The organism is Ancylobacter sp. WKF20, assembly GCF_029760895.1.
GTDB lineage: Bacteria > Pseudomonadota > Alphaproteobacteria > Rhizobiales > Xanthobacteraceae > Ancylobacter.
In genome coordinates, this window is sequence record NZ_CP121679.1 from 1169852 (window position 1) to 1390427 (window position 220576).

A 220576-nucleotide genomic window follows, 5' to 3' on the forward strand; every position below is an offset into this window, starting at 1 on the left:
CCAATGGCGCGATAGGTCAGGCGCTGCGCCAGCCCGTCAGTCAGCAGCGCATCCATCTCTGGCGTCCATCCGGCGGGGGCGAGGCAGCGGCGCGTGCCGCGATGAGAGGCGCTCATGCCGCGCTCCATGCCTGCGTGCGGCGGCGCGCCGTCCGCTCGTCCTGCGCCGCCTTCCGGGCGCGCTCCCGGCGCGGATCAGCCGGCACATAGGCGAGCGCACAGCAGGCCGGGCAATAAGGCCGGCCGGGCCGCACCGGCGCACCGCAGATGCGCATCGCCTCCACGGAAGGGCGCGCATCATCCGCCCAGAGCGGGAAGCGGCAGGCCTCATTCGGCGCGCCGAGGAAGGGGATGCCCCGCCGAAGGTCCAGCGGGGTGGGCAGGCTGGCAGGCGTGGGCGCCAGACAATCGGCAAAGCGCGCCTTGGCGGCGGCAGCCTCAGTCAGAACCTCGCCGGGGTCGCTGCTCGCGCGTTCAATCTCCGCCGCAAGGTTGGTCATGCGGAGATCGCGCGCCCGCCCCGCCAGCCGCTTCACCTCGGCGGCGGTGCGCGTGACCACGGGATCGGCACGGCCCGGCGCGGCGGCTTTGTTCACCTTGCCGCGCGCGCGGCCTTCCTCGCCGGGCAAGCCCCGCCGCATGTGCTTGCCGGTTTTCGAGGTGAGCCCAAGCCGGTGAATCCGCCCGCAAAGCGAGTTGCGGCTGCGCTTGGGAAAACCCTCCGCCACCAGGCGCACCGCGATTTCGGAGGCGGAAAGCCCCTCATCGCGCAGGGCCTTCAGCCGCGTGTCTTCCTCAGGCGAGAAGGGGGCGCGCATCAAAACCCCCGGCGCGGCAAGCGGGTGACGCCGGCGCCATCGTCCGGCGCACCGGCCTTCTTCGCCGCGCAGGTGGCGCGGAAGTCAGCGAGATTGCGCTCGAGCGAAGCGGCGGCGCGGTCCACCATCTCCGCCTCGGCGGGGGAGACATGCCCATCCGCCTTCGCGGCCAGCACCTCGGTGGTGAGTGCTGTGAACTGGCCCATGAGCGAATTGTGCCGGGCCATCAGGCAGCCTGCCGCCTCACGCGAGGCCTCCGGGTCGGTCAGGCCGCGCCCGTTCAGGTCGGCCATCACACGGGTCACGTATGGCCGGTCGCTATCAGCTTCCAGGGCGATCACGGCGGGCAGGGGTATGATGTCTTCCTCGCCGGCGTGCTGCCAGCGGCCCACCGTGCTCTTGCCCACATGGGAGATTTCGGCCGCGCGCTCGATGCCGCCGCAGGCCTTCACCAGGTCGCGCGTCGCTGCCTTGATGCGATGAAACCACGCTTCGGAAATGGCGCGTTCGGCCATGATGCACCTCGGAAAACGGTCAAGAGGGCTCACGCGGGAAAACGCCGTGCGTTTTCCCGGAGGGGGAAAGGGTCATGTCGTGGTCAGTTCAGCCCGTCAGATCACGGCGGGCCGCAGGGCGGGGGACGAACATGAAGCTGCAACTCATCGAGACGAGCGGAACGGAACCCACCCCGCGCGAAAAGCTGCGGCGCGCGCTGGAGCGGCTGCTGCGGCTGGAGGCGGGGAGGGGAAAGGCGAGCCATCACGCGGCCTCGTCCGACTTGGCGGCGGCAGACCAAGGCCGAACCATCTCCACACGCACCGCAGGGCGCGGAACGGCAGAAGGCCAGACCGCGCCGGCGGGCCAGTTCGACGAGAACCAGGCCATCGCGGACTCGTAGCTGCCGGTATTGAGATCGCGCCCCGCCGCGAGCCGCGCCAGCCGCTTTCCATCGTTGAAAACGAGTGTCGAGACCCGCGCCTGTGACAGGCGGCGGGCACTGCAGAACACGTCGGCGACGGCGAGGATCTGGGAGATGAGTGTCATGGCAATGGCAAGGTGCGGGGAAAAACCCGCTATGTCAATCACCGAACGCGGGTTTTTATGCGCTAACACGCAGGAAAAAACGCGGGTATCGTCCCGCTCCATGAGCGAAGGCGACGAAATTTTCCAAAGAATTCAACGCCGGATGAAGCAGCTCAAGCTGACGGAATACACCGTCAAGCGGGAGCTGAAGACGGACATTGTCCGCTCGATCCGCGTCGGGCTGGAAAAGGGCACGCAGACCGGCGTGTCGACCCGCACGCTTCGCAAGCTCGCGCCTGTCCTGCGCACCACGCCGGAATGGCTGCTCACTGGTGAGGGCGAGGAAGATACGGGCATCTCGCGCGAGACGCCGATCGGCAACGGCACCAATAGCGCCGACACACCAACCATGCCATTTGACCCCGCCGCGGCCAGTAGCGTGCAGGAGGCTAATGTCGAGGCTCCCTTCATCAAATCCTTTCAGCGCAACGTCCCGGTGATGGGAACGGCTGCCGGCTCGATCATACGCAAGGTCGAGGGTTTCTCGCTGGAGCCCGAAGTGGTGGACTATGTGCGCCGCCCGCCGGCGCTAGCGGATCGGAAGGATATCTACGCCCTTTATGTGAGCGGCCTGTCCATGGAGCCGATGCACACCCATGGCGACCTGCGGTTCATCGACCCGCGCCAGCGCCCGCAGATCGGCGACAGCGTGATTGTGGTCACCCGCACCCATGACGACGACCCGGGCCAGGCCTACATCAAGATCCTCGCCAAGCGGACGCCCTCCGCCGTGGTGCTCAAGCAGCTGAACCCCGAGGCGATGATCGAAATCCCCGAGAAGTTCATCCTGCAGATGCACCGGGTGATGACAATGAACGACCTATTTGGCGTCTAGCTTCTCGTTGAGCGAGGCCAGCGCGCGGTCGAGCGTGGTATAGGCCATTGACTTTTTGCCTGCATCCAGGCGCCAAAACTTGATGGACGGTTTCAGGTGTCCTTCCCACTCGCCATCAGCGTTCATGATGGTCTCCACCGTCCATGGCTCATAAGAAAGTGAGATCTGCCCGGCCCTTTTGATACCGCCGCCTTTGGTCGGCTGGCCGATGCGCAGGGTCACCGCCCCCTCGTACCCATCCTCAATCGTGCAGGAATACCCCTTCAGCGCCCACTCTGGCGCCAGCGCCGCGTGAACCTCGGCAAGTGTCGTAAAGCCGGTTGCCAGCACCACCCTGCTGCGCGAGGGCTTGTAAGTCACCGCCCGCTCGCGCAGCGGTGAGCCCTCCGACAGGCCGGCAAGCTCCGCCAGCGCCTCGCGCCCCTCGACGACGGCTTCCCACTCCCCATTCAGCAGCGCGGCGACGTGTTTGCAAAACCGGCCGCCGCGATCGAAGCCCGGGCAGGTGCAGAACGCCCGCAACTCAAGCCCTTGCCCATCGAAGGTCACGCGATAAGGCTTGATCGCGGACCCCTTGATGTGAAAGCGAAGCATCGGCGCCACCCCTGGTTGACTATATTCAACCAAGGCAAGCCGTCGCGCCAAGGCGGGTTAAAACCCGCTTTTGATGTTGACGCGGGTAAAAACCCGCTATACCGTTTCCCCAATCCGCACCGATTGGGAGCCGACGCATGGACTTCCCCGACCCCGCCTTCCACCAGTCGAGCCTCGCCGGTTTCTTCCGCCGGCATGACATCGCCACGCCCTCGGGCGATGGCCTTTCGCGCTTTCAGCGCATGGGCCTCGCGCTCAAGCTCGCCACCTGCCTGCGCGCGGCTGATTTCCGCACCACGGCGAGCCTTGCCCATCGCCCCGGCCTGACGATCAACGGCCACCTGTTCAGCCATGAGGACTGGACGGCGGGCATGGATATCGCCATCCGCCTCGCCGGCACCTTCGAGGCCATCGAACAGGAGCAGGCCCCCGCGCACAATGGCGCGCCGGTGGACCGCATGGCCCTGCTGTTCCTCAAGGCGGAAGAGGCGGGTTTGCCCGCCGATGCCGATATGCTTGCCCGCGAGGGGCTGGCGCCCGCCATCATCACCGAATTCGCGCTCGAGGCCGCGCAGCTGGCCGAGGCGATCAAATGCGCCGTGCGCGCCTACAACACGGCCGCCGCTGCGCGCGAAAGCCAGAGCCTGCCGGAGGCCGCGTGATGTTCCGTCGCGCCCTCCTTTCCGCCGGTGCGGCTGTCATGAGCCTGATGGGAGCCGCGCTGCCGGCGTCCCCGTCCAGCGACCAGCCCCGCCGCGAACCTCCGCCGCAGCCGCGCCGCTCGCCGGCGCAGCGCCACAAGCCCACGCCGCGCCCCGTCGATGTGAAGCGCGGTGCGGACTACCTCGGCAAGCGCTCGCTGCACCCCGGCCACTCATCCTCCATACGCAAGCTCCAGCGCGCCTTCCGTCTCGCCGGCACGCACTTTGTGGTGGGCGCGCCTGTCGGCCCGAAGGGGAGGGGGCAATGATCGGCTGGCTCTGCGAAGAACTCGCCGCCCTCGGCGCCCTCGCCCTTTTCGTCGGTGCAGTGCTGGTGTGGTCGGCCATCGGCGGAGGGGTGTGAGATGGCTCGGCACTATCCGCAGTACAGACTCAAGGTCTCGCGGCATTATCGCTCGCTCCTTGAAGAAGAAGCCAAGGGCACAGGTGACAATGTTACCACGATCATTAGCCGCTCATGCTGGGCACTTCTCCAGGCACAAGAAGGCTATGCCGTTGAGCCTCCGTCGATGGATGGGGGCGAATACGTCCACATTCGCCTTCAGCCCAAGCTGCTCCATGAACTCCGGGAAATCACCAAGCGAACGGGCCAAACGCTTCAAAGCATTATTGCTGCGTCGCTCGGCTATTTCTTTGGTCCGGAACGCTCCCACTCGAAGAGCGGCAGTGGTCTCTCCCTTCGCCGCCTCGCGTCCATGGTTGAGCACGGCCACGATCTCCACTTTCACCAGAAAGAAACCCAGCGCCTGCTTGGCCCGTATGCTTCCGAGCGATTGGAAAAGGCAACTCTTCACGGAGATCTAAAAGCCGCTCTCGATCTTCTTGTGAACCTGTGCCCCGAAGCGAATTGGTCCGTCCACGCGAAGGGCCGGCGGCGGGGCAACGCCCATATGATGGTCGGCGACCCTCTGTCCGCTTCCGTGATGGCGTCCGCGGCAGACCCCGCCGCTGCCCTGGCGGCCTGCGCTTTGAAAATGGCCCACATTCTCGACGGAGGGCAGTCATGAGCGCCGCCCTTTCCCCCACGCTCGCCCGCACGGTCGCGGTCGAGGAGCCGCCGACCCGCCGGGCCGAGCCCTGGGCGCAATCGTTGCGCGGCCGGGCGATTGATCTGGTGAACCCGCGCGTGGAAGACATCGACTTCCGTGAGATGGCGGACGTGCTCGCCAACATCAACCGGTATGGCGGCAACGCGCTGCATACGATCACCGTGGCGCATCACACGCTGATCGCGCTCAAGGCCGCGCGCCAGCGCCACGCCACCCCGCTCCTGCAAGCCTTCGTCGTCCTGCATGACGGGCACGAGTGGATGCTCGGCGACCAGATCACCCCGGTGACGCAGGCGCAGGCCTTTGTCGCCGACGAGATGTTCGGCCCCACCGAGCGGGACCGCGAACTCGGCGCCCGCGAGGAGCTGAAGCGCCGGCATGACCGCGCGATCTGGGAAGCCGCCGGCCTCCCGGTGCCGACCAATGACCAGCGGGGCTTCATCACGCTGTGCGATTTGGTGGCGCTCAACACCGAGCGGCGGGACTTCCTCGCGCCGTGCGCGCGCCCCTGGTCGGTGGACTTCAAAAGCCACCCGCCTCTGCCGCGCCGCGAGGCGCCGATGTCGCGGGGCGATGCCGCCGCCGAGCTTTGCCGCGAATTCTGCAAGCTGCTCCCCAGCCTGCGCGACGGGACGGGGAGGGGGCGGTGACCACCTCCACCCACGCTCACATCGCCGCCAAGCGCGCGGCGCTGGCCAAGGATCTCGCGGCCCGCCGCAAGGCCCACGCCCCGCGCATGGCGGTAGCGCAGCAGCTCAAGCGCGCCACCACCCGCCTGCTCGAGGTGGAGCTTGCCGAGCAGCGCCGCCGCGAGCGCGCCGCCGCCAAGGGCGCCACGCCGGGCACGCTGGCGGGCGACCTGTTCACCCTCTGCACCTGAAACCACCGGGCCCGCGCGGCCCACCAGCCGGCAACGGAGCCGCAAAGGAGCCACCATGTCCGCCCGCGTCATTCGCAGCGTCTTTCAGGCGCTCGGCCTCTCGAACAAGGGGCGTTTCGAGGAGAAGGTCAACGCCGAGATGCAGCGCCTAATCGAGGCGCTGGAGCAGCACCCCGAGGAAAAGGCCAAGGGCACGCTCACCCTCACCGTCGACTTCACCAAGCTCGGCGACCGCATCGACATGAAGCCGTCCGTCAAGGCGAAGCTGCCCGAGGAGAAGGGCTTCACCTCCACTCCGTTCTGGGTGGTCGATGGGGGCCTCTCCGTCCAGCACCCCAGCCAGGCCGACATGTTCGGCGGCCCCTCCGAGGTCGGCGAGCGCCGCCGCTCGGCCGAGCCGGCCTGACGCCTTCCCCCTTCACGCCCGAAACAGGAGGACACCTTGTCCGCTGCCGTCACGAAGAACGATCTTCCCACGCCCTCTGCTGTCAGCCTCATCGCCGAGATGGCGGCGCGGGCGGCCGGCGCTCAACCCGTCACCATCAACACCGAGGGCCTCGGTCCCGGCCTGCCGCCCAATGTGCCCGGTTTCTGGGATCCGGCGCAGCAGCGGCTCGTCAGCGTTCATGACGAGATCGAGCGGTATCGACAGGCTCCGAAGGCCATTCGCGGCACCGCGAAGGTCGAGACGCTGGAAAGCGTCACCGAGCTTGTAAACCGCCACAAGACGGCCAACAGCGCCATCTTCGCCGCGACCGGCTGGCCTAACCCGAAGCTCACGGCCGTCATCGACTATCACGCCGTCGACCATGCGCCGGATTTCCAGAAGCACCGCGTGGAGTACGGCTTCCCGCTCACTGAGGAATTCAAGGCGTGGGTGGGCGGCAACGGCAAGTCGATGGAGCAGCAGGCCTTCGCCGAGTTCCTCGAAGAGCACGCGGCCGAACTGGCCGCACCCTTTGACTCGGAGCGCACCGAGTACGAGCCGCTGTTCAAGGAACGCTTTGCGCTGCCGAATGAGCTGATCGAGCTCTCCCACAGCCTCGAAGTCTTTGTCGGCGCGAAGATGAAGAGCGCCGTCCGCCTGCAGAGTGGCGAGCGCCAGATGGTGTTCGAGACCGAGCACATGAACGGCAAGGGCGAGCCGATCGACATTCCCGGCATCTTCATGATCCAGCTGCCGCCCTTCGTCGATGGCGATGTGGTGCGCATCCCCGCCCGCATCCGCTACCGGGCGGGGCAGGGCGCCGTGACCTGGTTCTATCAGCTCTACCGCTGGGAATACTGGCTCCGCACCCGCGTGCAGAACGATCTGCTCGAGGCCGGCAAGGGCACCGGCCTGCCCACCTTCGAGGGCGCTCCCGAATCCTGACGTTCCTCCCACCGGCGCCATTGGCGTGGTGCCGGTGACTTCGCCGGGCGGCGACACCCTCCAGCCGCCGCCCGGCTCTTTCCCATCAAACCCGGATGCCCCAATGAAGATCACCCTCGAACGCGCCCCCTTCCTCGCCGCGCTCGGCCGCGCCTCGCGGGTCGTCGAGCGGCGCAACAACATCCCGATTCTGGCAAACCTCCGCCTCAAGGCGGAAGGCAGCCGGCTCATCATCACCGCCACGGATCTCGACATCGAGATCACCCAGAGTCTGTGGGAGGAGGCGGTGCAGGTCGCCACGCCGGGCGAGATCACCGCGCCCGCCCACACGCTGCACGACATCGTCAAGAAGCTGCCGGACGGCGCGCAGATCCAGCTTGAAGTCACCGGCGACCGCAGCACCCTCACGGTGCGCGCCGGTCGCTCGCGGTTCTCGCTGCAGACCTTGCCGGTGACCGACTTCCCGGACCTCACCGCCGCGCCCGAGGGCGTGAAGCTGGCATTGCCCGGCAAAGCCTTCGCCGAGGCGCTCGGCCGGGTGGAGTTCGCCATCTCCACCGAGGAAACCCGCTATTACCTCAACGGCATTTACATCCACCGGGCCGCGCTGCCGGAGGGCGATCACCGGCTGACGCTGGTGGCGACGGATGGGCACCGCCTCTCGCTGGTGCGCCTGCCGGGCGACGGCGCCCCGATCCCCGAGGAGATGCCGGGCGTGATCCTGCCGCGCAAGGCGGTTGGCGAGGTGAAGCGGCTGGCGGAGGAGGCGGGCGCGGACCCGCTGCACATCGAGGTGTCCGCCACCAAGCTCGCGGCCGAGCATGGCGGCGTGCGCGTCGTCACCAAGCTGATTGACGGCACCTTCCCCGATTATGGCCGCGTCATCCCGTTCGGCAACGCCAGGCTCGCCACCGTCGCGCGCGCGGAACTCGCCTCCGCCGCCGATCGCGTCGGCACCCTGTCGAGCGATCGCGGCAAGGCCGTGAAGTTCATCTTCGGCACCGGCGGCCTGGTGCTGGAGGCCACCAACCCCGAATCCGGCTCGGCGCGCGACGAGATCGACTGCGCCTTCACCGATGACGAAATCATCATCGGTTTCAACGGCCGCTATCTCGGCGATGTGCTCAAGGCCGACGACGCGCCGCAGGTCGAGATCGCGCTCAACGATCCCGGCAGCCCTACCATCTTCCGCCGCCCCGGCTCCACCGACGCCCTGTGCGTCCTCATGCCGATGAGGGTTTGAACCATGCCGCGCACACAGATTGAACCCGACATGCTGCCCAAGGAGCGCACGCTCATCGAGGCATGGCGCGTGGTGGCCGCCCAGCCCGGGCTCAAGCCGCTTTCGTGCCGCCTCTATCGCGACATCTTCGGCTCGACGCTTGCCGAGGCGGCAGAGGCGCACGAGACCCGCCAGGGCGAGCCGGACATGATCAGCCGCGCGGCGGCTGACGTGCTGGCCGAGAGGCGTCGGCAGATCTATGCCGAGGGCTGGACGCTCCAGAACGATGACAAGCAGAGCAGCGGCGAACTGGCAGACGCTGCTGCTCTCTATGCATCTCTTGCGGCACGCCACCTCGCCGGCCCGTCTCTCTGGCCTTGGGCGATGTCGTGGTGGAAGCCGAAGAACCGCCGTCGCGACCTCGTGCGGGCGGGCGCCCTGATCATCGCCGAGATCGAGCGGCTCGACCGCGCCTCCGCCAAGCCGGAGGGCGAGGCATGAGCCAGACCTGCAACAGCTGCATCTGGTGGCACCCGAACGATGCCACGCGCGAGCAGGGTGCCTGCCGCCGCCGCGAGCCGCGCCTCGTGCTCTCTCGCCAGTCCGATGCCCGCAGCGCCGTCTGGCCGCCCGTCGCGGCCGACGCCTGGTGCGGCGAGTACCGCCACAACCCCAACACCCCGCAGCCGGAGGGCCGCGCCGATGTCTGACACCGAACGCCTGTGCTGGGCCGCCTTTGTGGCCGACGAGAATATGCCGGAAGGGCTCGCCACGCCGGATAAATGGATTGCCGGGCGCTGCGAGCAGGGCTGGATCATCGGCCCGAAAGGCCGGCGCGAGCGCGTCGATTATGGCTGCATGATCGTTCAGCCCGGCGCCGAGGTGCTCTTCATGTGGCACGAGCGGCGCGGCACGGTCGAGATGATCGTGCGCGGCGACAGCACCTATACCCTGACGGGTCACGATCCTGGCGACTGGTCGATCGTGTGGGATGCTGACGAGCCCGAGAACATGGCCGACACGCTCGACGAATTCGCCCGCCAGTGTGTCGAGGTTCACGAGCCCGGCGTGGGCGAGGAAGTCCGGGTCGCGGCGCGGTTCAGCAAATGGACCGAGGAACGTTACCGGCTCGAGGTGACGGGCGACAAACCGCGCTTCGTCCCCGTGCAGCCCGAGCCCGCCCTCGCCAGCGGCGCGCCGGAGGGCTCGGCATGACGATCGCCACCATGGATAAGGCCACACTCCGCCAGTTCCGCGACAGTGTCAGCGCCGGCGGCTACATCGGTGGCGCGGACGATGTAGCCATCGCCGCCTTCGGTGCGCACGCCATGCTGGCCCAGAACGCCACCACGGGCGCCCATGGCATCGACGCGGCGGTTGCCTTCACGCAGGCCATGCTGCCCGGCTGGTACTGGCGCTGCGGCCGCACACTCCTCGACGATGGAGCCGCCCATGTCTATCGCCTCAAGCTGCGCGGCCCCGGCGGCATGTACGATCTTGCCGCCGGCCTCGCTCCGACGCCGGCCAAGGCGCTCGTCGTCGCCGTGCTGAGCGCATTGATCGAATTCGGGGAGGCGCCCCATGGCTGACGCCACCAATAAATTCGCCGTCCATTTCTCCACGACGTTGGTGCTCAACGAGACGGAAATCCGCGCGCTTGATGCCCTCGTCGGATATGGCGATGACGCCTTTTTGGCAGCATTCAAGGAGAAGCTCGGCGCGGCATACATCCGCGATCACGAGAGTGGGTTGCGGTCGGCGTTCGATGCGATCCGCCGCGACGTGCTGCCGGCGCTGCGCGGTATCGATCAGGTTCGCAAAGACCTGCGCGACGTGCAGTTGAAGCGCTTCGAAGCGGCGCAGGAGGCCAGGAAAAATGGCTGACCGCACCGGCATCGAATGGACCGACGCGACGTGGAATCCCATCGTCGGCTGTAGCCTTGCCTCGCCCGGCTGCACCAACTGCTACGCCATGCCCATGGCGGCGCGGATCGAGGCGATGCAGCCCGGCTCGCACTATGCGGGCACGACGCAGCCCGGCAATGCCGGCGCCGTGTGGAGCGGCAAGGTCGCGCTGGCGCCCGAGCACATTCTCACCCAGCCGCTGCGCTGGCGCCGCCCGCGCCGGATCTTCGTCAACTCCATGGGCGACCTGTTCCATGAGAGCATCCCCGACGAATGGATCGACCACGTCTTCGCCATCATGGCGCTCTGCCCGCAGCACACCTTTCAGGTGCTGACCAAGCGCAGCGCCCGGATGCGGGAGTATCTGACCGGCCCGGCCGCATTCCAGCGCGTCGACGAACTGCTTTTTGCTGAAGAGTGGCCCGTGCTCCCGAAGCCATTCGACACGATTGCCGCTGCGGCCAACATGACACCGTTTGCCCGCGAAGGCTTCCTGCGCAACGTCTGGCTGGGCGTCTCGACCGAGGATCAGCGCCGCGCCGATGAGCGCGTGCCCGACCTTCTCGCCACCCCCGCCGCCATCCGCTTCGTCTCCGCCGAACCGCTGCTGGGGGCGCTGAACCTCCGCTCGCTGAATGAACGACGCGGCGACCGCGGCACGATTACCGACTGGCATGACGCCTTGGCCGGCCTGCAATTCGGCCGGTCGCAGAGCGAGACGGCCAAGCTCGATCTCGTCATTGCTGGCGGCGAGAACGGCCCCCGGCCGATGCACCCCGATTGGGCGCGGTCCCTCCGCGACCAGTGCGCCGCCGCAGACGTCTTGTTCTTCTTCAAGCAGTGGGGCACGTGGGAAGTCGCCGTCGACCGCGAGCGCGACGATCCAGATTGGCGGCTGGATTATTCCCGGAAGTTCGCCGACGGCGGCGCCACCAAATGGCTCAACCTTGCCGGCGGCTGTGGCTTCCACGGCGCGCGCTTCCACGTCATGCGCCGGGTCGCCAAGGCCCGCGCCGGCCGGCTGCTCGATGGCGTCGAGCACAACGCCCTGCCGGAGGTGCGGTCATGATCCTCATCCCGGAGATCGAAACCGTCGTAATCCTTGTGCCCCGCACCGGCAGCGGCTCGCTGCGCCGGGCTATCGCGGCGACATATCCGAGGGCGATGCAGATCTATCGCCACATGGAGGCCGACGGCGTGCCTGCCGGCTACGACCGCTGGCGGCGGATCGGCGTCGTGCGCGAGCCGCTTGCGCGGCTATGGTCGCTGTACAAGTTCATGCGCTCGTACCGGCACCCGAAGCCGGACCAGGGTGCGGGCTATATCGCCAAATTGCGCAGCAGTGCCGAGCGCCCTTTTGAGGATTGGCTGCTGACAAATGAAGCCGTCTTCACAAATCCCTACGACACTGATGGAGGATTGACTTTCTATCCTCAGTACAACGTCGGGCATTCATTGCCGGAAAACCGAAAGAGCCAGTTTATCTACCTTCGCCCAGACCTTGGAACGGAGGTTTTCCCGTTTTCTCGAATGGAGACACTGGAAGCCTCCCTCAAAATCAACCTCGGTCGGACCAACGTTACCGACGATCAGCCCCCGCCCGCGCTTTCTTTGGCCGCAGCTGAGCACATGCTCCGCTTTTTTGCGTGGGACATGACTGTCACGGGGGAGCGCCATGACTGACTCTCCGCAGCGTATCCGCCTATCCCGCGCCAAAGGCTGGCGCATGCCCGAGAACACCGTGAAGGTCGACCGCTCCACCAGGTGGGGAAATCCTTTCGTGGCGGGCAGGGATGGCACCGTCACGCAGTGCGTGAGCCTCTACCGTGAACTGGTAATCGACGGCATGGCGTGTTGGTCATGCGATGCTCCGCTGCGCCAGCAGATCGAGGCACTGCAGCACGTTCGCTCTCATATTTCCGCCTTGCGCGGACGAAACCTCGCATGCTGGTGCGCACTCGACATGCCCTGTCACGCCGCAGTGCTGATCGAAATAGCCAACGAGCCCGTCGCCGAGCATCCGGCAGCACTACTCATCGAGGAGGCGCGGCGCGCCCGCTCATGCGCCGAACAAGGGAGCCTCATCTGATGGCGCGGCGCATCAAATCGGCGGCCTTTATAGCCGCCCTCCTGATCGCCACGCCGGCGGCAGCGGACATCTATGTGCTGGACGGGGACACCATCGTCGTCGACCGAGAGCACATCCGCCTCACCGGCTTCAACACGCCTGAGACTCGCGACGCGCAGTGCGAGAGCGAGCGGGCGCTGGGCTACCGCGCCAAGGCCCGCCTGCGCGATCTGCTCACCATGGCCTGCGGCCCGCTCGCGCGCGCCCCGGCCGGGTGCCTCACGCTGGAGCGCCTGCCGACGCCCGATCGCTACGGCCGCTCGCTCGCGCGCCTCACCATGCAGGGCCGGGATGTGGCGGAAATCCTCATCAGCGAGGGGCTGGCCGAGCCTTATGACTGCGCCGCCGGCCACTGCCCCCGCCGGCGCAACTGGTGCGGGGAGGGGCCATGACGCCGCTGCTCACCCCCAAGGAAGCCGCCGAGGCGCTGCGCATCTCGGTGAAAACGCTGTTCGATCATGTCGAGCAGGGGCGCCTTCGCTACATCCGCGTCGGTGCGGGCTTGAAGAGGCCCCGCCGAATGTTCTCCAATGACGATCTCGACGAGTTCATCGAGCGCCAGCGCCGACAGGATGCCCCATGTCGCTCTACCAACCGAAAGGGTCCCCGTTCTACCACTACGACTTCCAGGTCCGTGGTCGTCGCTTTCACGGATCAACCAAGGCCAAAACACTCAAGGCCGCGAAGCTTGTAGAGGCGGCCGAGCGGGAGAAGGCGAAGCAGATCGTCCGCGAATCGGAGCGGCTGCGCACCGGCCCGCTCACCATGCTCGCCGCCACCAGCCGTTATTGGGAGGAAGTCGGCAAGCATCACGCCGGCGCCGCCACCACATGGACCAATCTCCAGCGGCTGTTCACCTATTTCGGCGCCGAGACACGCCTTGCCGATATCGACGATGACGCCGTCGCCCACATGGTGGCCTGGCGCCGGGGGCATCGCGCATGGGCCGGAGACGAAGCGCCCTTCATCTCGCCCGCCACCGTGAACCGCTCCACCACCGAGGTGTTGAAGAAGCTGTTCAACCGGGCGAAGCGCGCCTGGGGGGCCGAGCTGCCGCGCGAGCCTAACTGGAAGATCCACATGCTTCGCGAGCCGACCGAGCGCACGCGCGAGCTGCGCCCGGCCGAGGAGACGCGCCTCGATGCCGAGATGCGCGATGACCTCGAGCCCTTCTTCGCCTTCGCCCGCGCCAGCGGCCTGCGCCTGTCCGAGTGTTTCATCCGGTGGGAGGAGGTGGATTGGGAGGCCGGCGTCATCCAGACCATCGGCAAGGGCAGCCTGCCGGTGCGCACCATCATCACGGCCGAGATCCGCACCATCCTGTGGCCGCTGCGCGGGCACCACCCGCACCAGGTGTTCACCTATGTCGTGCAGCGCACCGTGCGCTCGAAGGGGCTGGTGAAGGGCGAACGCCTGCCGCTGACCTATGACGGGCTCAAGAGCTATTGGCGCCGGATGAAGAAGCGGGCCGGCATGGCCGACTTCCGTTTCCACGACTTCCGCCACGACCTCGGCACCAAGCTGCTGCGCCAGACCGGCAACCTGAAGCTGGTGCAGAAGGCCCTCAACCACCGGGACATCAAGACCACCGTGCGCTACGCCCACGTGCTCGACGAGGATCTGCGCGAGGGGCTTGAGAAGCTCTCAAAGTCCCGAAATAAATCCCGAACTGGAAAGCGGAAGTTGAAAGCCGTATAGGTCGCAACGCGCTACGGCGAACGCCTCTCGACCTGGGGGACTAGGGGTCGTGGGTTCGAATCCCGCCGCTCCGACCATTAGGCCGCAGGCATATCCCGAAGAAGACAGTCTCATTGAGCCGCACCCGGTTTTGCCGGGCCAAACGGCCTAGGGATTGGTCTGGCCGCTGTTCCCGAGCAGGGAATCGACCACGGTTTCTGCGCCAGCAACGCATGGACATAGATTCCGCGGTGATCGGCCTCGTCGCCGGCGTCGAGCGCCTCGAAACGGGCGCCGCCTGTGATCGAGGCGGCGAGGGCCGGGAGCTTGGCGAGAAGCCCTTCAACCATCACGCGATCCTCACCGGAAGCATCGCCAGTGACGGTATCAGGCAGGGAAGGGCGCGCCTTCCATAGGCACCCCGACAATCGCCGCGCGGCCTTTAACACGGTGGAAACCACAATGGTCGCCTAATGCGGCCATGGTGAACGAGCCGGACATGGCAGGTGCGGGAGTTGCGGTGGCGGAGGCTTATGGCCCCTTCCTGCCGCTTTCTATCGCAGCGTCAATTCCGCCGATGACGGCTGGATCGAACGCGTCCGGTGACGTGCCGTTGATGGACGCCCCAACACGCGGTACGGCATTTCGCGCCTTCGCCCGCCGCCATCTGCTGGTGCCGAGCCTTGCCGCCCTGCTCGTCGGCGGGCTGGCCGGCGTACTCGCCCAGCCGCGCTATGCAGCCGAGGCCCGCCTGCTGCCGGAGGCGCGCGGCATGGCGGCACCGACCACGCGGGCGCAGATCATCGCCTCGCGCGAATTCGCCCGGCAGGTCATTGAGGACACACGGCTCACCGACCGTCTCACCGATCGCCGCCTTTCGCTGTCCGACCGGCTGAATGCGCTGCTCGGCGCACCGGCCAGCGCCTCCACCGGCGATACCGCCGCGCTGCGCTCCATCGAGGGCGGGCTCACCGTAAAGGACCGGGCGGACGGGCAGACCGTCATCCGCTTCGTTGCTGCCAGCCCGACGCTGGCCGCCGATGTCGCCAATGCCTTCGCCGACAGCTATCTCCGGCTGCGCCAGACCCGCGGCGCCTTCAACATGGAAGCGGGCGGGCCCATTGCCATGCCGGCGCGGCTCGCCTCCCGTGCGCAGGCCCCGGCCGAGCCGCTCGCGCCGGCGCCCGCATTGGCCGCTGGCGGTGCCGCGCTCGGCGCTTTCGGCCTCGCGCTCGGGCTGCAATTCTTCCGCCGTCGCCGCCGCAGCGCGCCCGTTCCACCTGCGGCTGTCGCGCCCGCGCTTCCCGAACTCGCCCGCGAAGGCGCGGCGCAGCATCTGCCGTGGATCGGCGCGGAAAGCGCCGATGATTTCGCCGGGGAAGGCGAGCCGCGCCCGCGCCGCCACTTGTCCCGTGATGGCGAACTGGCCGATCTCGCCCGCCTCATCGAACTGCGCGGCGCCGCGGCACGGCTTGTGGTAGTGACGGGGCCCTCGCCCGATGACGGCATCGCCCGCTGCGCGCTGGCGCTGGCCCGCGCGCTCGCCTCGCCCGAGCGGCGCACCGTCATCGTCTGCCTCGATGTCATGGCGCCGGCCCTGGCCGAACTGACCACTGATCCGCGCGCGCCGGGGCTGACCGACCTGCTGTTCGGCGTGGCGAGCTTCTCCGACGCCATCCATCGCGAGGCGGCTTCACGCTGCCATGTGATTCCGCCCGGACGCGGCGCCTGCGAGGCGAGCGGGCTGGTGGGCGCCGACCGGCTGACGCTGATCCTCAGCGCGCTGATGCAGACCTATGACCATGTGGTGGTGGCCGCGCCCCCCTTCGCCGAGGCGGAGGGCACGGCGCGCGTCGCGGCGCTCAAGCCGACGCTCATCCTCGTCACCCAGCCGGGCGGGGCGGCGACTGACGCGGTGCAGGCCTTCGACTATCTCGCCGAGCAGGGATTCGGCGACATCGCCATGGTGACCTTCACTGAGGTCGCCCCGCCCCGACCGCTGCCGCAGGCCGCCTGAGCGGGCGCCCGCTCAAGCTCTTGTGATCGGGTGGATCAGAGCGTTTCCGGCCGCCGGTCGAAGCGCATCATCCAGCGGATTATCCAGCCGGCGGGGAATATCCAGCCGATTCCGAGGAAGACATACGCGAAAAACTGCGCATAGCCGGGCAGGGTGGTCACACGGCCCTGCGCCAGCGCCATGGCGGCCAGCGCCCAGATGATGACCAGCAGCAGCAGCGCCACCGTGCCGATGAATTTGCGCAGGCGCGGGGGCAGGCCCCGTGGGTCGCTCATCGGCTGCTGGCTCATCGCACCGTCCTGTTCGCGTCGGATCACCGGCCGGCGCGAGACAAAGAGTCCGGTTGCGCGCCGCCCGACGCCTCTATATCGCTCGCCGGGCCGGGGAGGAAGCCGCCCGGCCGACGGTGGCCAGCGGGGCTGATGGCCACCCTTGCCAGGAGCGCAGCATGGCCCTTGACCAGACCTTTCCCGCCACCGCCCCGCGCGCCGCGACCGGGGCAGCCGACCGCCTGCGCCCCGTGCGCCTGTGGCTCTATGCCGTGGCGGCGCTGATCGTGCTGATGGTGGTCGTCGGCGGCGCGACGCGGCTGACCGAATCCGGCCTCTCCATCACCGAGTGGAAGCCGGTAACCGGCACGCTGCCGCCGCTCTCCGACGCGCAGTGGCAGGCCGAGTTCGAGAAGTACCGGCAGATCCCGCAATATGTGCAGATCAACCGGGGCATGAGCCTCGACGAGTTCAAATACATTTTCTGGTGGGAATGGGGCCACCGGCTGCTCGGCCGCATCATCGGCTTCGTCTTCCTGCTGCCCTTCCTGTTCTTCCTCTGGCGCGGGCTGATCGACCGGCCGCTTGGCTGGAAGCTCACCGGGCTGTTCGTGCTCGGCGGTCTGCAGGGGGCCGTGGGCTGGTGGATGGTCGCCTCGGGGCTGGTGAACCGGGTGGATGTGAGCCAGTACCGGCTTGCCACCCACCTGACGCTGGCCTGCATCATCCTCGCCGCCACCGTGGCGGTCGCCGTGTCGCTGAAACCCGCCCGTGCGCCGCAGGCGGTGCCGGCCTGGCTGCGCACCAACGCGCATATCCTGCTCGCCGTGGTGGTGCTGCAGATCTTCCTCGGCGGCCTCGTCGCGGGGCTCGATGCGGGCCTCACCTACACGACATGGCCGCTGATGGACGGGCACCTCGTGCCGCCCATGGCCAACCTCTTCGTGCAGCAGCCGGCGTGGCGGAACCTGTTCGAGAACGTGCTGACCGTGCAGTTCAACCACCGGCTTTTCGCCTATGTGCTGCTGGCGCTCGCGCTCGGCCATTACCTCGCCGCGCGCCGGGCGGGCGGGGCGGCACGCCAGCGGGCGCTGCTGATCTTCGGGCTGGTCGCCTGCCAGGCGATGCTCGGCATCCTCACCCTGATCCACCAGGTGCCGATCGACATTGCGCTCACCCACCAGTTCGGTGCGACCATCGTGCTGATCGCCGCGACGGTGCATCTGGTGCGCCTGCGTGAGGCGCCGGCACGGGAGGCCACCCGTTAGGGCGGGGGCAAAGGGCGCGCGGGCTTCCGCTCGCCCGGCCCGGCGCCTACTCCGCCGCGCTACGGGACTTGAGCGGGCGGCGGGCCAGCACTTCGGCGAGGAAGCGGCCGGTGTGGCTGCGTTCGGTCTTGGCGATCACCTCGGGCGGGCCGGCCGCGACGATCTCGCCGCCGCCATCGCCCCCCTCAGGGCCGAGGTCGAGCACCCAGTCGGCGGTCTTGATAACCTCGAGATTGTGCTCGATCACCACCACCGTATTGCCCTGCTCGACCAGCTCGTGCAGCACTTCCAAGAGCTTGGCGACATCGTGGAAGTGCAGGCCAGTGGTCGGCTCGTCGAGGATATAGAGCGTGCGCCCCGTGGCCCGGCGCGACAGCTCCTTGGAGAGCTTGACGCGCTGCGCCTCGCCGCCGGACAGCGTGTTCGCCTGTTGGCCGACCTTGATATAGTCGAGGCCGACTCGCGAAAGCGTCTCCAGCTTCTCGCGCACCGCAGGCACCGCCTTGAAAAACTCGGCACCTTCCTCGACCGTCATGTCAAGAACGTCAGCTATCGACTTGTTCTTGAACGTGACTTCGAGCGTTTCACGGTTATAGCGCTTGCCCTTGCAGACGTCGCAGGTGACGTAAACGTCCGGCAAAAAGTGCATCTCGATCTTGATGACGCCATCGCCCTGGCAGGCCTCGCAGCGCCCGCCCTTCACGTTGAAGGAGAAGCGGCCGGGGCCGTAGCCGCGCGCCTTCGCCTCCGGCAGGCCGGCGAACCATTCGCGGATCGGCGTGAAGGCGCCGGTATAGGTCGCGGGATTCGAACGCGGCGTGCGGCCGATCGGCGACTGGTCGATGTCGATGACCTTGTCGAGATGCTCCAGCCCTTCCAGCCCGTCATGCGCCAGCGGCGGCTCGGAGGCGCCATTGAGCCGGCGCGCAACCGCCTTGTAGAGCGTGTCGACCAGCAGCGTCGACTTGCCGCCGCCCGACACGCCGGTGACGGCGGTGAACAGGCCGAGCGGGATCTCCGCCGTGACGTTCTTCAGGTTGTTGGCGCGGGCATTGACCACGCGAAGCAGCCGCTTGCGGTCCGGCTTGCGGCGCTTGGGCACCGGCACGGTGAGCGCGCCGGTGAGATATTTGCCCGTCAGTGAGTTCGGGTTGGCGAGGATTTCCTGTGGCGTGCCCTGCGCGACAATGCGTCCGCCGTGCACGCCGGCGCCCGGCCCGACATCCACGACGTAATCGGCGGCAAGGATGGCGTCCTCGTCATGCTCGACCACGATCACCGTGTTGCCGAGGTCGCGCAGCCGGCGCAGCGTGCCGAGCAGGCGTTCATTGTCGCGCTGGTGCAGGCCGATGGAGGGCTCGTCCAGCACATAGAGCACACCGGTGAGCCCCGAGCCGATTTGCGAGGCGAGGCGGATGCGCTGGCTCTCGCCGCCGGACAGCGTGCCGGAAGCGCGCGCCAAAGTGAGATAATCCAGTCCCACATCGAGCAGGAAGGCGAGGCGCTCGCGAATCTCCTTGAGAATGCGGACGGCGATCTCGTTCTGCTTGTCGGAAAGCTGGCCGGGCAGGGTGCCGAACCACTCCAGCGCCGCGCGCACGGAAAGCTGCGCGGCGTTGCCGATGTGGCTGCCGGCGATCTTCACCGCCAGCGCCTCGGGCTTCAACCGGAAGCCATTACAGGCGGCGCAGGGCACGGCGGAGAAATATTTGCCGATTTCCTCGCGCGCCCAGTCGCTCTCGGTCTCGCGCCAGCGGCGCTCGAGATTGGTGACGATGCCTTCGAAGGTCTTCGCGGTCTCATAGGCCCGCATGCCATCGTCATAGACAAAGCGGATCAACTCGGACCCGGAGCCGTGCAGGATGACCTGCTGCGCCTTCTCCGGCAGGTCGGCCCATTTGGTGGTCAGCTTGAAGCCGTAATGGCGGGCGAGCGCGTCGAGCGTCTGGCCGTAATAGGGCGACGAGGACTTCGCCCAGGGCGCGATGGCGCCTTGCTTGAGGCTGCGCGTGCGGTCCGGCACGATGAGTTCGGGGTCGATCTTGCTCTCATGGCCGAGGCCATCGCAGACCGGACAGGCGCCGAAGGGGTTGTTGAAGGAGAATAGCCGCGGCTCGATCTCGGGAATGGTGAAACCGGAGACCGGGCAGGCGAATTTCTCCGAGAAGATGATGCGGCGTGCCTCGCCGCCCTCGTCCTTCTCGTCGGCGAATTCGATCACCGCGATGCCGTCGGCGAGGCCGAGCGCGGTCTCGAAAGAATCGGCGAGGCGGCTGGCGATGTCGCCGCGCACGACGAGACGATCCACCACCACGTCGATGTCGTGCTTGAACTTCTTGTCGAGCGCCGGCGCCTCGGCGATCTCGTGGAACTGGCCGTCGATCTTGACGCGCTGGAAGCCCTTCTTCTGGAAGTCCGCCAGTTCCTTTCGGTATTCGCCCTTGCGCCCGCGCACCACGGGCGCAAGCAGGAACAGCCGCGTCTTTTCCGGCAGAGCGAGCACGCGGTCGACCATCTGGCTGACCGTCTGGCTCTCGATCGGCAGGCCAGTGGCCGGCGAATAGGGCACGCCGACGCGCGCCCAGAGAAGGCGCATATAGTCGTAGATCTCGGTGACGGTGCCGACGGTCGAGCGCGGATTCTTCGAGGTGGTCTTCTGCTCGATGGAGATGGCCGGCGATAGGCCGTCGATCTGGTCGACGTCCGGCTTCTGCATCATCTCCAGGAACTGGCGCGCATAGGCCGAGAGGCTCTCGACATAGCGGCGCTGGCCTTCGGCGTAGATCGTGTCGAAAGCGAGCGACGACTTGCCCGAGCCGGACAACCCGGTGAACACCACCAGGCTGTCGCGCGGGATCTCCAGATCCACATTCTTGAGATTATGCTCGCGCGCCCCGCGAATGATGATCGAACGGGCGTCGCGGCGCGGAAGATCCACGCGGTCCTTCATTCCGGTCTCTTTATCGACGGGCAGTGCCAAAACAGGTTCGCTGGGGCGGCCGCCCGTCCCGGCACGGATCAGAAGCCGATGCCCCGCATGGCGAGGGCCGCGACCGCCACGGCGGCGATGAGCCCGCCGGTTACGGCGAGAAGCGCGCGGCGGATCAACGCCTGACGGGCGTCCTCGGCCTGCAGGGCAATGGCGGTGGCGCGGGCGCGCCGGCGATTACGCACGTCGGTCATGATGGGAAAGCTCCCTGGCAATCACGGGGCTTAACATAATGCGGCTCCGGCCGGCTGCAATGTGCGACTCGTCGTCTTGCGTCAGACTAGCCACAATGCTAGGAACATAACAAGAACAATCGCGACGCTGGTACGGCGGACGGGGAGCGGTGCCCGGTCTTGCGGCAGTCGCAACCGGGCAGTGGCATGTGGAAAGGCGCGCGGGCGGGGGCGCAGGCGCGGCAGGGATGGGCTACTATGCCCGCTTCAAGGCGCGCGCGCTCCGCCGCGGGCGTCCGATAGACTCTCGGAGGACGACATGGCGGGCAGCGTCAACAAGGTTATTCTGATCGGCAATCTCGGCCGCGACCCGGAAGTGCGCACCTTCCAGAATGGCGGGCGGGTCTGCAACCTGCGCATCGCCACCTCCGAGACCTGGCGCGACAAGGCCTCCGGCGAGCGCAGGGAGCGCACCGAGTGGCACAGCGTGGTGATCTTCAACGAGAACCTGCTGAAGGTCGCCGAGCAGTATCTGCGCAAGGGCACCAAGGTTTATATCGAAGGCCAGCTGGAGACCCGCAAGGCGACCGACCAGAATGGCGGCGAGCGCTATTTCACGGAAGTTGTGCTGCGCGCCTATCGCGGCGAACTGACCATTCTCGACAGCCGCGGCAGTGGCGGCGGCGAGGGCGGCGGTGACGATTACAGCGCCGGCGGCAGCGATTTCGGTTCGGGCGGCGGCTATTCCGGTGGTGCGTCCTTTGGCGGCGGCGGTTCGCGTGCGAGCGTCGGCGGCGGATCCTTCGGCAATGACCGCAAGCCGGCCCCGGCGAGCGGCGGCGGCAAGTTTGGCGGCGATCTCGACGACGACATCCCGTTCTGAGGTGCGGCGCCAGGTTAAGGCCGGCGCGACACAGCCACCCTGCGCGGCTCAAGAAGCTGCGCGGATCACGGCATAGGCGGGGAGCGGCGCGGCAGGTGCAGGACTGACAGGGCGGCGGCTTTTGCCAAGCCTCCGGCTCCTGTGGTGCCTAGAGGCTTTCTCCCCGGTTTCGCCCAGAGGCGTCCCGGTGGGGGACCCGCCTTTATCGGCGAGGATACTAAGGGCCAAGTGCTCCGCCGCTCGGGCTCCCGCGCGCGTCAGCTGGGAAAGGCGGCGCGGATGCCGTCGATGACAAACTGCACCGCCAGCGCCGTCAGCACCACGCCGAGCAGGCGCGAGAGGATGGCGTTACCGGTGACGCCCAGCAGCCGGTTCACCCCACCGGCGGCGAGATAGACCAGCAGGCAGCTCGCGATCACCAGGAGGGTGATGACGAACAGCGCCGCCAGCCGGGCGGGATCGCCATGCGCCTCGCCGGCCAGCAGCAGCATGGCGGTGATGGCGCCGGGCCCCGCCATGAGCGGGATCGCCAGCGGGAACACCGCCATCATACGCAGCGCCTGTTCGCGCGCCGTGGCGGCGCTGGAATCGATGGTGCGCTCGGTGCGCCGGCCGAACACCATCTCGAAGGAAATGGTGAAAAGCAGCAGCCCGCCGGCAATGCGGAAGGCCGGCAGGGTAATGCCGAGCGCATGCAGCAGCGGCGCGCCGACCAGCCCGAAAAACACCAGAATGGCCAGCGCGATGGCCGAGGAGCGCCAGGCCACCAGCCGCCGCTCGGCCGGCGACAGATCATGCGTCACCGCCAGGAAAAGCGGCGCGAGGCCAATGGGATCGATCACCACCAGCATGGTGACGGCGGCAGAGAAGACGTAGTCGAGCATGGAGCCCCCCCGGTACCGCCCACTGTGCCGACATGGGGCCGTTGTGCAAGGGGAACGGCGCGGGAGATGCGGCTGCGGCGGCAGCAGGCGGAGCGAGGGCGGCGCCATGCCTTGCCGCCGGCGCAAAGCTGGAGGCCGGAAGAGGTCCTGCGGCTGGGAAGGCGGGTAGGGACGATCGGCCTACCGAGAAGCGGCGTCAGAGGATCCGCCGGCCGTTTGGCGGGTACGTGTTGCGAGCCTGCCGTGGCAGTGGCTGACGCGCCCCTCGGCGGCGGCGTTTTCAGAGACGGGGAGCGGAATTGGGTGCGGCAGCCCCGACGACGATGGTTCGCGCGCCCCGAGCGGGCACCATCGGCGTGCGGCCTTGACCAAATCGGCGTGGGCGTCGCTCTCGGGGCTGGCAGGTTGCCGCCCTGGCGGTCTCCGCGGCGCCGGGCGGACCGGCGTTCGCGCCTGCCGGTTTCTCCGGTCCGGGACGCGCTAAAACGCGCGTAAATGCCCCGGTTTGGCCATGATCTCCACAGTTTCTCAAAACGCCCGCATAACACATTGAAAGTGAAACGCTTTTCGCGCGATTGAAACGCGCGCAAAGCTGGCGTTGGCGGCCGGAATCGGCTAGACAATCCTACCTGTTCGGCAACTACGGAAAGTGGTTCCTTGTCCGATTCCGATACGACAAAGCCGGAGGGCGGCGGCCCTACGGACATCCGGCCCGTCTCCATCACGGAAGAACTTTCGCGTAGCTATCTCGACTACGCGATGAGCGTCATCGTTTCGCGCGCGCTGCCTGATGTGCGCGACGGGTTGAAGCCGGTGCATCGGCGCATCCTGTTCTCGATGCGCGAGAACAACTACACGCCCGAGCGGCCCTACAACAAATCCGCCCGCGTCACCGGCGACACGATGGGTAAGTACCATCCGCACGGCAACCTGGCGATTTATGACGCGCTGGTGCGCCTGGCGCAGGACTTCTCGTTGCGTCTGCCGCTGATCGACGGCCAGGGCAATTTCGGCTCCGTGGATGGTGATCCGCCGGCGGCCGAACGCTACACCGAGGTGCGCCTCGCCAAGTCGGCGATGGCGCTGCTGGACGATCTCGACAAGGACACGGTCGACTTTCAGGCCAACTATGACGGGCGCGAGCAGGAGCCGACCGTGCTCCCCGCGCGGTTGCCGAACCTGCTGGTCAATGGTGCGGGCGGCATCGCCGTCGGCATGGCGACCAACATCCCCCCGCATAATCTCGGCGAGGTGGTGGATGCCTGTATCGCGCTGATCGACGATCCCTCGCTCGATGTCGAGAAGCTGCTGGACTATATCCACGGGCCGGATTTCCCCACCGGCGCGCTGATCCTCGGCCGCAGCGGTATTCGCCAGGCCTATCTGACCGGGCGCGGCTCGGTGGTGATGCGCTCGCGCGCCACGATCGAGGAAATCCGCAAGGACCGCGACGCCATCATCGTCACCGAGATCCCGTATCAGGTGAACAAGGCGACGATGATCGAGCGCATCGCCGAGCTGGTGCGCGAGAAGCGGCTGGAAGGCATCGCCGAGATCCGCGACGAATCCTCCCGCGAGGGGATGCGCGTCGTGTTCGAGATCAAGCGCGACGCCCAGGCCGAGGTGGTGCTGAACAACCTCTACCGCATGACCTCGCTGCAGACCTCCTTCGGCGCCAACATGGTGGCGCTGAACGGCGGCAAGCCGGCGCTGATGAACCTGCTCGATCTGCTGACCGCTTTCGTCGCCTTCCGCGAGGATGTGGTTAGCCGGCGAACGAAGTTCCTTCTGCGCAAGGCGCGCGATCGGGCGCATGTGTTGGTGGGCCTTGCCATCGCCGTCGCCAATATCGACGAGATCATCCACACGATCCGCACCTCGCCCGATCCGGCGAGTGCGCGCGAGGCGCTGATGACGCGCGACTGGCCGGCGCTCGACGTCGCCCCGCTGATCGCGCTGATCGACGATCCGCGCCACCGGCTCGGCCCGGACAACACTTACCGGCTGTCCTTCGAGCAGGCGCGCGCCATCCTCGACCTGCGTCTGCAGCGCCTCACCGCGCTCGGCCGCGACGAGGTGGCGGACGAGCTCGACAAGATCGCCGTGGAGATCCGCGAATATCTCGACATTCTCGCCAGCCGAGAGCGCATCCGCACCATCGTCAAGGACGAACTCCTTGCGGTGAAAGCGGAATTCGGCACGCCGCGGAAGACCGAGATTATCGAGGCGGAAGGCGATTTCGAGGATGAAGACCTCATCGCCCGCGAGGACATGGTCGTCACCGTCTCCCATGCGGGCTATGTGAAGCGTGTGCCGCTCTCGACCTATCGGGCGCAGCGGCGCGGCGGCAAGGGCCGCTCGGCGATGCAGACGCGCGACGAGGATTTCGTCACCCGCCTGTTCGTCGCCTCGACCCACGCGCCGGTGCTGTTCTTCTCGTCGAAGGGCCAGGTCTACAAGCTGAAGGTGTGGCGCCTCCCCATCGCCGCCCCGCAGGCGCGCGGCAAGGCGCTGGTGAACATCCTGCCGCTAACCGAAGGCGAGCGCATCACCTCCATCATGGCGCTGCCGGACGAGGAGACGTGGAGCCGGCTACAGATCATGTTCGCCACCACGGGCGGCACGGTCCGGCGCAACGAGCTGTCCGACTTCACCAATGTGAATCGTAACGGCAAGATCGCCATGAAGCTGGAGGAGGGCGAGGCCATCGCCGACGTCCAGCTCTGCACCGAGCAGGACGACGTGCTGCTCACCAGTGCCAACGGCCAGTGCATCCGCTTCCCCGTCACCGAGGTGCGCGTCTTCAAGGGGCGTGACTCCATGGGCGTGCGCGGCATCCAGCTCGAGGGCGCCGACAAGCTCATCTCCATGGCCATCATCCGCCATGTGGAAGCCAGCGTCGAGGAGCGGGCGGCCTATACCAAGCTCGCCAACGCCATGCGTCGCAGCCAGAACGGCGCGGAAGCGGCCGGCGAGGAGCCGGAGGCGGTGATCGAGGCCGATGCCGAGGAAGCCGTCGCCGTGCCGGCCGATATCGACCAGGCGCGCTATATCGAGATGGGCGCGGCCGAGCAGTTCATCCTGACGCTCTCCGAGAATGGCTACGGCAAGCGCACCTCGTCCTATGAGTACCGCACCACGCGGCGCGGCGGTAAGGGCATCGTCGCCATGGCGGTCAATGACCGCAACGGGCCCCTCATCGCCTCCTTCCCGGTGGATGAGGGTGACCAGATCATGCTGGTGACCGATGGCGGCCAGCTCATCCGCTGCCCGGTGAACGGCATCCGCATCGTCGGGCGCGGCAGCCAGGGCGTCATCGTGTTCGACACGGCGGAGGACGAGAAGGTCGTCTCGGTCGAGCGCGTGAGCGAGGACGAGGCGGAAGCCGAGGACGGCGCGGGCGCCGAGGAATGATCCCGCGCGGCCGCCTGCCGTGAATGGCCAGAAACACGCGGAGCGGCGCCGGTAACGGCGCCGTTTCCATGTCGGGCGGCCATTGCGGGCAGGTTCCAATGGCGCGCCGCCTGCCAGGAAACAAAGGGCTTCCACGGGAAGCGACGTCGACGAGGATCTCATGCGCCGTATCTGCGTCTTTCTCGGCTCCAATGCCGGCCGCCGCCCCGCCTATCGCGAGGCCGCCGCCGCCCTCGGGCGGGCGCTCGCGGAGCAGGGCATCGGCCTCGTTTATGGTGGCTCGTCCGTCGGGCTGATGGGCGTGCTCGCCGATGCCGCGCTGGCCGCCGGCGGCGAGGTGATCGGCATCATCCCGCAGCGCCTTGTCGACAAGGAGGTCGCTCATCACGGCCTCGCCGATCTGCGCATCGTCACCTCCATGCACGAGCGCAAGGCGCAGATGGCCGAGCTGGCCGACGCCTTCGTCGCGCTGCCGGGCGGGGCTGGCACGCTGGAGGAGCTGTTCGAGGTGTGGACCTGGGCCCAGCTCGGCAACCACACCAAGCCCTGCGCGGTGCTGGATGTGGAGGGCTATTACCACAGCCTGTTGACCTTCCTCGATCACACGGTGGAGGAAGGCTTCATGCGGCGGGAGCATCGCGACATGCTGGTGGTGGCGGACAGCCCGGCGGAGCTTCTTGGCAAACTCGCCGCCTATCGCGCGCCCACCGTCACCAAATGGATCGACGGCCACGAACGCTAGAACGCCGCAACGGCAGGTCGCGGGTCGGCCGGCGCTTGCGTCCGGCCGTGCGGACGGCTAACCCTTGCCGCGCATCACGAGAGTGCCCATGAGCGCCGCGCGGACCGCTTTTTATCCCGGATCCTTCGATCCGCCGACCAACGGCCATGTGGAAGTGGCGCGCGCCGCCGCCCGGCTGGCCGATCGGCTGGTCATCGGCGTCGGCATCCATCCCGGCAAGACACCTCTGTTCACCGCCGAGGAGCGGCTCGACCTCCTGCGCGAGGTGTTCGAGCCGATTGCGGAAGCCGAGGGCGCGCGCCTCGACTGCGTAACCTTCGACAATCTGGTGGTCGACGCCGCCGAAGCGCAGGGCGCGCATCTGCTCATCCGCGGCCTGCGTGACGGTACCGATCTCGATTATGAAATGCAGATGGCCGGCATGAATGCGGTGCTGAAACCCGCCGTGCAGACCATTTTCCTGCCGGCCTCGCCCATTGCCCGCCCTATCACCGCCACGCTGGTCAGGCAGATCGCCGCCATGGGTGGTGACGTCTCCGCCTTCGTCCCGCCGGCCGTTCTGGCCCGGCTCACCGCGCGTTTTCCGCGGCGCTGATGTTTGGCGGCTCACCCGCCGTCGTTCAACGGAGTTCCTTCCATGATCCGTAGCCTGTTTGCCGCCTTCGCCCTCACTGTCGCGCTGGCCGTGCCGGCGATGGCGCAGGCGCCGAAGCTGCCGCCGAATGTCGATCCGCAGAACACGATCATCATGCAGACCACCAAGGGCCCGGTGATCTTCGTGCTGCGCGCCGACATCGCCCCCAAACACGCCGAGCGCATCAAGACGCTGGCGCGCGAGGGCTATTACGACAACGTGCCGTTCCACCGCGTGATCGAGGGCTTCATGGCCCAGACCGGCGATGGCCAATATGGCAATGGCACGGGCGGCTCGCGCTACCCGAACCTGCCGGCCGAGTTCTCCAACGTGCCCTTCAAGCGCGGCACGGTGGGCATGGCCCGTGCCTCCGCCCCGAACAGCGCCAACTCGCAGTTCTTCATCACCTTCGGTGACGCCTCCTTCCTGAACGGCCAGTACACGGTCATCGGCGAGGTCGTCTCCGGCATGGAGAATGTCGACAAGATCAAGCGCGGCGAGCCGGTTCAGAACCCCGACAAGATCGTTTCGATGAAGGTCGCCGCGGACGTCAAGTAAGACGCCGCGTGCCGCCGATCCCCGTTTCCAAGGAGAGACTTATGTCTGACGCTGCCAACTTTCTGCTGCTCGAGACCACCCAGGGCCCGGTCAAGATCAAGTTCCGCCCGGACCTCGCGCCGAACCATGTCGCGCGCATTGCCGAGCTCGCCACGCAGGGCTTCTATGACAACGTGCCGTTCCATCGCGTGATCGAAGGCTTCATGGCCCAGACCGGCGACGGCCAGTTCGGCAACGGCACGGGCGGCTCGGGCAAGAAGCTGAAGGCCGAGTTCAATGCCGGCCGTCACGTGCGCGGCACGGCCTCGATGGCCCGCGCCCAGCACCCCGATTCCGGCGACAGCCAGTTCTTCATCTGCTTCGCCAACGCTTCCTTCCTCGACGGCCAGTACACCGTGTGGGGCGAGGTCGTGGAAGGCATGGAGAATGTCGACAAGGTGAAGCGGGGCGAGCCGGTGCAGAACCCCGACAAGATCGTCAAGGCGAGCGTCTCCGCCGCCTGATCCCGAGCATCTGGACGAGGCGTCATCCCGGAGGTGCGCGAGCACGCTCCGGGATCGCTGTTTCTGAAGCTGAGTTTTCGCGATGCGTGTCGACCTGTTCGATTTCGAGCTGCCCAATGAGCGGATCGCGCTGCGCCCGGTCTCGCCACGCGACGCGGCGCGGCTGCTGGTGGTGCGCGCCGGCGGCGATCCCGAGCTGACCGATGCCCGGGTGAGCGACCTGCCGGACATCCTCCAGCCCGGCGACGCGCTGGTGGTGAACGACACCCGCGTGCTGCCCGCGCGTCTCGTCGGTATCCGCCGCCGCGACAGCTCGCAGGGCGAGGGCGTCGAGGTCGAGGCGATGCTGCACAAGCGCATCGCCCCCGATAGCTGGCTGGCCCTCGCCCGGCCGGGCAAGCGCCTCGCACCGGGCGACATCATCGTCTTCGCCTCACCCGACGGGGGCCACACGCTCAAGGCGACGCTGGAGGCGAAGGGTGAGGGCGGCGAGGTGACGCTTCGCTTCGTTGGGGCCGGCGCCGAACTCGACGCAGCGATCGCGCTGATCGGCCATATTCCGCTGCCGCCTTACATCGCCGCCAAGCGGGCCGATGATGCGCAGGACCGGCTGGACTACCAGACCATGTTCGCCAATCAGGAAGGCTCGGTCGCCGCGCCCACCGCCGGGCTGCACTTCACGCCCGAGCTGATCCGCCGGCTGGAGCAGCGCGGTGTCGAGACGCATCGCGTCACGCTGCATGTCGGTGCCGGCACGTTCCTGCCCGTGAAGGTTAACGACACCAGCGAACACCGGATGCATGCCGAATGGGGCGAGGTCTCCGCCGCTACCGCTGCCGCCCTGACCGCCGTGAAGGCGCGGGGCGGGCGGGTCGTCACCGTCGGCACCACGGCGACGCGGCTGATCGAAAGCGCCGCCGGCGTGGATGGCTCGCTTCACGCGTGGAGCGGCGAGACCGACATCTTCATCACGCCCGGCTACCGCTTCCGCTTCACCGACGGGATGATGACCAATTTCCACCTGCCGCGCTCGACGCTGGTGATGCTGGTTGCCGCCTTCATCGGTCATGACGAGCAGAAGCGCGCCTATGCCCACGCGATTGCGACGGGCTATCGCTTCTATTCCTATGGCGACGCCTGCCTTTTGCTGCCAAAAGCCCGCGCATGAACGAACAGATCGACTTCCACTATCGCCTGAAAGCCACCGATGGCGCGGCTCGCCTCGGCGAGGTCGTGACCCCGCGCGGCATCATCCGCACGCCGGCCTTCATGCCAGTCGGAACCGCCGCGACGGTGAAGGGCATGTACCCGCAGCAGGTGCGCGAACTCGGCGCCGACATCCTGCTCGGCAACACCTATCATCTGATGCTGCGCCCCACCGCCGAGCGGGTAGCGGAGCTCGGCGGCCTGCATAGCTTCATGCGCTGGCCGCACCCGATCCTCACCGATTCCGGCGGCTTCCAGATCATGTCGCTGGCGGCGCTGCGTAAGATGAACGAGAAGGGCGTCACCTTCCGCTCGCACATCGACGGCTCCTATCACGAGCTGTCGCCGGAGCGCTCGGTGGAGATCCAGGGCCTGCTCGGCTCGGACATCCAGATGCAGCTCGACGAATGCGTGAGACTGCCGGCCACCAAGGACGAGATCGCCCGTGCGCTGCGCCTTTCGCTGCGCTGGGCGGAGCGGTCGAAGAAGGCGTTCGAGAGCCAGCCAAAGGGCAGGGCGCTGTTCGGCATCGTGCAGGGCGGTGACGACCCGGCGCTGCGCGAGGAATCCGCGCGCGGCCTCGTCGATATCGACTTCCCCGGCTATTCCATCGGCGGCCTCGCGGTTGGCGAGCCGCAGGCGGTGATGCTGGCGATGATCGAGGTGGTCGCGCCGATCCTGCCGACGCACAAGCCGCGCTATCTGATGGGCGTCGGCACGCCCGACGACATGATCGAGGCAGTCGCGCGCGGGGTCGACATGTTCGACTGCGTGATGCCGACCCGCGCCGGCCGGCACGCGCTGGCCTTCACCCGCTTCGGCAAGATCAATCTGAAGAACGCCCGGCACGCCAATGATCCGCGCCCGCTGGACGAGGAAAGCGGCTGCCCGGCGGCGCGGGACTATTCGCGCGCCTATCTCCACCACCTCATCCGCTGCGACGAGATGTTGGGCTCCATGCTGCTGACCTGGGTGAACCTCGCCTATTACCAGAGCCTGATGGCCGGCGCGCGGGCCGCCATCGGCGAGGGACGCTTCGAGGCGTACAAGGCCGAGGTGAAGGAAGGCTGGGCGCGCGGCGACATTCCGGCGCGCTGAGGCGCGATAGCGCGCCCTTAGACGACGTCATCCCGGACGGGCCATCGGCCCGGTCCGGGATCGCGTGATATCGGAGGACGGTCCCGGCTCCGCGCGTCGCGCGGTCCGGGACAACGTCGCGATGGTCGATCAGCCGTGCAGCTTGGCGGCGATGGTTGCCACATGCTTGCCCTGGAAGCGGGCGCCGGCGAGTTCGACCTCGGAAGGCTGGCGCGAGCCGTCGCCGTCGGTGATCGTCGCGGCGCCGTAGGGCGAGCCGCCCTTGATCTCATCTAGGCCCATCTGGCCGGCGAAGGCGTAGGGCAGGCCGACCACGACCATGCCGTGATGCAGCAGCGTCGGGACGAAGCCGAGAATGGTGGATTCCTGGCCGCCATGCTGGGTCGCGGAGGAAGTGAACACCGAACCGACCTTGCCGACCAGCGCACCGGCGAACCACAGGCCACCGGTCTGGTCGATGAAGCTGCGCAGCTGCGAGGCGACGGAGCCGAAGCGGGTGCCCGAGCCGAAGATGATGGCGTCGTAATTCTTCAGGTCGTCCACGGTGGCGACCGGCGCCTTCTGGTCGAGCTTGAAGTGGTTCGCCTTGGCGATGTCTTCCGGCACCGTCTCGGGAACGCGCTTCACGTCGACAGTCGCGCCAGCTTCGCGGGCGCCCTCGGCGACGGCCTCCGCCATGGTCTCGATGTGACCATAGGTCGAGTAGTAGAGAACGAGAACTTTGGCCATGGGATCAACTCCTTGGGTCGGATCGCCGGACCGGGTGCGGCCCTGCTGAATGCGTGGCGCGAAGCTAGTACCGGCACCTTCATGGCGAAAGCGGTATGATCGACAGAGCGATCTTGCAGCCGTGCAATAGACGCCTGGACGACAGCAGCGGCGTGCATCCCGGCAATCGCTCCACACGCCGGCTGTGCGCGACCACTGCCCGCGACCATGGGCGGCTTGCCAAGGCCGGTCGAAACCCTTAATCCCCCCGGCGTGGGAGCCCGTAGCTCAGCAGGTAGAGCACGTGACTTTTAATCATGGGGTCCTGGGTTCGAGTCCCAGCGGGCTCACCACATTATAAGCCCTTGCCATGATGGGGCTTTTTGCGACTGGCGCGCGCCTCTGCAATGAGAACATCAGCAGAACGTGCGACCCTTGCGACGGGGTCGCACGGTCGCACGTGCGACTTTTGTTCCTCAACCCCATGTTTTTCGGGGCGCCACATGCCACCCATGGCGCCCGCCAGTTCGACCAGGAGGCGCCGCACGCGGGCGTCATCGAGCGGGATCCGCAGCGCCGGCACGGGGTCGCCATCCACAGGCGCCAGCTCGATCACCAGCTCGGCCGTCTGCCGCGTCGGCCGCACGATGCGCGGGCCGATCTGGGGATGAAGCCGGATGCCGGCCGACTTATCGCTGCTCGATTCGGCCAAGGCGGGTGTCCAGCTTCTCGACGGTCTTGGAAAGGGCGATCACCTGCTCGTCGGTGCGCACCCACCGCTGCATCAGATCCGTCTGCATCATGATCTGCTGCGCCTGCTGCGACGACTGCGCTTCCAGCAGGCCAAGCCGCATGGTCAGCTGGCCGTAGGCATAGCCGGCGCCCAGCAGCACCGAGAGCAGGGCGCCCAGATTGATCGGGTTCAGCGTGAAGTCCAGCCGCAGGCGCGGCCGGGGCGTGGTGCCGTGCGGGCGCGGCATGTCGTTCATGGGCGCCACCCGCACACGGTCTCGCCCGCCTGGTTATGCGCCTTCACCTGGCGGATGGTGGCGTCCGTGTCGGCGTCAGCCCAGCGGATCGGCTGGAACACGTCGCACACGGCCTTACCCGTCGTCCCGCTTCCAGCCGTCGTTGTCGCGCAGCCGCCCAGCAGCAGCGTCACGGTCAGCGCGGGCGCGAGCATCAGCACCCTTCCTGCGAATGTCGTCGGCAAGGGTTTGCTCCTTTTCTCGGGCGCGGGTCTGGGCGCCGGCCGCGCCATGGTTGCGGCCGGCGAGATAGGCGAGGAAGGCGGCGCCGGCGGCGAGCGCGGCCGCGCGCAGCGGGGCGGGCATCAGCAGCCAGAACGGGCGCCACACCGACCAGGTGGCCGCGAGCAGCACCACGACGCCGGCGAGCCAGAGCCACCAGGGGCTGTTGTCGAGCAGCCAGCCCAGGGCGCTCATGCGTCGGCGCTCCGCATGCGACGCACGAAGTAGAAGCCGGCGCCGGCAATGGCGGCGATGATGAGCGCTGCCAGCGCCCAGGCCAGCGGCGAGCTGGGGTCGGTCGCGGCGGTCAGGAAGGCGGAGAAAATGCTCACCAGCCCGCCAATGCCCTCGGGCGATTTGATGATGTCGGGCAGGCCACGGTCCTGCGGCAGCGCCTTCGGCTCGCCCGGCTCGGCCGGCGGCGCGGGGTCGATGGTCGCCTTAGTGCTCGCCATGCCCGCCGCCATGCGCCTGGAAAGCTCGCGCACATCGGCCACGCGCCGCGTCCAGCCGGCACCGAAATGGCGGAAGGTGGCGAGCGTGCGCAGCATGGCAAGGCGACGGTCGCACACGCCGTCGATGATGGTGCCCACCGGCACGGCGCGGGCGGCGGCGAGGGTCGCTTCGCCGATCACGCCATCGGCGCGCACGCCAAGGGTGCGCTGCAGCCACTTCGCGGCCTGCGCCGGGCCGGAATGCACGGCCCCATCGAACATGCAGAAGTCGATGCCGGCCGGCAGCTCGTCGCAGCGGCAGGCGTCCCAGTACTGCAGGCGATAGATGTCCTCGATCTCGGCGGAGGAAATATGCCGCACGCTGGTCGGCGCCTGCCCCCGGCGCCGGCGATAGCCGTCATAAACCCGCTGGGTGATGCCCCGCATGGTGGCGCCGCCCGGATCGGCCGGGTGGTCGGCATAGCCGCCCTCATGCTTCAGCGTGGCGGTGAGCGAGGGCCGGAAGTTCACACGCATGGCCGGGGCCTCCATGGATCAGGAGGCCCCAGAATGGCGTCAGGCGGGGAGGGTCAACCGAGGGCGTCAATTTGCCAGCGCGTGCAGCATGCACCCCAGCACCGGCTCGGCGTACTGGTGGTATCCGCCGCCCCCCGACACTGCATGCACCTCATCTGTCAGGTTGCGCGTTTGAACCCCCGTGATGGCATCGGTGGATGCCACCGTATGGGGATAAAAGACCATGCCCGCCATGTGCGCCCAAGCCGGCGCGAGATAGACGCCCTCGCCGACCCGATTATCGAACAGCTCCAGCTTCTTACGGATGAGGATCGCCGTCTGGTTGATCCATTTCCAGAAACCGTCCTGCCGCCATCCGTTGGTCTCGCAGGCGACGACGATGCGACCGTTGGTGAAGGTGGCGCGAAAGTCATTCACAATGAACGCCTGGCCGAGCGCCATGATGGTGGTATCCATCGCAGCCGTGCCGCTGGTCGCGCCGCCATCGTTCCGGCCGAGACCAAAGGTGACGATCAGCTTGTCAGTCGTCGGGATGCTCACCGACCCGTTGGCCGCCCATGTCGACCACGAGAAGATGGAATAGGTCGCCTTGACCGTGCTGGCGGCAACGTCCGCTGCATAGCTGGTGCGCGCACCAGTGCCCGGTGCGTAGCTCAGTGCCGCGTCATCGTTCGCAAAGCACACATTGGGATTTGCTTCGAGGATCGCGAGGTCGGTGGGGTTGGCCACGGTGAGCGTGCGCAGGAAGGGGTTGGTGCCCGGTCGCGTCCTGCCAATATAGTCGGACGTGCTCCAGCCGGCCCGCCCTTCATGCTTGCCCGTGACCGTGCCGGCGCCATCGTCGAAGTCATTCGAGACGGTGCCATAGGTCTGCACCGTCAGGCCGAATCCGGCGAGCCGCCAATAGAGCGCCTGCGCGATGTACCGGCCAAGGCTGTCTCCGAGATGGGTCCATTTGATCGTGCCGGACGACGGCGCGGGCACGACGACCTTGTTGACCGTCCGCGCCCGCACGGTGTTGGGCGCGTCCGGGTCCACCTGCACGAGCTCGAAGGTGGAGCCCGGCAGATCCGCCTCATTGACCAGCAGCGAATTGCGAATCTGCTGCGCATAGGGCGGCTTGGCCGTGTCGGACGCGCCGGCGCTGGTGAGCCAGTGCACGAAGCGGTCGCTGGGGTAGCGACGCTGAACCAGCATGTTTGGAAGGTAGAAGGAGACATCGCGCCCTTGCACCATATAGGCCGTGCTGGGGTAGAGGATGAGCCGGTCGTCGACCGACCAATACTCCGGCTGCTCGGCCGTGACGCGCGCCAGAAAGTCGATCAGCCGGGCAACCGGCGAGGTCGGCGACGTGTCATCCCAATTTCCGAGCATCAGCTCGTACTCGATATCGAGATCACCGACGCTCGACGTATCCCACACCATGCGGTCGGCGCCATTGGCGCCGACTGTGAGCTTGATGCCGTGCCACTTGCCATCCGGCTGGAGCGTCACCTTGTTGCCGGAGCCCGAAACGGAACTGTCGAGCTGTACCGCCATCGACGCGACGCTGGAGCGCCGAATGCGGTAAAGGAACAGTGCGGTCGAGCCGGCTGGGATGCTGCGGATCGACATCAGCTTGTCATTGGCGGCGGTCAGCGTCGCCGTGAAATAGCTCAGGCCGGCCGCCGAGACGGTCCAGCCGCCACCCGTGGCCATCAAGGTGGTGGTGAGGCTCTGATTGGTGAGCGTCCCGATCTTGTCAGTCTCATGCGAGACCATCTCCCACATCGCCTGCATCAGCGGGGCGATGCTGCCAGAGGCGCTCATATCAGCAACGGAACCCGGCAGAAGGATGTAATGCAGGCGCCCGCTGCTGTTGGCGGACGAGAACCCGATCTGATTGGCCGCGCGTGTCGTGACGGTGATTTCCACCAAACGCGGCAGCCCGTCCGGATTGAGGTTTACGTTGCTCGACGCGGAGCCGGCGCCATTGCGATAGAGGTAGCAGCGGAAATATCCCCCGCTGTTAATCACGCCGCTGTCCACTCGATAGATGAGCGTGACCTTGCTACCTACCGCGCAGTCGGCGGTGAAATTCTGGATGACGCTCTGCCCGCCGCCGGCATTACTGAAGCTGAGATCGTTGATGCCGTTCGGCGTGAAGTAGGCCGACGACCCTGCCGCTGCGGCCACGAGGTTCAGCGAGGTGAGTGCCGCGGCGTTGAGGCCGCCTGAGAACGCAGCGGAAGTCTGCGCGCTCACGACGCCTGCCGCGTCCTCGCCATAGAGCTTGGCAAGTGCCGCTGTCGGCAGCTCATCGGACTTCTGAACAGGCATCAGGAGAGCTCCTTTACAGCAAAAACGGCATAGCTGCCGTCGGCGCGCTTGATGGAAAATGTGGGGTAGTCGCCGCTTGCCTGTTTCACGGCTAGGAAGCGATACCCGCCGGGCGCCGTCTCAACGTTGCGCGCCCCGCTGAGCGCCACCTGCGTGATGGCGTTGCCGGTGCCGATCATCATTTGTCGCGGATCCCGTACACCTCGACGCCCACCGTGGTGCCGGTGGAGAGCACGCGGCGCAGCTGGACGGGGGGCAGGGGCTGCAGGCCGGGCAGCAGCTTCACGGCGCAGGGGGAGGCATCGGCATTGTCGACGCCCACCAGCTGCACCGTGCCAAAGCCGCCAGCGACATCCGGCGGACAGAACGCCCAGGCGGCCTTGTAATAGACGGCGAGGTCCGTATCGGCCGGGGTGATCTTCTCGATCATCCGGCCGGGCGAGGTGATCGACGCGCCAAGGTTGGCGTAGGGGTCTTTGCCGGGTTCATAGGGCATGGGGCGCTCCTGTGCTGGTGTCAGCATGGAGCGCCCCGCGCAGGGTCAACCGAGGTCAGGTCAGCCGCAGAACACCGCTCAGCGTGAAGCTGGTGCCGTTCGCGCCGGGATAGGCGTTGTTGTACGTCGTGATGATCACCTGGCTTCCGGCGACCGCGCCGGAGACGGTGACGCCCGTCACCAGCGTTTCACGGCCCATCAGCACGCCCACGGCGTCAAAGGGCAGGCTGGCGCGCAGCTGGGCGGCGCCCGTGCCATTGGTGGGGATGTTCACGGTGAGCACGCAATGCACCAGCTTGCCGGTGAATTGGTAGCGCAGCGTGCCGTTGGCCGTGGTGAGGGTGCCGCTGCTGGCCGTGATGATGGAATTGAAGGTCAGCGCCGGCAGATCGTCGCTGTTCAGCGCCCGCGTGGAGGTGGAGCCCGGCAGGATGTAGACGGCATCGTCCGCGAGGCCGAAGCCCTTGTTCCCGGCGACGCTGTTGCGGCCCACCGCGCCAAGGCCCGGTACCTCGAACACCAGATAGAGCAGGCCGGGCGAATTGATCTTCGTCACCATGTTGTTGGCGACGACGATGTCTTCCGACATCCCCCCGGGTTCCCAGCCATAGAGCCGCACGCCGGCGTGGAAGCCCGACGCATTGGCATAGCAGCAGTCGCGGATGATGTTATCCACCACCAGGCCGCGCTGGGTGAAGCCGGCGACGCCAACGCCATCGAGCGCGCAATTCACAATGGTGTTGTGGCTGATCTCGAAGTCGCCGCAGATCGCGACAATGGAGTAACCGGCGCAGGAAATGCCGAAGTCACCCACGCCAAGGTTTTTTGTCCACAGGCACAGATTGTGCTGCACCTTCACGCCGACACAGGCGCCGCCGAAGGCAATCGCCTCGCGCCGCGTATCCAGAACCCGGTTGCGCGAAATCGTCGCGTAGCTGCAATCGAAACTGTGAATGCCGAAATAATTGTCCGGCGTCTCGAAGATGCGGCATTTGTGCGCGTTGTTGAACGAGCCGCCGTTCAGCTGGATGCCATATTTGCCCAGCGAGCCGGCACGCACCCGGCAGTTGATAATGTCGCAATTGGTGCAGCTGTTTACCTGAATGCCGCTTTCGTTATACCCGTTCTCGACCGTGATCTTTTCCGCCGTGCAGTCGTCGCAGGCATCGAGCAGCACGGCATAGCTGCCGCCGCCATCCACATAGATCTTCTCGACCGAGACGCCGTTGCAGCTGTCGAGATGCACCGCCGGCGTCGTGGCATAGATGCCGGGCGGCACCTGCACCTTGATCCGCTCCACCGTGGCATGGGAAACGGCGGCGCCGTAGATCAGGCCCAGCGAGCCGGCGATGCAGCGAATGATGGTTCGGCGCCCGGCGCCCCGGATGCTCTGGTTGGAGCGGACATTGAACGAGGACAGATTATAGGTGCCCGGCGGGATGTAGCCCTCGGCCGCCGTCGCCAGAAAATCATCCATGGCGTCCTGGTCGAGATGGATGCCGTCGCCATAGACGCCGAACATCTGCGGCGTGAGCTTGCGCTCGGCGATCTCCCACCAGGCGCCATCCGCGCTCTGCAATTTGCCGGCATGGCTCGGCTCGGAAGCGGCCCGGCGGTACAGCGCGCCGCCGCCATCGCCGGCGAGGCGGTAGCCGCTGGTGCGCAGCGCGTTCACGGTGACCGGGATGGACACATCCATGATGTCGAGCGCCAGCGGCTCCACATGGTTCACCGTTGCCAGCGCCGTGGCGACAAAGCCGCCGACATTCACCCAGTCGCCGGCGCCCGGCGACCAGATATAGAGGTTCTGGCCGATCAGGTAGGCGTCGCCCTCCTGCCCGGTTTCCGGCAGGTCGCCGGTGCTGGCCAGCTTGTCCTTCACCGTCAGGCCGGCGCCGGCCGGCCCGCGAATATTGGTCGCGGCGGCGATGTCGGCCGTGTAGCCGGCCGGCCCGACATACACATTCACCGCCGGCTTGGTGCCGAGCCCGCCGATCCAGTCGACGATCTTGCGCACCCGGCGCTCGCCATAGGACGCCATGGCCTCAAGCGGCGTCCACCCATTGGCGGAGGTGGAGAGCAGCGCCTGCAGCGCGTTGGTCTCGCGCTTGCGCTCCTGTGCCCAGATCGTCACCCGGTCGAAAAAGCGGTTGAAGCGGTTGGCGTCGTAATAGCCGCCGGCCGCCGCGTCCGTCGTGTTCGCCACCACGGCGTTGCCGGTGATGCGCACACGCGTGCCCGCCGTCCGGCCGGCGGTGAAAACCACATTGCCGCCGACCACGCTCGGCAGCACGGCGCTTACCGCGTAGTCCGTGCCGAGCACGGCCGGCGTCCAGACATTGGGCGTGTCCGCTGGCGCCGTCTCCACCAGCAGATCGCCGGCATCGAGCAGCGGGAAATCGAAGCTGAACGCCGTCTGCCCGGCAGAGGCGGTGTAAGGGCCGGCGATGCGGGTGGCCGGGCCGATGGGGAGAGAGCTGGACATGGCGCCTCACGCGGCAAGGTGTGGGTGCCTGCAGCGTGAGGCCTCCGGGGGATGGTCAACCGAGGGCGCGTGGCGCTAGGTTTTCGCTCGGGAAGCGGGGGAAACCATGAAGAAGCTCTGCATTGCGCTCGCGCTGGCCGCTCTGGCGGGCGGCTGCGCCAAGACGGCCGACAAGGTTGCGCCGGCCTATGTGTCGCCCCTGCAGTATGACCACTACGACTGCAAGCAGATCGAACTGGAAGCCGGCCGCATCACCACGCGCGTGGCTGCTCTCACCGGGGCCCAGAACAAGCAGGCCAGCAGCGACGTGATGGTGACCACGGTGGGCGTCATCGTCTTCTGGCCGGCGCTGTTCTTCGTCGGTGGCGACGACGCGCAGACCTATGAGCTGGCCCGCCTAAAGGGCGAGATGGATGCGGTCGAAGCCGCTTCCATCGCCAAGAACTGCCCGATCACCTTCGAGCGGCCAAAGCCGCCCACGGCCGAGCAGCTGCGGCAGATGAAGGAATGAGGCTTACGGCGCCGGTAGACGATCCGGCGTCGCCTCGCCCGGCATCCACCAGAAGCCCTGGTCACGCTCGCGCCGCGCATTCTGCACCTGCGTCTTGAAGCGCTTGGCCGCCTTGGGGTCCGTCAGGTGCTGCAGCTGATCCAGCAGCACGCGGGTATAGGCCGTGCGGGCGTACCAGATCGTGCCGCCGGGCGTGTAGTTGCGCAGCAGCTTGAGCGTTTCCTCGGAGAGGTTGGTCTCCTGCCCCGTCGCGGCCTTGCGCACCTGTCCGCCGGTGGCCTTCCACACATCCTCGACCGCCGAGACGCCGGGCCCGAGGATGGTGGACGCAAGCCCGTTGCCGAAGCGGGAATAGTCCGCGAACAGGAAATCGCCGAAAATGCCGAGCCCGCCGCCCTGCGCCATGGCGGCAATCCAGAAGTCCATGGTGTCCGGCTTCTGCGGATCCTTGCCGGCGGCGATCTGTTTCAGCCACATGCCGAGCGCGCCGCCAAGGGTGAGCGACACCACCAGCGCGCCTGCATAGGGAGCCCCGCGCGCCCACGTCCAGCCCCCGCTTATTTCGGCCGCGAGGCGCGCGCCCTGCGTCATGGCGATGGAGACCGAGAAGGAACGGAACATGGCGGCGCTGCGGCGCAGCTCGCCCCAGATCGTTCCCGGCGGGGAGTTGCCGATCAGCAGCGCCCGCCCGCGCGCCGTGCCGGAGGGGATGGCATATTCGGTCTCGGCGAGGATCATTTCCAGCCAGCGTTCCGCCACGTCGCGGGCGCGGGGATCGTTCACGGCGGCGATGTCGCCCGGTCGCAGGAAGCGGGCGCCCTCGATGTCCTGCGCCGCCGCCTTCTGCATCACCGCCCAGTCGGCGGCGTTCAGGCCATAGCCCTGCGCCGCACGGGTGAACTCGGCCGGAAGATCCTCCCACGCATCGCCAAGCCGGTTGCCGAGAAAGGCCTGCATCTCGCGGCCGAAGCTGTGCTTTGCCGCCCGGGTCCAGGCTTGCAGCCCGTTCCAGGCGAGCACGCGATCGGGAAGCCAGCGCGTCCATTCCGGCCCGCCAAGCGAACCGGCCCAGCGCGCCTGCTCGCGCAGCACATGCATGGCTTCCTCGTTGATGAGGCCGGCGGCAACCGCCTCACGCTGGGCGGCTCCGCGGAACTGGCGGGCCAGCGACACCGTGGTGTTCACCGCCGGCAGGCCGATGAATTTGCGCGCGACCGCCATGGTGACGGGATCGCCGGTGACGGCCGACAGCGTGGCGCCGCCCAGCTTCGACGCCACCAGCCAGTTGCGGATGCCGGCGGCGACACCGGCGAGCGTATCGCTGGCGGCGCTGACGCCGCCGCGCAACTCGCTCCACAGCCCCTCAATCTCGGCCACGGTGACATTGCCGGTCGCCCGCATCCCAAGGCCGGGATAGCGGCCGGCCTTCATGCGGTTCGGCTTGCCCGCCTCGGCGAGCGCCGTTTCCTTCTGCACCGTCTGCTTCAGCCATTCCACGGTGGCGGCCGGGTTCGGGCCCAGCACCTCCATGGCGGCGATGTCGCGGGCCATGCCGTTGATATGGTCCATCATGCTCGCAAACGGGTCCGGCTGGCCGAACTGCCCCTGATAGGCCAGCCAGTCATCCGCGCTTTTGAACACCAGGAAGCGATGGTCCGTGCGCTGGTTGGAAACGGCGCCTCGGCCGAAGGGCACCGCCGCCGGTTCGCGCCGGTTCCAGCCCTCGGTGACGATGCTGTCCCAGACTTCACCGAGCACGGAACGCAGCTCCTCCGGCGGAATGGCCTCGCCAGTCAACGGATGCACCATGCGGTCGGGGTCCAGCCGGGGCAGAGTGTCGGCGATCCAGCCCTCGCGCCCGCGCTTCATCACCGCGCGGCGATCATGGCTCTGCGGCAGGCCCCAACGTTCCAGCTTCTGGATGGCGCCGCCGGCGGCGTTGAAGCGCTGGCGAAGGCCATCCGACACCGCGTCCCAACTGCGCGCCAGCGCGCCCGCCATCGGGTCGCCGCTCGCTTCGCCAAAAAGCTCGCGCACCACATGCTCGAGGCGGGGCCGGTTCATACGGGTGCCGAGCACGGCCGTGCGGCGGAACTCGTGCAGCAGGCCCTCAAGCTCGGCCTGCGCCATGCCGACGATGGATTTGAACCGGCCGGCGACCGACGAATAGCCAGCGCGGCCGTAGTTTTCGAGCAGGTTGATGGCGGCGAGGCCGATATCGGGCGCACCCGAGGGGTCGCGGAAGCTGTCGAGCTGGGCGGTCACGCGGCGCTGGGCGGCGATGGCGAGCAGGGCGCGGCGCTTCTTGTGCTTGGCTTCGGCTTCCAGCCGTTTCAGCATTTCCGCCTGCGCCGCCGCGTCGGCCGCCGCCTCGCCCATGGCGCTGGCCTTCTGGGTGCGGATCCGCTCATAGGCGGCATTCAGCTCCCTGGCCTCGTCGGGCGTGATCACGTCCGCGTCGATCATGTTGCGGATGCAGTCGCCGAAACTAGCCATTGCTCTCGCCTCCCAGGGCGCACTGTTTCAGGCCAAGGAACATGTCCTCGGTGTGGGTCACATCATCGAGCTGGCGCTGCTCGGGCCCGGCGGGCTTGCGTTCGGGGCTGAACAGATCGCCATAGAGCCCATCGGCCTGCTGCACCGCTTCCGCACCGGTCGGGTCATCCATCATGACGCGCGGCGGCGGCGCCTCGTCGGTCGCCAGCGCCATCAGCCCGCGCTGGTCCACCAGCTCCGTCACCTCGCGCACGAAGGCATCCGTGGCGTCGCCGATCCGCGTGCCGCCGGCGAGCGCCTGCGCCGCCCGGTCCAGCGCGTCGGAAATCGCGCCATGGCGGAAAGCCAGCCGCTCGATCGCGCCAATGGCTTCGCCGGCGGCGTCGATCGCCTCGCGCGATCCGGCTTCCTCGATCACATTGCCGGCGCCTTCCAGCGTCTGGCGGGCGGCGAGCACGGTGCGGAAGGCGCTCTTTTCCTTGCGCAGGGCGCCGAGCGCGCGGTCCAGCACGCGGGCGCGTTCCGCCACCAGCGGAATGGAGCGCTCGAAGATGCCGAGCAGCGTCTCCTGCACCTCGCGTCGCGCCGGCGCCCGCGCCATGTCCGCGACCATGAAGCGGGCGCGGCTCGCGGTCAGATCCTCGGCCTGGGCGAGCAGATCGACAGCGGCGCCATGCAGCCCCTTGTCGGCCATCAGCTCACCGACCACGGCGGCATGGTTCGGCGCCAGCCGCCCGTTCACCACCATGCCGAACGCCTCGTCCGACAACCGGGCGAGCCCGCGCGCCTGGCGCATATGTTCCGAGCCCGTGGGCACCGAGCCGTCAAGGATGGTCGGCGCCTCGCGCAGCACGCGGGCCGTGTCCACCACGTCGCCGGAACCTTCCTGCAGGTTCTTCTTCGCCGCGATTGCGCGGACATCGGCCGGCGTCCAGCCATCGGCCTCCCGGAACACGAAGCCGTTCAGCTCCACCCGCTGTTCGCGCCCTTCGGCGAGCAGGCGCTTGGCGAGGCCCAGCCGCTGGTGACCGTCCGCGATGACGCGCGACCCATCGGCACGCTCGAATACTACCACCTTGCCGGAGGCGAGATTGTCCCAGCGCGTCACGCTGCGCAGTCGCTCGGTCACGCCGCCGGCGTCGCCGCCACCCTTGTACTGGAAGGTTATGGCATCTGTGCCGAGCCGGGCCGCGTCGACCGTCTCGAAGGTAACCGGCTTCTTGAGGTAGTCGAAGCGCTGGCCCGGCGCGGCATCCGGCAGCGGCGGGGCGTCCTCGCGGCGTGCCGGCACCGGGTCGAAGGGCAGCGCCGGCATCTCGTCATCCGGCGCCTCGGCGAAGCGCACCGCCTGGGCGAGATTGCGGGCATGGTCGCCCTCGGGCACATCCTCGGGCCGCAGGCTCCGCAACAGCCTGTCCGCTTCCAGCGCCTCGGCGGCGGCGAGCGCGGCCGGGTCCAGCGCATCGCCGCCCTCGCGCGCGGCACGGATCATCGCGTCTTCATCGCCATCCAGCGCGGCGCGGATGGTGGGCGCCGCTTCAGGCGGGCGCACAGACTCACCAGCGCTTTTGGCTGGCAGGGTAGCCGGAGCCTCCGTCGTCGCCGCCAGCGGCGCGCCCTGCGGCGCGGCGGCGCCCTCCGAACCCCGGAGAGACCGGACAACGCCCGGCGCTTCCAGCGCGCCCCGGATCGCCCCGCCGAACAGCGCGGCACCGCCAATATTGGCGGCGGCTTCACCTAAGCCCGCATCGAGCCCCAGCTCGCGGCGCCATGCCATGATCGCCGGCTGCAGCGCGGCCTCGCCGGCTGCATTCACCACGGCGTCGCCAAGGATATTGCGCAGCACCAGCCAGCCACCGGTGCGCGCGAAGCCGATCGGGCCCGTGGCCGCGGCGATGCCCAGATTGAGCGGGTCGCGGAAAGAGCCGGCGACGCCGCCGGCGAGCCCGGCGAGAAAGCGGGTATAGGGCCGGCCCGGGGCGGCCGTGGCGGCACGGTTGGCGGCATCGCGGCCGAGCGCGCGGGCATCCTCCATCAGCGGCTGGTCGGCGGCGATGGCGGCGCGCTTCGCCCGCTCGGTGTCCGGCAGGCCATCGGCAAGCTCGCGCAGCCGTGCGGCGAAATCGCTTTCGGCCTTGCCCACCAGCGCCTCGCGCGCCGCCGCCGGCCCGCTGTCGGCGGGCAAGCCAAGGGCGCGCGCCTGGTCGATCCACTGGCCGGGTGGTGTCGCCAGCCGCACAGGATTGTCGAGCCGCACGCCGGTCGCCTTGTGCACGGCGTCGATCCGCCGGTCATAGGCTTCCTCGATGGCGTTGGCACGGCCCACCGTGTTGTCGACATAGAGGGCAAGATCCCGGCTGGCCGAATAGGCCTCGGCGGCGGCATCGAGCAGCGGCGCTGGCGGCGTCGGGCGGGTGTAGCGCTGCGCCTCGGGAATGAGGGGCGCCGGCGCGTCATCCTCGAAAAAATAGCTCACTTGTAAGCCCCCGGCACACGGCTGCGCAGCGCCGGTTCCAACGCGTTGAGATCCAGCGTCCAGGCGCGGCCATCGGGCCCGGTGACGAACTGCGGATCCTCGCTCTCGGGGTCGCCAAGGGCGACGCGGTAGCGGCCGGGGCCGATGGCGAGCAGACGGGCGCCGGACAGCTCGCGTGCGGTGACGATGCCGCCCGGCAGATCCTCGTCACGAATGGCGCCGATCACATCGGAGAAGCGGTCGGCCCGCACATCGGGCGGCACCACCACGGGCGTGCCGCGCGAGAACCAGCCGCCGCCATGGGTGCCGACACCGCCGAACTGGGTGCCGGCCCGGTCGAAGGTGGCGCCGGCGGCTTCCTGCAGCGTGCGCTCATAGGCCGCCTTGCTGTCGTCATCACCGAGCGATGGCGACAGGCCACGACGGTAGGCGCGGGCTTCAAAAGCCGTCTTGGCCGTCGTCTCGGCCGCGCGCAGCGCCTCCGGTGCGGCGGCGAAAGCCGGGCCCAGCACCTCCGCCGCCATGTCGCGGAAGGGCTGCGGCTTCCAGGCGGGCGGCTTGAAATTGGGGTCGCGCCGCATGGCGATGGCTTCGGCCACGTCGGCCGCGAACTCCGGCGAGCCGCCCGTGAGCGCCAGCCCGCCGACATGGGCAAGCACCGGCGCGGATTTCGACACCTCGCGCAGCACGGCCGGGGCACGGGCGCCAAAGCCGGCCGTGATCGCGTTCACGCTGGCGAGCATGGTCTCGCCGCCCTGCTCGATGGCGCGGGCGAGCTGCGCGCGCTCCTGCGGACGCAGATACACCGGCGCCGTGCCGTAATGCGTCGCCACGGCCTCGGCCGCGTCGCCACGGGCGGAGAGCGTCGCCGGGTCGGCGAAGTCGATGGCCGGCACACGGGAAATGCCGGCGCGCTCTGCCCAGCCGAGCGGATCCTCGCGCAGCTGCGTCGCCTGCGTCTTGAGGAACGCATCGGCGCGGCGGTTGCGCTCGGCGGTCACCGCCGTGGCGCCGGTCTCGCCGGTTTTGGCCTTCATGGCGGAAATCGCCGCCTCAGCCTCGGCCGGCGAGCGGCTGGCAAGGGTGTGGAAAAATTCCGCCTCGGTGCGCAGCTGCTTCACCGTGTCCTCGCCGCCGGGCACGGCGGCAGCGGCGGTCTCGATCGTCGCCCACTGGTCGGGGGCGATGCCATAGCCCTCGCTGGCAAGGCGCAGAATGTTGCTTGCCTGCGTCTTCATCATGTTCTGGCTTTTGGTCACCGCCACCTGGTCGGCGCTCATCTGCCGCTCGAAAGAGCCGGCGAGCTTCTGGAAGCCGTCCAGGTCGAACTTGCCGGCGAGCCCCTTGCCGGCCTTGAAGTCCTCGGTGATGCGGTCGATGAAGCCCTTGCGCTCGCTGGCCGGCAGGCGGTCGAACTCGCCTTTCAGGTGCGCCTCGGCGCGGTCGGCGTCGATGGAAGCGGTCAGCCGCGCGGCCGATCCGGGCGCGATGGCGCCGGAGGCCTCGGCCCGCTTCACGATGCCGCTCACCTTCGCGGCTTCTTCCTCGGTCGCCGCCAGCCCCTCGGGGTCGGTGCCCAGCGCATAGGCCTGTTGTTCGAGGTTGCGCCGGCTGGCGTTCACCGCCTCGGTGGCGGCGGCGGCCTGCGCCTGCTCGGCCCGTGTCTTCGCGGCCCGCTCGGCCGCGCGCACATGGCCCAGCGACACCCGGTCGAAGGAGCGGGTGAACGCCGCCTGCAGGCGCGGATCGCCGATCACGTCATTGGCGAGCATGGTCTCGCGCAGCGCCGCCAGGCTGGTCTGCAGCCCGGCGGGGTCCGCCTCATGCTTCCGCGCTAGCGCGTCCGCCTCGGTGTAGAGCCGCGTGTCGAGCTGGTCGGCATAGGTCGAAATCGCCGCGCGGTCGAAGCTCTCGCCATAGATCGAGCCGCTGTTGCGCAGGGCAGGCTTGCCCTCAAGCGCGGCCTGCGTCCCGGCGATTTCGCCCTCGCGCGCGGCGGCGCGGTCGGCCGTGCGACCCAGCCGGTTCGCCGTCGCGCTTAGCGCCTCGGCTTCCGCCGCGACCATGCCGGACGTGCCGCCCACCGAAGTGCCGAGGTTTGCCAGCGCCTGAAACTGCTGGATACGAAGGGGACCGCGCGCCATCAGCCATACCTCTCGGCGAGACCGAGCCCGCCCTCGGCGAGCCCCAGAAATCCCTGCAGCCGCCCGCTGGATCGCGCGCGGCGCGACATGCGGCGGTAATTCATCGTGCGGGCGTCCTCCTGCTGGCGGTCGATCTGGCTTTCCATCAGCACATCGTCGAGCACGCGGGAGCGGGCATCGGCCGCCTGCCCATAGCCGAGGTCGATACCAGCGGCGGCGGCGGCCACGTCATTGCCGCCGATCAGGTCAATGGCCTCGCGCGACATCTGCCGGCGCCGCTGGGCGCCCTGCGCGCGATCGTCCAGCGCCTTGGTCTCGACCTCCGCCGCCTTGTCCTCGCCGGCGGCCACGTTCCGCATGGCGGAAAGCACCGTCGTGGTGCCGGAGAGCACCGAGGCGGCGGAGCCGACAGGCGCGAACAGCGAGGTGAGGGACGCCGGAATGCCAGCCGCCGCGGCAAGGCCGGAGGCCGGGGCGCCGGCGAGAAAGGTGGGCACGGCGAGCGCACCGGCACCGCCGACGACGGGCACCGCCGCCGCGCTGCCGCCCAGAAGGCCGCTGAAAGCCGAGAGCGCGAGCTGCATCACATATCCCCTTCGCCCGTGATCGCCCGCAGCGTGATCCGCCCGGGCCGAAGCTGCGTCACCACGATGGACGGCCGCTCAGCGCTGCCCTGAATGCCGTCGCGCTGGCGAAGGCCCGTGTAGCCGCCCGCCAGCTCTTGCGCCGGGGCCGCCGTTCCGAAATCGAGCAGCGGCACATCCTCGGCCGGCTGGCCGTTGGCGCCGATCGCGACCGACGTGGTGTCGGCGAGCGAGACACGCACCGTGGCAAAGCCGATATTGGATTGGGTCACGATGTCCGGCCCGATCTCGCGCGTCGGCGGCAGGGTCTCGGCAAGGAAGGGCGTCCACCGGCCCACCGTCACGCTGCTGGCGATCACCGGCAGGGTGATGCTGCCGGCGCTCACCGTGAACGGGCCGAACACATTGCCGTCCGCGATCGCCCACACCGAGGCGCCCTCATGGTCGGCAAGGCCCGTCACCGTGGCGCTGGCGGGGGACAGCGTTTTCGTCACCGCCTGGTCGAGCAGCAGCCCGTCCTCGAAGCGCTCCACGAACTGCACCGTCTCGCCATTCACCTGCCGGTCGACCAGCGCCGTCATGCGGTTGGCGGCATTGACGCAGATCGAGCGGAACAGGCCGTCCGTGGTCACGCGGGAAAAGGCGGTCACGTCCTGCGCCCGCAGCAGCGTCACCAGCCGGAGCGCGCCATCCTTCTGCAGCACCGCCAGCACATTCGCGTCATTGCGCGAGGTGCTGCGCCGCAAGGCGAGGTCCGCCACATCCGTCACCAGGTGCGAGGCGAGCAGCGACAGCCGCGTGGTGACGAAGGTCTGATCCGTCTCGTTGTAGCGAAATTCGCAGATGACCGAGCCTTCCCGGTCGGCGAACACGGCGGCGCCCTCATTTTCCACCACCGGCACGCCGGGCGCGCAGCCATGGGACGAGGCCTTCACCGGGTTCAGCACCTGCTGCTTGTCGATGGTGCTGTTGGTGAGCCAGTACTCGCTGCGGCTGGTGAAGATCAGCAGCGAGCGCGCGACGATGAAATCCTCGATCAGCTCGTCTTCATCCGTGTCCATCGGCGCGACGAAGCCGCCGGTGGAAGCGGAAATCTCGCTGTTGAAATTGGAGAAGTCGCCGGACATGGAGACGAGGATCGACGCCGGCACCAGGCGCGCGCCGCCCATCATCAGCCGCTGCTGGTAGAAGATGCCCGCACGCGGCCAGCCGCGCCCGGCGGAAATGATCGATTCGCCGCCCAGCGTGCCCTTCTGCAGGCGGCGATAGCTCATCGCGGCATCGCCCCGGTTCAGCACGCGGGTGCTGTTGATGGTGACCGGCCCTTCATTGCCGGCGCCGCTGAAGGTGATGCCCAGCGTGGAACTCACCACAAAGCCGGGGTTGATGTTCGGCAGCTTGTCGAGCGCGAACGCCACCTCGGCGGCGGTCAGCGGAATGGTGGTCGCGATCTCGATCGCGTCCGTTTCCTCGCCATCGACCGTCATGGTGAAGATGTCGCCGGGGGAGACGTTCACATAGCCGAGCGCCCAGATCGCCGGCACCGCATTGCCATAGGTGGTGTCGCCGAAATCATAGTTGGGAATGTTGGAGAGCGGCCACGCGCCGGTCTGCCACTCATAATCCGCGTTCTCGCGAAAGATGCGCCAGGGCTGCAGCGTGCCGTCCGAAAACAGGATGGCCGTATTCAGCCGCTGCCGCCAACGGCCGATCTGCACCGCGCTATGCGGCAGGGCGAAGCCGGTGAGCCAGCCGCCCTCGGCGGAGTACACATCGCCATGGCCCGCCATCAGCACGATGTCATAGGCCGCCTCGCGCGAGAAGGCGAAGGGCCGCACCTTGGCGGCGGTCACGCTGGTGCCCTCACGCCAGAACCGCACCTCGCCGATATTGATCGCCGCCGGCGCGGAAAGCGCGCGCACGGAAATGCGCCACTGGCTGGCCGTCACCGGCTGGGCGGGCGGGGCGCAGAAGCGCCGGCTGCGTCCGCTGCCGATCAGGTTGCGGGTGAGGTTCAGCTCGATCCAGGCGCCGGCACCGTTCTGGTACTCGACGAGGATGCGTCCCGTGCCGGCCGAGGCGAAATAGTTGTTCACGTCCACGGCGCTCACCGCCTGCGGCGTAGCAAAGCCGATGGTCATCACCACATGCGGCCCGCCGGAGAGCGAGACGGTGGTGAGGAACGTGCCGGTGTTGCCGTCCAGCGCGTAGCCCGGCGTGCCGCCATTCGGCGCGGTGAAGGTCGGGCCGGCGAGGCTGATGGCTTCCAGCGTGCGCCGGCGGCGCGAGAGCTGGCGGGTGTAAGGGCGCAGCGTGGCCGGCCCCTGCGGATAGACGGTGATGTTTTCCGCCCGCGTGAGGCCGCTGCGGTAGTATTTCAGGTTGGTGCGCTCGGCGAGCATGTCGCCCAGCTCGCCGCTGGCGAAACTCGACTGCTGGCGTCCCGGCTGGCCCGCCATGTCAGGACACCCACGCCGTGGTCAGCGGATCCCACGCCTGCACCGGGTTGGTCATCGAGGGCGTCGACTGCGCGTCATCGAGAATGGCGGCGAGCATCTTGCCGCCGCGCTGGTTCATCGACGGGGAGCCGAAGGCCTCAAGCGAGAGGTCGGCCGCCAGCGCCCGGTTGCGCTTGAGCGACAGCGCGAAATTGGCGGCGAGCGCGACGGTGAAGGCCTCGCGAAACGGCCCGCTCCACAGGCGTGGCGGTGCCTTCACGCGGATGCGGGCGAACAGCGGCTCGTCATCGGCGTGCACCTGGTCGCCTTCCAGCAGGAAGGCGGCATAGAGCGCGGTGGGGTTCTTGATGTCGGCGATGATGGCGCGCGGGTTGCCCACGCGGTCGCCCGGCAGCGCGAAGACGTATTTGTAACCGGTCAGCGGCACCACGTCCGAAAGGCGCGAGAGCTGCCGGGTCGACAGGCTCCACGAAAACCAGTGAATGCCGAGCATGTGGCCCAGCAGCCGGTCATAGGCGAGCTTCATGGCGCCGGCGGTGCTGGAATTGTCGTCGAGGTTGCCGATCGGGTTGGCCCCGGCGAGGGCGGCGGCTTCGTTGACGATATCGACGGGTTCGAGCATCGCGGCCTCGGGGCAGGGGCGGGAAGGCGGACGGGGGAAAAAGCCCCGGCGCTGGTTCGGCGCCGGGGAGTTGGCCCAGGAGATGATCCACCAGAGGATCGCCCCGGAAGGGGGCGAACGGGGTCAGCTGTTGGCGATCTGCGTCACCGTCACATTGCCGCTCGCCGGCACGGTCGCGAACATGAGCGAGCGGAAGAAGGGCGTGCCGTCGAGGTCGCCGGAGATGTGGACGATATCGCCGACACCGATATGGGCGCGGGCGCCGTTCCAGTAGCCGGTGGTGTTCACCGTCGACCAGTCGTCATTGGTGGCGTAGTGCCAGAGGCGGCAGGAGCGGGCGCCAGCAGCCTTGATGGAGGCGCCAGCGCGATAGGCCTTGAGGCTGGCCAGTTCGAGAGCCATGGGGAATTCCTCGCGTGAAGGGGAAAAGGCAGGGGCGCCGCGCCGGGGAGGGCGCGGCGCGCGGCATCACGAAACGGTCTGGGTGCGCTGGACGGGGCTCTGCGGCGACGTGTTGGTCGCGTAGTGCAGGCGGTAGATGCCCGAGGCGCCGGGATAGAGCGCGGTGGCGACGGACTGCATGTCGAAGCGGACGGTCCAGCAGCCCTGCCGGTTGTCCCACTGGATGTTGACCTTGCCTTCATAGTTCGTCGCATAGCCGACGGCGTTGCGATGGAAGATGAAGCCATAGGCTTGGTTCGCAGCCGGGATCAGCAGTTCCTTCTTCTGGAAGGGCACCCAGTTCACATTGTTCCAGCGCTTGCCGACCGTGCCGGCCGGGAAGCCGAGATTGGCCGCGCCGACCCACTCCGCGTTGTTGAACTCCTTGTAGCGGCTCAGGATGTGCCACCAGCGCCAGGAGATGACGGCGGTCACGTTGCCGTCCCAGACCACCTGGTCGTCGTCGGCCAGCGCCTCGCAGGCGAGGAGAGCATCCTCGAAGCCGAAGTCGCCGCCGGTTCCGAACGTGCGCGAGCCGGCCGCGACCACGGCAGCATTCATGGCGTTCATGATGAGGCTGTCGGACTTGCGGCCCACTGCCATGCCGCCGGCCTGCTGGGCCGCCTGCCGCTCATTGGCGGTCATCTTGTTGAGATCCTCCTCCTGGATCTCATACAGCGCGTCATAGTCCTTCAGATCCGCCGAGACGAACCCGTGATCGGGGTTGGCCGGGGGCGTTTCGCCGCCACGGGTCTTTTCCTGCATCTCGAAGGTGCCGAAATAGGGAAACTTCACCGTCTTGCCGGTGATGCTGCCCTCGGGCGTCACAGTGGGCTTCAGCTTGAAGCCCTGGGACTGGAAGATGTGGCGGACGTTGGAACGATATTCTTCAACGAACCAGTTGGGTGCCAGAAGCATGGCCGGGGTCCTCATGTGGAAGATTGCCTGTCTTCCGGGGACGAGGGCCGCTTGAGGCGCCGGGGTGTTAAGGCCGGGCCGCGCGCGGGGCATTCCACGGAATGCACCGATCCTCGCGCGGCCGAGCGTGCGTCAACCGAGCCAGCAGGCGTCAGTTGCCGTGAAACTGCTGGAAAGCCGCGTCCACCTGGGCGCGGAAGCCCTTGTCGTATTTGGGCGACAGAGGCGAATAACGCTCATCCGCCACGGCGGCATCGAGCTTGGCCTGCGTCCAGCCGCCGGTGTCGCCGCCCTTCACGCCCGGCAGGGCGAAGCCCGGCACCGGCTTCATGGCGCCGGCGAGCGCGTTCACCAGCTCGACGCCATCGGCCTCGTCCACCAGCGCGCCCAGCAGGCTCTTGGCGCCGTCCGTGAGCGCGAGCTGCTTGCCCAGCACCTCGGTGAAGCCGAGCGCGTCGGCATGCGCCTTCTGCACGATGGGCTTGGCCTCGGCCCAGCTCTTGCCCGGCGCCAGCCGCTCGCCCAGCGAGCGCGCCTCCGCCTCGGGCGAATAGAGCGGGCCCATCATCTTGCCGTCGATCGCCTTCTCGAACAGCTTGGTGACGAAGCCGGTGAACTGGTCCTTCGGCAGGCCGATCTCATGCGCCACATCCTTCGCCAGCTTCACGAAGGGGTCGGTGTCGGCATTGGCGAAATAGGGCTGCAGCTTCTCGTTTTTCGAGACATCGAGCACATACTCGTCGGCGCTCTTGCCGGGCTGGGGCCGGCGGCTCTCGGCCTCGCGCAGGCCCTTCCACGCATCGGCGACCTTGGAAAAGGTTTCCTCCGGCGTGGCGCCATACATGCTCTCCGGCAGGAAATCGCGCTTCCACGGGTCGGCCGCACCAGCACCCGCCGCAGCAGCGGCAGCGGCAGCCGCCGCCGCGCCGGCATGGCCCGCGCCAGCATTGCCGCCGGCGCCGGCGTCACCCGCCGGCGCGTTTCCGCCGCCGCTGCCCGCGTCCGCGTTGCGCAGGACCATCGCCCAAAGACCCTGATACTTCATCGTTGTTCTCCGTGGGGGTGGGGCCGATGGGCGTCTTTCGGCCCTCGGCGATCAGCTTCAAGAGCTTCCACACGAGAGCGTTCTCGCCCTCGCGCCGTGCGGCGTTCAGCGCCGTCTGGTCGATGGGCAACCCGAGCGCGACATACTGCACGGGCTGCAGAATGGTGGTGTCCACCAGGTGGTTCAGCACCAGCTGGAAATCCGCGTTGCCGGAGAGCCGCACCATGGCCTCGGTGAGCTGCTGGCTGCGCACCATGGCGAGGGCCACGGCTTTCGCGTCGCCCTTCGCCGTGCCCGGCGCCAGCTGCTCGAACCACTCCCAGCCCATGCTGTCAGCCGTGGCGATGAGGCGGGCCATGTCGAGCATCCCGCCCGGCTCCCGCTCGGGGTGCAGAAAGTCGTTCATGCCAAAGCTCCCGCTGCGGCGTTGTCGGGGACGGCGGCCGGCGCCTGTCCGGCCGTCTCGGCTGCGGCGAGCGTCTTCGCCACCAGCTCGCTCACCATCTGGGTGATCTGGTCGCGCTGGTCGCTGGTGGGGATCCACTGCTCGGGCACGCCAAGGCCGCGCCCGATGTCGATCAGCGCATCGACCTTGTTCACCACCAGGTCGGCATAGGGGCCGGCGATCGCCATCGCCATTTCGATCCACTGCACGCCGGCCTGCGCCTTCTGGGCGTAGCGCGCCGTGGCGAAGGGGGAGGTGACGCGGGTCTTGATCAGCAGCTGGTCGATTTCCATGAACTGCGGAATGACCTTGGCGTCATAGGCGATTTCCAGCGCCCGCTGGCCGGCCGGCACCACGATTTCATGCACCAGGCGCCCCGAGGCGCCCTGATGGTCGGAGGCGAGGCGCTTCACCCGCTCAAGGATCTCGGTCGCGGAGCGCACCGCCGCGCCATCCGGCGGCAGGGATTGGTCCATGAGCGCGGTCTGCACGCCCATCTGCAGCTCTTTCAGCACGATGTTGGAGAGGTCCAGCCGGGGTTCCGGCAGGCGGGCGATGGACGGGCCGAGCACGCCGCCATTCGCCCGCACCTTCCAGAACTGGCCGGGCGCCACCACGGCCGTGCTGGGGTTGAACACGCCGTCCTCGGTCGCGGTGTAGATGCCGAGCATGGCGATGGCGGCGGCCTTGAGCGTCAGCTCCTGCGCCTTGTTCAGCGTCTTGATCGCCGGCATGGCGAGCAGGATGGGCCCGCGTCCCCACGTCTCGCCCGGCACGCGGAAATAGCGCGGCGTCAGCCAGGGCGAGGTGCGGTATTCCCGAGTGTGGAACGGCGTCTCGTCATCGTCGTGGTAGACATGGAGCGTCCAGCGGCCGGTTTCATAATCGAAGGTACAGTCCTGCTGGATGTCGAGCTCGTCATCGGGCTTCTTGTCGATCCGCTCGCCCAGCTTCTGCGAGAAGGTGGCGTTGGGCCATGCGGCTTTGACCAGCCGCGCCGTCACCTTGCGGCGCCAGAAGCGGCCGACGATGTCACCGAACAGACCCAGTTCCAGCCGGATATCCTCGGCCGGCACCGAGAAGAAGGCGGCGAGCTTGTCCCGGTTGTTTTTCGGCGCGTCGTCGATCACCAGCGCGCCGGTGCCCGCCTGCAGATCGAGGCACATCTCATGGCACGCCATGTCCCATTCGCCGGTCTGGAACATTGAGGCAACCACCTCGGACACCTGACCGAGCGCCTTGGTCAGCTTGTCCCGCTCGCGCTTGTTGGTCACCAGCGGGCCGGGCTCGAACTTGATCCACTGCTCGCCGGGCGGGCAGAAATCCTGCTGCACGCGCCCGGCACCGCGGAACGCGCTCACCATGGCCGTCATGTCGAAGATGCGGTTTACCCGCTTGTCGCCCTTGCCGGTCTCGCGGATGCCGCGCCGGAAGGGGATGGCGAAGTCATAGGCCTCGTCATAGAGCGGCTTGAGCACCGCCCATTCCTGATCGGCCTTGGCCCGCCGGGCCTTCAGTTCCTTGACGGTGAGCGCCATGGTGTGGGTCCGTCCCCGTCAGTTCAGCGAGCCGGTGCCGTCTTCCTGCAGATAGGTCAGCATGGAGCGGCCGGTGCGGCGCCCGCGCCGCCCGCCCGTGGCCGCCAGTTCCTTGCTGGCCTCCTGGTCGCGCGCCAGCAGGCTCGCCAGCGCCGCGCCCTGCTGCGCGCCGGTGTCGGGCTTGTCACCCATGCCGAAGATCGACTTCACGGCGTTGCCCATCGGCTCCATCTCCAGATTTCAAGCCCGTCCGCGACGAGCGCTCGCTGAAAGCCCAGCATCCGGGCGATGCGCGCGCCGGCGGGCGTGCGCACGACGGTTTCCACCGGGCGAGGGTCACAGTGCGGCAGATCGAGCAGGGTCAACCGAGCGAGCCGGCGCAGCGCCACCATGTGCGGCGCGGCCTGCGGCGCCGCGTGGAACCAGCATTCCCACGCCTCCGCCATGGGCACGAAGCCCCCGACGAACAGCGCGCGGCCGTCCGGCCCGGTGATCGCGTAGCTCGGCCCCAGCGCGATCTGCCGGCAGGCCACGGCCCAGACGAAGGGCGACAGGTCGCCATAGACCTCGCCCAGGTCCACGCGCGTGCAGGGGGCGGCGAGGGTGAGGCCGGATAGGCTGAACCCGCTCATATGGCGAACACGTCGAAATCGCCGGGCCGCTGCGCCTGCGCGGGGTGCTCGGCTCGCTGGTGGGCGCGGCCGGCGCGGGCGGCGGTGTTGATGATGCCGTGCAACCCGACGAGATCCATCACGCCGTACTGGATCGCGTCCTGCACGTTGGAGAATTCGTTCTTCTCCGGGAGGGTGCGGAAATTGGCTTGCGGGTTCGCGCCGATCCGCACGAAGCGGTAGCCATAGCTGAAACCGCGCACGGTCCATTTGCAGTGCGGCGACACGACATAGGCCGGCAAATGCCCGTCTATCAGGGTGGTGAGCAGCTGGCGGACGCCATCGGTGCGCAGCCCGATGTCGTTGGATGCCGCCGGCAGCACGGGGATGCCGAGCGCCTTGCCAATGATCTCATTCCACGACATCTCCCCCTCTTCCTTGTCGGCGCCATGGATGGCGGAAGGATCGCAGACACCCGGCATCAACGGGTTCGAGCGGTACCGTTCCAGCAGGAGCTTGCTCAGCTCCCGTGCGAAACGGGTCGGGCCGACACCCTGACCGAGATACAGCTCATCGGTCTGGCGTAGCTGGCCGTTGGGCTGCGGCTGCAAGATGATCGCCGAAGGGTGGCCGCCCGCGTCGAGCGCGATCTTGATGGGCAGGTGAGGATCTGGGACCAGATCCTTCTTCGCGACGTGCAGCGTCTCGTTGAATTCGGGATAGACCGGGGTGCCGGAGCGGGAATAACCCCACTTGTTATGAATGAAACGGCGGGTCCACCAGTCAGGCTTGCCCTGCATCATCCGCTGGTAATAGTCACTTGGAAGGTTATGCAAGTTTTCGGCGTCGGCATCGAGCCCGCCGGGCTGGCGATAATAGCCCCACCCTTCCGGCTTATTCTCAACCAGCCGGTCGTGCAGGTAATTGTCCACATCCGGTGCGTTGAAATCCATCAGGATTTGCCCGGGCGGATCAATGCCGGGCGGCAGCATTCTTTTGGAGGGATAGCGCCGAATGCGCTGGGTCAGATAGTCCAGCACATCCGGGGACATCAGATCGGCCTCGTTCGGCCATCCCCATGTGCCTTCCCAGCCGCGCAGAATATCCTCGACGCGGGCCGCGCCGATGCCGACGAACTCGGTGATGCTTTCAAGCACGCGGTCGCCCGGCAGGCGGAAGCGCAGCGTGTGCACCGCCGGGCGGTCATTGCCGCCGGTGAAGGTCCAGGACGGATGGTCCTTTGGGAACCAGGTGAACCAGCTCGCCAGCGTGGTCTTTTCCAGCGTGCGGAAGCTGTCGCGCACCACCACGCCCTTGGCGCGCACGACCCCGTCCAGACAGGTCGGCATGGAGGCGGCGAAGGCCTGCGACGCGAAGATGCACGTCGTGGTCTTGCCGCCACCCACCGGGCCCATGATGCCCTTCACCAGCGAAGTGAAGTCGAGCGCGAACGCCTCGGAGACTGGCCCCGGCGGCTCCCAGGCTCGCAGAATTTCGGGCGCCTCGCTCATCGCCGCCCCCCGACCCGTTCCCGTCCTGCGGCAGGGGTGCCCGCACCCTCGAACCCCATCCCGACCGAACCCGCGCGGGTTGAACGGCCCGAAATCCGAAACGGTGTGCGAACGCACGCCCGGGCGGGCAGGGGTGGGGGGGCGCTTCGGGGGAGGCCTTGGGCGCCGTGCCGCCGCGCGACAGGGGGGGAGGGGGGTGCGGCGGCATGGGGTGCAGCAGGCGCCACCTGCGACGGCCGGACGGCTCGCCCTCGCGCGCGCGTGGGCACCGCGCGGCGATACCCATGATTTTCCATCATGAGGCTAATCGTCGTTTTCATCAGCATCTTCAATGCCTTCCGCCTCATAATGCGACCAGTCGTCATGCGACCCGCCGCGCTCGCTTTCGCTAAGTGCCTGATATTGCTGCGCATCCCGCGCGATGGCGTCGATGGACAGCACGCGCCGCCCATCCGTCGCCGCCGGCGCGCGCGTGCCTTCCCCGAAGTTCATCACCAGCGTCGGCATGACCGCCTGCCCGTGGTCATCGACTGCCGCCTGCTTCGCCGCGAGGTACGGCGCCAGCTCGGCCGCCGCGCGCAGCTGCAGGTTCATCGCTTCGAGCGGCTTGCAGCCCAGGTGCGTCGCCAGCTCCTTGGCATCCATGGAGTAGATCTCGGCCATGGCCTGCAGCGGATGGCAGTGCTTCGCCAGGATCAGCTTGCGGATGTCGCGGGTGACGCGGTTCTGGGCCCCGACCGGCCTTCCCGGTCCCGCCGGTTTCCGCACCTTGAGACCGAGCGGCGTCGCGGCCTCCTGCGCGCCCAGCAGGTCCAGCTGCTCGGCCGCGTCCGCGCCGGAATTTTCCGGCGTCGGCGTGCCCCTCAACTCCCCTGACACCACTGCCGCCACGCCGTGCTTCGGCTCGCTCACTTATCCACCCCGTTTTTAATTGGGTGTCGCGAGTGTCGCGGCTGGTGTCGCGGGTCAACTGATCGATTTCATTGATCTTTTTACTGTTTGATACACTTGCGACACTTGAGACACCTCTCTCTCTTAATGCGCCCGCTCGCGCGCGCACGCGTCACGTATTACGCGCGCGTGAGGTGTCGCGGTGTCGCAAGTGTCGCGCCCGTTGATTTATCAGGAGAATTTCGCTTGGAGGTGTCGCGGGCTGGTGTCGCGGTGTCTCACCCCCAGCCCATCGCCCGGCATAGCCGACCGCACCCATGCACCGTAGGGCCGCACCCCCTGCGTCAACTGTCCGCCGCGCCGCTGTCCCGCTGGATCAACCGAGCGATCATGAGGCGGCGGGGCGGACGGCCGCATGCGCGCCCCTCGGGCGCGCTGCGATGGACCGGCCGCGCGACTAGCGCGGCTCCGCTTAGAAGCCTTGGGCCCGGGTGCGGGCGGGCTATACCGGACGCTTAGGGCCGGGGCAGGGTTGCCATGTTCTCACTTCGTTCTATTTTGGCGCGCGGCAGAAGATGCAGGCAGGAACAGGCGCGGATGGTCGACCGGCTGTCGGAATATCCCTTTGTCACCGTGCGGGTGGCCTGCACGCTGTGTGACCGTCGCGGCAGCTACCGGCTGGCGCGGCTGGCGGCGAAGTACAGCGCGGAAATCAGCCTTGAGGCCCTGATCGAGTATCTAGCGGCCGATTGCCCGTGGCGCGGCCCGCATCGACGGCGCGATGCCCGGTGCGGCGCTCACTTTCCAGATCTATGGCGCGAGCCTCGGCCGCCGGATGAGCCCGGCCCGGTGAAGCTGCGCCTTGTGAAGGGCGGGCGTTCAGCATAATTCTTGTCTATGGGCAGGAATCAAGAGATATTCGATAAGCTAGAAGACGCTGCTATGCGAATACATTCTGATGTGCTTGTCGCATGTCAGACAAAGGCGGTGTTTGATGCGTTGAATGCGCGGTTACTGGAAGAGCCGCTTGGGACCACTCCATATAACCGCGTCTTTGTCGTTATAATTCATGCTCTGATGAGCCAACTAAGCCTCGCAGTAAGCAGGGTCTACGATCCCGACAACGGTCGAGATCGACTTACACTTCCGTTTGTTCTCAGTGCCCTAGAGGCATTCAGCGGATCGAGCGAGTTTGTAGATCGCTTCTCCCGTCAGAGGCCAGAGTTCGCTGATCTGGTTAGCGAACTGATAGCTGATATTTCCGCATGGATAAGATCCACTGAATTCAATGATGCAAAATTCAGGCTCAAGAGCCTGAGAGATGCCGCCCTTGCGCATTCGTTGAGCACGACGCCTGATGAGCCAACTTTTTTTCAGGTATATCTGTTGCTAGACAGAGCGCGAATTCTCGCCGAAAGAATAGTCATGGTGCTCCATAACGGTGACGCCTCCCATGACACGACAAAACTCGGTCAGCGCGCCGTGGACTTTTGGGTCAATGCGTTGGAGTTTGCTAGAAATCCCGGTCAGTGAGCCGCATCCCGCGCATCCGCGTCCATCTCTTCCAGCCGCCGCATGTTGATCAGCGTGCACCGGCGCTCCACGCCGTTGATCCGCGTCTTGTTCAGGGTCTTGCTCTTGATGATCGCGCCCGTGTGCTCGCCCTGCCGGAGCGCGCCGGACCAGGTGCCGGTGGAGCCGTCGCCGCCCCACGCTTCGCCCTTGAACACCTGGTTGATCTGCTGGCTTATGTTCGGCACGCACAGCACCCAGCCGCCGATCTGGCCCGGCAGCACGTCCTCGGCACGGCGCACCTTCAGGTCGATCTGGGCTAGCAGCTCGTTGGCGCCGCGTTCATCCAGCCCGCCCGGCACCTTGAGTTCATCGAGCAGGGCGCCCACCGTCTGCTGCCGCCCGCCGCGCCACGCATCGATACGCGAGGTGAGCAGGTGATTGAGACACCTGCGCCAATTCTCAAGCGCGTCGTCATGCTCCGGCAGGCTGGAAGGCGCGAGCATCTTGCCCCACTTGTCGAGCCCGCCGTCGATCGTGGGGAGTTTCAGCTCCTCGAGGAGTTCATCGCCCAGCAGGAGATCCGCGCAGGCCAGCAGCGCGCCGAACGTGTCCTGCCCTCGGCTGTCGTGCCCGCCGCGCGCCAGCGCCCCGCGATAGGCCTGATAGGTCTCGTCAAAGGCAGGCCAGCGGTCGATCAGCCGGCGCAGCACCATGCGGCCGACCGTCTCCTGGTCGACCACCGGCGGCTTGCCCGAAAAGCCCGCCTCGCGCGGCCGAAGGTGGACGATCGCCATGCGGCTCAAGTCCTGCGGCGGCACAGGCGGCATGTTGATGGCGCTCATGAAAAAGCAGTTCTTCGCGGTGAAGCTGGTGGCGACATGGTTGGAACCGCCACGGAACTGCACGGCGCCGCTCGCGGCGAGGCGGGCGAGGGCCACCACGCCCTTTACGCGCTCATTGTTGTGGCCGGCTTCCAGCTCGTCGACCGCGACCGGCAGGCTGTCCTGCCCGACGCGCTGATAGATGCCGGCCGGCGTCGTGTCGGCCGTGGCGTGCAGCGCGTCACCCAGCACGCCCTTCACCAGCGCCTGCAGCGAGGATTTGCCCACGCCGCGATCGCCGACCACAAACAGCATGGGGCGCCACGGCAGCGCCGCGCCAAGAAAGGATGACGCCAGCCAGCCCAGCACCAGCAGAGGGTCGATCTGCTGGCGCTCGAAGGTGAAGCTGTTCAGCGCTTCCACCAGCTGCGTCTGGCGCAGCATGTCGTCGGTCACCTCGCGCGGCCACGGCTCGGGAATGGCCGGCCGGCGCGGGTAGAACTGGCCGTCATAGTCGCCGGTCTGCTGCTCGCGCCCCTTCACGAAGATGGCTTCGCCGGCGTGATACACGAAGGTGCCGGCGCGATCCGTCCAGCCGCCCAGGCCGCGCACCCGGTTGGACGCGCTCCACATGCCGCGCTCGCCGGCGGCGCGGTACAGCGCATCGCGCACCGCCACCGTGTCGAAGCCGTCCACGGTCAGCTTCTTTGAAAAGCGCGGGAACGCCCAATAGAGATAGCCCATCCGGTTGAGGAACAGGCGCTGCACCTTGTTCTGGCCGAAGGCGTGGTCGCTGATGCTGGCGAGCTGGCCGAGCGCGTCGATCACATAGAGCACGTCGCCATCCATGCCTAGCACATGCACGGGGCAGTCGGGCGGCATGCCATCCTGCCCGGCAAGATGCTGCCACTGGCCCGGCGGCACCAGCTCGCCGTTTATCAGCATGCCCTTGCCGATCTCGGGATCGGAGGCGCGCCGCCGGCGCCGGCGCTCAATCTGCGCTTGGCCGTCGGCGAAGCTGGCGGCGATGGCGGCGGTGCCGGTGGCTGCGGACATTCAGGCCTCGGAATGCGGAAAGAGAGGGCGCGGCACAGGCCGCGCCCGGCACCAGGTGGGGAGGGTCAGTCGGCCGCGTCGGCGATGCTGCGCTTTTTCTTCGCCGGCTTCTTCTTGGCCGCGTGCGCGGCGGCGGCCTCGTCCGCCTTGGCCTGCGCCGCCGCGCGCTGCTCGTCCAGCTCGCCGATGCCGTCCGTCTGCTCGAAGATCGTGTCCTCGATGTCGACCGGCCGCGTGGTCACCGCCGGCGCCGGCGGCGGGTTTTTCTCGACGATCACGGCGTTGATCGTCGCGACCACCTCGCCGATGGCGGGGATAAGCCGCGCCGCCAGCTCGAAGCTGGCGCGATCGACGGGGAGAAGATGGTCGAAGGTACCGGTGACGATACCCAGCTCGCGCGCCTTGTTGAACAGCACCTCCGGTGCGGGTCGGCGGTCCAAGGCGTAGCCTATCAGCCGGCTCGCCTCCACTATCGACAGCTTGGTCAGCGGGCCGAGACCCGAAACAAAGTTCTGCGGCTCGCACTCTCCGATATAGGCCTGCTCTGCCGCCTCCAGCACCGGGGCGATCAGGGCGAAAACACCCTCGACGCTGGTCGGGGCCACCTCATGCCAATCCAACGCGGCAGGGCGCGCGCCGGCGGGCGGCACTCTCGGCACCTTCGCTTTCAGCTCGTCGATCTCGTTGAGCATGTCGAGCACCAGCTCGGCCGGATCATCCGCCGGCGTCCAGTCCTTCCAATCTGGGTGCTCGTGAACGACTGCGAGGGCGTCCATGAAGGATCGCCCGATCGCCTCCATGTCGGCACGTTCCTGCTCATCCTCGATCACAGCCGTGGCCGCATCCTGCTGCAGTTCGGCGGCAGCCTGCGTTTCCGGCCCTTCCGTCACGATGGCGGGCGTATCGGCACGTTCCTGCTCATCCTCGATCACAGCCGTGGCCACACCCTGCTGCAGTTCGGCGGCAGCCTGCGTTTCCGGCCCTTCCGTCACGATGGCGGGCGTATCTGTCTCACTCATGCTCATTCCTTTCCTAGAAGGGTGTCGTTGAGGTCTTTCCCGGTGTGGGCCTGCAGGCGCGCCATCGGCTTGCCGGCGCGGGCGAGCTGGGTCTCGGCGCGCTCAAGCTCGGCGAGCGCGGCGGCCTTGCCCCAGTCGTTCTGGGCGGCGATGTAGATCTCGCTCACGCAGGGCCGGTTCACCGGTTGCTGCGCCAGATTGCCGAGCGACACCGCGCCCCAGACGCGCAGTTCCGGCACCGCCAGCGCGGCCGACAGCGCGTCTTCCAGACCCTCGGTGATGCACAGCGGCCCGCTGACGCCGGCCGAATCCGCCTGGCAGGGATCGAGGCCGGAAGGCCCGTGCGCGATCCACATGGAAAGCCCCAGCTGCTCGGGATAGATCAGCTTCGGCTTGTCCACCGGCGCCTTGCCGCTGCCGTCCGGCTGCAGGAACGTGTAGTGCAGCGCCTTGAGCGAGCCAGCCGCGTCGCGCAGCGGCGTGACAATGGCGGGGTAGCGCGGGCCGGCCTGCACCTTGTAGCGCTGTTCGCGCCCGTTCTCGATCCGCGTGCCCCACTGCGCGCCCATCCACCATTCGGCGGCGGGCAGATAGCGCAGATCGCCGGAATAATGCGGCACCTTGTCGAGCGGGATGCCCCGGCTCTGCAGGTAGCGCCACGCCGGCGTGCCCGGCATCAGCAGCTTGGCACCCATCCACACCTGGTGCGCCCGCTGGTGGGCCGCGCGCCGGCGGCGTTCCTCGGCCTCGGCATTCTCCTGCTGCCGCTTGGCGCGGGCTTGCGCCGCCGCCTCGCGCTCGGCCGCGCTCATCGAACCGAGGCCGAGGAAATCGAGCAGCCAGTCCCGCGCGAAGACGAAATCGCTGATGGCTTTACCGTTCAGGTAGGCCACCAGGCCGAACACGTCGCCCTTCACCTTGTGGGGGTCGCCGAAATCCTTGAAGCCCCCGGCAGCGGTGCCGCGCGTCCACACACAGAGCGAGGCCGTGCGGTCCCGCCGCATCGGGTTGGAAACGAGGTAATGCGCCCGCCCGCCCCGATGGTGCCGCCCGCCCGGCGCGAGCTGGGCGAGAATGTCCTCGATGCGGTCCTGGGCGAGCGATTTCAGCTCGCCCTTGTCGACGCGGCGGGTCATAGGAACGACCCCGTGCTAGGAGCCGCCCCTCGCTGTGCATTGGGGTTCCGGTCAATGGCGCGGAGCACGTGACCGGCAATGCGCTCCATGCTCTCGCATGGGCGCCGTTCGTGGGTGCGGCAGGGGCAATAGCCGTGGTTCACGCCCTCGCAGACTGCGAAGGCGATGTGATCCTCAAGGTGCAACTGCACCGAAGCAGGGGCCGGCGCCGGGCGTCTCGCCATCAGCCGCCTCCCCTTCGACGAGGGCGAACATACAGGTTGTCGCTCGGCTGCTGACCTTGGGGCCATTGCACAAGGTCGGCGGTCTCGAAGCCTTTCGCCTCATAGTCGGCTGCCAACTTCTTCACGCGCGTCGTCTTCCCCGAACCGGGTGGCCCCGAGAACGTCTTCACGTGCCGCCAGCCGAAGCGGAGCATGTCGCTGTGGCTATGTTCAGACCCATCGAAGATGTGCATCGCGCGCCCCTCAGCTCAACATGCCGAGCGCCTGCATGTAGAGGTCCACGATGGCCTCATGCTCGGCGAGCTGGTCGGCGTCCTGCTTGCGGATGGCGAGGATTTGGCGCAGCGCCTTCACATCGAAGCCGGTGCCCTTCGCCTCGGCGAACACATCCTTGATGTCCTCGGCGATGGTCTTTTTCTCCTCCTCCAGCCGCTCGATGCGCTCGATGAAGGATTTCAGCTGCTCTTTCGCGAAGCCGGCGGCGGCGTCGGAAAGCGGCTGGTCGTTCGGAATGTCAGTCATGGTTCGTCCTCGCGTTCAGCCGCCGCACGTCGTGCAGGCGAACAGGCTCTCCTGAGTGGGCGGCACCGCCCGCGCGTCGGGTGTGCAGTCGCGCGCGGGCGGTGCTTCCTCTCCGGCCGGGGAGGGGGGATACAGGCCGGAAAGCGCGGCGCTGGCGGCGTCGATTTCCTCGAGCTGCCGGCGGTAAAGGGCGATGAACGCGGCGTAGCCGAGCGCCAGCGCGCGCGGCGTCGCCGGGGCGGTCAGCGTGCGCGGGTTGCCCGCCAGCACGGCGCCGGCGGCACGCTCGATCTGCTCGAAGCTGTACGGGCCGTTCACCGGCACGAAGCGGTCCTCGCCATCCCGCCGCGCCAGCGCCACCTGCGTCGTGCAGGTGGACACCAGCAGGTAGAAGGGCGGGCCCCGGTCCACATCCTCACGCGCGACGGTCGCGAGCACCTGAAACTTCAGCTCATCCGCCATGGCGCGGCCCTCCCATGGGAGAGCGGCGGGCCTCGCGGGCGAGCCGCAGCAGCACCGAGGCGGCATCCTGCGCCGCCACCAGCCACAGCGCCGCCGTCACCAGCACAGCGCCGAGGCACAGAAGCGGACTGCCCATCGCGCCGGCGACAACGCCGGCGGCAAGGCACAGGCCGGAAGTGAACAGCGCCGCAGCGCCAAGCGGGGAGAAGCACAGCGTTCCGGCATCGCCGGGCTGGGCAGGCATCAGCTCTTTCATGGGGTGTTTCCCGTCACGGCCACGGCGGCGCGGGTGAGCAGGGCGTCGATCGCGGGATCGTCGCGCATGTCTTCCACGGTGCGGGTGGCTTTGTGCACGCGCTGTTTGGACGTGCCGCAAGCCTCCGCCAGCGCGGTGAGCGAGACCTGCAGTTCGACATGGGCGAGGTAGAAGGCCAGCATCCGCGCCCGTGCCGCCTTCAACCAGGCGGGATCCATGGGGCGGGAGCATCCGTTGTCATCGGCGAGGGCAAGCGCAGCGTCCGCCCCCAGCTCGGTGGAGAGAAAAAGCACCGCGGCCCGCCAGAACGCGAAGATCAGGACAGGCCGCGGTGAGGGGGAGGAACCAGACCCGAGATGGTCCAGCGCCCGGGAGAGCTTGATCAGGGTGCGCGGCTGCGGCTCGCACTCGCCGCTGATGAGCCGGCGATAGGTGCGCTCTCCGATACCGGCGGCGACGCAGAGCGCCATCATAGTATGCCCGGCGCGCTGCCGGAGCGCTTCGATTGCCGGCACGGTTGACAATGACCGGCCATTTGATTTGCGGGACAGCGCCAGCGCGGTCATTCCGCCGCCTCCGCCGCTGCCGCGTCCGCCGCCTTGGCCTCGCCCAGCAGCACCTTGAGCCGGGCAAGCTGCTCGCGCTCATAGGCAATGAGCGCGGCTTCCATCCGCCGTAGCGTCGAGCGCCGGGGGTCCGTCTTGCCGTTCAGCGTGCGTTCCACAGTGGTCTTGTCGAGGCCCGACAGGACGGCGAGGTCTTTCTGAGACAAGCCTATCCTGTGAGCGCGCGACGCAATGTCGGCGGGTTCCATTTGCCCATCCGTTCAAAATCTGCAAGTTTGCAGATATCGATCTGATTTGCGGCGGCCCGTCAACATCAATGTTTAGTGTCCCCCACCATCCGCATTCGCTGCATATTGCGAGCCGCATTTGTGCAGCGCACAGGCGGACGGCGATGGGCGCGACGGCAAAGAACCCGGCTAAGGCCGCGAGCAAGACATCCGAGACGAAGCAGCAGCTGCGCGACCTGCATAAGGAGTGGGTCACGACGCTTGAGCGCACGCTCGGCATGAAGCCGTCGAAGATCGCGCATGAGGCGGGCCTGTCGGACACGACGCTCACCCGCATCTTCTGGGAAGACTACGCCGGCACCCTCTCGCAAATGACCATTGCCAAGGTGAAGGCGCGCTTCAGTGTGCCTGGTCCCGGCGAGGGGCAGGCGTCCGGCGCCATGCTTGGCTTCGGCGAGGGCGAGCAGGTCAGTTTCAGCAACGACAATGCCGGCGATGCCAACCTCGGCCGCATCGTGGAAGCCATGCGGGACGGGCGTAACGCCGTCGAGCCGTGGCGCATCCACTCGCGGGCGCTGGAAGATGAGGGCATTCGTCCCGGCGATATCGTGATGGTGGACCTCAACGGCACCCCGCAGGCGGGCGATGCCGTATGTGCCCAGGTCTATGATCTCCGGCGCGGCACGGCGGAAACGGTGTTCCGCATCTTCGAGCCGCCGTTTCTGGTCGCCGCCAGTTCCGATCCGAGCCTGCGCCGCCCTCTGCTGGTGGACAATGAGCGCGTGCTCATCATGGGCGTGGTCGTTGGCAGCGTCCGCCCTTGGCGCCTCGGCGCCGACCGCTGATCAGATCAGCACATCCATTGGTTCAATTGGCATACCGTTGATTTCTGCGGCGCGGACGCAGGCGTCCATGATCGTCTCAAGGTCGTCTGGGTGCCGCATCGCCAGACTCATCATGATTAGCGTCATGATTGTTCCACCATTTTTTGAGACCAATTGCGGGTAGTTAATACGAATTCCCTGCTCAATCGGAACAGCGAACGTCGCGATTATTTCACTGAGCGCGACATCCTCTTTGAATTTCAAGCTTGCATTAAAGGCCTCCCACTTGTCGCCGATGGTTTGGCAACAAGCTTGGGCCTGCACGATCACGCGCTCTTTTCGCCGTCGTTTGCCATTGAGCCAGCCGAACATGAGTGCTCTCCCGTGGAGAACATACGGTAGCCGAAGGCTCAAACGCGCTTCACGTGAAACAATGAAACCCAAAAGCTGCATACTTGCAGTTAGAAATCTGCACATGTAACGTCACCACGTCCGGTTGCTTCGCGGGCGCCGCTCGCGAGCCGGGCAGGAGACGTTCCCCATGCACATACCTGTCGATCCTCCCGCCGATCCGCTGGCCGAGCTGCTGCTGGGCACGGCCCAGAAGGTGGCTGAAGGTTCCAAGCTGCTCGGTGCCGAGGGCGTGTTCTGGCGCCTGTGCGGCCTGCAGTCCCCGCACGAAATCATCGACTTCGCGCATGCCGAGCGCGCGCGCGGCACCGGCGCCGAACATCTGATGGAAGGCGTCGCCGTCTGGCTCGCCAATCACGCCTTCAACATCGCGACCCAGACGGATCATCCCGAGATGGTGTGTCGCCTCATGGTGCAGGCGTTCGCCGTGCAGCTGCAGGCGGAGCTGAACAGCAAGGCCGTTGGCGTGTCGGTCGAGCCGGACGGCCGGCGCAACACAGTCACCGTCGCCGGCCTGCTGCGGAAGCCGCCCCATGGCTGAACCGCTCACCATGACCCTCGCGGATCTCGCGGAGCTGTTCCGGCGCTCGGTCGCCACCACCTCGCGCCATGTCGCCCGGCTGCAGAAGCAGGAGGCGTTTCCCGCGCCTCTGCCCGGGCGCAAGCCCAAGCTCTGGTCGCGCCACCAGGTGCAGGCCTGGCTGCGCGATCCGCAGCACGCCGCGCGCTCCGTCTCGCCGGCCGCCGCCAACGATGCGGCGCTCGATCCCGCTTTCGCACCGGAGAACGTGGCCGCCGCGCGCGCCCGTCTCGCCGCCCGCTATGGAGCCCCCCATGCTTGAGAGAACCCGCCTCCCGGCGATCGAGCAGCCCGACGCGGAGCTGACGCGCCTTCTCGCCGGCCGGCTGCGCGTTGCCCGCCAGCTCGCCGGCCTCACACAGGTGCAGGCCGGCGCCATCGTCGGCACCACCTGGCAGCAGTGGCAGAAATACGAGAACGGCCGCAACCGCATCTGCCCCGCCAAGCTCATGCGCTTCGCCTATGCCACCGGCCACACCGTCAGCTGGTTCTTCGACGTACTGGAAAACCCCATCACCGGCGACGAGCAGGAGATCGTGGCCCTGCTCGCCACCAATCCCGCCTTTGTCCGCGTGGTGCAGCTCTGGCGCACCCTGCCGCCGCCGGAACAGCGCACCGCGCTGGAAACCACCGAGCTGCTGGCCGCGCTCACCCGCGCGCTCGATGACCGGAGGATTGCGGCATGAAGATCGCGCCCCCGGAACAGCTCCGCCGCCTGATCGACCAGGTGGAGCGCAAGCTCGACAGCCTGCCCTATGCCGGCCGACTGGATCGGCCGGAGCGCATCGCCCGCCGGCTCGATGCCGGCGCCGAAGCGCTGGCCCGCCTGCGCCGCCGCAAGGGCGTGAAGGTGAACGATGGCTGGGGCGGCTTCGCCCTGCGCCTTGGCGGCATCCGCGTTACCTGCAAGAGCCGGAACCCGGAACTTGCCCTGCAAAGCTGGCTCAGCACCGCCCGCCGGCGGCTGGCCGAAATCGAAGGGGGGCGGGCATGAAGGAGCCGGAGATCAAATGGCAGATAACGATGGGTGATCAGATTACTACCACTCGTCGGCTGCAAAGCGGCGGGCAGGCGGGGCCATCGCCGGAAGATGCCGAGCTGGTGGCGAAGATCCGGAACGTCGCTGGGCTTCTGAGAATAAGCCCCTCAAGCGCGGTGCACTTTGCGTCTGACTTCCTGCCTCTCTTTCTGGAGCGGACGGCTCTCGCCATCTTGCGACTGGCGGAGGAAGCCGCGATGGCAAAGGCGGAACTGAACGCCTCCGAGCAGGAGCTAGCGGACCTTCAGACGGAGCTGGAACAGGACGAGAAGTCTGCCCAGATGGAGCGCGCACGGGCAACGGCTCCGCTCACGCTCACCGGCACGGATCCGCAGACCGGGCGCGTGATTACCTATGTGCGGGGGCCCAGCTCATGAACCCCATGCACACCGCCCCACGCGACGGCACGCCCTTCTGGGGCATCGTCGGCAATGACGCCATTGCCATGGTCTGGCACGAGGGTTTCGCCGCCTTCGTGTCCTCCTGGCACCGCATGACGATGGCGCCGGGCCTCACGATCGACGGCAAGGATTATCGGGACCACTCGCCCGTCACGCATGAGCCGAGGGGGTGGCTTCCGCTCCCTCGTTTCATCCGCTACCCGGCGGAGACCGGCTATGACGGGTGACAACGAGGCCGGCGCGCCAATGCGCCACTGGTGCGCCCTCATACAGTTCCCGGACAAGAAGCCGCTGATCTACGGCACTGTCTTCGCCCGCCACGGCGCACCGGAACATGAGGTGGAGCAGGCATTGCGCGCCTCGATCACCCAGCATCTGCCGGACGGCTGGACCCTCAAGTCCATGCTGCCCGGCGCCATCTTCTTTGTGCCGGAAGGAGAGGCCTGATGACCCGCTCGACGAAGCCCCGCAAGCGCGTGCTAGATTCCCGCCCCGTGCAGTCGAAGCAGGGCAGGGGGCAGGCCAGCATGGCGAAGCTCACCATTCGCATTCCCAACGTCTCATGGCGCGAGGGTCGGCCCCGGTTCAATCCGGGGCCCAAGCTGCGCGCCATCGGCTACAAGGGCGAGGATCTGCGCCACGCCGATGGCCGCTGGTTCACCCCGCAGGAGGCGGCGGATTGGGCCGAGGCGCGCGCGGCCGAAGTCGCCGGCCGGCGGCAGGCCAAGCTTGAGACCGGCCGGCTTCCCGCCCGCAAGCGTGCCCGCCACCAGACGATCGAGGGCCTGATCGAGGAATGGTTCGCCTCGCCCAAATTCACCGGCGGCGTGCACCAGGGCAAGCGGCAGCAGGATGGTCTCAGCCCCGCGACCATCGCCGACTATCGCTCCAAGCTACGCACGCTGGCGAAGCACGATCCGGCCTTCATGCAGGAGCCGCCGCCGGCGGTCACGCCCTCGATCGCGCAGGGCCTGTTCGATGATCTCTGGCAGGAGCGCGGCCTGCACACCGCGCGCGGCATCGTCGCCGCGCTCTCCGGCTGCTGGCGCTGGGCGAAATCGCGCGGCCGTGGCGCCATCGCCTTCAACCCGTGGCTGGAACTGGAAAAGCCCATGCCGGCGCCCCGGCTGGTGACATGGGAGGATTACGAAATCTCCGCCTTTGCCGCCGCCGCCGATCTGCTGGGCCGGCCGGAAATGGCGGACGCCGTGTTCCTCGGCGTCTTCACCGGCCAGCGGCAGGGTGACCGCCTCACGCTGGAACGCGCCGGCCGCGACGATGCGAGCCGCTATGTGTTCCGCCAGTCGAAGACCGGCGCCATCGTCGCCATTCCCGCCGCGCCCCAGCTCGCCACGCGCATGGAAGCCGCCGAGCGCCGGCGCTTCACTCTGGCGGTCATCGGCCGGCCGGGGCAGGGGGAGAGCCAGCAGGAGGCGGATGCACGCGCCCGGCGCCTCGTCATCGTCGACGAGACCGCCCGCCGCCCCTTCCTGCGCGACTGGTACAAGCATGTCTTCGCCGATATCCGGCAGGCGGCGGCGCGCGGCCTCATCCGGCAGGCGGATGGCACGCTGCAGCTCGGCCCGGAAAAGCCGCGCGGGCATGAGGCATGGACACTGCCGCCGTGCCCCTCGATCGCCGGCAAGCGCGATCAGGATCTGCGCGACACGGCCGTGACGTGGCTTGGCCGCGCCGGCTGCACCGTGCCGGAGATCGCCGCCATCACCGGCCACAAGATGGCGGGCATTCACGACGTGCTGCGCCACTACATGGCGACGCACCCCGAAATGGCCGATGACGCCATCAACAAGCTGGTCACGTGGATGGACAAGAAGGGCATGGCGGTATGAGCGCCGGTGTTCGGTACTTTGTCTGGCGCGACGGTCGGCCGCGCTGGAACCCGGGGCCGAGCCTGCGGGCGCGCGGCTTTGTCGGCAAGGATTTGAAGACGGATAGTGGCGAGTGGCTGGACCTCGGCGCAGCACTTGCCGCCGCGCAGCGCCTGAATGAGGCGGCCGGCCTGGGCGTCGCGGTGAAACGGCCGATGAAGGCGAAGCCTCGGGAGGGCGCCGAAGGGTTTGTCTACGCGCTGTTCACCGACGACGCTGTGAAGGTCGGATTTTCTCGTGACCCGTTCTCTCGCGTGGCCAACATGCGCACATCGCTTTCGAGCGACGTTGTCAGCCTGATAGCGGTGCGCGGTTCCCGCAGTGACGAGCGCCGCCTACACGAGGCGCTTAGCGAGCACAGGACAAGGGGCGAGTGGTTTAAGATAACGCCCACCGTGCAAGCTGCTCTTGACGATGCGCTTAAGTTCGTGCGACCGACATAAGACGCAATCGTGCGGTAACCACATGTCAATTGATGGTCTACCGCACAGTACGTTTCTGTAAGTGATTGATTTTATTACTTCACATTCAAACTTTTAATCATGGGGTCTTGGGTTCGAATCCCAACGGGCTCACCACTTCATCGCCCATGCCGAACCGCTTTTCGCCCGGAGCGACGCGCCGTCATGGCGTGCCGGCAGGGTCCGCCTCGAACCTGACGCAGTTACGGCCGGCGTGCTTGGCGACGTAGAGCGCGCGATCAGCGTGCAGCAGCAGGTCTTCGATCGAGGTTTCGGCTGTCGGCGCGCAGGCGCCGCCGATGCTGACCGTCGCCATCTGGCGGTTTGGGCCTCGCGTAATGGGCGTGCTCTCCACCACCTGCCGCAGCCTTTCGGCGACGCTGATGGCACGCTCGCGATCGACTCCCGGCAGCAGAACGGCGAATTCCTCCCCGCCTATGCGGGCGAGCACGTCGTGCGGCCTCAGCGCCGCGCGCACGCGGGCTGAAATCTCGATAAGCACCTCGTCGCCAAAGGCATGGCCGTAGCGGTCGTTCACCTGCTTGAAATGATCGACATCGAGCAGCAACGCCGCCAGCGGCTCGCCGCTGCGGTCCAGCAGCCGTCCCTGCTGGAAGAAGCTGCGCCGGTTCAGCACGCCGGTGAGCGCGTCCGTATCGGCGAGCTGCCGCAGATCGAGCGCGAGCTGATGCCTCTGCGAGACATCGACATAGGAATGCACGCGGTAGTCGCCGATACGGAAGCTGTGGCTTTGCAGAACCTTGTCACGGCCGCCGCCGGTGCGAATCTGGAATTCGGAGGTGGAGATGGTGCCATCGCCTCTCGGCGCCATGGACAGCTTCGCCGCCCACTTCACCTTTGCCGCCTCGCGGATGACCGGGTCCGGGTAGAGCCTGAGCCACCAGTCGTCGAGCGCGGCGATTTCCTCCAGCGTATATTCGAAGATATCCGTGAAGCCGCGATTGGCGAAAACGCCGACATCGTTGTCGTCCTCGATCAGCAATGCCACCGGAAGCTGATCGAGGATGGTGGGGAGAAGCTGTACCCAGCGTCCCGATGTCGGGTCCGTCTCGCCCACGGCGCGAGACGGCGGGCTGGTCTCGATCAGGGTCAGCGCCCACATCGCCTCCTCTGCCGCGTTGGCCTGCCCCAGACGCCGCGCGGCGATCTGGAGATCGCGAGGCTCGCCAGCGAGGCGGGTGCGCAGGTGCAGAACCTCCGGCACGCGCCCATCTTCGGCAGCACGCAAATAGGCGGACAGCGCATCGACTGTCTCGGGAAAGAGTGCCGCCAACGTCAGGGGAAGCGCTTTGGCCGTCTCCCCGAAAAGAGCGACCGCTTCGGGATTGAGCGCGAGGACGGTGTCGGCGCGGACCGCGAGCATCGGAACGGCGACGGAAGACAGCCAGTCAAGCTCAGCAGAATTCATGGCATGACGTGCGGTGACGGGACCGGCGTTTCGGGCGGCGCATCGCCAGGCGAAATCAAACTATCCGTCCGCCGCCGGTCGCAGGCAATAGGCGAAACGGCGTGTCGTCCGTCGGCAGGTCATCCGATGGTATTAATGCCGTGAACGCAACGATCCCCGCGGTGGTGCCGCGGGGCTCGCAGGTTTGAGGAATGCGGCAGTCTCAGGCGGCGCGCAGTGTCTGCACGAAGCTGCGCACTTCCTTATTGAGTTCCACCGCCTGCCCGGAGAGGTGCTGCGAGAGCCCCTTGAGCTGCACCGAGGCGGCGCCGGTGGTCTCGGCCGCCTCGCCCACGCCGTGGATGCTCTCATTGACGACGCGGGTGCCCTGCGCGGCATGCTGGGTGCTGTGGGCGATCTCGCGGGTTGCGGCACCCTGTTCCTCGATGGCGGCCGAGATCGCCGCCGAGGCGGTGCGGATCTCGTTGATCGTCGTGGCGATGCGGGTGATCGACGAGACCGAACGGCCGGTCGCGCTCTGGATCTCGGTGACCTTGGCGGAGATCTCGTCGGTCGCCTTGGCGGTCTGGCTGGCGAGTTCCTTCACTTCCTGCGCCACGACGGCGAAGCCCTTGCCCGCCTCGCCGGCCCGCGCGGCCTCAATGGTCGCATTGAGCGCCAGAAGATTGGTCTGGCCGGCAATGCTGGTGATGAGGTCGATGACCGCGCCGATCTGGCTCGCCGCCTGGGTCAGCTCGGCGATCTCGCCCTGAATACGGTTCGAATCGGTGGAGGCGTTGTCGGCGATCTGTGCCGCGCGGACCACCTGCTCGGCGATCTCGCGCACCGAGGCGGACATTTCCTCCGTGGAGGCCGCCACGGTCTGCACGCCGGAAGACGCTTCCGTCGCCGCGTCGGTGACCGCGCGGGCCTGCCGCGTCGTCTGCTCGGCGGCGGCGGAAAGACTGGTCGCCGCCTGCGCCACCTCGCTGGAGGAAGTTGAGAAGGCCTCGGCAAGCGCGCCCATGCGGCTCTCGAAGGTCGCGGCGATCTCTTCCTTCTGCTGGCGCAGCCGCTCCGCCGAACGCTGCTCCTCAAGGGCAGCCTGCTCGCGAAGATTGGCGTTGGCGATCAGCTCTTGCCGGAAGCGCGCGAGGCCTCGGGCCAACTGACCCACCTCGTCGCGGCGTTCGGTCTCGCCCACTTCCGTCTCGAAGTGGCCGGAGGTGAGCGCGCCCATCACGCCGACGATTCGGCCGATGGGCTTCACGATACCCTTGGTGGCGATCAGGAAGGCCAGCACGAGACAGGCGAGGATCGCCGTACCCGTGCCGGCATAAAGCTCGACCAGCGTGGCGTTGGCGCGCGCGTGCAGCTCTTCCTCGCGCTGATGCATCTCATCCTGAAGCGAGGAGACGAGTGTGGCGAGGTCGGCGCGCACCTTCTCCAGCGCCGGCTCGCAGTCCGTCATCATCATCTTGTCGGCGCGGTGCTTGTCGTCAGCGGTCGTAGCGGTGAACGCCGTCATGATGGTGGGGCCACACGCCGTCTTAACCTGGCTGTCGAAGCGGCTGACGATCGCGTCGATCGGCGCCGCGTGATCCGGCAGGGCGGCCTTGGCCTGTTCGGCATAGGCGTGAAGCTCGTCGAGCCCGTGCGACAATTCCTTTTCCGCTTCGCGGCTCTCTTCCGGACTGGTGGAGGCCAGGGCGTGAAAGATCGACCGTTCCGACCAGACGACCTGGAGGTTCATCCGCGCCAGAGCCACCGCCGCCTTGGCGTCGCCCTCGATCAGGGCCGTATAATCTTCCTGCATCTCGGACATGCGCCAGCCGGCGAACAGAGTGCAACCGGTCGAGCAGAGGCCGAGCAGCGCCACGACGAGGGAAATCTTGCCCAGAATGGGCCAATTGGTGAATCTCATCGCGGCACTTTCATGCGTTATTGAAGGCTCCTCCAACATGAGTCCGCGTGGCTTGCCCGAGGCTGGCTTCGCCATCGTATCGCGGCCGAAAAGCTGATCTTTATGCGCAGGCGGTGCGTAGCCACATCTTCAGCCAAGAAGCGTGTAAAGCGTGCGCGCCTCTTCCGCGGGCCCGCGACGGGCACCGACCGACTCGACCCGCACCACGACGACCCCCTGCTGCAAGGCGAGGGTGAGAACATCGCCGGGACGCAGCGCGCGGCCGGGCTTGTCCAGCCGCACCGGCTGGTTGTGATGGGTGATCCGCACCATGCCGCGCTCGATCAGCGCGACGGCAACGCTCCGGGTCTTCGCAAAACGTGCGCGCCAGAGCCAGACATCGGCGCGGCAGGCTGTGTCACTGTCGCTCATCCGCGACGCGGGCTCCGTTCTTGCAGTCCATCAACGCGCCCGCCCCCGCTCGGGTGCAGGGCGGGCGATCAGTTGCCCGTCATGCCTTCCAGCGTCGAGATGACGAACTGATGGAACTTGTCCATCGTGTCGATGCTGGTGTGGCTGATATTGGGTTGGCCGGAGAGGTCGAAATTCTCCAGCTGCCCGGTATAGCCGGGCACCGCTGAGACCGGCTTGCCGAAGCCGTCCTGCGCCCAGAAATTGATGAAGACGGCGACGTTATTCGGCACGGGGCCGGGGTCGGTCGCGTCGAAGGTCACGCCGAGATCGACGGGGATGTTGTTCGCCTGGATGGTCGTGGCAATGTCGATCACCGCATTGGCGCCGAGCGAATGGCCGATGATGACGACCGGGCCGGTATGGCCGCCCTGAGAGCGCGTTTTGATGAGGTCGATCACCTTCTGGGCTTCGTCCCAACCATAGATCTGCGAGGTGTAACCCTTCTCCACCAGTTCCTGCGCCAGGCTGTCCATGCCGAGCGAAAAAACGCCGAAAAGACCGCGCAGGAGGTATACATGCGTGTCGGCGCGGGACGGCAGTGGCTGGCCGGGCTTGGCTGTCACAGGTGCTGCCGCCCATGGCGGGCGCGGCGAAGTCTGGGCCGAAGCCGGCACGGTGAAGAGGAGCGCGAAAGCGGTCGCCAGCAGCGCGGCCGCGGCGATGAAGCGGTCGAGTTTCATTCCTTCCCCCGAAGCGCACGCAGAGTGCGCGCCGTATAAAATCAGAGCCGCCGGGCTTGTCCACCGCCCGCGGCTTCCTGCAGCACGCGAGAGATGAGTTATGACGATCACCACCGAGGCGCGCGTCTCCACTGTTAACGGCAGCCGCTATCTCCAGCAGCTCTGCAAGCACTGGTCACACAAGCTGGAGGTCGAGTTCACGCCGGAGCACGGAACGGTGAAGCTGCCCGATGGCGCGCTCGCCACCATGTCCGCGCAGCCCGAGACGCTGGCCGTCCACATCAGCGCGCCGGATGCCGAGATCCTCGAACGCATGAAGGACGTGGTTGCCCGGCACCTCGACCGCTTTGCCTTCCGCGAGGCGCCGCTCGCCTTCAACTGGCAAGACGCCGCAGCCTGACACCGTCGATTTTTCTCGAAATTCGCAGTGATTTTGGTGTTCTTTCCGCTGCGGGCAACGCCCGGAGGAGAGGAACCATGTCCAGACTGCTCATCGCCGCCCTGCTGCTGGCGGCTTCATCCCTTACCGCTTCGGCCCAGTGGGTCTCGGAGAAGGAAGGTGGCGCGTTTGACGACGACGCCACGCACCTCGCCGTGACCGTCGCCGGCGACTACGTTTTCGGCCTGCGCTGCCGCAGTGACAATCTGGAAGCGGTCTTCATCACGCCGGAAAAGATCGACGACCCGAAGGACGTCGAGGCGATGAACACGGTGGGCGCCAAGCTGCGCGTGCGTGCGGACAAGGGCGAGATCCTCGTCTTCGATGCCGTCGCTCATGAGGTGAAGGGCACGCTCGGCATCGTGGCCGAGGTGGACGAGGATCTCTTCCTCGAGGTGATGGACGCGGATTCGTCGATTTCCGTCGTCATCACCATGAAGGGCGAGAATTTCCACGAGACCAAGTTCAACGCTCGCGGTTCCACCAAGGCGCTGGAAGAGGTCGCCGACGGTTGCGGCATCAGCTACTGACGCTAACCGTGGCCTTGCGCAGCGTGAAGGTGAGCACGCCGTCCTGCTGCGCCTGCCCCTCCAGCCGATGACCGTCCTGCTGGGCGAGGTGGGGGATGTCGATCACCGCCATCGGGTCGGTGCATTGGATGATGAGGCGTGCGCCCGGCGCCGCTCGTTCCAGCGCCCGCCGCGTGTGCAGCGCGGGCAGGGGGCATTTCAGCCCCCGGAGGTCCAGCCGGAGCACAGTATCGCTGTCGTCGGACATGGCCGCCTCCGCCCGCGTTCCTTGCATGAGCGCACCTAATCCGGCCGGCGCCCATCCGGCAAGTCGCACGCGGCGCGGCATGATCGCCCCGCGCCGGATCGACGCCGGCTATGGGGTCATGGCCGGCACCCGCTTGACTTGTGCGCCTCGACGACCGACCTCAGCGGCGGATGGTTGAGGAGGAGCGGATGCGGCTCATCGGTTTCGCCGGCTGGAGCGGCGCGGGCAAGACGACCCTGCTGGCCCAGCTCATTCCGGCGCTGGTGGCGCGGGGACTGCGCGTTTCCACCATCAAGCACGCCCACCACAATTTCGATATCGACGTGCCCGGCAAGGATTCGCACACGCACCGTGTCGCCGGCGCGACCGAGGTGCTGGTGTCGTCCGGTAATCGCTGGGCCCTGATGCATGAGCTGCGTGGCGCTGCCGAGCCGGAACTGCCGGAACTGGTGGCCCATCTCGCGGCGGTCGACATCGTGCTGGTCGAGGGCTTCAAGCGCGACCATCATCCGAAGATCGAGATTCACCGGGCCGAGGTCGGCAAGCCACTGCTGCACCCCGATGACCCGTACATCGTCGCCATCGCCTCGGACGCGCCGCTTGAGGGCGTCACCCTGCCGGTGATCGACCTCGACGACATCGAGGCCATCGCGGCGGCGGTCGAGCGCCATGCGGCGCCGGTGGAAAGCATCCTCTGGCGCGCAAGTGCGCCTCAGCTGGCCTGAGCGGCCAGCGCCTCGGCGTGCGCGAGGTCGTCGGGCGTGTTGACGTTGAAGAACGGGTCAAGCGGCGTGACGGGCCAGTCGACCGTGGCCGCCCCAACCCGCGCCAGCCAGGCATCCACGCGTCGCTGACCATCCTGAAGCAGGAGACGGCGCAAATCCTCCCGCGCCGCGACCGGCCACAGGCCGACCACGCCATGCACCCGCCCGCCCGAGCCGGCGCAGGCGGCGCCGTCACGCCCGGCCGCTTGCGTCAGTCGCGCGGCGAGATCCGCCGGCAGGAACGGGCAGTCGGATGGGACGGTGAGCAAATGGCGGGCCTGCGGCAAGTGTGCCGCGAGATGGTCGAGCCCAGCGAGAATACCGGCGAGCGGCCCGGGCCGATCCGGCACGCTGTCGGGGATAACCGGCAGATCGAGCCCGAAGCGCTCGGCCGGCCCGTTGGCGTTGAGCAGAAGCGGGGAAACCTGAGGCCCGACGATCCGGGCGATCCGGGCGAGGATGGTCTCGCCGCCCAGCCGAAGCAGCGCCTTGTCGCCGCCACCCATGCGCCGGGACAGGCCGCCCGCGAGGATGAGGCCGGCGGGTGCGTCCATCACGCGGTCGGCCGGGTGAGCAGATAGGCGGAGACAGCGATGAAGGTCACGCCGATCATGCCGAGCACTGGCAGCGACAGGCCGAGCATCACCAGAATGCCGAAGCTGGCCATCATCGAGCCCGTCGCGACGAACTGCGCCCAGCGCGGCACCGCTCCATTCGCGCGCCAGGCGCGCACGGAGGGGCCGAGCCTGGGATGTCCCAGCAGCCACGCCTCGAAGCGCGGCGAGGAGCGGGAGAACAGCCAGGCCGCGAGAATGAGGAACACTGTACCGGGCATGCCGGGCATGATGATGCCGAAGATGCCGAGACCGACGCATAGCCAGCCGGCCGCGAACATCACCCAGCGCAGAGGTGACGTTGCGGAATAAACCGGCGATCTCGGCTCGTCCCGTGGCGGCATCGCGGCGCTCGGTCCAAGTTGTCCCATGGTCAACACACAATAACTCAGCCGGCGCTCAGGAGCTTCACGGCTACATCCCTTTCAAAGATATGTAGCAAAAGCCGCAGGGCCACTCCACGCGGGCTGGAAAGATCGGAATCATTCTCAACGATCTCTGCCGCCTCCGCCCGCGCGCGATCCAGCAGCGGGCCGTGAACGTCCAGCCGCGCGAGGCGGAAACCGGGGAAGCCGCTCTGCCGGGTGCCGAGGACATCGCCCTCGCCGCGCAGGCGCAGATCCTCCTCTGCCAGGAAGAACCCATCCTCGGAGGACCGCAACGCCTCCAAACGCTGATGCGCCACTTCGCCGAGTGGGCGGCGGTAGAGCAGCAGACACACCGAGGCGGCATCCCCACGCCCGACCCGCCCGCGCAATTGGTGAAGCTGCGCGAGGCCGAATCGTTCGGCGTGCTCGATGACGATGATCGAAGCTTCCGGCACGTCGACGCCCACTTCCACCACCGTGGTCGCCACCAGAAGCTGCGTCTCGCCGGCAGCGAAGGCGGCCATGGCGGCATCCTTCTCCGCACCCTTCATCTTGCCGTGAACGAGACCCACGCGGGCGCCAAAATGCGCCTGAAGCTCGCTGAAACGCAGCTCGGCGGCAGCAAGGTCGGAGTTCTCCGATTCCTCCACCAGCGGGCAGATCCAGTAAGCGCGCCGCCCCTGCGCGAGCGCCGTGCCGAGGCGCGCGACGATCTCGTCGATGCGGTCGGATGGAATGGCGCGGGTGTCGATCGGCTTGCGCCCGGCCGGCTTCTCCCGCAGCTCGCTCGACGCCATGTCGCCGAAGTAGGTGAGAACCAGCGTGCGCGGAATGGGGGTCGCCGTCATCACCAGCACATCCACCGCGTCGCCCTTGGAGGCGAGGGCGAGGCGCTGGTGCACGCCGAAACGGTGCTGCTCGTCGACGATCGCGAGGCCGAGGTCGCGAAAGGCGACGCCCTCCTGAAACAACGCATGGGTGCCGATGACGAGGTCGATCTCGCCAGAAGCAAGGGAAGCCAGCAGGGCCTCGCGAGCCTTGCCCTTCTCGCGTCCCGTCAGCAGGGCGACCCGCAACCCGACGGTCTCGGCGAGCGGGGCGATGGTCTTCATGTGCTGCCGGGCGAGGATTTCCGTCGGCGCCATGATCGCCGCCTGCCGGCCGGCCTCGACCACCGTCGCGGCGGCGAGCAGCGCGACGACCGTCTTACCGGAGCCGACATCGCCCTGCAGCAGACGCAGCATCCGGTCCTGCGAGGCGAGATCGGCGCGGATGGCGATGAGCGCCTCGCGCTGCGAGCCGGTGAGGGCGAAGGGCAGGGCGGCCTCGATCCGCCCCGTCAGCCGCCCGTCGCCGATGCTCGGTCGGCCGGCCTGTTTGACGGTGCGGGCCCGCACCAGCGCGAGGGCGATCTGGCCAGCCAGCAATTCATCATAGGCAAGCCGTTGCCAGGCGGCGCCGAGCGGCTGCGCGTCCTCCGTATCCGCCGGCTGGTGAACCCGGCGCAGCGCCTCATGGAAGCTCAGCGCAGGCGTCCCCGCCTGCCACTCCGGCAGGTCGCCGGTCTGGCCGAGTGCGGCGTCCACGGCGCGACGCACATGGCCATGCCCGAGCCCCTCGACCAGCGGATAGACCGGCTCGATGGGCGGCAGCTTGGCCAGCCCTGCAGCATCCAGCACCCGGTCCGGGTGAACCATTTGCGGGATGCCGTCGTAGAGACTGATGGTCCCCGATACCCACCGCGTCTCGCCGATGGGCAGCAGGCGCTCCATCCAGCTCCGGTCGGCCTTGAAGAAGGCCAGCACGAGATCGCCGGTCTCGTCATGGGCGTAGACGCGATAGGGCGCCCGCGATCCGCGCGGCGTCGGCACATGGCGGTCGACATGGACTTCGACCGTCACCACCGTGTCCGGCACTACCTCGCGGAGCGTAGGCCGGGCGCGGCGGTCAATGGTGGAGGCCGGCAGGTGAAGCAGCAGGTCGAGCACCCGCGCGCCCTCCGCCCGGCCGAGCAGACGGTTGAACGGCTTGGCGAGCTTCGGTCCGATGCCCGGCAGGCCGGTGATCGGCGCGAAATAGGAGTTGAGGATGTCGGGCCGCAGCATGATGCCGGAAGGTGGACGAAGCGGCCCGCCCGCGCAATCCGATCACCACGCTCGCCCACCGCCATGCGCCGCATCTTGACCACCCAATCGCAAGGTCTACCTGACAGCGACCGCGTGGCGCGCTAAAGACACCGCCTTCCGCGGCTGCGCCCTCGGACAGAAGCCTCTGGAGCAATCGCCCCCATGACCGGAACCACCCGTTCGAGCGCCGGCCTCGATGCCTGCCGTCGCCGCATCCTCTACCGTTCCTGGCATCGCGGCACGCGCGAGATGGACCTGCTCATGGGCCGCTTCGCCGACGCCATGATCGGCGTGATGAGCGAGGAGGAGGTCGCAGCCTTCGAAGAACTGATCGAGGTCGAGGATCCCGACCTCTTCGGCTGGATCAACTCCGGCGTGCCGGACCCGGCCTATGACACCCCCATCTTCCACCGCTTCCGGCAGTTTCACCTGTCGGGTGAGGGCGTTCCCAGCCTATGAAGACCCCGCTTCGCTCGCCGCTTGCCACGCTCAGTTCCCAGCTCGCGCCGGGAAAGACGCTGACCCTCGCCAATGTGCCGAACGGCATGGAGGGGCTGGTCGTCGCCGATCTCGCCCGCGCGCTCGCCGCGCAGGAGGAGGCGCCGTGGCCGACACTTCTGGTGATCTGCCGCGACACGGAGCGCATGGCGGAGCTGGAGCGGGCGCTCGGCTTCTTCGCGCCGGGCATCGAAGTGCTGCCCTTCCCGGCCTGGGACTGCCTGCCCTATGACCGCGCCTCGCCCAACGGCGCGATCATCGCGCGGCGCATGACCACGCTCGCGCGTCTTGCGCGGGTGAAGGGACGCGAAGCCGGCACCATCGTCCTCACCACGGTCAACGCCGCGCTCCAGCGCGTGCCGAAGCGCGCCCTGGTGGCGACGCAGTCCTTCTCGGCGGCGCCGGGCAATGCGCTGTCGATGGACGATGTGGTCGGCTGGGCCGAGGTGAACGGCTTCCTGCGCACCTCCACTGTGCGCGACACCGGCGAGTATGCGGTGCGTGGCGGCATCGTCGATCTCTACCCGCCGGGCCTGCCGGCGCCGGTGCGGCTCGACTTCTTCGGCGACACGCTGGAGTCGATCCGCTCCTTTGATCCGGAGACTCAGCGCACGGCGATGCAATTGCGCTCGCTCGATCTCGTGCCGATGAGCGAGCTTCAGCTCACCACGGAGACGATGAAGCGTTTCCGCATGGCCTATGTGCAGCAGTTCGGCGCCGCCCAGCGTGGCGACCAGCTCTATGAGCACATCAGCGAAGGCCGGCGTTACGCAGGAATGGAGCACTGGCTGCCGCTGTTCCATGACGGGCTCGACACGCTGTTCGACTACGCGCCCGACGCGCCGATCGTGATGGAAGCGCAGGGCGGGGAGGCAGCCGCCTCGCGGCTCGACCAGATCGCCGATTATTACGACGCCCGCCGCCACGGCATGGAGCATAGCACCGGCACACCCTACAAGCCGCTGCCGCCGGATCGGCTCTACCTCACCGCCACCGAATGGGAGCAGCGTAACGCCGTCGCGTCCAAGGTCGCGCTGTCCGCCTTCGCGCTGCCGCCGGCCAAGAACGTGCTCGACCTTGACGGCCACCCCGTGCGGTCCTTTGCCGCCGAGCGCGCCGACCCAGAGGCGCAGCTTTTCGACGTCGCTGTCAATTATCTGCGCGAGCAGGCCAAGACGAAGCGCACCATCCTCGCCGCCTGGTCGGACGGCTCGCGCGACCGGCTGGCCACCGTGCTGGCCGATCATGGGCTCAAGGGCACCCAGACCGTCGGCACGCGCGATGCCGCCGAGGCGCTGCCCAAGGGCACGATCGGTCTCGCCGTCCTCGGCATCGAGAGCGGCTTCGAGACCGACCAACTCGTGGTGATCGGCGAGCAGGACATTCTCGGCGACCGGCTCGTGCGCCCCAAGCGCAAGGCGCGCCGCGCGCAGGACATCATCGCCGAGCTGACCTCGCTCACCGCCGGCGACCTCGTGGTGCATGTCGATCACGGCATTGGTCGCTTCATCGGGCTGAAGACCATCGAGGCCATGGGCGCGCCCCATGACTGCCTCGAAATCCACTATGCGGAGGGCTCCAAGCTCTTCCTGCCGGTGGAGAATCTCGAACTCCTCTCGCGCTACGGCTCGGAGGACACCGAGGCGCAGCTCGACCGGCTGGGTGGCGGGGGCTGGCAGGCGCGCAAGGCGCGGATGAAAAGCCGCATCCGCGAGATGGCGGCCGAGCTCATCAAGATCGCCGCGCAGCGCCAGCTCCACGAAGCGCCGCGCCTCGTGCCGGCGGCGGGCATCTATGACGAGTTCCGCGCCCGCTTCCCCTATGAGGAGACCGAGGATCAGGAAGCCGCCATCGACGCGGTGTTCGACGATCTCGGCTCCGGCCATCCGATGGACCGGCTGGTCTGCGGCGATGTCGGCTTCGGCAAGACCGAGGTGGCGTTGCGCGCCGCCTTTGCCGTCGCGCTGAACGGCAAGCAAGTCGCCGTCGTGGTCCCGACCACGCTGCTGGCGCGCCAGCATTTCAAGACCTTCTCCGAGCGCTTCAAGGGCCTGCCCATCGTGGTGCGTCAGGCCTCGCGCCTCGTCACCGGCAAGGAGATGAGCGAGACCAAGAAGGGGCTGGCGGACGGCACGGTCGACATCGTCGTCGGTACCCACGCGCTGCTCGGCAAGGCGATCAGCTTCAAGGATCTCGGCCTCGTCATCATCGACGAGGAGCAGCATTTCGGCGTCGGCCATAAGGAGAAGATGAAGCAGCTCCGCGCCGAGGTGCATGTGCTGACGCTCACCGCGACGCCGATCCCGCGCACGCTTCAGCTGGCCATGACCGGGGTGCGCGAGCTCTCCATCATCGCCTCGCCGCCGGTGGACCGGCTCGCGGTGCGCAGCTTCGTCACGCCGTTCGATCCGCTGATCGTGCGCGAGGCCCTGCTGCGCGAGCGCTATCGTGGCGGCCAGAGCTTCTATGTCTGCCCGCGCATCGAGGATCTCGGCGAGGTGAAGGACTTCCTCGACAAGAGCGTGCCGGAGGTGCGTGTCGCCGTCGCCCATGGCCAGATGGCGGCGACGCAGCTCGAGGAGATCATGTCCGCCTTCTATGACGGGCAGTTCGACGTGCTGCTCTCCACCACCATCGTGGAATCCGGGCTGGATATTCCGACCGCCAACACCCTCATCATCCACCGCGCGGACATGTTCGGCCTCGCCCAGCTCTACCAGCTGCGCGGGCGCGTCGGCCGCTCGAAGACGCGCGCCTATGCCATCTTTACGCTGCCGACGGAGAAGGCGCTGACGACGCAAGCGGAACGCCGCCTCAAGGTGCTGCAGTCGCTCGATACGCTGGGCGCCGGCTTCCAGCTCGCCAGCCACGACCTCGACATTCGCGGCGCCGGCAACCTCTTGGGCGACGAGCAGTCCGGCCATATCAAGGAGGTCGGTTACGAGCTCTATCAGGAGATGCTGGAGGAGGCGATCGCCAACCTCAAGGCCGGCATCACCGCGCCGACAGCCGACAAATGGTCGCCGCAGATCTCCATCGGCACGCCGGTCCTCATCCCCGAGGATTATGTGGCGGATCTGCATGTGCGCCTGTCGCTGTACCGGCGGCTCGCGGATATGGAGACCGATCAGGAGATCGAGGCGATGGGCGCCGAGCTGGTGGACCGCTTCGGGTCGCTACCCGAGGAGGTCGAGCAACTGCTCAAGCTCGTCAGCATCAAGGCGTTCTGCCGCCGCGCCAATGTGGAGAAGGTCGATGCCGGCCCGCGCGGGGCGGTGCTCACCTTCCGGGACGGGCGCTTCCCGAACCCGGCCGGCTTCATCACCTATGTCGGCAAGCCGCACGTGGTCGCGAAGATGCGGCCGGACGGCAAGGTGGTGTTCTCGGAGGATTGGCCGAACGCCAATGCGCGCCTCAAGGGCACGGCCGGCATTCTGAAAGAACTGGCGAAGATTGCCGAGCAAGGGGCCAAGGCGGCCTGAGGCCGCCCGCCACGTGTTGGCCGATCAAACCCGCAGCCGTCAGAAAGGCGTGCCGGAAATCGGCCCGTCATAGGCGCCGTCGCTGTCGGGGAGCACGTCGGCGTCGACATCCGAGCCCGGACCGGCGAAGTCCGGCGAATTGCCGCCGGCCTGGTTCATGTAATCCTGGCTGTGGTCGGCGCCGGGCTTGTCGGGCAGCGGGCCGTAGTCGAGATAGTTCGGGTTGTTGAGCGGCTTGATCTTGATCTCGAGATTGACCGGGTCGTTGCTCCCCGCATTCGGCTGGGGATGCACGGTGATCGACGACTGGGCGCCGGCGGGAACCGCACTGAGAGCGGACAGGGCCAGAGCCAGGCCGCCAGCCGCCAGACCAAGGGCGTAACGCATCGAGAGAACTCCGAGATCAGCTTAGCCGCATCGCCCCGCGGGGCATCCCGGCACCACCGGGGCCAGGTCCGCAGGGTCGGACGACCCGCCCCTAAGGAACCTTTTCTCGGCGGACTGTCCAGCGCTTGTTTGCAACAACGTCAACGAAACCGGCGCAGCTTGTATCGCGTCAGCGGCCGGGTTCGCGCCACCAGCTCTCGGCCAGCGTGCCCGCGAGCGCCACGCGTTCCGGCCGCTGGATCGCCGTCCAGCGCGCCACCCACTGGCCCGGCGTGTAGAACAGCGGCACTGAAAAGCGGGCGGAGATCAGCACACGATCCAGCGCCCGCACGGCGGAGATGAAGTCCGGCCGCGCGCGGGCGGCGAGCAGCGCCTCGATCATCGCGTCCGCCGCCGGGCTCTTCAGCCCCATGAAGTTGCGCGTACCCGGCACATCGGCCGCCGCCGAGCCGAAATAGAACGCCTGCTCATTGCCGGGCGAGAGCGACTGGTCCCAGATATAGGGCACCATGTCGTAGTCATAGGTCTGCTTGCGGGCCTCGAACTGCACATTGTCGACGAGGCGGATGTTCAGCGTCACTCCCGCGCGCTTCAGCATGTTCTGGTAGGCGAGGGCGAGACGCTCCTGGTCCTTGGTGCCGACCAGCAGCTCCGGCGCGAAGGCCCGGCCGTCCGTGGCGGTCAGCTTGCCGCCCTTCAGCTCCCAGCCGGCGCTGGCGAACAGCTCCAGCGCGCGCTTGAGACGGGCCCGGTCGCGGCCTGAGCCATCCGATGTCGGTGGCTGCCACGTGCCGTCCATCACAGTGGGCAGCACGGCGTCGGGGTAGCGGGAGAGCAGCTCCCGCTCGCGCGCGTCCGCCGGGCGCCCGCGCGCCGAGAGCTCCGAGCCGTCATAGAAGCTGCCGTTGCGCCGGTAGACGCCGAAATAGAGATTGGCGTTCGCCCACTCGAAATCGAACAGCTCGACCATCGCTTCACGCACCCGCGCATCCGCGAAGAGCGGGCGGCGCATGTTGAAGATCAGCGCCGAATAGGGCTTCGGCATGCCCGTTTCGATCTCCTCCTGCACGATGCGCCCGTCGCGCACGGCGGGAATGTCATAGCCGGTCTTCCAGCGGCCGGGATCGGTCTCGAAGCGTATGTCGGAGAGCCCGCGCTTGAACGCCTCGAACTGGCTGTTCACGTCGCGGTAGAAATCGTAGCGCAGCGTGTCGACATTGTAATTGCCGCGGTTCACCGGCAGGTCGCGGCCCCAATAGTCCTCGCGCCGGGTGAGGATCACGCTTTCGCCGGGGCGAACCTGCGCCACCGTGTAAGGTCCGCTGCCCAGCGGCGCGGTGAAGCTGGTCTGGTCGAAGGTCGCCTCGTCCGCGGCATGGCGCGCCAGAACCGGCATGAGCGCCATGATCAGCGGCAGCTCGCGGTCCACGGCCCCGAAGGTGAAGCGAATGGCGAGCGGGCCAGTGACTTCCGCCTTCGATACCTTGCCGTAGAAGGTCCGGTGGTTCGGCCGGCCCTTCACGCGCAACAGGTTGAACGAGAACAGCACGTCGTCCGCGGTTACCGGCGCCCCGTCGGAAAAGCGGGCGCGCGGGTCGATCTCGAAGGCGACGTAGCTGCGGGCCTCGTCGGTCTCCACGCTGCGGGCGAGCAGTCCGTAGCAGGTGAAGGCCTCGTCCGGCGAGCGGGCCATCAGGCTCTCGACGATGTTCCAGCGGATGAAGGGCGGTGCCGTGCCGCGCACGATGAAGGGATTGAGGCTGTCGAAACTGCCCACGGCCCCCTGCGTCAGCCGCCCACCTTTGGGGGCGTCAGGGTTGACGCTGGTGTAATGGGCGAAGCCGTCCGGATAGGCCGGTTCGCCATGCATGGCGATGCCATGACGGCCCATGGGAGCCGGGTTCTGCGCTTGCGCGGGGGACAAGCGCGCGCAGAGGAGGCCGTTACCGACAACTACGGCATTGCGCAGGAACGCGCGGCGGGCGATATCGGTCACGCTTCCGTTCCCTGGCCACAGATTCGACTCGCGCTCACACGAGAATGTCTAGCACGATCCACGACATTCAACTGCCAGAGGGTCACTCTGTCGCCTCAATTGGGCTTGAGACAGCCCACGTTCCCGAGATGGCGCAGAGGCGTCCGACAACCGCATGTCACCGCGGGCCGAACGACAGGAATTCGATATGATCAACCGCTCGACTCTCGCGCGCCAGGTCGCCGGCGCCGCCATGGTGCTGGCGCTGACCAGCACCGCCTTTGCGCAGACCCAGCCCGCCAAGCCTGCCCAGAAGCCCGCTGCGGCCCCCGCCGCGCAGCCGCAGCAGGCGGCTCCGGCCCAGCCCCAGCAGGGCCAGCAGGCGCAGATCCCCGCGATCCCGATTCCGTGGGTCAAGCGCTGCGGTGATGATCCGAACCTCAAGAAGCAGGTCTGCACGCTGGAGCAGACCATCATCAGCGACACCGGCCCGGTGCTGGTGCGCTTCGGCCTGCTCGACATCAAGGATGACCCGCGCAAGGCGTTCTTCGTGATGTTCCCGACCCAGATGGGCGTTCTGCTGCGCAACGGCTTCCGCGTTGCGCTGGCCAATGAGCAGCCGGTTCTGGGCACCTTCGTCATGTGCGACCCGCAGTCCTGCCGCGGCGACATCCAGATCGACCAGGCCTTCATCGACCGCATGAAGAAGGCTCCGGGCCTCACCATCAGCGTCGCCAACGCGGTTGGCCGCGTGATCTCCTACCCGATCGGCCTCGGCGATTTCGCCAAGGTCTATGACGGCCCGGAGACGGACCAGAAGGTGTTTGAGGACCAGGTCAAGAAGATCCAGGATCAGGTCAAGGCCCGTCAGGACGCGATCAAGGCCGAGGCTGACGCCCGCGAGCAGCAGACCAAGGCGGGTCTGGAGAAGCTCGGTGCCGAGAAGCTGAAGAACGGCCAGCCGGCGCAGTGAGCTCCGGCACATCTCATTGACGAACGCCCGGCTTCGGCCGGGCGTTTTCGTTTTCAGCCCTTGCCGCGCTGAAGCTACGTAAACGGGCTACTGGAGCCGTTCGCTGCGCACCCGCCAGCCGCCATCGCCATCAGCGGCCAGCATCTCGCGCACCTGCGGGTGGCGCACCGGCTCGCCGGACGTGTCGAGCTCCAGATTCTGCTCGGAGACGTAGGCCACGTATTCGGTCTCCGCGTTCTCCGCCAGCAGGTGGTAGAAGGGCTGATCCTTGGTCGAGGGGCGGATGTTCTCGGGGATCGAATCCCACCATTCGTCGGTGTTGGTGAATTCGGGATCGACGTCGAAGACCACGCCGCGGAACGGGTAATGCCGGTGGCGCACGATCTGCCCGATCCGGTACTTGGCGTTGCGCTCCTTCATCATCCGTCCATCCTCTCCCGCGACGCCCGAGGCCGTCCCGTCCTTTGTCCCGTCCTTGGGGGGAGCGACGCAACCGCGACGCCATCTGCCACCGGCAGCACGGCTTTCCGCCCCGAAAGACCGATTGACCGACCCCTGGCGAGCCGGTAGCCAACGCCAATGGCCGAGGTTCTAGCGTTAGCACTTCCGTTTTTCGGCGTCATCTTCCTCGGGCTGGGATGCGGCCGGCTCGCGCGCATCCCCGAAAGCGGCCTCGCCTGGCTGAGCTTCTTCATCATCTATGTGGCATTGCCGGCGCTGTTCTTCTCGCTGGTGGCGCGTACCCCGTTCCATGAATTGACCAACGGCGCCTTCATCGCCACCACGACCCTGTCGACGGCGGCTTGCTTCGGCCTGTCGCTGCTGGTTGGCCTGTGGCTGCGCCGCGGCAACCTGCCGGAAGCGACCATTGCGGCGATTCTCGGCTCCTATTCCAATGTCGGCTATATGGGCCCGGGCCTGACGCTGGGCGCGCTCGGCATGGGCGCCTCGGTGCCGACGGCGCTGATTTTCGTCTTCGACAGCCTGTTCTTCTTCACCATCGTGCCAATCCTGATGGCGGTCGGCGGGCGCGACAAACGGCCCTTGTCGGCGACGCTGCTCTTGGTCGTCCGCCGTGTGGTGACGCACCCGTTCAACGTCGCGACCTTCCTCGGCGTCTTCGCCGCCTATATCGAGTTCCACCCGCCCGCTGCCATCGAGAAGACGCTGGAATTCCTGCGCAACGCCGCAGCGCCCTGCGCGCTGTTCACCCTCGGCGTATCCGTCGCGCTACGACCGATGAACCGGGTGCAGAGCGAGGTGCCGGCGCTGCTGGCGATCAAGCTGGTGGTCCACCCGGCTTTGGTCTGGCTGGTGCTCACCACGGTCGGAGGCTTCGACCCGGTGTGGATCGCCACGGCCGTGCTGATGGCGAGCCTGCCGCCCGCGCTCAACGCCTTCATCATGGCGAAGCAGTACGAGACCTATGTGCAGGGCGCGTCCGGCGGCGTGCTGATCGGCACGGTTGTGTCCGTGCTCACCGTCACGCTCATGCTCTACGCCCTGCAGCACGACATGCTGCCGCACGGCCTGCGCTGAGTTCAGGCCACCTTGCCGGTGAGAAGGGCCGGCACGTCGCGGGTCGGGCCGACACCCTCGCGCATCACCGCCCGCCGCAGCATCGGCGTCTTGTCGAGCAGCCAGAGGCCGAGGCCACGCACCCCTGCCATGGGCAGGAAGCCACTGAGCAGCGAGCGGTTGAGCAGGTCCACCGCGAAGGTCCGGCTTTCCACATCCGCCCGGCGCCGGCGCTCATAGGCCTCACTCACCGCCGCACCGCCGACATCCCCGCCCGCGCGAGACACATCGTCCACCAGTTCGGCCAGCGTCGCGGCGTCGCGAATACCGAGATTGAGGCCCTGCGCGCCGATCGGCGGAATGATATGCGCGGCCTCGCCGATCAGCGCAATGCGGCCCTTGGCGAAAAGCGTGGCGGTACGGGCGCTGAGCGGAAAGCTGCCGCGCGGCGAATCGAGCCGCATCGACCCAAGGATGGAACGCGCCTTCCGCTCCATGACACGGCTGAACGCGTCCTCGTCCAGCGCCATCAGCGTCTCCGCCTCGCGGGGCGAAACCACGCAAACGATGCTGCTGCGCTGGCCGGGCAGGGGGACGAGGGTGAACGGCCCGGTCTCGGTGTGGAACTCGGTGGAGATGTCGCCATGCGGTCGCCCATGCGCCAGCGTCGCGGTCACCGCCACCTGCGGGTAGTCGCGCGTGCGCACATCGATGCCCGCCGCCCGGCGGCAGGGCGACTGCCGCCCGTCCGCCGCCGCAACCAGTGCGACATCCAGCGCGTCGCCGGTGTCCAGGGTAAGACGCACGTGATCACCCTGATCGGCCGCATCGGTCACACTGGCGCGCAAGCGCCGAATGCGCGGGGCGCCGGCAACCGCTTCTTCCAATGCGGCCAGCAGCGCCTCGTTCTCGACATTCCAGGCAAAGGCCTCAAGGCCCAGTTCGCCAGCGCGGAAATCGACCTGCGGCGCGCGCAGCAGCCGCGTCGTGCCGTCGAGAACGCGCATGATGCGCAGCGGCGCGGCCTGCGGCCCGAGGCGCTCCCACACACCGAGCGCCTTCAGCGCGTTCACCGAGCCATCCATCAGCGCCGTGGTGCGCGGATCGACGCTGCGCGCGGGGGCGATAAGCGTCACGTCGAGGTCGCTGGAAGCGAGCGCCAGAGCCGCCACGAGGCCGCTTGCGCCGCCACCGACCACCGCGATATGCCGTTCGGTACCGGGCTTGGCTGACATCTCGATCTCCCTTGTCGTCTGCGGGACTATAAGCTCGCGCCGGAGTGTGGGATAAGCAGGACCACTCCACCTGACAATGCGTGCTAATGCGCGCACATGTTATAGGCGTGGAAGTGGTCGGCGGATCGTGCAGTCACGTATGAAAAATGCGCCGGTTGGGTCGCAGGAGGAAAAGCAGTGGCGATTTCATCAAAGTCGCTGGCTGACAAGCTGATGATAGAGCGTCCCAAGCGTCGCCAGACGCTCGCCTTCGCCGTTCACCTGTTCACCGCCTCCGGCGCCGTCTGCGGCTTGCTCGCGCTGATCGCGGCGGTCGAGGGACACTGGTCGATCATGTTCGCCTGGCTTGGCGCCGCCCTGTTCGTCGATGGCATCGACGGCACGATGGCCCGCCGCGCGCGGGTGTGGGAGGTGCTGCCGCGCTGGTCGGGCGAAACGCTCGATCTGGTGGTGGACTATCTCACCTATGTGCTGGTGCCGGCCTTCGCCGTCGCCATGGGCGGGCTGATGCCGGCCTGGCTTGCCGTGCCCGCAAGCGCCGCGATTCTGCTGACCAGCGCGCTGTATTTCGCCGACACCGAGATGAAGACCGACGACCTGTATTTCCAGGGCTTCCCGGCCGTTTGGAACCTCGTCGTGTTCTACTTCTTCCTGGTGCCGATGAATGCCTGGCTGATCGCCGCCATCATCGCGCTGCTGTCGGTCGCGACCTTCCTGCCGATCAAGTTCGTGCACCCCTTCCGCGTGGTGCGGCTGCGCCTGCTCACCATCGGCCTGCTCGCCCTCTGGGCCGTGCTCGCCGTGGTCGCTGTGGTGGAAGGGCTGAACCCGCCGGGCTGGGTGGTGCTCGGACTGTGCGCCTGTGCGCTGTACTTCCTGGTCTTCGGGCTGATTCCGTTCCGCCGCCGCGCGGCCGAGGACAGCGCCAGCGGCCTCTGAACTGGCGCGTGCGCCGAAGTGATCCAATCAAAGCGTGGGAGTTGTCATGGCCTGGGCGGTACGTGTCCATGAAGTCGGTGGCCCTGAGGTTCTGTCCTATGAGGAGATCACCATCGGCTCGCCCGGTCCCGGCGAGGTACGCCTGCGCCACACCGCCATCGGGCTGAACTTCATCGACACCTATTTCCGCAGCGGTCTCTATCCGCCGCCGCAGGGCTTCCCCTTCATCCCCGGCAATGAAGCGGCCGGCGTGGTGGTCGAGGTCGGCGAGGGCGTAAGCGAGTTCAAGCCGGGCGATCGCGTGGCCTATGGTTCCTCGCTCGGCGCCTATTGCAGCGAGCGCGTCATGCCCGTCGCTCCGTTGCTCAAGCTGCCCGCCAACATTCCCGACGAGACCGCAGCCGCGATGATGCTGAAGGGCATGACCGCGCGCTATCTGCTGCGCCAGACGTTCCCGGTGAAGGCTGGCGACACCGTTCTGGTTCAGGCGGCCGCCGGCGGCGTCGGCCTCATTCTGTGCCAGTGGGCAACGCATCTTGGCGCCACCGTCATCGGCACGGTCGGCTCGGCCGAAAAGGCAGAACTCGCCCGCGCCAACGGCGCCGCCTATGTTATCAACTACCGCGAGGAAGACTTCGTCGCGCGGGTGAAGGACATCACCGAGGGCGCGCTCTGCGACGTGGTCTATGACGGCGTCGGACAGGCCACCTATCCGGCCTCGCTCGACTGCCTGCGTCCGCGCGGCATGTTCGTGAGCTTCGGCAATGCCTCGGGCGCGATCCAGAATTTCAGCCTGCTGGCCCTGTCGCAGAAGGGCTCGCTCTACGCGACCCGTCCCACTCTGTTCACTCATGTCGCAACGCGCGACGCGTTGCTCGCCAATGCGGCCGACCTGTTCGAGGTGGTCGGCACCGGCGTGGTGAAGATCGCCATCGACCAGCGCTACAAGCTGGCGGATGTCGCCGAGGCGCATCGCGATCTCGAGGGGCGCCGCACCACGGGCTCGACCGTTCTGCTTCCGTGATCGGTTCGGAATTTGACGCAAAAGGCGTCAAATTTCGGACCGGATGGACCAGAGTTTAGGCTTGCTCCATCCTTGCGTCATGCCATGCTGCCGGACACAACCTCCGCACTCGGTCGAGCATGAATCGCAAGCCGCAGCCACAGCTTAGCTGCCCTCCCGCCGCGCGCGCCGGGGGCATCTCCCATGGCTGAGGCTGTCGCCGCCGCGCCGCTTCTGGAAGCGGTTGCTCTCACCAAGCGTTTCGGGGCGCTGGTCGCGAACGATCAGGTGAGCCTCGCCATACGCGGCGGCGAAACCCATGCGCTCCTGGGCGAGAACGGCGCCGGCAAGTCGACGCTGGTGAAGATGCTGTGTGGCCTGCTGCAGCCCGATTCCGGCGAACTGCTCTATGACGGCGCGCCGATCGTCTTTCCCGATCCGGCGAGTTCCCGCGCCAAGGGCGTCGGCGTCGTCTTCCAGCATTTCGCCCTGTTCGATGCGCTCACCGTCGTGGAGAACGTCGCGCTGGGCCTTGCCGGGCATGAGCCGCTGCCGGCGCTCGCCGCGCGGATCGACGCCTGCGTGCAGCGCTACGGCCTTGGCGTCGAGCCCTATCGCCGCGTCGGCGATCTTTCCGTCGGCGAACGTCAGCGGGTGGAAATCGTGCGTTGCCTGCTGGGCGATCCGCGCGTGCTCATTCTCGACGAGCCGACCTCGGTACTGACGCCTGACGAGTCCGAATCACTGTTCCGCACGGTCGACCTGCTCACGGGCGAGGGCCGGGCGGTGCTCTTCATCAGCCACAAGCTCGACGAGGTGCGCCGCCTCTGCCAGCGCGCCACGGTGCTGCGCGGCGGCAAGTTCATCGCTGAGGTCGATCCGGCGCAGGAGAGCGCGTCGAGCCTTGCCCGGCTGATGGTGGGCGCGGAAGTGCCCCGGACACCGCGCAACGTCACGCATGAGATGGGCGAGCCGCGCCTGCTGGTGCGCAACCTGAACGTTGCCGGCGACGGCTCGCGCGGTTCGGCACTGCGCGACATCAATCTGGAAATCCGTGCCGGCGAGATCGTCGGCATCGCCGGCGTGGCGGGCAACGGCCAGACCGCCCTGTTCGAGGCGCTGTCCGGGGAGCAACCGAACGCGGACGCCGAAGCCATCATCATCGATAAGGTGGCGGCCGGCGGGCTCGGCCCAACCGCCCGGCGCGCGCTCAAGGCGGGATTCGTGCCGGAAGAGCGGCTCGGCCACGCCGCCGCGCCGGATATGCGGCTCTCGGACAATGTGCTGCTGACCACCCATGGCGATGGCGCATTAGTGAGGCACGGCATTGTCCGCCGCAACGCCCTGTATGACCGCTTCCAGGAGATCGTCCGGCGCTTCGACGTGCGATTCGGCAGCAAGGATCCCAAGGCGCGGCGGCTCTCGGGCGGCAATCTGCAGAAATTCGTCATTGGCCGCGAGGTGCTGCGCGAACCCGTGCTCCTCGTCGTTGACCAGCCGACCTGGGGTGTTGACGCCGCGGCGGCGGCCTTCATCCGCACCACGCTGCGCGAGAAGGCGGCGGAAGGCTGCGCTGTGCTGGTGATCAGCCAGGATCTGGATGAGCTGCTGGAATTCACCGACCGCATCGCGGTGATGAGTGAGGGCCGGTTGACGGCACCCGTGCCGGTGGCGGAGACCTCGCGCGAGGCGATCGGCCTCGCCATGGGCGGTGCCCACGGGCATGAGCAGACCGGGGAGGGCACCCATGCCGCTTAGGCTGGAACGGCAGGAGCACATCTCCTCGCTGCGACTCGCCACGGTGCCGCTGATCGCCATCGCCGTGACGGTGGTGGTCGGCACCATCATGTTCGTCGCGCTTGGACATGATCCGATCCGCGCCTTCGGCATCTATTTCATCGAGCCGCTGACCGACCTGTGGACGCTGCAGGAGCTGGTGGTGAAGGCCTCGCCGCTGATGCTGATCGGCACCGGCCTCGCATTCTGTTACCGCGCCAACCGCTGGAACATCGGCGCGGAAGGGCAGTATGTCGCCGGCGCGGTGCTGGGCTCGTCGCTGGCGCTCGTCACCCATGGCACCGACGCCGGCCCGTGGGTTCTCCCGACCATGCTGGTACTGGGGGCGATTGGCGGGGCGCTGTGGGGGCTCATCCCCGCCTTCCTGCGCGTGCGCTTCGGCGCCAGCGAGATCCTCACCTCGCTGATGCTGGTCTATGTCGCCCAGCTCGGGTTGGATTATCTGGTGCGCGGACCGTGGCGTGACCCGCAGGGCTTCAACTTTCCACAGAGCGTGACCTTCGATGATGTGGCGATCATGCCGCTGCTGTTCGAGGAAGGGCGCCTGCATGGCGGCATCGCCATCGCGCTGGTCGTCATCGCGGTCGCAACCTTCGTGCTGGGCCGCACGCTGGTCGGCTACTCCATCGAGCTCGGCGGCTCCGCGCCGCGCGCGGCCGCCTTTGCCGGCTTCGATGAGAAGCGCGTGACCTATGGCGTCTTCGCGGTCTCGGGCGGGCTCGCGGGCCTTGCCGGCATCATCGAAGTGGCCGGCCCGATCGGCCAGCTTCAGCCGAGCATTTCGCCGGGCTACGGCTTCACCGCGATCATCGCGGCCATGCTGGGGCGGCTGCATCCGGTGCTTATCCTCATTTCCAGCCTGGTGCTGGCCCTGACCTATATTGGCGGCGAGGCGGCGCAGATCAGCATGCGCCTGCCCTTCGATGTCACCCGCGTGTTCCAGGGCACCTTGCTCATCGCGATTCTCGCGGCGGATGTTCTGGTGCGCTACAGCGTCCGACGGGTAGAGGGGGCCAAGCATGCTTGATGCGGCCATTCTCGGCGCGGTGCTGGCGAGCATCGTCGCCGCGGCAACGACGCTGCTGCTCGCGTCGCTGGGCGAACTCGTGGCCGAGCGCGCCGGAACACTCAATCTCGGCGTCGAGGGCATGATGATCGTCGGCGCGGCGGTTGGCTACGCGACCGCCTATGGCACGGGCAGCCTCATCCTCGGTACCGTCGCCGCCGTGGTCGCGGGCGCGCTGCTGTCGCTGGTCTTCGCCGGGCTTGCCGTCTGGCTCGCTGCCAACCAGGTCGCTTCGGGGTTGGCGACCACCATCCTCGGGCTCGGCATTGCCGGGTTGATCGGCGCTCCCTTCGTCGGCACGCGGCTCGACGGCGCGCCGCAGCTTCACATTCCCGTCCTTACCGAGCTGCCGGTGGTGGGCGAGATGCTCTTCGGGCAGGACGCCTTCGTCTATCTCTCCCTGCTGCTTCTGGCGCTGGTAACGTATGGCCTTGCCCGCACCCGCGCCGGTCTGGTGCTGCGGGCCGTCGGCGAGAACCCGGTGGCGGCCCATGCGCTCGGACACCCCGTGCGCAAGATCCGCACGCTGGCGATCATGTTTGGCGGCGCCTGCGCCGGGCTCGCCGGGGCGCATCTGTCGCTGGCCTACACGCCGTTCTGGGCTAGTGACATGACGGCCGGTCGGGGCTGGATCGCCCTTGCGCTGGTGGTGTTCTCGGCCTGGAAGCCGCTCTCGCTGCTCGCCGGCGCCTATCTGTTCGGCGCGGTCTCGATCTTGCAACTGCACGTTCAGGGCTTCGGCCTCGGCGTGCCCTCCCAGTTGCTGTCCTCGTTGCCCTATCTGGCGACAGTGGTGGCACTGGTTATCATCTCGGCGCTGAAGCGCGGGCAGGGGGCGCCGGCAGGATTGGGCGTGCCCTTCGTGCCGGATCGCTGATCCATCGTTTCGGGCCGTGGCGACGGCCCCCGGCATCGCGGTCGCGGCCGCGTGCTGCCGGACGTTATTTCGGCCGCGACATAATGGGAACGGAGACGTTCATGCGCAAAATTCTCTCCATGGCGGTCGCCATCGCCGCGGGCTTCGCGCTCGCCGGCGTCGGCGCAACCGGCGCCTCAGCCGCCGAGAAGCTCAAGATCGGCTTCGTCTATATCGGACCGGTGGGTGATTTCGGCTGGACCTACCAGCACGATCAGGGCCGCAAGGCGGTCGAGAAGGAGTTCGGTGACAAGGTCGAGACGACCTATGTCGAGAACGTGCCGGAGGGCCCGGACGCTGAGCGCGTCATCGAGCAGCTCGTGCGCGCCGGCAACAAGCTGATCTTCACCACCTCCTTCGGCTATATGGAGCCGACGCTGAAGGTGGCGAAGCGCTACCCCAAGGTCTATTTCGAGCACGCCACTGGCTACAAGACCGCGCCCAACGTCGCGACCTACAACTCGAAGTTCCATGAGGGCCGCTACATCCTCGGCCAGATCGCGGCCAAGACTTCCAAGACCGGCACGATCGGCTACATCGCCTCCTTCCCGATCCCGGAAGTCATCTCCGGCATCAACTCGCTGATGCTCGGCGCGCAGTCGGTCAATCCCGACATCAAGATCAAGATCGTCTGGGTGAACTCCTGGTTCGATCCGGCCAAGGAGGCCGATGCGGCCAAGGCGCTGATCGACCAGGGCGCCGATGTGATCTCCCAGCACACCGACAGCCCCGCCGCCATGCAGGCGGCCGAGGCGCGCGGCGTGAAGGCGTTTGGCCAAGCCTCCGACATGATCGCTTTCGGGCCGAAGGCGCAGCTGACCTCCATCGTCGACAACTGGGCGCCCTACTATATCGAGCGCACCAAGGCGGTGCTGGACGGCACCTGGAAGTCCACCGACACCTGGAGCGGCATGAAGGATGGCGAGGTCGTCATGGCGCCCTACACCAACATGCCTGACGATGTGAAGGCGATGGCGGAGAAGACCGAAGCCGCGATCAAGGACGGCTCGCTGCACCCCTTCAAGGGCCCGATCACCAACCAGAAGGGTGAGCTGGTCGTCAAGGAAGGCGCCGTTCTCGCGGACAAGGACATCCTCTCGATGAACTGGTACGTGAAGGGCATCGACGACAAGATCCCTGGCCAGTGAGGCGGACAGTCAGTCCAACCTGAGACGAAGGTGCGGCGGCGGCCAACGCCGCCGCACATTGCCAAAGCGGCACCCATATGCGATGCGCTGACGAGGCTGGGCCGGCTGGCGGATTCACCGCGGCATCCAGTGGAGGCGCCGAACCGACATCATGACCGTGCCGCTGGACATCGCTGCGCTGGGCGCGCGCGCCGCCGCCATGATCGAGGAACTGGGCGCGATCTCCGCCACTGCGGACGGGCTGACCCGCTTCTTCCTCACCCCCGAACATCGCCGCGCCGCCGATCGCGTGGCCGCATGGATGCGCGCGGCCGGGCTCGAGGTTTCCGAGGATGCGCTGGGCACCGTGCGCGGCCACTGGCACCCCGCCGGCCCCGACGCACCGCGCCTGCTCATCGGCTCGCATATCGACACGGTCGGCAATGCCGGCAAGTATGACGGCACGCTCGGCGTAGTCCTCGGCATTCTCGCGCTGGACGAGATCCGCAAGGCCGGCGTCACCAAGCCCTTCGGCATCGACGTGCTGGCCTTTGGCGACGAGGAAGGCACGCGCTTTCCCACCACGCTGTCGGCCTCGGCCGCTGTCGCCGGCATTTTCTCGCCGGCCAATCTCACCGTGCGCGATGCGGATGGGGTGAGCTACCGCGACGCGCTGCTTGCCTATGGCAAGAACCCCGACGACATTCCCGCCGCCGCCTATGACCCCAATAAGGTCATCGCCTATGTCGAGGCGCATATCGAGCAGGGCCCGGTGCTGGAAGCCGAGGGTGAACCGCTCGGCGTCGTCACCGCCATTGCCGGCGCCTCGCGCCTCTCCGTCACCGTAACCGGCGAGGCGGGCCACGCCGGCACTGTGCCGATGACCATGCGCCGCGATGCGCTGCTCGGCGCGGCGGAAATGGCGCTGGCGGTCGAGCGCATCGCCAAGGCCGACCCGCACGGCATGGTGGCGACGGTCGGGCGCGTGCATGTCGAGCCCGGCTCAATCAACGTCATTCCCTCGCGCGTCGTCTTCACCGTCGATCTGCGCTCCGGTTCGGACCTGTCACGGCGCGACGCGCTGGAGCGCTTCGAACGCGAGGCACACCGCATCGCCGATCTGCGCCATCTCGGCGTCGTCATCTCGGCCTTCCACGAGGTCGCGACCGTGCCGTGCTTCCGCGACCTGCAACTGCGCCTGCGCAACGCGGTCGCCGCTGTCGGCCATCGCGCGCCGACGCTGGCTTCCGGCGCCGGGCATGACGGGCAGGCCATGTCCGCGCTGTGCCCGATCGGCATGTTGTTCGTGCGCTGCCGCGGCGGGATCAGCCATAACCCGGCCGAATACGCCTCCCCCGACGATATGGGGCTTGCGGCGGCCGCGCTGGTGCGCTTCATCGAGCGTTTCCAGCTTCCGCAACTCAGCGAAGCCACAGGCGGAGTAGAGACGTGACCATCCCCGGCGACGACAAGGCGCCCCTCGCGCGCGAAGTCGAATTCCTCAAGGCGCTGGTGCGCGTGCCGAGCGATAACCCGCCCGGCGATTGCGCCCCCCATGCGGAGGTCGCCGGCCAGCTGCTGGAGGAGCTGGGCTTCACCGTCGAGCGCCATCCGGTGCCCGAGCCCTTCGTGAAGACCTACGGCATGAAGTCGGTGGTGAACCTCGTGGTGCGCGAGCGCTTCGGCAGCGGGCAGGGGCCGGTGATCGCGCTCAATGCCCATGGCGACGTGGTGCCACCTGGCGAGGGCTGGACCTATGATCCCTACGGCGCCGAGGAGCGCGGCGGGGCGATCTATGGGCGCGGCGCCGCCGTCTCCAAATCCGATTTCGCCACCTACGCCTTCGCCCTGCTGGCGCTGAAGGAGCGCCCGGAGGACCTCGACGGCACGGTCGAGCTGCACTTCACCTATGACGAAGAGGCGGGCGGCTTCGTCGGGCCGAAATGGCTGATCGAGCACGAGATCACCAAGCCGGACTTCGCGATCTCCGCCGGCTTCTCCTACGCCGTGGTGATCGCCCATAATGGCTGCCTGCACCTCGAAATCGTCGTGCGCGGCAAGCAGGCGCACGCCGCCATGCCGGAGACCGGCGCCGATGCGCTGGAGGCAGCGAACGCGATCCTCACCGCCATCTATGGTGAGCGCAAGCGCCTCTACGGCATCACCAGCGCCACGCCGGGCATCGGGTCGCCCAAGATCACGGTCGGCCTGATCTCGGGCGGCATCAACACCAATGTGGTGCCGGACCGTATCGTCATGCGCGTCGACCGGCGCCTAACGCCGGAAGAGGACGGACTTGCCGTCGAGGCCGAGTTGGCGGCGCTGATCGAGCAAGCCGTCGCCGGGCGGCCGGGCATCGAGCTCGAATGCCGCCGCATCATCCTCGCCGAGCCGCTGCGCACGCTGCCGGGCACCGAGCGTCTGGTCGAGATCGTGCAGAAGCACGCAACCGCCGTGCTGGGCGAGACGCCGCCGGCGACCGCCGTGCCGCTCTATACCGATGCGCGCCACTACACCGCGGCGGGCATTCCGACCATTCTCTACGGCGCCGGGCCGCGCTCCATTCTGGAAGCGAACGCCCATGCGGCGGATGAGCATGTGCGCATCAGCGACCTCAAGGCCGCGACCACGGTGATCGAGGGCACGCTGCGCGATCTTCTGGCGGCGAAGTAGCGGCGAGGGAGCTGCGGCCATGAACTGGATGCAGCTCATCGTCGGCGAGTACTGGGTGCTGGTGGCGCTGTTCGCGCTGGTGCCCCTTCTCTCCGGGCTGGTGATCTATTGGGTCGCCATGCTCCCGCGCTTCGTGGCGTGGTTCCAGCCCAAGGAACTCGCCACCTCCTATCTCGGCGCGCTGACGCTGCCCTTCGCGCTGTTCCTCGCCTTCATGATGAGCGACATCTGGCAGCGCGAGACCAAGTTCGCCCAGACCGTGCTGCAGGAAGTCCAGCGGCTCGACGCCATGCTCGACGTGGCGCGCATTTGCGGCGCGCCGTGCCAGCGCATCGACGACGCGCTGGGGGCCTATGCGCGGGCGCTGTCGCAGAACGAGTGGGATGAGGGCTGGACCTACCCGCAAGCTGTCGTGACCGAGCGCTTCGACGCGCTGGTCACCGCGATCGCCGAGGAGGAAGCGCGCTCCCAGATCGCCGGGCATCTGCGCGCCGCGCTGCTGGCGGGGCAGGGCGAATTGCGGCGGCTGCGTACCGACCGCTATTTCATCCTGCATGTCGATCTGGCGCCGCACCGCTGGGCCGTGGTGGTGCTGCTGGGCGTGCTCTCGCAGATCGGGCTGGCGGCACTGCATGTCGGCAAGCGCCCGCAGCTCATCATCAGCCTGGCGACCTTCTCCATCGCCTTCGCCGTGACGCTCGCCTACACCGTCGCCCTTGCCTGGCCGACGGTGGACGAGAACATCATCCCCCGCGAGGAACTGACGCGGGTGATGGCGCCCTGAGAGCGCCAGCCCTGCCGGTGGTCAGAAGCCGACCGCCGTGCCGTGCAGGTCATAGGCGTCCGCGCGCTCGATCTTCACCGTGGTGATCTCGCCGACGCGCAGCGGGCGGCGCGAGGCGACGTGCACCACGCCGTCGATCTCCGGCGCATCCGCCTTGGAGCGGCCGACCGCCACCGTCGGCCCGACCGAGTCGATGATGACCTGCTGGCGCGTGCCGACCTTGCGCTTCAGCCGACGGGCGGAGACGCGCTGCTGCACTTCCATGAAGCGCTTCCAGCGTTCTTCCTTCACCTCATCCGGCACGGCCTGGCCAAGCGCATTGGCGGGCGCGCCATCGACCGGCTCATATTTGAAGCAGCCGACACGATCGAGTTCAGCTTCCTCAAGGAAGTCGATCAGCTCCTGGAACTCGGCCTCGGTCTCGCCGGGGAATCCGACGATGAAGGTCGAGCGCAGCGTCAGCTCGGGGCAGGCGGCGCGCCAGGCTTGCACGCGGGCCAGCGTCTTCTCCTGCGCCGCCGGACGCTTCATGCGCTTCAGCACGGTCGGGGAGGCGTGCTGGAAGGGAATGTCGAGATAGGGAAGGATCACCCCATCCGCCATCAGACCGATGACCTCGTCGACATGCGGGTAGGGGTAGACATAGTGCATGCGCACCCAGGCGCCGAGCGTACCGAGTTCGCGGGCGAGATCGAGGAAGCGCGCGCGGACCTGCCGATCCTTCCACTGGCTCTCCGCGTAGCGCAAATCGACGCCATAGGCGGAGGTGTCCTGCGAGATGACGAGCAGTTCCTTGACGCCGGCCGTCACCAGCCGTTCAGCCTCGCGCAGCACGTCGGCAGCCGGTCGGCTGACCAGATCGCCGCGCAGCTTGGGGATGATGCAAAAGGTGCAGCGATTGTTGCAACCCTCTGAAATCTTTAGGTAAGCGTAGTGACGCGGGGTGAGCTTGATGCCCTGCGGCGGCACGAGATCGAGGAACGGATCGTGCTGCGGCGGCACCGCCTGATGCACGGCGGCCAGCACGCTCTCATATTGCTGCGGGCCGGTGACGGCGAGCACGCCCGGATGCACGGCGCGGATCTGCTCCGGCTCGGCGCCCATGCAGCCGGTGACGATAACCTTGCCGTTCTCCTTCAGCGCATCGCCGATGGCGGCGAGGCTCTCGGCCTTGGCGCTGTCGAGGAAGCCGCAGGTGTTCACGATCACCAGATCCGCGCCCTCATGATGGCGCGACAGCTCATAGCCTTCCGAGCGCAGGCTGGTGACGATGCGTTCGCTGTCGACGAGCGCCTTGGGGCAACCCAGCGAAACGAAGGAGATACGCGGCGCCTCGCCGCGCGCGGCGGAGGCGTCGGTCGACGCGATTTCGGCCATGGCCTGTCGGAACCCGGACTTGAAAGGATCGCGAGGCGTTAAGCCAGCTGCCGCCATCCGTCAACTCCGCCCCGCGCAGGTCCGGGCTGCGCGGGGGACGGGGAGGGGCGTCCGATCGGCCCGCGGCAGGCTCAGGCGGCCTGCTGGTTGTCCAGCGCGATCACGCTGTCGAACAGCTCGACCTCAGGGTGGCCGACATAAAGCGGCTTGTTGCCGCCGGCATTGCGATGGGCGGCGCGGAAGGCCTCCGAGCGCGTCCAGTTCTCGAAATCCTCGCGCGAGCGCCAGATCGTGTGCGAGGCGTAGAGGGTGTGATCCTCCTTCGCCGGGCCGCGCAGCAGATTGAAGGCGACGAAGCCGGACACGGTGTTGAGGTGGCTGTCGCGCTCGCGCCAGACGGTCTCGAAATCGGCTTCCGAGCCCTGCTTCACCTTGAAGCGATTCATGGCAAGAAACATGTCGTGCTCTCCTGTCTTTCCCGGCTGCGGGAACCTAGCCGATGCACCGCCGGGGGTCGATCATCAACGCCCGCAGATGCGCAGGAAAAAGGGGCGGCGTGATGCCGCCCCGCCGTTCTCGGGAGAGACGATACGGCCTACTTCAACTTATCGACATCGATGCCGAGCGTGATCGCGCCGATCGCCACATCCTTGTCGGAGATGGTCACGCTGACCTGGGCGATCTTCTTGCCGCCGTCCTCCTCCACCTTGTCGACGAAGATTGTGCCGGGCCCGGCCGCATAGGACTTCTGCCACTTGGCCTCGTCCGCCTGCCACATGTCGGACGTGCCGTCGGTCTGGGCGACGTTCAGGCCGCGATCATCCATCACGAAGGCTTCGGTGATGACACCGCCGGAGGCTTCCTTCTTCTTCACCAGGAAAGCGGCCGCCGGGTTCTTCATCGTGGAGTCGCGCAGCGCCTGGTCCTTGTCCTTCCACTTCTGGTCGAGCGCATCGATGTCGGTCTGCATCAGCCGGGCATGCGCCTTGTTGGAGGCGATGACCGCCGCGACGATCACCGGATCGCTCAGCCAGGGCTGCACATTCTTCTTCACATAGGCCGTGACGGCCGGCGCGTGGGCAAGTTCGTCCTGCGCGAAGGCCGGCGCAGCAAACATCAGGCTCGCCGCGGCCGCCGCGGCAAGGGTCATACGAAATTTCATTGGCGTTTCCTCCTTGAGGGCGGTCTTTCGCCGCCGAACGCAGCGTAACATGATGTATCGAGGTGATTGCAATATGTATTCGCTGCTGCAGGGCAGCATTCATATCTATTTCGCTCGCAGTAGCGAGATGACGAATACATATTAAGTATTCGCGCGATGAAGGATCTCTCGGACGAGCGCGCATGACGTTGGCGGCGTTCAACGGCGAGGCCGGCATCCCGGCAAGGCACATAGCGCCGCCGATCCGATGCGGAACAACTAGGCTGTTCTGTCCCAAGGGAAAGAAAGATTGGTCAAGATCGGCGCTCGCCGCCCGCAAGACGCTGGAATGCCGGATGCAAGGTACGATGTGCCATATTCTTCATGGCACCCAGCCGTGATCATCACCAAAAGGTGTAATGGGGAAGCGCCCGACAGGGCTAGAATGACGCCGGTTCATCGCCACTCCGCTTGACTGTGTCATTGTTGCGCTACGATTGACTGCGATGCTCGGCAAACAGGCGGACCTTCCGGCCAGGTCACGCCCTTTCCCCACAAGGCCGTTCACACAGGGAGGACGAAGGCATGTCGAACGACGTCAAGGACTTCCAGCCGACCCCGCTGCTCGTACGCGTCGGCCACGAGGAGCTCGAAATCCGCTCGCTTCAAGGCGCCATCCACCTCATCCGCTCCTTGCGGCATGACCGCCTCGGCCGATTCGCCGAGATGCTGCTGACCCAGATGGAATCGGCGGAGCTACCCCAGCAGCAGCGGGACGCCTGGGTTGCGTTCGAGACATGGTCGGCCGCCTGCGGGCTGCAGCCGCATCACGCGGCGCTGCGCCGCGCCGCCTGACGCGGCACGCGTTGGACGCTGCGGCAGGGGACGGAACCGCACATTATCCTTCCCACTGCCTTGAAATCGCCGCCCGTCGCCAGCACTTCTCGACCCATGATCAGTCGAGATGCAAAGCTGCGCGCGGCATGTCTGCCAGGACGAGTCCGCCGGCGGCCAGCAACCTTGGGAGCCCCGGTCGTCATGCTGGCCGGATGCTTGTGGTTGTCCGGCCCCGCTTTGGCGCAGACACCCGAAGTTGAAGCCGCCGCTCCTCCGCCGCCGCCCCTCGTGCTGCTGCTGGATGGGCTCGGCGTGTATGTCGAGAGCGACTATATCGGCGTCTCCGCACTGGCCGGTCCGTTGCAGCGGCAAGGTTTTCGCACACGCACCGACTCGCATCTGATGACCCGGACGCAGGGCATCGTGCCGGACATCATCATCGGCCACTCCATGGGCGGCGACACGGCTCTGCGCTATGCCCGCAAGCTGATCGCGGCCGGCCAGCCGGCGCCGGTGATCATCACCATCGACGCGGCGCCGGCGCCGCCATCCTGCCCCGTGCCCCGCTGCATCAACATCCACGGGCCGGGCTTCGCCGATGTGCGCGGCGCGGTGAATGTCGACGCCTGGGCGTCGGGCGCGCGCTTCGTCAGCCATGCGCAGCTGCCGACGGCACCGGTGGTGCAGCAGATGATTCTCGGGCAGACGCAAAGCTTCATGACCGAACGGCGTACCGTGGCGACCCGTAGCGCGCCGGGAGCGACAACCGGCAGGGGGGCGCGCACGCCCGCCGCCCCGGCCCAGGGCGCTGGCGAGGCCACCACCACGGACGCCCGCCCGCGCATGTGGACCAGCCCCGCCTGGACCATTCCGGGCTGGACATCGCCGTCCACGCCGTAGCGAACCGTCAGCCGCGCGCCCCGTGCGCACAGGCGCATGACGCTGCGCCTTAGGCGGGTTGGCCGACAGAGAAGGCCGCTGATCGCGACGGCGTGCGTCCAGATGGAATCGACGCCGCGCGTTATCGCGGGCGGGGCTATTTCGCAGGCCGGGATCGTTCGGGGGAAGGGCGACGATGGGGCAGGGGTACATATCGGCGTTCTCAGCCTGAAAGCTCGTGCCGTCTCCCACCGGCGGCTCCGTTTGCCGCTTGCCAAAGTGCCCGAGTTTGGGAACAAGGGCGCAGCGGACCCGCAACGCGTCCGCCCCGCCGGGCCAAGCGCCCGCACGCGGAAGGGTGGCCGAGTGGTTTAAGGCAGCGGTCTTGAAAACCGCCGTGGGTGCAAGCCCACCGTGGGTTCGAATCCCACCCCTTCCGCCAAACCCGCTCTCTCCTCTCCACATACAAACTTGGTGATCCCTAGCTTTCGCGTCGTCGATGGGACCCAAGCGGAATACCCGCTTCATCAGCCCCCGCAGCCCGGCTGCCCTCCCTTGCCTGGATACTCCCGGCAGTATATTGAGCCATGCAAAGCGCGCTTATGCGCGACTGGGTGATGTCGGATGCCTCATTCGCCGGACGACAAGAAACGGGCCCTCACGCGGCTGCGGCGGATCAGGGGGCAGGCTGAGGCGCTCGAGAGGGCGGTCGAGGCGGGCACGGATTGCCGCCCGCTGCTCCAGCAGATCGCGGCGCTGCGCGGCGCCGTCGGCGGCTTGATGGCCGAGGTGCTGGAAAGCCATCTGCGCGAGACCTTCGGGCCGGGCGCGCCGGGCCACCAGCCTGGCCCCTTTGATGGCGAGCTGGACGAGATCACCACCATCCTGCGCACCTATCTGAAATAGCCGCGCCTTCGCAGCGGCCCATCAAACCAGAACGAGGGAAAGACCATGAAATCGCGTGCTGCCGTTGCCTGGGAAGCCAAGAAGCCGCTGACCATCGAAACCATCGAGATCGGCGGGCCGAAGCCCGGCGAGGTTCTGGTCGAGATCATGGCGACCGGCGTGTGCCACACCGATGCCTACACGCTGGATGGCCTCGATTCCGAGGGCAAGTTCCCCGCCATTCTCGGCCATGAGGGCGCAGGCATCGTGCGCGAGGTCGGCGCGGGCGTGACCTCGCTCAAGGTCGGCGACCATGTCATTCCGCTCTACACGCCGGAATGCCGGAGCTGCAAAACCTGTCTGTCGCAGCGCTCGAACCTGTGCACCTCGATCCGCGCCACGCAGGGCCAGGGCCTGATGCCGGACCGCACGACCCGCTTCTCCTGCGAGTCCGTCGGCGGGCGCGGCGGCGAGATCTTCCACTATATGGGCTGCTCGACCTTCTCGAACTTCACTGTGCTGCCGGAGATCGCGCTCGCCAAGGTGCGCGAGGACGCCCCCTTCGACAAGATCTGCTACATCGGCTGCGGCGTCACCACCGGCATCGGCGCGGTGGTCTACACCGGCAAGGTGTGGCCGGGCGCGAATGTCGTGGTGTTCGGCCTTGGCGGCATCGGGCTCAACGTGATCCAGGGCGCGCGCATGGTCGGCGCCGACAAGATCATCGGCGTGGACATCAACCCCGCCAAGGTCGCGATGGCCAAGAAGTTCGGCATGACAGACTTCATCAACCCGCTGGAGGTCGGCAACGACAAGGTGGTCTCGGCGATCCAGGATCTCACCGATGGCGGCGCCGATTTCACCTTCGACTGCACTGGCAATGTGAATGTGATGCGCCAGGCGCTGGAAGCCTGCCATCGCGGCTGGGGCACCTCGATCGTGATCGGCGTCGCGCCGGCCGGCGCGGAAATCGCCACCCGCCCGTTCCAGCTGGTGACCGGCCGCAACTGGCGCGGCTCGGCCTTCGGCGGCGCGCGCGGGCGCACCGACGTGCCGAAGATCGTCGACTGGTACATGGAGGGCAAGATCAACATCGATGATCTCATCACCCACACCATGCCGCTCGACGAGATCAACACCGCCTTCGACCTGATGCATGAGGGCAAGTCGATCCGCTCCGTGGTGATCTACTGATGGGCGCGCTGGAGACCATCTCGACCGCGCGCTCGCATGGCGGCGTGCAGGGCGTCTACCGCCACCAATCGGCGGTGACGGGGACGCCCATGACCTTCGCCGTCTTCGTGCCGCCCCAGGCGGCAGCCGGCCCCGTGCCAGTGCTGTGGTATCTGTCGGGCCTCACCTGCACCCATGCCAATGTCATGGAAAAGGGCGAGTACCGCGCCGCCGCTGCGGCGCAGGGCGTTATCATCGTCTGCCCGGACACCTCGCCGCGCGGCGAGGACGTGCCGGACGAGAAGGACAACTGGCAGTTCGGGTCGGGCGCGGGCTTTTATGTCGACGCGACGCAGGCGCCCTATGCCGCGAACTACCGGATGTACTCCTATATCGTCGAGGAACTCACCGCGCTGATCGCGGCGGCGTTTCCCGCCGATATGGGCCGGCAGGGCATTTTCGGCCACTCCATGGGCGGGCATGGCGCGCTGACCATGGCGCTGAAGCACCCGGACCGTTTCAGGAGCTGCTCGGCCTTCGCCCCCATCGTCCAGCCGAGCACGGCGGACTGGTCGCGCCCGGCGCTGGAGAAATATCTTGGCGCGGATCCGGCGGCATGGCGCGCCTATGATGCGGTGGCGCTGATCGAGGATGGCCGGCGCTTCCCGGAGTTCCTGGTCGATCAGGGCGGGGCCGATCCGTTCCTGAAGACCGGCCTTCGGCCCGAGCTTCTGGCGGCTGCATGCCAGAAGGCCGGCATCCCCCTCACGCTGAACCTGCGCGAGGGCTACGACCATTCCTACTTCTTCATCTCCACCTTCATGGCCGACCACATCGCCTGGCACGGCACCCGCCTTGGTCGGTGATGATTGCCTCCCCGCCGTGCGCGCCGGCGGGGAGGCGCCTTGCTACGTAAGGCGTAGGGCGCTTGCGTGCCCCCGTCTCTTCTGTGTCCTGAGCGCTGACGGGCATTGACGACCCAATCATCATACGTATGATGATTGGCATGACCCTTTATCACGACACCCTGGATCGGTTGGGGAAGGACATCTGCGCGGGCCGTTATCGCCCGGGGCAGGTGATTCCGGCCGAGCCGGTGTTGTGCGCGCAGCTTGGCGTCAGCCGGATCGTGCTGCGCGAGGCGATCAAGGGGCTGGCCTCGAAGGGGATGGTGGAAGCACGCCGTCGCACCGGCACGGTGGTGCTGGAGCAGAGCCGCTGGAGCCTGCTCGACCCCGAGGTGATGATCTGGCGCGCCGATGCCAATGGCGTCGATCTCGCGCTCGGCTCCGACATCATGGAACTGCGACGGATCATCGAGCCGGCCGCCGCGCGGCTCGCCGCCCAGCGGGCGAAGCCGGCCGAACTCAAGGCGCTGCGCGAGGCCTATGAGGCGATGGCCGAGGCGGTGGACGGCAAGGGCGATTATGTCGCCGCCGACCTCAAATTCCACAGCACCATTATCCGCGCCTGCGCCAATCCCTTCGTCACGCAGTTGCAGAGCGTGATGGCGACGGTGCTGCGCATCTGCTTCGAGCGGGTCGCCGCCGTGCCTGGCGGGCGCGCCCATTCGCTGCCGCTGCACCGCCGGGTGTGCGAGGCGATCGAGAATCGCCGCCCGTCCGAGGCGGGTGACGCCATCATCGAGCTGCTCGACGATGCCGAGCGCGACATGCGCCATCTGCTCAGCCTGAATCCCAACGCCTTCCGCACGCCGGCCCAGACCGCCAGCGTCGCGGAGGTTCAACTACGAGCCGATCAAGAGCTCGACCCTGACAAAAGCCAAAAGGCTCTGGAGGAACGCCATGAACGGGCCGTCCTGACCTGACGCTGCGCCTGCCCGCAGCCTGATCGTCCGCCATCCCCCGGCTGCCGCGTGCGGGCCGGGATAGCGGATCTGTGCCTCACATCGTCGGTTTCGCTGCCAGCTTCGCCCCCACCGGGTGGACGATGGCGGAGCGTACCCTCGGAACTCCCAGCAAGTGCCATGAAAATCACAGCCATCGAGACGATCCGCCTCGCCGAATTCGCCAATCTGCTCTGGGTGCATGTCCACACCGACGAGGGCGTGATCGGCCTGGGCGAGACCTTCTATGGAGCGGGCGCGGTCGAGGCGCATATTCACGATACGCTGGCGGGCCGGCTGCTCGGCCGCGATCCGCTGCGCATCGAGGCGCTCAACCGCGAGATGGTGAACCTGCCGCTGGCGCAGGCCTCGACCGGTGTTGAGTACCGTGCCGCCTCGGCCATCGACTTCGCCCTGTGGGACATTTTCGGCAAGGTCTGCAACCAGCCGGTCCACCAGATGCTGGGCGGCCTCGCCCATGACAAGCTGCGCCTCTACAACACCTGCGCCGGCTACAAATATGTCCGCTCGATGAGCATCAAGCCGGTCTCCACCTGGGGGATCGGCGAGGCCGAGGGGCCTTATGAGGATCTCGATGCCTTCATGAACCGGGCCGACGAGCTGGCTGAGAGCCTGCTCGACGAAGGCATCACCGCCATGAAGATCTGGCCCTTCGACCCGGCCGGCATCGAAACGGGCGGCAACTACATCACCGCCGAGCAGATGAAGACGGCGATCCAGCCCTTCGAGAAGATCCGCAAGGCGGTCGGCGACAAGATGGAGATCATGGTCGAGTTCCACTCGCTGTGGAACCTGCCGACCGCCAAGCAGATCGCCCGCGCGCTCGAGCCCTATGCACCGACCTGGTACGAAGACCCGATCCGCATGAACTCGCCGCAGGCGCTGGCCGAATATGCCCGCTCCACCGATGTGTGGGTCTGCGCCAGCGAGACGCTCGGCTCGCGCTTCGCCTATCAGGATTTCCTGAATGTCGACGCGGTAGGCGTGGTGATGGTCGATCTGTGCTGGACCGGTGGCCTCACCGAGGGCCGCAAGATCGCCGCGCAGGCCGACACCTATCATCGGCCCTTCGCCCCGCATGACTGCACCGGCCCGGTCGCCTTCGCCGCGGCCATCCATTGCTCGTTCAGCCAGCCCAATACGCTGATCCAGGAGTCCGTCCGCGCCTTCTATCGCGGCTGGTACACCGAGCTGGTGACCAACCTGCCGCGCATCGAGAACGGCTTCGCCTACCCCATGGAAGGCGCCGGCCTCGGCCTCGAACTGCGCCCTGAAGTCTTCACGCGCCCCGACATCACCCGCCGCCGCAGCGCGCTCTGAGAAAGACCCGCTTATGTCCACCCAGCTCTTTTCGCTCGAGGGGCGTACCGCCCTCATCACCGGCTCGGCCCGCGGCCTCGGCCTCGGCATCGCTCGTGGCCTTGCCCAGGCGGGCGCGCGCGTCGTGCTCAACGGCACGAAGCCGGACACCACGGAGGCGGCGTGCCGCACGCTGGAAGGCGAGGGGCTTTCCGCCCATGCGCTGCCCTTCGACGTCACCAATGACGCGGCCGTGGCCGATGCCTTCACCGCGCTCGACGCCGAGGGCATCGAGATCGACATCCTCGTGAACAATGCCGGCATCCAGTTCCGCAAGCCGATGGTGGATCTCGATCCGGCCGATTGGCGCCGGGTGATCGAGGTCGATCTCACCAGCGCCTTCCTGGTCAGCCAGCAGGCGGCCCGCCGCATGATCGCGCGCGGGCGCGGCGGCAAGATCATCAACATCGCCTCGCTGATGAGCCAGGCGGCGCGCGCCACCGTCGCCCCCTACACGGCGGCGAAGGGCGGCATCAAGACACTGACCCATTCCATGGTCGCGGAATGGGCCCAGCACGGCATTCAGGCCAACGCGATCGGTCCCGGCTACATGGCGACCGACATGAACGAGGCGCTGATGAACGACCCGGCCTTTGACGGCTGGGTCAAGGGCCGCGTCCCGGCACGTCGCTGGGGCCAGCCGGACGAACTGGTGGGCGCCGCCGTTTTCCTCGCCTCGCCCGCCTCCAACTACGTCAACGGCCAGCTCATCTACGTCGATGGCGGGATGCTGGCCGTCCTCTAAGCGGCGCATGACGACGCCGCAGATCGTCCCGAAGAAGATCGCACCAAGGAGAAGACCCATGAAGACCGTTACCGGACGCCGTGCCTTCACCGCAGCGCTGCTCGCCGCCACCCTGTTCGGTGCGCTGCCCGCCGCCGCGGAGATCAAGGCCAAGGTCGGCCACGCCATGCCGGAGAGCCATCCGCAGGCGGCCGCGATGAACAAGTTCGCCGAGCTCGTCGGCACCTACACCAATGGCAATGTGAAGGTGCAGACCTATCACGGCGCCGTTCTCGGCAGCGACGAGAAGCAGCTCCAGGCCGTGCAGGCCGGCACGCAGGAATTCTACATCGGCACGCTGGCGCCGCTCTCCTCGCGGGTGAAGGAAGTGCAGGTCTGGGATCTGCCCTTCATGTTCCAGAACACCAAGGAAGTGTACGCCGTGCTTGACGGCGCTTCCTCCAAGGAGATCTTCGCCAAGGTCGAGCCCTCGGGCATTGTCGGCCTGACCTGGACCGGCATGGGCTTCCGCAACCTGTCGAACAGCCGCCGCCCGGTCACCAAGCTCGACGACATCACCGGCCTAAAGCTGCGCGTGATGGCCAACCCGGTGGCGCTCGACACCTGGAAGACCATTGGTGCCAACGCGACGCCGATGCCGTTCTCTGAAGTGTTCCCGGCGCTCGAGGTCAAGGCGATCGACGGCCAGGAGAACCCGCTCCTGCACATGTACGCCAACAAGATGCAGGAAGTGCAGAAGTACATTTCCATCACCAACCACGTCTACACGCCGGTCGCGCTCGTCGCCTCGAAGAAGTTCTGGGACACGCTGACCCCCGCCGATCAGGACGCGATCCGCAAGGCCGCGGTGGAAGCGGGCCTGCTGCAGCGCAAGCTGCTCGACGAAGGCAATCGCGACGTGATCGCCAAGTTCAAGGAAGCCGGCGTCGAAGTTGACGAGGTTCCGGCCGACCAGCTCGCCCGCATCCAGGAGCAGGTGAAGCCGGTGGTCGCCAAGTTCAAGCCGCAGATCGGCGAGGCCTTTGTCGACGGCTTCTACGCCGAAATCGAAAAGGCCCGCAGCGCCAACTGACCGAGACGCTGATCCGGCGGCCGCCTCCGCGCGCCGCCGGAACAACCACTCGATGACGCGTCCCTTCCGTCCGATGCCGAAGCGGCACTCGGCTTTTCCGAGGTGTCTCGATGAACCAACTGCTCAAGTTGGCGATCGCCACGTTCTACCGCGTGCTTGAGGTGCTGATGGTGCTGTGCATGGTCGTCATGCTCGTCACCGTCTTCAGCAATGTGGTGCTCAGGCTCGGCTTCAACACGGGCATCGACCTGTCCGACGAGCTGCCGCGCTTTGCCTTCGTCTGGCTTACCTTTCTTGGTGCCATCGTCGGCCTGCACCGGCGCGCCCATCTCGGCGTCGATATGGTGGTGCGGGCGCTGCCGCTGCTCGGCCGCAAGCTGTGCTGGGGCATCAGCCAGGCCATCATGCTGCTGTGCAGCCTCTACATGTTCTACGGCACCTGGCTGCAGCACGACATCATCGCCGGCAATTCCTCGCCCGTCGCGCAGATCTCGACGCTCTGGGTCTACGGCGTGAGCTACATCACCAGCACCGCCATCGCCCTCATCTGCGCCGCCAATCTCGTCCGCCTCGTGCTGGGTCACGTCGCCGAGGACGAGCTGATCGACGTGAACGAGGAGGGCCTCTCCGAAATCCACGAGATCGACCACGAGCTGGCGGAGCAGACCGCGCGCAAAGGCACGGCGTCATGATTGTTTTCATTTTTATCGGATCGCTGCTCGGCCTCATGGCGCTGGGCATGCCGGTCGCCTTCGCGCTGATCGGCTGCGGCCTCGCCATGATGTTCTACATGGGCATCACCGACCCGCAGATCATCATCCAGAACATGTGGGACGGCGCCAACAGCTTCCCGCTGCTGGCTGTGCCCTTCTTCATGCTGGCCGGCGAGTTCATGAACGCCGGCGGCATGACCCGGCGCATCATCACCATGGCGATGGCCTGGGTTGGCCATATTCGCGGCGGCCTCGGCTATGTCGCGGTGATGGCGGCGGTCATCATGGCCTCGCTCTCGGGCTCGGCCGTGGCCGATACCGCCGCGCTGGCCTCGGTGCTGGTGCCGCTGATGCGCAACGCCGGCTATGACGTGAACCGCTCCTGCGGCCTCATCGCCTGCGGCGGCATCATCGCCCCGGTCATCCCGCCCTCGATCGGCATGATCATCTTCGGCGTCGCCGGCGGCGTGTCCATCACCAAGCTGTTCATCGCCGGCATCGTGCCGGGGGTGATGATGGGTATCGCCATCATGCTGGCTTGGCGCTGGTGCATCAAGAAGGACAACCCGCGCGTCGAGCCGCGCCGCTCGATGAAGGAGCGGCTGGTGGAAACCCGCGACGCCTTCTGGGCGCTGATGCTGCCGGTGGTCATCATCGGCGGCCTGAAGTTCGGCATCTTCACGCCGACCGAAGCCGCCGTGATCGCCGCCGTCTACTCGCTGGTCGTGGGCCTGTTCATCTACCGCGAGATCAAGCTGCGCGACCTGTTCCATCTGATCTACCGCGCGGCGGAAACCACGGCGGTGATCATGTTCCTGGTGGCGGCGGCGGGCGTATCGGCCTGGCTCATCACCACGGCGGACATTCCCCAGCAGCTCGCCGGCTTCGTCGAGCCGTTCATGGACAGCCCGATCCTGCTGATGGCGATCCTGATGGTGCTGGTGTTCATCATCGGCACCGCGCTCGACTTCACGCCGACCGTGCTGATCCTCACCCCGGTGCTGATGCCGGTGGTGAAGCAGGCGGGCATCGACCCGGTCTATTTCGGCGTGCTGTTCATCATGAACAACGCGCTGGGGCTGGTGACGCCGCCGGTCGGCACGGTGCTCAACGTGGTCTGCGGCGTCGCCAAGGTGCCGATGGGCGGGGTGATCCGCGGCGTGCTGCCGTTCCTCATCGCCCAGACCGTCGTGATGTTCCTGCTGGTCGCCTTCCCGCAGATCGTCATGTGGCCGCTGCACTGGATGACCCGCTGACAGGCGGGTCATTCACACCGTAACTTTCTCCCGACCAAGGACCTGCCCGACATGCGTGCCATCGTCATCCACGCCCCGCACGATCTGCGCCTGGAATCCATGCCCGCCGCGACGCCGGGCCCGCGCGACGTCGTCGTGCAGATGGGCGCCGGCGGTATCTGCGGCTCCGACCTGCATTACTTCCATCAGGGCGGTTTCGGCGTGGTGCGCCTGCGCGAGCCCATGGTGCTCGGCCATGAAGTGGCCGGCACGGTGAAGGCGGTGGGCACTGAGGTCACGGCGGTGAAGGTCGGCGACAAGGTGGCGGTGAACCCCTCGGGTCCGTGCGGGGAGTGCGAGTACTGCCGGCGCGGCCTGCGCAACCAGTGCCTCGACATGCGCTTCTTCGGCAGCGCCATGCGCTTTCCCCATGTGCAGGGCGCTTTCCGCGAGGAAATGACCGTGCCGGAGGCGCAGGCGGTGAAGGTCGCCGACGATGTCGACCTGACGCTCGCGGCGCTGTGCGAGCCCTTCGCCGTGGCGCTCCACGCGGTGGCGCAGGCCGGCGACCTTACCGGCAAGACCGTGCTGATCTCCGGCTGCGGGCCGATCGGCTGCCTGGTCATCGCGGCGGCGAAGCTCGCGGGCGCGGAAACCATCATCGCCACCGACATCGCCCCGGAAACCCTCGCCATCGCCGCCCGGCTCGGGGCGACGCGCTGTGTCGATGTCTCCGGCGGCACCGAGGCGCTGGCGGATCTTGCGCAGGACAAGGGCCGGGTCGACGTGACGCTGGAATGCTCGGGCAATGGCCGTGCGCTCACCAGCGCCATCGAACTCACCCGCCCGCGCGGCACCATCGTGCTGATCGGTCTTGGTGGCGAGCTGCCGCTGCCGATGAACGCCATCGTCGCCAAGGAGCTGAACATCGCCGGCAGCTTCCGCTTCGATGAAGAATTCGCCCGCGCCGCCGAACTGGTCTCGACCCGGCAGGTCGACCTGAGCCCGCTGCTGTCCGGCAGCTTCCCGATCGAGGAGGCCGACGCCGCCTTCGCCCTCGCCTCCGACCGGCGCCGGGCGATGAAGGTCCATTTCCGCTTCAGCGAGGCCGTATGACGCTGAGGGACGACGTGGCACCGCCCGCTATCGTGGTCATGGGTGTCTGTGGCTGCGGCAAGTCCTCGGTCGGCGCGGCGCTGGCCGCGCGGCTGGGCGCCGATTTCATCGAGGGCGATGCGCTGCACCCGCCCGCCAGCATCGCCAAGATGGCGCGCGGCGAGCCGCTGGACGACGCCGACCGCCAGCCCTGGCTGGAGGCGATCCGGCAGGTGATGCTCGATACCCGCGCCGCCGGGCGCGGCGTCGTCGTCTCCTGCTCGGCGCTGCGCCGCACCTATCGCGACCATCTGCGCGGTGCAGGCACGCTCCGCTTCGTCTTCCTGACGGGGACCAAGGATGTGCTGGCCGCGCGCATGGGCCAGCGCGACGGCCATTTCATGCCGCTGACGCTGCTCGACAGCCAGCTCGCCACGCTGGAAGACCCGAGCGGCGAGGCGGATGTGACGACCATCGACATCGACCGTCCTCTCAGCGAGGTGGTCGCCTCTGCCAGCGCGGCCCTAGACTTCTGCCGCGCCTGAACCTTCAGGCGAGCCCGCACGCGAAGAGCCGGCCGGCATTGGCCGGTGCATCGTCAATGCCGGCGAGCCGCACAGCATGCCAGGCCATGGCGTGGTTCGAGGAGGTGACCGGCACGCCGGTCGCCGCCTCGATGCGGGTCACCACTTCCGCCACGCGCAGGCTGGTGCAGGAGACGAAGATCGCCTCGATGCCCGGCGCCTCGCGCGCCAGCCGCTCCGCCCCGGCGACGATGGAATCGACCGAGATGCAGGCCGCGTCCCGGTCGTCGCGCCGGTCGAAGGTGGCATAGGCCGCGACATCGAATCCCTGCGACTGAAAGCTCGCGGCCATGCCGGCGGTGATCTCCGGCGCGTAGGGCGTGAGCATGGCGACACGACGCGCGCCCAGTGCCTTCAGCGCCGCCCGCGCCGCCGTGACCGGGGTGGTGCAGGCAACGCCGGGCCGCGCCTTGCGGATCTCGCCAAACACATAATCCTCGCCCAGCAGCATGGTCGCCGAGGTGCAGCCGAAGGCGACGACATCGACCGGCGTGCCCGGCAGGATCAGTTCGGCCGACGGCGCGATGCGCGGGCCGATGGCGCGCAGCGTCTGCGGGCTGATCTCGGCATCATTGTGCAGCCGCGCCTCGTAAAGGCCGACACCGGGGAGGTCGAGCAGGTTGCGGAACTCGTATTCGATGGTCTGGTCGGTGGCGAGCACGACGAGGCCGATCGTGGCCCGCGCGCCCAGACGCGGCGCCAGTTCGGACGCCATGACGCCGAGATCACGCGGCGCATCGGGAATAACGGGGGAGGCGAGGGCAGAGTGCGGCGTCATCGGCGGAACCTCCGGTTGCGGGGCGGGGCGGCGCTCAGGCGGCCAGCCCATCCATGGGAATGGCCGGCGTGCGGCCGGCGATGAGATCGGCGGTGATGCGCGCCGAGCCGTGCGACATGGTCCAGCCAATATGGCCGTGGCCGGTGTTGAGATAGAGATTGGCGAGCTGCCGCCGGCCGAAGAAGGGCAGGTTGGTCGGCGTCATCGGCCGCAGCCCCGCCCACATCTCGGCCCGCTCATAGTCGGCGCCCTCGGGGTAAAGCTCCTGCGTCACCCGCTTCATGAAGGCGAAGTCGGCCGGCTTGTGGCTGGTGTCATAGCCGGCGAATTCGGCGGTGGCGGTCACGCGGATACGGTCGCCAAAGCGGGAGATCGCGACAAGGTTGTGCTCGTCGACACAGCCGAGGCTCGGCGGGCGCGGCTGGTTGCCGATGGGAATGGTCAGCGAATAGCCCTTGATCGGGTAGATCGGCAGGTCGATGCCGATGGTGCGGGCGAGGCCGGCGCTGGCCGAGCCCATGGCCAGCACATAGGCGTCGCCCGTCACCCGCCCGCGCTCCGTGGCGATGCCGGTCACGGTGCCGCCCGCCACCTCGACGCCGGTGATCGCCGTGCCCGTGCGGATCTCGCCGCCGCGCCGGGCGACGATGGCGGCCAGCGCGCGGGTGAACTTGGCCGGATCGCCCGTCTCGTCGGTCGGGCACCAGATGGCGCCGGCGATCTTGTCGCGGGCATGGGCGAAGGCCGGCTCCATCGCCACCACCGCGTCGCGGTCCAGCACCTTGATGAGCTGACCGTCCGATTCCAGCAGCCGCATATTGGCGACGCCGACATCAAGCGCCTGCTGGCTGCGGTGGAAATACAGGATGCCCTCGTCGTTGCGGTCATAAGCAAGCTCTTCCGCGCCGATCACCTCCTGCAGCACCGCCTGCGAATAGGCGGCGAGGCGGTGCTTGAGCAGCGTGTTGCGGCGCGCCTTGGCGTGGGTGCATTCCATCAGGAAGCGCCAGGACCAGCTGTAGAGGCGCGGATCAGCCGAGAGACGGAAGCGCAGCGCCTGATCCTTCAGCACCAGCGATTTCAGCAGCGTCATCGGCGCCTTGGGCGAGGACCAGACAAAGGAATGGCCAGGCGCGATCATCCCGGCATTGCCCCAGCTCGTCTCGTCGGCCACCTCGGCATGGCGCTCCAGCAGCACGACGTCGTGGCCATCCTTCTGCAGCTGGTAGGCGGTGGTCACGCCCACGACCCCGCCGCCGAGCACGATGATGCGCATATCGCCACCCCGATTGAAGTGAATACACTTTAGGAGTCGCGTCGGGCTGCACAACGGGAAATGTTGGGCATAGACTGCCCGCTCCCTATGCAGGGCAGGGGCGGAAGGCGCGGGGAGGCGCGGAGCATGGCGGGTGACGAAGAGAGCAAGGCGAGCGCCCCCGAGGCCGCCACCCGGCGCCCCCGCGCGGCCGACAGCGTCGAGCGCATCTACGCCATCATCAAGGAGTTCGCGGTCGAGTACCGCTTCCGGCCGGGCGAGAAGATCAACGAGGTGGAGCTGGCGGCGCAGCTCGATGTCAGCCGCACCCCGGTGCGCGCGGCGCTGAACCGGCTGGAGCGCGACGGCTTCGTCGTCACCGTGCCGAACAAGGGCTTCTTTGCCCGCGAGATCACCCCCGAGGCGGTGCGCGACCTCTACGAACTGCGCGCGGCGGTGGAGCGCGCTGCCTTCGTGCTCGCCTGTGGTCGCGCCACGCAGGCGGAGATCGAGGCGACGGTCGCCGCGTGGGAGCAGCACAACCGGCTGGAGCAGGAAGGCTCATGGGCCGCCATCGCGCGCGCCGACGAGGCGTTCCACATGGCGCTCACGCGGCTCTCGCGCAACGCGCAGATGGCGCTGGCGCTCGATGGTATTTCCTCGCGCATCCGCTTCTTCCGCCGCATCGCGCTGGAAGCCCTGCCGCAGCGCGCCACCGGGTATCGCGAGCATGCCGCCATCATCGAGGCGCTGCGCCGGCGCGACGCGGCGGGCGGGGCGGAGCTGCTGGAGCGCCACATCACCCTGTCCTCCGAGCATGCGGTGGAAGTCGCCACCGCCGGCCTCGCGCGCATCTTCTTCGGCGACGCCGCGTAGACCCTTTCACCTCGAGGTCTAGGCGGCCGCCTGCGCCTCGCCGGCCTCGCGCACCATGCCGGCGAGAAGCTCGAACTGTTCGGCCAGCGGGTTGGTGCGGCGCCAGACCATGCCGATCACCCGCGCCGGCGGCGGGGTCAGCCGGGCGACGCAGACCTGCGCCTGCGCGGTCTCGATCCGCACCGCCATTTGCGGGATCAGCGTCACCCCGATGCCGGCGCCGACCATCTGCACCAGCGTGGTGAGCGAGCTGCCCTCCATCAGCTCTCGGGGCTGGCTCGGCGAGAAATTGCAGTAGGAGAGCGCCTGCTCGCGGAAACAATGGCCCTCTTCCAGCAGCAGGAGCTGCATCTCGCGCAGCATCTCGGAATTCGGCACCGGCTTGTCGGCATCCGCACGCGGGCGCACCAGCACGAACTCCTCCTCCAGCAGCGGCACCTCGACGAGCGACGGCTCGGAGACGGGCAGGGCGACGATGGCGGTATCGAGCCGGCCCTCCAGGAGATCCTCCACCAGCCGCTGCGTCACCGCCTCGCGCGGGCGCAGGTCGAGCCCAGGAAAGCGGGCGCTGATGCGGGTGAGCAGGCGCGGCAACAGATAGGGCGCGACGGTCGGGATGACGCCGATGCGCAGCCGGCCAGCGAGGGGGCTCAGCGAGGCGCGGGCGAGGTCGTCCAGTTCCTCCACCGCCCGCAGGATGGAGCGGGCGCGGCGGGCGAATTCGGTGCCGAGGCTGGTGAGGCGGATCTGCCGCATGCCGCGCTCGACCAGCGGCACGCCGAGGATCTCCTCCAGCTCCTTGATCTGTAGCGACAGCGCCGGCTGGGAGATGGAGCAGGCCTCCGCCGCGCGGCCGAAATGGCCGTGCTGCGCCAGCGCCTCGAAATAGCGCAGATGCTTCATCGAGATGTTACTCATAAGTGGTACATATCGTGGCAATTAGAAAATGCAAATTTTCATTATCAGAGAGACGCGGTAAGACCCTGCCATCAGGCGCGCATTGGACTAATTCCAGTGCGGGCGGCGGGACGATTTGGGAATTCGGAGGCGAGAATGGACGACATCACGAAGCGGCCGGCGGGCAAGTGCCCGGTGATGCATGGCGCGATCACCGAGACCGGCAGGTCCAACACCGATTGGTGGCCGACCTCGCTCAACCTCGACATCCTCTCGCAGCACGACACCAAGACCAACCCGCTCGGCAAGGACTTTAACTACCGCGAGGAGCTGAAGTCGCTGGATTTCGACGCGCTGAAGAAGGACATGATCGCCCTCATGACCGAGAGTCAGGAGTGGTGGCCGGCGGATTGGGGCCATTATGGCGGCCTGATGATCCGCCTGTCCTGGCACGCGGCCGGTTCGTATCGCCTGGCCGATGGCCGTGGCGGCGCCGGCACCGGCAATATCCGCTTCGCCCCGCTTAATTCCTGGCCGGACAATGCCAGCCTCGACAAGGCCCGCCGCCTGCTGTGGCCGATCAAGAAGAAGTACGGCAACAAGATCAGCTGGGCGGACCTGCTCGCCTATGCCGGCACCATCGCCTATGAGTCGATGGGCCTGAAGACCTTCGGCTTCGGCTTCGGCCGCGAGGACATCTGGCACCCCGAGAAGGACGTCTACTGGGGCGCCGAGAAGGAATGGCTCGCCCCGAGCGACGAGCGCTATGCCGATGTGTCCGAGCCCTCGACGCTGGAGAACCCGCTTGCCGCCGTGCAGATGGGCCTCATCTACGTCAACCCGGAAGGCGTGAACGGCAAGCCGGACCCGCTGAAGACCGCCGCGCAGGTGCGCGAGACCTTCGCCCGCATGGCGATGAATGACGAAGAGACCGCCGCGCTCACCGCCGGTGGCCACACCGTCGGCAAGACCCACGGCAATGGCGACGCCAAGCTGCTCGGCCCGAGCCCGGAAGGCGCGGACATCACCGATCAGGGCATGGGGTGGGCGAACCCGCACCAGAACGGCGCCGCCAACCGCGCCGTCACCTCCGGCCTCGAAGGCGCCTGGACCACGCACCCGACGCAGTTCGACATGGGCTTCTTCGAAATGCTGTTCGGCCATGAGTGGGAGCTGCGCAAGAGCCCGGCCGGCGCCTGGCAGTGGGAGCCGATCGACATCAAGGAAGAGGACAAGCCGGTCGACGCGACCGATCCCTCGATCCGCCACAACCCGATGATGACCGACGCCGACATGGCGATGAAGGTCGATCCCGTCTACAACGCGATCTGCCAGAAGTTCATGGCGGACCCGGAGTATTTCAAGGACACCTTCGCCCGCGCCTGGTTCAAGCTGACCCATCGCGACATGGGCCCGAAGGTCCGCTACATCGGCCCGGACGTGCCGAAGGAAGAGCTGATCTGGCAGGATCCGGTCCCCGCCGGCGCCACCGACTATGATGTGACCGCCGTCAAGGCGAAGATCATCAATGCCGGCCTCTCCATCCCGGAACTGGTCGCCACCGCCTGGGACAGCGCCCGTACCTATCGCGGCTCGGACATGCGCGGCGGCGCCAATGGCGCGCGCATCCGCCTCGCCCCGCAGAAGGACTGGGAAGGCAATGAGCCGGCCCGCCTCGCCAAGGTGCTGGCGGTGCTGGAGCCGATCGCCGCCGAGACCGGCGCGAGCGTCGCGGACGTCATCGTGCTGGCCGGCAATGTCGGCATCGAACTGGCCGCCAAGGCGGCGGGCGTGGATGTCTCCGTGCCCTTCGCTCCCGGCCGGGGCGATGCCACCGACGCCCAGACCGACGCCGACTCCTTCAACGTGCTGGAGCCGATCCATGACGGTTTCCGCAACTGGCAGAAGAAGGATTATGTGGTCTCGCCGGAAGAGCTGCTGCTCGACCGCGCCCAGCTTCAGGGCCTCACCGCCCCGGAGCTGACCGTGCTACTCGGTGGCCTGCGCGTGCTCGGCGCCAATTATGGCGGCTCCAAGCACGGCGTGTTCACCAGCCGCGAGGGCGCGCTGACGAACGACTTCTTCGTCAACCTGACCGACATGGCCAATAGCTGGACCAATGCCGGCAACGGCATCTACGAGCTGCGCGACCGCAAGACCGGCGCGCTCAAGTGGACCGCCACCCGCGTCGATCTGGTGTTCGGCTCCAACTCCATCCTGCGCGCCTATGCCGAGCTCTATGCGCAGGACGATGCCGGCGAGAAGTTCGTCAAGGACTTCGTCGCCGCCTGGACCAAGGTGATGAACGCCGACCGCTTCGATCTGGCGGCCTGAACCGGGCCTGATGTGCGGCAGCTCCGGCTGCCGCGCTGAGCCCAAAAGAAAACCCCGCTCACCAGCCCGGTGAGCGGGGTTTTTTATCGGCCGTGCCGGAAGGCTCAGAGCAGCGACTGGAGCCGCGTCAGCCCGGTGGCGAAGCCGTTGAGCGAGACGGTGAGCACGATGGCCTGCCCACCCTCGAACGCCTTGGCGTTGATCTTCACCTGCTTGCCGGTCTTCAGCTTGGCGAGCGTGTCGCCCTCGAAGCGGAACTGCACGATGCAGCCCGCCGGCAGGCAGACCTGGAAGGGCAGGGCCGGCAGCGGCGCGCCATCGTCGATCTGCACCGTCACGCCGGGCGCCAGAGCCAGGCCGAAGGGCAGGGCCATGATGCCGCCGAGCCCCTTGGCATCGACGCTGCCCACCTCGATGGCCAGCGCCCGCTGCTTGCTCTGCTGGTCGACCTGCACCTGCGAGAGTACGCAGACGCGCCGGCCATTCGGCAGGGCGCAATTCACCGTCCAGTCATCGAAGCTCTCGCGCAAGGAGGACGCGCCGCCCGGCAGCGTCGCGTCGGCCTTTGGAGCGTCCGCCTTAGGCGCGGCGGCAGGGGCGGCAGGGGCGGCAGGCGCGGCATTGGCCGCGGGTGCGGCAGGCTTCGGCGCCGTCTGTGCCAGAAGCGGAGACGCGGTGAACAGAAGGGCGGCGAGGGCAACACGGAGGGACAAACGGTGCATCGGAACTTCTTATGTTGGGGCGTAACAACGGTACCTTGATAGCATGGCCCTAGGGCCATGATCGTGACCATGCAACCCCATGCAAGGGGCGGAACCGCTCAGGGTGCCATGATCTGCGGCGTGCCACAGGCCGGCGGGGCGCAATCCGGCAGCTTGGCGGCGGCCGCCGGGTCGGCGGGCGGTGCGGTCGGCAGCGGCACCAGTTCACCGGTCATCGGCGCCGGCTCGTCCGTCGGCTGCCCCAGCGAATCGGGCATCGGAGCCGACAGGGTGTCGGATGGGCCAGGCGGGTTGAGCGGCGGCAGCGTCGTGTCCGACTGGGCAAAGGCCGGACCCGCCGCCAGAAGGGCAAGGCTCACGGCCAGACCCGCGGCATAGCGCGGGGCGAGCCCGGTGATCGGCGATCTCACAATGGTGTCCCTCCACGATCTCGGGCGAGTGTACCGCAGGCCATCCGTTTGGGAATGGTCCAAGGCCGATTTCCTAGGGGCAGGCTGGATCGGGTTCACATCAACCGCCTCCGGCAACCCACGGACGACACGGAAATATAATTCGCGTGCCAAGGAACCGGCCGCTACGCTTGGTCGTTCTGCGAAGGTACTTCGCTGCCGTTCGCTCGGCGGCGCTGGCAACTCCGATCCCGCGCGGCCGCGTCGGATCAAAAAGAACGTGCGGTCGGGCGATGGGGATTTCATGAACAGTGCGAGCGTGCCGAGTGTCGCCGAAGTCGTCGCGGCCCTCGAAGCCTCGGATGCCCCGCTCGGTCCGGCGCGGCACTGGCCACCCCTGCTGGCCCGCATGTTCGACATGATGATGGGCTCGCCCATCCAGATCGTCGTGTTCTGGGGCCCGGACTATCTCGCGCTCTATAATGACCCCTACGCCCCGACCATCGGCACCAAGCACCCGCGCGCTTTCGGGCGTCCGGCGTCGGAGAGCTGGTCGGAACTGTGGGACGATCTCAAGCCGCTGCTCGACAAGGTCTGGCACACTGGCGAGCCGGTCTATGCACGCGACCGGCCCTTCGTCATCGAGCGCCATGGCTATCTGGAGGATGTGAATTTCGACATCGCCTATTCGCCCATTCGCGAAGGCGATGGCCGCATTGTCGGCCTGATCTGCATCGTCAACGAGACCACCGACCGCGTGCGCGCCGAGCAGCAGCTGCGCGAGAACGAGGCGCGGCTGGGCTTCCTCGATTCGGTCGGCCGTGAAATGGCGACGATCTCGGACGCCAACGCCATCATGGCCATCGCCGCCCGCCGCCTCGGCGAGCGTCTCGGCGCTGTGAGCTGTTCCTATGCCGATGTCGATCCCGATGCCGACGGTGTCACCGTGCGCGGCGAATGGACCGCGCCGGGGGCGCAGAGCGTAGTCGGGCGCTACCGGCTGTCGAGCATCGGGCCGCGCATCGCGAGAGAGCTGCTAGCGGGCCGGCCGGCCATCGTCCGCGACGCCGCCACCGAGGACAATCGCGAGACCGCCCGCGTGCTGAAGGAGTTCGGTATCGTCGCCAGCGCCTCCATGCCGCTGGTGAAGGACGGCGCGCTCACCGCCATGATGTCGGTGAATCACAGCGCGCCCCACGACTGGACGCCGGGCGAGATCATCCTGTTCTCCGAAGTGTCCGAGCGGAGCTGGGCGCATATCGAGCGCGTGCGGGCCGAGGAGCGGGCGCGCGAGGAAGCCGAGCGGGCACGCCTTGCCATAACCGCCGCGGCCATCGGCACCTGGGACTACCAGCCGGATGCCGACCTCCTGCGCTGGGACGCGCGTTGCAAGGAGCTGTTCGGCCTGCCGGCGGACGCCGACGTCTCCTATGCCGGCGCCTTCCTCGCCGGCCTGCACCCGGAGGACCGCGAGCGGGCGGCGGCAGCGGTCGAACGCGCGCTGACCGAGGGCGCCGACTACAATATCGAGTTCCGCACCATTGGCCTCACGGACGGCAAGGAACGCTGGCTCGCCGCCACCGGCAGCCGCCTGCAGATCGAGGACCACCCGCTGCGCTTCATGGGCACGGTCATCGACATCACCCATCGCAAACGCGTCGAGGCCGAACTCCAGGCGCTCAACACCACGCTGGAGCGGCGGGTGATGGAGGAGGTGGAGGAACGCTCCAAGGCCGAGGAGCGCCTGCGCCAGGCGCAGAAGATGGAAGCGGTCGGCCAGCTCACCGGCGGCATCGCGCATGATTTCAACAACATGCTGGCCGTCATCATCAGCGGCCTCGGCCTGATGCAGCGCAAGCTCGCCAAGGGCGACACCGATGTCGGCCGCTTCGTCGATGCCGCGCTCGACGGCGCCCAGCGCGCGGCGACACTGACCCAGCGCCTGCTCGCCTTCTCCCGCCAGCAGCCGCTCTCGCCCAAGCCCGTCGAGGTCAATCGCCTCGTCACCGGCATGAGCGACCTGCTCATCCGCACGCTCGGCGAGACCATCCGCGTCGAGACGGTCATCGGCGCCGGGCTGTGGCGCACCAAGGTCGATCCGGCGCAGCTGGAAAGCGCCATCCTCAACCTCGCGGTGAACGCGCGCGACGCCATGCCGGAGGGCGGCACGCTCACGGTCGAGACCACCAATGCCTATGTCGATGACATCTACGCCCGCGATTCCGGCCTGACGGTTGGCCAATATGTGCTGATCGCGGTCACCGACACCGGCATGGGCATGGACGAGACGACCATCGCCCGCGCCTTCGACCCGTTCTTCACCACCAAGCCGGTGGGCAAGGGCACCGGCCTCGGGCTCAGCCAGGTCTATGGCTTCGTGCGCCAGTCCGGCGGGCATGTGCGCATCTATTCCGAACTCGGCGTCGGCACGAGCATCAAGATCTACCTGCCGCGCATGCGCGGCTCCGAGCCGGAGGAGCGCGAGCGCGAGAGCGACGCGGCCGGGCGCGGCGTCCCCGGCGAGACGGTGCTGGTGGTGGAAGACGACGCGCGCGTGCGCAACCTCTCCTGCGAGGTGCTGCGCGATATCGGCTACACGGTGATCGAGGCCCCCGGCCCGCTGGAGGCGCTGGAGATCATCCGGAACGGCCCCTGTCCGACGCTGCTGTTCACCGATGTGGTGATGCCCGGCATGTCCGGCCGGCAGCTGGTGGACGAGGTGCGCCGGCTCTATCCGCGGGTGAAGGTGCTCTACACCACCGGCTATACCCGCAACGCCATCGTGCATAATGGCGTGCTCGACGCCGGCACGCATCTCCTGCCCAAGCCCTTCAACATCGAGGCGCTCGCCACCAAGGTGCGCGAGATCCTCGACGAGTAGCCTTCAGGCTCAGCTGGCCCGGCGCGGTGCCCCGGCATAGGGCGAGGCGGAGAGATACTGGATGGAGGAGCGCACCAGCTCCGGCAGGCTCGACGCCCCGAGCTTCACCTTGAGCTGCGAGCAGGTATTGGCCACCGTCTTGTAGCTGATGCCCAGCTCGTCGGCGATGTGACTGTAATCCTTGCCCTCGGCCAGCAAGGACAGCGTCTGCAATTCGCGCGGCGTGATGTCGGCAAGCGGCGCCTCGCGGCGCGTGCCGAGCAGGGCGATCTGCATGGCGAGGTCGTGGCTCATATAGGGCTGGCCGCGCCGCACCTTCTCGAACGCCTCCAGCAGCGCGCCGGAGGAGGTGTCCTTCAACACATAGCCGGTGGCGCCGGCCTCCAGCGCCCGGCTGACGATCACCGGGTCGCCATGCATGGAGAAGACGAGGATCGGCGTGCGCGGATTTTGCGAGCGCAGCCGCTGCACCAGCAAGAGGCCCGACAGGCCGTTGCCGTGCAAGGCGAGGTCGATGATGACGACATCGGGCTTCTCGCGGCGGAACAGACGGTAGCCGCTCAGCACCGAGCTCGCTTCCAGCACGCGCTCGACGCCCGCATCCTCCAGCAACCGCCGGCAGCCCTGCAGCACGATGGGGTGGTCGTCGATCACCAGAACGCTCGTCATCCCGCCAGAACCCTTGCTTCGTCCCCGGCGACCACGCGCACCGGAACGTTCATTTCCACCCGCGTGCCGCGCGGCGACAGGGGCGCGATGCGCCAGGTGCCGCCCAGCGCGCTCAGGCGCTCGCCAATGCCGATCAGCCCGAAGCCGGGCTCGGCGTCCGGCGCCATGCCGACCCCGTCATCCTCGACTCGCAGCAACAGCATGCGGCCATCCTCGGCCGCGTGCAGCGTGATCGCAATCCTGTCGGCCCCGCCATGGCGCAGCGCATTGGTCACCGCCTCCTGGATGCAGCGATAGACCGTCAGCTCCACACTGTCGGCGTAGCGCTCCGCCAGCCCCTCAATGGCGAGCTGGAAATGGTGGCCGGGCGAGTGGCGCTCGAAATCGGCGATCAGCCCGCCGATCACCGTGCCGAGCGGCACATGGCCGAGCGCCATCGGCCGGATCTTGCGCAGCAGGCGGCGGTTGAGGTGCTGCACCCGGTCGAGGATCTCCGCCATGGTGGCCGTGCGCTCGCCGAGCCGCGTCGCCAGATCCGGCTCGGCGCGGGTGGCAAGGCGGTGCACCGATTCGAGGTTCGCCCGCAGGCCGAACAGGCAGGGCCCAAGCTCGTCATGCAGATCGGCGGCGATCTGCCGGCGCTCGTCGTCCTGCACGTTGATGATGCGCTCATTGAGCCGCTCATTGTCGTCGCGGGCCTGATTGAGCGCCGCGCCCAGCGCGTTGAACCGCTCGGCGATCAGCGCCAGCTCGCGCACATCCGGCACCGGCACGCGATGGCCGAACCGCCCCTCGCCCAGCGCGTTCAGCCCGCCCGCCAGTGTGCGCAGTGGCGCCAGAAGGCGCCCGAGTACGAGATAGAGCGCGACCAGCACGACGATGTTCACCGCCAGCATCAGCACGGCGAGGTCGGAGGTGTCATGCCAGACCTCGGCGATCTCGTCGGCCGCCTCGCCAACGACGCGCACATGGCCGACCACCGCGCCATTCTCCACCACGGGCATGTCGCGCCCCTCGGGCGCCACGCGCACCAGCGCGGCGAACCAGACGGGAACCTCCCCCTCGGTCTCGTCCCCGTCCTCGTCCGTTGCGGGCGCGTGAGCGCCGGGATCGACATCCAGCACGCGGCCCTGCGCATCCTCGATATGAATGCGCACATGGCGCAGCCCACTCACATGCAGCGGCAGCTGCGCCAGCGAGGCGGCGCCGCCCTCGCGGTCGGCGAGGCGCTCCAGCGTCTCCTCGACGAAACGCTCGGCGATGGTGAGCGAGGAGGTGATCTCCACCTCCGTGGCGCGGCGGGCATTGACGATGGTCACCACCATCGCCGCGAGCGCCGCGCACAGATTGATCGCGACGACCGCCATCATCACCTGCCAGCGCAGCGAGCGCCGGTCCCAGGCGGCGGCGCCCGACCGGGACGTGTCCGGGGCGAACGCATTCATGGCCGCACCTCACCGGTGGGCGAGGGCGATGCCGGCAAGGGTGGCGCCGGGGAGGGGGGATCGGCCGGCGCCACCGGTTCCGCCCGCACGGGGGCGGCCTTCAGCGCCGCCAGCGCGTCGGACTGCGACAGGCCCTGCTTGCGCAGATTGTAATAGTGCTGGCATAGGTCGCTGAAGCCGCGCCGCGAGCCCTTCTCGGCGAAGGGCATGAAGGCGTCGACGATCTGGCTGGCGCTCTCGCGCACGCCGATCTCGCCCAGCATCGTCTCGAGCTGTGCCGCGCGGTTGGCGATCATCCGGTCGGTCTCGCCGAAACGCGCATCGGCCGCGTCGAGCCGTGTCTGCCAGGTGACCACCGAGGGCGCGCCGGGAGCGACATCGCGGCCCGCATCGCGGGATGCGAGCCAGACCGCCGGCTCGATCTTGTCCACCGGGTCGAGCCAGGCCCGCTTGGCCACCGCGTCACTGGCCGGCGTCGCCACGCGCTCGCGCGTCTCCGGCTCGCTCTCGCCCGAACAGCCGGCGAGCGGCAGGGCGAGCAGGGAGCCGAGCAGGGCCCGGACAAGGAGTGGCGCGTTTACGTTCATCTATACTTATAAACTTCTTATAAGTGCTGCCGCACCTGGATGTTTCGTCCGCGCCATTTCGGCTTCTTCACCGGTGCGCGATGCGCGATGACGCAGCGATTATCACCACCAAGGCTCTGGCATGACATCACTTTACAGGCGATGCGGCAAGCCTTCCGCACCGTCCTTCCGCACAGTTTCGAGCAAAGCTCGTGGCGCACATGGAAAAGTTCCCGCCGAGAATTTCCAAACTGCCTAAAGACACAGCTTCACTTCACGAAAACAATGATCCTGCAAATCACGCCAATATAAACAAAACATAAGAATTCCTGCCACCCACCACAACAACGCTCATGAAAAACGCCAACGCCACACACTGTGGTCATGGGCGTGGCGGTCAGGAAATCACGACATCCCCACCGCCGGCGACGCCGGGGATGGGGAGCGGCCTGGGAATAGGAAACGCGAGGAAGTCACATGAGCCGACTGCACTCTTCAGTGTCCGCGCTCACCGTCGCCGCCGCCTTGGCGGCCACGGTATGCCTGGGGGCAAACGCGCCGGCGCTCGCCAACGACAAGCTCGTCGAGCTGTCGAAGAGCACCGACAACTGGCCGATGACCGGCAAGAACTACGACGCCAACAATTACAGCGAAGCGAATCAGATCACCAAGCAGAACGTCAAGGACCTGAAAGCGGCCTGGTCGTTCTCCACCGGCGTCCTCAGCGGCCATGAAGGCACGCCTCTGGTCGTCGACGGGGTGATGTATATTCACTCGCCGTTCCCGAACACGACCTTCGCCGTCTCGCTCAACGAGCCCGGCAAGATCCTGTGGCAGCACAAGCCGAAGCAGAACCCGACGGCCCGCGCCGTGGCCTGCTGCGACGTCGTCAATCGCGGCCTCGCCTACTGGCCGGGCAATGACAAGGTCGGCCCGCTCATCATCAAGACCCAGCTCGACGGCAATGTCGTCGCGCTGAAGGCCGACACCGGCGAAGAGTACTGGAAGCTCGAGAACTCCGACATCAAGGTCGGCTCGACGCTCACCATCGCTCCCTATGTGGTGAAGGACACGGTGCTGATCGGTTCCTCGGGCGCCGAGCTCGGCGTGCGCGGCTATGTCACCGCCTATGACATCCCGACCGGCAAACAGAAGTACCGCGCCTACGCCACCGGCCCGGACGAGGAAGTCCGCCTCGCCGACGACTTCAACAGCGCCAACCCGCATTACGGCCAGAAGGGCCTCGGCCAGGCGACCTGGGAAGGCGAGGCGTGGAAGATCGGCGGCGGCACCAACTGGGGCTGGTACGCCTACGACCCCGGCACGAACCTGTTCTATTACGGCTCGGGCAACCCGGCGCCGTGGAACGAGACCATGCGTCCGGGCGACAACAAGTGGACCATGACCATCTGGGGCCGCGACGTCGACACCGGCCTCGCGAAGTTCGGCTACCAGAAGACCCCGCATGACGAGTGGGACTATGCCGGCGTCAACGTCATGATGCTCTCCGAGCAGCAGGACAAGACCGGCAAGATGCGCAAGCTGCTGACCCACCCGGACCGCAACGGCATCGTCTACACGCTCGACCGCACCAATGGCGACCTCGTCTCGGCCGACAAGATCGACGACACGGTCAACTGGGTGAAGCAGGTCGACCTGAAGACCGGCCTGCCGCAGCGCGACCCGGAATTCGGCACGCGCATGGACCACAAGGGCCGCGACATCTGCCCGTCGGCCATGGGCTACCACAACCAGGGCCATGACAGCTACGACCCGCAGCGCAAGTCGTTCTTCATGGGCATCAACCACATCTGCATGGACTGGGAGCCCTTCATGCTTCCCTACCGTGCGGGCCAGTTCTTCGTCGGCGCGACGCTGAACATGTATCCGGGGCCGAAGGGCGACCGGCAGACCTATGAGGGCCTAGGCCAGGTGAAGGCCTATGACGCCATCAACAACAAGTACAAGTGGGAAGTGATGGAGCGCTTCGCGGCCTGGGGCGGCACGCTCGCCACCGCTGGCGGCGTGATGTTCTACGGAACGCTGGACGGCTTCATCAAGGCCCGCGACAGCGACACCGGCGAGCTGCTCTGGAAGTTCAAGCTGCCCTCCGGCGTCATCGGCCACCCGATGACCTACACCCATAACGGCACGCAGTACGTCGCCATCTATTACGGCGTCGGCGGCTGGCCGGGTGTCGGCCTGGTGTTCGACCTCAACGACCCGACCGCCGGCCTCGGCTCGGTGGGCGCCTTCAAGCAGCTCCAGCACTACACCCAGATGGGTGGCGGCGTGATGGTGTTCTCGCTCGACGGCAAGGGCCCCTATGACGACCCGAAGGTCGGCGAGTACTCGACCGAGATCATCCGCAACGGCGGCTGATCCCACGGCCTGACACGGCCCGGCCGCCCGCGCGCCTCCTGACGCGGGCGGCCCCTTCTCCCGACACATCGTCAGCCCGTCCGGCCGCCCCGCGCCGCCGGCTCCGGCCCCGGAGGACACGCTATGATTGCGCCCCGACGCACGATACTAAGCCGGCTCAGCACTCTCGCCGCCGGCGCTGCCCTCATCGGCCTCGCCACCGCCGCGGGTGCCGCCACCGTCGCCCCGCAGACCGACGCCAAGGCGGGCACGCCGCCGGCGACACCGGCCGCAAAGGAACTGCGCATCTGCGCCTCCAATGTCGAGGCACCGTTCTCCGAGAAGGACAATTCCGGCTTCGAGGACCGCATCGCCCTGGCGCTGGCACAGGCCATGGGCCGCAAGCCGGTCTTCGTGCGCACCGAGCAGGCGGGCATCTATCTGGTGCGCGACCAGCTCGACAAAAACAATTGCGACGTCGTCATGGGCGTCGATGTCGGCGATGAGCGCGTGCTCGCCACCAAGCCCTATTACCGCACCGGCTATGTGCTGGTGACCAAGGCGGACCGCAACATCACCGCCACCGCCTGGGACGACCAGCAGATCAAGGACCAGAGCCGGTTCGCCGTGCGCTTCTACTCGCCGGCCGAGACCATGCTGAAGCGCATCGGCCGCTTCGAGGACAATGCCGCCTACATGTACTCGCTGGTCAACTTCAAGTCGCGCCGCAACCAGTGGACGCAGGTGCCCGGCGACCGCATCGTCACCGAGGTGGCGAGCGGGGAGGCCGATGTCGGCATCGCCTTCGCCCCCGAGGTCGCGCGCTACGTCAAGCAGTCGCCCACCGCGCTGCGCATGACGGTGATCTCCAACGATCTCGACCGCCCGAACGACACGCCCATCCCCATGCATTACGACCAGGCGATCGGCGTGCGCAAGGCGGACACGGCGCTGCGCGACGAGCTCAACGCCGCGCTGGATACCGCGCGCCCGCAGATCGAGGCGATCCTCATTGAGGAAGGCATTCCGCTCCTCAAGCCCAATAGCTGAGCCACTTCCGGCCGTCCCGGCGCGCCCCGCCCGGCGCCCGGGACGCCCCCGACACTCACCCGTGAAAGGGTCCGATGCGAACGACATCTCTCCTGAAGACGGCAGCGGCGCTTGTTACCGTCGGCACCCTGGCCTGGGGTGCCCATGCCGCCATCATGCTGACCAACACGGTCACCGGCGCTCCCCTCGAGCTTTCCGAAGCCCCCGAGGAGGGCCGCGACACCGAGGCGGTCAAGACGTTCCTCGCAACCGGCACCAACATCTACAATGAGAAGGCGGTCTGCCTGCCCAAGGCGCATGAGCTTTTCCTGTCCATGTGCTCGGGCTGTCACGGCCATTACGCCGAGGGCAAGATCGGACCGGGGCTGAACGACAGCTACTGGACCTACCCGAAGAACGAGACCGACCAGGGCCTGTTCGAGACCATCTTCGGCGGCGCGCAGGGCCAGATGGGCCCGATGTATGGCGCGCTGAACATGAACGAGATGCTGCTCGTCATGTCCTGGGTCCGGCATGTCTACAAGGGCGACCCGCAGAGCGCGACCTGGCTGACCGCCGAGCAGCGCAGCACCTTCAAGCCCTTCAACGAGAACGCCGCGCATGTCGAACCAGCCGACGAGCTGCTTCCCCAGTGCGGCGGACCGGCGGGATAACGCCGGCATTCAACGGTGGAAACGAGCCGCCAACGGTGGAAACCCTAGGAGACGGAACATGAGCCTCATCGACCGCAGCGTGAAATTCTCCATCCTCGCCGCCGCTGCCGGCGCCTTCGGCCTCGCCATGGTGGTGGGCGCCAGCGCCTATGACGGCACCAACTGCAAGGCGCCGGGCAATTGCTGGGAGCCCAAGCCCGGCTATCCCGCGCAGGTGCAGGGGTCGAAATACGATCCCAAGCACGACCCCAAGGAGCTGAACAAGCAGCAGCAGTCCATCCAGGCGATGGAGCAGCGCAATGCCCAGCGCGTGAAGTATTTCGAGCAGACCGGCAAGTTCGTCTACGACGTGAGCAAGATCCCCACGGCGAACTGAGCCTTTCTGCCCTTCGCTTTCTCGAACCCACCCGTGGGCAGACAGATTTCTCCGTCTGCCCCGCGATCCTCCGGGCATACCGTCCGGCTTGTGGGTCACTGGCGCGGCCAACGTCGCTCGGGTTCGCCCGGCGCGTGGGCCGCGCCTCTTTTCCGGGACGGCCCGGCGGCGCCAGCGCGCGCCAAAGCGGGCCACGGGCTCCGGACCTCTGGAAAGGCCGTGCGATGCGTATCGTTCGCGACACCGACTCCGTGCTGGCGGACTGGCGCGGCCATGCCCTGCGCTTCGAGCGCGAGGTCGGCAAGGTGGTGCTGGGGCAGGCGCGCGTCATCCGCCTCATCACCATCGCCACCTTCGCCCGCGGCCATGTGCTGCTGGAAGGCGATGTCGGCGTCGGCAAGACCACGCTGCTGCGCGCCGTCGCCCGCGCCATTGGCGGCGCATTCGAGCGCATCGAGGGCACGATCGACCTGATGCCGGCCGATCTCATCTACCACGCCCATCTCGGCGAGGATGGCCGCCCGCGCATCGACCCAGGGCCCCTGCTGCGCCAGGGCGAGGATCTCTCCGTCTTCTTCTTCAACGAGATCAACCGCGCCCGCCCGCAGGTGCATTCGCTCATGCTCCGGCTGATGGCCGAGCGCTCGGTCTCCGCCTTCAACCGCGAGTACCGCTTTCCCCATGTGCAGGTCTTCGCCGACCGCAACAAGGTGGAGCGCGAGGAGACCTTCGAGCTACCCGCCGCCGCCCGCGACCGCTTCCTCATGGAAGTGCAGGTCGGCATGCCCGCCGAGGCCGAAGCCAGGCGCCAACTCATCTTCGATCCGCGCTTCCACAACGTCGACACGCTGCTGACCGAGGTGGAGACCGGCGTGCTCGACCCCGAGGCGCTGGAAACGGTGGCCCGCGCCATCCAGTCCGGCATCCGCTCCAGCCCGGCGCTGGAGGCCTATGTGCTCGCGCTGTGGGACGCGGTGCGCCGGCCGGAAACGCTCGGGCTGGAGATCGACGGCGTCGATATTCGCCGCCTCGTGCAGGGTGGGGCGAGCCCGCGCGGCATGAGCTACCTGTTGCGCGCCGCCCGCGTGCGCGCCTGGCTGGAAGGCCGCGACATGGTGGTGCCGGAGGATCTGCGCGCCGTGTTTCCCGAAGTCATGGCGCACCGCATCTTCATCGACCCGGTCTATGAGCTGCGCCGCGAGCGGGTGGTCGGCGATCTCATCGCCGGCGTGTTCGCGCGGGTGCCCGCACCGTGACGGGCGGCGACGACAGCCTCACGCCCCAGCCCATCGCCTATCGCCTGCGCTGGCGGCCCGAAGGCGTGCTGCCGGGCGCGCATCCCGGTCGCGGGGAGGGGGCGGAGGGCGAGTTCCGCCGCCATGTCGACCTGCTGCGCCAGCCGGACCCGCGCCGCATCGATTTGCGCGTCTCGCTGCGCGACCCGCATGGCCATCTGCATGTGCGCCAGTTCTCACCGCGCCGCGCCGTTCCGGTGGCGGCGCTGGTGGACCTGTCCGGTTCCATGCGCTTCGGCGCGGCGGTGGCGGGGCGCGTCGCCGAATTCGCCAGCCTGATCGCGCTCTCCGTCGTGCGCAGCGGCGACAGTTTCGGCCTGTTCGGCGCCGACAGCCACCTGCGCGAGGACGTGATGCTGCCCTTCGCCCGAAGGCGCGGGCTGGAGAGCGAGGTCGCCGCCCTGCTCACGGGTGCCCATCCGCAGGGCGCCGGCTGCGACGGTCTGCTGGATGCCGCCGCGCTGCTGCCCGGCCGGCGGGCGCTGGTGTTTCTCATCTCCGACTTTCTCATGCCCGCGCCCGCGCTCGACACGCTGCTCGACGCGCTGTGGCGGCACGACGTGGTGCCGGTGGTGGTGAGCGAGGCGACGCTGGAGGACGAGCTGCCGCGCTGGGGCTTCATCGAGACGGCGGATCTCGAGACCGGGGCGGCGCGCCTCGTCTTCATGCGCCCGCGCCTGCGCCAGCGCTGGATCGCCGCCGAGCAGGCGCGCCGCGCCGCGCTGGAGGCGACCTTCGCCCGGCGGGGCCTGCGCCCCTTCGCGCTGCGCGACCGGCTCGATGTCGAGGCGCTGACCCGCCGGCTGATGGAGGGCTAGATGCGGACCTCGCGCGCGCTCCTCCCGCTGCTGCTGCTGATGGCGCTCGCCGGCCCGGCGATGGCGCAGCTGCGCTCGGTCGAGCTCTACGCGCCGCGCCCCTTCGGCTATCTCATCGGCGACACGATTCGCCATACGGTGGAGATCGCGCTCGACGCCCCCTTCACGCTGGAGCCGGCCTCGCTGCCCCAGCCGCGCCCGGTCGATTACTGGCTCGACCTACGCGCGGTCGATCTGCGCGACGAGGGGGTGAGCGACGGCGTGCAGCGCTACCGGCTGGAGCTCACCTATCAGAGCTTCTACGCCGCGCTGGAGCCGAAGCGGCTGGAGATCCCCGGCTTCACCCTCTATGCCCGCGACGGCGAAGGCCGCGTGCCGGTCGCCGTCCCCCCCTGGTCCTTCCTGATGTCACCGCTGCGCGAGATCGTCTCGACCGAGCAGGGAGCGGTGATGACACTGCGCCCGGACATCGCCCCGCGCCCGATCCCGACGAACGGGACCACCCGGGGTCTCCTCGCGGGCGGGCTCGCCGCGCTCGCCGGCCTGCTGCTCATCGCCTGGCAGATGGGGTGGGGGCCCCTCGGCCAGCGACGCGGCCGGCCCTTCGCGCGTGCTGCTCGTCAGGTCCGCGCTGCGATGGACCCGCGGCGAGACAGATCGCACTCACTGGCCACGCGCAGGGCGGTTTCATCGGACACACTGGCCTCATCGTCCACCTCACTGCACTCATCATCCGGCTATGAAGCGGCGCTTCAGGCGCTGCATCGGGCTTTCGATGCAACGGCCGGGCAGGGGGTATTCGCGGAGGATCTGCCGGGGTTCTTCGCCGGTCACAGCGCCTTTCGGGCGGCGGAGGCCGAAATCCGCCGGCTGTTCGAGGCCTCGCGCCGTGCCTTCTTTGGCGGCGATGTGCTTGACGCGCAACGGTTTTTTCCGCCGTCGGAGCTCGCCGCCCTCGCCGGCCGGCTGCGCGCCATCGAGCGGGGTTCGGCATGAGCGCGTGGTATCATATTGCCGATCCGATCACCCGGAGCTGGGGCGTCGATTACCCCTGGGTGCTGGCCCTCGCGCTGCTGGCGCTGCTGCCCTTCCTCGCTAACGTATTCAACCGGCAGGGAATTCCGACAACTGGCCTGATCCCGCCGGATCCCATCTCGCGCGCCCTCGGCATCGCGCTGAAGCTCGCCGGGGCGCTGGCCATCCTCGCGCTGGTGGTAGGGCTCGCCGGCCTGCATCGGCGCGAGCAGACGGTAATCAGGGAGGGCACGGGCGCCCATCTCGTGCTGCTGCTCGACCGCTCCTCCAGCATGGACAACAATTTCGCCGACCGCGCACCGAGCGGCGACGAACAGTCAAAATCGAGTGCTGCCAAGCACTTGCTGGGCGAGTTCGTCAAGGGTCGGCCGCATGACCGCATCGGCGTCGCCGCCTTCTCGACCTCCCCCATGCCGGTTCTGCCACTCACCGACCATCACCAGGTCGTCCAGGCCGCCATCGACGCCATCGACCGTCCGGGCCTTGCCTTCACTAATGTCGGGCGCGGGCTGGCGCTCGCCTTGTCCGCCTTCGCCGACGACACCGCCGAAGCCTCCCGCGCCATCTTGCTGGTCTCCGACGGCGCCGCTTTGATCGACCGCCGGGTGCAAGACGCCCTGCGCGACGCGGTTGCGCGCACGCCGGTACATTTATACTGGCTGTTCCTGCGCTCACGCGGCGCCAAGAGCATTTTCGAGGTGCCGCCGCCCGGCGAGGACACGCCGCAGGCCAACCCGGAACGGCATCTTCACCTGTTTCTTCAAAGCCTTGGCGTTCCCTATCGAGCATTCGAGGCGACAAGCCCGCAGGCGGTGGGGCAGGCCATCGCCGAGATCAACCGGCAGGAGACGCGCCCGCTCACCTATGTCGAGCGCATCCCCCGGCGCGATCTCGCGCGCGCCGCCTTCAGCGTGGCGGCGGCCAGCATCTTCCTGATTTTGCTGGCGAAATGCGCCGAACGCCCGCTCCGCCGCCATCATCGCCCCGCTACGGCGCCCGCAAACCGGACAGCGGTAATAAATAACCTCCGTGACGACAGGAGAGCCGCATGAGGGCAGGGCGCCTCACCCTCGCCGCCGGCACGCTGCTCCTCGCCCTCGGGCTGGCGACGATGACCTATTACGCCGCACGGCTGCACCTGGAGCGGCGCGACAACGGCTTCATCGCCGCCCTCATGGCCGGGCAGGACATCGCCACCAGCGCGCAGGATCCCGCCCCGCTGATCTTCGCCCGGCTCGCCTTTCTCACCCGGCGCGACCGGCTTGAGGAGGCGCAACCGCTCGCCAACCAGTTGATCCATAACGAGGATCGCCGCCTCGCCGCCGCCGCGCTGTACACCATCGGCAATGCAAGGCTGCGCCTCGCCATCGAGCATCTCGGCGTCAATCGCATCGACCCGGCGACGCCGCTGGTCCGCCTCGCCAAGCAGAATTACCGCGACGCACTGGTGATCCAGCCGGATTTCTGGGACGCCAAGTTCAATCTCGACATCGCCATGCGGCTGGTGCGCGATTTTCCCCAGCTTGACATGGACGGCGAGGAGATCCCGCCCGAGGCGGCCAAAAAGCTCTGGACCGACCTGCCGGGCATCCCGAAGGGGCTGCCATGAGACAGGTGCTAAAATACCTGTATGGCGACGCGCGCCGTCTCACCCTCGCAGCCGCGCTGCTGGCGAGCCTCGCCGCCCTCGTCGCGCCGACGGTGATCCGCCAGCGCGAAGCCCGCGACGTGTTGCTGGTCATCGACGTCACCGGCAGCATGAACGTCAGGGATGTCAATGGTTTGGCGCGACTTGCCGCCGCGCGGCAGGCGGGGCAGGGGCTGCTCGCCGCCTTGCCCTGCCAGTCGCGCCTCGGCCTCGGCATCTTCACCGAGCGGCGCAGCTTCCTGCTCTTCGAACCCGCCGAGGTCTGCGAGAACTTCGCCGCCATCGACGGCGCCATTGCCGCGCTCGACTGGCGCATGGCGTGGGAAGGCGACAGCTATGTCGCACGCGGCGTCCACTCCGCCCTCACCCTCGCCGCCTCGGTCAACGCCGACCTCGTCTTCCTCACCGACGGACAAGAAGCCCCGCCATTGGCGGGAGGTGCTATGCCACCGTTCGACGGCGCCGGCGACACGCGGGGCGTTCTCGTCGGGGTCGGCGGCCCCCAGCCGGTGCCGATCCCCAAATACAATGAGGACGGACGCGAGATCGGTTTCTTTGACGAAGCCGACGTGCCCCAGGAAAACCGCATGGGCCCGCCGCCGGAGGATGCCCCGAGCCGCGCCGGCTATAACCCGCGCAACGCTCCTTGGGGAGCCGAGGCGGCGGGTGGAACCGAGCATCTGAGCTCGATGAAAGCCGAGCATCTGCAAGCGCTTGCTGCGCAAACCTCGCTCGCCTTCCTTCCCCTTGAGAGCCCGGCTCAGATGGCCGGCGCGGTTCTGGCGAGCACCCGGCCTCGACCTGTCGCGGTGCCCGTCGCCACCGCGCCGATACCGGCCGCGCTCGCCCTCGCTTTGCTCGCCGCCCTCTTCGTCGCCGCCGCGCTCAAGAGCCGGCGCCCCGATCGCTTACCTGCCTGAAGAAGGACATGCTGATGAACCAACGCCCCGGCTTTCCCCGTCTCGGCCTCCCGCGTCTCGCCCTCCCGCTTCTTGCCGCTGCCGCCGTCCTGCTGGCCGGCCTGATGCCGCTCGCGGCGCATGGTCCGACACCGCAGAAGGCCGACGAGACCATCCTGATCGCGGCGCCACCCGCGACCGTGTGGAAGGTGCTGGTGGATCTCGCAGGGATCTCCGGCTGGCATCCCCTGGTGAAGAAGGCGACCGCCACGAGCGACGGGACCGGGCGCGTGCTCACGCTGGAAAAAGGTGAGATAACCGAGGGGCTTGACGAAGCGGACGCGGCCGCGATGCGCCTCGCTTACCGCCTCTCCACGGAGAATGTCGAGGCGCTGCCGGTAAGCTTCTACACCTCGACCATCGAGGTGAAGCCGGCCGCGGGCGGCAGCGAGGTGGCCTGGAGCGCGCGCTTCTACCGCGCCGACACGACCAATGAGCCGCCGGAGAACCTGAACGATGAGGCCGCCGTCGCCGCAATGAACGACTACATCACGCAGGGCCTCAAAGGGCTGAAGGCCAAGGTCGAGGGGAAATGACGCGCCGGGCGAGCCGCGCCCTCATCGCGCTTGCACTCGCGGCCACTCTGCTGGCGTCGCCATCTTCCGCCCGATCGGACGAGCCGCCGCGGGTCGCGGTGGTGTCGCAGCAGGCGGCGCGGCTGACGCTGGTTGATCCGGCGGCGGGCAGGGTGGTGGGCGAGGTCGCGCTGGACAAGGTGCCCGCCGGCATCGCCGTGACGCGCGATGGCCGGACCGCCTATGTCACGCACCCTGATCTCGGCCAGGTGTCGCGGGTGGATCTCAACGCCCGCACGGTCACGGCTCGCTACAAGATCGGGCGCGAACCCTTTGGGATTGCGCTGGATTCGCGCGAGACGAGTTTCCTCGTCACCGACTGGAGCGATGATGCGCTGATCCGGGTCGATGCCGCGACCGGTGCCGAGCTTGGCCGGGTTACGGTGGGCCGATCGCCCGCCGGCCTCGTGCTCGATCAGGATGGTGCGCACGCCTATGTGGCCGACCGGGAAAGCCACACGGTCAGCGTGGTGGATCTCACCGCGATGCGCCGCGTCGCGACCTGGCCGACGGGCACCGCGCCCTTCGCGCTTGCCCTGTCGCCGGACGGGCACCGGCTCTATGTCGCCAATGTCCGTAGTAACAACCTGTCGGTGCTGGAGATTCCGGGTGGTCGGGAGATCGCCCGCCCGCGTGTCGGGTTGATGCCCTATGGCGTCGCCGTCTCCAGCGATGGCGCCCGTGTGATCGTCACCAATCAGCAGAGCGGCAAGCTCGCCTGGCTGGAGGCCGGCACCGGCGCCGTGCAAAGCGAGGTGAGGATCGGCGAGTATCCCGAAGGGGTGCTGAACATCGGCGGCGGGCTTTTCGCTGTCGCCCTGTGGGCCGATGACGCCCTGTGCATCGTTCCGGACCTCCCCGGCAGCGGCTGCAGAAGCGTCATCAAAATACCTCCCGGCCCCCGCTTGCTGGCGATAGCTCCGCGCCAAACGGGTTCGCAATGAGGCGTGGATCAGCGCCGGAAACCCCTTGCAGGCCGGCTGTTTTCGGCACAACGTAGGTACGTAGAGACCGTGCGCCACGACGTTAACGTCTTGGCAAGGAACGGAAATTCCGCCGACATGGCTGGCAACCCTTCCTTTACCATAATGTAATGTGCGCCCCATTTTCGCCTCAGTCCCCCCGCCTCTTGGCAGACAGGAGTGGGATCGCAGGCTAGACTTCCAGCGATTTCGGGTGAGGTGCGCCAAGCTTCACGCGTCGATCACGACGCAGGGGCAGGGCGCTCACAAACGGTCGGGTGAATGGGGACGAATCCAACTCTTGCCAGCTCCGCCGGTTCGCCGGCGCGCCAGCGCATCGTCGGCATCGGTCGTCTCGTCGCCCTGTGCGGCGTGGGCTTGGTTGTCGCCAACTGCAGCGGCTCCGAAAAGCTGTCGAGCCGGATCGATCCCAAGTATGGCGTCTCCGCCAGCCCGCGCGTCATCGCCATGGGTCAGCCCGTGCCCAAGGGCGGCGGTGCCTACCGCGTCGGCAAGCCCTATGTGGTGGCTGGCAAGACCTATGTCCCGCAGGAGCCCAGCAGCTACAAGGCTGAAGGTCTGGCCTCCTGGTATGGCGACGACTTCCATGGCCGCCTCACGGCCAATGGCGAAATCTACGACATGCACTCGATCGCGGCGGCGCACCCCACGCTGCCCATGCCGTCCTATGTCCGCGTGACCAACAAGGACAATGGCCGGTCGATGGTCGTGCGCGTGAATGATCGCGGCCCCTATCATGGCAACCGCGTCATCGACCTCTCGCAGCGCGCCGCTGATCTGCTCGGCTTCAAGGGTCGTGGCACGGCGCGGGTCAAGGTCGAGTATGTCGGCCGCGCGCCGCTGGAAGGCTCCGACGATATCCAGCTCGCCGCCACGCTGCGCCAGAATGGCAACGCTCCGGCGCCGAACACGATGTTCGCCTCGGCCGCTCCGATCCCGACGCGCACGGCTTCGACGACGACTGTCGCCGCCAATGTGCCGCTGCCGCCGACGCGTCCGTTCGATCTTGGCGACGTTCCCGACCAGCAGGTTGCGGAAGCGCTCGAGGAAGAGCCCGTGGTCGCTCCGGTTCGCGTCGCCGCGAAGCCGCAGCCGCAGGTTCAGCCGCGGGTCGCTGTCGCCGCACCGCAGGCGATCCCGCCGCGCACGGCAGCGCCCGTGGCAGCCGTGCCGCAGCCTCAGCGCAAGGTTCAGGTCGCCGCGGCCCAGCCGGCGCCGGCCCGTCCTGCGCCCGTTGCCGCCCCTGTCGTGGCCGAGGCCGACGGCCCGCCGCCCGGCTGGATGGTCGGTGCTCAGCCGGCGCTTGGCTATGCCCCCACCCCGGTCAGCACCGGTCGCGGCCTCTACTGATCATCAGGTCAGCCGCGTGAGCGTTGCCGGCCGCGTGGCCGGCTGCTAACTCTGCCCGACACGGGAGAGAAATGAGCATGGCACGCGCGCAACGGATGTCCCGGCCCTCCGGCTCGGCTCGTGCCCCGTGCCTTCTGCTTTTCTGCGCGGCGTTGATCTTTGGCGCCATGCCCGCCATGGCGCAGCAGGCCCCAACCATTGCTTCGCCGCAGGCGATTCTGGTCGATTTCGACAGCGGCACCGTGCTGTTCGAAAAGGCCGCCGATACCCAGAACTATCCCGCCAGCCTAGCCAAGCTCATGACCATGGCCGTGGTGTTTCGCGAGGTCTCGGAAGGCCGACTGTCGCCGGACGCCGAATTCAAGGTCAGCGAATATGCCTGGCGCCGGGGTGGGGCGCCCTCGGGCGGCGCGACGATGTTCGCGGCGCTGAACAGCTCCATCAAGGTCAGCGACCTGATGCGGGGTGCGATCATACCGTCCGGCAATGACGCGGCGATCATTCTCGCCGAAGCGATCGCCGGCAATGAACTCGCCTTCTCCGTGAAGATGAACGATGAAGCCAAGCGCCTCGGCCTGACCGCATCCAGCTTCCACAACCCCAACGGCCTGGCGGATCCCGACCAGAAGACCACGCCGCGCGACCTCTCGCGCATCGCCGCCCACATCATTCGCAGCTACCCGGACCTCTACAAGATCTACAGCGAACCGGACTTCACCTGGAGCAAGATCCGCCAGAACAACCGCAACCCGCTGCTCGGCATGAGCCTTGGGGCGGATGGGTTCATGACGGGCTATCTGAAGGAATCCGGTTTCAATCTCGTGGGCTCCGCCGTGCAGGATGGCCAGCGGTTGATCGTGGTCATCATGGGTGCCAAGACCGACAAGGAACGCGCCGAGGATGCCCGCAAGCTGCTCGAATGGGGGTTCCGCTCCTTCGAGTCGCGGCTGCTGTTCGCCCAGGGCGAGACGGTTGGCGAGGCCGCCCTTTATGGCGGGCTCACGGGCAACGTCCCGCTGGTCGGCGAGGGGCCGATCAAGGTGCTGGTGCCGCGCAATGGCGACGAGCGCATTGCGGCGCGCATCCGTTACGAGGGGCCGATCCAGGCCCCGGTGGAAATGGGCGCGAAGATCGCACGGCTGGAAGTCACGCGCGGCGATCAGGTGTCGCTTGAGGTGCCGCTCTATGCCGCCGAGACGATCGAGGCCGGCCCCCTCTGGCGCCGGGCGCTCGATGGCGCGTATGAACTCATGGTCGGCCTGCTTCGGCAGGGCTATGACGAAGTGATGCGTAAGGTAAAGCTGACCAGTTGACATGCCGACGCGCGCACCAGAGGCAGCGGCCGGACGCCGGGCGAGACCATCCGCCGGGCACGGACGCTTCATCACCTTCGAGGGCGGGGAGGGGGCCGGCAAATCCACGCAGGTGCGCCGGCTCGCGGCCCGTCTCGGTGAGCTCGGCATCCCAGTGGTGGTGACGCGCGAACCCGGTGGCTCGCCGGGCGCCGAGGCCATCCGCCATGTCCTTCTGGCCGGTGCCGCCAAGCCGCTCGGCCCCCTCGCGGAAACCGCTCTGTTCGCCGCCGCGCGCGCCGATCACCTCGATTCCACGATCCGGCCGGCGCTCGCGCAAGGTACATGGGTATTATCCGACCGCTTTGCCGACTCAACCCGTGCCTATCAAGGCGCCAGCGGACGTGTCGCGCCGGAACTGATCGAGTCGCTAGAGCGCATCACGGTGGGCGAGACGCGCCCTGATCTGACGCTGATCCTCGATCTGCCCGCCGAAGAAGGCCTCGCCCGCGCCGCCGCCCGCTCCGGCGTCGGTGCCGACCGCTTCGAGAGTGAGAGCATCACCTTTCACCGCACCCTGCGCGACAGCTTTCTCGCCATCGCGGCGCGCGAACCCGCCCGCTGCGCCGTGATCGACGCCCGCGAGCCGCCTGACCACGTCGCGGATGCGATCTGGCGCGTCGTTGAGGAACGGTTGGCCCCGCCGAGCGGCAGCAAGCCACGCCAGCGCCGGGGCTCCCCATGAGCGAACCGATCCTTGAAGCCGACCGTTTCGGCACGGCGCCCACGCCGCGCGACACCCATAATCTCATCGGCCATGCCGAGGCGCAGGCGAGCATTCGCGAAGCCTGGGATGCCGGGCGCCTGCCGCACGCGCTGCTGCTTGGCGGTCCGGAGGGGGTCGGGAAGGCGACCTTCGCCTACCGCGTGGCGCGCTTCGTGCTCTCGGGCGGGGCCGCGCCGGCGCATTCGCTGGCGGTGGATGCCGCCAACCCCGCCGCGCGGCAGGTCAGCGCGCTCTCTCACCCCGATCTGCTGGTGCTTCGCCGCACGCCCAACGATTCCGGCAAGCTGCCGACGATGATTCCGGCCGAGACCGTGCGCCGGGTGCGCAGCTTCTTCGGCTCGACCGCCGCACTCGGTGGCTGGCGCGTGTGCATCGTCGATACGCTCGACGAGATGAATGCCCAAGGCGCTAACGCCCTGCTGAAAACGCTAGAAGAGCCGCCGTCGCGCTCCCTGTTCCTTCTGGTCAGCCACGCGCCCGGCCGCCTGCTGCCGACCATCCGCTCGCGCTGCCGGATGGTGCATCTGCGCGCGCTGGAGACGGCCGAAGTGGTGGCGGCACTGGAGGCGCTGAGCGAGTCGATGCCGGGGCTCGATCGCGCGCGCTTCGAAGAGGCGGCGGAGGCATCTGGTGGCAGCGTGCGGGAGGCGCTGGCGCTGCTCTCGGGTGATGGGCTGGAGGTGCGCAAGGCGACGTCACAGCTTCTGGATTCGCTGCCCTCCATCGACCCAAAGGCTTTGCACGCGCTCGGCGAGCGGCTCCAGGGCGACCGGGGAGGGGCGTTCGAGAATTTTGTTGGCACGGTCGAGGCTTGGGTGTCCGATCATGCCACCGGACGGCGCCAGCGCCCCAGCCTGCGCCTTGCACGGCTGCCGGAGGTGTGGGAGAAGGTTCGCCGCGCTGCGATCGACGCGGATACCTATAATCTCGATCGTAAAACACTCGTCTTCCGGATCTTCGCGACGCTCGACGAGGCCGTGCGGCCCTGAGCGAGCCGCAGCCGGTTTTTCCGCAGGAAGTGACCGCGTGAAACCCGCCTTCTACATCACTACGGCCATCGACTATCCCAATGGCTCGCCGCATATCGGCCATGCCTATGAGAAGATCGCGTCCGACGCGCTGGCCCGTTTCAAGAAGCTGGACGGCTACGAGGTCTATTTCCTCACCGGCACCGACGAGCACGGCCTCAAAATGGCCCAGACGGCCGAGAAGCAGGGCCTGACGCCTTTCGACTGGGCGACGAAGAACGCGACGCGCTTCCAGCAGATGGATACGCTGCTCGGGGTCGATTACGACCGCTTCATCCGCACCACGGACGACGACCATATCGCCGCGTCGCAGGCGATCTGGCAGCGCATGGTCGAGGCGGGCGACATCTATCTCGACGCCTATTCCGGCTGGTACTCGGTGCGGGACGAAGCCTATTACGCTGAGGACGAGACCACGGTGAATACCGATGGTGTCCGCCTCGGCCCGCAGGGCACCCCGGTCGAGTGGACCGAGGAGAAGAGCTATTTCTTCCGCCTCTCCGCCTATCAGGAGCGGCTGCTGGCCTATTACGAGGCGCACCCGGACTTCATCCGCCCGGAGAGCCGCCGCAACGAGGTGCTGAGCTTCGTCAAGGGCGGCCTGCAGGATCTCTCTATCAGCCGCACCACCTTCTCCTGGGGCATTCCGGTGCCCGGCGACGAGGCGCATGTGATGTATGTGTGGGTCGACGCCCTCACCAACTACATCACCGGCGTCGGCTATCCCGACACGCAGTCGGCGAGCTTCAAGCGCTTCTGGCCAGCGGATCTGCACATCATTGGCAAGGACATCATCCGCTTCCACGCGGTGTACTGGCCGGCCTTCCTGCTCTCCGCTGGGCTGGAGCCGCCCAAGACCGTCTTCGCGCACGGCTTCATCCATAATCGCGGGGAGAAGATGTCGAAGTCGGTCGGCAACGTCATCGACCCCTTCGACCTCGCCAACGCCTATGGCGTGGACGCGTTGCGCTATTTCCTGCTGCGCGAGATCCCCTTTGGCCAGGACGGCTCCTACAGCCATGAGGCCATCGTCGCGCGCACCAATGCGGACCTTGCCAACGACCTCGGCAATCTCGCGCAGCGCTCGCTGTCGATGATCGCCAAGAATCTCGGCGGGCAGTTGCCGGCGGCTGGCGCTCTGTCGGACGAAGACGCTACGATCCTCGCCAGCGCCGACGCCATGGGCGCCAAGGTGCGCGAAGCGATGGAAGGCCAGCAGATCCACCAGGCGCTCGCGGCGATCTGGGCCGTCGTGGCCGATGCCAACCGCTACTTCGCGGCGGCCGCTCCGTGGGAGCTGCGCAAGACCGATCCCGAACGCTTCGGAACGGTGCTCTGGACCACGGCCGAGGTCGTGCGCCAGGTCGCCCTGCTCGCCCAGCCCTTCATTCCGGTGAGCGCCGGCAAGCTGCTGGATCTGCTGGCGGTGCCGGTGGATGCCCGCGGCTTTGCCGGCCTCGGCGCGGCGGGGCGTCTTGCGGGCGGCACGGTGCTTCCCGCACCGGTGCCGGTGTTCCCGCGCTATGTCGAGCCCGAGGCGCCGGCCGGGGCATGATCGTCGACAGCCATTGCCATCTCGACTTCCCGGATTTCGCGGCGGAGCTCGATCAGGTCGTCGCGCGCGCCCGTGCGGCCGGTGTCGGCCGTCTCGTCACCATCGGCACGCGCGTGCGTCGTTCAGGAGAGGTGAGGGCGATCGCCGAGCGCTTCGAGGACGTCTTCTGTTCGGTCGGCACGCATCCGCACAATGCGGCCGAGGAGCAGGACGTCACACTCGACGAGCTGCTGCGCGCGGCCGATCACCCCAAGGTCGTCGCCATCGGCGAAGCTGGCCTCGACTATCACTATGATACCGCGCCACGCGAGGCGCAGGCGCATGGTTTCCGGCTGCACATTGAGGCCGCGCGCCGCACAGGCCTGCCGCTGGTCATTCACGCCCGCGAGGCGGACGACGACGTCGCCGCTATCCTCGAGGAGGAAACCGCCAAGGGCGCCTTCGGCTTCGTCCTGCACTGCTTCACCGCGGGACCGGAGCTGGCCCGCCGTGCGGTCGCGCTGGGCGGCTATGTGTCCTTCTCCGGCATCCTGACCTTCAAGACCGGCGCGCCGCTGCGCGACATCGCCCGCACCCTGCCGGCGGACCGGATCCTGGTGGAGACCGACGCGCCCTATCTCGCGCCCAATCCCTGGCGTGGAAAGCGCAACGAGCCTTCCTATGTCGTCGAGACCGCCCGTATACTGGCAGAGGCCCGGGGCGTGACGCCGGCCGCCATCGCCGAGCAGACAACCGCCAATTTCTTCCGCCTGTTCGCACGGGCCTCCTGAACCACGGGATCATCCATCCGCCATGGCTCTGACCTTCACGATCCTCGGCTGCGGCTCCTCGGGCGGGGTGCCGCGCGTGGGGCAGGGGTGGGGCGTCTGCGATCCCAATGAGCCCCGCAACCGCCGCCGTCGCTGCTCCATGCTGGTCGAACGGTTCGGCGCCGACAGTGCCTCCCCGACCCGCGTTCTCATCGACACCTCGCCGGACCTGCGCGAGCAACTGCTCGACGCCGAGGTCGACCGGCTGGACGGCATTCTCATCACGCATGAGCACGCCGACCACACGCACGGCATCGACGATGTGCGCCCGCTCACCATCCAGCACCGCCGACGGATGGATGTGTGGCTGGACGCGGAAACCTCCGTCATCATGCATCAGCGTTTCGGCTACTGCTTCGAGACGCCGCCGGGCAGCGATTACCCGCCAATCCTCAACGAGCACCGCTACGGCCACGGCGACACGATCCGGGTCGAGGGACCGGGCGGGCCCGTGGATGCGACCGCGTTCCGCCAGTTCCACGGAAACATCATCTCCTACGGCTTCCGCATTGGTGGTCTCGCTTATTCGAGCGACCTGCACGACCTGCCGGAGGAAAGCCTGCCGTTCCTGGAGAACCTCGACGTGTGGATCGTCGACGCGCTTCGGCCGCGGCCGCACCCGACGCATTTCTCGCTGGGCGAGGCTCTTGAGTGGATCTCCCGCATCAAGCCACGTCGGGCGATCCTCACCAACATGCACACCGACCTCGACTACCGCACGCTGACGAACGAGCTGCCGGATGGGGTAACCGCCGCCTATGACGGACTGAAAATCACGATCTGACAGCGACTTATGGATGCCTATCAACGTGAGCGCTGTCGCCTGACGGTCGTTTATTTTCCATAATATGTCTTCTGCGATTCACTGAGCTCCTGAAATGACGCCCTCTCGCGACCTGCAGCGCCTCATCGACATCATGGCGGCGCTGCGCACGCCCGGCACCGGCTGCCCCTGGGATCTGGAGCAGGACTTCGCCTCCGTCGCCCCCTACACGATCGAGGAAGCCTATGAGGTGGCGGATGCGATTGCGCGCGGCGATTTCGACGATCTCTGCGACGAACTCGGCGACCTGCTGCTTCAGGTCGTCTTCCACGCGCGCATGGCAGAGGAACAGGGCCGCTTCGATTTCGGCGATGTCGTCACCGCCATCACCGCCAAGATGATCCGCCGGCATCCCCATGTCTTCGGCGATGTGCGTGGGCGTGACACAGCGGCGGTGAATGCCGCCTGGGATCAGATCAAGGCGGAGGAGAAAGCGGCCAAGGCCGAACGGCAACGCCTACGCGGCTTGGACACCCGGCGGGAAGACGAGGGCGCTCTGGCGGGCGTGCCGGTGGGCGCACCCGCCCTCACCCGAGCCGTGAAGCTGCAGACCAAGGCGGCCAAGGTCGGCTTTGATTGGCCGGAGACCCGGTCGGTGCTCGACAAGATCCGCGAGGAGATTGACGAGGTCGAAGCCGAGATCGTCGCCGGCGACCGTGCTGCAGCGGCCGGCGAGATCGGCGATCTTCTGTTCGCCCTCGCCAATCTGGCTCGCCATCTTGACGTGGACCCGGAATCCGCGCTGCGCGGCACAAACGAGAAGTTCGTCCGCCGCTTCGGTTTCATTGAAGAACGTCTCGCGGCGGTAGGGCGCACGCCGCAGCAGGCGACGCTGGATGAGATGGAAGCGCTGTGGCAGGAGGCCAAGGGAAGGGTCCCCTCCCCGGCGGCGTCCCCTGCCCGCGCGAGCACCCCTGGCCTGCCGGACAGCGACCCGAACTAGTCTCGCCGGCTCGCCGGCAAGCGGCGGGCCCCGAAGCGGCGCTCGATATGATCGGCGCGGTCCGGCGTGACGCGAACGGCAAGGTGCAGATGCCCCTCCTCGTCCGAGCGGCGCTCCAGCACTTCCGTGTGCCGGTAGAGCCAGCTGAGGCCTTCGCCGTCGCTGGCCTCCAGGTCAATCTTGAGGCTGACGCGCTCACGTGAGAGGCGCTGGGAGATCGCGGCGAGAAGGGCATCCATCCCCTCCCCGGTCAGCGCCGAGACTGGGATCGGCCGCTCGTCACCCTCGCGACGGATGGCGCTATTGAACAGTGCCGCGCGGTCATCCGTGCTCATGCGGTCGATCTTGTTCCAGACCTCGATGAGCCGGTGATGGTCCTGCGGATCAATATCGAGATCGCCCAGCACGCCTTCCACATCCGCCGCCTGCGCCATCGCGTCATCATGCGACATGTCCCGCACATGCAGGATGATGTCGGCCTCGATGACCTCTTCCAGCGTCGCGCGGAACGCGGCCACGAGTTGGGTCGGCAGGTCGGAGATGAATCCCACCGTGTCGGAGAGGATCACCCGCTCACCGCTGGGCAGTTGCACGGCGCGCAAGGTGGGATCGAGCGTGGCGAAGAGCAGATCCTGCGCCATCACCTCGGCGCGTGTGAGCCGATTGAACAGAGTCGACTTGCCAGCATTGGTGTAGCCGACCAACGCCACCACCGGGTACGGCACCTTTTTGCGGCTGGCGCGGTGCAAAGCGCGGGTGCGCTTCACCTGCTCAAGCTCGCGCTCGATCTTCACGATGCGTTCGCCGATCAGCCGCCGGTCGGCCTCGATCTGCGTCTCACCGGGACCGCCGAGAAAGCCGAAGCCGCCGCGCTGGCGTTCCAGATGTGTCCAGGAGCGCACGAGGCGACTGCGTTGGTAATTCAGATGCGCGAGCTCGACCTGAAGCACGCCCTCCTTGGTGCGGGCGCGCTGGCCGAAGATTTCGAGGATCAGCGCCGTGCGGTCGATAACCTTGGCGGACCACGCTTTTTCGAGGTTGCGCTGCTGGACGGGGCTGAGCGGTGCGTCGACAAAGACCAGACCGGCATCTTCCGCTGTCACGATCCCCGCGATCTCCTCGACCTTGCCTGAGCCGAGATAGGTCGCGGGACGGATCTGCGACAGGCCGACGGAGAGGGTGGCGACGACATCGAGGTCGATCGCCAAAGCGAGGCCGACCGCCTCCTCGGCGCGGGCCTCCGGCGAGCGGCGCGGAACATCCTCCCCCTCGGCGCGACGCGAGAGGTGGGGAACGAGAACAACGACCTTGGTGGCGTCACCCGTCGGGCCGCTATCCGCACCAGCCGTCGGAGAACGGCCTGCGGACGCGCGCGTACCCTTGGGTTCCAACTCAGCCCTTCTCCGGGGTCTCGTCCGGCTCGAAGAGCTGGACCGGATGGCCGGGCATGATGGTCGAGATGGCGTGCTTGTAGACGAGCTGCGAGTGACCGTCGCGGCGCAGCAGCACGCAGAAATTGTCGAACCACGTCACCACGCCCTGCAGCTTGACGCCGTTGACGAGGAAGATCGTGAGGGGAGTCTTGTTCTTGCGGACGTGGTTGAGAAAGGTGTCCTGGAGGTTCTGCGAACGTTCCGCGGCCATGGTCTTTTTGATCCGTTTGTTTGTTGTTGCTCGTCGTGTCGGCGCGGCCATCCCCGGTCAGCCAGTTGCCCCGTCCGGGGGCCGGCCACTACGAAGACGTGCGTGACAAGCATGGCACACCATGCCTATCGCGCAAGATGCTTTCGTCTGGCAAGAGGTAATGTGCCATTAATCGGCGATTTCCGCGTGTTGATGGAAGTTCTCGCGCAGCGCCCGCGTCACCGGACCGGGTAATCCATCCCCCACCTGCTGCCCGTCGATTCGCACGACAGGCATGGCGAAATTGGTCGCGGAGGTCACAAACGCCTCGCGCGCCGCCAGCGCCTCCGCCACGGTGAAGGCGCGTTCCTCGACCCGGATCTGCAGCTTCTCGGCGACATCGAGCATCACTGTGCGGGTGATGCCGCGCAAAATGCCGCTTTCGGCCGGGCGCGTGATGAGCTTGCCGTCGCTGGTGACGATCCAGGCATTGGTCGAGCCGCCCTCCGTGACACGGCCATCGGCATCGACGAACCACGCTTCGCGCGCACCCGCCTCCTTGGCCGCCTGCTTGGCGAGCACGTTGGGCAGCAGGCCGACCGTCTTGATGTCCACGCGGTCCCAGCGATTCTCCGGCACGGTGATGACCGCGATGCCCTGCCGCGCCAGCGCGTCACCCTTGGCCGGATCGACCGCACGGGCGGTTACGACGATGGACGCGGGAGTCCCCGGCGCCGGGAAATAGTGGTCGCGCGGGGCGACGCCGCGGGTCACCTGGAGATAGACGAAGCCGTCGCGCACGCGATTTCGGCGGATGGTCTCGCGCAGCACGATGCCGAGCGCCTTGAGCGGCATCGGCATCGCCATGCGCAATTCGCGCAGCGACCGGTCGAGCCGCTCCATATGCCGGCGCTCGTCGATCATCCGGCCGCGCCGGACCTCGCACACCTCATACACGCCGTCGGCGAACTGGTAGCCGCGATCCTCGATATGCACGGCCGCCTGGCGGTGGGGCACATATTGTCCGTTTACATAGGCGATGCGCGACATGAAGCACCTGTGGTGTGATCAAGGGCGGCCTCACCGCCGCCAGAGGGCAAAATTGGCGAGTGCCAGGACGAGCAGGATCTCCAGCCGCCCCATGGTCATGGCGATGATCAGCACGACCTGCGCATAGACCGGGAGGACCGACCAGTCTGGCCAGGTGGCGCTGGCTTCCCAGCCGGCGCCGTAGATCGGGCCGACATTCCACAGCGCCGACAGCGCGGCGATGAAGGCGGCCTCAAAGCTGGGCATGGCGGGCGCGAGCAGCATGGTCAGTGCGGCGACGCTCGTGCAGGCGACGCCGAACATGATCCAGATCGCCTTCATCATCTGAAGGGTGATCTGCTGCTGCCCAAGCCGGCGCGGGCGCACAGCGTTTGGGTGGATCAAACGCTCCAGCTCCAGATAGCTTTGCAGCAACATGATACCGGCGCGGTAGATCTTGATCCCGCCGGCGGTCGAGAAAGTCGCCCCCCCCACGAAGACGACCGCCGCCACCAGCGTGATCGGCAAGCCGCTGAAGGCGCCTCCATGCGGCTCCACGCCAGTGGTCGTAACCAGCGCGACGGCGGTGAACAGCCCATCCTCCAGCGCGATCGGCAGGAAAAGCGGGCTGGCGGCACTGTTGTAGTCGATCGCCGCGACCGCGATGCCGAGCAACAGCACCAGCAGCAGCAGCGCGAGATTCTCCTGCTGGCCGAGCGCCAGCCGGAAGCGGCGGGTGAGCAGGAGCCGATGCCACAGAACACTGGTGGCGCCGATCAGCATCAGCACGATGAAGATCAGCTTTACCGTCGAGCTGCCATGCGCGGCCATGCCGTCCGCATCGGGCAGCAGGCCGCCCGTGGAGAGCGCGGCGCCCGCAAGGCCCAGGGCATCGAAGGGACGCTCGCCGGCCGCGAACATCAGGAAGGTGCCGATCACCGTGGCGCCGAGATAGATCGGCACCACGAGACGCAGCGCGTCATCCAGGGCAGATGTCTCGCTCACGCCCAGAAGGGCAGCGCGGGCGCTGCGATCGGGCAGGCCACCAATGCCGGCAGGGCCCAGCACGGCCACGAAACCGACAAGGGTCAGCAGCCCCCCGCCCCATTGCAGGGTCAGCAGCCAGGCCAGGGTGGCACGCGGTACGCCCTCGATGTCATGGATGTAGACTGGCCCAGTGGTGGTGAAGGCGGAAACCGCCTCAAGCCAAGCGGCCATCGGCCCGAGAGTGGTCGTTGCCGCCACGGGGATCGCTGCCAGCAGCGGAATGCCGGCCCAGAGCACGGCGAGCAGGGCGAAGGCAGCCCGCCGATCAAGCCGCGCGGCGCGGTGGCGGACGGCCAGATGCACGGCGCCCGCGCCGAAGATCGTCATCACCGCGCAGGCCACGAAGACGCCACCACCGGCTTCGTTGCGAAGCAGCGCGATAAGCGCCGCGACCAGCATGAAGCCGGCCATGACGGCGGCAGCGACGGCGCTGCTACGGGCGACGGCAATCATCGCGGTTCTCAGAAAAACTCGAGGCTGACGCGGAAAAGCTGCTCGACCCGCTTCACCCGCTCGGCCAAGGCGAACATGACCACACGGTCGCGCGCCTGGATGACGGTATCGCCACGCGGCAGGATCACGCGTCCTCCGCGCACCACGGCGCCGATGCGCATACCGTCGAACAGGTCGAGCTGCTTCAGCGGCTTGCCGACCAGCGGCGACGTCTCAAGTGCCTCGGCCTCGATCACCTCCCCTGCGCCGTTGAGCAGCGAGTGAACGCCGCGGATGCGCCCCTTGCGGACATGCTGGAGGATCTTGGAGACGGTGATCTGCCGGGGATTCACATAGGCGTCGATGCCAAGACCGCGGGCAAAGGCCGGGTAATTAGGGTCATTGAGCAGCGAGAGCATCCGCTTGGCGCCGAGTTCGCGCGAAAGCAGGCAGGAGAGGATGTTGACGCGGTCGTCATTTGTCACCGCGATCACAGTATCGGCGTCGCCAACGCTCGCTTCCTCGAGAATGGCGCGATCGAGCGCGCTCCCGCGCAGCACGACGCTCTTGGAGAGCTCCTGAGCGATAAGCTCAGAGCGCGCGGCGTTGTCCTCGATAACCTTGATGCGCGCGCGCGGATTGCGCAGCTCGAGCTCGCGCGCGACATAAAGCCCGATATTGCCGCCACCAGCCACCACGATGCGCTGAGCCGGCGGCTCGTCATGGCCAAAAATGGAGAGCGTGCGCGTCACCTGATCGCTCTGGGCGACGAAATAGGCGATGTCGCCGGCGAGCAGCGCGTCCGTGCTGTGCGGCACAAACACCTTGCCCCGGCGGTTCACCGCGACGACGACCGCCTGAAGATCGGGGAACAGATCGGTGAGCTGGCGCAGCGGCGTGTCCAGCACCGGGCAGTCGTCTAGGCAGCGCACACCGACGACGACCACATTGCCCTCGGCGAAGCTCACCGTATCGACCGCGCCGGGCAGCGAGAGTCGGCGCAGCACCATCTCACCGACCTCGATCTCCGGCGAGATCACCACATCAATCGGCAGATGATCGCGCGAGAACAGATCGCGCCAATGCCCCTGCAGGTAGGATTGCGCCCGCACGCGGGCGATCTTGGTCGGCACGTCGAACAGCGCGTGGCCGACCTGGCACGCGATCATGTTGACCTCGTCATGCAGGGTGACGGCGATCAACATGTCGGCGGCATCAAGGCCGGCGCGCGCCAGGACATCGGGGTGCGAGCCATGGCCGACGAAACCGCGAACGTCCAGCGTGTCGGTAATGGCCTGGATAAGGCGCGGCGAGGTGTCGATGATCGACACGTCGTTCTGCTCAGCGGCGAGGCGCTCCGCGATGCCGTAGCCGACCTGGCCCGCGCCGCAAATGACGACCTTCATGAACCCCTCGCTACACCAACCCACCCGTGCCCGAGAGCATGGGCCCGCATCACCGAGTCACTCTATAGCAGCTTCGGCCGGAGGCCACAGATGCGTGAGGGCTGGGGACGACGAGACTAGCCGATTCCCAGAGCTTTCAGCTTGCGGTGCAGGGCCGAGCGCTCCATGCCGACGAATTCGGCGGTACGTGAAATGTTACCGCCGAAGCGGCTGATCTGGGCGATCAAATACTCCCGCTCGAACACCTCGCGCGCATCCCGCAGCGGCAGGCCCATCAGGTGCTCGCCGCCAGTGCCGTTCGGCAGGCTGGGCACCAGCGAGCCGACATCCGGCGGCAGCATGTCGGCCGTTACCGGCGCGTCCACGTCGCCGGCGGCGAGGATGAGCAGACGCTCGATGTTATTGCGGAGCTGGCGCACATTGCCCGGCCAATCATGCGACTGGAGCACCGCCAGCGCGTCGTCGGCGATGCGCCGGCGCGGCAGACCGGTGGCCTGCGAAATCTGGTCGAGGAAGAACTCGACCAGCTCCGGCACGTCGTCACGCCGCTCGGCCAGCGGCGGGACGCGGATCGGCACAACGCCGAGGCGGTGATAGAGGTCTTCCCGGAACCGCCCTTCGGCGATCTCCTTCTCCAGGTTGCGGCCTGTGGAGGAGATGATGCGGACATCCACCGCCACCCGCGTTGCCCCGCCGACGCGCAGGAAGTTCTGGTCCACCAGCACGCGCAAGATGCGGTTCTGCGTCTCGCGCGGCATGTCGGCGATCTCGTCGATGAAGAGCGTGCCGCCATGCGCCTCTTCCAGCGCGCCGGTCTGCCGGCCCTGCCCGTCCGCGGTCTCGACGCCGAACAGCTCGACTTCCATGCGCTCAGGCGTGATCGCCGCCGCGTTGATGACGACGAAGGGGCCATTCGCCCGCCCGGAGGCCGCGTGGATCATGCGGGCCGCCAGCTCCTTGCCGGAGCCCGAGGGGCCGACGATCATGATGCGGCTATTGGTGGGTGCCACCCTCTCGATGGTCTGGCGAAGCTGGTTGATCACCGAGGAATGGCCAACGAGCTGCTGGGCAACCGAGGCGCGCTGCTTCAGGTCGCGCACCTCGCGCCTAAGCCGCAGCGTCTCCAGCGCGCGCTCGGCGACCAGGATCAGCCGGTCGGAGTTGAACGGCTTCTCGATGAAGTCATAGGCGCCCTGCTTGATGGCCGCGACCGCCGTCTCGATGGTGCCATGGCCAGAGATCATCACCACCGGCAGTTCGGGATGGTTCTTCTTGATGATCTCGAGAAGCTGGAGCCCGTCGAGCTTGCTGCGCTCGATCCAGATGTCGAGGAAAATCAGATGCGGGCGGCGGGCTTCGATCGCCGCGAGCGCCTCGTCGCTGTCCTTGGCCGTACGGGCGCTGTAACCCTCATCCTCGAGAATGCCCGCCACGAGCCCTCGAATGTCGGCCTCGTCGTCGACGATCAGAATATCGGTCGCCATGAGTCCGTTCTCCTTCAGCCTGCGCGTTCAGCGGTGGGGGAGGCTTCGCCCGCACCATTATTGTTGAGAGAGGCGGAGCCGCCGTCGCGGGCGAAGGTGAGCCTTATCCAGGCCCCCCTGCCCTCGGGCGCATCGAGCAGCTCGATGCCGCCGCCGTGCTCCTCCATGATCTTGCCGACGATGGCGAGGCCGAGCCCGGTGCCCTTCTCGCGCGTCGTCACATAAGGTTCGAGCAGCCGCGCGCGGTTCTCCGTCGGCAACCCCTTACCGTTGTCGATGACGTCGATGGTCACGCGGCGGTCATCGGCACTGAGATCGACGCGGATGCGCGGCGGCGCGGTCCGCTCTTCCGGCGGCACGGCGGCGAGGGCCTCGGTGGCGTTCTTCACGATGTTGGTGAGCGCCTGCGAGATCAGCCGGCGGTCAAAACGCGCGATCACCGGTGCGTCCGGCACGTCGAAGTCGAGCGTGATGTCGGGATTTCCAACCCGCATGAGGAACACAACCTGCCGCGCCGTCTCCGCCACGTCCTGCGCCTCGGCAACGGGCTTGGGCATACGGGCGAAGGAGGAGAACTCGTCGACCATGCGGCCGATGTCGCCGACCTGCCGGATGATGGTCTCCGTGCACTGATCGAACACCTCACGATCCTCACCGATCACCTTGCCGTAGCGCCGGCGCAGGCGTTCGGCGGAGAGCTGGATGGGGGTCAGCGGGTTCTTGATCTCATGCGCAATGCGCCGGGCGACATCCGCCCAGGCCGAGGAACGCTGGGCAAGCACCAGTTCAGTGATGTCGTCGAGCGTCACCACCCAGCCATGCTCGGCCTCACGCGACTGCTCGGTGGTCACGCGCACCGCGATCACCCGGTCCCGCCCATTCCGCGTCAACGTGATGTTGGACTGCACGCTGCGTTGCTCCGCGGCCTGCATGGCCTCGGCAAGCAGGGAGGCGATTTCCGGTATCACCGCACCCAGCTCCTCGCCCAGCACATCCGCCTCGCTGACGCTGAGCAGCTTCTCCGCCGGGCGGTTCAGGATTGAGATGCGGCCTGTGGAATCGAGGCCTATCACGCCGGCGCCGACGCCGGACAGCACCGCCTCGGTGAAGCGGCGGCGGCTGTCGATCTGGTCGCGCGCATGCACCAGGTCATTGCGCTGCGTGCGCAATTCCTGCGTCATCTTGTTGAAGGTCTCGGCGAGGCTGGACAGATCGCCCTCCCCGCGATGAACGGGAACCTCGACATAGAGATTGCCGGCGGCGACAAGGTCGGCGGCGCCGATGAGGCGGCGGATGGGGGCGACCAGGCGGTTCGCGAAGTGAATGCCGAGCCAGACGGCGCAGAGCAGAACGGTGAGCGAAATCACCGCGTAAAGCAGCGCGAAGGCCACCTGCACCCCGAAGCGCTGCTGCTCCAGCAGCCGATAATCGGCGACCGCAGCCTGCGTCTCCTTGAGATACTGAATGACACGCGGGTCAACCGGGCGCGCGACATAGAGGAACAGGTCGCCGAAATCCTTGAGAGGTATGACAGCACCGACAAAATCCGCATCGTTCGGCAGATAGATCAGCGGCTGCTCTTCGGTGGCGTCCTGCACCGCGAGGTTCGACGGCACGACGAATTCACGCCCGACCCGGATCGGCGCCCGGTCAACAATGGTCAGGTCACGCTGGATGACCATCGCCGCCGGCAAGCCGCGCACCACGGCCTGCGCCGCCATGGCCTGCCTGAACCGGCTGCGATCCTGGTCCCAGAGCGGGCGGATGCGCTGAAGATCGCGCGCCATGCCGAGAATGTCGCCGCGGATCGAATAGGCATGCTCGCGCACATAAGTCTGAGCGACCGAGACCGCGTTGTCGACGATCGCCCGCGTGCGCACCGAGAACCATCGGTCGAGGCCACGATCCAGCGTGATGCTGGCGAGCAACGCCACCAGCAGGGCCGGCACGACGGCGACCACGCCGAACAGCCCGACCACCCGCACATGCAGCCGGGCCGCCGCCCGCCCGCGCCGGCGGGCCTTCACCACGCGCCACACCTCGCGGCCGATGATGCCCACCAGAACGAGCGACATCAGGCCGTTCAGGCACAGCACGATAATGACCACCTCTTGCGAGGGGACCAGCGGGGTGATGCCGATGAGGATGATAAAGCTGGCGAGCGCGGTGATAAGCGCCAGCAGCACCATCAGCGGCGGCAGTCCCCACAGCGAGAAGCGAAAGCCCATCCCGGAAAAATCGGGAAAGTCGGGCCTCTCGCTGTCGCGCCGCTCGCTGGATCGTGTCGAGGCGTCGGTCATTCATCACCCTGCCGGCGGACGGGATTCGGCCGGCTCAAGTGATGCCGTGGAACGACACTGGTGCAAAAATGTGACAGAAACCTGCCCGTCCCGGATTTATTCGCCTCAACGGGAATATGTTACCGACTCGTGCGGATTATCTGGATATCGAGATCCCGGATTTTCTTGCGCAGCGTGTTGCGGTTAAGCCCCAGAAGTTCCGCCGCCTTGATCTGGTTGCCCCGCGTCGCGGCGAGCGCTGCCGACAGAAGCGGGTACTCCACGTCCTTCAGGATGCGGTGGTATAGCCCCGGCGGCGGCAGGTTCTCGCCGAAACCGCCGAAATAGGTGTTGAGGTGGCGCTCGACCGACGAGGACAGCGTCTCGTCCTGCCCGGTTTCCTCCGGCGAGGCCGTGGAGATCGGCGTCGACAGCTCCGCCTCGATGATCGAGCCGGTGATGATCTCCTGCGGGTAGAGCGCGGAGAGGCGACGGATCAGGTTCTCCAGCTCGCGCACATTGCCCGGCCAGCGGTAGCGCTTCAGCCGGTCGAGGGCCGCGGCGTCGATCTGCTTGCGCGGTAGGCCCTCGCGCTCGGCCTGGAGGAAGAAGTGGCGGGCGAGGTCCGGCACGTCTTCCGCACGTTCGCGCAGCGGCGGAAGACGCAGCGGTACGACGTTGAGACGGAAGAACAAATCCTCGCGGAACAGCCCCTGCTGGATCAGAATCCGCAGGTCTTTGTTGGTCGCGGCGACGATGCGCACATCGGTCTTGATCGCGGTGCGGCCGCCGACCGTGGTGTATTCGCCCTGCTGCAGCACGCGCAGGAGGCGGGTCTGCGCCTCCATCGGCATGTCGCCGATCTCGTCGAGGAACAGCGTGCCGCCTTCGGCCTGCTCGAAGCGGCCGGCGGAGCGGGAATTGGCGCCGGTGAACGCCCCCTTCTCATGGCCGAACAGTTCGGATTCGATGAGGTCGCGCGGGATGGCCGCCATGTTGATGGCGACGAACGGCCCGTTGCGGCGCTTGCCATAGTCGTGCAGCGCGCGGGCGACCAGTTCCTTGCCGGTACCGCTCTCGCCCGCGATCATCACGGTGAGGTCGGTCTGCATCAGCCGCGCCAGCACGCGGTAGATGTCCTGCATGGCCGGCGAACGGCCGACCAGCGGGATGTTGTCGACATCCTCACCGCCGGCCCGGAGCGCCGCCTCTGGCTTCTTCGGCTCGGACAGCGCCCGGCCGACAATGGCGATAAGCTCCTTCAGGTCGAAGGGCTTGGGCAGATATTCATAGGCGCCCTTCTCCGAGGCGCGGATCGCCGTCATGAAGGTATTCTGCGCGCTCATGACGATGACCGGCAGGTCCGGGCGCACCTTCTTGATGCGCGGCAGCAGGTCGAAGGCGTTCTCGTCCGGCATCACCACGTCGGTGATGACGAGATCGCCGTCACCCTGGCTCACCCAGCGCCAGAGCGTCGCGGCATTACCGCAGGAGCGCACCTCATAGCCCGCCCGCGACAGCGCCTGATTGAGAACGGTGCGGATGGCGGCGTCGTCATCGGCAACCAGGATACTTCCCGTGGGCATTAGCGTTCTCAACTGTTCTCGCTACCGCGGCTGGCGCGGTACATGGGCATGAGGACACGGAAGGTGGTGCGGCGCGGCTGGCTGTCGCATTCGATGATGCCGCCATGGTCGCCGACGATCTTCGCCACCAAAGCGAGGCCGAGACCGGTGCCGGTCGGCTTGGTGGTGACGAAGGGATCGAACAAATGAGGCATCAGGTCCTCCGGCACGCCGGGGCCATTGTCCCTCACGCAGAATTCCAGCGGCAGGCTCACGCGCGCCGGCGCGCCGGGCACCATGAGGCGCACGCCGGGGCGGAAAGCCGTGGTGAGATGAATCTCACCATCTGAAGCATCTCCAATGGCTTCCGCCGCGTTCTTCACCAGATTCAGGAACACCTGCACCAGCTGGTCGCGGTTGGCGAATACCGGCGGCAGCGAGGGATCGTATTCCTCGAGGAAACGGATCTTGCGGGCGAAGCCGGAGCTGGCGAGCGTGCGCACATGCTCCAGCACCGCGTGGATGTTGACCGGCTCGCGCTCGATCGGGCGCTCGTCGGAAAACACCTCCATGCGGTCGACCAGCTTCACGATGCGGTCGGCCTCGTCGGTGATGAGGCGGGTGAGCGAGCGATCATCATCGCTGGCGGAGAGTTCCAGCAACTGCGCGGCGCCGCGAATGCCGGAGAGCGGGTTCTTGATCTCATGCGCGAGCATGGCCGCCAGCGCCGTCACCGAACGGGCGGCACCGCGATGGGTGAGCTGACGGTCCATCTTGTCGGCGATGGTCCGCTCCTGGAGCATGATGACCACATGGCCGGCGACCTCGGAAAGCGGCGCGACATGGATGTCGACGATGCGCTCGCCGCCATTGCGCGGCGTGCCGAGATCAACCCGGTATTCATTTACCGCAGCACCACGCGTGCGCACCTGATCGACCAGCGACAGGATCGGGCTGCCGAAGGGCACGAAATCCTGCAGGCGGTGGCGCACCAGCACGGCCAGCGACGCTTCGAAGAAAGCCTCGGCCGCGACATTGGCGTCGATCAGCCGGCCGTCCTCCGCGACCGTCACCACCGGGTGCGGAAGGGCGTTGACCACGGCATCCGCATTGGCGCGGCGCGTGCTGACGGGTTCGATAGGCGCCGACGTCATGCCGCGTGTCTCCATGCGAGGTCGTCATAGGCATCGCGAAGGCCGGCGACGACCTGGGCGGGCTCATCGAGCGTCAGCAGGCGCTGACGCCAGAAGCGGGCGCGCTCGGGCTCGCGCCCGGCGCTCTGCGCAGCGGCCGCCAGTGCCCAGCCGATGTGCTTGCGGGCGCAGCGAATGCCAAGCTCGCGGCCGTAATGGGACAGCCAGCCGTCATAAAGCTCCAGAAGAACTTCACGCTGCTCATCCAGCGCCGGATCTGCGGGCACGCGGCCGCTGGCCAGCCGTGTCGCGACCTGGCCGGGGAACCAGGGGCGACCCTGCGCGCCGCGCCCGATCATCACGCCGGCGGCGCCGGAAGCAGCGAGCATGGCGGGAGCGTCGTCGGCTTCGACCAGATCGCCATTGGCGAGCACGGGAATGGATACCGCCTCGGAGATTGCCCGGATGGCGCCCCAATCGGCCTGGCCGGTGTAGAACTGGCAGCGGGTGCGGCCGTGAATGGTGACGAGCTGCACGCCGATGGCTTCGGCCCGACGGGCGAGCTCCGGTGCGACGGTTGCGGTATCATCCCACCCCAAACGGGTTTTCAGCGTCACCGGCACCTTCACGGCGCCAACGACCGCCTCGATGATGCGGGTGGCGAGATCGAGATCACGCAGCAGCGCCGAGCCGGCGAGGCCGGTGGTCACGCGCTTGGCCGGGCAGCCCATATTGATGTCGATGATGGCCGCACCCGCCCCTTCGGCGATCTGCGCGGCATAGGCCATGGAGGCCGGCTCATTGCCGGCGAGCTGCACGGCGTGGATGGCGACGCCTTCCCCCTCCGCCCGCAGCACCGTTTCCTCATGGCCGCGCGCCAGCGCGTCGGAGGCCACCATTTCCGAGACGACCAGCCCCGCCCCGTAGCGCAGCGCCATACGGCGCAGGGGCGCATCGGTGATGCCGGCCATCGGCGCAAGCACCACGCGGTTCGGCACCGGAACCGGCCCGATCGGTAAGGGGGTGTTGGGGAACGCGGAAAGGATCAAGCCTTCATCACTCGATGCACAGGAAATGAGCCCGGCTGGCTGTGCCTACATAATAGCCATGCCGAGCCTGCCATCAACCCTTCCAAGTGACTTATGTCAAATGATTTGCAAAGGCCCTGCGCTTTTGCGCTAAACGGGCGTCAAGGACAAGCACGGGCTGATGAAGGCGAGGTCAGCCGACGAGGTGGTAGACGACGGCGATGCGCATAGACGTGATCGTGGTGGCGGCAGGGCGCGGGCAGCGGGCCGGCGAGGGTATTCCCAAGCAGTTTCGCCGGGTTGGTGGCACCACCGTGCTGCGCCGGACGCTGCAGGGCTTTCTCGGCGAGCCCGGCATCCGCCAGGTGCTACCCGTGATCAATCCCGAACACGCCGCGCTCTGCGCCGAATCGACCGACGGCCTCAGCGGTATTTTGACACCGGTTTTCGGCGGAGCGACGCGGCAGGCCTCGGTCCGCGCCGGGCTGGAGGCGCTGGCGGACGACCCGCCGGACCTCGTTCTGATCCATGATGCCGCCCGCCCCTTCCTCACCGCACGGCTGGTGGCCGACGCCATTACGGCCGCCAGCGCCCATGGCGCGGCGATTCCCGCCCTGCCCCTCGTCGATACGGTGAAGGCGCTGAGTGACGCCGACGCCCTCGCCACGGGCCCGGATCGCGACCGGCTGCGCACCGTGCAGACCCCGCAGGCCTTCCATTACCCGTTGATTCTCAACGCACATCGCGCCGCGACCCGCGACGACCTGACCGATGATGCCGCCGTCGCCGAGGCGGCCGGTCATCGCGTCGTCGCCTTCCCCGGCGATCCCGCCAATGTCAAACTCACCACGCCCGAGGATTTCGTGACCGCCGAACGCCGCCTCGCTGCCGACCTTCTCGATGTGCGCACCGCCACGGGCTTCGATGTCCATGCCTTTGGCGACGGCGATCATGTGATGCTTGGCGGTGTAAAAATACCGTTCGAGTATGGGCTGGCCGGGCATTCGGACGCCGACGTGGTGCTGCACGCTCTTACCGACGCACTTCTAGGAACGGTCGCAAGTGCCGATATCGGCTACCATTTTCCGCCGTCTGACCCGCAGTGGAAAGGCGCCGCCTCCGACCGTTTTCTCGCCCATGCGGCGGGCCTTGTACGGCAGGCGGGTGGGCTCATCACTCATCTCGACACGACGGTAATATGTGAGGCGCCGAAGATCGGGCCGCACCGCGAGGCCATGCGCCAGCGCATCGCGGAGATCGTCGAGATCTCCCCGGCGCGGGTCTCGGTGAAGGCGACCACCAGCGAAAAGCTGGGCTTTACCGGCCGCCGCGAAGGCATCGCCGCCCTCGCCGCGGCGACCGTTCGGCTACCCTGGATCGACTAAAACGCCGGTGCAGTGAGGTGACCAGTCAGTGCAGTCGGGTGGACGATCTGTCCAATCCGGTGAACGATGAGTGCAGTGAGGATCACCCGATGACCGATCAGCATCACGCCGACGCCATCGCGCTGGAAGCCATCCGGGTGCTCGACCTCTGCCGTGCCCGCCGCCTCACCGTCGCCACGGCCGAATCCTGCACCGGCGGGCTGGTCGCCGGGGCGCTGACCGAGATCGCCGGCTCCTCGGATGTGGTCGACCGCGGCCTCGTCACCTATTCCAACACGGCAAAAGAGCAGATGCTCGGCGTCTCCCCCGCGACGCTCGACGCCCATGGCGCGGTGAGCGCACAGACGGCGCGGGAAATGGTCACGGGGCTGCTGCGTGTCGCCGGCACCTCGCTCGGCGTCTCCATCACCGGCATTGCCGGTCCGGGCGGTGGCTCGGCTCAGAAGCCTGTCGGGCTGGTGTATTTCGCGGCGGCGAGCGCGGGCGGGCGGCGTATCGAGCGGCGGGAGGTTTTCGCCGGGCAGGACCGCGCCGGCGTGCGGCGGCTCTCGGTGCTCACCGCGCTGGCGATGCTGGCCGAGCTGGCGGCTCAGGAACCCGTGACGCCCTGAGTGCGGTAGACCTCGTCCGCCCGCTGCTCGAACGCATCGGCAAAGCGGCGGAAGGCGGCGTCGAACATCGCGCCCATCAGCAGGCCGAGCGTGCGCGAGCGAAACTCGTAGGAAATATAGAACTCGACCTCGCAGGCCCGGTCGCCCTGCGGCTTGAAGGTCCAGCGATTCTCCAGCCGGCTGAAAGGCCCGTCGAGATATTCCACGACGATGGAAAGGCGCGGCCGGTCCAGCGTCACCCGGCTGGTGAAGCTCTCGCGGAACACCTTGTAGGCGACCGTCATGTCGGCGACGAGAATGTCGACCCCGTCCCCGCTTGCCACCCGCCGGCGCACCGACAGGCTCTCGCAGAGCGGCACGAATTCCGGGTAGCGCTCCACATCCGCCACAAGGTCGAACATGTTGGGAGCCGAGTGGCCGACCGTCCGCTTGTTACGAAAGGACGGCATGGCTCAGGCGGTCATCAGCGGCGCGGCGACGGCGCTGCCGAGCTTGGCGGCCCGCGCGCTGCGCAGCCGGGCGAAATCCTCGCCGGCATGGTGGGAGGAGCGCGTCAGCGGGCTCGACGAGACCATGAGGAAGCCCTTGGCATAGGCGATGGTCTCGTAGGACTTGAACTCGTCCGGCGTGATGAAGGCCATGACCGGGTGATGCTTGCGGGTCGGCTGGAGGTACTGGCCGATGGTCATGAAGTCGATCTCCGCCGAGCGCAGATCGTCCATGAGCTGGAGCACCTCGTTCCGGACCTCGCCGAGCCCGACCATGATGCCGGACTTGGTGAAGATGGTCGGGTCCAACTCCTTCACCCGCTGCAGCAGGCGCAGCGAGTGGAAGTAGCGCGCACCGGGGCGGACCTTGAGGTAGAGCGAGGGCACGCATTCCAGATTGTGGTTGAACACGTCCGGCCGCGCCTCGACCACCACCTCCAGCGCCCCGTCCTTGCGCAGGAAATCGGGGGTGAGAATCTCGATGGTGGTCTTTGGGCTGGTGGCACGAATGGCGCGGATGGTCCGGGCGAAATGCTCGGCGCCGCCATCCGCCAGGTCGTCGCGGTCCACCGAGGTGATGACGACATGCTCGAGCCCGAGCCGGGCAACGGCATCCGCCACCTTCTGCGGCTCATCCTGATCGAGTGGACCGGGCATGCCCGTGCGCACATTGCAGAAGGCACAGGCGCGCGTGCAGGTGTCGCCCATGATCATGAAGGTCGCGTGCTTCTTCTGCCAGCACTCGCCGATATTCGGGCAGCTCGCCTCCTCGCACACGGTGACGAGACCGTTGGCGCGGACGATGTTCGCGGTTTCCTGCCAGCCGGGCGTGCCGGGCGCGCGGACGCGGATCCAGTCCGGCTTCTTGAGCACGGGCGTCTCGGCGCGCTTCACCTTTTCCGGGTGGCGCGGCTTTTCGAGAGCGCGGTTCAGCGTGTTGAGGACGACGACCATGGGCGACCTTCCGGGCGACGGCGCGGGAGGGGCGCCGTCCGTTCATTCCTAATCGAGCGCGCGGCGCGCGTCGACTGACAGCGGCGCAGAACGCCCCTGCGTCAGCGCCGGAACAGGCCCAGCAGGAACAGCAGCACGATGGCGCCGACCGACGAGACGATGAGGCTGCCGATCCAGCCGGCCTGAACGCTGATGTTCAGTGTGGAGAACAGCAGCGCGCCGAGCAGCGAGCCGATGAGACCGACGAAAAGATTGGTCAGCAGCCCGTGGCTGCGACCCAAAGCCTTCTCCGCGATCCAGCCGGCGAAGATGCCGATGATGATTGCGCCGAATATGCCAACACCCGTCATGGTACCTCCTGCGATACGTCATCGAATGTGGCGATCCGCCGGTATATCGGCAAGATCTGGCGCCCTGCCTCGCGGCTGAAAGGCGCGTGACCTCGCGGGCCACGCGCCGCCGGTCACATATGGATGGCGCGGCCGAAGGCGGCGAGCACGCTTTCATGCATGGTCTCGGACACCGTCGGGTGCGGGAACACCGCGTTGATCAGCTCTTCCTCGGTGGTCTCGAGATTCATAGCCAGCACGAAGCCCTGAATCATCTCGGTGACCTCGGCGCCGACCAGATGCGCGCCAAGCAGGCGGCCGGTCTTGGCGTCGAAAATAGTCTTCACCAGACCCTCGGATTCGCCGAGCGCCACGGCCTTGCCATTGCCGATGAAGGGGAAGCGGCCGACCTTGATCTCGTAGCCGGCTTCCTTCGCCTTCTTCTCGGTGAGGCCGACAGAGGCGACCTGCGGCATGCAGTAGGTGCAGCCGGGGATCATCAGCTTGTCCATCGGGTGGGCGTGCTTGCCGGCGATGGCTTCCGCCGCGATCACGCCCTCATGCTCGGCCTTGTGGGCGAGCATGGGCGGGCCGGCGACGTCGCCAATGGCCCACAGGCCCGGCACATTGGTGCGGCACAGGCCGTCGATCACCACGCAGCCGCGATCGGTCTTCACGCCGAGCGCCTCGAGGCCGAGATTCTCGATATTGCCGACGACGCCCACGGCGGAGATCAGCCGGTCGGCGGTAATGGTCTGGCTCTTGCCGTCGGCCGTCTCGACCGTGGCGGTGACGCTGTCCGCGCCCTTCACCACCTTGGAGACCTTGGCGCCGGTGAGGATCTTGATGCCCTGCTTCTCGAAGCGCTTCTTGGCGTGCTCGGCGATCTCCTCATCCTCTACGGGGAGAATCTGCGGCAGCAGCTCGACGATGGTCACGTCCGAGCCCATCGCCTTGTAGAAGGAGGCGAATTCGACGCCGATGGCGCCCGAGCCCATGATCAGCAGCGACTTCGGCACGCTCGCCGGGGCCAGCGCCTCGAAATAGGTCCAGATCAGCTTCTTGTCGGGCTCGATGCCGGGCAGCGCGCGCGGGCGGGCGCCGGTGGCGATGACGATGTTCTTCGCCGTGTACTCGCCGGGCGGCAGCACGCCCTTGGGCGGCGTCTCCGGCGCGACGGAAGCCGTCACCGTGACCTTGCCGGGGGCGGTCAGGGTCGCCTGCCCCCAGATCACATCGACCTTGTTCTTCTTCAAGAGGAAGCCGACGCCATTGCTCATCTGGGCGGAGATGCCGCGCGAGCGCTTCACCACCCCGGCAATGTCGACGCCGAACTTCTCGGCGACGAGGCCGTAATCCTTGGCGTGCTCGATATAGTGGTAGATCTCGGCCGAGCGCAGCAGCGCCTTGGCCGGGATGCAGCCCCAGTTCGGGCAGATGCCGCCGACATATCGCCGCTCGATGACGCCGACCTTGAGACCGAGCTGGGCGGCGCGGATAGCCCCGACATAACCGCCGGGGCCCGAGCCGATGAAGAGGACGTCGTAGGTGTTCGCCATGATCGTTCCTCAGACCAGCATGGACATCGGCTTCTCGATGATCGCCTTGAAGGCGCTGAGAAGCTGGGCGCCCATGGCGCCGTCCATCACCCGGTGATCGCAGGAGATGGTGACGGTCATCTGCGTGGCGACGGTCAGTTCGCCCTTGCGCACCACCGCGCGCTGCTCGCTCGCGCCGACCGCGAGGATGGTCGCGTGCGGCGGGTTGATGATGGCGGTGAAGTGCTTCATCCCGAACATGCCGAGATTGGAGATCGCCGAGGAGCCGCCCTGGTACTCGTTCGGCGCCAGCTTCTTGTTGCGGGCGCGGATGGCGAGGTCGCGGGTCTCGTTGGAGATCGCGGAGAGCGTCTTGGTCTCGGCCTTGCGGATGATCGGGGTCAAGAGGCCCTTGCCGCCGTCGATCGCCACGGCGACGCCGATGTCGGAGTGCTTCAGCTTGAGGTAGCGGTCGCCGCCCCACACCATGTTGGCATCCGGCACCTGCTGGAAGGCGAGCGCGTAGGCCTTGATGACGAAGTCGTTGACCGAGAGCTTGTAGGACGGCTTGCCATCCTTCTCGGGCGCGGCCTTGTTCAGCTCCTCGCGCAGCTTCAAGAGCGCGTCCATGTCGCAATCCACCGTCAGGTAGAAAGTCGGCACGGTCTGGCGGGCCTCGGTCATGCGCTGGGCGATGACGCGGCGCATCCCGTCGAGCGGGATCTCCTCATAGGTGCCCGGCTCGTAATAGGCCTTGGCCTGTTCCAGCACGGCGGCATTGGACGGCGCGGCCGCGACGGGAGCGGGAGCCGCCGCCTTGGGCGCGGGAGCCGCAGCGGCCGGGGCAGAGGCGGGCTTGGCCGCACCCGGCTGGGCGGTGGCGACATCGGCGGCGACGATGCGCCCGCGCGGGCCGGAGCCCTTCACGAAAGCGAGGTCGACGCCCTTGTCCTTGGCGAGACGACGGGCCAGAGGCGAGGCGAAGATGCGCGCGCCCGCGGCAACCGGCGCGGCAGCGGGAGCAGCCGCGACGGGCGCGGCCGCAGGGGCCGACACCGGAGCAGGCTCGGCGGCCTTCGGGGCTTCAGCCTTAGGCGCCTCAACCTTGGGGGCGGCGCCGCCGGCGGCGATGGCCTTGGCGTCCTCGCCCTCGGTGGCGAGCACGGCGATGAGCTGGTTCACCGGCACGTCGGCCGAGCCTTCCGGCACGAGGATCTTGGCGAGCACGCCCTCGTCGATCGCCTCGACCTCCATCGTCGCCTTGTCGGTCTCGATCTCGGCGATGACGTCACCCGGCGCGACCTTGTCGCCTTCCTTCTTCAGCCATTTCGCGAGGTTGCCCTTCTCCATCGTCGGAGACAGGGCCGGCATCAGGATGTCGATGGGCATGGCGTCCTCCGGCCTCAGCGATAGGTGACGGCGCGGGCGGCGTCGATCACGTCCTGCACCGACGGCAAAGCGAGCTTTTCGAGGTTGGCGGCGTAGGGCATCGGCACGTCCTTGCCGGTGACGCGCAGCACGGGGGCGTCGAGATAGTCAAACGCCTTTTCCATCAGCTGGGCGACGATCTCGGCGCCGACACCGGACTGGTGCCAGCCCTCTTCCACCGTCACGCAGCGCCCGGTCTTCTTCACCGAGGCGAGGATGGTGTCGACATCCATCGGGCGGATGGTGCGCAGGTCGATGACTTCCGCCTCGATGCCGAGCTTGGAGAGCTCCTCGGCGGCCTTGAGCGCGTAGTTCATGCCGATGGACCAGGCCACCAGCGTCACATCCTTGCCCGGCCGGGCGATCTTCGCCTTGCCGATCGGGACGATGAAGTCGTCGAGCTTCGGCACCGGCGAGGAGTGGCCGTACAGGATCTCGTTCTCAAGGAAGATGATCGGGTTCGGGTCGCGGATCGCCGCCTTGAGCAGGCCCTTGGCATCAGCCGCCGTGAACGGGGCGATGACCTTGAGGCCCGGAATGTGGCTGTACCAGGCGGTGTAGTCCTGGCTGTGCTGGGCGGCGACGCGGGCGGCGGCGCCGTTCGGGCCGCGGAACACGATGGAGCACTGGATCTGACCGCCGGACATGTAGAGCGTCTTGGCGGCCGAGTTGATGATCTGGTCGATCGCCTGCATGGCGAAGTTGAAGGTCATGAACTCGACGATGGGCTTCAGCCCCGCCATCGCCGCGCCGACGCCGACACCGGCAAAGCCGTGCTCGGTGATCGGGGTGTCGATGACGCGCTTGGCGCCGAATTCCTGAAGGAGGCCCTGGGTGATCTTGTAGGCGCCCTGATACTCGGCGACTTCCTCGCCCATGACGAAGACGTCGCCGTCACGGCGCATTTCCTCGGCCATGGCGTCGCGCAGCGCCTCGCGCATTGTCTGGTTCACGAACTCGGTGCCCTCCGGCACGTCCGGCTCGGGCAGCGCCTCGGGCTGCGGCGGGTTGGCCACGGCGGAATTGATGATGGCAGGCGCAGCCGGGGCCGCGGCGGCGACCGGGGAGGACTCAAGCGGGGCGGCAGCCACCGGCGGGGCCGATTCGGCGGCCTGCGGAGCCGGCGCGCTTACCGCGTTCGCATCCTCGCCATCGGCCAGGATGACCGCGATCGGCGTATTCACCGCGACGTCCTGCGTCCCCTCGGGCACGAGGATCTTGCCGAGGGTGCCCTCGTCGATCGCCTCGACCTCCATGGTGGCCTTGTCGGTCTCGATCTCGGCGATCACGTCGCCGGACTTGACCGCATCGCCTTCTTTCTTGAGCCACTTGGCCAGATTTCCCTTCTCCATGGTCGGAGACAGGGCCGGCATCAGAATTTCGGTCGGCATGGCGGCGTTCCCCAAAAAGAACGTGAGGCGAGATCGCGCGTCACTGCGTCGGTGCGGGCAGCACGAACGTCAGGTTGCTGTAGACGGCCATCGAGGAGATGGCCACGAGGAGGGCAAGGAAGAAGGCGACCAGCATCTTGTTGAGGCGGGTCGCGGTCTCGGCCGGCACGTCGGCACCCGTGCGGGCGCCGAACGGCCAGAACACAGCGGCGATATAGGCCCCTGCCCCGCCCTTGCGGGCCCCGGCCAGCCCGAAGGCGAGCTGGGCGGCGAACACCCACAGCACGACGGCGGCCGAGCCGCCGGCGACGAGGGTGATCCAGAACAGATTGGCCAGCATCAAAACCCCGCCGCTCAGCGCAGAATGTCGGTGTAGAGCTCGGACGGATCGGGCTCGGGATCGTGGCTGGCGAAATCGGCGGCCGCGTTCATCGCGTCGCGGATCTCGGCGTCGATCGCCTTCAGATCCTCCTCGCTGGCCCACTTCTTCTCCAGAAGGCGGGCCCGCACCTGCTCGATCGGGTCATGCTCGGTGCGCATCTTCTGCACCTCCTCCTTGGACCGGTACTTGGCCGGGTCCGACATGGAGTGGCCGCGATAGCGGTAGGTGAGCATTTCGAGGATGTAGGGGCCCTTGCCGGAGCGGGCGAACTCCACCGCGCGCTCGCCGGCGGCCTTGACCGCGCGCACATCCATGCCGTCGACCTGCTCGCCGGGAATGTTGAACGAGGTGCCGCGCTTGGAGAAGTCGGTCTGGGCGGAGGCGCGGTTCACCGCGGTGCCCATGGCGTATTTGTTGTTCTCGATGATGTACACGACGGGCAGCTTCCACAGCTCCGCCATGTTGAAGCTCTCATAGACCTGGCCCTGATTGGCGGCGCCGTCGCCGAAATAGGCCAGGGTGACATTGCCGTTGTCACGGTAGTGATTGGCGAAGGCGAGGCCGGTGCCGAGCGAGACCTGGGCGCCGACGATGCCGTGGCCGCCGAAGAAGCCCTTCTCGATGCTGAACATATGCATCGAGCCGCCCTTGCCCTTGGAATAGCCGCCACGGCGGCCGGTGAGCTCGGCCATGACGCCCTTGGGGTCCATGCCGCAGGCCAGCATGTGGCCGTGGTCGCGATAGCCGGTGATGACCTGATCGCCGGGCTTGAGCGCCGCCTGCATGCCGACGACGACGGCTTCCTGGCCGATATAGAGGTGGCAGAAGCCGCCGATCAGACCCATACCGTAGAGCTGGCCGGCCTTTTCCTCGAAGCGGCGGATCTCGAGCATCCGGCGATACGCTTCAAGCTCATCTGCCTTGGAGAATTCGAGCACCGACGAAACCTTGTCCGCGCGGCGGCCCGTGGTCCTCGGGGCGGCGGGGGCTTTTCCGACGGTCGTGCTGGCGGCCGACTTCTTCGCGGCAGTTACCATGGCGCATCCTCAGCTCGCGACGAGATAGTGCGAGCTTCATAACGCAGCTTTCGCAACGGCGCTACGCTCAGGACGCAATGGTGCAACGCACAACATGCTGTACGCGCAATGGTTTCCGGTTCTTAACTTGATCGAAGTTAAATCGTTATTTTAACTTGATTACAGTTAAGCTCTTGCGATTGCGGCGTTTCCCTCGGAATCCTTCTGGCATGCGGTATATCTCGGGCGATCCGCCCCGGCGCCGCTGCCGAAAAATTGTCAGTTCGGTGTAACCGTACCGGCCGCGGAGGCCCGCGGCGGACGCAGCAGCACAAGATCCTTGGGGTGCACGAGGTTCAGCAGCGAGCGCGCTTCCTCGTCCAGCATGTCGGCATCCATCCGGTCGGGCGACAGCAGCCGCACCTTGGATTCGAGTGCCTGCCGCTGGGCGCGGATCTTGTCGCGCTCGGCGGTGAGCTCCTCGTGCTGATGCTCGAAGGAGCGGCGGGCGAGCAGCCCGTACTGGCCATTATAGCCCTGGAAGGCGAAATAGCCGATGAGCGCCGCCGCCCCGAGATGCAGGGTGACGGTCTGGAGAATCGAGCGCCAGCGGGTGCGAATAATCATGACGCCGACCCTAGCGGCGAGCGGTTGAGGCTCCGTTAACTGTGTTGGCGATCACCCGCGTCATCCCGGCCGTAGCGCAGCGGAGAGCCGGGATCGCTCCCAGTTCGGCACCCGATCCCGGCTCGGCCCTGCGGGCCGTCCGGGATGACGATGTGACGGAATGGGGCGCCGCCGCAGCACCTGCCACGAGAAGGATCCACGGGCCGTGATTTCCAGCTCCGCCGTCCTGGCCGGGTTTGGCCCGGCCATCGACAATTTCCCCGCCGCCCCTCGTGTCCCGGACGCCTGTAGCGCCAGCGGAAAGCGAGCCGGGACCCAGCGGAAGACTCTTCCGGCCGCGCCCCTTTCCGAACAGAACATCAAGGCCGCCTTCGGCGCCGTCTCGCGCTGGACCCCGGATCGGCGCCGTGCGTCGCACGGCTTGTCCGGGGAACGTGGGGGCCACGGCCCGCGATTCCGGCGCGGCCCTGCGGGCCATCCGGGATGACGCTTCGAGGTGACGACGCCAGCACTCTGCTGCCTCAGAGATACCTCGCCCCCCTCCCATATCCGCAGACGTCATCCCGGCCGCAGCGTAGCGGAGAGCCGGGATCGCTCCCAATTCGGCCCGCGATCCCGGCGCGGCCCTGCGGGCCGTCCGGGATGACACATCTTCGAAAGACGTCCCAAAACAAAACGGCCGGGCGCTGGGCCCGGCCGTTCTTGTGGTTCGCGGGTGAAGACCCGAAGGATGGATCCCAGGATCACGGCCGGGGATGAAGGGCGCTCCGGCGGGGCCGTGCGCGCCCCCTGCCCTCAGCCGAGCGACTTGATCGCGGCGCGGCCGGCGTAGATCGCCTGCGGGCCGAGCTCCTGCTCGATGCGCAGGAGCTGGTTGTACTTGGCGGTACGGTCGGAGCGCGCCAGCGAGCCGGTCTTGATCTGCCCGCAATTGGTGGCCACCGCGAGATCGGCGATGGTCGAATCCTCGGTCTCGCCCGAGCGGTGCGACATGACGGCGGTGTAGCCGGCCTTGTGCGCCATCTCGACGGCGTTCAGCGTCTCGGTCAGCGAGCCGATCTGGTTGACCTTCACCAGGATCGAGTTGCCGACGCCCTGCTTGATGCCGGCGGACAGGCGCGTGACGTTGGTGACGAACAGGTCGTCGCCGACGAGCTGGCACTTCGAGCCGATGGTGTCGGTGAGCAGCTTCCAGCCCGCCCAGTCGTCTTCCGCCATGCCATCCTCAATGGTGACGATGGGATAGCGGGCGACGAGATCGGCGAGGTACTTCACCTGGGTCTCGATGTCGCGCACGACACCTTCGCCCTCATAGTCGTACTTGCCGTTCTTGAAGAACTCGGTCGAGGCGCAGTCGAGGCCGATATAGACGTCCTCGCCCGGCTTGTAGCCGGCGGTCTCGATGGCCTTCACCACGAAGGCGAGCGCGGCGTCCGCCGACGGCAGGTTCGGGGCGAAGCCGCCCTCGTCGCCGACATTGGTGTTGTGGCCGGCGTCCTTGAGAGCCTTCTTCAGCGTATGGAAGATCTCCGCGCCGGTGCGCAGGGCTTCGGCGAAGGTCGGCGCGCCCGCCGGCAGGATCATGAATTCCTGGAAGTCGATCGGGTTGTCGGCATGGGCGCCGCCATTGATGATGTTCATCATCGGCACCGGCAGGGTGCGCGCGTTGACGCCGCCGACATAGCGGTAGAGCGGCAGGTCGCGAGCGTCGGCGGCCGCCTTGGCGAGCGCCAGCGACACGCCGAGAATGGCGTTGGCGCCGAGGCGGGCCTTGTTCGGCGTGCCATCCAGCTCGATCAGGATCTGGTCGATGGAAGCCTGGTCCTCGGCGTCCATGCCGCCGATGGCGTCGAAGATCTCGCCATTGACCGCGTCGACCGCCTTGGTGACGCCCTTGCCGAGATAGCGAGCCTTGTCGCCGTCGCGCAGCTCCACCGCCTCATGCGCGCCGGTCGAGGCGCCCGAGGGAACCGCGGCACGGCCCTTGGAGCCGTCTTCCAGCACGACATCGACCTCGACGGTCGGGTTGCCGCGGCTGTCCAGAATTTCACGCCCGATGATATCGACAATGGCGGTCATGCCGTCTTCCCCACTTCCTCGCGCGCCCAGACGGCACGCCCTCGCTGTCGGGCGCTTCTACCCGCTCCACATGACATGCGAAAGGGGTGCCGTTCGGGCGGACGAAACGTCAGGGGCCGCTATTCCACCGTGACGGATTTGGCGAGGTTGCGCGGCTGGTCGACATCCGTGCCCATCTGCACCGCCGTGTGGTAGGCGAGAAGCTGCACGGGAATGGCGTAGACCAGCGGGGCGATGAGCGGGTCCATCTCCGGCAGCACCAGCGTCGCCTCGGTCTCCAGCGCGGTGTGCGCCTGACCGGTCTTGTCGGTGAGCAGGATGATTCGGCCCCCGCGCGCGGCGACCTCCTGCATGTTCGACATGGTCTTCTCGAACACGGCGTCATGCGGAGCGATGACCACCACCGGCATCTTCTCGTCGATGAGTGCTATGGGCCCGTGCTTCAGCTCGCCGGCGGCATAGCCCTCGGCGTGGATGTAGGAGATTTCCTTGAGCTTCAGCGCGCCTTCCAGCGCCAGCGGGAAGCTGGTGCCGCGGCCGAGATAGAGCACGTCCTGCGCCTTGGCGAAGGTGCGGGCGAGCTGCTCGATCTTCGGCCCGAGCTTCAGCGCCTCGTTCATCAGGCGGGGCACCTCGACGAGCGCCCGCACGAGGCGGCGCTCCTCATCGGCGGAAATCGTGCCGCGCTCCCGTCCAGCGAGCACGGCCAGCGCCGCGAGGGTGGCGAGCTGGCAGGTGAAGGCCTTGGTGGAGGCGACGCCGATCTCCGGGCCGGCCAGCGTCGGCACCACCACATCGGCCTCGCGGGCGATGGTGGAGGTCGGCACATTGACCACCGCCAGCACATGCTGGCCGCATTCCTTGGCGTAGCGCAGCGAGGCGAGCGTGTCGGCGGTCTCGCCGGACTGGGAGATGACGATCATCAGCCCGCCGGGCGCGAGCGGCGCCTCGCGGTAGCGGAACTCCGAGGCGACGTCGATCTCGACGGGGATGCGGGCGATGCGCTCGATCCAGTATTTGGCGACGAGGCCGGCATAATAGGCGGTGCCGCATGCGGCGATCGACACCCGGTCGAGCTTGGCGATGTCGAAGGGCAGCTTGCCCGGCAGTTGCACCGTCTCGGCGGCGAGATCGAGATAATGCGCCAGCGTGTGGGAGACCACCTCCGGCTGCTCGTGCATCTCCTTCGCCATGAAGTGGCGGAAGGCCCCCTTCTCGACGAGGAAGGCCGAAGCCGAGGTCTTCTGCACCGGGCGAGAGACCACCTTGTTGCTGGCGTCGTGGATCACCACGCCCTGCTTGTTCAGCACCGCCCAGTCGCCGTCTTCGAGATAGGAGATGGTGTCGGTGAAGGGCGCCAGCGCAATGGCATCGGAGCCGAGGAACATCTCGCCCTTGCCGAAGCCGATGGCGAGCGGGCTGCCCTTGCGGGCGCCGATCAGCAGATCGTCCTCGCCGTCGAACAGGAAGCCGAGCGCGAAGGCGCCGGTGAGGCGCGGCAGGATGGCAGCCACCGCGTCCGCCGGGCTCGCACCGTTGCGCATCTCGCGCGACACGAGGTGGGCGACGACCTCGGTGTCGGTCTCGCTCTCGAAATTGGCGCCCTCAGCGATCAGCTCGTCGCGCAGCTCGCGGTAATTCTCGATGATGCCGTTATGGACCACCGCGACATGGGTGGTGGCGTGCGGGTGGGCGTTGGCCACGCTCGGCTTGCCATGGGTGGCCCACCGCGTGTGACCGATGCCGATATGGCCGCTCAGCGGGGCGGCGCCGAGCGTGGCTTCCAGATTGCGCAGCTTGCCCTCGGCGCGCCGCCGCTCCAGATGATGCGCCTCCAGCGTGGCGATGCCGGCGGAATCATAGCCGCGATATTCCAGACGCTTGAGCGAATCCACCAGCCGGTCCGCAACAGGGGCGGTGCCGACAATGCCGATAATTCCACACATGGGCGGGCTACTCTCCGCGAAAGCCAACAGCCTAGGGTTTCGGGTTTAACCGCCCGTCACCGCGATACCGAAATCACTTCCGGTGTCGCTTCGTATCGCTGAAACCACGTCTTTTCCGGGGCGATTACTTCTTCGGCGCAAGGCCGGCGGAGAGGCGCTCGCGCAGGCGCACCGCCCAGCCGGGCTTGTTCACCTGCCGCGCCCGGCCTATGGCGAGCGAATCCTCCGGCACATTCTCGGTGATGACCGAGCCGGTGCCGATATAGGCCCCGTCCCCCACGCTCACCGGCGCGACCAGTAGCGTGTTGGTGCCGATGAAGGCATTGGCGCCGATGGTGGTGCGGTGCTTGCGGAAGCCGTCATAATTGCAGGTGATGGTGCCCGCGCCGATATTGGTGTTCGCCCCGACGCTGGAATCGCCGACATAGGAGAGGTGGTTGACCTTGACCCCCGGCGCGAGGTCGGCGGCCTTGATCTCCACGAAATTGCCGACATGCACCCCCTGCCCCAGCGAAGCGCCGGGGCGAAGGCGGGCGAAGGGCCCGACAATCGCGCCCGCGCCGACATGCGCGCCCTCGACATGGCTGAAGGCGCGGATGGTGGCGCCGTCCTCAACGGTGACACCGGGGCCGAACACGACATTGGGCTCGATCACCACATCGCGGCCGATCACCGTATCGGCGCTGAAGAACACCGTGTCCGGCGCCACCAGCGTCGCGCCGCCCTCCAGCGCGCGGGCGCGCAGGCGGTTTTGGAGAATCGATTCCGCCTCAGCCAGTTGCGCCCGACTATTCACACCGGCGACCTCTTCGACGGCCACCTCGACGACACCGGCGGAGCGGCCCAGCGCGCGGGCGATTTCCACCGCGTCGGTGAGATAGAATTCCTTCTTGGCGTTGGCGTCGGAGACGCGGTCCAGCAGATCGAGCACCACGCGCCCGTCGAATGCCATCAGCCCGGCATTGCACAGGGTGATGGCGCGCTCGGTCTCGCTCGCCTCCTTCTCCTCGCGAATGGCGAGAAGTTCGCCGTCCTGCGTCACCAGACGCCCATAGCCGAACGGGTCCGCCGGGCGGAAGCCGAGGACCGAGACCCCCGCGCCCTCGGCCAGGGGCGCGCGCAGGGCGGCGATGGTTTCCGGCCGCACCAGCGGCGTGTCGCCATACATGACCACGACATCATCAAAGCCTTCCGCCAGCGCCGCGCGCGCGGCGAGCACGGCATGGGCGGTGCCCCGGCGCTCGGCCTGCACGAAGGTTCCCGCTTCCGGCGCGACCTGGCGCACCTGCGCGGCCACCGCGTCACGATCCGGGCCGATCACCACGGCGAGGCGGGAGGCTCCCGCCCTCAGCGCCGCGTCGAGCACATGCGCCACCATGGGCCGGTTCGCCACCGCGTGCAGCACCTTCGGCTTGGTGGAGCGCATGCGGGTGCCCTCCCCGGCGGCGAGAACGATGACGAGCAGGCTGCGCATGCGCATGGATCTCCGTGAAATGGGTCGCTGTTTAGCGCAGGGCGCCGCGACCCGGAACTGTCGAGAGCGGGGCGAATTGATCGGCACCGCCGCCTATGCGATGGAATCTCCGTTCGAGGAGGACCGATCGTGGCTTACCGCAACTTCCTGCCCAGCGCCCGCGCGACCAACATCATTCTCGTGCTCGGCGGCTTCGCGCTCGGCTGGGCGATCTATATGCGCTACGCGCTGGTCGAGCAGTCGGCCATCGGCCTTGCCTGCCGGGGCATGGAGACCATGACCTGCGAGACCCGCGAGATGGTCATCACCCTCTATGGCTATTCGGTCTTCGGCATCGCCGCGATCGCGCTCGCGGTGCTCCAGTTCATCCGCCCCTCGGTGCCGCTGTTCACGGCGGCCCTGATGGCGACCGCGATCGGCGTCGTCATGTACAACAACAACCTGTCCGCGCTCGCCGCCGGGTTGCTGCTCATCTCGTTCGCCCGGCCGTGGCGAGGCGCCACAGCGTGAGCGAGAGGGCCAGGATCAGCCCGCCCGTCCACAGCGCCTGCCAGTTGGCGACGGTCTCGTTGATCGGGATGTAGAGACCGCAGCCGAGCAGGATCGCCGCCGCCAGCATCTCCGCCTGCCGGCCGCTTTCCTGACGCGGCGCCGGCGCGACCAGCGCGTAGAAGGCGAAGCCCGCGACGATGGGGGTGAGACCGGCGAACTGGAAGTCCTTGTAGCGCGGGTCGAAGACCAGCCCGAAGGCGATCTGCACCACCAGCACCAGCGAGGCCGCGAGCAGGAAGGCGACGAGCTTTTCCAGCCGCGACGTGCCGGGCACCGAAGACGGGTTAAGCGCGACCGCCAGCGTCACCAGCCGCGTGCGCGCGCCGATGGCGGCGGCGCAGGCGAGCGGCACGGCCAGCGCTAGCACCAGCATGGCAATGCCGCGGATCCAGCCGCCGAGCGCGAGGCTTTCCACGGGAACCGTGGCGACAAGGCGCGGATAAAGCAGCCCGCCGAAGAAGGCGATGCCGGCGGTGGCGAACCAGTGCGTCCCCCGCAGCGGCGCGACGCCCGCGCCGCGCTGGCCCTGAAGCGCGGCGGCGAAGACGGCGAAGGCCACCAGCACGCCGCCGATCGCCTGCGCGATCCAGCTCGGGTGATCCGATACACCCTGCCCCCAGGCGAATTTGAAATCGCGCGTATAGGCGTCGAGGAAGCCCCAATGGCCGCCCACCGTGCCCTCGGAGGCGCGCTTCCACGGCTGGTCGAACGCCTCGATGACGTTCAGCCGGTAGTTCTTCGCCTTGGCGAGCGCCAGCAGTTCCTGAATGACGCGGGCCTGGTTGGAGGGGGACGGCAGCGCGCCCTCGCGCATCCGCCCCTCGCTCGGCCAGCCGGTCTCGCCGATCAGGATATCCTTGCCGGCGAAGATCTGCCCGACATGCTCGCGGATCTCGCCGAGATGGGCGACGGATTCTTCCGCCGCGACCGGCAGGTCTTCCCAGAACGGCAGGATGTGGACGGTGACGAAATCCACCGAGCGGGCAAGGTCGCGGTTGCGCTCCCAGAACTCCCACACATCGGCATAGGTGACCTGCACCTGCGCCGGCACCTTCTCACGTACTTCCTTGATCATCGCCGCGAGGTCGATGGCGGTCTGCTCGCCGCGCAGCAGCACCTCATTGCCGACGATCACCGCCTTGATGACGTCCGGGTTCTGCTGCGCCGCCTTCACCGCCTCGTCGATCTCGATGCGGTTGTCGGCGGGGTTGCGGCCGATCCAGATACCCTGCAGCACGGTGAGCCCATGCTTGCGCGCGAGCTCCGGCACGACATGCAGGCCCATCTCGGTGGAATAGGTGCGCACGCAATGGGTGATCTTGGCGAGACGCTCGAAATCGTCGTCGATCTGCTCGGGCGGGATCACCAGACCGGCCATGAAGGGCGACTGACCCGGCCGGAACGGCGCGTAGGACACGCAGGGCAGCTTCTCCCCGGCCGCCAGCGGCGAGGAGGGCGCCGGCACCGGATGGCCCAGCCAGGCCCAGATGGCGACAACCGCCGCGCCGACGGCGAGCGCAAGGGCAATGGGAAGACGCATGGGAATCTCCGGCGGAACCGAGGCGAACGGGCGGGCGCGAGCCGACAGGCGGGTAGCGGGGCTTTGTAGCTTTCGCAAGACACGGGGAAAAGTCGGCTGATCGGCTTATTCCAAAGCTGTACGTGGCCCTGTCGTCATGCTGACAAATTCAACCGCTTCACCTACTGTCCGTCGGCTCCCCGCAGTCTCTTGTTACGGTGTGACACTTTCCGCCATGTTGTGCTCAGTTCGTACCCTTTCGGCCGCTCTCATTGGCGGCGTTCTCCTGATGGCCGCCGGACATGGCGGAGCCCTGGCGCAGAGCAGCGCGCCGGAGCAGAAGCCGGCGGAACAGAAGTCCCCCGAGGAACAGGCGAAGGAAGAGGCCCAGCGCCGCTCCGTCGAGGAATATGCCGAGGCGGCCAAGCTGCCGGGCAATGCCGGCCTGCCGGAATGCGTGTGGAGCGGGCGGCGCATCACCATGCTGCTGTGGCGCGACGACATCGACACCGCCAAGCGCCACATGGACCTCTATGAGCGCTTCGGCTGCCCGACCGAGCACCTGAAGATCGCGTTCCGCTGCCTGGTGCGGCAGGGCAATATCGATCCGAAGTCGCCCGAGCGCCTGTCCGAGCGTGTTCATGCCTGCTGGGTGAACCCGGATGCGGCGACGCCTGCCGCGGCCACGCCCGCCGCGCCGGCCCAGCCCGCCCCTGCCGCAGCGCAATAAGATCATGGCGCAGCCCCGGCTGCGACATTGCTGAGACATGGCGCTGCCACAGAGCGGAACCATTGTCCGGCCTAGCGCGTTTCAGCGTCGCTCTGGCCTTTGCGGGTAGCCGAATCAGTTTCCCGCAATGCCACGACGAATGTGCTGCAACCGCGTTAAATTTGGACTATATATCGCCGGTATCTCACTCCATCCCGTGGGTTGTCTCATGCGTCCCGCTGTTCGTGTCGCTGCCGCTGCGCTTGCGGTAGTCACGTCCGTGCATGCTTTTGCTTGGTTGGCCATGCGGGAGGAAGCGTCAGCTCCTTCCGTCGCGGATCGTTTCCAGAGCATGTCCTTCGCGCCCTATGGCCGCGATGCGAACCCCGATAAGGGCCAGGGCACGACGGAGGCGCAGATCCGCGCCGATGTCGACGCCGTCGCGCCCTATACACGCGCGGTGCGTACCTACGCCTCGACCGGCGGGCTGGAGATGGTTCCCAAGATCGCCGCCGAGGATGGCCTCAAGGCCACGGTCGGCGCGTGGATCGACAAGGACGAACAGCGCAACGCCCGCGAGATCACCAACGCGCTCGACGCCGCCCGCAAGAATTCCAACGTCGTCGGCATCGTGGTCGGCAACGAGTCGATCCTGCGCGCGGAAAAGACGCCGGAAGAGCTCATCGAGATCATCCGCAAGGTGAAGAGCCAGACCAGCGTGCCGGTAACCACCGGCGAGACCTGGGACGTATGGCTCGAGCATCCCGAGCTGGTATCGGCGGTGGACTATATCGCCGCCCATATTCTCCCCTACTGGGAAGGTGTTCCGGCCGATCAGGTCGTCGAGCGTTCCATCGGCATTTATGAGCGCCTGCGCGCCGCCTATCCCGGCAAGCGCATCGTCGTCGCCGAATTCGGCTGGCCGAGCGCCGGCTATAACCGCGACGGCGCGGTGCCCGGCGAGCTTGAGCAGGCGCAGATCATCCGTGGCTTCGCCGCCCGCGCCGATGCCCTCGGCATCGAATACAACCTCATCGAGGCGTTCGACGCCCCGTGGAAGAGCTTCGAGGGCAGCGTCGGCCAGTACTGGGGCGTGCTCGACGCCAACCGGCAGCTGAAGTTCCCGCTGGCCGGGCCGATCGTGCCGGCGACCTATAACGCCACGGCCGCCATCGCGCTGCTGCTCGGCATCGCCTTCTCCATTCCCGTCTTCCGCATGGCGCGCCTCACCTTCACCCAGGCGAGCGTGATGACCGGCGCGGCGGCCCTCGTCGGCGCGTGGCTCGCCACCGTCATCGACCATTGGCTGACGCATTATGTGGTCGGCGGCAACAAGGTGACGTTCGTCGTCAGCATCGTGCTGCTGGTGCCGCTGGTCATCGTGATGCTGTACCGCGTCGAGGAACTCGCCACGATCGCCTTCGGCCGCGCCCCGCGCCGCCTGCTGCGCGGCGGCCCGGAGACCGCGCCGACCCGCACGCCGAAGGTCTCGATCCATATCCCGGCCTATAAGGAGCCGCCGGAGATGCTGAAGCAGACGCTGGACAGCGTCGCGCGGCTCGACTGGCCGAACTTCGAGTGCCTGGTCATCATCAACAACACGCCGGACCCGGCCTTCTGGGAACCGATCGAGGACTATTGCCGCGAGCTCGGCGACCGCTTCAAGTTCATCAACCTGCCGAAGGTGGCGGGCTTCAAGGCCGGCGCCCTGCGCGTCGCCATGCAGCAGACCGCGCCTGACGCCGAGATCATCGGCGTGATCGACGCCGACTATGTGGTCCACCCGAACTGGCTGCGCGATCTCGTGCCGACCTTCGAGGATCCCACCGTCGGCATCGTGCAGGCGCCGCAGGATCACCGCGACGCCGACCGCAGCCTCATGCATGAGGCGATGAACACCGAATATGCCGGCTTCTTCGACATCGGCATGGTCCAGCGCAACGAGCATGACGCCATCGTCGTGCACGGCACCATGTGCCTGATCCGCCGCGCCGCCATGGTCGAGGCCGGCGACTGGTCGAGCGACACGATCTGCGAGGACACCGATCTCGGCCTGTCCATCGTCGAGCGCGGCTGGAAGAGCCACTACACCAACACCCGCTATGGCTGGGGCCTGCTGCCGGACGATTTCGCCTCGTTCAAGAAGCAGCGTCACCGCTGGGCCTATGGCGGCATGCAGATCATCAAGAAGCACTGGCGCCGGATGCTGCCCAATGGCGGCACCCGCCTCAGCACCTCCCAGCGGCGCGAGTTCACCATCGGCTGGGTGAGCTGGCTCGGCTCTGAGAGCATCGGCGCGCTGGTCGCCATCCTCTCCCTCGCCTTCGTGCCCTTCGTGCTCGGCCTCGGCATCGCCGTGCCGCAGCGCATCCTCACCGTGCCGATCCTGTTCTGCTTCGGCATCTACATCCTGCACTTCATCGCGCTCTATCGCCTGCGCGTCGCCACCACCCCGCTGCGCATGATCGGTGCCGCCATCGCCGCCATGGCCGTGCAGTTCACGGTGGCCAAGGCGGTGTATGACGGGTTCCGCTACAAGGATCTCGCCTTCGCCCGCACCGCCAAGGGCAGCTGGCTGGCCGACGCCGCCCGCGCCTTCCCGGCGCTGCCGGAAGCGGTGATCGGCGGCGGCCTCATGCTCTCGGCCATCGGCCTGCGCATGACCAACTGGCACGCGGTGGTGGAGATCGACCTGTTCGCCTTCGCCCTCGCGGTGCAGAGCCTGCCCTTCCTCGCCGCCGCCATCATCGGCTGGCTGGAAGGCTCGACCCTCAACGCCTTCGCCACCTGGGCGAGCCTGCGCTCCCGCGCGCTGGCCTTCCTGCCCGGACGTGCCGTGGCGCAGGGCGAGGCGCTGCCGGAAAAGGCTGGCTCCTGATCGGGGCCGCTGCGCCGCCACCGGCGGCTCAGAGCTTGAATGAAGAAAGGCCCGGAAGTGATTCCGGGCCTTTTGCTTTCTGATGTCGGAAACTGCCGGCCGCTAGGGCGCCTGCTCGAACAGCAGGGTGGCGCCGAGGCCGGCGCCGGGGCCGATGACGATCAGCCCCTCAATCTCCTCCGCCGACATGCGCGAGGAGGAAACCCGCCGGCGCGCCTTGTCGATATCCGCCACCCCGAAGCGCAGCGCGGCGAGGCGCAGGCCCTCGTCCGTGGGGGCGGCCACGCCGAAGCGCTCGGTGAACAGCGCCGGGGTCATCACGTCGACATCGCCGCGCGGCGTCTTCACGATGTGCCAGCCATCAATCGCGCGGCGCAGCGACCCGCCGATGAAGGTCTCGACGAAGCCGATATGCCGCTCCGGCTCGGGCGCGACCAGCACGATGCCGGCAACGCCGGTGGTGCCGTTCATGTGGCGCTGGAGATCGGACGACCAGAAATTCTCCGGCTTGCGCTGCAAGCAGGTGAAGAAGCCGGCATGGGGTGAGGCGGGGTCGCGCGCATAGGCCAGCGAGAAGGCGACCTCGACATCCGAGCCGTCCGGCCGCTTGCCCTGACGGGCGAAATCGAACAACTCGAAGCCGCCAAAACCGGCCGCGTCGAACTCCGCCTTTTCCGCTGCCGGGTCATTGCTCTCCAGCACCAGCATGGAGAGCCCCTGCCCGGCCGCGGCGAGATAATCGCGGTTGAAGGCGCCAAAGGAATAGACGCCCTCGGACGCCTCGGGGATCGCGTCGGGCTCGGCCACTTCCAGCACCTCGACAAAGAAGCCGGAGAACTGGATCAGCCGGTTATGCGTGCCCCATGGGTGGCGATTGCGCGCACCGACGGTGAAACCCAGCATGTCGTAGAACTCGCCGGCCGCTTCGAGGTCGCGAACCACATGGACGACATGATCAAGGCCACGGATCACCGGCATTCTCCTTATCGACGCATCACGGCGCCCACGCGGGCGCCTGCCACCCTAGCCTGCCCGACCCAGGATGACCCGTCCATGACAGCATGGGGGTAAGGAACGATCCACAGCCGAATGCCGCCCGGGCTGATTACCCGGGCGGGTGCGACTAATTCGGAACAGATGAGGCGCGGAAGGCGCGATCAGAACAGCCGGCTCTGCACCGACGCCGCGCCGATGAAGGAGGCGAAGAGCGGGTGCGGCTCGAACGGGCGCGACTTCAGCTCCGGGTGGAACTGCACGCCGACGAACCAGGGATGGTCCGGGTATTCGATGATCTCGGGCAGCAGACCGTCCGGCGACATGCCGGAGAAGCGCATGCCGCAGGCTTCCAACCGCTCGCGATAGGCGAGGTTCACCTCGTAGCGGTGACGGTGGCGCTCCGAGATCGTGGTCGCGCCATAGATCTCCGAGACGCGGCTGCCCTCGGTCAGCGCGGCCGGATAGGCGCCGAGGCGCATCGTGCCGCCAAGGTCGCCATTGATGCCGCGCCGCTCCAGCTCATTGCCGCGCAGCCATTCGGTGAGCAGGCCGACGACCGGCTCGTCGGTCGGGCCGAACTCGGTGGAATTGGCCTTGCCGACGCCGGCGAGATTGCGGGTCGCCTCGATCACCGCCATCTGCATGCCGAAGCAGATGCCGAGATAGGGCACGCGCCGCTCGCGGGCGAACTGCGCCGCGCGGATCTTGCCCTCGGCGCCGCGCTGGCCGAAGCCGCCCGGCACGAGGATACCGTGGACATGCTCGAGGAAAGGCGAGGGATCCTCGCGCTCGAAGATCTCGCTCTCGATCCAGTCGAAATTCACCCGGACATTATTGGCGAGGCCGCCATGGGTCAGCGCCTCGATGAGGGACTTGTAGGCGTCCTTCATGCCCGTGTACTTGCCGACGATGGCGATGGTCACCGCCCCTTCCGGGTTGCGGATGCCGGCCTCGACCTTCTGCCAGCGCGACAGGTCGGGCTCGGGCGCCGGCTCGATGCCGAAGGCGGCCAGCACTTCCGTGTCCAACCCCGCCTCGTGATAGGCGGAGGGCACGGCATAGATGCTGTCGGCGTCGCGCGCCTCGATCACCGCGCTCTCGCGCACATTGCAGAACAGGCCGAGCTTGCGGCGTTCCTCGCGCGGGATCTCGCGGTCGGTGCGGCAGAGCAGGATGTCCGGCGCGATGCCGATGGAGCGCAGCTCCTTCACCGAATGCTGGGTCGGCTTGGTCTTGAGCTCGCCGGCCGAGGGAATGAAGGGCAGCAGCGTCAGATGCACATAGATGCAGTGCTTGCGCGGCAGCTCATGGCCGATCTGGCGGATGGCCTCAAGGAAGGGCATCGCCTCGATGTCGCCGACCGTGCCGCCGATCTCCACCAGCACGAAGTCATAGCCCTCATTGCCGCTCAGGACGAAGTCCTTGATGGCATTGGTGACGTGCGGGATGACCTGGATGGTGGCGCCGAGATAATCGCCGCGGCGCTCCTTGGCCAGGATGTCCTGGTAGATGCGGCCGGTGGTGATGTTGTCCGCGCGCGAGGCCGGGCGACCGGTGAAACGCTCGTAGTGACCGAGATCGAGATCGGTCTCCGCGCCGTCATCGGTGACGAAGACTTCGCCGTGCTGATACGGGCTCATGGTGCCCGGATCGACGTTCAGATAGGGGTCGAGCTTGCGCAGCCGGGTCTTGTAACCACGGGCCTGCAGCAATGCACCGAGAGCGGCGGAAGCGAGGCCCTTGCCGAGCGAGGACACGACGCCGCCGGTGATGAAAATGTAGCGCGCCATGGAATTCGGTTTCTAGCTGCAAAAACGCGATTCGACGAGAGCTCGTTTCACAAACGAACTCTCGCCTGTGGGAAAGCGACGGGTGACCGCGCCGGGACGGGCGCGGCCGGGTCCGATCACTGCGACTGCGGAGCCTGCGGCACCGCCGGAGCGGCCGGCGCCGTCGGGGCGGGCTGCGCGCCCTGGAGCTGGTCGAGCACAGAGCCGCCCGGCGCGGGAGCGCCCGGAGCCGCCGTGCCGGCCGGCGTGGTGAAGATCGAGGCCGGGCCACGGCCCCAGCCGGCCAGAACGGTCAGGCTCAGGCTGGTGATGAAGAACAGGCCGGCGAGAATCGCCGTGGCGCGGGTCAGCACGTTCGCCGTGCCGCGCGCGCTGAAGAAGCCGCCACCGCCGCCACCGCCGCCGATGCCGAGACCACCGCCCTCGGAGCGCTGGATCAGCACCACGCCGATCAGGGCGAGCACCACCATGAGATGGATGACGATGAGTACCGTTTGCATCTGACGCCTTCAAAATCCTGCGGCAGCGGCGCCTTGTGCAAAGGGCCGCTGCGAATGTTGGCGCGTTCCTACACGATTGCGCCCGGCGTTTCCAGCCATGCGCACGCAATGCCGAACTGCGCCGTCCCGCCTACAGATAGGCACGCGCAATGGGGAGAAAAGTCTCGGCCTTGAGGCTCGCCCCGCCGACCAGCGCACCATCGACATCCGCGACATGCAGGATCTCGCGGGCGTTCTCGGGCTTGACCGAGCCGCCATAGAGCAGGCGCATCCCCGCCCCTTCCGCGCCGAAGCGGGCGACGAGCACGGATCGCATGTCCGCATGCATCTCGGCAATGTCCGCGATGGTCGGGGTAAGGCCGGTGCCGATGGCCCAGACCGGCTCATAGGCAATGACGGTGTTCGCCGCCGTCGCACCATCGGGGAGCGAGCCGGCGAGCTGGCCGCGCACCACGTCGAGCGCCGCGCCCGCCTCACGCTCAGTGCGGGTCTCGCCGACGCAGACGATGGCGGTGAGCCCTGCACGCCAGGCGGCTTCCGTCTTGGCCCGCACCACCGCGTCGCTCTCGCCATGGTCGGCGCGGCGCTCGGAGTGGCCGACGATGACGGCCGTGGCGCCAGCATCGGCCACCATCTCGGCTGAAATGTCGCCGGTATGGGCGCCGCTCGCCTTGGCGTGGCAGTCCTGCGCGCCGACGGGGACGGCGGCCTTGAGCCCGGCGAGAGCGGCGATCAGCGTCGCCGGCGGGCAGATGAGCAGATCCGCCTTTTCCTGAAGCGCCGCGTCATAGCCCTCGGCAATCCGCGCGAACTCAGCAACCGCCGGCTTCAACCCGTTCATCTTCCAATTGCCGGCCACCAAAGGACGACGCATCGACATGCCCCTCTTCGCTCGCTAGAACGCCCGAACCGCTGCCCCCGCGTAACAGACCGCACCGGCGCCGGCAAATGAACGGATGTGCGACATTGCGGCGTATGGGGCCCGTCCCTATGATGCGCGCCTTTCGCGTACCGGGCCTGTTGCCCGCCTGACGCCCAACGAGACGATCCATGCTTGATACGCTGCGCAAGAGCGCCTCCGGAATAGTCGCCAAAATCCTGATGGGCCTCCTCATCCTGTCCTTCGGGATCTGGGGAATCGCCGATGTGTTCCGCGGCTTCGGCAGCCAGACTCTGGCGACGATCGGCTCGACCGAGATCACCGTCCCGGAATTCCGCCAGATCTATCAGGAGCGCCTGCAGCAGATCAGCCAGCAGCTGAAGCGCGGCATCACGCCGGACATGGCGCGCGCCTTCGGCCTGCCCGACCAGGTGCTGAACGAGCGCCTCGCGGAAGCCGCCCTCGACGATCAGGCGAAGTCGCTCGGCCTTGCGCTGTCGGATGAAGAGATCGCCAAGCGGGTGCAGCAGAACCCGGCCTTCTTCGGCCCCTCCGGCAGCTTCGATCCGGCCTATTTCGCCCGGCTGCTGCGCCAGAACAATTACACCGAGGCGCGCTTCGTCGATGCCGAGCGGCGCCTCGCGCTGCGCCAGCAGATCATCCAGTCGCTCGGCGGCGGCGTGACCGTGCCGGCCGTGCTGAAGGAAGCTCTGGTGCGCTTCGACAAGGAGGAGCGCGCGGTCAATTACGCGCTGCTGCGCCCGACCAGCCTGCCCGCCCTCGCCGACCCGACCGATGAGGAGCTGCGCAGCTTCTTCGACGCCCGCAAGGTGGCGTTCCGCGCGCCGGAATACCGCACCGTCGACGTGCTCGCCCTCACCCCGCAGACGCTGGCCGGCAGCGAGAGCGTGACCGACGCCGAGGTCGAGGCCGCCTACACCAACAACCAGTCGCGCTACGGCACGCCGGAGACGCGCGTCGTGCAGCAGATCGTGTTCCCGAACGCGGAGGAGGCCAAGGCCGCCGCTGACCGCATCGCCGCCGGCACGCCCTTCGCCGACATCGTCGCCGAGCGCAAGCTCACCCCCGCCGATGTCGATCTCGGCACCGTGACCAAGGCCGGCATCATCGACAAGGCGGTCGCGGACGCCGCCTTCGCGCTGCCGGCGGACGGCACCAGCGGCGTGGTCGCCGGCCGTTTCGGCCCGGTCATCGTCCATGTCGGCGCCGTCACCCCGGCGACCGTCAAGCCGCTCGCCGACGTCGCCCCTGAGATTCGCAGCGAGCTCCAGCTCGACGCCGCCCGCCGCGCCCTGCTCGCCAAGTACGACCAGGTCGAGGATGAGCGCGCGAGCGGGGCCAAGCTCTCCGAGATCGCCAGCAAGCTCGGCCTCGCGGTGCAGAGCGTCACCACCAACATTCAGGGCCAGACGCCTGACGGCGCCTCCATCCCCGACCTGCCGGGCCGGGCGGACGTGCTGCGCGGCACCTTCGCGGCCGATGTCGGCGCGGAGAATGATCCCGTGCAGCTTCCGCAGAATGGCGGCTATGTCTGGTACGAGGTGCAGTCCGTCACCGCCCCGCGCGACCGCACCTTCGATGAGGCGCGCGCGCAGGTGCTCGACCGCTGGAAGCAGGACAAGGCCGCCGAGGCGCTCGACCAGAAGGTCGAGGAGATCAAGGCCAAGGTCGCGGCCGGCACGCCCTTCGATCAGGCGGTCACCGAGGCGGGTCTGGAACTGCGCGCCGCCAATGGCCTGCGACGTGGCCGCGCCGCCGATGGCGTGCCGCAGGAAATCCTCGACGCGGTGTTCACCACCGCGCAGGGCGGCACCGGCAGCGCCGAGGCCGAGGGCGGCGAAAGCCGCATCCTCTTCCTCGTGCTGAACGTCACCACCCCGCCGGGCGGCGATCTCGACGAGAAGGTGCTGGCCGATGTGCGCCAGAGCATCGAGAACGACGTGATGACCGAGTATCTCGTGCAGTTGCAGAGCGATCTCGGCGCCCGCGTGAACCGCGCCGCGCTCGACCAGATCGTCGGCACCGACGCGGTGAACTGACGAGCCCGATCATGAGCATCACACCGGATGTCGCGGCCTTCACCGCCACCTATGAGCGCGGCGAGACGCAAGTGGTCACCACCACGCTGATCGCCGATCTCGAAACGCCCGTCTCGGCCTTCCTCAAGATCGCCGGCGAGCGGGCCAACAGCTTCCTGCTCGAATCGGTCGAGGGCGGCGCCACGCGCGGGCGCTACTCGATGATCGGCATCGAGCCGGACGTGATCTGGCGCTGCCGGGGGGATGCGGCCGAGATCAACCGGCAGGCCGCCACCGCGCCGGAGAGCTTCGAGCCCTGCCCGGACAAGCCGCTGGTCTCGCTGCGCAAGCTGGTCGCGGAATCGCGCATTCACCTGCCCGAGGGCGCCCCGCCCATGGCGGCCGGCGTGTTCGGCTATCTCGGCTACGACATGGTGCGCCAGATGGAGCGCCTGCCGGCGCCGAAGGCGGACCTGCTCGGCGTGCCGGACGCGATCTTCATCCGTCCGACCGTCATGGTGGTGTTCGACGCGGTGCGCGACGAGATCACCGTGGTGACACCCGTGCGCCCCGCCGCCGATGTCAGCGCCCGTGCCGCCTATGAGCAGGCCAGCGAGCGGCTGGACCGGATCGTCGCCGCGCTCGACAGCGCGCTGCCAAACCTGCCGCCCGAGGATGCCTTCCATCAGGCGGTGGAGCCGGTGTCCAACACCACGCCGGAAGCCTATCGGGCGATGGTGGAGCGGGCGAAGGAGTACATCCGCGCCGGCGATATCTTTCAGGTCGTGCTTTCGCAGCGCTTCGAGGCGCCCTTCGCCCTGCCGCCCTTCTCGCTCTACCGCGCGCTGCGCCGGGTCAATCCGGCGCCGTTCCTGGTCTATTTCAACTTCGGTGGCTTCTCGCTGGTGTGCTCCAGCCCGGAAATCCTGGTTCGGCTGCGCGCTAACACCGTCACCATCCGCCCCATCGCCGGCACGCGCCGGCGCGGCGCCACCCCGCATGAGGACAAGGCGCTGGAGGACGAGCTCCTGGCCGACCCGAAGGAGCGCGCCGAGCACCTGATGCTGCTCGACCTTGGCCGCAACGATGTCGGCCGCGTGGCGACCATCGGCTCGGTGGAAGTGACCGACAGCTTCTTCATCGAGCGCTACAGCCAGGTCATGCACATCGTCTCCAATGTCGAAGGTGAGCTCGACCCGCGCCGCGACGCGCTCGACGCGCTGGCCGCCGGCTTTCCGGCGGGCACGGTCTCGGGCGCGCCGAAAGTGCGGGCGATGGAGATCATCGACGAGCTGGAGCGCGACAAGCGCGGCATCTATGCCGGCGCCATCGGCTATTTCGGCGCCGATGGCGAGATGGACACCTGCATCGTCCTGCGCACCGCCGTGGTGAAGGACGGGCGGATGCATGTGCAGGCCGGCGCCGGCATCGTCTACGACTCGGTGCCGGAGAGCGAGCTGCAGGAATGCGTGAACAAGGCCAAGGCGCTGTTCCGCGCCGGCGAGGAAGCGGTGCGTTTCGCCACCCGTTCCGGGCGCGGCCAGTGAGGACGGCGGGGATGGAGCGCACGCGGCAACAGCGATGGCGGGGCTGGCGATAGAGCAATCGCCGGCCGGCGCGGCTTGACCCCGCGCCGGATCACACCCTAGACCTTTTGCAGCCGGCACGGGCCGGCGGATGGACCCGCGATGATCCTTCTCGTCGATAATTACGACAGCTTCACCTGGAACCTCGTCCACTATCTCGGCGGCCTTGGCGCCGAGGTGGAGGTGCGCCGCAACGACACCCTCACCGTCGACGAAGCGTTGGCGATGAAGCCCGAGGCCATCGTCATCTCACCCGGCCCGGCCACGCCGAACGAGGCGGGCATCTGCTGCGCGCTGATCGAGCGGGCGGCGAAGGAGGGCGTGCCGGTGTTCGGCGTCTGCCTCGGCCACCAGGCGATCGGCCAGGTGTTCGGCGGCGAGGTGATCCGCGCGCCGCTGCCGATCCATGGCAAGCTCGCCGACGTCCAGCACAAGGGCGAGGCGGTGTTCCGCGGCATCAACGGCCCGTTCAAGGCGACGCGCTACCACTCGCTGGTGGTGAATCGCGACACCCTGCCCCCGGCGCTCGGCATCACCGCCGAGACCGAGGACGGCCTCATCATGGGCCTCTCGCATAAGGAGCTGCCCGTGCATGGCGTGCAGTTCCACCCCGAGAGCATCGCCTCCGAGCACGGCAAGACCATTCTCAAGAACTTCCTCGACATGGCGCGGGCGTGGAACGCCGGCCGGTCGCGGGCAGCCTGACGCGCGATCCGGGGGAACGATGGAAAATCTCAAGGCCATCATCGGCAAGATCGCCACCGGCGCGACGCTGACGCGGGCGGAATCGGCCTTCGCCTTCGACATCATGATGTCGGGCGAGGCGACGCCCTCGCAGATCGGCGCGGTGCTCATGGGCCTGCGCGTGCGCGGCGAGGATGTGGAAGAGATCGCCGGCGCGGTCTCGACCATGCGCGCCAAGATGCTGCGCGTCGAGGCGCCCGCCGGCGCGGTGGACGTGGTCGGCACCGGGGGCGACGCCTCCGGCTCCTACAACATCTCGACCTGCGCCTCCTTCATCGTCGCCGGCGCCGGCGTACCGGTCGCCAAGCACGGCAACCGCGCGCTCTCCTCCAAGTCCGGCGCGGCGGATGTGCTGACCGCGCTGGGCGTCAAGATCGACCTCACCCCGGCGCAGATCTCGCGCTGCATCACGCAAGCCGGCATCGGCTTCATGTTCGCCCCGGCGCATCACCCGGCGATGAAGCATGTCGGCCCGACGCGGGTGGAGATGGGCACGCGTACCATCTTCAACCTGCTCGGCCCGCTGTCGAACCCGGCCGGCGTCACCCGCCAGATGGTCGGCGTGTTCGCGCGCGGCTGGGTGGAGCCGATCGCCGAGGTGCTGCGCACGCTGGGCTCCAGCCGCGCCTGGGTGGTGCATGGCTCGGACGGGCTCGACGAGATCACCACGACCGGGCCGACCACGGTCGCCGAGCTGAAGGATGGCACGATCCGCGCCTTCGAGATCGCCCCGGAGGAATTCGGCATCGCCCGCGCGACCCCTGAGTCGCTGAAGGGCGGCGATGGCGCGGCCAATGCGCTGGCGTTGCGCGCCGTGCTGGCGGGCGAGAAGAGCGCCTATGCCGACGTGTCGCTGCTCAACGCGGCGGCGGCGCTCATCGTCGCTGGTAAGGCGGACGCTATCGGCCCCGCGCTGGAGATCGCCCGCGCCTCGCTCAGCGGCGGTCATGCGGAAGCCGCGCTCGACCGGCTGGTCGCGGTCTCCGCTCTGGCGGCGGAGTAGGCGCGATGGCGGATATTCTCGAGAAGATCGGCGCCTATAAGCGCGAGGAAATCGCCGCCGCCAAACTGGCCCGCCCGCTGGCCGGCGTGCGCGAGGCAGCCGAAGCGCAGGCTCCGACGCGCGGGTTTCTGCGCGCCATCGAGGCGAAGATCGCCGCGGGCCAGACCGCGCTGATCGCCGAGATCAAGAAGGCCAGCCCCTCCAAGGGGCTCATCCGGCCGGATTTCGACCCGCCGGCTCTCGCCAGCGCCTATGAGGCGGGCGGCGCGGCGTGTCTCTCGGTGCTCACCGACACCCCCTCCTTTCAGGGCGCGCCGGAATTTCTCACCGCCGCCCGCGCCGCCTGTTCGCTGCCGGCGCTGCGCAAGGATTTCCTCTACGACACCTATCAGGTGTTCGAGGCGCGGGCTTGGGGCGCGGACTGCATCCTCGTCATCATGGCCTCGGTCGACGATGCGCTCGCCCGCGACCTGATCGACACCGCGCACGGGCTCGGCATGGACGCGCTGGTGGAGGTGCATGACGATGCCGAGCTCGACCGGGCGCTGACCCTGCCGGCGCGCCTTGTCGGCATCAACAACCGCAATCTGCGCAATTTCGAGGTGACGCTCGCCACCTCCGAGCGGCTCGCCCCGCGCATCCCGGCCGACCGGGTGATCGTCGGCGAGAGCGGCATCTTCACCCCCGAGGATGTGGCCCGCCTCGCCAAGGTGCGCATCGGCACCATCCTCGTCGGCGAAAGCCTGATGCGGCAGACGGACGTTGCGGCGGCCACGCGCGCCCTACTCGCTCCCGCCATGCAGGCGGCGGGCTGATGAGCGAACGCCCCACTCTCACCCATCTCGATGCCTCGGGCGCTGCCAACATGGTCGATGTCGCCGACAAGGCGATCACCGACCGGGTGGCGGTGGCGGAAGGCGAGGTGCGGATGGAGGCGGCGACGCTGGAGCTCATCGTCTCCGGCAACGCCAAGAAGGGCGATGTCATCGGCACGGCACGCCTTGCCGGCATTATGGCGGCCAAGCGCACCCATGAGCTGATTCCGCTCTGCCACGCGCTGCTGCTGTCGAAGGTCGCGGTGGAGATCGAACCGGATGCGGCGCTTCCGGGTTTGCGGGTGCGGGCCACGGTGCGCACCAGCGGCCAGACCGGCGTGGAAATGGAAGCACTCACCGCTGTCTCCGTCGCCTGCCTCACCGTCTACGACATGGCCAAGGCGGTGGACCGGGGCATGCGGATCGAGGCGATCCGGCTGCTGGAGAAATCCGGCGGCCGCTCCGGGCATTGGCAGGCCGACTGAACAAGGGGAACACGCCATGGCGCTGATGCCGGTTGAAGAGGCGCTGGCGCGCCTGCTCGCTTCCGCCGCTCCCCTGCCGACCGAGCGCGTGCCGCTCATGGACGCCGCCGGCCGGGTGCTGGCCGAACCGCTCATCGCCCATCGCACCACGCCCGGCGCCGATGTCTCGGCCATGGACGGCTATGCCGTGCGGGCGCAGGACGCGGCCGAACTGCCGGCTACCCTCACCTTGATCGGCGAATCGGCGGCCGGACGGCCCTTCCCGGACGAGGTGTTGCCCGGCACAACGGTGCGCATCTTCACCGGCGCGGTGATGCCCATCGGGGCCGACGCCGTGGTGATCCAGGAGGACACGCTGCGCGAGGGTAATCGGGTCGCCATTCGCGAGGCGGCGACGCCCGGACGCCATATACGCCGCGCCGGTGGCGATTTCGCCAGCGGCGAGGCGTTGCTCGCCCCCGGCCACCGGCTGCGGGCCCGCGACCTCGCGCTCGCCGCCTCGGCGGATATAGCCGAGCTCAGCGTGTACCGACGCCCGCGCGTGGGCCTTCTTTCCACCGGCGACGAACTGGTGCGCCCCGGTGCGGGCGCGGGCGCGCATCAGGTGATCCTCTCCAACATCTATTCGGTCGGCGCGCTCGCCCGCGCGGCGGGGGCCGAGGTGACGGATTTCGGCATCCTGCCGGATGACATGGCGGCGACACAGGCGGGCGTGAGTTCGGCGCTCGCCGCCGGCTTCGATGTGCTGGTGACGACGGGCGGCGCCTCGGTGGGCGACCACGACCTCGTCGCCCCAGCGCTGACCGCGCAGGGCGTGGCGCTCGATGTCCACAAGGTCGCGCTGCGCCCGGGCAAGCCGCTGATGTTCGGCACCTACGCCCATGCGGCATCCGTCAGCCATGTGCTTGGCCTGCCCGGCAACCCGGTCTCCGCCCATGTCTGCGCCCTGCTCTATCTCGTGCCGCTTCTGAAGGCGCTACAGGGAATTGAAGTGCCACCCTGCGTGCCGCTCAAGCCCGCCCGCCTCGCCACCGACATCAGGGCCAACGAGATGCGCATGGATTTCCAGCGGGCGCAGATCGTCGGGGATCAGGACGGCCTGCCGCTGGTGCGCCCGCTGCCGGTGCAGGACAGCTCCATGCTCTCCGTGCTCGCCCGCGCCGACGTGCTGCTGGTGCGCCAGCCGCACGCGCCGGCGGCGAAGGCGGGCGAGCCCTGCGAGATTCTGCCGCTCGAGGATTGACCCCGCGAGCCGCAGCCTGTGTTCTGGACATCAAGCTGGGGGCTGGCGATGGACATCAATCTTCCCGACGTGAAGGTGGAGGTGGAAGCCGCCTTCGACCGCTATGAGCAGGCGCTGGTGAGCAACGATGTCGCCGGGCTCGACGCGCTGTTCTGGGCCGATCCGACCACCATTCGCTATGGCAATGGCGAGAATCTCTACGGCATCGAGGCGATCCGCGCCTTCCGCAAGGCCCGCTCGCCGCATGGGCTGGAGCGGACGCTGGATAAGACCGTCATCACCACCTATGGCCGCGACATGGCGGTGGCGTCCACTCTGTTCCGACGCGAGACCATGCCCGGCCGTGTCGGCCGGCAGATGCAGACCTGGATGCGCACGCCCGAGGGCTGGAAGGTCGTGGCGGCGCATGTGAGCGTCATCGCCGATCCCGACGAAGGATGATGCCGCGCGCCGCGCGACGGACCGGGCGCATCATGCTAGCCTCGCCGCCTCGCCTCGCTACTCGTGCGTGGCGCGTTCGTCCTTCGGGTTGTTGAGCACGATGTCTCTCGCCGTGATTCCGCCGGTCGCCGGCCCCCTCTCCGAGGCCCGCAAGCGGGTGACCCGCGCCGAGGAATTGCGGCTCCAGCTTGCCGACGAGATCACCCGCGGCCGCCTGCCCCCCGGCACGGCGCTGGACGAAACGGTGCTGGCCGCCCGATTCGGCGTGTCCCGCACGCCGGTGCGCGAGGCGCTGCGCGAGCTCGCCGCCTCCGGCCTGGTCGATGCCCGCCCGCATCGCGGCGCCGTGGTCGCACGCCCCAGCCTTGAGCGGCTGCAGGACATGTTCGACGTCATGGCGGAGCTGGAGGCGCTGTGCGCCGGCCTCGCGGCGCTGGCCATGACCCCGGCGGAGCGCCGGCAGCTCGACCAGCTTCACCAGAGCATGGGCGACATGATGCGCGCGGGCGACTTCCCCGCCTATCGCGAGGCGAATGAGCAGTTCCACGCCGCGCTCTATGCCGGCAGCCATAACGACTATCTGGTGGAAATCACCGTCGGCACGCGGCGGCGCCTCTCGCCCTTCCGGCGCGCCCAGTTCCACGCGCTCGGCCGCCTCGCCCTGTCCCATCGCGAGCATGACCGGGTGGTAACGGCCGTGCTGCGGGGCGAGCGGGAAGCGGCGGCAGCCGCCATGCGCTCGCACATCACCATCGTCCACGACGCCTATGAGCAATACGCTCAGACCGTTTGATCTCAGGCACTTACGGGCACCGGCTGATTCGACCTCTTAGCCCGCCGGCGCCAGAGCCCCGCGCTTTGCCGCCTCATCCGCCAGAAAGGCGCGCCAGCCGCCGAAGCTGGTGATGTCACGCGCCGCCGGTGCAGCGGCCGCCTCCATGGCGAAGCCCTTGACCGCCGTGCCGTCCTCGAGCGTCACCGTGGCGATGCCAAGGGGCGCGGGAATGCCGGCCACCAGTCGCCCGAAAGCGGCTTCCGGCAGCGCCCAGACCTCACAGGCGATGCGCGTCCCGGAGCCCGCGGCGCCGCGCAGCAGGCCGGGCCGGCGCACCCGGCCCTCCGGCAGCAGGAAGAGGCGATAATCCGGGCTGGTCCGCGCCTCGCGGATGAACAAACCGCCGGACTCCACCAGCTCGCCATTGAGCGGCAGGCCGGACAAATGCGCCCCGAACAGGGCGACCGCCACATAGCCCGGCGCCGGAGCCGGAACGGCCGCCAAGGCCGGCGGATGAGCGGCCCCGGTCGCGCCGAGCGTCAGCCCGGTATCACGATGGAAGGCGGCACCAAGCGCGGCCAGATGCGCGTCCTGCCCCGCCGGCGCCAGCAAAGTGATGCCCGCCGGGGCGCCATCGGCGCGAATCTCTGCCGGCACGGCGAGGCCGCACATGTCGAGCAAGTTGACGAAATTCGTGTAGACGCCGAGCTGGCTGTTGCAGCGCACCGGCTCGGCCAGCATCTGCGCGACCGTGAACACGGTCGGCATGGTCGGCACCATCAGCGCGTCGATGCCGGCGAGCGCCGCCCGCGCCTGCGCCTTCAGCTCCGCCAGCCGGTACTGGCCGCGAAACGCCTCGACGGCGCTGAAATGGCGGCCCTGCTCGATGATGCCGGCGACCACCGGATGCACCGACGCGGGCCGCGATTCGAGAAAGGCGCCGACCGCCGCGTAGCGCTCCGCCACCCAAGGCCCCTCATAGAGCAGCCGCGCCGTCTCGAAGAACGGCGTGAGGTCGATCTCGACCAGCCGCGCGCCCAGCCGCGCCATGCGCTCGGCGGCGCGCCGGAACCCCGCCTCCGAGGCGCGGTCGCCAAAGGTCACGAGATCCTGCGCGCGCGGCACGGCGAGCGTCGGGCCGGCCGGAAAGCCGGCGAGACCTCCCAGCGGCAGGACGCGCGAATAGGGATCATCCTCGTCCGCCCCGGCCATGACGGAGGTCGCCAGCAGCGCGTCTTCCACCGTGAGCGCGAAGACCGACACGCAGTCCAGCGAGCGGCAGGCCGGCACGACGCCGCGTGTCGAGACAAGGCCGAGACTGGGTTTGAGGCCGACGATATTGTTCAGCCCGGCCGGCACGCGGCCGGAACCAGCCGTGTCCGTCCCCAGCGCAAAGGCGACCAGCCCCGCCGCGACCGCAACCGCCGAGCCAGAGCTGGACCCCCCCGGCACCAGATCATCGCGCACGGCGTTGCGCGGCGTGCCATAGGGCGAGCGCGTGCCATTGAGCCCGGTGGCGAACTGATCGAGATTCGTCTTGCCGAGAACAATCGCCCCCGCCCGGCGCAGCCGCGCCACGGCCGCCGCGTCGCGCGTGGCGGGATAGGCGTAGTCTGGGCAGGCGCAGGTGGTCGGCAGGCCGGCGACGTCGATATTGTCCTTCACCGCGAAGGGCACGCCGTAGAGCGGCATCTGGGCGGGATCGGCGCCCTCGAGCCGCGCGAGCTGGGCCGCGATGCCGGCATCGTCGACCAGCGCCATGAACACCGCCGGATCGCCATGCGCCACGATGAGCGCCCGTGCCCGCGCCACCGTTTCCGCCGGCCGGGCCCGCCCCGCGCGGTGGGCGGCGAGAATGTCAGCTATGGTTCCGATCACGACTCGCGCCTTTCGTGCTGCACGCAGGACTATGCATAGGCATTAGGCAATATCTGGGCCATTGCATACAGATAGCCGACCTGCCCGTCGCGCGCCAGAGTTGCGGCAGGGTGAGAATTCCCCGTTGTGGAACACACAAAGAACGGATAGTGTTTGTTCGTGATTTGTTTCGCTTAACGGCCCTCGGGCACCCTACAGACGGATCGGGATCGATGCTCACCCGCAAACAGCACGAGCTGCTGCTCTTCATCGACGAACGCCTGAAACGGGACGGCGTGCCCCCCTCTTTCGAGGAAATGAAGGAGGCGCTCGATCTGCGGTCGAAATCGGGCATTCACCGCCTGATCACGGCGCTGGAAGAGCGCGGCTTCATCCGCCGCCTGCCCAACCGGGCCCGCGCGCTCGAAGTGCTCCGCCTGCCGGAGGACGCGCAGGCCCGCCCCGCGCGTGGCGCCTTCGCCCCCAATGTGATCGAAGGCAGCCTCGGCCGGGTGAAGCTGCCCTCCGCCGCGGTGGAGGAGGATTCCCGCCGCCCGGTAGCGATCCCCATCGTCGGCCGCATCGCCGCCGGCTCACCCATCTCCGCCATCCAGTCGCCCGACAGCACGATCAACATGCCGCCGGAAATGCTTTCGGGCGGCGAGCATTTCGCCCTTGAGGTGCGTGGTGATTCGATGATCGAGGCCGGCATCTTCGATGGCGACCTCGCGCTGATCCGCAAATCCGATACCGCCAGCACCGGCGACATCGTGGTGGCGCTGATCGACGACGAGGACGCTACGCTGAAGCGCCTGCGCCGCAAGGGCGCGTCCATCGCGCTGGAAGCCGCCAACCCGGCCTATGAGACCCGCATTTTCGGACCCGACCGGGTGCAGATTCAGGGCCGGCTCGTCGCGCTGTTCCGGCGCTACTGAGCGGGGATGGTCGCGCTTCCGGGCGCGGCCCGCGGATCGGCAACACTGGAGCCGTTGCGTCTTTCCGGCGTGACGGATGGTGCTGCCGGCAACCACGGCCTGGCGCCATCCGGCGGGCGCGAGTCGACCACCCGCCAGACGACCTTGGGTCTCAGTTCTGGTGGATGTGCGGTGGGCAGTTCAGGAGCCGTCGCGCGCGACGAGGGGGACAGAACCACCTCGGAAGGCTGGGGCTCACGGGCATCGGCCACGCCGGTTGTGATCGGCGACACGGCGCCGGGTGTCTTCACCCCGTATGTCGCGTCGTCTGGCGGCGCGCCGGCGGATGGGGTCTTCTCGGTCACCGTCGGCGATGGCGCACCCGTGAGCCAAGGTGTTCGCTCGTCAGGCAACGTAGCGCTGGAGCCATCGGTGCGAGCGCTCTCCAGGTTGCCTATGGGGGCGTCTCGCTGAAGAGTCGCTTGGGCGCGCGCATCCAGAGAAGCATCTGCACCCATCGCCGCCGCGTTCTGTACGGGAGGAGGCGCAGCCCGCCCCACCTCGCTTGGCGCAGGAGCCTGCGCCACCCGTCCCGCCGCGCTTGGCGCAGCAGCCGGCGCCGTCATCTCCGCGCCGCCCTCGACAGCAGCGCCGACCGCGCCGCCCCCGCCCCCATCTTCATCGTCAGTGATACCATCTTCGGCATCAGCAAAGCCGGTGAGCCCGACCCGCACCGCGGGCTCCGGCCCGACCGCCTCGCGATACAACGCCAGCGCCGAGGTCTGCCGTCGTGGGTCGATGCGCAGCACCTGCGCCGCGCAATCCTTGGGCGGCGCCTCGGTGGTGATCAGCAGCGCCACGCGCCGGCAGTCCTCCTCCAATGAGTCGCGGTGGCGCGACAGCGCGATAATCTCGCCGCCCGCCGTTTGCAGCGTGCAGCCCAGCGGATCGCAGCGCGCCGCCTGCGTCAGGGTCGGGTCCGCGAGGCGCGTGCGCTCACCCTCGGCGCTGAGCCATTGCTCGACGACGAAGCGGCCGGCTAGGCCGCGATCACGGTCGCCCATCAGCGTCAGCCGCCCGTCGCTCTGGCGCACCGCCACCGTCCGCCCCTCGCGGTCGACCAGTATGTCCGGCCGCTCGCGCAGCGGCGCCAGCGCAAGCCCGGCCAGCGCCAGCACGGGCGCCACAAGCACCAGCCGGCTGCGCAATAGGCAGAGGGCGGTGAGCGCCAGCGCGAACAGTACGAGACTCGCCAGCGGCAGCGCCGGCAGGCCGCGATCGGCACCGGGCACGGCGGCGACGGCGCGGGAGATGTCGACCATCCGCCCGATGCCCCAGCCCATCACATGCCAGGCCGGCGCGTCCCAGCCGAACGGAATGAGCAGCGCCCCCGCCAACCCCGCCGGCATGATGATGAAGGAGGCAATCGGCATCGCCCCGAGATTGGCGATGAGGCTCAGCGGCGCGAGGCGCTGGAAGTGATAGGCGGCGAAGGGCGCGGTCGCGAGGCCCGCCGCCAGCGATGTCAGCACCAGCGCGGCGATATAGACCGCCGGCCGATGCAGACAGCCCAGCCGCGCGCCCGGCAGTTCGGCCACCTGTCGTCCCCAATGCGCATAGGCGGCGACCAGCGCCAGCGTTGCGGCAAAGGACATCTGCGCGCCGGGATCGAGCACCGCCCAGGGTGTGAGCGCCAGCAGCAGCAGGGCGGCAACCGCCAGGGTACGGAGCGTCAGCGCGGGCCGGCCGAGAGCGACGCCGGCGAGCACGATGAGCGTCATCAGATAGGCGCGCTGCGTCGCCACCTCGCCGCCGGACAGCACGAGATAAAAGGTCGCCGCCAGCGCGGCCGGCACCGCCGCCCAGTTCTTGATCGGGTAGCGCAGCGCCAGCGCCGGCGAGAGCGCCAGCAGCGCCCGCACCAGAAAGAACATGCCCGTCGCCACCAGCGCCATGTGCAGGCCGGAGATGGACAGGACATGCGAGAGGCCGGCCACCCGCATGCTCTCCTCGATGCTCTCCGGCACCCCGTCGCGCAGCCCCGTCACCAGGGCGACAGCGATCGCCGCATCGCCCTGCGTCTGCGCCGAGGCTCCCGGCGGCAGCAGCGCCGCGCGGATGCGGTCGGCAATCGTCGCCCGCGTGGCCGCAAGCCAGGCGCTGACGGAAAGACCAGCCGGAGGCGGAGCGGTGGCCGGCACAACCGCTACCTTGCCGAGCGCGAATCCGGTGGCGCCGATCCCTTCCAGCCAGGCCAGCCGGCCGAAATCGAAACCGCCGGGATAGGCGGGCCCGGGTGGCGGAGCGAGGCTCGCCCGCAGCGCCACATGGGCGCCGACCTCGGGCGGCGTGCGGCTCGTCAGCGTCACCCGCACGCGGCGAGGCGCGGTCTCGCCCCGGCCGTCGAACCGCGTGAGTGCGAGGGTGATGCGGCTGCCGCGCGCCCGCTGCTCCGCCGCCTCGACGAAACCGGCAATCTCCACCCCGTCGACCGCGCGTTGCAAAACCGGATGGGCGATACGCTGCACCTGCAGGCTGGCGGTAGCGAAGCCGGCGGCGAGGGTCGCCAGCAGCGCCAGCAGATGGAAGGCCAGTGGCCGCTCGCGCGCCAGCAGGGTGAGCGCAGCGAGGCCGACAGCGGGGATCAGCCCGGCATAGGGCCAGGGCTCGCGCGGTGCCCCGAAATAAAGCGCGATGCCGGCCGCGAACACCACCGGCAGGAACAGGAAGAAGCGCCGCTCGGCCACCTCCAGCGCGAGCGCCGCGCCCAGCGCCTCGGCAAACCGTCCGGCGATCCCCGGCAGGTCAATGAGGCCGCCTCGCGCGCCGCGCGGCACGCCGAAGGCGATGGCCCGCGCCCGCCCGCGCGCCCTTGATCCGGCTTCATCGCTGTGACGCCCCCGACGGGGCTCGCCCGCGTCCTGCACGCCCTGCCCCAGTCTCGGCGGCGCGCTGTTGAGGAGCGAACGCCAGCCATGCGGCGCCGCCATTTCCCACGCCGGGGAGCTATGGTACACGCACCGTCCGCATCCGCCATGCTGTGCCGTCGCCCGCTACCGGCGACGCGAGACGGAAGAGATATGTCCGAGACCGTCGTTACCCGCTTCGCCCCCTCGCCCACCGGTTTCCTGCACATTGGCGGCGCGCGCACCGCGCTGTTCAACTGGCTCTATGCCCGGGCGAAGGGCGGCACGATGCTGCTGCGCATCGAGGACACCGACCGGCAGCGCTCCACCCCCGAGGCGATCGACGCCATCATCGACGGGCTGAAATGGCTCGGCATCGACTGGTCCGGCGACGTGATCTACCAGTTCGCCCGCGCCGAGCGGCACCGCGAGGCGGTGGAGCAGATGATCGCCGCCGGGCGCGCCTATCCGTGCTTTGCGACCGCGCAGGAGCTGGAGGAGATGCGGGAGAGCGCGCGTAGGGAAGGCCGCCCGCCGCGCTATGACGGGCGCTGGCGCGACCGCCCGGCCTCGGATTACCCGACCGACCGCAAGCCGGTGTACCGCCTGAAGGCGCCGACCGAGGGCGAGACGGTCATTGAGGATCTCGTGCAGGGCCGCGTCGTCATCCCCAACAAGGATCTCGACGACCTCGTGCTGCTGCGCTCGGACGGCACGCCGACCTACATGCTCTCGGTCGTGGTCGACGATCACGACATGAACGTCACCCACATCATCCGCGGCGACGACCATCTGACCAATGCGGCGCGGCAGACGCAGATCTATCTCGCGCTCGGCTGGACCGTGCCCAAGATGGCGCACATCCCGCTGATCCACGGGCCGGATGGCGCCAAGCTCTCCAAGCGCCATGGCGCGCTCGGCGTCGATGCCTACCGCGCCATGGGCTATCTGCCGGCCGCGTTGCGCAACTATCTGGTGCGGCTCGGCTGGAGCCATGGCGACCAGGAAATTTTCTCGACCGACGAGATGAGCCAGCTCTTCGATCTCGACCGCGTGGGCCGCTCGGCGGCGCGCTTCGACTTCGCCAAGCTGGAGAACATCAATGGGCTCTATATGCGGGCGACGCCCGATGCGGAGCTGCTGGCGGCGCTGGATGAGGTGCTGCCGCATCTGCCGAACGGCGCGGAGATCGCCGCCGCCCTCACCCCCGAGCGCCGGGCGCAGCTTCTCGCCGCCATGCCCGGCCTGAAGGAGCGCGCCAAGACGCTGGTCGAGCTGATCGACAGCGCCAGCTACATCTGGAAGTCCCGCCCCTTCCCGCTGGAAGAGAAGGCGCAGGCGCTGCTCACCCCCGAGGCGCGCGACCTGCTCGCCGCGACCGGCGCGGCACTGGCCGGCGTCAGCGACTGGACCGCTGCCACCACCGAGGCCGCCGTTCGACAGGTGGCGGAGGCGAAGGCGGTGAAGCTCGGCGCGCTGGCCCAGCCGCTGCGCGCGGCGATGACCGGCCGCACCACCTCGCCCGGCATTTTCGACGTGCTGGCGGTTCTCGGCAAGGACGAGACGCTGGCGCGCATCGGCGATCAGGCGAGCGCCGCGCCTGCCGCCTGACGGCGGCGGCGAGGCTTGCGCCAAGCTTGCAACGGCCTTGCCCCGGACGGTCCTGCCGGACCGCGCGGGGCGGATTTGATGCGCCTGCGAGATACGTAAAAGCCTGTACGGCAAGGATTCCCGTCGCTTCGTCTTACGCCCTTCGCTGCGCTTGCGAGCAGGGGGCGAAACCGCTACGACTCCCTGCACAGGCTGCGGCATGGCCTCACCCGCCCGCTTGCCCCGCCATCCAGCCAGACGCCGAAAGCGCGCAGCGGCACCGGCAAAGGGTGCACCGTTCTTTCGGCTCCATATGCTCAGGGAGACGCGCATGGACGCCATTAACGGCACTTCGGCGAAAACCGCCAAACTCACCATTGGCGAGGAAAGCTGGGATCTGCCCATCCTTGGCGGCACCATCGGGCCCGACGTCATCGACATCGGCAAGCTGTACGGCCAGACCGGCAAGTTCACCTACGACCCCGGCTTCACCTCGACCGCCTCCTGCGAAAGCCAGATCACCTATATCGATGGCGACGAGGGCGTTCTGCTCTATCGCGGCTACCCGATCGAGCAGCTGGCCGAAAGCGGCGACTTCCTCGAGACCTGCTACCTGCTGCTGTATGGCGAGCTGCCGACCGCCGCCCAGAAGGCGGATTTCGACTACCGCGTCACGCGCCACACCATGGTGCATGAGCAGATGAGCCGCTTCTTCCACGGCTTCCGCCGCGACGCGCACCCGATGGCGGTGCTGGTGGCCTCGGTCGGCGCCATGTCGGCCTTCTATCACGACAGCACCGACATCTCCGATCCGCAGCAGCGGATGATCGCCTCGATCCGCATGATCGCGAAGATGCCGACGCTGGCCGCCATGGCCTATAAATACTCGATCGGCCAGCCCTTCGTGTACCCGAAGAACGAGCTGGATTACGCCTCGAACTTCCTGCGCATGTGCTTCTCGGTACCCTGCGAGGAGTACAAGGCGAACCCGGTGCTCTCGCGCGCCATCGACCGCATCTTCATCCTGCACGCCGACCACGAGCAGAACGCCTCGACCTCCACCGTGCGCCTCGCCGGCTCCTCCGGCGCCAACCCCTTTGCCTGCATCGCCGCCGGCATCGCCTGCCTCTGGGGCCCGGCCCATGGCGGCGCCAACGAGGCCGCGCTCAAGATGCTCGGCGAGATCGGCTCGGTCGATCGCATCCCGGAATACATCAAGCGCGCCAAGGACAAGAACGACCCGTTCCGCCTGATGGGCTTCGGTCACCGCGTCTACAAGAACTATGATCCGCGCGCCAAGATCATGCAGCGCACCTGCCACGAGGTGCTCGGCGAGCTCGGCATCAAGGACGATCCGCTGCTCGACATCGCCGTGGAACTCGAGCGCATCGCGCTGCAGGACGAGTATTTCGTCGAGCGCAAGCTCTACCCGAACATCGACTTCTACTCGGGCATCACGCTGCGCGCACTGGGCTTCCCGACCTCCATGTTCACCGTGCTGTTCGCTCTCGCCCGCACCGTGGGCTGGATCGGCCAGTGGAAGGAGATGATCGAGGATCCCGGCCAGCGCATCGGCCGTCCGCGCCAGCTCTACACCGGCGCCGCCCAGCGCGACTACGTGCCGATCGCCCGCCGCAAGTGAGGCGCCCCCCGGCGAGTAGCGCCTCGCCGGGCTGACACGTTTCAGGAGCCCTGTCTTCCCACCGGAAGGCGGGGTTTCTTATTTAAAGGGTGCCGCAGGGAGCGGGATGGCCCTCAGCGGGCGAGCAGGTCCAGAACAGCCTGCGCGGCGCGCTCACCGGGGCTTGCGCCATCAAGCCCCATCACCACGTCGAGCCGGGCGAAGGCGGCAAGCTGCGCGTCCCGCTCGGGCCCGCCCTCGATCAGCCGCGCGAGTTGGTCGGCCATGGCCGGCGGGTCGATATGCCATTGCAGATATTCCGGCACCGCCTTCTCCTTCAGAATCAGGTTCGGCAGGATGGCCGTGTCCACCTTGATAAGGTAGGGCAGGATGTACCCCTCCAGCCACGGCACCTTATAGGCCGCCACGGTCGGGATACCCGCCAGCGCCAGTTCCAGCATCACGGTGCCCGATGCTGCCAGCGCCGCGCGGGCGACGCGGAACGCCGCGTGTTTCTCAGCCTCTTCCACGACGATACGTGGCTTCACCGGCCAGCCGGCGACCATCGCCTCGACCTCGGCCAGCCGCTTCGGCAGAGTCGGCAGCACGAAATCAACGCGAGGCAGCTTCTGGTGCAGCCGGCCAAGCACATCGCCGAACACAGTGCCGAGCCGTGCCAGCTCCGCGCGGCGGCTGCCGGGCAGCACCAGCATGACCGGACGATCCGAGGCGCGGAGCCTCGCTTCCTCGGCATTGGGCCGCAGATGCTCGAGCATGCCGATGAGCGGGTGCCCGACATAGATTGTCGTCGGCCCGCCAAGATCGGCCATCACCTGCGGCTCGAAAGGCAGCACGGCGAGAACGCGGTCGATATCCGGCGCCATCGCCTTCGCACGCCCCTCGCGCCAGACCCACACCGTCGGCGCGACATATTTCACGATGGGCAAATGCGGCAGCTTGCGGCGCACGCGATGGGCGACGCGGTGGGTGAAGTCCGGCGCATCGACCAGCACCAGCACATCCGGCGGCGCGGCGACGATGGCATCCACTGTCGCGCGCAGGCGGCGCAGAATGCGCGGCAAGCCGGCGATAACCTGCGCGAAGCCCATGGCGGTGATGTCTTCCATGGGGAACAGCGAGGACAACCCCAGCGCCTGCATCCGCCCGCCACCGACGCCGCGAAACCGCGCGCCGGGAACCCGCGCGCGCAAGGCAGCCATCAGCCCCGCCGCCAGGATATCGCCGGATTCCTCACCCGCGACGAGAAACACGTCGAGCGGCTTCGGGCCAGTCGCCGGCTCGGTCACGACGCGCCCTCGCGCGGGGCAATGCCATAGATGAACAGGCCAGCCGCGTCGGCCGCCGCGACGAGGCGCGCGAGATCCGCGACGATCACGCCGCCGGCCTCGACCGCGATCCCCGCAAGCCCGGCGCGCGCCGCGCCTTCCACCGTGCGCTCCCCCAGCGAGGGCATGTCGAGCCGCCGGTCCTGCCCAACCTTGGGCAGCTTCACCAGCACGCCGCAGCGCGCGGCGCGGCGGATGCGGCCATTGGCGCGAAGTTCGGCGACGCGGGCGAGCATGAGGTCAGTGCCCTCCGCCGCCTCCATGGCGACGACGTGGCGCCCCATCACAACGAGCCCCTGCCCAATGTCGAGCGGCCCTGTGATATCAAGCACATGGCGGGCGACGTTAATGTCGTCCAGCTCCTCGCGGCTGACGCTGACCGCACCCAATTGACCGGCCGGCACCAGAATATCCGGCGCGACTTCATGCGCGCCGAGCAGGCGGAAACCGGTCTCCTCGACCAGTTTGCCAAGGCTGCTCAACAGATGATCGTCGCCGCCGCGCATCATGTGGAGAACACGCGGCAGCAGCGTCAGCGTCGTCCAGTCGAGACGTATGTCGCGGATTCGGGGGCGCAGCACATTGCCGATGAACACCACGTCGCGGCAGCCGCGCCGGCGCAATTCGCGCGTCAGCAGCCCGAAGCGGCCGATGGGGATCCACACATGCGGCCAGGCCTCCACTTCCGGCCCGGCGAAGCCGCGGACCGGAAACAGCACGACCTCACGGCCCGCCTTCTGCGCCGCCCGCGCGACGGCGAGCGGAAAAGTGCCGCCGCCGCAGATGATGGCGAGGGGGCCGGCCGAGCCCTGTGCCGGCTCAGGCGGCTTCGGGCTCGACGACATGATCGACCGCATCAACGGGAACGGTCAGGCGGCGCTTGCCGGCGCTGCGCACGAAATCGACGATGAGCATGACATTCGCCTCGTCGCCAAACTGCGCCGCCACCCGCTCCGTGCGCTCGGCCAGCGTGCCGGCGCTGTAGAACAGCTCACGATAGGCCGCCTGCAAGGCGCGCCGCTGCGCCAGCGTCAGGCCACGACGCTTGAGGCCGGTGTAGTTGAGCGAGCGCAGGCCCGGATGCCCCTCCATCATCAGCCCGAAGGGGATGATGTCGAAGTGCACGCCGCACATACCCCCAATCATGGCGCCCGTGCCGATGCGGGTGAACTGATGGACAGCGGAGAGGCCGCCGATGAACACGTTGTCCCCCACCGTGCAGTGGCCGGCCAGCGTCGCGTTATTGGCGAAGATGACCCGATCGCCGACGATGCAGTCATGCGCCACATGGCTCGCCGCCATGAACATGCAGCCCTCGCCGACCACCGTTTCCATGTGACCACCGACCGTGCCGGTGTTCATCGTCACATGCTCGCGGATGACGCAGTTGCGGCCGATCCGCAGACGGGTCGGCTCGCCCTTGTAGTGATGCGACTGCGGCGGAAAGCCGAGCGCGGCGAAGGGATAGACGCTTGAGCCTTCGCCGACGGTCGTGTGGCCAGCAAGCGCCACATGCGAGATGAGTTTCACCCCGGCCTCGAGCACGACATTGGCACCGACGGTGCAGAAGGGCCCGATCTCGACCCCCTCGCCGAGGACGGCACCGTCCTCGACCCGCGAGGTGGGATCGATCTTCACGGAGGAAACGCTCATTACTTCTGTGCCTCTCGGGCGATCATCGCCCCGACTTCTGCCTCAGCGACGAGCTGGCCATCGACCTTGGCCTCGCCCCGGAACCACCACATGTTCCGGCGCTTCGACATCTGCGTCATGTGGTATTCGAGAACATCGCCGGGCACGACCGGCTTGCGGAACTTCGCCTTGTCGATGGTCATGAAATAGACCAGCGAGGGCGGGCCATCGTCCGGCCGGCCGAGCAGGCAGATCGTGCCGGCGGTCTGCGCCATGCCTTCGAGGATGAGCACGCCGGGCATCACCGGGTTGTCCGGGAAATGGCCCTGGAAATGCGGCTCGTTCGCGGAGACGTTCTTCACGCCGATGGCGCTCTTGTCGCCGTCGATCTCGACGATCTTGTCGACCATGAGGAAGGGGTAGCGGTGCGGCAGGGCGGCGAGGATGCGCATGATGTCGGCGGAGCCGAGCGTCGGCGTTTCGATCTTGCTGTCGGTCTGAACGTCCATGTCCTTCACTGCCCTTGCTGACCACCGGCGGCCGGGCGCTCGACACGCGCCAGGCGCTGCACGGCCATGACCTCGCGGAACCACTCGCGCATCGGCTTGGCGGGAGAACCACCCCACTCGACGCCCGGCGGCACATCGTCCTTCACATTGCTCGACGCGGCGATGCGGGCACCGTCACCGATCTTCACATGGCCGATGACGCCCACCTGCCCGCCCAGCATCACGAAGTCACCCAGCGTGGCGCTGCCGGCGATACCGGTCTGCGACACCACGATGCAATGGCGACCGATGACCACGTTGTGGGCGATCTGAACGAGATTGTCGATCTTGCTGCCCTCGCCGATCACCGTGTCGCGCAGGCCGCCGCGATCAATGGTGGTGCCGGCGCCGATCTCCACATCGTCCTGCAGGATGACGCGCTTGATCTGCGGCACCTTGGCGTGCCCTCTGGCGCCGCCGAGATAGCCGAAGCCATCCTGCCCGATGCGGGCGCCGGGATGGACGATGACGCGGTCGCCGAGCAGCGCATGCTGCAAGCTGGCACCCGGACCGATGGAACAGTTGCGCCCGATGCGCACGCCGGCCCCGATGATCGCACCCGCCGCGATCACCGTGCCGCCTCCGATCTCTGCGCCCGGCCCGACAACCGCGCCGGGATCGACGGTGACGTCGCTCTCCAGGCGGGCCTGCGGATGCACCACAGCGCCAGCAGCGATGCCGGTCGCACCGAAGGCGGAGCCGGGCCGCAGCAGGGCGGCATGGAACTGGCGGGCGATGGCGACGAAGGCCGGGTAGGGCTTGGGCACGACCAGCGCGACCGCCCCGGCGGGCACATGATCGACAAAGCGGGGGCTGACGAGAACGGCGCCGGCACGAGTCGCCTGAAGCTCCCCGACATGGCGCGGGCCATCCATGAAGGCCACGTCCCGAGGGCCCGCCTCATCAAGGGAAGCGACGCCGGAGAACTGGCGTCCACCATCCACGCCCTCGGGCAGAGGCGCGCCGACAGACGCGGCGATCTCGGCCAGAGAAAGCGGGGTAGGCGCGGGATAAAAGACGGGATCGCTCATGGTCGGTTGCCGTGCGGCCGGGGCCCCTCAAACGCAGAGGCGGCCCGGAGAACCGGGCCGCCGTGCAGATTGCCGTCAGATCAGACTATCAGAAACGGGTGCCGCCGCTGAAGCGGAAAGCCTGCGTCTGGTCGTAGTCTTCCTTGGTGAGCGCCCAGGCATAGTCGAAGCGCAGCGGGCCGAAGGGCGACTTCCAAATCAGGCTCACGCCGACCGAGGAGCGGATCAGGTCGCTATCCGCCACGCAAACCGCGCCGGTGGCATTTGATGACCCCGCCGGGCAGTCGGCTTCGTTCTGCGCCGTGGTAGCAGCGTCAAACGTGGTCGCACCCTGATAGTCCCACAGCGAGCCAGCGTCGGCGAACACCGCAGCCCGCAACCCCAGCTCCTTCGGCATGAAGGTGAGCGGGAACTGCAGCTCGGCCGTCGTGCCCCAGTACAGCGTGCCGCCGATGGCATCCGCGTCAGAATAGTCGCAGACGCCGTTCACACAACCCGACGCAAGGTCACGCGGGCCAATGCCGTTCGGCTCGAAGCCGCGCACGAGGTCCGGGCCCTTGAAGAAATTGTCGAGGATGCGCAGATCCTCGCCGCCCCACGAGGTCACGTTACCCGCCTGGCCGCGCAGCATGAGCACCACGTCGCCATAGACCGGGAAGTAGAAGCGCGAGTCGAAGGTCGAGCGGATGTAGTTCACGTCGCCGCCGAGACCGGCCAGATCCTGCTTGAACTCAATCAGGTAGCCGTTCGTCGGATCCGTGTTGTTGTCCAGCATGTTGTAGCTGAGCGTGTAACCAACGGCCGAGGTGATGGCCGGATCGTTGTTCACCTCGAGCAGCGCCCAGGAGACGTTGCCGTAATCCTGGATGTCTTCCTCGTCGATCGAGATTTCCTTCTGATACAGGCTGTAGCGCAGACCCAGCGTCAGCTCGTCGGTCAGCGGCAGGGCCACGCGCAGCGTACCGCCGCCCGTCGTCGTGTCATACGGGCTGTACGAGGTCGCCTGCGTCTCCTTGTAGTAAAGGTCGAAGCCGGCAGCGACGCGGTAGTCGAGGAAGTAGGGCTCAGTGAAGTTGAAGTCGATGCCCTGCGCGTTCTCACCCAGCGAGCCGGCGAGGCGGACATACTGGCCACGACCCAGGAAGTTCTTCTCGGACACCGCGACTTCGCCGATGAAGCCGTCCGCCGTGGAGTAACCGCCCGAGATGGAGAACTCGCCGGTGGGCTGATCCTCAACCTGCACCACGAGGATCACGCGATCGGGCGCGGTGCCCGGCTCGGTGGTGATCTTCACGTCCTTGAAGTAGCCGAGGTTGCGCAAGCGGCGCTCGGCGCGGTCGATCAGCACGCGGTTATAGGCATCGCCTTCCGCCAGATCGAACTCGCGACGGATGACCCAGTCGCGGGTGCGGGTGTTGCCGCGGATTTCGATGCGCTCGATATAGACGCGCGGGCCTTCCTCGACGGCGAAGACCAGCGAGATGGTGCGGGTCTGCACGTCGCGGTCGCCGCGCGGGCGCACCTGGGCGAAGGCATAGCCGCTCTTCGACACCTCGATCGTAGCGTTCTCGACCGACTTCTCGACCAGCTCGGCGTTGTAGACCTGGCCCTTCTGCACGCGCAGCGCCGCGCGGATCCGGGCCGGATCGACGTCCTTGATGTTGGAGACGACGTCCACCGTGCCGACGCGGTACTGCGGGCCCTCGTCGATGACATAGGTCAGCACGAAGCCGTTCTTGCCGCGGTCGAGATCCGCCGTCACCGAGACGATGCGGAAATCGGCATAGCCGTGCCGCAGATAGAACCGGCGCAGCAGTTCCTGGTCGGAATTGATGCGGTCGACATCATAGACGTCGGTATTCTTGATCCAGGACAGCCAGTTGGTCTCGGTCGTCGTCAGCTCTTCCTTGAGCTTGTACTCGGAGAAGGCCTTGTTGCCGACGAAGACGATACCGGCGACGCCGAGCTTCTCGCCTTCGGTGATCTCGAAGACGAGGTCGACACGGCCCTGCCCGCGCTCGATGGTCTTCGGCACGACCTTCACATCGTAGCGGCCCGAGCGGCGGTAGAGTTCGATGATGCGCTGGGTGTCGGCCTGCACCGTGGTCTTGGAGAACGGCGCGCGGGCCTTGGACTGAACCTCGCTGGCGAGCTGCTCGTCCTTGATCTTGCGATTGCCCTCAAACGCCACGCGGTTGATGACCTCGTTCTCGGTCACGCGCACCACGAGGCGATTGCCGCTGCGGCTGACATTGACGTCCGAGAACAGACCGGTCGCGTAGAGCGCCTTCAGCCCCTCGTCGATCTTGGCCGGCGTCAACGCCTCGCCCGGCTTCGACGCGAAATAGGACCGGATCGTCTCCGCATCCACACGCTGATTACCCTCAACGACAATGGAACTTGCAGTCTGAGCGACCGCAGCCACAGGCGCGACGACCGTTCCGGCAACCCCCGCGACAGCCATCAGTGCAACAACACTGGCGACCGACGCCAACTTACTCACGAACCGGAAACTACCAGCCATTTGGTGCGCAACCTTACCGTTGTTCTGACATCACGCCGGCCGCGGCCGCAGCTCGGCATGATCTTCACCCTGCGACCCCGCTTGTACAGACTTTTGGCAAGCCTGCAAACCGAGCCACCCCGACACCCACGCCTTTTCCGCACGGCGTGGCCCGAGGGCAACGCCGCAGCGGAAGCAGCTTAAGACTTTGAAATAGTGAGAATATCGTTCCACGTTGCAAAGATCATCAGCATCAACACCAGCGCCAATCCAATGCGGAAACCCACCTCCTGCGCCCGCTCGCTGAGCGGACGGCCGCGCAGCGCCTCGATGGCGTAGAAGAGCAGGTGCCCCCCGTCCAGCAACGGTACGGGAAAGAGGTTAAGAAGACCGATCGAAACCGACAGAACCGCCGCAAGCTGCAGCAGCGCCGCGACGCCGAAGGTCGCGACCTGGCCGGAAACCTGCGCAATTCGGATCGGCCCACCGAGTTGGTCCGCTGATTCCCGGCCCGTCACCACGCCACCGAGATAGCTGAAGGTGCGGTCGACGATGAACCACACTTCCTTGCTGGCCATGCCGACCGCCGCCACGGGGCCGAATCGCTCGGTCTTCACCTCGCCACTGCCCGTCGAGCGGGCGATTCCGAGAACGCCGAGTCGATGGACATTGCCGAAGCTGTCCGTCACCTCGCGCCGGTCGGGCGTCGCGGTGAGCGTTAGGCGCTGGCCGCCGCGCTCGATCTCGACGGCGAGCGGCTGATCGGCACTGGCGCTGACAATGCGCTGCATGTCGCCGAAGGTTTCGATCTTGGCGCCGTCAATCGACAGGATGAGATCGTTCGGCTGGAAGCCGGCGCGCTCAGCGGCGCTGCCGGCCTGTACGGTGTCGACCTGCGGCACGGTCACCTGCCGCCCGACCGTCATGAACAGCCCGGCGAAGATGACGATGGCGAGAATGAAATTGGCGATCGGCCCGGCGGCCACGATGGCCGCGCGCGCCGCGACCGGCTTGTGGAAGAAGCTCTCACGCCGGTCCGTCTCGCTCATGCCGGCAAGCGTCTCGCGGTCCGGGGTCGAGGCGGCGTTGTCATCGCCGAGAAACTTCACATAGCCGCCGAGCGGAATGACGGACAGCTTCCAGCGCGTGCCGTGACGGTCGTAGAAGCCGGCAATTTCCGGCCCGAAACCCACGGAGAACGCCACAACGCGCACCCCCGCGCGCCGGGCGACCCAGAAGTGGCCGAGCTCATGGAAGAAAACCACGATGGTCAGCACGAACAGAAAAGGGATCACATAGCCGAGGAGCCAGCTTGCGGTGCCGCCCATCGAGGCGAGAAATTCCATGGTTCAGTTCCCAAAACCGGCACGGGGACAAAGGCGCCGCGTCACACAGGAGGATGGTTGAAGGCGAAGTTGGGCGAAAGTCCGTATGCCGTCAAAATCCGGCACGATTCCCGCCGGCATCACCACGCCAGAAGGCCGAGCGCCGGGGCGGTGGGATCGCGCAGCAGGCCAAGAGCCAGCGCGAAAGCGCCGGCAGCGATGAAGCCATCCAGCCGGTCCATCAGCCCACCATGGCCGGGAATGAGCGCGCTGGAATCCTTCACGCCAAACCGGCGCTTCATCGACGATTCGAAGAGATCGCCCGCCTGGCTCACCACGCTCGCGAGAAAAGCCGCCGGAGCGGCGAGCAGCGCGGAGGAGAGCCCACCGACATAAAGCGTCAGCATTCCTGCGGCCATGCCGAAAACCGCGCCGCCAATGGCACCCGACCAGGTCTTGTTCGGGCTGACGCGCGGCCAGAGCTTCGGCCCGCCGATCAGGCGACCGCAAAAGTAGGCGGCGATGTCGGTGCTCCAGACGACGGCGAACAGCCAGACGATGCTGAGCAGCCCGATCACCGGCTCGGCCCGCAGCATCAGCGCCGGCAAGGCGAGCGCGGCGGCGTAGAGCACGCCGAAAGGTGTCCAGAGCCGCAGCCGGCGCCCGCCCCGTGCAATCAGCGCGACGGCCACCATGCCGACGATGACAAGGGCGGAGGCGGCGGAGAGCGGGCGGATCGCCAGCATCAGCACCGCCCCAATCAACGCGAGCGAACCGACGATCAGCAGCGCGCGCTTGGGCTTGGCGCCGATCACGGTGAGCCATTCCCAGAAGACCAGCAGAGCGGTGATCAGCACCACCAAGGTGAACGGCCAGTGGCCCCACAGGCAGACAGCGAGGACAAGGGGAGCGAGTACCAGCGCCGAAATCAGCCTGGGACGGAAATCGGCACCGATCCGCACCAGCTCAATATCCCCTGGGCTCGATGCCACCGAAGCGCCGCTCGCGCCGGCCATATTCCGTCAACGCCCGCTCCAGCCAGCCCTTGTCGAAATCCGGCCAAAGCACGGGCAGGAACACCAGCTCGGCATAGGCAGCCTGCCAGAGCAGGAAGTTGGACAAACGCTGCTCGCCACTCGTGCGGATGACCAGATCGAGCGCCGGCAGGCCCGCCGTGTCGAGCTCGGCGGCGAGGCTGTCGGCCGTCACGTCCTCCGCGCGCAGCTCGCCGGCCGCCACCTTGGCGGCAAGGCTGCGGGCGGCGCGGGCGATCTCGTTACGCGAGCCATAGTTGAAGGCGACGGTGAGGCACAGGCCGGTATTGGCGCGGGTCAGCGCCTGCGTCTCATAGAGCAGATCCTGCACCTCGGAATCGCCGGGATGTCCCTCGCCGATGATCCGAACCCGGACATTATTAGCGTGAAGGTCGCGCAGATCCGAGCGGATGAAGCGCTTGAGCAGCCCCATCAGCTCCGTCACCTCCGCCTCGGGGCGCGACCAGTTCTCGCTGGAGAAACTGTAGAGCGTGATCGCCTCGAGACCGATCTCACGGGCTGCCGTTACCGTGCGCCGCACCGCCTCGACGCCGCGCCGGTGCCCTTCGAAGCGCGGCATGCCATGCGCCTTCGCCCAGCGGCCATTGCCATCCATGATGATGGCGACATGGCGCGGAAGCGCCGCGCTGCCGAGCGCGACGTCCTGCTTGTCCGTCCGGGAAGAGCTGCCGATCGACAACCCGAATTTGGCGATATTCACGGAGCCCCCCTCCTCTGCCGCGGGTGGCGTGGCCGCTAGATGGCGAGGATTTCCTTTTCCTTCGCCGCGACAACCTGGTCGATCTCCGCGATCGACTGGTCCGTCGCCTTCTGCACCTGATCGGCGAGCCGGTCGAGATCGTCCGAGCTCATATCGCCGTCCTTCTCGGCCTTCTTGAGGCCATCGAGGCCGTCGCGGCGCACATGACGCACCGAAACACGCGCGGCTTCGGCATATTTATGCGCCACCTTGACCAGTTCCTGGCGACGCTCCTGCGTCAGCTCAGGAATGCGCACGCGCAGAACCTGGCCCTCGGTCTGCGGGTTGAGGCCGAGATTCGAATCGCGAATGGCCTTCTCGACCGCCGCCACCATGCCGCGATCCCACACCTGAACCGAGAGCATGCGCGGCTCGGGAACGTTCACCGAAGCGACCTGATTGAGCGGCATGTGGCTGCCATAGGCATCGACCTGGATCGGCTCCAGCAGGCTCGCCGAGGCGCGGCCGGTGCGCAGGCCACCGAGTTCAGTCTTGAGAACGCCAATGGCGCCCTGCATGCGACGCTTCAGATCGGCAATATCAGTCGGATCAGTGCTCATGCGGACCTCTTCTACTCATCTGCCGGGCGCTGAGGCCTGGCGGGGGCGCCGGAACCGGTGCCGCGAAACGGGTCGGCGGCTATATCGAATGGAACGGCGCGCGTGGCAAGCGATTACGCCCGCCCTCCGGGAAGGACAAGCAATTACGGTGCTACGGTGGTCGAGCGGCCCTCCCCGCGCAGCGCAGCGGCAATCGCGCCCGGCTCGCGGATCGAGAAGACGATGATCGGCAGCTTGGCCTCGCGCGCTAGCGCGAAGGCGGCGGCGTCCATCACCTTCAGATCTTTGGCCAGCGCCTCGTCATGGGTCAGCCGGTCATAGCGGGTCGCGGACGGGTCGCGCTTGGGGTCGGCGGTGTAGACGCCATCCACATTGGTCGCCTTCATCACCGCGTCGCATTCAAGCTCGGCGGCGCGCAGCACGGCGCCGGTGTCCGTGGTGAAATAGGGATTGCCGGTGCCGCCGGCGAGCAGAACGACGCGGCCGCGATCGAGATGGCGCGAGGCGGTCTGGCGGGCATAGGGCTCGCAGATGGTCGGCATGGGAATGGCGGACAGCGTGCGGGCCGGGCAACCGGCGGCCTCGACCGCCTTCTCCAGCGCCAGCGCGTTCATCACCGTGGCCAGCATGCCCATATGGTCCGCCGTGGCGCGGTCGAGCCCCTGGCCAGCGACGCTGGCGCCGCGCAGGATGTTGCCGCCACCGACGACGACGGCGATCTGCGCCCCCGTGCTGCGGGCCTCGACCAGATCGGCGGCGATGCTCTCAATGGTCGGCCAGTGCAGGCCGAAGGCTTCGCTTCCCATCAACGCCTCCCCCGACACCTTCACCAGTACACGCGTGTAAGCGAGCTCGTTGGTTTCAGCGGGAGCGGACATGAAGCACCTCGGCTTGCGCGATTCGGGAGGGCGCAGACAGTAAAACACGCCGGACAGCCCTTGGGCGGTCCGGCGTGCGTTATCAACGGTAGACTTGAAATCAGGCGCCGGCGGCCGCCGCGACCTCAGCCGCGAAGTCGCTTTCCTGCTTCTCGACGCCCTCGCCGAGACCGAAGCGGACGAAAGCCACGAGCTTGATCGGCGCGCCGGCCTTGCCCTCGGTCTCCTTGACCGCCTGGGCGACCGTCTTGGACGGGTCGTGGATGAAGGCCTGCTCGACGAGCGTGACTTCCTTGTAGAAGGTCTTCAGGCCGCTCTCGACGATCTTCTCGACCACGTTGTCCGGCTTGCCGGAGGCCTTGGCCTTCTCGGCGAGCACGCCCTTCTCACGGGCAACGACGTCAGCGTCGATGCCGGCGGCGTCGAGCGCCTGCGGGTTGGCGGCCGCGACATGCATGGCGATCTGGCGGCCGAGGCCGGCCAGCACGTCCTTGTCGCCGGTCGATTCGAGCGCGACGAGCACGCCGATCTTGCCGAGGCCCTCGCCCACCGAGCCGTGGACGTAGGAGCTGACGACGCCCTGCGCGACTTCGAGCGAAGCGGCGCGGCGCAGCGTCATGTTCTCGCCGATGGTGGCGATGGCGGTCGAGATGGCTTCCTCGACCTTGCCACCGGCCGGATAGTCGCTGGCCTTGATGGTCTCGACGTCGGCGCCGGCGGTCAGGGCCACCTTGGCGATGTTCACGACGAGCTGCTGGAACTGCTCGTTGCGCGCCACGAAGTCGGTCTCGGAGTTGACCTCGACGAGCACGCCCTTGGTGCCTTCGATGGCGAGGCCGATGAGGCCCTCGGCGGCCACGCGGCCGGCCTTCTTGGCGGCCTTGGCGAGGCCCTTCTTGCGCAGCCAGTCGATGGCGGCCTCGATGTCGCCTTCGACCTCGTTCAGCGCGGCCTTGCAGTCCATCATGCCGGCGCCGGTCTTGTCGCGCAGCTCCTTCACCATGCCCGCGGTGATGTTGGCCATGTTCGATCCCTCGATCTCAACTGTCATTTGACGACACGGCCGGCCGGAGGGTTCCGGGCCGGCCGTGCGATGCAATGCTTGGCGTCAGATCATGACGCCGTCGCGAAGGCGGGTCACTCGACCTCGGCGGTCAGTTCCTTGGCCTGCGCCACCCAGCCATCGACGCGGCCCGGCAGGCCGACTTCCTCGCCCAGACGGTGGGCGTCGTCGGCGTTGAGGCCGGCAATCTGCGCGAAGTGGAAGATGCCGAGGTCGGTCAGCTTCTTCTCGATCACGGGGGACACGCCGGTGAGCTTCTTCAGGTCGTCGGCGATGCCGCGCGGACCGGAGAGCGGCTCGAGGCTGGTCCATAGGGTCTCAGCCGGCAGATCCTCGACGAGCGGAGCCTCGGAGGCGCCAAGGTCGATGCCGAAGTCGCCCTGGGCGCGGCCGATGCCGTCAATGGCGGCGCGGGCGATCAGGTCGCAATAGAGGTTGATCGCGCGGCCGGCGTCGTCATTGCCGGGAACCGGGAAGGCGATGCCGTCCGGGTCGCAATTGGTGTCGAGGATGGCCGCGACCGGAATGCCAAGGCGGCGCGCTTCGGCGACGGCCAGGTCTTCCTTGTTGGTGTCGATCACGAAGAGGAGGTCGGGAATGCCGCCCATGTCGCGGATACCGCCGAGGGCGCGATCCAGCTTTTCCTTCTCGCGCTGGAGCGTCAGGCGCTCCTTCTTGGTGTAGCCGACGCCCTCACCCGCGTTGAGCAGCTCTTCGAGCTTCTTCAGGCGCGCGATCGAGTGCGAAATGGTCTTCCAGTTGGTCAGCATGCCGCCGAGCCAGCGGGAGTTCACATAATACTGGGCCGAGCGCTTGGCCGCATCCGCAACGGCATCAGCCGCCTGACGCTTGGTGCCGACGAACAGCACGCGACCGCCACGGGCGACCGTGTCCGACACGGCCTGAAGCGCGCGATGCAGCGCCGGCACGGTCTGGGCCAGGTCGATGATGTGGATGTTGTTGCGGGTGCCGAAAATGAAGGGGGCCATCTTCGGGTTCCAGCGGTGCGACTGGTGACCGAAGTGCACGCCAGCCTCAAGGAGCTGGCGCATGGTGAAATCAGGAATCGCCATCGTCTTTTCTCGTCCGGTTGAGCCTCCGCGGGCGTGGCCGCGCCGAACCATTCGGCGACGGCACCGGAGCGTCCGGTTCAACCTCTTCCTGCAGAAATAGGAAAGGGAGCCCGGTCGCGATGCCCGCGTGCGGAATGGCGCGGCCTATACGCCAAAGCGCCCTACGGCGCAAGCGCCGCCCGGTCAGCACTCCCTGGCGAGGCTCACGCGGCCTCGACGTCGACCACGCCGGGCACCGCCTTCAGCGCGCCGGCGATCTGCGGCGAGAGGTTGAAACGGCCGGGCAGCTTCACCTCGACCTCCGTGGCGCCCCGCTCGCCCAGCAGCAGCACCAGCGCCACCTCGCCATCGCCCCGCCCATTGCCCGCCAGCGTGTTGAGGCGGGAAGCGACGCTCTCCAGCGGCTCGGGCGAGCGCAGGAAGATTCGCATGCTCTTCTGCATCCGCGCCGTTGCCGCGTCGAGCGGCTCGGCATTCTGGATGCGCGCACGGACATCCTCGCCCTGAAGCTCGGCAGACACCTGCAACAGCAGGGCCCTGCCCGGTTCCAGCAATTCGCGGAACTGGTTCAGCGCCTCGGAGAACAGCACCGCCTCGAACTGGCCGGAGGGGTCGGAGAGGCCGACAATGCCCATCTTGCTGCCGCTCTTGGTGCGGCGCTCCTGCCGACTCACCACGGTGGCGGCGAGACGCCCGAAGCCGTGGCCGGCCCGGACGGAACGCTGGAAATCGAGCCAGCGCTGCACACGTAGCTTCCCCAGCGCCTTGGCGTAATCGTCCAGCGGATGGCCGGTGAGGAAGAAGCCGATGGCCTGATATTCGTTCTGCAGCCGCTCCGCCGGCAGCCAGGGCGCGACATTGGGAATCGGCAGCTCGGTCGCCTGCGCCGGCCCGCCGAACATGTTCCCCTGGCCGGACGCCACTTCCGCGCCGACCGAGGCGGCATGGGCCAGCACGGGGTCGATCGCTGCGGCGACGCGGGCGCGATTCTTTTCCAGCGCGTCGAAAGCCCCT

General features: G+C 67.6%; 221 protein-coding genes and 2 tRNA genes (2 of these 223 cut by a window edge). 114 read left to right on the top strand and 109 right to left on the bottom strand.

All coding sequences use genetic code 11. The features are described 5' to 3' along the window. The 3 genes in view from AncyloWKF20_RS05245 to AncyloWKF20_RS05255 are tightly spaced (each overlapping or abutting the next) and all read right to left on the bottom strand, a layout consistent with a single transcriptional unit that may run on beyond the window. A protein-coding gene (locus AncyloWKF20_RS05245) for a hypothetical protein (protein WP_279316846.1) crosses the window boundary here: on the bottom strand, positions 1-116 show its 5' end (the start). The gene continues 301 nt to the left of window position 1, outside the view; 116 of the gene's 417 nt are visible here — the first part of the coding sequence; it begins with the start codon at positions 114-116; its stop codon lies beyond the left edge, outside the window. Next, on the bottom strand, positions 113-817 hold the full coding sequence (locus AncyloWKF20_RS05250) for a GcrA family cell cycle regulator (RefSeq protein WP_279316847.1): 705 nt from the start codon (positions 815-817) through the stop codon (positions 113-115). The genes AncyloWKF20_RS05245 and AncyloWKF20_RS05250 overlap by 4 nt, the downstream gene beginning before the upstream one ends. Continuing rightward, positions 817-1332 carry a hypothetical protein gene (locus tag AncyloWKF20_RS05255; RefSeq protein WP_279316848.1) on the bottom strand — a complete coding sequence of 172 codons (516 nt, stop codon included), beginning with the start codon at positions 1330-1332 and terminating at the stop codon, positions 817-819. Before AncyloWKF20_RS05255 ends, AncyloWKF20_RS05250 begins: the two co-directional genes overlap by 1 nt. 131 nt (positions 1333-1463) lie before the next feature. Between AncyloWKF20_RS05255 and AncyloWKF20_RS05260 the strand changes: the two genes are divergently transcribed. Further along, positions 1464-1715 (top strand): hypothetical protein, encoded by a 252-nt coding sequence (locus AncyloWKF20_RS05260; RefSeq protein WP_279316849.1) that lies wholly within the window; start codon positions 1464-1466, stop codon positions 1713-1715. Between the two features lie 177 nt (positions 1716-1892). Further along, positions 1893-2735, top strand: coding sequence for a S24 family peptidase (locus AncyloWKF20_RS05265; protein WP_279316850.1), 843 nt, complete (start codon positions 1893-1895; stop codon positions 2733-2735). On the opposite strand, the gene AncyloWKF20_RS05270 is transcribed toward AncyloWKF20_RS05265, so the two are convergent. After that, entirely contained in the window at positions 2721-3329 is a 609-nt protein-coding gene (locus AncyloWKF20_RS05270; protein ID WP_279316851.1) for an SWIM zinc finger family protein, read from the bottom strand. The genes AncyloWKF20_RS05265 and AncyloWKF20_RS05270 overlap by 15 nt on opposite strands. A 137-nt stretch (positions 3330-3466) precedes the next feature. Here AncyloWKF20_RS05270 and AncyloWKF20_RS05275 point away from each other — a divergent pair, with 137 nt between their 5' ends. The 18 genes from AncyloWKF20_RS05275 (at position 3467) to AncyloWKF20_RS05360 (ending at position 14305) form a co-directional block, all read left to right on the top strand. Further along, positions 3467-3991: a hypothetical protein gene (locus AncyloWKF20_RS05275; protein WP_279316852.1), complete on the top strand. Its 525-nt coding sequence runs from the start codon at positions 3467-3469 to the stop codon at positions 3989-3991. Further along, positions 3991-4299, top strand: a complete 309-nt coding sequence (locus AncyloWKF20_RS05280; protein WP_279316853.1) for a hypothetical protein — start codon at positions 3991-3993, stop codon at positions 4297-4299. Before AncyloWKF20_RS05275 ends, AncyloWKF20_RS05280 begins: the two co-directional genes overlap by 1 nt. A gap of 96 nt (positions 4300-4395) precedes the next feature. Next, positions 4396-5058 carry a hypothetical protein gene (locus tag AncyloWKF20_RS05285; RefSeq protein ID WP_279316854.1) on the top strand — a complete coding sequence of 221 codons (663 nt, stop codon included), beginning with the start codon at positions 4396-4398 and terminating at the stop codon, positions 5056-5058. Next, a complete protein-coding gene (locus AncyloWKF20_RS05290) occupies positions 5055-5750 on the top strand; it encodes a hypothetical protein (protein ID WP_279316855.1) in 696 nt (231 codons plus the stop codon). The genes AncyloWKF20_RS05285 and AncyloWKF20_RS05290 overlap by 4 nt, the downstream gene beginning before the upstream one ends. After that, a complete protein-coding gene (locus AncyloWKF20_RS05295) occupies positions 5747-5980 on the top strand; it encodes a hypothetical protein (RefSeq protein ID WP_279316856.1) in 234 nt (77 codons plus the stop codon). The genes AncyloWKF20_RS05290 and AncyloWKF20_RS05295 overlap by 4 nt, the downstream gene beginning before the upstream one ends. Before the next feature lie 55 nt (positions 5981-6035). Next, a complete protein-coding gene (locus AncyloWKF20_RS05300) occupies positions 6036-6386 on the top strand; it encodes a hypothetical protein (protein ID WP_279316857.1) in 351 nt (116 codons plus the stop codon). A 36-nt stretch (positions 6387-6422) separates the two neighbouring features. Further along, on the top strand, positions 6423-7352 hold the full coding sequence (locus AncyloWKF20_RS05305; RefSeq protein WP_279316858.1) for a DUF2303 family protein: 930 nt from the start codon (positions 6423-6425) through the stop codon (positions 7350-7352). 103 nt (positions 7353-7455) lie between these two features. Next, the gene (gene dnaN, locus AncyloWKF20_RS05310) at positions 7456-8595 is read left to right on the top strand and encodes a DNA polymerase III subunit beta (protein ID WP_279316859.1); all 1140 of its coding nucleotides are present in this window, start codon (positions 7456-7458) and stop codon (positions 8593-8595) included. 3 nt (positions 8596-8598) lie between these two features. Further along, the gene (locus tag AncyloWKF20_RS05315) at positions 8599-9075 is read left to right on the top strand and encodes a hypothetical protein (protein WP_279316860.1); all 477 of its coding nucleotides are present in this window, start codon (positions 8599-8601) and stop codon (positions 9073-9075) included. After that, positions 9072-9284 (top strand): hypothetical protein, encoded by a 213-nt coding sequence (locus tag AncyloWKF20_RS05320; protein ID WP_279316861.1) that lies wholly within the window; start codon positions 9072-9074, stop codon positions 9282-9284. Before AncyloWKF20_RS05315 ends, AncyloWKF20_RS05320 begins: the two co-directional genes overlap by 4 nt. Beyond that, entirely contained in the window at positions 9277-9789 is a 513-nt protein-coding gene (locus AncyloWKF20_RS05325; protein WP_279316862.1) for a hypothetical protein, read from the top strand. The genes AncyloWKF20_RS05320 and AncyloWKF20_RS05325 overlap by 8 nt, the downstream gene beginning before the upstream one ends. Beyond that, the gene (locus AncyloWKF20_RS05330; protein WP_279316863.1) at positions 9786-10163 is read left to right on the top strand and encodes a hypothetical protein; all 378 of its coding nucleotides are present in this window, start codon (positions 9786-9788) and stop codon (positions 10161-10163) included. The genes AncyloWKF20_RS05325 and AncyloWKF20_RS05330 overlap by 4 nt, the downstream gene beginning before the upstream one ends. Beyond that, entirely contained in the window at positions 10156-10458 is a 303-nt protein-coding gene (locus AncyloWKF20_RS05335) for a hypothetical protein (RefSeq protein ID WP_279316864.1), read from the top strand. The genes AncyloWKF20_RS05330 and AncyloWKF20_RS05335 overlap by 8 nt, the downstream gene beginning before the upstream one ends. Then, the gene (locus AncyloWKF20_RS05340) at positions 10451-11548 is read left to right on the top strand and encodes a phage Gp37/Gp68 family protein (RefSeq protein ID WP_279316865.1); all 1098 of its coding nucleotides are present in this window, start codon (positions 10451-10453) and stop codon (positions 11546-11548) included. The genes AncyloWKF20_RS05335 and AncyloWKF20_RS05340 overlap by 8 nt, the downstream gene beginning before the upstream one ends. Continuing rightward, positions 11545-12162, top strand: coding sequence for a hypothetical protein (locus tag AncyloWKF20_RS05345; RefSeq protein WP_279316866.1), 618 nt, complete (start codon positions 11545-11547; stop codon positions 12160-12162). The genes AncyloWKF20_RS05340 and AncyloWKF20_RS05345 overlap by 4 nt, the downstream gene beginning before the upstream one ends. Then, entirely contained in the window at positions 12155-12568 is a 414-nt protein-coding gene (locus AncyloWKF20_RS05350; RefSeq protein ID WP_279316867.1) for a DUF4326 domain-containing protein, read from the top strand. The genes AncyloWKF20_RS05345 and AncyloWKF20_RS05350 overlap by 8 nt, the downstream gene beginning before the upstream one ends. Next, positions 12568-12999: a thermonuclease family protein gene (locus AncyloWKF20_RS05355; RefSeq protein ID WP_279316868.1), complete on the top strand. Its 432-nt coding sequence runs from the start codon at positions 12568-12570 to the stop codon at positions 12997-12999. The genes AncyloWKF20_RS05350 and AncyloWKF20_RS05355 overlap by 1 nt, the downstream gene beginning before the upstream one ends. Positions 13000-13186: 187 nt before the next feature. After that, positions 13187-14305 carry a site-specific integrase gene (locus AncyloWKF20_RS05360; RefSeq protein WP_279316869.1) on the top strand — a complete coding sequence of 373 codons (1119 nt, stop codon included), beginning with the start codon at positions 13187-13189 and terminating at the stop codon, positions 14303-14305. 110 nt (positions 14306-14415) lie between these two features. Here AncyloWKF20_RS05360 and AncyloWKF20_RS05365 read toward each other — a convergent pair whose 3' ends face one another. Beyond that, positions 14416-14634, bottom strand: coding sequence for a hypothetical protein (locus tag AncyloWKF20_RS05365; protein WP_279316870.1), 219 nt, complete (start codon positions 14632-14634; stop codon positions 14416-14418). Positions 14635-14900: 266 nt separating this feature from the next. Here AncyloWKF20_RS05365 and AncyloWKF20_RS05370 point away from each other — a divergent pair, with 266 nt between their 5' ends. Beyond that, on the top strand, positions 14901-16301 hold the full coding sequence (locus AncyloWKF20_RS05370) for a lipopolysaccharide biosynthesis protein (protein ID WP_279316871.1): 1401 nt from the start codon (positions 14901-14903) through the stop codon (positions 16299-16301). Positions 16302-16336: 35 nt separating this feature from the next. Here AncyloWKF20_RS05370 and AncyloWKF20_RS05375 read toward each other — a convergent pair whose 3' ends face one another. After that, positions 16337-16576 (bottom strand): DUF2842 domain-containing protein, encoded by a 240-nt coding sequence (locus tag AncyloWKF20_RS05375; protein ID WP_279316872.1) that lies wholly within the window; start codon positions 16574-16576, stop codon positions 16337-16339. A gap of 173 nt (positions 16577-16749) precedes the next feature. On the opposite strand from AncyloWKF20_RS05375, the gene AncyloWKF20_RS05380 reads away from it, so the two are divergent. Continuing rightward, positions 16750-17838: a COX15/CtaA family protein gene (locus AncyloWKF20_RS05380; RefSeq protein WP_279316873.1), complete on the top strand. Its 1089-nt coding sequence runs from the start codon at positions 16750-16752 to the stop codon at positions 17836-17838. A gap of 46 nt (positions 17839-17884) precedes the next feature. On the opposite strand, the gene uvrA is transcribed toward AncyloWKF20_RS05380, so the two are convergent. Further along, complete coding sequence (gene uvrA / locus AncyloWKF20_RS05385; RefSeq protein WP_279316874.1) at positions 17885-20788, bottom strand: excinuclease ABC subunit UvrA; 2904 nt, start codon at positions 20786-20788, stop codon at positions 17885-17887. A gap of 68 nt (positions 20789-20856) precedes the next feature. Further along, a complete protein-coding gene (locus tag AncyloWKF20_RS05390; protein ID WP_267582466.1) occupies positions 20857-21021 on the bottom strand; it encodes a hypothetical protein in 165 nt (54 codons plus the stop codon). A gap of 298 nt (positions 21022-21319) precedes the next feature. Here AncyloWKF20_RS05390 and ssb point away from each other — a divergent pair, with 298 nt between their 5' ends. Next, complete coding sequence (gene ssb / locus AncyloWKF20_RS05395; protein WP_279316875.1) at positions 21320-21883, top strand: single-stranded DNA-binding protein; 564 nt, start codon at positions 21320-21322, stop codon at positions 21881-21883. Positions 21884-22140: 257 nt separating this feature from the next. On the opposite strand, the gene AncyloWKF20_RS05400 is transcribed toward ssb, so the two are convergent. After that, on the bottom strand, positions 22141-22767 hold the full coding sequence (locus AncyloWKF20_RS05400; RefSeq protein ID WP_279316876.1) for a MarC family protein: 627 nt from the start codon (positions 22765-22767) through the stop codon (positions 22141-22143). A 657-nt stretch (positions 22768-23424) separates the two neighbouring features. On the opposite strand from AncyloWKF20_RS05400, the gene gyrA reads away from it, so the two are divergent. From gyrA to tgt, 7 genes are all read left to right on the top strand, one after another. Continuing rightward, a complete protein-coding gene (gyrA, locus tag AncyloWKF20_RS05405; RefSeq protein ID WP_279316877.1) occupies positions 23425-26181 on the top strand; it encodes a DNA gyrase subunit A in 2757 nt (918 codons plus the stop codon). A gap of 160 nt (positions 26182-26341) precedes the next feature. Next, complete coding sequence (locus AncyloWKF20_RS05410; protein WP_279316878.1) at positions 26342-26923, top strand: TIGR00730 family Rossman fold protein; 582 nt, start codon at positions 26342-26344, stop codon at positions 26921-26923. Between the two features lie 88 nt (positions 26924-27011). Beyond that, positions 27012-27518, top strand: coding sequence for a pantetheine-phosphate adenylyltransferase (gene coaD / locus AncyloWKF20_RS05415; protein ID WP_267582461.1), 507 nt, complete (start codon positions 27012-27014; stop codon positions 27516-27518). 42 nt (positions 27519-27560) lie between these two features. Further along, positions 27561-28115: a peptidylprolyl isomerase gene (locus AncyloWKF20_RS05420; RefSeq protein WP_279316879.1), complete on the top strand. Its 555-nt coding sequence runs from the start codon at positions 27561-27563 to the stop codon at positions 28113-28115. 41 nt (positions 28116-28156) lie between these two features. Next, positions 28157-28618: a peptidylprolyl isomerase gene (locus tag AncyloWKF20_RS05425; RefSeq protein ID WP_267582459.1), complete on the top strand. Its 462-nt coding sequence runs from the start codon at positions 28157-28159 to the stop codon at positions 28616-28618. A gap of 82 nt (positions 28619-28700) precedes the next feature. After that, on the top strand, positions 28701-29786 hold the full coding sequence (gene queA / locus AncyloWKF20_RS05430) for a tRNA preQ1(34) S-adenosylmethionine ribosyltransferase-isomerase QueA (RefSeq protein ID WP_279316880.1): 1086 nt from the start codon (positions 28701-28703) through the stop codon (positions 29784-29786). Then, positions 29783-30922 (top strand): tRNA guanosine(34) transglycosylase Tgt, encoded by a 1140-nt coding sequence (gene tgt, locus AncyloWKF20_RS05435; RefSeq protein WP_279316881.1) that lies wholly within the window; start codon positions 29783-29785, stop codon positions 30920-30922. Before queA ends, tgt begins: the two co-directional genes overlap by 4 nt. Before the next feature lie 129 nt (positions 30923-31051). On the opposite strand, the gene wrbA is transcribed toward tgt, so the two are convergent. Continuing rightward, positions 31052-31651 carry an NAD(P)H:quinone oxidoreductase gene (wrbA, locus tag AncyloWKF20_RS05440; RefSeq protein ID WP_279316882.1) on the bottom strand — a complete coding sequence of 200 codons (600 nt, stop codon included), beginning with the start codon at positions 31649-31651 and terminating at the stop codon, positions 31052-31054. 256 nt (positions 31652-31907) lie between these two features. Between wrbA and AncyloWKF20_RS05445 the strand changes: the two genes are divergently transcribed. Then, positions 31908-31983: transfer RNA gene (locus tag AncyloWKF20_RS05445), tRNA-Lys, on the top strand. A gap of 2 nt (positions 31984-31985) precedes the next feature. Here the strand turns inward: AncyloWKF20_RS05445 and AncyloWKF20_RS05450 are convergent. The 8 genes from AncyloWKF20_RS05450 to AncyloWKF20_RS05485 form a co-directional block, all read right to left on the bottom strand. Continuing rightward, positions 31986-32342, bottom strand: a complete 357-nt coding sequence (locus AncyloWKF20_RS05450; protein WP_279316883.1) for a hypothetical protein — start codon at positions 32340-32342, stop codon at positions 31986-31988. Then, entirely contained in the window at positions 32320-32619 is a 300-nt protein-coding gene (locus AncyloWKF20_RS05455) for a hypothetical protein (RefSeq protein WP_279316884.1), read from the bottom strand. Before AncyloWKF20_RS05455 ends, AncyloWKF20_RS05450 begins: the two co-directional genes overlap by 23 nt. Before the next feature lie 114 nt (positions 32620-32733). Further along, positions 32734-33075, bottom strand: a complete 342-nt coding sequence (locus AncyloWKF20_RS05460) for a hypothetical protein (RefSeq protein WP_279316885.1) — start codon at positions 33073-33075, stop codon at positions 32734-32736. Next, the gene (locus tag AncyloWKF20_RS05465) at positions 33072-33851 is read right to left on the bottom strand and encodes a glycoside hydrolase family 108 protein (protein WP_279316886.1); all 780 of its coding nucleotides are present in this window, start codon (positions 33849-33851) and stop codon (positions 33072-33074) included. The genes AncyloWKF20_RS05460 and AncyloWKF20_RS05465 overlap by 4 nt, the downstream gene beginning before the upstream one ends. 66 nt (positions 33852-33917) lie before the next feature. Further along, positions 33918-36170 (bottom strand): hypothetical protein, encoded by a 2253-nt coding sequence (locus AncyloWKF20_RS05470; protein ID WP_279316887.1) that lies wholly within the window; start codon positions 36168-36170, stop codon positions 33918-33920. Continuing rightward, positions 36170-36352 carry a hypothetical protein gene (locus AncyloWKF20_RS05475; protein WP_279316888.1) on the bottom strand — a complete coding sequence of 61 codons (183 nt, stop codon included), beginning with the start codon at positions 36350-36352 and terminating at the stop codon, positions 36170-36172. The genes AncyloWKF20_RS05470 and AncyloWKF20_RS05475 overlap by 1 nt, the downstream gene beginning before the upstream one ends. After that, positions 36349-36666 (bottom strand): hypothetical protein, encoded by a 318-nt coding sequence (locus AncyloWKF20_RS05480; protein ID WP_279316889.1) that lies wholly within the window; start codon positions 36664-36666, stop codon positions 36349-36351. The genes AncyloWKF20_RS05475 and AncyloWKF20_RS05480 overlap by 4 nt, the downstream gene beginning before the upstream one ends. 55 nt (positions 36667-36721) lie before the next feature. Further along, a complete protein-coding gene (locus AncyloWKF20_RS05485; protein WP_279316890.1) occupies positions 36722-39151 on the bottom strand; it encodes a right-handed parallel beta-helix repeat-containing protein in 2430 nt (809 codons plus the stop codon). A gap of 106 nt (positions 39152-39257) precedes the next feature. Between AncyloWKF20_RS05485 and AncyloWKF20_RS05490 the strand changes: the two genes are divergently transcribed. Beyond that, complete coding sequence (locus tag AncyloWKF20_RS05490) at positions 39258-39662, top strand: hypothetical protein (protein ID WP_279316891.1); 405 nt, start codon at positions 39258-39260, stop codon at positions 39660-39662. Positions 39663-39665: 3 nt separating this feature from the next. Here the strand turns inward: AncyloWKF20_RS05490 and AncyloWKF20_RS05495 are convergent, their stop codons facing one another. The 15 genes from AncyloWKF20_RS05495 to AncyloWKF20_RS05565 form a co-directional block, all read right to left on the bottom strand. Then, positions 39666-42158, bottom strand: coding sequence for a hypothetical protein (locus AncyloWKF20_RS05495; protein ID WP_279316892.1), 2493 nt, complete (start codon positions 42156-42158; stop codon positions 39666-39668). Further along, the gene (locus AncyloWKF20_RS05500; protein WP_279316893.1) at positions 42151-44634 is read right to left on the bottom strand and encodes a hypothetical protein; all 2484 of its coding nucleotides are present in this window, start codon (positions 44632-44634) and stop codon (positions 42151-42153) included. Before AncyloWKF20_RS05500 ends, AncyloWKF20_RS05495 begins: the two co-directional genes overlap by 8 nt. After that, a complete protein-coding gene (locus AncyloWKF20_RS05505; protein WP_279316894.1) occupies positions 44631-46778 on the bottom strand; it encodes a hypothetical protein in 2148 nt (715 codons plus the stop codon). Before AncyloWKF20_RS05505 ends, AncyloWKF20_RS05500 begins: the two co-directional genes overlap by 4 nt. Continuing rightward, positions 46778-47362 carry a hypothetical protein gene (locus tag AncyloWKF20_RS05510; RefSeq protein ID WP_279316895.1) on the bottom strand — a complete coding sequence of 195 codons (585 nt, stop codon included), beginning with the start codon at positions 47360-47362 and terminating at the stop codon, positions 46778-46780. Before AncyloWKF20_RS05510 ends, AncyloWKF20_RS05505 begins: the two co-directional genes overlap by 1 nt. Beyond that, positions 47362-49821, bottom strand: coding sequence for a hypothetical protein (locus AncyloWKF20_RS05515; protein ID WP_279316896.1), 2460 nt, complete (start codon positions 49819-49821; stop codon positions 47362-47364). The genes AncyloWKF20_RS05510 and AncyloWKF20_RS05515 overlap by 1 nt, the downstream gene beginning before the upstream one ends. 1 nt (position 49822) lies before the next feature. Further along, positions 49823-50443: a hypothetical protein gene (locus AncyloWKF20_RS05520; RefSeq protein ID WP_279316897.1), complete on the bottom strand. Its 621-nt coding sequence runs from the start codon at positions 50441-50443 to the stop codon at positions 49823-49825. A 123-nt stretch (positions 50444-50566) separates the two neighbouring features. Next, positions 50567-50845: a hypothetical protein gene (locus AncyloWKF20_RS05525; protein WP_279316898.1), complete on the bottom strand. Its 279-nt coding sequence runs from the start codon at positions 50843-50845 to the stop codon at positions 50567-50569. 66 nt (positions 50846-50911) lie between these two features. Next, entirely contained in the window at positions 50912-51802 is an 891-nt protein-coding gene (locus AncyloWKF20_RS05530; RefSeq protein ID WP_279316899.1) for a phage capsid protein, read from the bottom strand. Between the two features lie 151 nt (positions 51803-51953). Continuing rightward, complete coding sequence (locus AncyloWKF20_RS05535; RefSeq protein WP_279316900.1) at positions 51954-52847, bottom strand: hypothetical protein; 894 nt, start codon at positions 52845-52847, stop codon at positions 51954-51956. Further along, positions 52768-53253, bottom strand: a complete 486-nt coding sequence (locus AncyloWKF20_RS05540) for a hypothetical protein (RefSeq protein ID WP_279316901.1) — start codon at positions 53251-53253, stop codon at positions 52768-52770. The genes AncyloWKF20_RS05535 and AncyloWKF20_RS05540 overlap by 80 nt, the downstream gene beginning before the upstream one ends. Beyond that, on the bottom strand, positions 53250-54830 hold the full coding sequence (locus AncyloWKF20_RS05545) for a portal protein (protein ID WP_279316902.1): 1581 nt from the start codon (positions 54828-54830) through the stop codon (positions 53250-53252). Before AncyloWKF20_RS05545 ends, AncyloWKF20_RS05540 begins: the two co-directional genes overlap by 4 nt. Positions 54831-54848: 18 nt before the next feature. Continuing rightward, positions 54849-55052 (bottom strand): hypothetical protein, encoded by a 204-nt coding sequence (locus AncyloWKF20_RS05550; protein WP_279316903.1) that lies wholly within the window; start codon positions 55050-55052, stop codon positions 54849-54851. After that, entirely contained in the window at positions 55037-55462 is a 426-nt protein-coding gene (locus AncyloWKF20_RS05555; RefSeq protein WP_279316904.1) for a hypothetical protein, read from the bottom strand. Before AncyloWKF20_RS05555 ends, AncyloWKF20_RS05550 begins: the two co-directional genes overlap by 16 nt. Then, the gene (locus AncyloWKF20_RS05560) at positions 55459-57069 is read right to left on the bottom strand and encodes a hypothetical protein (protein ID WP_279316905.1); all 1611 of its coding nucleotides are present in this window, start codon (positions 57067-57069) and stop codon (positions 55459-55461) included. The genes AncyloWKF20_RS05555 and AncyloWKF20_RS05560 overlap by 4 nt, the downstream gene beginning before the upstream one ends. Positions 57070-57255: 186 nt before the next feature. After that, entirely contained in the window at positions 57256-57864 is a 609-nt protein-coding gene (locus AncyloWKF20_RS05565; protein WP_279316906.1) for a hypothetical protein, read from the bottom strand. A gap of 576 nt (positions 57865-58440) precedes the next feature. On the opposite strand from AncyloWKF20_RS05565, the gene AncyloWKF20_RS05570 reads away from it, so the two are divergent. Together AncyloWKF20_RS05570 and AncyloWKF20_RS05575 are read left to right on the top strand one after the other, a co-directional pair. Beyond that, a complete protein-coding gene (locus tag AncyloWKF20_RS05570; RefSeq protein WP_279316907.1) occupies positions 58441-58731 on the top strand; it encodes a hypothetical protein in 291 nt (96 codons plus the stop codon). Between the two features lie 9 nt (positions 58732-58740). Next, the gene (locus AncyloWKF20_RS05575; protein ID WP_279316908.1) at positions 58741-59376 is read left to right on the top strand and encodes a hypothetical protein; all 636 of its coding nucleotides are present in this window, start codon (positions 58741-58743) and stop codon (positions 59374-59376) included. On the opposite strand, the gene AncyloWKF20_RS05580 is transcribed toward AncyloWKF20_RS05575, so the two are convergent. The 9 genes from AncyloWKF20_RS05580 to AncyloWKF20_RS05620 form a co-directional block, all read right to left on the bottom strand. Continuing rightward, positions 59370-61235, bottom strand: a complete 1866-nt coding sequence (locus AncyloWKF20_RS05580; protein WP_279316909.1) for a hypothetical protein — start codon at positions 61233-61235, stop codon at positions 59370-59372. The genes AncyloWKF20_RS05575 and AncyloWKF20_RS05580 overlap by 7 nt on opposite strands. 65 nt (positions 61236-61300) lie before the next feature. Next, positions 61301-62227 (bottom strand): hypothetical protein, encoded by a 927-nt coding sequence (locus AncyloWKF20_RS05585; RefSeq protein ID WP_279316910.1) that lies wholly within the window; start codon positions 62225-62227, stop codon positions 61301-61303. A 29-nt stretch (positions 62228-62256) separates the two neighbouring features. Beyond that, the gene (locus tag AncyloWKF20_RS05590; protein WP_279316911.1) at positions 62257-63390 is read right to left on the bottom strand and encodes a toprim domain-containing protein; all 1134 of its coding nucleotides are present in this window, start codon (positions 63388-63390) and stop codon (positions 62257-62259) included. 223 nt (positions 63391-63613) lie between these two features. Continuing rightward, positions 63614-63847 (bottom strand): hypothetical protein, encoded by a 234-nt coding sequence (locus AncyloWKF20_RS05595; RefSeq protein ID WP_279316912.1) that lies wholly within the window; start codon positions 63845-63847, stop codon positions 63614-63616. Between the two features lie 10 nt (positions 63848-63857). After that, positions 63858-64136, bottom strand: a complete 279-nt coding sequence (locus AncyloWKF20_RS05600; protein ID WP_279316913.1) for a DUF2312 domain-containing protein — start codon at positions 64134-64136, stop codon at positions 63858-63860. 15 nt (positions 64137-64151) lie between these two features. Further along, complete coding sequence (locus tag AncyloWKF20_RS05605; protein WP_279316914.1) at positions 64152-64598, bottom strand: hypothetical protein; 447 nt, start codon at positions 64596-64598, stop codon at positions 64152-64154. Continuing rightward, the gene (locus AncyloWKF20_RS05610; RefSeq protein ID WP_279316915.1) at positions 64588-64854 is read right to left on the bottom strand and encodes a hypothetical protein; all 267 of its coding nucleotides are present in this window, start codon (positions 64852-64854) and stop codon (positions 64588-64590) included. Before AncyloWKF20_RS05610 ends, AncyloWKF20_RS05605 begins: the two co-directional genes overlap by 11 nt. After that, complete coding sequence (locus AncyloWKF20_RS05615) at positions 64851-65420, bottom strand: helix-turn-helix domain-containing protein (protein ID WP_279316916.1); 570 nt, start codon at positions 65418-65420, stop codon at positions 64851-64853. Before AncyloWKF20_RS05615 ends, AncyloWKF20_RS05610 begins: the two co-directional genes overlap by 4 nt. Next, on the bottom strand, positions 65417-65626 hold the full coding sequence (locus AncyloWKF20_RS05620) for a helix-turn-helix transcriptional regulator (RefSeq protein WP_279316917.1): 210 nt from the start codon (positions 65624-65626) through the stop codon (positions 65417-65419). Before AncyloWKF20_RS05620 ends, AncyloWKF20_RS05615 begins: the two co-directional genes overlap by 4 nt. A 185-nt stretch (positions 65627-65811) precedes the next feature. On the opposite strand from AncyloWKF20_RS05620, the gene AncyloWKF20_RS05625 reads away from it, so the two are divergent. After that, positions 65812-66492 carry a hypothetical protein gene (locus AncyloWKF20_RS05625; RefSeq protein WP_279316918.1) on the top strand — a complete coding sequence of 227 codons (681 nt, stop codon included), beginning with the start codon at positions 65812-65814 and terminating at the stop codon, positions 66490-66492. Here AncyloWKF20_RS05625 and AncyloWKF20_RS05630 read toward each other — a convergent pair whose 3' ends face one another. Beyond that, positions 66493-66843: a hypothetical protein gene (locus AncyloWKF20_RS05630; protein WP_279316919.1), complete on the bottom strand. Its 351-nt coding sequence runs from the start codon at positions 66841-66843 to the stop codon at positions 66493-66495. It lies immediately after the preceding gene. Between the two features lie 169 nt (positions 66844-67012). Here AncyloWKF20_RS05630 and AncyloWKF20_RS05635 point away from each other — a divergent pair, with 169 nt between their 5' ends. From AncyloWKF20_RS05635 to AncyloWKF20_RS05675, 9 genes are read left to right on the top strand one after another with little or no spacing between them, the layout of a single operon-like run. Continuing rightward, entirely contained in the window at positions 67013-67423 is a 411-nt protein-coding gene (locus AncyloWKF20_RS05635) for a hypothetical protein (protein ID WP_279316920.1), read from the top strand. Continuing rightward, complete coding sequence (locus AncyloWKF20_RS05640; RefSeq protein ID WP_279316921.1) at positions 67416-67724, top strand: hypothetical protein; 309 nt, start codon at positions 67416-67418, stop codon at positions 67722-67724. Before AncyloWKF20_RS05635 ends, AncyloWKF20_RS05640 begins: the two co-directional genes overlap by 8 nt. Continuing rightward, positions 67717-68148, top strand: a complete 432-nt coding sequence (locus tag AncyloWKF20_RS05645) for a helix-turn-helix transcriptional regulator (RefSeq protein ID WP_279316922.1) — start codon at positions 67717-67719, stop codon at positions 68146-68148. Before AncyloWKF20_RS05640 ends, AncyloWKF20_RS05645 begins: the two co-directional genes overlap by 8 nt. Further along, positions 68145-68456, top strand: coding sequence for a hypothetical protein (locus AncyloWKF20_RS05650; RefSeq protein WP_279316923.1), 312 nt, complete (start codon positions 68145-68147; stop codon positions 68454-68456). The genes AncyloWKF20_RS05645 and AncyloWKF20_RS05650 overlap by 4 nt, the downstream gene beginning before the upstream one ends. Further along, entirely contained in the window at positions 68453-68878 is a 426-nt protein-coding gene (locus tag AncyloWKF20_RS05655; RefSeq protein ID WP_279316924.1) for a hypothetical protein, read from the top strand. The genes AncyloWKF20_RS05650 and AncyloWKF20_RS05655 overlap by 4 nt, the downstream gene beginning before the upstream one ends. Further along, a complete protein-coding gene (locus tag AncyloWKF20_RS05660) occupies positions 68875-69129 on the top strand; it encodes a hypothetical protein (protein ID WP_279316925.1) in 255 nt (84 codons plus the stop codon). Before AncyloWKF20_RS05655 ends, AncyloWKF20_RS05660 begins: the two co-directional genes overlap by 4 nt. Continuing rightward, the gene (locus AncyloWKF20_RS05665; protein WP_279316926.1) at positions 69119-69349 is read left to right on the top strand and encodes a hypothetical protein; all 231 of its coding nucleotides are present in this window, start codon (positions 69119-69121) and stop codon (positions 69347-69349) included. Before AncyloWKF20_RS05660 ends, AncyloWKF20_RS05665 begins: the two co-directional genes overlap by 11 nt. After that, a complete protein-coding gene (locus AncyloWKF20_RS05670) occupies positions 69349-70752 on the top strand; it encodes a hypothetical protein (protein ID WP_279316927.1) in 1404 nt (467 codons plus the stop codon). Before AncyloWKF20_RS05665 ends, AncyloWKF20_RS05670 begins: the two co-directional genes overlap by 1 nt. Continuing rightward, positions 70749-71234, top strand: a complete 486-nt coding sequence (locus AncyloWKF20_RS05675; protein WP_267582407.1) for a GIY-YIG nuclease family protein — start codon at positions 70749-70751, stop codon at positions 71232-71234. The genes AncyloWKF20_RS05670 and AncyloWKF20_RS05675 overlap by 4 nt, the downstream gene beginning before the upstream one ends. 181 nt (positions 71235-71415) lie before the next feature. On the opposite strand, the gene AncyloWKF20_RS05680 is transcribed toward AncyloWKF20_RS05675, so the two are convergent. The 4 genes from AncyloWKF20_RS05680 to AncyloWKF20_RS05695 form a co-directional block, all read right to left on the bottom strand. Further along, positions 71416-72681 carry a sensor domain-containing diguanylate cyclase gene (locus tag AncyloWKF20_RS05680; protein WP_279316929.1) on the bottom strand — a complete coding sequence of 422 codons (1266 nt, stop codon included), beginning with the start codon at positions 72679-72681 and terminating at the stop codon, positions 71416-71418. A gap of 202 nt (positions 72682-72883) precedes the next feature. Beyond that, entirely contained in the window at positions 72884-74584 is a 1701-nt protein-coding gene (locus AncyloWKF20_RS05685) for a HAMP domain-containing methyl-accepting chemotaxis protein (RefSeq protein ID WP_279316930.1), read from the bottom strand. A gap of 129 nt (positions 74585-74713) precedes the next feature. Further along, a complete protein-coding gene (locus tag AncyloWKF20_RS05690) occupies positions 74714-74995 on the bottom strand; it encodes a S4 domain-containing protein (protein WP_279316931.1) in 282 nt (93 codons plus the stop codon). Between the two features lie 68 nt (positions 74996-75063). After that, positions 75064-75717, bottom strand: coding sequence for an alpha/beta hydrolase (locus AncyloWKF20_RS05695; protein WP_279316932.1), 654 nt, complete (start codon positions 75715-75717; stop codon positions 75064-75066). 100 nt (positions 75718-75817) lie between these two features. Between AncyloWKF20_RS05695 and AncyloWKF20_RS05700 the strand changes: the two genes are divergently transcribed. Both AncyloWKF20_RS05700 and AncyloWKF20_RS05705 read left to right on the top strand, forming a co-directional pair. Beyond that, on the top strand, positions 75818-76117 hold the full coding sequence (locus AncyloWKF20_RS05700; RefSeq protein ID WP_279316933.1) for a DUF2218 domain-containing protein: 300 nt from the start codon (positions 75818-75820) through the stop codon (positions 76115-76117). Between the two features lie 77 nt (positions 76118-76194). Continuing rightward, a complete protein-coding gene (locus AncyloWKF20_RS05705) occupies positions 76195-76686 on the top strand; it encodes a hypothetical protein (protein WP_279316934.1) in 492 nt (163 codons plus the stop codon). Here the strand turns inward: AncyloWKF20_RS05705 and AncyloWKF20_RS05710 are convergent. Beyond that, a complete protein-coding gene (locus AncyloWKF20_RS05710) occupies positions 76676-76933 on the bottom strand; it encodes a sulfurtransferase TusA family protein (RefSeq protein ID WP_279316935.1) in 258 nt (85 codons plus the stop codon). The genes AncyloWKF20_RS05705 and AncyloWKF20_RS05710 overlap by 11 nt on opposite strands. Positions 76934-77121: 188 nt before the next feature. Here AncyloWKF20_RS05710 and mobB point away from each other — a divergent pair, with 188 nt between their 5' ends. Then, on the top strand, positions 77122-77658 hold the full coding sequence (mobB, locus tag AncyloWKF20_RS05715) for a molybdopterin-guanine dinucleotide biosynthesis protein B (RefSeq protein ID WP_279316936.1): 537 nt from the start codon (positions 77122-77124) through the stop codon (positions 77656-77658). Here the strand turns inward: mobB and mobA are convergent. The 3 genes from mobA to recG all read right to left on the bottom strand — a co-directional run bounded on the left by mobA (position 77646) and on the right by recG (position 80781). Next, positions 77646-78251, bottom strand: coding sequence for a molybdenum cofactor guanylyltransferase MobA (gene mobA, locus AncyloWKF20_RS05720; RefSeq protein ID WP_279316937.1), 606 nt, complete (start codon positions 78249-78251; stop codon positions 77646-77648). The two genes, mobB and mobA, sit on opposite strands and share 13 nt — an antisense overlap. Continuing rightward, the gene (locus AncyloWKF20_RS05725) at positions 78251-78592 is read right to left on the bottom strand and encodes a YbaN family protein (RefSeq protein ID WP_279316938.1); all 342 of its coding nucleotides are present in this window, start codon (positions 78590-78592) and stop codon (positions 78251-78253) included. The genes mobA and AncyloWKF20_RS05725 overlap by 1 nt, the downstream gene beginning before the upstream one ends. Positions 78593-78699: 107 nt before the next feature. After that, a complete protein-coding gene (gene recG / locus AncyloWKF20_RS05730; protein ID WP_279317892.1) occupies positions 78700-80781 on the bottom strand; it encodes an ATP-dependent DNA helicase RecG in 2082 nt (693 codons plus the stop codon). Between the two features lie 186 nt (positions 80782-80967). On the opposite strand from recG, the gene AncyloWKF20_RS05735 reads away from it, so the two are divergent. Together AncyloWKF20_RS05735 and mfd are read left to right on the top strand one after the other, a co-directional pair. Continuing rightward, positions 80968-81264, top strand: coding sequence for a succinate dehydrogenase assembly factor 2 (locus AncyloWKF20_RS05735; protein ID WP_279316939.1), 297 nt, complete (start codon positions 80968-80970; stop codon positions 81262-81264). Further along, positions 81261-84785 carry a transcription-repair coupling factor gene (gene mfd, locus AncyloWKF20_RS05740; RefSeq protein ID WP_279316940.1) on the top strand — a complete coding sequence of 1175 codons (3525 nt, stop codon included), beginning with the start codon at positions 81261-81263 and terminating at the stop codon, positions 84783-84785. Before AncyloWKF20_RS05735 ends, mfd begins: the two co-directional genes overlap by 4 nt. 39 nt (positions 84786-84824) lie before the next feature. Here the strand turns inward: mfd and AncyloWKF20_RS05745 are convergent, their stop codons facing one another. Beyond that, a complete protein-coding gene (locus tag AncyloWKF20_RS05745) occupies positions 84825-85172 on the bottom strand; it encodes a hypothetical protein (RefSeq protein ID WP_279316941.1) in 348 nt (115 codons plus the stop codon). A gap of 169 nt (positions 85173-85341) precedes the next feature. Then, on the bottom strand, positions 85342-87042 hold the full coding sequence (locus tag AncyloWKF20_RS05750) for an extracellular solute-binding protein (RefSeq protein ID WP_279317893.1): 1701 nt from the start codon (positions 87040-87042) through the stop codon (positions 85342-85344). Between the two features lie 313 nt (positions 87043-87355). On the opposite strand from AncyloWKF20_RS05750, the gene AncyloWKF20_RS05755 reads away from it, so the two are divergent. After that, on the top strand, positions 87356-88120 hold the full coding sequence (locus tag AncyloWKF20_RS05755; RefSeq protein WP_279316942.1) for an invasion associated locus B family protein: 765 nt from the start codon (positions 87356-87358) through the stop codon (positions 88118-88120). Between the two features lie 87 nt (positions 88121-88207). On the opposite strand, the gene hspQ is transcribed toward AncyloWKF20_RS05755, so the two are convergent. Next, positions 88208-88543: a heat shock protein HspQ gene (gene hspQ, locus AncyloWKF20_RS05760; protein WP_267582393.1), complete on the bottom strand. Its 336-nt coding sequence runs from the start codon at positions 88541-88543 to the stop codon at positions 88208-88210. Between the two features lie 156 nt (positions 88544-88699). On the opposite strand from hspQ, the gene AncyloWKF20_RS05765 reads away from it, so the two are divergent. Further along, a complete protein-coding gene (locus AncyloWKF20_RS05765; RefSeq protein ID WP_279316943.1) occupies positions 88700-89659 on the top strand; it encodes an AEC family transporter in 960 nt (319 codons plus the stop codon). 2 nt (positions 89660-89661) lie between these two features. Here the strand turns inward: AncyloWKF20_RS05765 and AncyloWKF20_RS05770 are convergent, their stop codons facing one another. After that, positions 89662-90873, bottom strand: coding sequence for a UbiH/UbiF family hydroxylase (locus AncyloWKF20_RS05770; RefSeq protein ID WP_279316944.1), 1212 nt, complete (start codon positions 90871-90873; stop codon positions 89662-89664). Positions 90874-91050: 177 nt separating this feature from the next. Here AncyloWKF20_RS05770 and AncyloWKF20_RS05775 point away from each other — a divergent pair, with 177 nt between their 5' ends. The 9 genes from AncyloWKF20_RS05775 to AncyloWKF20_RS05815 all read left to right on the top strand — a co-directional run bounded on the left by AncyloWKF20_RS05775 (position 91051) and on the right by AncyloWKF20_RS05815 (position 101178). Continuing rightward, positions 91051-91812: a CDP-alcohol phosphatidyltransferase family protein gene (locus AncyloWKF20_RS05775; protein WP_279316945.1), complete on the top strand. Its 762-nt coding sequence runs from the start codon at positions 91051-91053 to the stop codon at positions 91810-91812. Between the two features lie 46 nt (positions 91813-91858). After that, positions 91859-92836: a quinone oxidoreductase gene (locus tag AncyloWKF20_RS05780; protein WP_279316946.1), complete on the top strand. Its 978-nt coding sequence runs from the start codon at positions 91859-91861 to the stop codon at positions 92834-92836. Positions 92837-93019: 183 nt separating this feature from the next. After that, positions 93020-94573, top strand: coding sequence for an ABC transporter ATP-binding protein (locus tag AncyloWKF20_RS05785; RefSeq protein ID WP_279316947.1), 1554 nt, complete (start codon positions 93020-93022; stop codon positions 94571-94573). Beyond that, entirely contained in the window at positions 94563-95639 is a 1077-nt protein-coding gene (locus AncyloWKF20_RS05790; protein WP_279316948.1) for an ABC transporter permease, read from the top strand. Before AncyloWKF20_RS05785 ends, AncyloWKF20_RS05790 begins: the two co-directional genes overlap by 11 nt. After that, positions 95632-96555 carry an ABC transporter permease gene (locus AncyloWKF20_RS05795; protein WP_279316949.1) on the top strand — a complete coding sequence of 308 codons (924 nt, stop codon included), beginning with the start codon at positions 95632-95634 and terminating at the stop codon, positions 96553-96555. Before AncyloWKF20_RS05790 ends, AncyloWKF20_RS05795 begins: the two co-directional genes overlap by 8 nt. Positions 96556-96656: 101 nt before the next feature. Then, entirely contained in the window at positions 96657-97742 is a 1086-nt protein-coding gene (locus AncyloWKF20_RS05800; RefSeq protein ID WP_279316950.1) for a BMP family ABC transporter substrate-binding protein, read from the top strand. Positions 97743-97893: 151 nt separating this feature from the next. Further along, positions 97894-99174 (top strand): allantoate amidohydrolase, encoded by a 1281-nt coding sequence (locus AncyloWKF20_RS05805; RefSeq protein ID WP_279316951.1) that lies wholly within the window; start codon positions 97894-97896, stop codon positions 99172-99174. Beyond that, entirely contained in the window at positions 99171-100394 is a 1224-nt protein-coding gene (locus AncyloWKF20_RS05810) for an ArgE/DapE family deacylase (protein WP_279316952.1), read from the top strand. The genes AncyloWKF20_RS05805 and AncyloWKF20_RS05810 overlap by 4 nt, the downstream gene beginning before the upstream one ends. Before the next feature lie 19 nt (positions 100395-100413). Continuing rightward, the gene (locus AncyloWKF20_RS05815; protein ID WP_279316953.1) at positions 100414-101178 is read left to right on the top strand and encodes a DUF4239 domain-containing protein; all 765 of its coding nucleotides are present in this window, start codon (positions 100414-100416) and stop codon (positions 101176-101178) included. A gap of 21 nt (positions 101179-101199) precedes the next feature. Here AncyloWKF20_RS05815 and rimO read toward each other — a convergent pair whose 3' ends face one another. The 3 genes from rimO to AncyloWKF20_RS05830 form a co-directional block, all read right to left on the bottom strand. Then, positions 101200-102555: a 30S ribosomal protein S12 methylthiotransferase RimO gene (rimO, locus tag AncyloWKF20_RS05820; protein WP_279316954.1), complete on the bottom strand. Its 1356-nt coding sequence runs from the start codon at positions 102553-102555 to the stop codon at positions 101200-101202. A gap of 131 nt (positions 102556-102686) precedes the next feature. Continuing rightward, positions 102687-103013: an antibiotic biosynthesis monooxygenase gene (locus tag AncyloWKF20_RS05825; RefSeq protein ID WP_279316955.1), complete on the bottom strand. Its 327-nt coding sequence runs from the start codon at positions 103011-103013 to the stop codon at positions 102687-102689. Positions 103014-103150: 137 nt separating this feature from the next. Further along, on the bottom strand, positions 103151-103717 hold the full coding sequence (locus tag AncyloWKF20_RS05830) for a hypothetical protein (protein ID WP_279316956.1): 567 nt from the start codon (positions 103715-103717) through the stop codon (positions 103151-103153). 564 nt (positions 103718-104281) lie between these two features. On the opposite strand from AncyloWKF20_RS05830, the gene AncyloWKF20_RS05835 reads away from it, so the two are divergent. The 14 genes from AncyloWKF20_RS05835 (at position 104282) to AncyloWKF20_RS05900 (ending at position 116101) form a co-directional block, all read left to right on the top strand. Then, entirely contained in the window at positions 104282-104551 is a 270-nt protein-coding gene (locus AncyloWKF20_RS05835) for a hypothetical protein (RefSeq protein ID WP_279316957.1), read from the top strand. A 204-nt stretch (positions 104552-104755) separates the two neighbouring features. Further along, a complete protein-coding gene (locus AncyloWKF20_RS05840) occupies positions 104756-105433 on the top strand; it encodes a hypothetical protein (protein ID WP_279316958.1) in 678 nt (225 codons plus the stop codon). Between the two features lie 331 nt (positions 105434-105764). Next, positions 105765-105854: transfer RNA gene (locus AncyloWKF20_RS05845), tRNA-Ser, on the top strand. A gap of 182 nt (positions 105855-106036) precedes the next feature. Beyond that, a complete protein-coding gene (locus AncyloWKF20_RS05850; RefSeq protein ID WP_213755077.1) occupies positions 106037-106318 on the top strand; it encodes a metal/formaldehyde-sensitive transcriptional repressor in 282 nt (93 codons plus the stop codon). 45 nt (positions 106319-106363) lie between these two features. Continuing rightward, a complete protein-coding gene (locus AncyloWKF20_RS05855) occupies positions 106364-107491 on the top strand; it encodes an S-(hydroxymethyl)glutathione dehydrogenase/class III alcohol dehydrogenase (RefSeq protein WP_279316959.1) in 1128 nt (375 codons plus the stop codon). Beyond that, complete coding sequence (gene fghA, locus AncyloWKF20_RS05860; protein WP_279316960.1) at positions 107491-108336, top strand: S-formylglutathione hydrolase; 846 nt, start codon at positions 107491-107493, stop codon at positions 108334-108336. The genes AncyloWKF20_RS05855 and fghA overlap by 1 nt, the downstream gene beginning before the upstream one ends. A 140-nt stretch (positions 108337-108476) precedes the next feature. Beyond that, positions 108477-109298: a FadR/GntR family transcriptional regulator gene (locus AncyloWKF20_RS05865; protein ID WP_279316961.1), complete on the top strand. Its 822-nt coding sequence runs from the start codon at positions 108477-108479 to the stop codon at positions 109296-109298. A 159-nt stretch (positions 109299-109457) separates the two neighbouring features. Beyond that, entirely contained in the window at positions 109458-110657 is a 1200-nt protein-coding gene (locus AncyloWKF20_RS05870; protein WP_279316962.1) for a mandelate racemase/muconate lactonizing enzyme family protein, read from the top strand. A 13-nt stretch (positions 110658-110670) separates the two neighbouring features. Next, positions 110671-111441: an SDR family oxidoreductase gene (locus AncyloWKF20_RS05875; RefSeq protein WP_267582349.1), complete on the top strand. Its 771-nt coding sequence runs from the start codon at positions 110671-110673 to the stop codon at positions 111439-111441. Positions 111442-111499: 58 nt separating this feature from the next. Then, positions 111500-112513 carry a TRAP transporter substrate-binding protein gene (locus AncyloWKF20_RS05880; protein ID WP_279316963.1) on the top strand — a complete coding sequence of 338 codons (1014 nt, stop codon included), beginning with the start codon at positions 111500-111502 and terminating at the stop codon, positions 112511-112513. A 110-nt stretch (positions 112514-112623) separates the two neighbouring features. Beyond that, the gene (locus tag AncyloWKF20_RS05885; protein ID WP_279316964.1) at positions 112624-113205 is read left to right on the top strand and encodes a TRAP transporter small permease; all 582 of its coding nucleotides are present in this window, start codon (positions 112624-112626) and stop codon (positions 113203-113205) included. Continuing rightward, complete coding sequence (locus tag AncyloWKF20_RS05890) at positions 113202-114482, top strand: TRAP transporter large permease subunit (protein WP_279316965.1); 1281 nt, start codon at positions 113202-113204, stop codon at positions 114480-114482. The genes AncyloWKF20_RS05885 and AncyloWKF20_RS05890 overlap by 4 nt, the downstream gene beginning before the upstream one ends. Before the next feature lie 51 nt (positions 114483-114533). Further along, a complete protein-coding gene (locus tag AncyloWKF20_RS05895) occupies positions 114534-115577 on the top strand; it encodes an L-idonate 5-dehydrogenase (protein WP_279316966.1) in 1044 nt (347 codons plus the stop codon). Next, complete coding sequence (locus AncyloWKF20_RS05900) at positions 115574-116101, top strand: gluconokinase (protein ID WP_279316967.1); 528 nt, start codon at positions 115574-115576, stop codon at positions 116099-116101. Before AncyloWKF20_RS05895 ends, AncyloWKF20_RS05900 begins: the two co-directional genes overlap by 4 nt. 4 nt (positions 116102-116105) lie before the next feature. Here the strand turns inward: AncyloWKF20_RS05900 and AncyloWKF20_RS05905 are convergent, their stop codons facing one another. Both AncyloWKF20_RS05905 and AncyloWKF20_RS05910 read right to left on the bottom strand, forming a co-directional pair. After that, positions 116106-116918 carry an Asp/Glu racemase gene (locus AncyloWKF20_RS05905; RefSeq protein ID WP_279316968.1) on the bottom strand — a complete coding sequence of 271 codons (813 nt, stop codon included), beginning with the start codon at positions 116916-116918 and terminating at the stop codon, positions 116106-116108. A 34-nt stretch (positions 116919-116952) separates the two neighbouring features. Next, a complete protein-coding gene (locus tag AncyloWKF20_RS05910) occupies positions 116953-118194 on the bottom strand; it encodes a D-amino acid dehydrogenase (protein WP_279316969.1) in 1242 nt (413 codons plus the stop codon). Positions 118195-118320: 126 nt separating this feature from the next. Here AncyloWKF20_RS05910 and AncyloWKF20_RS05915 point away from each other — a divergent pair, with 126 nt between their 5' ends. Continuing rightward, positions 118321-119049: a GntR family transcriptional regulator gene (locus tag AncyloWKF20_RS05915; RefSeq protein ID WP_279316970.1), complete on the top strand. Its 729-nt coding sequence runs from the start codon at positions 118321-118323 to the stop codon at positions 119047-119049. Positions 119050-119067: 18 nt separating this feature from the next. Here the strand turns inward: AncyloWKF20_RS05915 and AncyloWKF20_RS05920 are convergent, their stop codons facing one another. Beyond that, positions 119068-119967, bottom strand: a complete 900-nt coding sequence (locus AncyloWKF20_RS05920) for a hydrogen peroxide-inducible genes activator (RefSeq protein ID WP_279316971.1) — start codon at positions 119965-119967, stop codon at positions 119068-119070. 135 nt (positions 119968-120102) lie between these two features. On the opposite strand from AncyloWKF20_RS05920, the gene katG reads away from it, so the two are divergent. After that, on the top strand, positions 120103-122280 hold the full coding sequence (gene katG / locus AncyloWKF20_RS05925) for a catalase/peroxidase HPI (RefSeq protein WP_279316972.1): 2178 nt from the start codon (positions 120103-120105) through the stop codon (positions 122278-122280). A gap of 104 nt (positions 122281-122384) precedes the next feature. Here katG and AncyloWKF20_RS05930 read toward each other — a convergent pair whose 3' ends face one another. Further along, positions 122385-123002: an invasion associated locus B family protein gene (locus AncyloWKF20_RS05930; protein WP_279316973.1), complete on the bottom strand. Its 618-nt coding sequence runs from the start codon at positions 123000-123002 to the stop codon at positions 122385-122387. Positions 123003-123100: 98 nt separating this feature from the next. Continuing rightward, positions 123101-123412, bottom strand: a complete 312-nt coding sequence (locus AncyloWKF20_RS05935; RefSeq protein WP_279316974.1) for a hypothetical protein — start codon at positions 123410-123412, stop codon at positions 123101-123103. 283 nt (positions 123413-123695) lie between these two features. On the opposite strand from AncyloWKF20_RS05935, the gene AncyloWKF20_RS05940 reads away from it, so the two are divergent. After that, positions 123696-126272, top strand: a complete 2577-nt coding sequence (locus tag AncyloWKF20_RS05940) for an ATP-binding protein (protein ID WP_279316975.1) — start codon at positions 123696-123698, stop codon at positions 126270-126272. A 9-nt stretch (positions 126273-126281) separates the two neighbouring features. Here AncyloWKF20_RS05940 and AncyloWKF20_RS05945 read toward each other — a convergent pair whose 3' ends face one another. Genes AncyloWKF20_RS05945 through AncyloWKF20_RS05955 form a run of 3 tightly spaced genes read right to left on the bottom strand, consistent with a single transcriptional unit; the run spans position 126282 to position 128973 of the window. Beyond that, complete coding sequence (locus tag AncyloWKF20_RS05945; RefSeq protein WP_279316976.1) at positions 126282-126941, bottom strand: response regulator transcription factor; 660 nt, start codon at positions 126939-126941, stop codon at positions 126282-126284. Then, positions 126938-128386, bottom strand: coding sequence for an ATP-binding protein (locus AncyloWKF20_RS05950; protein WP_279316977.1), 1449 nt, complete (start codon positions 128384-128386; stop codon positions 126938-126940). Before AncyloWKF20_RS05950 ends, AncyloWKF20_RS05945 begins: the two co-directional genes overlap by 4 nt. Further along, positions 128383-128973 (bottom strand): hypothetical protein, encoded by a 591-nt coding sequence (locus tag AncyloWKF20_RS05955; RefSeq protein ID WP_279316978.1) that lies wholly within the window; start codon positions 128971-128973, stop codon positions 128383-128385. The genes AncyloWKF20_RS05950 and AncyloWKF20_RS05955 overlap by 4 nt, the downstream gene beginning before the upstream one ends. Before the next feature lie 456 nt (positions 128974-129429). On the opposite strand from AncyloWKF20_RS05955, the gene AncyloWKF20_RS05960 reads away from it, so the two are divergent. From AncyloWKF20_RS05960 to mazG, 20 genes are all read left to right on the top strand, one after another. Then, positions 129430-131334 (top strand): methanol/ethanol family PQQ-dependent dehydrogenase, encoded by a 1905-nt coding sequence (locus AncyloWKF20_RS05960; RefSeq protein ID WP_279316979.1) that lies wholly within the window; start codon positions 129430-129432, stop codon positions 131332-131334. A gap of 123 nt (positions 131335-131457) precedes the next feature. Then, complete coding sequence (gene moxJ, locus AncyloWKF20_RS05965) at positions 131458-132363, top strand: methanol oxidation system protein MoxJ (RefSeq protein WP_279316980.1); 906 nt, start codon at positions 131458-131460, stop codon at positions 132361-132363. Positions 132364-132437: 74 nt separating this feature from the next. After that, positions 132438-133016: a cytochrome c(L), periplasmic gene (moxG, locus tag AncyloWKF20_RS05970; RefSeq protein WP_279316981.1), complete on the top strand. Its 579-nt coding sequence runs from the start codon at positions 132438-132440 to the stop codon at positions 133014-133016. Positions 133017-133074: 58 nt separating this feature from the next. Beyond that, positions 133075-133392: a methanol dehydrogenase [cytochrome c] subunit gene (locus tag AncyloWKF20_RS05975; RefSeq protein WP_267582329.1), complete on the top strand. Its 318-nt coding sequence runs from the start codon at positions 133075-133077 to the stop codon at positions 133390-133392. Positions 133393-133616: 224 nt separating this feature from the next. Further along, positions 133617-134648 carry a MoxR family ATPase gene (locus tag AncyloWKF20_RS05980; RefSeq protein ID WP_279316982.1) on the top strand — a complete coding sequence of 344 codons (1032 nt, stop codon included), beginning with the start codon at positions 133617-133619 and terminating at the stop codon, positions 134646-134648. Continuing rightward, complete coding sequence (locus AncyloWKF20_RS05985; protein WP_279316983.1) at positions 134645-135505, top strand: DUF58 domain-containing protein; 861 nt, start codon at positions 134645-134647, stop codon at positions 135503-135505. The genes AncyloWKF20_RS05980 and AncyloWKF20_RS05985 overlap by 4 nt, the downstream gene beginning before the upstream one ends. Next, positions 135506-136501: a nonribosomal peptide synthetase MxaA gene (locus AncyloWKF20_RS05990; protein WP_279316984.1), complete on the top strand. Its 996-nt coding sequence runs from the start codon at positions 135506-135508 to the stop codon at positions 136499-136501. It begins immediately after the preceding gene. Beyond that, positions 136498-137592, top strand: a complete 1095-nt coding sequence (locus AncyloWKF20_RS05995) for a VWA domain-containing protein (protein WP_279316985.1) — start codon at positions 136498-136500, stop codon at positions 137590-137592. The genes AncyloWKF20_RS05990 and AncyloWKF20_RS05995 overlap by 4 nt, the downstream gene beginning before the upstream one ends. After that, complete coding sequence (locus AncyloWKF20_RS06000) at positions 137589-138149, top strand: hypothetical protein (RefSeq protein ID WP_279316986.1); 561 nt, start codon at positions 137589-137591, stop codon at positions 138147-138149. Before AncyloWKF20_RS05995 ends, AncyloWKF20_RS06000 begins: the two co-directional genes overlap by 4 nt. Beyond that, positions 138146-139108: a VWA domain-containing protein gene (locus AncyloWKF20_RS06005; protein WP_279316987.1), complete on the top strand. Its 963-nt coding sequence runs from the start codon at positions 138146-138148 to the stop codon at positions 139106-139108. The genes AncyloWKF20_RS06000 and AncyloWKF20_RS06005 overlap by 4 nt, the downstream gene beginning before the upstream one ends. 104 nt (positions 139109-139212) lie before the next feature. After that, a complete protein-coding gene (locus AncyloWKF20_RS06010; RefSeq protein ID WP_279317894.1) occupies positions 139213-139683 on the top strand; it encodes an SRPBCC family protein in 471 nt (156 codons plus the stop codon). After that, complete coding sequence (locus AncyloWKF20_RS06015; protein ID WP_279316988.1) at positions 139680-140666, top strand: YncE family protein; 987 nt, start codon at positions 139680-139682, stop codon at positions 140664-140666. The genes AncyloWKF20_RS06010 and AncyloWKF20_RS06015 overlap by 4 nt, the downstream gene beginning before the upstream one ends. A 300-nt stretch (positions 140667-140966) precedes the next feature. Continuing rightward, positions 140967-142055, top strand: a complete 1089-nt coding sequence (locus AncyloWKF20_RS06020; RefSeq protein ID WP_279316989.1) for a septal ring lytic transglycosylase RlpA family protein — start codon at positions 140967-140969, stop codon at positions 142053-142055. A 77-nt stretch (positions 142056-142132) separates the two neighbouring features. Next, positions 142133-143368: a D-alanyl-D-alanine carboxypeptidase gene (locus tag AncyloWKF20_RS06025; RefSeq protein WP_279316990.1), complete on the top strand. Its 1236-nt coding sequence runs from the start codon at positions 142133-142135 to the stop codon at positions 143366-143368. 1 nt (position 143369) lies between these two features. After that, positions 143370-144092: a dTMP kinase gene (tmk, locus tag AncyloWKF20_RS06030; RefSeq protein ID WP_279316991.1), complete on the top strand. Its 723-nt coding sequence runs from the start codon at positions 143370-143372 to the stop codon at positions 144090-144092. Beyond that, complete coding sequence (locus tag AncyloWKF20_RS06035) at positions 144089-145123, top strand: DNA polymerase III subunit delta' (protein ID WP_279316992.1); 1035 nt, start codon at positions 144089-144091, stop codon at positions 145121-145123. Before tmk ends, AncyloWKF20_RS06035 begins: the two co-directional genes overlap by 4 nt. A 37-nt stretch (positions 145124-145160) precedes the next feature. After that, positions 145161-146717, top strand: coding sequence for a methionine--tRNA ligase (gene metG, locus AncyloWKF20_RS06040; RefSeq protein ID WP_279316993.1), 1557 nt, complete (start codon positions 145161-145163; stop codon positions 146715-146717). Then, positions 146714-147487: a TatD family hydrolase gene (locus AncyloWKF20_RS06045; protein WP_279316994.1), complete on the top strand. Its 774-nt coding sequence runs from the start codon at positions 146714-146716 to the stop codon at positions 147485-147487. Before metG ends, AncyloWKF20_RS06045 begins: the two co-directional genes overlap by 4 nt. A 22-nt stretch (positions 147488-147509) precedes the next feature. Then, positions 147510-148310: an MBL fold metallo-hydrolase gene (locus tag AncyloWKF20_RS06050; protein WP_279316995.1), complete on the top strand. Its 801-nt coding sequence runs from the start codon at positions 147510-147512 to the stop codon at positions 148308-148310. Positions 148311-148404: 94 nt separating this feature from the next. Beyond that, positions 148405-149292 (top strand): nucleoside triphosphate pyrophosphohydrolase, encoded by an 888-nt coding sequence (mazG, locus tag AncyloWKF20_RS06055; protein WP_279316996.1) that lies wholly within the window; start codon positions 148405-148407, stop codon positions 149290-149292. Here mazG and hflX read toward each other — a convergent pair. From hflX to dusB, 10 genes are all read right to left on the bottom strand, one after another. Further along, a complete protein-coding gene (hflX, locus tag AncyloWKF20_RS06060) occupies positions 149289-150683 on the bottom strand; it encodes a GTPase HflX (protein WP_279316997.1) in 1395 nt (464 codons plus the stop codon). The genes mazG and hflX overlap by 4 nt on opposite strands. A gap of 1 nt (position 150684) precedes the next feature. Next, on the bottom strand, positions 150685-150936 hold the full coding sequence (hfq, locus tag AncyloWKF20_RS06065; RefSeq protein WP_267582313.1) for an RNA chaperone Hfq: 252 nt from the start codon (positions 150934-150936) through the stop codon (positions 150685-150687). A gap of 168 nt (positions 150937-151104) precedes the next feature. Beyond that, complete coding sequence (locus AncyloWKF20_RS06070) at positions 151105-151965, bottom strand: D-amino-acid transaminase (protein WP_279316998.1); 861 nt, start codon at positions 151963-151965, stop codon at positions 151105-151107. Positions 151966-151995: 30 nt separating this feature from the next. Further along, a complete protein-coding gene (locus tag AncyloWKF20_RS06075; protein ID WP_279316999.1) occupies positions 151996-153444 on the bottom strand; it encodes a potassium transporter TrkG in 1449 nt (482 codons plus the stop codon). Between the two features lie 8 nt (positions 153445-153452). Next, positions 153453-154829, bottom strand: a complete 1377-nt coding sequence (trkA, locus tag AncyloWKF20_RS06080; protein WP_279317000.1) for a Trk system potassium transporter TrkA — start codon at positions 154827-154829, stop codon at positions 153453-153455. Between the two features lie 116 nt (positions 154830-154945). Continuing rightward, a complete protein-coding gene (locus tag AncyloWKF20_RS06085) occupies positions 154946-156313 on the bottom strand; it encodes a sigma-54 dependent transcriptional regulator (RefSeq protein WP_267582309.1) in 1368 nt (455 codons plus the stop codon). Between the two features lie 14 nt (positions 156314-156327). Beyond that, positions 156328-158613, bottom strand: coding sequence for a PAS domain-containing sensor histidine kinase (locus tag AncyloWKF20_RS06090; protein WP_279317001.1), 2286 nt, complete (start codon positions 158611-158613; stop codon positions 156328-156330). A 119-nt stretch (positions 158614-158732) separates the two neighbouring features. Next, the gene (gene ntrC, locus AncyloWKF20_RS06095) at positions 158733-160178 is read right to left on the bottom strand and encodes a nitrogen regulation protein NR(I) (RefSeq protein WP_267582307.1); all 1446 of its coding nucleotides are present in this window, start codon (positions 160176-160178) and stop codon (positions 158733-158735) included. Positions 160179-160186: 8 nt separating this feature from the next. Next, entirely contained in the window at positions 160187-161311 is a 1125-nt protein-coding gene (locus tag AncyloWKF20_RS06100) for a nitrogen regulation protein NR(II) (protein WP_267582306.1), read from the bottom strand. After that, positions 161308-162339 carry a tRNA dihydrouridine synthase DusB gene (gene dusB, locus AncyloWKF20_RS06105; protein ID WP_279317003.1) on the bottom strand — a complete coding sequence of 344 codons (1032 nt, stop codon included), beginning with the start codon at positions 162337-162339 and terminating at the stop codon, positions 161308-161310. Before dusB ends, AncyloWKF20_RS06100 begins: the two co-directional genes overlap by 4 nt. A 200-nt stretch (positions 162340-162539) precedes the next feature. Between dusB and AncyloWKF20_RS06110 the strand changes: the two genes are divergently transcribed. Together AncyloWKF20_RS06110 and AncyloWKF20_RS06115 are read left to right on the top strand one after the other, a co-directional pair. Continuing rightward, positions 162540-163703, top strand: coding sequence for a bifunctional 2-C-methyl-D-erythritol 4-phosphate cytidylyltransferase/2-C-methyl-D-erythritol 2,4-cyclodiphosphate synthase (locus tag AncyloWKF20_RS06110; RefSeq protein ID WP_279317004.1), 1164 nt, complete (start codon positions 162540-162542; stop codon positions 163701-163703). An 89-nt stretch (positions 163704-163792) separates the two neighbouring features. Next, positions 163793-164314, top strand: a complete 522-nt coding sequence (locus tag AncyloWKF20_RS06115; protein WP_347710386.1) for a nicotinamide-nucleotide amidohydrolase family protein — start codon at positions 163793-163795, stop codon at positions 164312-164314. On the opposite strand, the gene AncyloWKF20_RS06120 is transcribed toward AncyloWKF20_RS06115, so the two are convergent. From AncyloWKF20_RS06120 to glmU, 12 genes are all read right to left on the bottom strand, one after another. Continuing rightward, positions 164293-164763, bottom strand: a complete 471-nt coding sequence (locus tag AncyloWKF20_RS06120) for a type II toxin-antitoxin system RatA family toxin (protein WP_279317005.1) — start codon at positions 164761-164763, stop codon at positions 164293-164295. The genes AncyloWKF20_RS06115 and AncyloWKF20_RS06120 overlap by 22 nt on opposite strands. Positions 164764-164766: 3 nt before the next feature. Then, entirely contained in the window at positions 164767-165756 is a 990-nt protein-coding gene (gene lipA, locus AncyloWKF20_RS06125) for a lipoyl synthase (protein WP_267582301.1), read from the bottom strand. A 101-nt stretch (positions 165757-165857) separates the two neighbouring features. After that, a complete protein-coding gene (locus AncyloWKF20_RS06130; RefSeq protein WP_267582300.1) occupies positions 165858-166106 on the bottom strand; it encodes a GlsB/YeaQ/YmgE family stress response membrane protein in 249 nt (82 codons plus the stop codon). A 113-nt stretch (positions 166107-166219) separates the two neighbouring features. After that, on the bottom strand, positions 166220-167644 hold the full coding sequence (gene lpdA, locus AncyloWKF20_RS06135) for a dihydrolipoyl dehydrogenase (protein WP_279317006.1): 1425 nt from the start codon (positions 167642-167644) through the stop codon (positions 166220-166222). A gap of 9 nt (positions 167645-167653) precedes the next feature. Continuing rightward, positions 167654-169012, bottom strand: coding sequence for a pyruvate dehydrogenase complex dihydrolipoamide acetyltransferase (locus AncyloWKF20_RS06140; protein ID WP_279317007.1), 1359 nt, complete (start codon positions 169010-169012; stop codon positions 167654-167656). Between the two features lie 14 nt (positions 169013-169026). Further along, the gene (locus AncyloWKF20_RS06145; protein ID WP_279317008.1) at positions 169027-170442 is read right to left on the bottom strand and encodes a pyruvate dehydrogenase complex E1 component subunit beta; all 1416 of its coding nucleotides are present in this window, start codon (positions 170440-170442) and stop codon (positions 169027-169029) included. 40 nt (positions 170443-170482) lie between these two features. Then, complete coding sequence (locus AncyloWKF20_RS06150) at positions 170483-170782, bottom strand: hypothetical protein (RefSeq protein WP_279317009.1); 300 nt, start codon at positions 170780-170782, stop codon at positions 170483-170485. Between the two features lie 14 nt (positions 170783-170796). Beyond that, positions 170797-171861: a pyruvate dehydrogenase (acetyl-transferring) E1 component subunit alpha gene (gene pdhA / locus AncyloWKF20_RS06155; RefSeq protein WP_267582295.1), complete on the bottom strand. Its 1065-nt coding sequence runs from the start codon at positions 171859-171861 to the stop codon at positions 170797-170799. Positions 171862-172119: 258 nt separating this feature from the next. Further along, on the bottom strand, positions 172120-172467 hold the full coding sequence (locus AncyloWKF20_RS06160; RefSeq protein WP_279317010.1) for a septum formation initiator family protein: 348 nt from the start codon (positions 172465-172467) through the stop codon (positions 172120-172122). A 795-nt stretch (positions 172468-173262) separates the two neighbouring features. After that, positions 173263-174546: a phosphopyruvate hydratase gene (eno, locus tag AncyloWKF20_RS06165; protein WP_279317011.1), complete on the bottom strand. Its 1284-nt coding sequence runs from the start codon at positions 174544-174546 to the stop codon at positions 173263-173265. Between the two features lie 119 nt (positions 174547-174665). Continuing rightward, a complete protein-coding gene (glmS, locus tag AncyloWKF20_RS06170) occupies positions 174666-176492 on the bottom strand; it encodes a glutamine--fructose-6-phosphate transaminase (isomerizing) (protein ID WP_279317012.1) in 1827 nt (608 codons plus the stop codon). A 124-nt stretch (positions 176493-176616) separates the two neighbouring features. Further along, positions 176617-177972 (bottom strand): bifunctional UDP-N-acetylglucosamine diphosphorylase/glucosamine-1-phosphate N-acetyltransferase GlmU, encoded by a 1356-nt coding sequence (glmU, locus tag AncyloWKF20_RS06175; RefSeq protein WP_279317013.1) that lies wholly within the window; start codon positions 177970-177972, stop codon positions 176617-176619. 123 nt (positions 177973-178095) lie between these two features. On the opposite strand from glmU, the gene AncyloWKF20_RS06180 reads away from it, so the two are divergent. Further along, on the top strand, positions 178096-178476 hold the full coding sequence (locus tag AncyloWKF20_RS06180; RefSeq protein ID WP_279317014.1) for a hypothetical protein: 381 nt from the start codon (positions 178096-178098) through the stop codon (positions 178474-178476). Here AncyloWKF20_RS06180 and AncyloWKF20_RS06185 read toward each other — a convergent pair. Continuing rightward, positions 178436-180058, bottom strand: coding sequence for a beta-1,6-glucan synthase (locus AncyloWKF20_RS06185; protein ID WP_279317015.1), 1623 nt, complete (start codon positions 180056-180058; stop codon positions 178436-178438). The genes AncyloWKF20_RS06180 and AncyloWKF20_RS06185 overlap by 41 nt on opposite strands. 268 nt (positions 180059-180326) lie before the next feature. On the opposite strand from AncyloWKF20_RS06185, the gene AncyloWKF20_RS06190 reads away from it, so the two are divergent. Together AncyloWKF20_RS06190 and AncyloWKF20_RS06195 are read left to right on the top strand one after the other, a co-directional pair. Continuing rightward, complete coding sequence (locus AncyloWKF20_RS06190) at positions 180327-180767, top strand: hypothetical protein (RefSeq protein WP_347710387.1); 441 nt, start codon at positions 180327-180329, stop codon at positions 180765-180767. A 331-nt stretch (positions 180768-181098) separates the two neighbouring features. Beyond that, positions 181099-183624: a glycosyltransferase gene (locus AncyloWKF20_RS06195; RefSeq protein WP_279317017.1), complete on the top strand. Its 2526-nt coding sequence runs from the start codon at positions 181099-181101 to the stop codon at positions 183622-183624. 102 nt (positions 183625-183726) lie between these two features. Here the strand turns inward: AncyloWKF20_RS06195 and AncyloWKF20_RS06200 are convergent, their stop codons facing one another. The 4 genes from AncyloWKF20_RS06200 to tpiA all read right to left on the bottom strand — a co-directional run bounded on the left by AncyloWKF20_RS06200 (position 183727) and on the right by tpiA (position 187790). Continuing rightward, positions 183727-184602 carry a VOC family protein gene (locus AncyloWKF20_RS06200; RefSeq protein ID WP_279317018.1) on the bottom strand — a complete coding sequence of 292 codons (876 nt, stop codon included), beginning with the start codon at positions 184600-184602 and terminating at the stop codon, positions 183727-183729. Between the two features lie 179 nt (positions 184603-184781). Further along, positions 184782-186410, bottom strand: coding sequence for a CTP synthase (locus AncyloWKF20_RS06205; RefSeq protein WP_279317019.1), 1629 nt, complete (start codon positions 186408-186410; stop codon positions 184782-184784). 116 nt (positions 186411-186526) lie between these two features. After that, positions 186527-186910, bottom strand: coding sequence for a preprotein translocase subunit SecG (secG, locus tag AncyloWKF20_RS06210; RefSeq protein ID WP_267582284.1), 384 nt, complete (start codon positions 186908-186910; stop codon positions 186527-186529). 130 nt (positions 186911-187040) lie between these two features. Next, positions 187041-187790: a triose-phosphate isomerase gene (gene tpiA / locus AncyloWKF20_RS06215; protein ID WP_279317020.1), complete on the bottom strand. Its 750-nt coding sequence runs from the start codon at positions 187788-187790 to the stop codon at positions 187041-187043. A gap of 170 nt (positions 187791-187960) precedes the next feature. On the opposite strand from tpiA, the gene AncyloWKF20_RS06220 reads away from it, so the two are divergent. The 9 genes from AncyloWKF20_RS06220 (at position 187961) to AncyloWKF20_RS06260 (ending at position 196939) form a co-directional block, all read left to right on the top strand. Beyond that, entirely contained in the window at positions 187961-189850 is a 1890-nt protein-coding gene (locus AncyloWKF20_RS06220) for a peptidylprolyl isomerase (protein WP_279317021.1), read from the top strand. A gap of 11 nt (positions 189851-189861) precedes the next feature. Next, on the top strand, positions 189862-191376 hold the full coding sequence (gene trpE / locus AncyloWKF20_RS06225) for an anthranilate synthase component I (protein WP_279317022.1): 1515 nt from the start codon (positions 189862-189864) through the stop codon (positions 191374-191376). A gap of 141 nt (positions 191377-191517) precedes the next feature. Further along, positions 191518-192120 (top strand): aminodeoxychorismate/anthranilate synthase component II, encoded by a 603-nt coding sequence (locus AncyloWKF20_RS06230; RefSeq protein WP_279317023.1) that lies wholly within the window; start codon positions 191518-191520, stop codon positions 192118-192120. Positions 192121-192139: 19 nt separating this feature from the next. Further along, positions 192140-193162: an anthranilate phosphoribosyltransferase gene (gene trpD / locus AncyloWKF20_RS06235; RefSeq protein WP_279317024.1), complete on the top strand. Its 1023-nt coding sequence runs from the start codon at positions 192140-192142 to the stop codon at positions 193160-193162. Between the two features lie 5 nt (positions 193163-193167). Continuing rightward, entirely contained in the window at positions 193168-193977 is an 810-nt protein-coding gene (gene trpC, locus AncyloWKF20_RS06240; protein ID WP_279317025.1) for an indole-3-glycerol phosphate synthase TrpC, read from the top strand. Beyond that, positions 193977-194462, top strand: coding sequence for a cyclic pyranopterin monophosphate synthase MoaC (gene moaC, locus AncyloWKF20_RS06245; RefSeq protein ID WP_279317026.1), 486 nt, complete (start codon positions 193977-193979; stop codon positions 194460-194462). The genes trpC and moaC overlap by 1 nt, the downstream gene beginning before the upstream one ends. Positions 194463-194478: 16 nt before the next feature. Then, a complete protein-coding gene (gene glp, locus AncyloWKF20_RS06250; RefSeq protein ID WP_279317027.1) occupies positions 194479-195705 on the top strand; it encodes a gephyrin-like molybdotransferase Glp in 1227 nt (408 codons plus the stop codon). 48 nt (positions 195706-195753) lie between these two features. Beyond that, on the top strand, positions 195754-196146 hold the full coding sequence (gene hpxZ, locus AncyloWKF20_RS06255; protein WP_279317028.1) for an oxalurate catabolism protein HpxZ: 393 nt from the start codon (positions 195754-195756) through the stop codon (positions 196144-196146). 100 nt (positions 196147-196246) lie between these two features. Continuing rightward, the gene (locus AncyloWKF20_RS06260; RefSeq protein ID WP_279317029.1) at positions 196247-196939 is read left to right on the top strand and encodes a GntR family transcriptional regulator; all 693 of its coding nucleotides are present in this window, start codon (positions 196247-196249) and stop codon (positions 196937-196939) included. A gap of 36 nt (positions 196940-196975) precedes the next feature. On the opposite strand, the gene atzF is transcribed toward AncyloWKF20_RS06260, so the two are convergent. Next, a complete protein-coding gene (gene atzF / locus AncyloWKF20_RS06265; RefSeq protein WP_279317030.1) occupies positions 196976-198799 on the bottom strand; it encodes an allophanate hydrolase in 1824 nt (607 codons plus the stop codon). Between the two features lie 212 nt (positions 198800-199011). On the opposite strand from atzF, the gene lexA reads away from it, so the two are divergent. Continuing rightward, positions 199012-199713 carry a transcriptional repressor LexA gene (gene lexA, locus AncyloWKF20_RS06270; RefSeq protein ID WP_279317031.1) on the top strand — a complete coding sequence of 234 codons (702 nt, stop codon included), beginning with the start codon at positions 199012-199014 and terminating at the stop codon, positions 199711-199713. On the opposite strand, the gene AncyloWKF20_RS06275 is transcribed toward lexA, so the two are convergent. Next, positions 199707-202709, bottom strand: coding sequence for a ComEC/Rec2 family competence protein (locus tag AncyloWKF20_RS06275; protein WP_279317032.1), 3003 nt, complete (start codon positions 202707-202709; stop codon positions 199707-199709). The genes lexA and AncyloWKF20_RS06275 overlap by 7 nt on opposite strands. Positions 202710-202772: 63 nt before the next feature. Between AncyloWKF20_RS06275 and gltX the strand changes: the two genes are divergently transcribed. After that, positions 202773-204209 carry a glutamate--tRNA ligase gene (gltX, locus tag AncyloWKF20_RS06280; protein ID WP_279317033.1) on the top strand — a complete coding sequence of 479 codons (1437 nt, stop codon included), beginning with the start codon at positions 202773-202775 and terminating at the stop codon, positions 204207-204209. Between the two features lie 310 nt (positions 204210-204519). Beyond that, positions 204520-205830, top strand: a complete 1311-nt coding sequence (gene gltA / locus AncyloWKF20_RS06285; RefSeq protein WP_267582270.1) for a citrate synthase — start codon at positions 204520-204522, stop codon at positions 205828-205830. 113 nt (positions 205831-205943) lie between these two features. On the opposite strand, the gene lpxB is transcribed toward gltA, so the two are convergent. From lpxB to dnaE, 14 genes are all read right to left on the bottom strand, one after another. After that, positions 205944-207116, bottom strand: coding sequence for a lipid-A-disaccharide synthase (gene lpxB / locus AncyloWKF20_RS06290; RefSeq protein WP_279317035.1), 1173 nt, complete (start codon positions 207114-207116; stop codon positions 205944-205946). Further along, the gene (lpxI, locus tag AncyloWKF20_RS06295; protein WP_279317036.1) at positions 207113-208000 is read right to left on the bottom strand and encodes a UDP-2,3-diacylglucosamine diphosphatase LpxI; all 888 of its coding nucleotides are present in this window, start codon (positions 207998-208000) and stop codon (positions 207113-207115) included. The genes lpxB and lpxI overlap by 4 nt, the downstream gene beginning before the upstream one ends. Then, positions 207975-208808, bottom strand: a complete 834-nt coding sequence (gene lpxA / locus AncyloWKF20_RS06300) for an acyl-ACP--UDP-N-acetylglucosamine O-acyltransferase (RefSeq protein WP_279317037.1) — start codon at positions 208806-208808, stop codon at positions 207975-207977. The genes lpxI and lpxA overlap by 26 nt, the downstream gene beginning before the upstream one ends. Beyond that, positions 208808-209296 carry a 3-hydroxyacyl-ACP dehydratase FabZ gene (fabZ, locus tag AncyloWKF20_RS06305; RefSeq protein WP_279317038.1) on the bottom strand — a complete coding sequence of 163 codons (489 nt, stop codon included), beginning with the start codon at positions 209294-209296 and terminating at the stop codon, positions 208808-208810. Before fabZ ends, lpxA begins: the two co-directional genes overlap by 1 nt. 5 nt (positions 209297-209301) lie before the next feature. Continuing rightward, the gene (lpxD, locus tag AncyloWKF20_RS06310; RefSeq protein WP_279317039.1) at positions 209302-210366 is read right to left on the bottom strand and encodes a UDP-3-O-(3-hydroxymyristoyl)glucosamine N-acyltransferase; all 1065 of its coding nucleotides are present in this window, start codon (positions 210364-210366) and stop codon (positions 209302-209304) included. Positions 210367-210454: 88 nt separating this feature from the next. Further along, complete coding sequence (bamA, locus tag AncyloWKF20_RS06315) at positions 210455-212890, bottom strand: outer membrane protein assembly factor BamA (RefSeq protein ID WP_279317040.1); 2436 nt, start codon at positions 212888-212890, stop codon at positions 210455-210457. A gap of 179 nt (positions 212891-213069) precedes the next feature. Continuing rightward, positions 213070-214215 (bottom strand): RIP metalloprotease RseP, encoded by a 1146-nt coding sequence (gene rseP / locus AncyloWKF20_RS06320; protein WP_279317041.1) that lies wholly within the window; start codon positions 214213-214215, stop codon positions 213070-213072. A gap of 119 nt (positions 214216-214334) precedes the next feature. Continuing rightward, positions 214335-215156: a phosphatidate cytidylyltransferase gene (locus AncyloWKF20_RS06325; protein WP_279317042.1), complete on the bottom strand. Its 822-nt coding sequence runs from the start codon at positions 215154-215156 to the stop codon at positions 214335-214337. A gap of 4 nt (positions 215157-215160) precedes the next feature. Then, complete coding sequence (locus AncyloWKF20_RS06330) at positions 215161-215922, bottom strand: isoprenyl transferase (RefSeq protein ID WP_279317895.1); 762 nt, start codon at positions 215920-215922, stop codon at positions 215161-215163. Between the two features lie 62 nt (positions 215923-215984). Further along, positions 215985-216548 (bottom strand): ribosome recycling factor, encoded by a 564-nt coding sequence (frr, locus tag AncyloWKF20_RS06335; protein WP_279317043.1) that lies wholly within the window; start codon positions 216546-216548, stop codon positions 215985-215987. Positions 216549-216691: 143 nt separating this feature from the next. Next, on the bottom strand, positions 216692-217426 hold the full coding sequence (pyrH, locus tag AncyloWKF20_RS06340; RefSeq protein WP_279317044.1) for a UMP kinase: 735 nt from the start codon (positions 217424-217426) through the stop codon (positions 216692-216694). Between the two features lie 100 nt (positions 217427-217526). Continuing rightward, complete coding sequence (gene tsf, locus AncyloWKF20_RS06345; RefSeq protein ID WP_279317045.1) at positions 217527-218450, bottom strand: translation elongation factor Ts; 924 nt, start codon at positions 218448-218450, stop codon at positions 217527-217529. A gap of 113 nt (positions 218451-218563) precedes the next feature. Continuing rightward, positions 218564-219562, bottom strand: a complete 999-nt coding sequence (locus tag AncyloWKF20_RS06350; RefSeq protein ID WP_279317046.1) for a 30S ribosomal protein S2 — start codon at positions 219560-219562, stop codon at positions 218564-218566. 203 nt (positions 219563-219765) lie between these two features. Then, on the bottom strand, positions 219766-220576 hold the 3' portion of the coding sequence (dnaE, locus tag AncyloWKF20_RS06355) for a DNA polymerase III subunit alpha (RefSeq protein ID WP_279317047.1). 2633 nt of this gene lie beyond the right edge of the window; 811 of the gene's 3444 nt are visible here — the last part of the coding sequence; its start codon lies off the right edge, out of view — the gene reads right to left on this strand; its stop codon occupies positions 219766-219768.

Excerpts from the sequence above, each read along its gene's own strand:
- AncyloWKF20_RS05250 (WP_279316847.1), bottom strand. The coding sequence starts at position 817 with ATGCGCGCCCCCTTCTCGCCTGAGGAAGACACGCGGCTGAAGGCCCTG.
- AncyloWKF20_RS05255 (WP_279316848.1), bottom strand. The coding sequence starts at position 1,332 with ATGGCCGAACGCGCCATTTCCGAAGCGTGGTTTCATCGCATCAAGGCA.
- AncyloWKF20_RS05260 (WP_279316849.1), top strand. The coding sequence starts at position 1,464 with ATGAAGCTGCAACTCATCGAGACGAGCGGAACGGAACCCACCCCGCGC.
- AncyloWKF20_RS05265 (WP_279316850.1), top strand. The coding sequence starts at position 1,893 with ATGTCAATCACCGAACGCGGGTTTTTATGCGCTAACACGCAGGAAAAA.
- AncyloWKF20_RS05270 (WP_279316851.1), bottom strand. The coding sequence starts at position 3,329 with ATGCTTCGCTTTCACATCAAGGGGTCCGCGATCAAGCCTTATCGCGTG.
- AncyloWKF20_RS05275 (WP_279316852.1), top strand. The coding sequence starts at position 3,467 with ATGGACTTCCCCGACCCCGCCTTCCACCAGTCGAGCCTCGCCGGTTTC.
- AncyloWKF20_RS05280 (WP_279316853.1), top strand. The coding sequence starts at position 3,991 with ATGTTCCGTCGCGCCCTCCTTTCCGCCGGTGCGGCTGTCATGAGCCTG.
- AncyloWKF20_RS05285 (WP_279316854.1), top strand. The coding sequence starts at position 4,396 with ATGGCTCGGCACTATCCGCAGTACAGACTCAAGGTCTCGCGGCATTAT.
- AncyloWKF20_RS05290 (WP_279316855.1), top strand. The coding sequence starts at position 5,055 with ATGAGCGCCGCCCTTTCCCCCACGCTCGCCCGCACGGTCGCGGTCGAG.
- AncyloWKF20_RS05300 (WP_279316857.1), top strand. The coding sequence starts at position 6,036 with ATGTCCGCCCGCGTCATTCGCAGCGTCTTTCAGGCGCTCGGCCTCTCG.
- dnaN (WP_279316859.1), top strand. The coding sequence starts at position 7,456 with ATGAAGATCACCCTCGAACGCGCCCCCTTCCTCGCCGCGCTCGGCCGC.
- AncyloWKF20_RS05315 (WP_279316860.1), top strand. The coding sequence starts at position 8,599 with ATGCCGCGCACACAGATTGAACCCGACATGCTGCCCAAGGAGCGCACG.
- AncyloWKF20_RS05320 (WP_279316861.1), top strand. The coding sequence starts at position 9,072 with ATGAGCCAGACCTGCAACAGCTGCATCTGGTGGCACCCGAACGATGCC.
- AncyloWKF20_RS05325 (WP_279316862.1), top strand. The coding sequence starts at position 9,277 with ATGTCTGACACCGAACGCCTGTGCTGGGCCGCCTTTGTGGCCGACGAG.
- AncyloWKF20_RS05330 (WP_279316863.1), top strand. The coding sequence starts at position 9,786 with ATGACGATCGCCACCATGGATAAGGCCACACTCCGCCAGTTCCGCGAC.
- AncyloWKF20_RS05335 (WP_279316864.1), top strand. The coding sequence starts at position 10,156 with ATGGCTGACGCCACCAATAAATTCGCCGTCCATTTCTCCACGACGTTG.
- AncyloWKF20_RS05340 (WP_279316865.1), top strand. The coding sequence starts at position 10,451 with ATGGCTGACCGCACCGGCATCGAATGGACCGACGCGACGTGGAATCCC.
- AncyloWKF20_RS05345 (WP_279316866.1), top strand. The coding sequence starts at position 11,545 with ATGATCCTCATCCCGGAGATCGAAACCGTCGTAATCCTTGTGCCCCGC.
- AncyloWKF20_RS05350 (WP_279316867.1), top strand. The coding sequence starts at position 12,155 with ATGACTGACTCTCCGCAGCGTATCCGCCTATCCCGCGCCAAAGGCTGG.
- AncyloWKF20_RS05355 (WP_279316868.1), top strand. The coding sequence starts at position 12,568 with ATGGCGCGGCGCATCAAATCGGCGGCCTTTATAGCCGCCCTCCTGATC.
- AncyloWKF20_RS05360 (WP_279316869.1), top strand. The coding sequence starts at position 13,187 with ATGTCGCTCTACCAACCGAAAGGGTCCCCGTTCTACCACTACGACTTC.
- AncyloWKF20_RS05365 (WP_279316870.1), bottom strand. The coding sequence starts at position 14,634 with ATGGTTGAAGGGCTTCTCGCCAAGCTCCCGGCCCTCGCCGCCTCGATC.
- AncyloWKF20_RS05370 (WP_279316871.1), top strand. The coding sequence starts at position 14,901 with ATGGACGCCCCAACACGCGGTACGGCATTTCGCGCCTTCGCCCGCCGC.
- AncyloWKF20_RS05375 (WP_279316872.1), bottom strand. The coding sequence starts at position 16,576 with ATGAGCGACCCACGGGGCCTGCCCCCGCGCCTGCGCAAATTCATCGGC.
- AncyloWKF20_RS05380 (WP_279316873.1), top strand. The coding sequence starts at position 16,750 with ATGGCCCTTGACCAGACCTTTCCCGCCACCGCCCCGCGCGCCGCGACC.
- uvrA (WP_279316874.1), bottom strand. The coding sequence starts at position 20,788 with ATGAAGGACCGCGTGGATCTTCCGCGCCGCGACGCCCGTTCGATCATC.
- AncyloWKF20_RS05390 (WP_267582466.1), bottom strand. The coding sequence starts at position 21,021 with ATGACCGACGTGCGTAATCGCCGGCGCGCCCGCGCCACCGCCATTGCC.
- ssb (WP_279316875.1), top strand. The coding sequence starts at position 21,320 with ATGGCGGGCAGCGTCAACAAGGTTATTCTGATCGGCAATCTCGGCCGC.
- AncyloWKF20_RS05400 (WP_279316876.1), bottom strand. The coding sequence starts at position 22,767 with ATGCTCGACTACGTCTTCTCTGCCGCCGTCACCATGCTGGTGGTGATC.
- AncyloWKF20_RS05410 (WP_279316878.1), top strand. The coding sequence starts at position 26,342 with ATGCGCCGTATCTGCGTCTTTCTCGGCTCCAATGCCGGCCGCCGCCCC.
- coaD (WP_267582461.1), top strand. The coding sequence starts at position 27,012 with ATGAGCGCCGCGCGGACCGCTTTTTATCCCGGATCCTTCGATCCGCCG.
- AncyloWKF20_RS05420 (WP_279316879.1), top strand. The coding sequence starts at position 27,561 with ATGATCCGTAGCCTGTTTGCCGCCTTCGCCCTCACTGTCGCGCTGGCC.
- AncyloWKF20_RS05425 (WP_267582459.1), top strand. The coding sequence starts at position 28,157 with ATGTCTGACGCTGCCAACTTTCTGCTGCTCGAGACCACCCAGGGCCCG.
- queA (WP_279316880.1), top strand. The coding sequence starts at position 28,701 with ATGCGTGTCGACCTGTTCGATTTCGAGCTGCCCAATGAGCGGATCGCG.
- tgt (WP_279316881.1), top strand. The coding sequence starts at position 29,783 with ATGAACGAACAGATCGACTTCCACTATCGCCTGAAAGCCACCGATGGC.
- wrbA (WP_279316882.1), bottom strand. The coding sequence starts at position 31,651 with ATGGCCAAAGTTCTCGTTCTCTACTACTCGACCTATGGTCACATCGAG.
- AncyloWKF20_RS05455 (WP_279316884.1), bottom strand. The coding sequence starts at position 32,619 with ATGAACGACATGCCGCGCCCGCACGGCACCACGCCCCGGCCGCGCCTG.
- AncyloWKF20_RS05460 (WP_279316885.1), bottom strand. The coding sequence starts at position 33,075 with ATGAGCGCCCTGGGCTGGCTGCTCGACAACAGCCCCTGGTGGCTCTGG.
- AncyloWKF20_RS05465 (WP_279316886.1), bottom strand. The coding sequence starts at position 33,851 with ATGCGTGTGAACTTCCGGCCCTCGCTCACCGCCACGCTGAAGCATGAG.
- AncyloWKF20_RS05470 (WP_279316887.1), bottom strand. The coding sequence starts at position 36,170 with ATGCCTGTTCAGAAGTCCGATGAGCTGCCGACAGCGGCACTTGCCAAG.
- AncyloWKF20_RS05475 (WP_279316888.1), bottom strand. The coding sequence starts at position 36,352 with ATGATGATCGGCACCGGCAACGCCATCACGCAGGTGGCGCTCAGCGGG.
- AncyloWKF20_RS05480 (WP_279316889.1), bottom strand. The coding sequence starts at position 36,666 with ATGCCCTATGAACCCGGCAAAGACCCCTACGCCAACCTTGGCGCGTCG.
- AncyloWKF20_RS05485 (WP_279316890.1), bottom strand. The coding sequence starts at position 39,151 with ATGTCCAGCTCTCTCCCCATCGGCCCGGCCACCCGCATCGCCGGCCCT.
- AncyloWKF20_RS05490 (WP_279316891.1), top strand. The coding sequence starts at position 39,258 with ATGAAGAAGCTCTGCATTGCGCTCGCGCTGGCCGCTCTGGCGGGCGGC.
- AncyloWKF20_RS05495 (WP_279316892.1), bottom strand. The coding sequence starts at position 42,158 with ATGGCTAGTTTCGGCGACTGCATCCGCAACATGATCGACGCGGACGTG.
- AncyloWKF20_RS05505 (WP_279316894.1), bottom strand. The coding sequence starts at position 46,778 with ATGGCGCGCGGTCCCCTTCGTATCCAGCAGTTTCAGGCGCTGGCAAAC.
- AncyloWKF20_RS05510 (WP_279316895.1), bottom strand. The coding sequence starts at position 47,362 with ATGCAGCTCGCGCTCTCGGCTTTCAGCGGCCTTCTGGGCGGCAGCGCG.
- AncyloWKF20_RS05515 (WP_279316896.1), bottom strand. The coding sequence starts at position 49,821 with ATGGCGGGCCAGCCGGGACGCCAGCAGTCGAGTTTCGCCAGCGGCGAG.
- AncyloWKF20_RS05520 (WP_279316897.1), bottom strand. The coding sequence starts at position 50,443 with ATGCTCGAACCCGTCGATATCGTCAACGAAGCCGCCGCCCTCGCCGGG.
- AncyloWKF20_RS05525 (WP_279316898.1), bottom strand. The coding sequence starts at position 50,845 with ATGGCTCTCGAACTGGCCAGCCTCAAGGCCTATCGCGCTGGCGCCTCC.
- AncyloWKF20_RS05530 (WP_279316899.1), bottom strand. The coding sequence starts at position 51,802 with ATGCTTCTGGCACCCAACTGGTTCGTTGAAGAATATCGTTCCAACGTC.
- AncyloWKF20_RS05535 (WP_279316900.1), bottom strand. The coding sequence starts at position 52,847 with ATGAAGTATCAGGGTCTTTGGGCGATGGTCCTGCGCAACGCGGACGCG.
- AncyloWKF20_RS05540 (WP_279316901.1), bottom strand. The coding sequence starts at position 53,253 with ATGAACGACTTTCTGCACCCCGAGCGGGAGCCGGGCGGGATGCTCGAC.
- AncyloWKF20_RS05545 (WP_279316902.1), bottom strand. The coding sequence starts at position 54,830 with ATGGCGCTCACCGTCAAGGAACTGAAGGCCCGGCGGGCCAAGGCCGAT.
- AncyloWKF20_RS05550 (WP_279316903.1), bottom strand. The coding sequence starts at position 55,052 with ATGGGCAACGCCGTGAAGTCGATCTTCGGCATGGGTGACAAGCCCGAC.
- AncyloWKF20_RS05555 (WP_279316904.1), bottom strand. The coding sequence starts at position 55,462 with ATGAGCGGGTTCAGCCTATCCGGCCTCACCCTCGCCGCCCCCTGCACG.
- AncyloWKF20_RS05570 (WP_279316907.1), top strand. The coding sequence starts at position 58,441 with ATGGTCGACCGGCTGTCGGAATATCCCTTTGTCACCGTGCGGGTGGCC.
- AncyloWKF20_RS05575 (WP_279316908.1), top strand. The coding sequence starts at position 58,741 with ATGGGCAGGAATCAAGAGATATTCGATAAGCTAGAAGACGCTGCTATG.
- AncyloWKF20_RS05580 (WP_279316909.1), bottom strand. The coding sequence starts at position 61,235 with ATGTCCGCAGCCACCGGCACCGCCGCCATCGCCGCCAGCTTCGCCGAC.
- AncyloWKF20_RS05590 (WP_279316911.1), bottom strand. The coding sequence starts at position 63,390 with ATGACCCGCCGCGTCGACAAGGGCGAGCTGAAATCGCTCGCCCAGGAC.
- AncyloWKF20_RS05595 (WP_279316912.1), bottom strand. The coding sequence starts at position 63,847 with ATGCACATCTTCGATGGGTCTGAACATAGCCACAGCGACATGCTCCGC.
- AncyloWKF20_RS05600 (WP_279316913.1), bottom strand. The coding sequence starts at position 64,136 with ATGACTGACATTCCGAACGACCAGCCGCTTTCCGACGCCGCCGCCGGC.
- AncyloWKF20_RS05605 (WP_279316914.1), bottom strand. The coding sequence starts at position 64,598 with ATGGCGGATGAGCTGAAGTTTCAGGTGCTCGCGACCGTCGCGCGTGAG.
- AncyloWKF20_RS05610 (WP_279316915.1), bottom strand. The coding sequence starts at position 64,854 with ATGAAAGAGCTGATGCCTGCCCAGCCCGGCGATGCCGGAACGCTGTGC.
- AncyloWKF20_RS05615 (WP_279316916.1), bottom strand. The coding sequence starts at position 65,420 with ATGACCGCGCTGGCGCTGTCCCGCAAATCAAATGGCCGGTCATTGTCA.
- AncyloWKF20_RS05625 (WP_279316918.1), top strand. The coding sequence starts at position 65,812 with ATGGGCGCGACGGCAAAGAACCCGGCTAAGGCCGCGAGCAAGACATCC.
- AncyloWKF20_RS05630 (WP_279316919.1), bottom strand. The coding sequence starts at position 66,843 with ATGTTCGGCTGGCTCAATGGCAAACGACGGCGAAAAGAGCGCGTGATC.
- AncyloWKF20_RS05635 (WP_279316920.1), top strand. The coding sequence starts at position 67,013 with ATGCACATACCTGTCGATCCTCCCGCCGATCCGCTGGCCGAGCTGCTG.
- AncyloWKF20_RS05640 (WP_279316921.1), top strand. The coding sequence starts at position 67,416 with ATGGCTGAACCGCTCACCATGACCCTCGCGGATCTCGCGGAGCTGTTC.
- AncyloWKF20_RS05645 (WP_279316922.1), top strand. The coding sequence starts at position 67,717 with ATGCTTGAGAGAACCCGCCTCCCGGCGATCGAGCAGCCCGACGCGGAG.
- AncyloWKF20_RS05650 (WP_279316923.1), top strand. The coding sequence starts at position 68,145 with ATGAAGATCGCGCCCCCGGAACAGCTCCGCCGCCTGATCGACCAGGTG.
- AncyloWKF20_RS05655 (WP_279316924.1), top strand. The coding sequence starts at position 68,453 with ATGAAGGAGCCGGAGATCAAATGGCAGATAACGATGGGTGATCAGATT.
- AncyloWKF20_RS05660 (WP_279316925.1), top strand. The coding sequence starts at position 68,875 with ATGAACCCCATGCACACCGCCCCACGCGACGGCACGCCCTTCTGGGGC.
- AncyloWKF20_RS05665 (WP_279316926.1), top strand. The coding sequence starts at position 69,119 with ATGACGGGTGACAACGAGGCCGGCGCGCCAATGCGCCACTGGTGCGCC.
- AncyloWKF20_RS05670 (WP_279316927.1), top strand. The coding sequence starts at position 69,349 with ATGACCCGCTCGACGAAGCCCCGCAAGCGCGTGCTAGATTCCCGCCCC.
- AncyloWKF20_RS05675 (WP_267582407.1), top strand. The coding sequence starts at position 70,749 with ATGAGCGCCGGTGTTCGGTACTTTGTCTGGCGCGACGGTCGGCCGCGC.
- AncyloWKF20_RS05680 (WP_279316929.1), bottom strand. The coding sequence starts at position 72,681 with ATGAATTCTGCTGAGCTTGACTGGCTGTCTTCCGTCGCCGTTCCGATG.
- AncyloWKF20_RS05685 (WP_279316930.1), bottom strand. The coding sequence starts at position 74,584 with ATGAGATTCACCAATTGGCCCATTCTGGGCAAGATTTCCCTCGTCGTG.
- AncyloWKF20_RS05690 (WP_279316931.1), bottom strand. The coding sequence starts at position 74,995 with ATGAGCGACAGTGACACAGCCTGCCGCGCCGATGTCTGGCTCTGGCGC.
- AncyloWKF20_RS05695 (WP_279316932.1), bottom strand. The coding sequence starts at position 75,717 with ATGAAACTCGACCGCTTCATCGCCGCGGCCGCGCTGCTGGCGACCGCT.
- AncyloWKF20_RS05700 (WP_279316933.1), top strand. The coding sequence starts at position 75,818 with ATGACGATCACCACCGAGGCGCGCGTCTCCACTGTTAACGGCAGCCGC.
- AncyloWKF20_RS05705 (WP_279316934.1), top strand. The coding sequence starts at position 76,195 with ATGTCCAGACTGCTCATCGCCGCCCTGCTGCTGGCGGCTTCATCCCTT.
- AncyloWKF20_RS05710 (WP_279316935.1), bottom strand. The coding sequence starts at position 76,933 with ATGTCCGACGACAGCGATACTGTGCTCCGGCTGGACCTCCGGGGGCTG.
- mobB (WP_279316936.1), top strand. The coding sequence starts at position 77,122 with ATGCGGCTCATCGGTTTCGCCGGCTGGAGCGGCGCGGGCAAGACGACC.
- mobA (WP_279316937.1), bottom strand. The coding sequence starts at position 78,251 with ATGGACGCACCCGCCGGCCTCATCCTCGCGGGCGGCCTGTCCCGGCGC.
- AncyloWKF20_RS05725 (WP_279316938.1), bottom strand. The coding sequence starts at position 78,592 with ATGTTCGCGGCCGGCTGGCTATGCGTCGGTCTCGGCATCTTCGGCATC.
- AncyloWKF20_RS05735 (WP_279316939.1), top strand. The coding sequence starts at position 80,968 with ATGACCGGAACCACCCGTTCGAGCGCCGGCCTCGATGCCTGCCGTCGC.
- mfd (WP_279316940.1), top strand. The coding sequence starts at position 81,261 with ATGAAGACCCCGCTTCGCTCGCCGCTTGCCACGCTCAGTTCCCAGCTC.
- AncyloWKF20_RS05745 (WP_279316941.1), bottom strand. The coding sequence starts at position 85,172 with ATGCGTTACGCCCTTGGTCTGGCGGCTGGCGGCCTGGCTCTGGCCCTG.
- AncyloWKF20_RS05750 (WP_279317893.1), bottom strand. The coding sequence starts at position 87,042 with ATGCATGGCGAACCGGCCTATCCGGACGGCTTCGCCCATTACACCAGC.
- AncyloWKF20_RS05755 (WP_279316942.1), top strand. The coding sequence starts at position 87,356 with ATGATCAACCGCTCGACTCTCGCGCGCCAGGTCGCCGGCGCCGCCATG.
- hspQ (WP_267582393.1), bottom strand. The coding sequence starts at position 88,543 with ATGATGAAGGAGCGCAACGCCAAGTACCGGATCGGGCAGATCGTGCGC.
- AncyloWKF20_RS05765 (WP_279316943.1), top strand. The coding sequence starts at position 88,700 with ATGGCCGAGGTTCTAGCGTTAGCACTTCCGTTTTTCGGCGTCATCTTC.
- AncyloWKF20_RS05770 (WP_279316944.1), bottom strand. The coding sequence starts at position 90,873 with ATGTCAGCCAAGCCCGGTACCGAACGGCATATCGCGGTGGTCGGTGGC.
- AncyloWKF20_RS05780 (WP_279316946.1), top strand. The coding sequence starts at position 91,859 with ATGGCCTGGGCGGTACGTGTCCATGAAGTCGGTGGCCCTGAGGTTCTG.
- AncyloWKF20_RS05785 (WP_279316947.1), top strand. The coding sequence starts at position 93,020 with ATGGCTGAGGCTGTCGCCGCCGCGCCGCTTCTGGAAGCGGTTGCTCTC.
- AncyloWKF20_RS05790 (WP_279316948.1), top strand. The coding sequence starts at position 94,563 with ATGCCGCTTAGGCTGGAACGGCAGGAGCACATCTCCTCGCTGCGACTC.
- AncyloWKF20_RS05795 (WP_279316949.1), top strand. The coding sequence starts at position 95,632 with ATGCTTGATGCGGCCATTCTCGGCGCGGTGCTGGCGAGCATCGTCGCC.
- AncyloWKF20_RS05800 (WP_279316950.1), top strand. The coding sequence starts at position 96,657 with ATGCGCAAAATTCTCTCCATGGCGGTCGCCATCGCCGCGGGCTTCGCG.
- AncyloWKF20_RS05805 (WP_279316951.1), top strand. The coding sequence starts at position 97,894 with ATGACCGTGCCGCTGGACATCGCTGCGCTGGGCGCGCGCGCCGCCGCC.
- AncyloWKF20_RS05815 (WP_279316953.1), top strand. The coding sequence starts at position 100,414 with ATGAACTGGATGCAGCTCATCGTCGGCGAGTACTGGGTGCTGGTGGCG.
- rimO (WP_279316954.1), bottom strand. The coding sequence starts at position 102,555 with ATGGCCGAAATCGCGTCGACCGACGCCTCCGCCGCGCGCGGCGAGGCG.
- AncyloWKF20_RS05825 (WP_279316955.1), bottom strand. The coding sequence starts at position 103,013 with ATGTTTCTTGCCATGAATCGCTTCAAGGTGAAGCAGGGCTCGGAAGCC.
- AncyloWKF20_RS05830 (WP_279316956.1), bottom strand. The coding sequence starts at position 103,717 with ATGAAATTTCGTATGACCCTTGCCGCGGCGGCCGCGGCGAGCCTGATG.
- AncyloWKF20_RS05835 (WP_279316957.1), top strand. The coding sequence starts at position 104,282 with ATGTCGAACGACGTCAAGGACTTCCAGCCGACCCCGCTGCTCGTACGC.
- AncyloWKF20_RS05850 (WP_213755077.1), top strand. The coding sequence starts at position 106,037 with ATGCCTCATTCGCCGGACGACAAGAAACGGGCCCTCACGCGGCTGCGG.
- AncyloWKF20_RS05855 (WP_279316959.1), top strand. The coding sequence starts at position 106,364 with ATGAAATCGCGTGCTGCCGTTGCCTGGGAAGCCAAGAAGCCGCTGACC.
- fghA (WP_279316960.1), top strand. The coding sequence starts at position 107,491 with ATGGGCGCGCTGGAGACCATCTCGACCGCGCGCTCGCATGGCGGCGTG.
- AncyloWKF20_RS05865 (WP_279316961.1), top strand. The coding sequence starts at position 108,477 with ATGACCCTTTATCACGACACCCTGGATCGGTTGGGGAAGGACATCTGC.
- AncyloWKF20_RS05870 (WP_279316962.1), top strand. The coding sequence starts at position 109,458 with ATGAAAATCACAGCCATCGAGACGATCCGCCTCGCCGAATTCGCCAAT.
- AncyloWKF20_RS05875 (WP_267582349.1), top strand. The coding sequence starts at position 110,671 with ATGTCCACCCAGCTCTTTTCGCTCGAGGGGCGTACCGCCCTCATCACC.
- AncyloWKF20_RS05880 (WP_279316963.1), top strand. The coding sequence starts at position 111,500 with ATGAAGACCGTTACCGGACGCCGTGCCTTCACCGCAGCGCTGCTCGCC.
- AncyloWKF20_RS05885 (WP_279316964.1), top strand. The coding sequence starts at position 112,624 with ATGAACCAACTGCTCAAGTTGGCGATCGCCACGTTCTACCGCGTGCTT.
- AncyloWKF20_RS05890 (WP_279316965.1), top strand. The coding sequence starts at position 113,202 with ATGATTGTTTTCATTTTTATCGGATCGCTGCTCGGCCTCATGGCGCTG.
- AncyloWKF20_RS05895 (WP_279316966.1), top strand. The coding sequence starts at position 114,534 with ATGCGTGCCATCGTCATCCACGCCCCGCACGATCTGCGCCTGGAATCC.
- AncyloWKF20_RS05900 (WP_279316967.1), top strand. The coding sequence starts at position 115,574 with ATGACGCTGAGGGACGACGTGGCACCGCCCGCTATCGTGGTCATGGGT.
- AncyloWKF20_RS05905 (WP_279316968.1), bottom strand. The coding sequence starts at position 116,918 with ATGACGCCGCACTCTGCCCTCGCCTCCCCCGTTATTCCCGATGCGCCG.
- AncyloWKF20_RS05910 (WP_279316969.1), bottom strand. The coding sequence starts at position 118,194 with ATGCGCATCATCGTGCTCGGCGGCGGGGTCGTGGGCGTGACCACCGCC.
- AncyloWKF20_RS05915 (WP_279316970.1), top strand. The coding sequence starts at position 118,321 with ATGGCGGGTGACGAAGAGAGCAAGGCGAGCGCCCCCGAGGCCGCCACC.
- AncyloWKF20_RS05920 (WP_279316971.1), bottom strand. The coding sequence starts at position 119,967 with ATGAGTAACATCTCGATGAAGCATCTGCGCTATTTCGAGGCGCTGGCG.
- katG (WP_279316972.1), top strand. The coding sequence starts at position 120,103 with ATGGACGACATCACGAAGCGGCCGGCGGGCAAGTGCCCGGTGATGCAT.
- AncyloWKF20_RS05930 (WP_279316973.1), bottom strand. The coding sequence starts at position 123,002 with ATGCACCGTTTGTCCCTCCGTGTTGCCCTCGCCGCCCTTCTGTTCACC.
- AncyloWKF20_RS05940 (WP_279316975.1), top strand. The coding sequence starts at position 123,696 with ATGAACAGTGCGAGCGTGCCGAGTGTCGCCGAAGTCGTCGCGGCCCTC.
- AncyloWKF20_RS05945 (WP_279316976.1), bottom strand. The coding sequence starts at position 126,941 with ATGACGAGCGTTCTGGTGATCGACGACCACCCCATCGTGCTGCAGGGC.
- AncyloWKF20_RS05950 (WP_279316977.1), bottom strand. The coding sequence starts at position 128,386 with ATGAATGCGTTCGCCCCGGACACGTCCCGGTCGGGCGCCGCCGCCTGG.
- AncyloWKF20_RS05955 (WP_279316978.1), bottom strand. The coding sequence starts at position 128,973 with ATGAACGTAAACGCGCCACTCCTTGTCCGGGCCCTGCTCGGCTCCCTG.
- AncyloWKF20_RS05960 (WP_279316979.1), top strand. The coding sequence starts at position 129,430 with ATGAGCCGACTGCACTCTTCAGTGTCCGCGCTCACCGTCGCCGCCGCC.
- moxJ (WP_279316980.1), top strand. The coding sequence starts at position 131,458 with ATGATTGCGCCCCGACGCACGATACTAAGCCGGCTCAGCACTCTCGCC.
- moxG (WP_279316981.1), top strand. The coding sequence starts at position 132,438 with ATGCGAACGACATCTCTCCTGAAGACGGCAGCGGCGCTTGTTACCGTC.
- AncyloWKF20_RS05975 (WP_267582329.1), top strand. The coding sequence starts at position 133,075 with ATGAGCCTCATCGACCGCAGCGTGAAATTCTCCATCCTCGCCGCCGCT.
- AncyloWKF20_RS05980 (WP_279316982.1), top strand. The coding sequence starts at position 133,617 with ATGCGTATCGTTCGCGACACCGACTCCGTGCTGGCGGACTGGCGCGGC.
- AncyloWKF20_RS05990 (WP_279316984.1), top strand. The coding sequence starts at position 135,506 with ATGCGGACCTCGCGCGCGCTCCTCCCGCTGCTGCTGCTGATGGCGCTC.
- AncyloWKF20_RS05995 (WP_279316985.1), top strand. The coding sequence starts at position 136,498 with ATGAGCGCGTGGTATCATATTGCCGATCCGATCACCCGGAGCTGGGGC.
- AncyloWKF20_RS06000 (WP_279316986.1), top strand. The coding sequence starts at position 137,589 with ATGAGGGCAGGGCGCCTCACCCTCGCCGCCGGCACGCTGCTCCTCGCC.
- AncyloWKF20_RS06005 (WP_279316987.1), top strand. The coding sequence starts at position 138,146 with ATGAGACAGGTGCTAAAATACCTGTATGGCGACGCGCGCCGTCTCACC.
- AncyloWKF20_RS06010 (WP_279317894.1), top strand. The coding sequence starts at position 139,213 with ATGCCGCTCGCGGCGCATGGTCCGACACCGCAGAAGGCCGACGAGACC.
- AncyloWKF20_RS06015 (WP_279316988.1), top strand. The coding sequence starts at position 139,680 with ATGACGCGCCGGGCGAGCCGCGCCCTCATCGCGCTTGCACTCGCGGCC.
- AncyloWKF20_RS06020 (WP_279316989.1), top strand. The coding sequence starts at position 140,967 with ATGGGGACGAATCCAACTCTTGCCAGCTCCGCCGGTTCGCCGGCGCGC.
- AncyloWKF20_RS06025 (WP_279316990.1), top strand. The coding sequence starts at position 142,133 with ATGGCACGCGCGCAACGGATGTCCCGGCCCTCCGGCTCGGCTCGTGCC.
- tmk (WP_279316991.1), top strand. The coding sequence starts at position 143,370 with ATGCCGACGCGCGCACCAGAGGCAGCGGCCGGACGCCGGGCGAGACCA.
- AncyloWKF20_RS06035 (WP_279316992.1), top strand. The coding sequence starts at position 144,089 with ATGAGCGAACCGATCCTTGAAGCCGACCGTTTCGGCACGGCGCCCACG.
- AncyloWKF20_RS06045 (WP_279316994.1), top strand. The coding sequence starts at position 146,714 with ATGATCGTCGACAGCCATTGCCATCTCGACTTCCCGGATTTCGCGGCG.
- AncyloWKF20_RS06050 (WP_279316995.1), top strand. The coding sequence starts at position 147,510 with ATGGCTCTGACCTTCACGATCCTCGGCTGCGGCTCCTCGGGCGGGGTG.
- mazG (WP_279316996.1), top strand. The coding sequence starts at position 148,405 with ATGACGCCCTCTCGCGACCTGCAGCGCCTCATCGACATCATGGCGGCG.
- hfq (WP_267582313.1), bottom strand. The coding sequence starts at position 150,936 with ATGGCCGCGGAACGTTCGCAGAACCTCCAGGACACCTTTCTCAACCAC.
- AncyloWKF20_RS06070 (WP_279316998.1), bottom strand. The coding sequence starts at position 151,965 with ATGTCGCGCATCGCCTATGTAAACGGACAATATGTGCCCCACCGCCAG.
- AncyloWKF20_RS06075 (WP_279316999.1), bottom strand. The coding sequence starts at position 153,444 with ATGATTGCCGTCGCCCGTAGCAGCGCCGTCGCTGCCGCCGTCATGGCC.
- trkA (WP_279317000.1), bottom strand. The coding sequence starts at position 154,829 with ATGAAGGTCGTCATTTGCGGCGCGGGCCAGGTCGGCTACGGCATCGCG.
- AncyloWKF20_RS06085 (WP_267582309.1), bottom strand. The coding sequence starts at position 156,313 with ATGGCGACCGATATTCTGATCGTCGACGACGAGGCCGACATTCGAGGG.
- AncyloWKF20_RS06090 (WP_279317001.1), bottom strand. The coding sequence starts at position 158,613 with ATGACCGACGCCTCGACACGATCCAGCGAGCGGCGCGACAGCGAGAGG.
- ntrC (WP_267582307.1), bottom strand. The coding sequence starts at position 160,178 with ATGCCCACGGGAAGTATCCTGGTTGCCGATGACGACGCCGCCATCCGC.
- AncyloWKF20_RS06100 (WP_267582306.1), bottom strand. The coding sequence starts at position 161,311 with ATGACGTCGGCGCCTATCGAACCCGTCAGCACGCGCCGCGCCAATGCG.
- AncyloWKF20_RS06110 (WP_279317004.1), top strand. The coding sequence starts at position 162,540 with ATGCGCATAGACGTGATCGTGGTGGCGGCAGGGCGCGGGCAGCGGGCC.
- AncyloWKF20_RS06115 (WP_347710386.1), top strand. The coding sequence starts at position 163,793 with ATGACCGATCAGCATCACGCCGACGCCATCGCGCTGGAAGCCATCCGG.
- AncyloWKF20_RS06120 (WP_279317005.1), bottom strand. The coding sequence starts at position 164,763 with ATGCCGTCCTTTCGTAACAAGCGGACGGTCGGCCACTCGGCTCCCAAC.
- lipA (WP_267582301.1), bottom strand. The coding sequence starts at position 165,756 with ATGGTCGTCGTCCTCAACACGCTGAACCGCGCTCTCGAAAAGCCGCGC.
- AncyloWKF20_RS06130 (WP_267582300.1), bottom strand. The coding sequence starts at position 166,106 with ATGACGGGTGTTGGCATATTCGGCGCAATCATCATCGGCATCTTCGCC.
- lpdA (WP_279317006.1), bottom strand. The coding sequence starts at position 167,644 with ATGGCGAACACCTACGACGTCCTCTTCATCGGCTCGGGCCCCGGCGGT.
- AncyloWKF20_RS06140 (WP_279317007.1), bottom strand. The coding sequence starts at position 169,012 with ATGCCCATCGACATCCTGATGCCGGCCCTGTCTCCGACGATGGAGAAG.
- AncyloWKF20_RS06145 (WP_279317008.1), bottom strand. The coding sequence starts at position 170,442 with ATGCCGACCGAAATTCTGATGCCGGCCCTGTCTCCGACCATGGAGAAG.
- AncyloWKF20_RS06150 (WP_279317009.1), bottom strand. The coding sequence starts at position 170,782 with ATGCTGGCCAATCTGTTCTGGATCACCCTCGTCGCCGGCGGCTCGGCC.
- pdhA (WP_267582295.1), bottom strand. The coding sequence starts at position 171,861 with ATGGTAACTGCCGCGAAGAAGTCGGCCGCCAGCACGACCGTCGGAAAA.
- AncyloWKF20_RS06160 (WP_279317010.1), bottom strand. The coding sequence starts at position 172,467 with ATGATTATTCGCACCCGCTGGCGCTCGATTCTCCAGACCGTCACCCTG.
- eno (WP_279317011.1), bottom strand. The coding sequence starts at position 174,546 with ATGACCGCCATTGTCGATATCATCGGGCGTGAAATTCTGGACAGCCGC.
- glmS (WP_279317012.1), bottom strand. The coding sequence starts at position 176,492 with ATGTGTGGAATTATCGGCATTGTCGGCACCGCCCCTGTTGCGGACCGG.
- glmU (WP_279317013.1), bottom strand. The coding sequence starts at position 177,972 with ATGCGCATGCGCAGCCTGCTCGTCATCGTTCTCGCCGCCGGGGAGGGC.
- AncyloWKF20_RS06185 (WP_279317015.1), bottom strand. The coding sequence starts at position 180,058 with ATGCGTCTTCCCATTGCCCTTGCGCTCGCCGTCGGCGCGGCGGTTGTC.
- AncyloWKF20_RS06190 (WP_347710387.1), top strand. The coding sequence starts at position 180,327 with ATGGCCGCCGGACATGGCGGAGCCCTGGCGCAGAGCAGCGCGCCGGAG.
- AncyloWKF20_RS06195 (WP_279317017.1), top strand. The coding sequence starts at position 181,099 with ATGTCCTTCGCGCCCTATGGCCGCGATGCGAACCCCGATAAGGGCCAG.
- AncyloWKF20_RS06200 (WP_279317018.1), bottom strand. The coding sequence starts at position 184,602 with ATGCCGGTGATCCGTGGCCTTGATCATGTCGTCCATGTGGTTCGCGAC.
- AncyloWKF20_RS06205 (WP_279317019.1), bottom strand. The coding sequence starts at position 186,410 with ATGGCGCGCTACATTTTCATCACCGGCGGCGTCGTGTCCTCGCTCGGC.
- secG (WP_267582284.1), bottom strand. The coding sequence starts at position 186,910 with ATGCAAACGGTACTCATCGTCATCCATCTCATGGTGGTGCTCGCCCTG.
- tpiA (WP_279317020.1), bottom strand. The coding sequence starts at position 187,790 with ATGTCGATGCGTCGTCCTTTGGTGGCCGGCAATTGGAAGATGAACGGG.
- AncyloWKF20_RS06220 (WP_279317021.1), top strand. The coding sequence starts at position 187,961 with ATGCTTGATACGCTGCGCAAGAGCGCCTCCGGAATAGTCGCCAAAATC.
- trpE (WP_279317022.1), top strand. The coding sequence starts at position 189,862 with ATGAGCATCACACCGGATGTCGCGGCCTTCACCGCCACCTATGAGCGC.
- AncyloWKF20_RS06230 (WP_279317023.1), top strand. The coding sequence starts at position 191,518 with ATGATCCTTCTCGTCGATAATTACGACAGCTTCACCTGGAACCTCGTC.
- trpD (WP_279317024.1), top strand. The coding sequence starts at position 192,140 with ATGGAAAATCTCAAGGCCATCATCGGCAAGATCGCCACCGGCGCGACG.
- trpC (WP_279317025.1), top strand. The coding sequence starts at position 193,168 with ATGGCGGATATTCTCGAGAAGATCGGCGCCTATAAGCGCGAGGAAATC.
- moaC (WP_279317026.1), top strand. The coding sequence starts at position 193,977 with ATGAGCGAACGCCCCACTCTCACCCATCTCGATGCCTCGGGCGCTGCC.
- glp (WP_279317027.1), top strand. The coding sequence starts at position 194,479 with ATGGCGCTGATGCCGGTTGAAGAGGCGCTGGCGCGCCTGCTCGCTTCC.
- hpxZ (WP_279317028.1), top strand. The coding sequence starts at position 195,754 with ATGGACATCAATCTTCCCGACGTGAAGGTGGAGGTGGAAGCCGCCTTC.
- AncyloWKF20_RS06260 (WP_279317029.1), top strand. The coding sequence starts at position 196,247 with ATGTCTCTCGCCGTGATTCCGCCGGTCGCCGGCCCCCTCTCCGAGGCC.
- lexA (WP_279317031.1), top strand. The coding sequence starts at position 199,012 with ATGCTCACCCGCAAACAGCACGAGCTGCTGCTCTTCATCGACGAACGC.
- gltX (WP_279317033.1), top strand. The coding sequence starts at position 202,773 with ATGTCCGAGACCGTCGTTACCCGCTTCGCCCCCTCGCCCACCGGTTTC.
- gltA (WP_267582270.1), top strand. The coding sequence starts at position 204,520 with ATGGACGCCATTAACGGCACTTCGGCGAAAACCGCCAAACTCACCATT.
- lpxI (WP_279317036.1), bottom strand. The coding sequence starts at position 208,000 with ATGTCGTCGAGCCCGAAGCCGCCTGAGCCGGCACAGGGCTCGGCCGGC.
- lpxA (WP_279317037.1), bottom strand. The coding sequence starts at position 208,808 with ATGAGCGTTTCCTCCGTGAAGATCGATCCCACCTCGCGGGTCGAGGAC.
- fabZ (WP_279317038.1), bottom strand. The coding sequence starts at position 209,296 with ATGGACGTTCAGACCGACAGCAAGATCGAAACGCCGACGCTCGGCTCC.
- lpxD (WP_279317039.1), bottom strand. The coding sequence starts at position 210,366 with ATGAGCGATCCCGTCTTTTATCCCGCGCCTACCCCGCTTTCTCTGGCC.
- bamA (WP_279317040.1), bottom strand. The coding sequence starts at position 212,890 with ATGGCTGGTAGTTTCCGGTTCGTGAGTAAGTTGGCGTCGGTCGCCAGT.
- rseP (WP_279317041.1), bottom strand. The coding sequence starts at position 214,215 with ATGGAATTTCTCGCCTCGATGGGCGGCACCGCAAGCTGGCTCCTCGGC.
- frr (WP_279317043.1), bottom strand. The coding sequence starts at position 216,548 with ATGAGCACTGATCCGACTGATATTGCCGATCTGAAGCGTCGCATGCAG.
- pyrH (WP_279317044.1), bottom strand. The coding sequence starts at position 217,426 with ATGTCCGCTCCCGCTGAAACCAACGAGCTCGCTTACACGCGTGTACTG.
- tsf (WP_279317045.1), bottom strand. The coding sequence starts at position 218,450 with ATGGCCAACATCACCGCGGGCATGGTGAAGGAGCTGCGCGACAAGACC.
- AncyloWKF20_RS06350 (WP_279317046.1), bottom strand. The coding sequence starts at position 219,562 with ATGGCGATTCCTGATTTCACCATGCGCCAGCTCCTTGAGGCTGGCGTG.